At 60.6% G+C, this 230686-nt stretch carries 206 protein-coding genes, 6 pseudogenes and 1 other annotated feature (1 of these 213 cut by a window edge); of the genes and pseudogenes, 99 read left to right on the forward strand and 113 right to left on the reverse strand.

All coding sequences use genetic code 11. The annotated features are described in order from the left end of the window. The 7 genes and pseudogenes from AB6803_RS21830 to AB6803_RS21860 form a co-directional block, all read left to right on the forward strand. Positions 1-102, forward strand: a pseudogene (locus AB6803_RS21830) (bifunctional methylenetetrahydrofolate dehydrogenase/methenyltetrahydrofolate cyclohydrolase); the annotation flags it as partial. A gap of 114 nt (positions 103-216) precedes the next feature. After that, complete coding sequence (locus AB6803_RS21835; RefSeq protein WP_007697319.1) at positions 217-1350, forward strand: aminomethyltransferase family protein; 1134 nt, start codon at positions 217-219, stop codon at positions 1348-1350. A 12-nt stretch (positions 1351-1362) separates the two neighbouring features. Then, entirely contained in the window at positions 1363-1968 is a 606-nt protein-coding gene (locus tag AB6803_RS21840) for a dimethylamine monooxygenase subunit DmmA family protein (protein ID WP_371110858.1), read from the forward strand. Beyond that, positions 1965-2930: a 2Fe-2S iron-sulfur cluster-binding protein gene (locus AB6803_RS21845; protein ID WP_371110859.1), complete on the forward strand. Its 966-nt coding sequence runs from the start codon at positions 1965-1967 to the stop codon at positions 2928-2930. The genes AB6803_RS21840 and AB6803_RS21845 overlap by 4 nt, the downstream gene beginning before the upstream one ends. A gap of 29 nt (positions 2931-2959) precedes the next feature. Further along, the gene (locus AB6803_RS21850; RefSeq protein ID WP_371110860.1) at positions 2960-4000 is read left to right on the forward strand and encodes a DUF3445 domain-containing protein; all 1041 of its coding nucleotides are present in this window, start codon (positions 2960-2962) and stop codon (positions 3998-4000) included. A 65-nt stretch (positions 4001-4065) separates the two neighbouring features. Beyond that, positions 4066-5403, forward strand: coding sequence for an NAD(P)-binding domain-containing protein (locus tag AB6803_RS21855; RefSeq protein WP_371110861.1), 1338 nt, complete (start codon positions 4066-4068; stop codon positions 5401-5403). 117 nt (positions 5404-5520) lie between these two features. Continuing rightward, complete coding sequence (locus AB6803_RS21860; protein WP_371110862.1) at positions 5521-6120, forward strand: PAS domain-containing protein; 600 nt, start codon at positions 5521-5523, stop codon at positions 6118-6120. A gap of 8 nt (positions 6121-6128) precedes the next feature. Here AB6803_RS21860 and AB6803_RS21865 read toward each other — a convergent pair whose 3' ends face one another. Beyond that, positions 6129-8498 carry a DUF1989 domain-containing protein gene (locus tag AB6803_RS21865; protein ID WP_371110863.1) on the reverse strand — a complete coding sequence of 790 codons (2370 nt, stop codon included), beginning with the start codon at positions 8496-8498 and terminating at the stop codon, positions 6129-6131. A gap of 245 nt (positions 8499-8743) precedes the next feature. Here AB6803_RS21865 and AB6803_RS21870 point away from each other — a divergent pair, with 245 nt between their 5' ends. Beyond that, positions 8744-10528 carry an APC family permease gene (locus tag AB6803_RS21870; RefSeq protein WP_371110864.1) on the forward strand — a complete coding sequence of 595 codons (1785 nt, stop codon included), beginning with the start codon at positions 8744-8746 and terminating at the stop codon, positions 10526-10528. A 139-nt stretch (positions 10529-10667) separates the two neighbouring features. Here the strand turns inward: AB6803_RS21870 and AB6803_RS21875 are convergent, their stop codons facing one another. Continuing rightward, positions 10668-11072, reverse strand: coding sequence for a type II toxin-antitoxin system VapC family toxin (locus AB6803_RS21875; RefSeq protein WP_371110865.1), 405 nt, complete (start codon positions 11070-11072; stop codon positions 10668-10670). Then, positions 11072-11317, reverse strand: a complete 246-nt coding sequence (locus AB6803_RS21880; protein WP_371110866.1) for a type II toxin-antitoxin system VapB family antitoxin — start codon at positions 11315-11317, stop codon at positions 11072-11074. The genes AB6803_RS21875 and AB6803_RS21880 overlap by 1 nt, the downstream gene beginning before the upstream one ends. Positions 11318-11460: 143 nt before the next feature. Between AB6803_RS21880 and AB6803_RS21885 the strand changes: the two genes are divergently transcribed. Beyond that, the gene (locus tag AB6803_RS21885; protein ID WP_174006681.1) at positions 11461-11721 is read left to right on the forward strand and encodes a type II toxin-antitoxin system ParD family antitoxin; all 261 of its coding nucleotides are present in this window, start codon (positions 11461-11463) and stop codon (positions 11719-11721) included. Next, the gene (locus AB6803_RS21890) at positions 11714-11905 is read left to right on the forward strand and encodes a type II toxin-antitoxin system RelE/ParE family toxin (protein WP_371110867.1); all 192 of its coding nucleotides are present in this window, start codon (positions 11714-11716) and stop codon (positions 11903-11905) included. The genes AB6803_RS21885 and AB6803_RS21890 overlap by 8 nt, the downstream gene beginning before the upstream one ends. 160 nt (positions 11906-12065) lie before the next feature. On the opposite strand, the gene AB6803_RS21895 is transcribed toward AB6803_RS21890, so the two are convergent. The 11 genes from AB6803_RS21895 to AB6803_RS21945 all read right to left on the reverse strand — a co-directional run bounded on the left by AB6803_RS21895 (position 12066) and on the right by AB6803_RS21945 (position 22705). Then, positions 12066-13004 (reverse strand): ABC transporter ATP-binding protein, encoded by a 939-nt coding sequence (locus AB6803_RS21895; protein WP_371110868.1) that lies wholly within the window; start codon positions 13002-13004, stop codon positions 12066-12068. 18 nt (positions 13005-13022) lie between these two features. After that, positions 13023-13658 carry an ABC transporter permease gene (locus tag AB6803_RS21900; protein ID WP_371110869.1) on the reverse strand — a complete coding sequence of 212 codons (636 nt, stop codon included), beginning with the start codon at positions 13656-13658 and terminating at the stop codon, positions 13023-13025. After that, positions 13655-14287: an ABC transporter permease gene (locus tag AB6803_RS21905; RefSeq protein WP_371110870.1), complete on the reverse strand. Its 633-nt coding sequence runs from the start codon at positions 14285-14287 to the stop codon at positions 13655-13657. The genes AB6803_RS21900 and AB6803_RS21905 overlap by 4 nt, the downstream gene beginning before the upstream one ends. 43 nt (positions 14288-14330) lie before the next feature. Next, entirely contained in the window at positions 14331-15110 is a 780-nt protein-coding gene (locus AB6803_RS21910; RefSeq protein WP_371110871.1) for a phosphate/phosphite/phosphonate ABC transporter substrate-binding protein, read from the reverse strand. A gap of 45 nt (positions 15111-15155) precedes the next feature. Further along, a complete protein-coding gene (locus AB6803_RS21915; protein WP_371110872.1) occupies positions 15156-16160 on the reverse strand; it encodes an ornithine cyclodeaminase family protein in 1005 nt (334 codons plus the stop codon). Between the two features lie 110 nt (positions 16161-16270). After that, positions 16271-17119 (reverse strand): glycine betaine ABC transporter substrate-binding protein, encoded by an 849-nt coding sequence (locus tag AB6803_RS21920; protein ID WP_371111140.1) that lies wholly within the window; start codon positions 17117-17119, stop codon positions 16271-16273. A 122-nt stretch (positions 17120-17241) separates the two neighbouring features. Continuing rightward, positions 17242-18741 (reverse strand): histidine ammonia-lyase, encoded by a 1500-nt coding sequence (hutH, locus tag AB6803_RS21925; RefSeq protein WP_371110873.1) that lies wholly within the window; start codon positions 18739-18741, stop codon positions 17242-17244. Beyond that, positions 18738-19508 (reverse strand): histidine utilization repressor, encoded by a 771-nt coding sequence (gene hutC, locus AB6803_RS21930; RefSeq protein WP_371110874.1) that lies wholly within the window; start codon positions 19506-19508, stop codon positions 18738-18740. Before hutC ends, hutH (AB6803_RS21925) begins: the two co-directional genes overlap by 4 nt. Beyond that, entirely contained in the window at positions 19505-20356 is an 852-nt protein-coding gene (locus AB6803_RS21935) for a MaoC/PaaZ C-terminal domain-containing protein (protein WP_371110875.1), read from the reverse strand. Before AB6803_RS21935 ends, hutC begins: the two co-directional genes overlap by 4 nt. Before the next feature lie 2 nt (positions 20357-20358). Then, positions 20359-21159, reverse strand: coding sequence for an SDR family NAD(P)-dependent oxidoreductase (locus AB6803_RS21940; RefSeq protein ID WP_371110876.1), 801 nt, complete (start codon positions 21157-21159; stop codon positions 20359-20361). Continuing rightward, positions 21149-22705: an acyl CoA:acetate/3-ketoacid CoA transferase gene (locus AB6803_RS21945; RefSeq protein WP_371110877.1), complete on the reverse strand. Its 1557-nt coding sequence runs from the start codon at positions 22703-22705 to the stop codon at positions 21149-21151. Before AB6803_RS21945 ends, AB6803_RS21940 begins: the two co-directional genes overlap by 11 nt. Before the next feature lie 394 nt (positions 22706-23099). On the opposite strand from AB6803_RS21945, the gene AB6803_RS21950 reads away from it, so the two are divergent. The 8 genes from AB6803_RS21950 (at position 23100) to AB6803_RS21985 (ending at position 31094) form a co-directional block, all read left to right on the forward strand. Continuing rightward, on the forward strand, positions 23100-24227 hold the full coding sequence (locus AB6803_RS21950) for an ABC transporter ATP-binding protein (RefSeq protein ID WP_371110878.1): 1128 nt from the start codon (positions 23100-23102) through the stop codon (positions 24225-24227). After that, the gene (locus AB6803_RS21955; RefSeq protein ID WP_007697385.1) at positions 24217-24861 is read left to right on the forward strand and encodes an ABC transporter permease; all 645 of its coding nucleotides are present in this window, start codon (positions 24217-24219) and stop codon (positions 24859-24861) included. Before AB6803_RS21950 ends, AB6803_RS21955 begins: the two co-directional genes overlap by 11 nt. A gap of 4 nt (positions 24862-24865) precedes the next feature. Next, the gene (locus tag AB6803_RS21960; RefSeq protein ID WP_371110879.1) at positions 24866-25579 is read left to right on the forward strand and encodes an ABC transporter permease; all 714 of its coding nucleotides are present in this window, start codon (positions 24866-24868) and stop codon (positions 25577-25579) included. A 23-nt stretch (positions 25580-25602) separates the two neighbouring features. Further along, positions 25603-26517 (forward strand): ABC transporter substrate-binding protein, encoded by a 915-nt coding sequence (locus tag AB6803_RS21965; RefSeq protein WP_371110880.1) that lies wholly within the window; start codon positions 25603-25605, stop codon positions 26515-26517. 114 nt (positions 26518-26631) lie between these two features. Further along, positions 26632-28182: a histidine ammonia-lyase gene (gene hutH, locus AB6803_RS21970; RefSeq protein WP_371110881.1), complete on the forward strand. Its 1551-nt coding sequence runs from the start codon at positions 26632-26634 to the stop codon at positions 28180-28182. Positions 28183-28198: 16 nt separating this feature from the next. Continuing rightward, positions 28199-29404, forward strand: coding sequence for a CaiB/BaiF CoA transferase family protein (locus AB6803_RS21975; RefSeq protein WP_371110882.1), 1206 nt, complete (start codon positions 28199-28201; stop codon positions 29402-29404). A 2-nt stretch (positions 29405-29406) separates the two neighbouring features. Next, positions 29407-30321 (forward strand): 3-hydroxyacyl-CoA dehydrogenase family protein, encoded by a 915-nt coding sequence (locus AB6803_RS21980; RefSeq protein ID WP_371110883.1) that lies wholly within the window; start codon positions 29407-29409, stop codon positions 30319-30321. Continuing rightward, positions 30318-31094: an enoyl-CoA hydratase-related protein gene (locus AB6803_RS21985; protein WP_371110884.1), complete on the forward strand. Its 777-nt coding sequence runs from the start codon at positions 30318-30320 to the stop codon at positions 31092-31094. The genes AB6803_RS21980 and AB6803_RS21985 overlap by 4 nt, the downstream gene beginning before the upstream one ends. Before the next feature lie 22 nt (positions 31095-31116). Here AB6803_RS21985 and AB6803_RS21990 read toward each other — a convergent pair whose 3' ends face one another. From AB6803_RS21990 to AB6803_RS22030, 9 genes are all read right to left on the reverse strand, one after another. Continuing rightward, complete coding sequence (locus AB6803_RS21990) at positions 31117-32349, reverse strand: type II toxin-antitoxin system HipA family toxin (protein WP_371110885.1); 1233 nt, start codon at positions 32347-32349, stop codon at positions 31117-31119. Next, positions 32346-32621 carry a helix-turn-helix transcriptional regulator gene (locus tag AB6803_RS21995; RefSeq protein ID WP_371110886.1) on the reverse strand — a complete coding sequence of 92 codons (276 nt, stop codon included), beginning with the start codon at positions 32619-32621 and terminating at the stop codon, positions 32346-32348. Before AB6803_RS21995 ends, AB6803_RS21990 begins: the two co-directional genes overlap by 4 nt. 164 nt (positions 32622-32785) lie before the next feature. After that, complete coding sequence (locus AB6803_RS22000) at positions 32786-34309, reverse strand: UxaA family hydrolase (protein WP_371110887.1); 1524 nt, start codon at positions 34307-34309, stop codon at positions 32786-32788. 4 nt (positions 34310-34313) lie between these two features. After that, positions 34314-35324, reverse strand: coding sequence for a zinc-binding alcohol dehydrogenase family protein (locus AB6803_RS22005; RefSeq protein ID WP_371110888.1), 1011 nt, complete (start codon positions 35322-35324; stop codon positions 34314-34316). A 90-nt stretch (positions 35325-35414) separates the two neighbouring features. Further along, complete coding sequence (locus AB6803_RS22010) at positions 35415-36218, reverse strand: transporter substrate-binding domain-containing protein (protein ID WP_371110889.1); 804 nt, start codon at positions 36216-36218, stop codon at positions 35415-35417. A gap of 48 nt (positions 36219-36266) precedes the next feature. Continuing rightward, the gene (locus AB6803_RS22015) at positions 36267-36995 is read right to left on the reverse strand and encodes an amino acid ABC transporter ATP-binding protein (RefSeq protein WP_371110890.1); all 729 of its coding nucleotides are present in this window, start codon (positions 36993-36995) and stop codon (positions 36267-36269) included. Continuing rightward, on the reverse strand, positions 36979-37632 hold the full coding sequence (locus AB6803_RS22020; protein WP_371110891.1) for an amino acid ABC transporter permease: 654 nt from the start codon (positions 37630-37632) through the stop codon (positions 36979-36981). Before AB6803_RS22020 ends, AB6803_RS22015 begins: the two co-directional genes overlap by 17 nt. 11 nt (positions 37633-37643) lie before the next feature. Continuing rightward, on the reverse strand, positions 37644-38327 hold the full coding sequence (locus AB6803_RS22025; protein WP_371110892.1) for an amino acid ABC transporter permease: 684 nt from the start codon (positions 38325-38327) through the stop codon (positions 37644-37646). Next, positions 38324-39460 carry a mannitol dehydrogenase family protein gene (locus AB6803_RS22030; protein WP_371110893.1) on the reverse strand — a complete coding sequence of 379 codons (1137 nt, stop codon included), beginning with the start codon at positions 39458-39460 and terminating at the stop codon, positions 38324-38326. The genes AB6803_RS22025 and AB6803_RS22030 overlap by 4 nt, the downstream gene beginning before the upstream one ends. A 189-nt stretch (positions 39461-39649) precedes the next feature. Here AB6803_RS22030 and AB6803_RS22035 point away from each other — a divergent pair, with 189 nt between their 5' ends. Further along, positions 39650-40558: a GntR family transcriptional regulator gene (locus tag AB6803_RS22035; RefSeq protein ID WP_371110894.1), complete on the forward strand. Its 909-nt coding sequence runs from the start codon at positions 39650-39652 to the stop codon at positions 40556-40558. Here AB6803_RS22035 and AB6803_RS22040 read toward each other — a convergent pair. From AB6803_RS22040 to AB6803_RS22060, 5 genes are all read right to left on the reverse strand, one after another. Then, positions 40555-41475, reverse strand: a complete 921-nt coding sequence (locus AB6803_RS22040) for an SMP-30/gluconolactonase/LRE family protein (RefSeq protein ID WP_371110895.1) — start codon at positions 41473-41475, stop codon at positions 40555-40557. The two genes, AB6803_RS22035 and AB6803_RS22040, sit on opposite strands and share 4 nt — an antisense overlap. A gap of 43 nt (positions 41476-41518) precedes the next feature. Beyond that, complete coding sequence (locus tag AB6803_RS22045) at positions 41519-42469, reverse strand: ABC transporter permease (RefSeq protein WP_371110896.1); 951 nt, start codon at positions 42467-42469, stop codon at positions 41519-41521. Next, on the reverse strand, positions 42466-43410 hold the full coding sequence (locus tag AB6803_RS22050) for an ABC transporter permease (RefSeq protein WP_371110897.1): 945 nt from the start codon (positions 43408-43410) through the stop codon (positions 42466-42468). Before AB6803_RS22050 ends, AB6803_RS22045 begins: the two co-directional genes overlap by 4 nt. Beyond that, on the reverse strand, positions 43407-44870 hold the full coding sequence (locus AB6803_RS22055) for a sugar ABC transporter ATP-binding protein (RefSeq protein ID WP_371111141.1): 1464 nt from the start codon (positions 44868-44870) through the stop codon (positions 43407-43409). Before AB6803_RS22055 ends, AB6803_RS22050 begins: the two co-directional genes overlap by 4 nt. Before the next feature lie 106 nt (positions 44871-44976). Continuing rightward, positions 44977-45993: an ABC transporter substrate-binding protein gene (locus AB6803_RS22060; RefSeq protein ID WP_371110898.1), complete on the reverse strand. Its 1017-nt coding sequence runs from the start codon at positions 45991-45993 to the stop codon at positions 44977-44979. Between the two features lie 294 nt (positions 45994-46287). Here AB6803_RS22060 and AB6803_RS22065 point away from each other — a divergent pair, with 294 nt between their 5' ends. After that, the gene (locus AB6803_RS22065) at positions 46288-47523 is read left to right on the forward strand and encodes a GAF domain-containing sensor histidine kinase (protein ID WP_371110899.1); all 1236 of its coding nucleotides are present in this window, start codon (positions 46288-46290) and stop codon (positions 47521-47523) included. Continuing rightward, positions 47520-48287 carry a response regulator gene (locus AB6803_RS22070; RefSeq protein ID WP_371110900.1) on the forward strand — a complete coding sequence of 256 codons (768 nt, stop codon included), beginning with the start codon at positions 47520-47522 and terminating at the stop codon, positions 48285-48287. The genes AB6803_RS22065 and AB6803_RS22070 overlap by 4 nt, the downstream gene beginning before the upstream one ends. Positions 48288-48359: 72 nt before the next feature. Here the strand turns inward: AB6803_RS22070 and AB6803_RS22075 are convergent, their stop codons facing one another. After that, the gene (locus tag AB6803_RS22075; protein ID WP_007697455.1) at positions 48360-48608 is read right to left on the reverse strand and encodes a hypothetical protein; all 249 of its coding nucleotides are present in this window, start codon (positions 48606-48608) and stop codon (positions 48360-48362) included. A 23-nt stretch (positions 48609-48631) separates the two neighbouring features. Next, positions 48632-49933 carry an isocitrate lyase gene (gene aceA / locus AB6803_RS22080; RefSeq protein ID WP_371110901.1) on the reverse strand — a complete coding sequence of 434 codons (1302 nt, stop codon included), beginning with the start codon at positions 49931-49933 and terminating at the stop codon, positions 48632-48634. A 172-nt stretch (positions 49934-50105) separates the two neighbouring features. Here aceA and AB6803_RS22085 point away from each other — a divergent pair, with 172 nt between their 5' ends. From AB6803_RS22085 to AB6803_RS22095, 3 genes are all read left to right on the forward strand, one after another. Further along, the gene (locus AB6803_RS22085; protein WP_371110902.1) at positions 50106-51521 is read left to right on the forward strand and encodes a short-chain fatty acyl-CoA regulator family protein; all 1416 of its coding nucleotides are present in this window, start codon (positions 50106-50108) and stop codon (positions 51519-51521) included. 138 nt (positions 51522-51659) lie between these two features. Next, positions 51660-53141, forward strand: coding sequence for an OmpA family protein (locus AB6803_RS22090; protein ID WP_371110903.1), 1482 nt, complete (start codon positions 51660-51662; stop codon positions 53139-53141). An 11-nt stretch (positions 53142-53152) separates the two neighbouring features. Beyond that, positions 53153-54259 (forward strand): hypothetical protein, encoded by a 1107-nt coding sequence (locus AB6803_RS22095; RefSeq protein ID WP_371110904.1) that lies wholly within the window; start codon positions 53153-53155, stop codon positions 54257-54259. A gap of 123 nt (positions 54260-54382) precedes the next feature. Here AB6803_RS22095 and AB6803_RS22100 read toward each other — a convergent pair whose 3' ends face one another. From AB6803_RS22100 to AB6803_RS22120, 5 genes are read right to left on the reverse strand one after another with little or no spacing between them, the layout of a single operon-like run. Beyond that, complete coding sequence (locus AB6803_RS22100) at positions 54383-55897, reverse strand: ABC transporter substrate-binding protein (RefSeq protein WP_371110905.1); 1515 nt, start codon at positions 55895-55897, stop codon at positions 54383-54385. Between the two features lie 19 nt (positions 55898-55916). After that, entirely contained in the window at positions 55917-57626 is a 1710-nt protein-coding gene (locus AB6803_RS22105; RefSeq protein WP_371110906.1) for a dipeptide ABC transporter ATP-binding protein, read from the reverse strand. After that, positions 57623-58474, reverse strand: a complete 852-nt coding sequence (locus AB6803_RS22110) for an ABC transporter permease (protein ID WP_371110907.1) — start codon at positions 58472-58474, stop codon at positions 57623-57625. The genes AB6803_RS22105 and AB6803_RS22110 overlap by 4 nt, the downstream gene beginning before the upstream one ends. Then, positions 58471-59409: an ABC transporter permease gene (locus AB6803_RS22115; protein ID WP_371110908.1), complete on the reverse strand. Its 939-nt coding sequence runs from the start codon at positions 59407-59409 to the stop codon at positions 58471-58473. The genes AB6803_RS22110 and AB6803_RS22115 overlap by 4 nt, the downstream gene beginning before the upstream one ends. 51 nt (positions 59410-59460) lie before the next feature. Further along, positions 59461-60351, reverse strand: a complete 891-nt coding sequence (locus tag AB6803_RS22120) for a proline iminopeptidase-family hydrolase (protein WP_371110909.1) — start codon at positions 60349-60351, stop codon at positions 59461-59463. 127 nt (positions 60352-60478) lie between these two features. Between AB6803_RS22120 and AB6803_RS22125 the strand changes: the two genes are divergently transcribed. From AB6803_RS22125 to AB6803_RS22135, 3 genes are all read left to right on the forward strand, one after another. Next, on the forward strand, positions 60479-61261 hold the full coding sequence (locus AB6803_RS22125) for an autoinducer binding domain-containing protein (protein ID WP_371110910.1): 783 nt from the start codon (positions 60479-60481) through the stop codon (positions 61259-61261). Positions 61262-61314: 53 nt separating this feature from the next. Further along, positions 61315-62229: a proline iminopeptidase-family hydrolase gene (locus AB6803_RS22130; protein WP_371110911.1), complete on the forward strand. Its 915-nt coding sequence runs from the start codon at positions 61315-61317 to the stop codon at positions 62227-62229. 222 nt (positions 62230-62451) lie between these two features. Then, positions 62452-63393: an ornithine cyclodeaminase family protein gene (locus AB6803_RS22135; protein ID WP_371110912.1), complete on the forward strand. Its 942-nt coding sequence runs from the start codon at positions 62452-62454 to the stop codon at positions 63391-63393. Between the two features lie 12 nt (positions 63394-63405). Here AB6803_RS22135 and AB6803_RS22140 read toward each other — a convergent pair whose 3' ends face one another. From AB6803_RS22140 to ahpC, 3 genes are all read right to left on the reverse strand, one after another. Beyond that, a complete protein-coding gene (locus tag AB6803_RS22140; protein WP_371110913.1) occupies positions 63406-64338 on the reverse strand; it encodes a LysR substrate-binding domain-containing protein in 933 nt (310 codons plus the stop codon). A 13-nt stretch (positions 64339-64351) separates the two neighbouring features. Beyond that, positions 64352-65932 carry an alkyl hydroperoxide reductase subunit F gene (gene ahpF / locus AB6803_RS22145; protein WP_371110914.1) on the reverse strand — a complete coding sequence of 527 codons (1581 nt, stop codon included), beginning with the start codon at positions 65930-65932 and terminating at the stop codon, positions 64352-64354. A gap of 125 nt (positions 65933-66057) precedes the next feature. Continuing rightward, a complete protein-coding gene (ahpC, locus tag AB6803_RS22150; RefSeq protein WP_153368271.1) occupies positions 66058-66621 on the reverse strand; it encodes an alkyl hydroperoxide reductase subunit C in 564 nt (187 codons plus the stop codon). Positions 66622-66837: 216 nt separating this feature from the next. Here ahpC and AB6803_RS22155 point away from each other — a divergent pair, with 216 nt between their 5' ends. After that, positions 66838-67593, forward strand: coding sequence for a nucleotidyltransferase domain-containing protein (locus tag AB6803_RS22155; protein WP_371110915.1), 756 nt, complete (start codon positions 66838-66840; stop codon positions 67591-67593). 237 nt (positions 67594-67830) lie between these two features. On the opposite strand, the gene AB6803_RS22160 is transcribed toward AB6803_RS22155, so the two are convergent. After that, positions 67831-68661, reverse strand: a complete 831-nt coding sequence (locus tag AB6803_RS22160; RefSeq protein ID WP_371110916.1) for a helix-turn-helix domain-containing protein — start codon at positions 68659-68661, stop codon at positions 67831-67833. A gap of 121 nt (positions 68662-68782) precedes the next feature. Here AB6803_RS22160 and AB6803_RS22165 point away from each other — a divergent pair, with 121 nt between their 5' ends. Together AB6803_RS22165 and AB6803_RS22170 are read left to right on the forward strand one after the other, a co-directional pair. Then, positions 68783-69979 carry an MFS transporter gene (locus tag AB6803_RS22165; protein ID WP_371110917.1) on the forward strand — a complete coding sequence of 399 codons (1197 nt, stop codon included), beginning with the start codon at positions 68783-68785 and terminating at the stop codon, positions 69977-69979. Positions 69980-70374: 395 nt separating this feature from the next. Then, the gene (locus tag AB6803_RS22170) at positions 70375-73401 is read left to right on the forward strand and encodes an alpha-mannosidase (protein WP_371110918.1); all 3027 of its coding nucleotides are present in this window, start codon (positions 70375-70377) and stop codon (positions 73399-73401) included. Positions 73402-73468: 67 nt separating this feature from the next. Here the strand turns inward: AB6803_RS22170 and AB6803_RS22175 are convergent, their stop codons facing one another. Beyond that, positions 73469-73849, reverse strand: a complete 381-nt coding sequence (locus AB6803_RS22175) for a hypothetical protein (RefSeq protein WP_007697551.1) — start codon at positions 73847-73849, stop codon at positions 73469-73471. A 348-nt stretch (positions 73850-74197) separates the two neighbouring features. Here AB6803_RS22175 and AB6803_RS22180 point away from each other — a divergent pair, with 348 nt between their 5' ends. Next, positions 74198-75757 (forward strand): DUF4070 domain-containing protein, encoded by a 1560-nt coding sequence (locus tag AB6803_RS22180; RefSeq protein ID WP_371110919.1) that lies wholly within the window; start codon positions 74198-74200, stop codon positions 75755-75757. A 21-nt stretch (positions 75758-75778) separates the two neighbouring features. On the opposite strand, the gene AB6803_RS22185 is transcribed toward AB6803_RS22180, so the two are convergent. The 6 genes from AB6803_RS22185 to AB6803_RS22210 all read right to left on the reverse strand — a co-directional run bounded on the left by AB6803_RS22185 (position 75779) and on the right by AB6803_RS22210 (position 82866). Continuing rightward, positions 75779-77500, reverse strand: coding sequence for an ABC transporter ATP-binding protein (locus AB6803_RS22185; RefSeq protein ID WP_371110920.1), 1722 nt, complete (start codon positions 77498-77500; stop codon positions 75779-75781). Positions 77501-77737: 237 nt separating this feature from the next. Then, on the reverse strand, positions 77738-78451 hold the full coding sequence (locus AB6803_RS22190) for a DUF899 family protein (RefSeq protein WP_371110921.1): 714 nt from the start codon (positions 78449-78451) through the stop codon (positions 77738-77740). A gap of 134 nt (positions 78452-78585) precedes the next feature. After that, positions 78586-79221 carry a J domain-containing protein gene (locus AB6803_RS22195; protein WP_371110922.1) on the reverse strand — a complete coding sequence of 212 codons (636 nt, stop codon included), beginning with the start codon at positions 79219-79221 and terminating at the stop codon, positions 78586-78588. Positions 79222-79497: 276 nt separating this feature from the next. Then, entirely contained in the window at positions 79498-81000 is a 1503-nt protein-coding gene (locus tag AB6803_RS22200) for a DegQ family serine endoprotease (protein WP_371110923.1), read from the reverse strand. A gap of 274 nt (positions 81001-81274) precedes the next feature. After that, on the reverse strand, positions 81275-81934 hold the full coding sequence (locus AB6803_RS22205) for a DUF2161 domain-containing phosphodiesterase (RefSeq protein ID WP_371110924.1): 660 nt from the start codon (positions 81932-81934) through the stop codon (positions 81275-81277). Positions 81935-81969: 35 nt separating this feature from the next. Then, positions 81970-82866: a LysR family transcriptional regulator gene (locus tag AB6803_RS22210; protein ID WP_371110925.1), complete on the reverse strand. Its 897-nt coding sequence runs from the start codon at positions 82864-82866 to the stop codon at positions 81970-81972. 145 nt (positions 82867-83011) lie between these two features. Here AB6803_RS22210 and AB6803_RS22215 point away from each other — a divergent pair, with 145 nt between their 5' ends. Then, positions 83012-84205, forward strand: a complete 1194-nt coding sequence (locus tag AB6803_RS22215) for an MFS transporter (protein WP_371110926.1) — start codon at positions 83012-83014, stop codon at positions 84203-84205. A gap of 26 nt (positions 84206-84231) precedes the next feature. Next, positions 84232-85062 carry an aldo/keto reductase gene (locus AB6803_RS22220; protein WP_371110927.1) on the forward strand — a complete coding sequence of 277 codons (831 nt, stop codon included), beginning with the start codon at positions 84232-84234 and terminating at the stop codon, positions 85060-85062. 44 nt (positions 85063-85106) lie between these two features. Here the strand turns inward: AB6803_RS22220 and AB6803_RS22225 are convergent, their stop codons facing one another. The 3 genes from AB6803_RS22225 to AB6803_RS22235 form a co-directional block, all read right to left on the reverse strand. Next, positions 85107-88367, reverse strand: a complete 3261-nt coding sequence (locus AB6803_RS22225; protein WP_371110928.1) for a GH36-type glycosyl hydrolase domain-containing protein — start codon at positions 88365-88367, stop codon at positions 85107-85109. A gap of 117 nt (positions 88368-88484) precedes the next feature. After that, positions 88485-90956, reverse strand: a complete 2472-nt coding sequence (locus tag AB6803_RS22230; protein ID WP_371110929.1) for a glycoside hydrolase family 2 protein — start codon at positions 90954-90956, stop codon at positions 88485-88487. Positions 90957-90986: 30 nt separating this feature from the next. After that, the gene (locus AB6803_RS22235; protein ID WP_371110930.1) at positions 90987-91700 is read right to left on the reverse strand and encodes a FadR/GntR family transcriptional regulator; all 714 of its coding nucleotides are present in this window, start codon (positions 91698-91700) and stop codon (positions 90987-90989) included. Positions 91701-91824: 124 nt separating this feature from the next. Here AB6803_RS22235 and uxuA point away from each other — a divergent pair, with 124 nt between their 5' ends. Continuing rightward, entirely contained in the window at positions 91825-93027 is a 1203-nt protein-coding gene (gene uxuA / locus AB6803_RS22240; RefSeq protein WP_371110931.1) for a mannonate dehydratase, read from the forward strand. A 14-nt stretch (positions 93028-93041) separates the two neighbouring features. On the opposite strand, the gene AB6803_RS22245 is transcribed toward uxuA, so the two are convergent. Further along, on the reverse strand, positions 93042-93530 hold the full coding sequence (locus AB6803_RS22245; RefSeq protein ID WP_371110932.1) for a pentapeptide repeat-containing protein: 489 nt from the start codon (positions 93528-93530) through the stop codon (positions 93042-93044). A 272-nt stretch (positions 93531-93802) separates the two neighbouring features. Between AB6803_RS22245 and AB6803_RS22250 the strand changes: the two genes are divergently transcribed. Next, positions 93803-95878, forward strand: coding sequence for a putative bifunctional diguanylate cyclase/phosphodiesterase (locus AB6803_RS22250; protein WP_371110933.1), 2076 nt, complete (start codon positions 93803-93805; stop codon positions 95876-95878). Here the strand turns inward: AB6803_RS22250 and AB6803_RS22255 are convergent. Further along, on the reverse strand, positions 95867-96244 hold the full coding sequence (locus tag AB6803_RS22255) for a hypothetical protein (protein WP_371110934.1): 378 nt from the start codon (positions 96242-96244) through the stop codon (positions 95867-95869). The genes AB6803_RS22250 and AB6803_RS22255 overlap by 12 nt on opposite strands. 156 nt (positions 96245-96400) lie before the next feature. Here AB6803_RS22255 and AB6803_RS22260 point away from each other — a divergent pair, with 156 nt between their 5' ends. Continuing rightward, a complete protein-coding gene (locus AB6803_RS22260; RefSeq protein WP_371110935.1) occupies positions 96401-96823 on the forward strand; it encodes a VOC family protein in 423 nt (140 codons plus the stop codon). Positions 96824-96825: 2 nt separating this feature from the next. On the opposite strand, the gene AB6803_RS22265 is transcribed toward AB6803_RS22260, so the two are convergent. The 5 genes from AB6803_RS22265 to AB6803_RS22285 all read right to left on the reverse strand — a co-directional run bounded on the left by AB6803_RS22265 (position 96826) and on the right by AB6803_RS22285 (position 101726). Then, positions 96826-97656 carry an alpha/beta hydrolase gene (locus AB6803_RS22265; RefSeq protein ID WP_371110936.1) on the reverse strand — a complete coding sequence of 277 codons (831 nt, stop codon included), beginning with the start codon at positions 97654-97656 and terminating at the stop codon, positions 96826-96828. A gap of 38 nt (positions 97657-97694) precedes the next feature. After that, positions 97695-98942 carry a kynureninase gene (gene kynU, locus AB6803_RS22270; RefSeq protein ID WP_371110937.1) on the reverse strand — a complete coding sequence of 416 codons (1248 nt, stop codon included), beginning with the start codon at positions 98940-98942 and terminating at the stop codon, positions 97695-97697. 13 nt (positions 98943-98955) lie between these two features. Further along, positions 98956-99879: an ABC transporter permease gene (locus tag AB6803_RS22275; protein ID WP_371110938.1), complete on the reverse strand. Its 924-nt coding sequence runs from the start codon at positions 99877-99879 to the stop codon at positions 98956-98958. A 4-nt stretch (positions 99880-99883) separates the two neighbouring features. Next, entirely contained in the window at positions 99884-100663 is a 780-nt protein-coding gene (locus tag AB6803_RS22280; protein ID WP_371110939.1) for an ABC transporter ATP-binding protein, read from the reverse strand. Positions 100664-100739: 76 nt separating this feature from the next. Continuing rightward, entirely contained in the window at positions 100740-101726 is a 987-nt protein-coding gene (locus AB6803_RS22285) for an ABC transporter substrate-binding protein (RefSeq protein ID WP_371110940.1), read from the reverse strand. Between the two features lie 185 nt (positions 101727-101911). Here AB6803_RS22285 and AB6803_RS22290 point away from each other — a divergent pair, with 185 nt between their 5' ends. Continuing rightward, positions 101912-102640, forward strand: a complete 729-nt coding sequence (locus AB6803_RS22290; protein WP_371110941.1) for a GntR family transcriptional regulator — start codon at positions 101912-101914, stop codon at positions 102638-102640. A 478-nt stretch (positions 102641-103118) separates the two neighbouring features. On the opposite strand, the gene AB6803_RS22295 is transcribed toward AB6803_RS22290, so the two are convergent. From AB6803_RS22295 to AB6803_RS22380, 18 genes are all read right to left on the reverse strand, one after another. Then, entirely contained in the window at positions 103119-104210 is a 1092-nt protein-coding gene (locus tag AB6803_RS22295; protein WP_371110942.1) for an LLM class flavin-dependent oxidoreductase, read from the reverse strand. Then, positions 104207-105937 carry a dipeptide ABC transporter ATP-binding protein gene (locus AB6803_RS22300; protein WP_371110943.1) on the reverse strand — a complete coding sequence of 577 codons (1731 nt, stop codon included), beginning with the start codon at positions 105935-105937 and terminating at the stop codon, positions 104207-104209. The genes AB6803_RS22295 and AB6803_RS22300 overlap by 4 nt, the downstream gene beginning before the upstream one ends. Next, the gene (locus tag AB6803_RS22305) at positions 105916-106764 is read right to left on the reverse strand and encodes an ABC transporter permease (RefSeq protein WP_371110944.1); all 849 of its coding nucleotides are present in this window, start codon (positions 106762-106764) and stop codon (positions 105916-105918) included. The genes AB6803_RS22300 and AB6803_RS22305 overlap by 22 nt, the downstream gene beginning before the upstream one ends. Further along, positions 106761-107771, reverse strand: coding sequence for an ABC transporter permease (locus tag AB6803_RS22310; RefSeq protein WP_371110945.1), 1011 nt, complete (start codon positions 107769-107771; stop codon positions 106761-106763). The genes AB6803_RS22305 and AB6803_RS22310 overlap by 4 nt, the downstream gene beginning before the upstream one ends. 37 nt (positions 107772-107808) lie before the next feature. Then, positions 107809-109461, reverse strand: a complete 1653-nt coding sequence (locus AB6803_RS22315) for an ABC transporter substrate-binding protein (RefSeq protein WP_371110946.1) — start codon at positions 109459-109461, stop codon at positions 107809-107811. A 206-nt stretch (positions 109462-109667) separates the two neighbouring features. Continuing rightward, positions 109668-111971: a molybdopterin guanine dinucleotide-containing S/N-oxide reductase gene (locus tag AB6803_RS22320; protein WP_371110947.1), complete on the reverse strand. Its 2304-nt coding sequence runs from the start codon at positions 111969-111971 to the stop codon at positions 109668-109670. A 48-nt stretch (positions 111972-112019) separates the two neighbouring features. Then, complete coding sequence (locus AB6803_RS22325; protein ID WP_371110948.1) at positions 112020-112628, reverse strand: TetR/AcrR family transcriptional regulator; 609 nt, start codon at positions 112626-112628, stop codon at positions 112020-112022. A gap of 52 nt (positions 112629-112680) precedes the next feature. Beyond that, a complete protein-coding gene (locus AB6803_RS22330; RefSeq protein ID WP_371110949.1) occupies positions 112681-113709 on the reverse strand; it encodes a ketopantoate reductase family protein in 1029 nt (342 codons plus the stop codon). Between the two features lie 530 nt (positions 113710-114239). Beyond that, the gene (locus AB6803_RS22335) at positions 114240-114761 is read right to left on the reverse strand and encodes a flavin reductase (RefSeq protein WP_371110950.1); all 522 of its coding nucleotides are present in this window, start codon (positions 114759-114761) and stop codon (positions 114240-114242) included. Positions 114762-114771: 10 nt separating this feature from the next. Further along, complete coding sequence (rutD, locus tag AB6803_RS22340) at positions 114772-115560, reverse strand: pyrimidine utilization protein D (RefSeq protein WP_371110951.1); 789 nt, start codon at positions 115558-115560, stop codon at positions 114772-114774. 6 nt (positions 115561-115566) lie between these two features. Next, positions 115567-115956 (reverse strand): pyrimidine utilization protein C, encoded by a 390-nt coding sequence (gene rutC / locus AB6803_RS22345; protein WP_007688838.1) that lies wholly within the window; start codon positions 115954-115956, stop codon positions 115567-115569. 24 nt (positions 115957-115980) lie between these two features. Next, positions 115981-116721: a pyrimidine utilization protein B gene (rutB, locus tag AB6803_RS22350; protein ID WP_371110952.1), complete on the reverse strand. Its 741-nt coding sequence runs from the start codon at positions 116719-116721 to the stop codon at positions 115981-115983. Further along, the gene (rutA, locus tag AB6803_RS22355) at positions 116718-117809 is read right to left on the reverse strand and encodes a pyrimidine utilization protein A (protein WP_371110953.1); all 1092 of its coding nucleotides are present in this window, start codon (positions 117807-117809) and stop codon (positions 116718-116720) included. Before rutA ends, rutB begins: the two co-directional genes overlap by 4 nt. A 333-nt stretch (positions 117810-118142) precedes the next feature. Continuing rightward, positions 118143-118832 (reverse strand): GntR family transcriptional regulator, encoded by a 690-nt coding sequence (locus tag AB6803_RS22360; protein WP_371110954.1) that lies wholly within the window; start codon positions 118830-118832, stop codon positions 118143-118145. Then, positions 118829-119770, reverse strand: a complete 942-nt coding sequence (locus tag AB6803_RS22365; protein WP_371110955.1) for a dihydrodipicolinate synthase family protein — start codon at positions 119768-119770, stop codon at positions 118829-118831. The genes AB6803_RS22360 and AB6803_RS22365 overlap by 4 nt, the downstream gene beginning before the upstream one ends. Continuing rightward, on the reverse strand, positions 119767-120903 hold the full coding sequence (locus tag AB6803_RS22370) for an NAD(P)/FAD-dependent oxidoreductase (RefSeq protein ID WP_371110956.1): 1137 nt from the start codon (positions 120901-120903) through the stop codon (positions 119767-119769). Before AB6803_RS22370 ends, AB6803_RS22365 begins: the two co-directional genes overlap by 4 nt. Continuing rightward, positions 120900-122327 carry an FAD-dependent oxidoreductase gene (locus AB6803_RS22375; RefSeq protein WP_371110957.1) on the reverse strand — a complete coding sequence of 476 codons (1428 nt, stop codon included), beginning with the start codon at positions 122325-122327 and terminating at the stop codon, positions 120900-120902. The genes AB6803_RS22370 and AB6803_RS22375 overlap by 4 nt, the downstream gene beginning before the upstream one ends. Further along, a complete protein-coding gene (locus AB6803_RS22380; protein WP_371110958.1) occupies positions 122324-122641 on the reverse strand; it encodes a (2Fe-2S)-binding protein in 318 nt (105 codons plus the stop codon). Before AB6803_RS22380 ends, AB6803_RS22375 begins: the two co-directional genes overlap by 4 nt. Before the next feature lie 120 nt (positions 122642-122761). On the opposite strand from AB6803_RS22380, the gene AB6803_RS22385 reads away from it, so the two are divergent. The 5 genes and pseudogenes from AB6803_RS22385 (at position 122762) to AB6803_RS22405 (ending at position 127037) form a co-directional block, all read left to right on the forward strand. After that, positions 122762-123571, forward strand: a complete 810-nt coding sequence (locus tag AB6803_RS22385) for a transporter substrate-binding domain-containing protein (protein WP_371110959.1) — start codon at positions 122762-122764, stop codon at positions 123569-123571. Positions 123572-123607: 36 nt separating this feature from the next. Then, the gene (locus AB6803_RS22390; protein WP_371110960.1) at positions 123608-124282 is read left to right on the forward strand and encodes an amino acid ABC transporter permease; all 675 of its coding nucleotides are present in this window, start codon (positions 123608-123610) and stop codon (positions 124280-124282) included. Further along, the gene (locus tag AB6803_RS22395) at positions 124282-124992 is read left to right on the forward strand and encodes an amino acid ABC transporter permease (RefSeq protein WP_371110961.1); all 711 of its coding nucleotides are present in this window, start codon (positions 124282-124284) and stop codon (positions 124990-124992) included. Before AB6803_RS22390 ends, AB6803_RS22395 begins: the two co-directional genes overlap by 1 nt. After that, entirely contained in the window at positions 124949-125722 is a 774-nt protein-coding gene (locus AB6803_RS22400) for an amino acid ABC transporter ATP-binding protein (protein WP_371110962.1), read from the forward strand. The genes AB6803_RS22395 and AB6803_RS22400 overlap by 44 nt, the downstream gene beginning before the upstream one ends. Before the next feature lie 89 nt (positions 125723-125811). Further along, a pseudogene (locus AB6803_RS22405) lies at positions 125812-127037 on the forward strand (IS3 family transposase). Then, positions 126134-126248 (forward strand) — a sequence feature (AL1L pseudoknot). Its footprint overlaps the pseudogene before it by 115 nt. A gap of 240 nt (positions 127038-127277) precedes the next feature. Here AB6803_RS22405 and AB6803_RS22410 read toward each other — a convergent pair. Further along, positions 127278-127928 (reverse strand): phosphoribosylanthranilate isomerase, encoded by a 651-nt coding sequence (locus tag AB6803_RS22410; protein WP_371110963.1) that lies wholly within the window; start codon positions 127926-127928, stop codon positions 127278-127280. Between the two features lie 190 nt (positions 127929-128118). On the opposite strand from AB6803_RS22410, the gene AB6803_RS22415 reads away from it, so the two are divergent. The 17 genes from AB6803_RS22415 (at position 128119) to AB6803_RS22495 (ending at position 148275) form a co-directional block, all read left to right on the forward strand. After that, a complete protein-coding gene (locus AB6803_RS22415) occupies positions 128119-128901 on the forward strand; it encodes a GntR family transcriptional regulator (RefSeq protein ID WP_371110964.1) in 783 nt (260 codons plus the stop codon). Between the two features lie 34 nt (positions 128902-128935). Then, positions 128936-130006, forward strand: a complete 1071-nt coding sequence (locus tag AB6803_RS22420) for a BMP family protein (protein WP_371110965.1) — start codon at positions 128936-128938, stop codon at positions 130004-130006. Between the two features lie 38 nt (positions 130007-130044). Continuing rightward, positions 130045-131655, forward strand: coding sequence for an ABC transporter ATP-binding protein (locus tag AB6803_RS22425; protein WP_371110966.1), 1611 nt, complete (start codon positions 130045-130047; stop codon positions 131653-131655). Then, a complete protein-coding gene (locus tag AB6803_RS22430) occupies positions 131652-132776 on the forward strand; it encodes an ABC transporter permease (RefSeq protein WP_371110967.1) in 1125 nt (374 codons plus the stop codon). The genes AB6803_RS22425 and AB6803_RS22430 overlap by 4 nt, the downstream gene beginning before the upstream one ends. After that, positions 132773-133789, forward strand: coding sequence for an ABC transporter permease (locus AB6803_RS22435; protein WP_371110968.1), 1017 nt, complete (start codon positions 132773-132775; stop codon positions 133787-133789). Before AB6803_RS22430 ends, AB6803_RS22435 begins: the two co-directional genes overlap by 4 nt. 29 nt (positions 133790-133818) lie before the next feature. Further along, positions 133819-134883, forward strand: a complete 1065-nt coding sequence (locus AB6803_RS22440) for an ADP-ribosylglycohydrolase family protein (protein ID WP_371110969.1) — start codon at positions 133819-133821, stop codon at positions 134881-134883. Beyond that, entirely contained in the window at positions 134876-135880 is a 1005-nt protein-coding gene (locus AB6803_RS22445) for a carbohydrate kinase family protein (protein ID WP_371110970.1), read from the forward strand. The genes AB6803_RS22440 and AB6803_RS22445 overlap by 8 nt, the downstream gene beginning before the upstream one ends. A gap of 565 nt (positions 135881-136445) precedes the next feature. Further along, positions 136446-136607 (forward strand): hypothetical protein, encoded by a 162-nt coding sequence (locus AB6803_RS22450; protein ID WP_371110971.1) that lies wholly within the window; start codon positions 136446-136448, stop codon positions 136605-136607. 248 nt (positions 136608-136855) lie between these two features. Beyond that, a complete protein-coding gene (locus AB6803_RS22455) occupies positions 136856-137887 on the forward strand; it encodes a substrate-binding domain-containing protein (protein WP_371110972.1) in 1032 nt (343 codons plus the stop codon). A 72-nt stretch (positions 137888-137959) separates the two neighbouring features. Beyond that, positions 137960-139504 (forward strand): sugar ABC transporter ATP-binding protein, encoded by a 1545-nt coding sequence (locus AB6803_RS22460; RefSeq protein WP_371110973.1) that lies wholly within the window; start codon positions 137960-137962, stop codon positions 139502-139504. Positions 139505-139532: 28 nt separating this feature from the next. Beyond that, positions 139533-140522: an ABC transporter permease gene (locus tag AB6803_RS22465; RefSeq protein ID WP_371110974.1), complete on the forward strand. Its 990-nt coding sequence runs from the start codon at positions 139533-139535 to the stop codon at positions 140520-140522. A gap of 1 nt (position 140523) precedes the next feature. Continuing rightward, positions 140524-141528: a sugar-binding transcriptional regulator gene (locus AB6803_RS22470; RefSeq protein WP_371110975.1), complete on the forward strand. Its 1005-nt coding sequence runs from the start codon at positions 140524-140526 to the stop codon at positions 141526-141528. Continuing rightward, positions 141525-142520, forward strand: coding sequence for an aldo/keto reductase (locus tag AB6803_RS22475; protein ID WP_371110976.1), 996 nt, complete (start codon positions 141525-141527; stop codon positions 142518-142520). Before AB6803_RS22470 ends, AB6803_RS22475 begins: the two co-directional genes overlap by 4 nt. Positions 142521-142532: 12 nt before the next feature. Further along, positions 142533-144275, forward strand: a complete 1743-nt coding sequence (locus AB6803_RS22480) for an FAD-dependent oxidoreductase (RefSeq protein WP_371110977.1) — start codon at positions 142533-142535, stop codon at positions 144273-144275. Beyond that, complete coding sequence (locus AB6803_RS22485) at positions 144248-145090, forward strand: class I fructose-bisphosphate aldolase (RefSeq protein ID WP_371110978.1); 843 nt, start codon at positions 144248-144250, stop codon at positions 145088-145090. Before AB6803_RS22480 ends, AB6803_RS22485 begins: the two co-directional genes overlap by 28 nt. 33 nt (positions 145091-145123) lie before the next feature. Continuing rightward, positions 145124-146653 carry an FGGY-family carbohydrate kinase gene (locus AB6803_RS22490; protein ID WP_371110979.1) on the forward strand — a complete coding sequence of 510 codons (1530 nt, stop codon included), beginning with the start codon at positions 145124-145126 and terminating at the stop codon, positions 146651-146653. After that, positions 146650-148275, forward strand: a complete 1626-nt coding sequence (locus AB6803_RS22495) for a GMC family oxidoreductase (RefSeq protein WP_371110980.1) — start codon at positions 146650-146652, stop codon at positions 148273-148275. The genes AB6803_RS22490 and AB6803_RS22495 overlap by 4 nt, the downstream gene beginning before the upstream one ends. Positions 148276-148463: 188 nt before the next feature. Here AB6803_RS22495 and AB6803_RS22500 read toward each other — a convergent pair whose 3' ends face one another. Both AB6803_RS22500 and AB6803_RS22505 read right to left on the reverse strand, forming a co-directional pair. Beyond that, a complete protein-coding gene (locus AB6803_RS22500; protein ID WP_371110981.1) occupies positions 148464-149039 on the reverse strand; it encodes a peroxidase-related enzyme in 576 nt (191 codons plus the stop codon). Continuing rightward, entirely contained in the window at positions 149036-149518 is a 483-nt protein-coding gene (locus AB6803_RS22505) for a CMD domain-containing protein (RefSeq protein ID WP_371110982.1), read from the reverse strand. Before AB6803_RS22505 ends, AB6803_RS22500 begins: the two co-directional genes overlap by 4 nt. Positions 149519-149679: 161 nt before the next feature. Between AB6803_RS22505 and AB6803_RS22510 the strand changes: the two genes are divergently transcribed. The 10 genes and pseudogenes from AB6803_RS22510 (at position 149680) to AB6803_RS22555 (ending at position 159160) form a co-directional block, all read left to right on the forward strand. Beyond that, complete coding sequence (locus tag AB6803_RS22510; RefSeq protein WP_371110983.1) at positions 149680-150678, forward strand: LysR family transcriptional regulator; 999 nt, start codon at positions 149680-149682, stop codon at positions 150676-150678. Beyond that, positions 150675-152156 carry an NAD(P)-binding domain-containing protein gene (locus AB6803_RS22515; RefSeq protein ID WP_371110984.1) on the forward strand — a complete coding sequence of 494 codons (1482 nt, stop codon included), beginning with the start codon at positions 150675-150677 and terminating at the stop codon, positions 152154-152156. Before AB6803_RS22510 ends, AB6803_RS22515 begins: the two co-directional genes overlap by 4 nt. A gap of 1 nt (position 152157) precedes the next feature. Beyond that, positions 152158-152898: an amino acid ABC transporter ATP-binding protein gene (locus AB6803_RS22520; RefSeq protein ID WP_371110985.1), complete on the forward strand. Its 741-nt coding sequence runs from the start codon at positions 152158-152160 to the stop codon at positions 152896-152898. A gap of 16 nt (positions 152899-152914) precedes the next feature. Beyond that, the gene (locus AB6803_RS22525) at positions 152915-153742 is read left to right on the forward strand and encodes an amino acid ABC transporter substrate-binding protein (RefSeq protein ID WP_371110986.1); all 828 of its coding nucleotides are present in this window, start codon (positions 152915-152917) and stop codon (positions 153740-153742) included. A 50-nt stretch (positions 153743-153792) separates the two neighbouring features. Continuing rightward, the gene (locus AB6803_RS22530; RefSeq protein ID WP_371110987.1) at positions 153793-154500 is read left to right on the forward strand and encodes an amino acid ABC transporter permease; all 708 of its coding nucleotides are present in this window, start codon (positions 153793-153795) and stop codon (positions 154498-154500) included. A gap of 19 nt (positions 154501-154519) precedes the next feature. Further along, a complete protein-coding gene (locus AB6803_RS22535; protein ID WP_371110988.1) occupies positions 154520-155212 on the forward strand; it encodes an amino acid ABC transporter permease in 693 nt (230 codons plus the stop codon). 100 nt (positions 155213-155312) lie between these two features. Next, positions 155313-155516, forward strand: a pseudogene (locus AB6803_RS22540) (GSU2403 family nucleotidyltransferase fold protein); the annotation flags it as partial. A 679-nt stretch (positions 155517-156195) separates the two neighbouring features. Continuing rightward, positions 156196-156621, forward strand: coding sequence for a hypothetical protein (locus tag AB6803_RS22545; RefSeq protein WP_371110989.1), 426 nt, complete (start codon positions 156196-156198; stop codon positions 156619-156621). A gap of 521 nt (positions 156622-157142) precedes the next feature. After that, positions 157143-158669 (forward strand): tyrosinase family protein, encoded by a 1527-nt coding sequence (locus AB6803_RS22550; RefSeq protein ID WP_371110990.1) that lies wholly within the window; start codon positions 157143-157145, stop codon positions 158667-158669. Positions 158670-158701: 32 nt separating this feature from the next. Further along, positions 158702-159160, forward strand: a complete 459-nt coding sequence (locus AB6803_RS22555; RefSeq protein WP_371110991.1) for a hypothetical protein — start codon at positions 158702-158704, stop codon at positions 159158-159160. A 94-nt stretch (positions 159161-159254) separates the two neighbouring features. Here the strand turns inward: AB6803_RS22555 and AB6803_RS22560 are convergent, their stop codons facing one another. Together AB6803_RS22560 and AB6803_RS22565 are read right to left on the reverse strand one after the other, a co-directional pair. Next, complete coding sequence (locus AB6803_RS22560) at positions 159255-159581, reverse strand: LysR family transcriptional regulator (protein WP_371110992.1); 327 nt, start codon at positions 159579-159581, stop codon at positions 159255-159257. Between the two features lie 10 nt (positions 159582-159591). Beyond that, positions 159592-160662 (reverse strand): LLM class flavin-dependent oxidoreductase, encoded by a 1071-nt coding sequence (locus AB6803_RS22565; protein WP_371110993.1) that lies wholly within the window; start codon positions 160660-160662, stop codon positions 159592-159594. On the opposite strand from AB6803_RS22565, the gene AB6803_RS22570 reads away from it, so the two are divergent. Further along, positions 160565-160795 (forward strand): SDR family oxidoreductase, encoded by a 231-nt coding sequence (locus AB6803_RS22570; protein ID WP_371110994.1) that lies wholly within the window; start codon positions 160565-160567, stop codon positions 160793-160795. The genes AB6803_RS22565 and AB6803_RS22570 overlap by 98 nt on opposite strands. Positions 160796-161006: 211 nt before the next feature. Next, on the forward strand, positions 161007-161678 hold the full coding sequence (locus AB6803_RS22575; RefSeq protein ID WP_371110995.1) for an ATP-dependent Clp protease proteolytic subunit: 672 nt from the start codon (positions 161007-161009) through the stop codon (positions 161676-161678). Positions 161679-162011: 333 nt separating this feature from the next. Here the strand turns inward: AB6803_RS22575 and AB6803_RS22580 are convergent, their stop codons facing one another. Further along, positions 162012-162521 (reverse strand): L,D-transpeptidase, encoded by a 510-nt coding sequence (locus tag AB6803_RS22580; RefSeq protein ID WP_371111142.1) that lies wholly within the window; start codon positions 162519-162521, stop codon positions 162012-162014. 718 nt (positions 162522-163239) lie between these two features. Here AB6803_RS22580 and AB6803_RS22585 point away from each other — a divergent pair. The 3 genes and pseudogenes from AB6803_RS22585 to AB6803_RS22595 form a co-directional block, all read left to right on the forward strand. Then, positions 163240-164496, forward strand: coding sequence for an MFS transporter (locus tag AB6803_RS22585; RefSeq protein WP_371110996.1), 1257 nt, complete (start codon positions 163240-163242; stop codon positions 164494-164496). A gap of 41 nt (positions 164497-164537) precedes the next feature. After that, positions 164538-165794, forward strand: coding sequence for an arsenic transporter (locus AB6803_RS22590; protein WP_371110997.1), 1257 nt, complete (start codon positions 164538-164540; stop codon positions 165792-165794). A 53-nt stretch (positions 165795-165847) separates the two neighbouring features. After that, positions 165848-166420, forward strand: a pseudogene (locus tag AB6803_RS22595) (adenine deaminase C-terminal domain-containing protein); the annotation flags it as partial. Positions 166421-166618: 198 nt separating this feature from the next. Here the strand turns inward: AB6803_RS22595 and AB6803_RS22600 are convergent. The 8 genes from AB6803_RS22600 to AB6803_RS22635 all read right to left on the reverse strand — a co-directional run bounded on the left by AB6803_RS22600 (position 166619) and on the right by AB6803_RS22635 (position 177376). Then, positions 166619-167401: an ABC transporter permease gene (locus AB6803_RS22600; protein ID WP_371110998.1), complete on the reverse strand. Its 783-nt coding sequence runs from the start codon at positions 167399-167401 to the stop codon at positions 166619-166621. Then, complete coding sequence (locus AB6803_RS22605) at positions 167401-168258, reverse strand: ABC transporter permease (RefSeq protein WP_371110999.1); 858 nt, start codon at positions 168256-168258, stop codon at positions 167401-167403. Before AB6803_RS22605 ends, AB6803_RS22600 begins: the two co-directional genes overlap by 1 nt. After that, positions 168255-169319: an ABC transporter ATP-binding protein gene (locus tag AB6803_RS22610; RefSeq protein ID WP_371111000.1), complete on the reverse strand. Its 1065-nt coding sequence runs from the start codon at positions 169317-169319 to the stop codon at positions 168255-168257. The genes AB6803_RS22605 and AB6803_RS22610 overlap by 4 nt, the downstream gene beginning before the upstream one ends. Before the next feature lie 113 nt (positions 169320-169432). Beyond that, entirely contained in the window at positions 169433-170470 is a 1038-nt protein-coding gene (locus tag AB6803_RS22615; RefSeq protein ID WP_371111001.1) for a PotD/PotF family extracellular solute-binding protein, read from the reverse strand. Between the two features lie 70 nt (positions 170471-170540). Next, complete coding sequence (locus AB6803_RS22620) at positions 170541-171506, reverse strand: isopenicillin N synthase family dioxygenase (protein ID WP_371111002.1); 966 nt, start codon at positions 171504-171506, stop codon at positions 170541-170543. A gap of 75 nt (positions 171507-171581) precedes the next feature. Beyond that, positions 171582-172403: an enoyl-CoA hydratase/isomerase family protein gene (locus AB6803_RS22625; protein WP_371111003.1), complete on the reverse strand. Its 822-nt coding sequence runs from the start codon at positions 172401-172403 to the stop codon at positions 171582-171584. Beyond that, positions 172400-175918: an indolepyruvate ferredoxin oxidoreductase family protein gene (locus AB6803_RS22630; RefSeq protein WP_371111004.1), complete on the reverse strand. Its 3519-nt coding sequence runs from the start codon at positions 175916-175918 to the stop codon at positions 172400-172402. The genes AB6803_RS22625 and AB6803_RS22630 overlap by 4 nt, the downstream gene beginning before the upstream one ends. Beyond that, the gene (locus AB6803_RS22635; RefSeq protein ID WP_371111005.1) at positions 175919-177376 is read right to left on the reverse strand and encodes an FAD-binding oxidoreductase; all 1458 of its coding nucleotides are present in this window, start codon (positions 177374-177376) and stop codon (positions 175919-175921) included. It lies immediately after the preceding gene. A 132-nt stretch (positions 177377-177508) separates the two neighbouring features. Between AB6803_RS22635 and AB6803_RS22640 the strand changes: the two genes are divergently transcribed. Together AB6803_RS22640 and AB6803_RS22645 are read left to right on the forward strand one after the other, a co-directional pair. Next, positions 177509-178264 carry a FadR/GntR family transcriptional regulator gene (locus AB6803_RS22640; RefSeq protein ID WP_371111006.1) on the forward strand — a complete coding sequence of 252 codons (756 nt, stop codon included), beginning with the start codon at positions 177509-177511 and terminating at the stop codon, positions 178262-178264. A gap of 48 nt (positions 178265-178312) precedes the next feature. After that, the gene (locus tag AB6803_RS22645) at positions 178313-179305 is read left to right on the forward strand and encodes an MDR family oxidoreductase (RefSeq protein WP_371111007.1); all 993 of its coding nucleotides are present in this window, start codon (positions 178313-178315) and stop codon (positions 179303-179305) included. Between the two features lie 304 nt (positions 179306-179609). On the opposite strand, the gene AB6803_RS22650 is transcribed toward AB6803_RS22645, so the two are convergent. From AB6803_RS22650 to AB6803_RS22670, 5 genes are all read right to left on the reverse strand, one after another. Beyond that, entirely contained in the window at positions 179610-180593 is a 984-nt protein-coding gene (locus AB6803_RS22650) for an ABC transporter ATP-binding protein (protein WP_371111008.1), read from the reverse strand. A gap of 4 nt (positions 180594-180597) precedes the next feature. After that, positions 180598-181425 carry a carbohydrate ABC transporter permease gene (locus tag AB6803_RS22655; RefSeq protein WP_371111009.1) on the reverse strand — a complete coding sequence of 276 codons (828 nt, stop codon included), beginning with the start codon at positions 181423-181425 and terminating at the stop codon, positions 180598-180600. Beyond that, positions 181422-182300, reverse strand: a complete 879-nt coding sequence (locus AB6803_RS22660; RefSeq protein ID WP_371111010.1) for a carbohydrate ABC transporter permease — start codon at positions 182298-182300, stop codon at positions 181422-181424. The genes AB6803_RS22655 and AB6803_RS22660 overlap by 4 nt, the downstream gene beginning before the upstream one ends. Before the next feature lie 66 nt (positions 182301-182366). Then, on the reverse strand, positions 182367-183650 hold the full coding sequence (locus AB6803_RS22665) for an ABC transporter substrate-binding protein (RefSeq protein ID WP_371111011.1): 1284 nt from the start codon (positions 183648-183650) through the stop codon (positions 182367-182369). 45 nt (positions 183651-183695) lie between these two features. Next, positions 183696-186011 carry a family 78 glycoside hydrolase catalytic domain gene (locus AB6803_RS22670; protein WP_371111012.1) on the reverse strand — a complete coding sequence of 772 codons (2316 nt, stop codon included), beginning with the start codon at positions 186009-186011 and terminating at the stop codon, positions 183696-183698. 139 nt (positions 186012-186150) lie between these two features. On the opposite strand from AB6803_RS22670, the gene AB6803_RS22675 reads away from it, so the two are divergent. After that, positions 186151-187197, forward strand: a complete 1047-nt coding sequence (locus AB6803_RS22675; RefSeq protein ID WP_371111013.1) for a LacI family DNA-binding transcriptional regulator — start codon at positions 186151-186153, stop codon at positions 187195-187197. Between the two features lie 100 nt (positions 187198-187297). Here the strand turns inward: AB6803_RS22675 and AB6803_RS22680 are convergent. Together AB6803_RS22680 and AB6803_RS22685 are read right to left on the reverse strand one after the other, a co-directional pair. Continuing rightward, positions 187298-188064: pseudogene (locus tag AB6803_RS22680) on the reverse strand (alpha/beta fold hydrolase). Between the two features lie 50 nt (positions 188065-188114). Further along, positions 188115-189889 (reverse strand): annotated as a pseudogene (locus tag AB6803_RS22685) (cytochrome c biogenesis protein DipZ). A gap of 321 nt (positions 189890-190210) precedes the next feature. Here AB6803_RS22685 and AB6803_RS22690 point away from each other — a divergent pair. The 6 genes from AB6803_RS22690 to AB6803_RS22715 all read left to right on the forward strand — a co-directional run bounded on the left by AB6803_RS22690 (position 190211) and on the right by AB6803_RS22715 (position 194822). Next, positions 190211-191254, forward strand: coding sequence for an alpha/beta fold hydrolase (locus AB6803_RS22690; protein WP_371111014.1), 1044 nt, complete (start codon positions 190211-190213; stop codon positions 191252-191254). A 98-nt stretch (positions 191255-191352) separates the two neighbouring features. Further along, positions 191353-192093: a response regulator gene (locus AB6803_RS22695; protein WP_371111143.1), complete on the forward strand. Its 741-nt coding sequence runs from the start codon at positions 191353-191355 to the stop codon at positions 192091-192093. Then, positions 192090-193409 (forward strand): sensor histidine kinase, encoded by a 1320-nt coding sequence (locus tag AB6803_RS22700; RefSeq protein ID WP_371111015.1) that lies wholly within the window; start codon positions 192090-192092, stop codon positions 193407-193409. Before AB6803_RS22695 ends, AB6803_RS22700 begins: the two co-directional genes overlap by 4 nt. Before the next feature lie 165 nt (positions 193410-193574). Beyond that, on the forward strand, positions 193575-193991 hold the full coding sequence (locus AB6803_RS22705) for an organic hydroperoxide resistance protein (RefSeq protein WP_371111016.1): 417 nt from the start codon (positions 193575-193577) through the stop codon (positions 193989-193991). A gap of 28 nt (positions 193992-194019) precedes the next feature. After that, positions 194020-194145 (forward strand): hypothetical protein, encoded by a 126-nt coding sequence (locus AB6803_RS22710; RefSeq protein WP_371111017.1) that lies wholly within the window; start codon positions 194020-194022, stop codon positions 194143-194145. Between the two features lie 326 nt (positions 194146-194471). Next, a complete protein-coding gene (locus tag AB6803_RS22715; protein ID WP_371111018.1) occupies positions 194472-194822 on the forward strand; it encodes a hypothetical protein in 351 nt (116 codons plus the stop codon). A gap of 404 nt (positions 194823-195226) precedes the next feature. On the opposite strand, the gene AB6803_RS22720 is transcribed toward AB6803_RS22715, so the two are convergent. The 3 genes from AB6803_RS22720 to AB6803_RS22730 all read right to left on the reverse strand — a co-directional run bounded on the left by AB6803_RS22720 (position 195227) and on the right by AB6803_RS22730 (position 199251). Further along, positions 195227-195856 carry a LuxR C-terminal-related transcriptional regulator gene (locus AB6803_RS22720; RefSeq protein ID WP_371111019.1) on the reverse strand — a complete coding sequence of 210 codons (630 nt, stop codon included), beginning with the start codon at positions 195854-195856 and terminating at the stop codon, positions 195227-195229. A gap of 375 nt (positions 195857-196231) precedes the next feature. Further along, positions 196232-197827, reverse strand: coding sequence for a hypothetical protein (locus AB6803_RS22725; RefSeq protein WP_371111020.1), 1596 nt, complete (start codon positions 197825-197827; stop codon positions 196232-196234). A gap of 56 nt (positions 197828-197883) precedes the next feature. Next, positions 197884-199251: a hypothetical protein gene (locus AB6803_RS22730; protein WP_371111021.1), complete on the reverse strand. Its 1368-nt coding sequence runs from the start codon at positions 199249-199251 to the stop codon at positions 197884-197886. 914 nt (positions 199252-200165) lie between these two features. Here AB6803_RS22730 and AB6803_RS22735 point away from each other — a divergent pair. Beyond that, positions 200166-200777, forward strand: coding sequence for a LysE family translocator (locus AB6803_RS22735; RefSeq protein WP_371111022.1), 612 nt, complete (start codon positions 200166-200168; stop codon positions 200775-200777). Positions 200778-201082: 305 nt separating this feature from the next. Here AB6803_RS22735 and AB6803_RS22740 read toward each other — a convergent pair whose 3' ends face one another. From AB6803_RS22740 to AB6803_RS22755, 4 genes are all read right to left on the reverse strand, one after another. Continuing rightward, entirely contained in the window at positions 201083-202096 is a 1014-nt protein-coding gene (locus AB6803_RS22740; protein ID WP_371111023.1) for an NAD(P)/FAD-dependent oxidoreductase, read from the reverse strand. A gap of 296 nt (positions 202097-202392) precedes the next feature. Continuing rightward, on the reverse strand, positions 202393-203274 hold the full coding sequence (locus tag AB6803_RS22745; RefSeq protein WP_371111024.1) for a hypothetical protein: 882 nt from the start codon (positions 203272-203274) through the stop codon (positions 202393-202395). 158 nt (positions 203275-203432) lie between these two features. Next, positions 203433-204038: a general stress protein gene (locus AB6803_RS22750; RefSeq protein ID WP_371111025.1), complete on the reverse strand. Its 606-nt coding sequence runs from the start codon at positions 204036-204038 to the stop codon at positions 203433-203435. Between the two features lie 40 nt (positions 204039-204078). Then, positions 204079-204396, reverse strand: coding sequence for a PepSY domain-containing protein (locus tag AB6803_RS22755; RefSeq protein ID WP_371111026.1), 318 nt, complete (start codon positions 204394-204396; stop codon positions 204079-204081). Between the two features lie 698 nt (positions 204397-205094). On the opposite strand from AB6803_RS22755, the gene AB6803_RS22760 reads away from it, so the two are divergent. Further along, positions 205095-206285 carry a hypothetical protein gene (locus AB6803_RS22760; protein WP_371111027.1) on the forward strand — a complete coding sequence of 397 codons (1191 nt, stop codon included), beginning with the start codon at positions 205095-205097 and terminating at the stop codon, positions 206283-206285. A 67-nt stretch (positions 206286-206352) separates the two neighbouring features. Here the strand turns inward: AB6803_RS22760 and AB6803_RS22765 are convergent, their stop codons facing one another. From AB6803_RS22765 to AB6803_RS22810, 10 genes are all read right to left on the reverse strand, one after another. After that, positions 206353-207363, reverse strand: coding sequence for a succinylglutamate desuccinylase/aspartoacylase family protein (locus tag AB6803_RS22765; RefSeq protein ID WP_371111028.1), 1011 nt, complete (start codon positions 207361-207363; stop codon positions 206353-206355). Between the two features lie 49 nt (positions 207364-207412). After that, positions 207413-208726, reverse strand: a complete 1314-nt coding sequence (locus tag AB6803_RS22770; RefSeq protein WP_371111029.1) for an alanine racemase — start codon at positions 208724-208726, stop codon at positions 207413-207415. A 4-nt stretch (positions 208727-208730) separates the two neighbouring features. Further along, positions 208731-209675: an amidohydrolase gene (locus AB6803_RS22775; protein WP_371111030.1), complete on the reverse strand. Its 945-nt coding sequence runs from the start codon at positions 209673-209675 to the stop codon at positions 208731-208733. Further along, the gene (locus tag AB6803_RS22780) at positions 209672-210625 is read right to left on the reverse strand and encodes an ABC transporter permease (protein ID WP_371111031.1); all 954 of its coding nucleotides are present in this window, start codon (positions 210623-210625) and stop codon (positions 209672-209674) included. Before AB6803_RS22780 ends, AB6803_RS22775 begins: the two co-directional genes overlap by 4 nt. Beyond that, on the reverse strand, positions 210622-211584 hold the full coding sequence (locus AB6803_RS22785) for an ABC transporter permease (protein ID WP_371111032.1): 963 nt from the start codon (positions 211582-211584) through the stop codon (positions 210622-210624). Before AB6803_RS22785 ends, AB6803_RS22780 begins: the two co-directional genes overlap by 4 nt. After that, entirely contained in the window at positions 211581-213089 is a 1509-nt protein-coding gene (locus AB6803_RS22790; protein ID WP_371111033.1) for a sugar ABC transporter ATP-binding protein, read from the reverse strand. The genes AB6803_RS22785 and AB6803_RS22790 overlap by 4 nt, the downstream gene beginning before the upstream one ends. Before the next feature lie 31 nt (positions 213090-213120). After that, a complete protein-coding gene (locus AB6803_RS22795) occupies positions 213121-214143 on the reverse strand; it encodes an ABC transporter substrate-binding protein (RefSeq protein WP_371111144.1) in 1023 nt (340 codons plus the stop codon). Between the two features lie 403 nt (positions 214144-214546). Further along, entirely contained in the window at positions 214547-214741 is a 195-nt protein-coding gene (locus AB6803_RS22800) for a hypothetical protein (protein ID WP_371111034.1), read from the reverse strand. A 174-nt stretch (positions 214742-214915) separates the two neighbouring features. After that, on the reverse strand, positions 214916-215161 hold the full coding sequence (gene rpsU / locus AB6803_RS22805) for a 30S ribosomal protein S21 (protein ID WP_007690712.1): 246 nt from the start codon (positions 215159-215161) through the stop codon (positions 214916-214918). A gap of 291 nt (positions 215162-215452) precedes the next feature. Continuing rightward, positions 215453-216361: a LysR family transcriptional regulator gene (locus AB6803_RS22810; RefSeq protein ID WP_007689388.1), complete on the reverse strand. Its 909-nt coding sequence runs from the start codon at positions 216359-216361 to the stop codon at positions 215453-215455. 258 nt (positions 216362-216619) lie between these two features. On the opposite strand from AB6803_RS22810, the gene AB6803_RS22815 reads away from it, so the two are divergent. Genes AB6803_RS22815 through AB6803_RS22835 form a run of 5 tightly spaced genes read left to right on the forward strand, consistent with a single transcriptional unit; the run spans position 216620 to position 220873 of the window. Then, the gene (locus AB6803_RS22815) at positions 216620-217420 is read left to right on the forward strand and encodes a 5-oxoprolinase subunit PxpA (RefSeq protein WP_371111035.1); all 801 of its coding nucleotides are present in this window, start codon (positions 216620-216622) and stop codon (positions 217418-217420) included. Continuing rightward, positions 217413-217655 (forward strand): acetyl-CoA carboxylase, encoded by a 243-nt coding sequence (locus AB6803_RS22820; protein WP_371111036.1) that lies wholly within the window; start codon positions 217413-217415, stop codon positions 217653-217655. Before AB6803_RS22815 ends, AB6803_RS22820 begins: the two co-directional genes overlap by 8 nt. Beyond that, complete coding sequence (locus AB6803_RS22825; RefSeq protein ID WP_371111037.1) at positions 217652-219037, forward strand: acetyl-CoA carboxylase biotin carboxylase subunit; 1386 nt, start codon at positions 217652-217654, stop codon at positions 219035-219037. The genes AB6803_RS22820 and AB6803_RS22825 overlap by 4 nt, the downstream gene beginning before the upstream one ends. Further along, positions 219037-219912: an allophanate hydrolase subunit 1 gene (locus AB6803_RS22830; RefSeq protein ID WP_174044356.1), complete on the forward strand. Its 876-nt coding sequence runs from the start codon at positions 219037-219039 to the stop codon at positions 219910-219912. Before AB6803_RS22825 ends, AB6803_RS22830 begins: the two co-directional genes overlap by 1 nt. After that, the gene (locus AB6803_RS22835; RefSeq protein ID WP_371111038.1) at positions 219902-220873 is read left to right on the forward strand and encodes a biotin-dependent carboxyltransferase family protein; all 972 of its coding nucleotides are present in this window, start codon (positions 219902-219904) and stop codon (positions 220871-220873) included. The genes AB6803_RS22830 and AB6803_RS22835 overlap by 11 nt, the downstream gene beginning before the upstream one ends. A 74-nt stretch (positions 220874-220947) precedes the next feature. Here AB6803_RS22835 and AB6803_RS22840 read toward each other — a convergent pair whose 3' ends face one another. Next, positions 220948-221958 carry a GntR family transcriptional regulator gene (locus tag AB6803_RS22840; RefSeq protein ID WP_042470919.1) on the reverse strand — a complete coding sequence of 337 codons (1011 nt, stop codon included), beginning with the start codon at positions 221956-221958 and terminating at the stop codon, positions 220948-220950. Positions 221959-222518: 560 nt separating this feature from the next. Here AB6803_RS22840 and AB6803_RS22845 point away from each other — a divergent pair. The 9 genes from AB6803_RS22845 to AB6803_RS22885 form a co-directional block, all read left to right on the forward strand. Then, positions 222519-223592 (forward strand): ABC transporter ATP-binding protein, encoded by a 1074-nt coding sequence (locus AB6803_RS22845; RefSeq protein ID WP_371111039.1) that lies wholly within the window; start codon positions 222519-222521, stop codon positions 223590-223592. A 48-nt stretch (positions 223593-223640) separates the two neighbouring features. Further along, the gene (locus AB6803_RS22850; RefSeq protein ID WP_371111040.1) at positions 223641-224540 is read left to right on the forward strand and encodes an ABC transporter permease; all 900 of its coding nucleotides are present in this window, start codon (positions 223641-223643) and stop codon (positions 224538-224540) included. Positions 224541-224542: 2 nt separating this feature from the next. After that, positions 224543-225388: an ABC transporter permease gene (locus AB6803_RS22855; RefSeq protein WP_371111041.1), complete on the forward strand. Its 846-nt coding sequence runs from the start codon at positions 224543-224545 to the stop codon at positions 225386-225388. Then, positions 225388-226128 carry an SDR family NAD(P)-dependent oxidoreductase gene (locus tag AB6803_RS22860; protein WP_371111145.1) on the forward strand — a complete coding sequence of 247 codons (741 nt, stop codon included), beginning with the start codon at positions 225388-225390 and terminating at the stop codon, positions 226126-226128. The genes AB6803_RS22855 and AB6803_RS22860 overlap by 1 nt, the downstream gene beginning before the upstream one ends. Before the next feature lie 13 nt (positions 226129-226141). Beyond that, positions 226142-226909: an SDR family NAD(P)-dependent oxidoreductase gene (locus AB6803_RS22865; protein ID WP_371111042.1), complete on the forward strand. Its 768-nt coding sequence runs from the start codon at positions 226142-226144 to the stop codon at positions 226907-226909. Between the two features lie 105 nt (positions 226910-227014). Further along, positions 227015-228250 carry a PotD/PotF family extracellular solute-binding protein gene (locus AB6803_RS22870; protein WP_371111043.1) on the forward strand — a complete coding sequence of 412 codons (1236 nt, stop codon included), beginning with the start codon at positions 227015-227017 and terminating at the stop codon, positions 228248-228250. A gap of 86 nt (positions 228251-228336) precedes the next feature. Next, positions 228337-229446, forward strand: coding sequence for an ABC transporter ATP-binding protein (locus tag AB6803_RS22875; protein WP_371111044.1), 1110 nt, complete (start codon positions 228337-228339; stop codon positions 229444-229446). A 29-nt stretch (positions 229447-229475) separates the two neighbouring features. After that, entirely contained in the window at positions 229476-230357 is an 882-nt protein-coding gene (locus tag AB6803_RS22880; protein ID WP_007689414.1) for a polysaccharide deacetylase, read from the forward strand. 36 nt (positions 230358-230393) lie between these two features. Further along, positions 230394-230686 carry the 5' portion of a hypothetical protein gene (locus AB6803_RS22885; protein ID WP_371111045.1) on the forward strand. The gene runs 40 nt beyond the window's last position, so only the first 293 of its 333 coding nucleotides appear in the window; it begins with the start codon at positions 230394-230396; its stop codon lies off the right edge, out of view.

Here is a 230686-nt window from a genome sequence, read left to right on the forward strand (position 1 = left end):
CCGGTTCCCGGTGGTGTCGGGCCGATGACCATCGCCATGCTGATGGCCAATACCGTCATTGCCGCTCATCGGGCTGCTGGAAAACTAGTACCGAAGTTCTGACTGCGAATGTTGCCAGATAGGCCGACAAAAAACTTGAGGATCGGCTTGCCACGGCGCGAAAGACGAATATAGTCAGGAAATAAATATTCCATAGAAGAAAATGAGGGAACGGAAATGGCATTATCATGGCGTTTCTCCGCCTTGGCGGACCGGCATCGCGCCCTGGGATCGAAACTCGAGGACTGGAGCGGCATGGGAACCGCCTGGACCTATGAGAAGGACATGTCGGAAGAGCATGTCGCGATCCGCACCAAGGCTGGCATCATGGATGTTTCCGGTCTGAAGAAGGTGCATCTGGTCGGCCCGCATGCGATCGCCGTCCTCGACTCTATCACTACCCGCGACATGTCGAAGATCTATCCCGGCCGCTCGGTCTATGCGGCCATGCTGAACGATCGCGGCTATTTCACCGATGACTGCATCGTCTACCGCACCGGCCCGAACTCCTGGATGCTGGTTCACGGCTCTGGCTCCGGCCACGAAGAATTGGTCAAGCAGGCAGCGGGCCGCAACTGCGCCGTCCTCTTCGACGACGATCTGCACGATCTGTCGCTGCAGGGACCGGTCGCGGTCGATTATCTCGCCAAATATGTGCCCGGCATCCGCGACCTCAAATATTTCCACCACATGCAGACGACGCTGTTCGGCGCGCCGGTGATGATCTCGCGCACCGGCTATACCGGCGAGCGCGGCTACGAGATCTTCGTGCGCGGCCAGGACGCACCGATGGTCTGGGACCGCATCGTCGCGGAAGGCAAGGAGATGGGGATCATCCCCTGCTGCTTCAGCGTCCTCGACATGCTGCGCGTTGAAAGCTACCTGCTCTTCTATCCCTACGACAATTCGCAGATGTATCCCTTCGCCGACCAGCCGCCCGGCGACAGCCTCTGGGAGCTCGGGCTCGATTTCACCGTCAGCCCCGGCAAGACCGGATTCCGGGGTGCCGAGGAACATGCTCGCCTCAAAGGCAAGGAACGCTTCAAGATTTTCGGCATGCTGATCGATGCCGACGGTCCCGCCGATCTCGGCGACGAGGTCTTTGCCGATGGCAAGAAAGTCGGCGTCATCACCTGCCCGTGCTATTCGGCGCTGACGAAGAAATCCATGGCGATCGCCCGCCTCGATGTCGACAAGGCGGTTCAGGGCACGAAGCTCGAGGTGCGCGGCAAGAGCTTGAAGGCGAGCGCAATTGCCCACACGCTGCCCTTCGATGATCCGGAAAAGAAGAAGAGGACGGCCGTGGGTTGAGGAGGCGCGCCTATGCTCGTCGAAGGCATCAAGAGCCGACCGGTCTATAAGGGCCTCTCCATCCAGCCGCACGCCCGGCGACACATTTTTGCGCTTGAAGGCGAGGGGGCAAATGCCCTCCTTGACCAGAAGTCCTCACTTGACGATACCGTCCTGTCGCGTAGCGAGATCCTTTATGTCGCCCGCGGTTCGCAGGGCAAGGGTCACGACGAGACCTTGCGCCGGCTCGGCGCCGATATGTTCTTTACAGCGCCGACGATCGCGACACTGCTCTTTCGTCTGAAAGGGTCGCTTGCGACAGCCCATATGGGCACGCGGCTTTATATCGCCGGCACGGAGGGCTTCATTGGTCAAGCGATGATGGTGGCGCTCGACTACGGCATGGACCATGCCTCTGTTATCACGGAGCATCGTGGTTCGCTGGCGCGCCGCGTGCAATGCGTCCATTGCAAGGGTATCACCGAGGATGTCACCCACAGTCCCTTTGCCTGCGGCCATTGCGGACTTCCGCTCTTGGTGCGCGATCATTATTCGCGTCGCCTCGGCGCTTTCCAGGGCGTCAATATCGATGCGGAAGAGCCCGGTAGCGCGCCTGATCCAGAGGAGTTGTTCCTGTGAGCGGTGGTACTGAAATTCCCGTCCGTGTGGCCAAGGTGACGCCGATCGCCCACCGCATCAAGCGCTTCCGTTTCGAACGCCTTGACGGCAAGCCCATGCCTTATTTCTCCGGCGGCGCTCATGTCATCGTCTCGATGAATGATGATGGTCATATCAGACGCAACGCCTATTCGCTGATGTCGCCGCCGCATGATTGCTCGGGCTATGAGGTCAGCGTGCTGCATGTCGAGGATTCGCGTGGTGGTTCCACCTTCATGCATGAGAAGGTCAGCGAAGGTGACGAGCTGAAGGTCAGCTATCCGGTCAATCTCTTCCAGCCGGACTGGCGCGGCCGCAAGCATTTGCTGATCGCCGGTGGCATCGGCATCACGCCCTTTATCGCCATGATGGAGCAGTTTTCCCGTGAGGGCGCCAATTTCGAGCTGCATTATGCCGTGCGCTCGCTCGATCGCGGCGCCTATTGCCAGGATCTCGTCGCGCGCTACGGTCCGCATCGGGTGAAGATCTATTGCGATGCGGAAAAGAACTACATTCCGCTCGCCCGCCTGCTCGAAAGCCAGCCGCTCGGCACGCACCTCTATGTTTGCGGCCCCTCGGGCATGATCGACGGCGTGCTGAAAACAGGGCTTGAGGCCGGCTGGCCGGAACAGAACCTGCATTCCGAGCGCTTCCTCTCATCGCAACCCGGCAAGCCCTTCTCGATTGAGCTGATGCGCTCCGCCAAGACAGTGCATGTCGGCCATCATGAGAGCATGCTGGAGGCGATCGAGGCAGCCGGTGTCGATGCGCCCTTCCTCTGTCGTGGCGGCGCCTGCGGCCAATGCGAGACGGCGGTTGCAGCCTGCGAGGGCAAGCTTCTGCATCATGACGTCTATCTGACTGACGAAGAAAAGGCCTCTGGCCGCAAGGTGATGATCTGTGTCTCCCGCTTCGAGGGAAACACGCTGCATCTCGACCTCTAGGCACCGAACCGATACCCAGGAGAACGGACATGGCAATCGCCTTCAAGCAGGAAACGTTCCGGGACGATTTCAGCTATCGCAACAGTCCGGAAAACATCCGGCGCTTTCCGTTCCCCTTCGACCGCGACGAGTACATGTATTCCGTCAACATGGAACCGCATATGAAGGGGCAGGCGGGCACGGTCTATGAAAGCCTGATCGACGTCGATGAGCATTACGTCGCCGAGATGCGCGACCGGGCACTGGTGCTGAAAGAGGATCCGCTGCGCTATCAGGCGCTGCCGCACATGATGTCGGCGCAATGGGATACGCTGGAACTGCTGATGGAGGAGCAGGCCGCCGGCTACCCCGAGCATTTCACGCTGATCAAGAACGGCGATCAATGGCGCTGGATCAACCGACCGCTCGGCATCGACGACACGTTCACCTTCGGTGACGCATCGACGCTGCCCTATGAGCCCTTCGAATACATCACTCGACAGGCCCAGGGCGATTTCTGCATCGTCGACCAGCGCGACAACAATCTCTGGATGGACGCCGGCATGGTGACGACCCAGGCCGACTGGTCGCTCGATTTCGATATCGGCATGAATTTCATGGAATGGCATGGTCCCGTGCCGCTCGCTCACCAGATCGGCGTCTTCGACCGCGCGCTGAAATTCCTGTTGAACCTGCAGCAGGGCAAGCCGACGCGTCGTTTCAACTGGACGATGACGATCAATCCGCGTCTCGACACCAGCCCGGAGAACTATCCGAAATGGGGTCCGGATCGCTTGACGGTGACGCCGCAGAATATCGGCGAGAAGGTGCATTTGCGTGTCGAGCTGCAGAGCCTCTGGCGCCTGCCGCGCTCGAACGCCATCCTCTTCGTCATTCGCTGCTATCTGATGAACATGGACGAGCTTGTGACCGTGCCGAAATGGGCGCGTCGCTTCCCGCGCGTGCTGCGCACGCTGCCGCCGGAACTTATCGACTACAAGGGCCTGACGCGGTTCCGCGAAATGACGATCGACTGGCTTTCCACATATGATGACGGCGCGCCGACCAGCCCCGGCACCTTCCCGGATTGACGCCAACGACGCGCCAAACGACCGCATACGATAAAAGTTCGATACAATCGAAAGGGGAATGCTTCATGACAAGAGTTGCCGTCATCGGCGCCGGTCCTTCCGGCTTGGCCCAGTTGCGGGCCTTCCAATCGGCGGCCCAGAAGGGCGCCGAGATCCCGGAGGTCGTCTGCTACGAGAAACAGTCCGACTGGGGCGGGCTTTGGAACTACACCTGGCGCACCGGCCTCGACGAATATGGCGAGCCGGTTCACGGCAGCATGTATCGCTACCTCTGGTCGAACGGCCCGAAAGAATGCCTGGAATTTGCCGACTATACGTTTGAGGAGCATTTCGGCAAGCCGATCGCCTCCTATCCGCCGCGCGCCGTTCTCTGGGACTATATTAAGGGCCGCGTCGAGAAGGCCGATGTCCGCAAATGGGTGCGCTTCAGCACGCCGGTTCGCATGGTGCGTTTCGACGAGGAGACGAAGAAGTTCACGGTGACGGCGCATGATCGCGTCGAGGACCGGATGTACGACGAGGAATTCGACTATGTCGTCGTCGCCAACGGTCACTTCTCGACGCCGAACGTGCCCTATTTCGAGGGCGTGAAGACTTTCAACGGCCGTGTGCTGCATGCCCATGACTTCCGCGATGCGCTGGAATTCAAGGACAAGAATGTGCTGATCGTTGGCCGCAGCTATTCGGCTGAGGATATTGGTTCGCAATGCTGGAAATACGGCGCGAAATCAGTGACGACGAGCTACCGCTCGAAGCCAATGGGTTTCAAATGGCCGGAGAATTTCGAAGAGCGGCCGCTGCTGACCAAGCTTGAAAACAAGACGGCGCACTTCCTAGACGGCTCGAAAAAGGAAGTGGATGCGCTGATCCTGTGCACCGGATATCAGCACCATTTCCCCTTCCTGCCCGACGAACTGCGCCTGAAGACCGCCAACCGTCTGTGGGCCGATCACTTGTACAAGGGCGTGATCTTCGACAAGAACCCGCAGCTCTTCTACATCGGCATGCAGGACCAGTTCTATACCTTCAACATGTTCGACGTGCAGGCCTGGTGGGCGCGCGACGTGATGATGGGCCGCATCAAGCTGCCCTCGGAAGAGGAGCTGAAGGCGAATTTCGACATGTGGCGTGCCCGTGAGGAGACGCTCGAAGATGCCGAGCAGATGATCTGGTATCAGGGCGACTATGTGAAGGAGTTGCTTGCCGAGACCGACTATCCGAGCTTCGATATCGAGGGCACGAACAAGACCTTCATGGAATGGGAGCACCACAAGGCGGAAAACGTTATGGGCTTCCGCGACCATGCCTATCGCTCGCTGATGACCGGCAACATGTCGCCGACGCATCACACGCCCTGGGTCGAGGCGCTTGACGATTCCATGGAGGAATATTTGCGGAATTGATGCCTTCCCAAGCGTTGCGTAACCGGCAAGGGTCGCTCATCGCGGCCCTTGCCGGCGTGTTTGAGATGAGACGAAGCAATTTGATCCGCAACTCCTTTTTCTTCGGGCATGGTCGTCATGGATTTCCAAACAAGCATTCTTGGCCGCATGAACGGCTTTCTCTATCGCTGCCGCGCGGATGAAAATTATACGATGCTGGAGATGACTGATGGCATCGAGCGTGTCTTCGGCTATCCAGCAGATGAGATCATCGGTAATCGGACACGAACATTCACCTCCATCATGTGCGAAGACGACGTGCCGCTCATGGATGAGGTTGTCGGCAGGGCGCTGGAAAGCCACACCGACTGGACGATGGAATACCGAATTCGCCACCACGAGGGCCATTTCATCTGGGTGACGGAGACCGGCGGCGGCGTGTGGGACGAGACCGGAGAGCTGCTTTATCTCGAAGGCAGCATCATCAATATCGAGTCGCTCTATCAGCGCATCGACGAGCAGACCGCCGACATGCGGGTGACGGCCTCCAAGACCGGCGAGATATTGCAGTCACTGCGCTACCTGAAACTGCTCGCGGTCAATGCCGGCATCGAGGCCGCGAGAGCGGGAACGGCGGGGTCCGGTTTTGCGGTGCTGGCGGCGGAAATGCGCACACTCGCCAATTCCTCGGAAGAGGCGGCGCGCGCGATCTCGAATGCCCAGCGTAAGGCAGAATAAGTAATAGATTACGAACGCGGCCGCGTCTTCTGCGGGTCGTAATGCGATAGCGGCACGACGGTGGCCGGCAGACGCTTCTGATGGCCGTCGAGCTTGCCGATCTCGACCTGAGTGCCGACACCCGCATGCTGAACGTCGATACGGGCGAGCGCGATTGTCTTACCGAGGATCGGCGAGCGCATGGCGCTGGTGATGACGCCGACCTGCGCGCGGCCGATATGGATGCAGTCGCCATGGCCGACCGCTTCATTGGCCTGAACGTCGAGGCCGACCATCAGATGACGCGGGTTTTCCTTGCGGCGGAGCAGCGCCTCGCGACCGATAAAATCATCCTGCTTGGATTTTAGCGGCACGGTGAAGCCGATACCGGCCTCGAAAGGATCGGTCTGGTCGGTGAATTCATGATGGGCGAAGATCAGGCCCGCCTCGATGCGGACCATGTCCAGCGCTTCGAGCCCCATCGGCTTCAGGCCATAGGGTTCGCCGGCCTTCCAGACGGCATCGAAGACGGTAAGCGCGTCCTTCGGATGACAGAAGATCTCGTAGCCTAGCTCGCCGGTATAGCCGGTGCGCGAGACGACGACTGGCGCACCTTCGAAACCACCGATGCGACCGACGGCGAAGCGGAACCATTCGAGTTCGCCGATCGTTGGCTGGCGCGGCGCGGTCCAGATGATCTCCTTCAGGATATCGCGGCTTTTCGGACCTTGGAGAGCGATATTGTGCATCTGGTCGGTCGATGAGCGGACCCATGCCTTGAAGCCCTTCTTCTCCGCCTGCTCGCGCAGCCATATGCCGCTATAGTCATCTCCGCCGATCCAGCGGAAATTCTTGTCGGCGAGGCGGAAAAGCGTGCCGTCGTCGATCATCCCACCGTTTTCATAGCACATGGCGGAATAGACGACCTGGCCGGTCGACAGCTTGCGGACGTCGCGCGTCAGGCAATATTGCAGCAGCTCCTCCGCGTCCGGTCCGGTCACTTCGAATTTGCGCAGCGGCGAGAGATCGATGATGACGGCTCGTTCGCGGCAGGCCCAATATTCCTCGACCGACCCTTCGGAAGAAAACCGGTTCGGCAGCCAAAAGCCGCGATATTCGGTGTAGTCCCGCGTGAGGGCGGAGAGGCGGGGGTGGAACGCGGTTTCGCGCGTCAGTTCGGCGTCGGCGTCAGGGGTCATGCGATAGGCTACCGCTCGTGTGAATTTCTCTTTTTCGGAAAAGGTGCGGACGTGGATATCCGTCGGATCCCAGCCGTTCGCCGCGTCGATGTCGTCGGGGCAGGAGGAGGAGACACAGACGAGATCGGTCAGCGCCCGCATCAGCACATAGTCGCCCGGCCGCGACCAGGGTTCGTCGAGATAGAGCTGATTATTGTGGTCGATATTGGTGTTGTAGAAATAGTTGAGCGCTTCCCAGCCCTTGCGGCCGGCAATGCCGTAGGGCGCGAGCGCCGCGTTGAAGTTGTCGGTGCAATTCACATGACCGGGATAGCCCATGTCGTCGTAGTAGCGTGAATTGCAGGCCGTCGCGAAGGCATCGTGGCGGCCGACCGTGTCCTGCACGACCTCCACCAGCGGCTCGAAATCGCGGTCAAAGGCTTTCGAGGGCAGGCCGGGGGCGGGATAGCTGCGGCCGAGCAGGGTGCGGGTGACGGTGGAATCAAGCGCGAGATCGAGCCCCTTGTCCACCTTGCGGGCGGCAAAGGCCTGGAAGTCGGTGCATTGTCGGCCATAGACGTCGATGATCTGGATGAACTCGCCGGCGCGGACGAAATAGGCAGACGCCGTCGCCGCCCTGATCCGGATATCCTCGATCGGGTCGGCCAGCGGCTCCGGCAATGCGGAGGCATAGTCACGAATGAGTTGGCTGCGCCGGATCTTGACCTCGATCGGCGTTACAGTCTCCTGCGCCTCCGGCGACATTGGGTCGCCCGGAGCGGCGACAATCAGCAGGCCTTTCAGCGTGATGGTGAACTCAGCCGTGCTGCCGGGCGTCGATGCTGCTCCGAAGAGGTTAACAGCGCCGGCCTTGGCGAGATCGGCACCACGCCGCTGTAAGGCGGCGCGCGTGCGCTGGGCACTTCCCTCCTCGGAGGACAAAATGGATTTGAGGCCATCGGCCTGACCGGTGAAGGCCGTGCCGAGGCCGGCCGCTTGAAATCGGCCCTTCTCGTCAAGGAAGGACAGCTCGCAGGCCTGGCCGCCCTCGCTGTCGGTCACCGTGACATGGTCGCCCGGTTCGACACGCAGGACCAGCGATCCGCCGCCCTTGCAACGGTAACGCTCGGTGTTCGGCGGCAACGCCGGAATGCCGGGATAGTGAATGATGCTGGCCGAAACGGGCCGCACTCCGGCAGTCGTCGGATGAAGATCTCGCATGCAACCCTCTCGGGGAGTGATGTGCCTCCCGGCACTCGAGTCATGCTGACAAAATGCCTTCCGAAAGTAAAGGGATATTGACTAAAAAGAAAATATCTTCACTATCTATAAAGGGCCGAGACTCGGAAATCCGTGCAGGAAACACGGATCTTCAAAACCACCGACGGGCCCGAAATGCCATGGGAGGCACGTTCAGGGAGACGTACGACAGATACGTCCGGAACAATAAATGGGGAACTGCACCGATGACGGATATTGTGGACGCCAGCGCTCCTGCTGGCACCGAAGGTAAGCTTATACGCGCGCTCGACTGGAAGGGCGCGTTCTGGGTGGCTGCGGGCGTGCCGCCGCTTGTTCTTTTCTCCATCGGCGGTATTGCCGGCACGACGGGCAAGCTTGCCTTCGCCGTCTGGATCATTTCGATGGTCATGGGGTTCCTGCAATCCTTCACCTACGCGGAAATCGCCGGCATGTTCGGCAACAAATCCGGCGGCGCCTCGGTCTATGGCGCCACCGCATGGCTGCGTTATTCGAAGTTCATCGCGCCGCTCTCCGTCTGGTGCAACTGGTTTGCCTGGTCGCCGGTGCTTTCGCTCGGCTGCGCCATCGCGGCCGGCTATATTCTCAACGCCTTTTACCCGATCCCGGCGGCGGATTCGCAGGCTGTGGTCGCCTGGATCAGCGCGCACGCCACATCCATCGCGGCCGATAGCCCCCGCGTTGCCGAATACATCGCCGCCCATGCCGGCACGGCGCCGGCGGATGCCGTTACCGCGCTGTTGAGCGCCGACGGCGTTGCCGCGCTGACGCCAGCGATCCGCAGCTGGTCGCTCGTCAGCTTCAACATTCCCTTCCTTGCGACTGCCAACGTCAATGCCACCTTCTTCATTGGCGGCATCCTGATGCTGATCATCTTCGCGATCCAGCATCGCGGCATCTCGGAAACGGCGAGTGTCCAGAAATGGCTGGCGATCATCGTTCTGGTGCCGCTGCTGATCATCGGCCTCTATCCGATTGTCAGCGGCCAGATCCTCGCCTCCAACGTCACCGGCCTCGTGCCGCCGACAGCCGCCTATGCCGGCTCAGACGGCACCTGGAGCAATGGGGGCTGGACGCTCTTCCTTGGCGGCCTCTATATTGCGGCATGGTCGACCTACGGCTTCGAAACCGCCGTTTGCTACACGCGCGAGCTCAAGAACCCGAAGACCGACACCTTCAAGGCGATTTTCTATTCCGGCCTTGTCTGCTGCCTGTTCTTCTTCCTCGTGCCCTTCGCCTTCCAAGGCGTGCTTGGCCATGCCGGCATGCTGGCGCCCGGCATCGTCGACGGCACCGGTGTCGCGGAAGCGCTCGGCGGCCTGATCGGCGCCGGCCGTATCGTCACCCAGCTTCTCGTCATCCTGATGATCCTGGCGCTCTTCCTCGCCATCATGACGGCGATGGCCGGTTCTTCGCGCACGCTCTACCAGGGCTCGAAGGACGGTTGGCTGCCGAAATATCTCGACCATGTGAACGAGAACGGCGCGCCAACTAGGGCAATGTGGACGGACTTCGCCTTCAATCTCTGCCTTCTGGCGATCGCATCCGATGCAAGCGGCTACTTCTTCGTGCTGGCCGTCTCCAATGTCGGCTACATCATCTTCAACTTCCTGAACCTCAACTCCGGCTGGATCCACCGCATGGACTCCGGCCATATCGAGCGTCCGTGGAAGGCGCCGACCTGGCTGATCGGCCTCAACACCATCCTCGCCTTCGTCAATGCCCTCTTCCTCGGCGCCGGCGCCAAGGTCTGGGGCTACGCCAACGCGCTTTGGGTTGGTTTCGCCTTTGCGGCCCTGATCCTGCCGGTTTTCGCCTATCGGCATTATGTGCGCGACGGCGGCAAGTTCCCGGCAGGCGCCATGGACGATCTCGGCCTGGTCGGCCAGGATCTCGGCGTCAAGAAGGCAGGCATTCTGCCCTATCTGGCAATCGCCGGCGGCCTTGCCATCGTGCTGTTCGCCAACTGGTTCTTCCAGCTGCCGGCGTAGGGAAGGATTGATGAAATAATGTCGATCCCCGTTGCGGTGAATCGCAGCGGGGATTTTCCTTTTACTCTTTCCGGCCGGCTCCATCGTGAGCTGCGCAGAACGGAATTCTAATCATGATGGGTGCTGAGCATGGTTCCCGTCAGGGGACGGTTTCCACGTCGGTTTGTCGGAATTCATCCGCCGTTGCGAGGATCGGAACGCCATAATATTTGGCGCAGGCATAATGCAGGCAATCGCCGAGATTGAGCCCATGACGTCCCGAGCGATAGCGGTGTGCGGCCGAAAGGGCGAGACGGGTCGTTTCCCGTGCCGGCGGCAGATCGCGGATTTCAATGCCGCGCTCGTCGATGAATTCCAGAAGCAGAGCCTCGACCGCTTCCACCGAAAGATCGAATTTGTCCGGACGGGCAAGGCCGAGTGCTGCTTCCAGAACAGCGACCGGCGAGGTCATCGGGCTTTTCGCCGATGCGATCGCCTTCGAAACTCTCTCCGCCTCCGGCTCGTCGGAGAGAAGGGCGATGATGGCGCAGGCATCGACGAACACTAGCTTTCATCCCACATGGCATCGAATACTTCACGCGGAAGCGGTTTCTGGGCCTGATTGTGGAGGGCAATCCCGTGCTTTTCGCGGAGCCGCATCGCCGTTTGGCGCGGCGTCTCTGCATTGCTGCGCTTTGCGATGGCTTCCTTCATGGCAATGACAATGGCATCGGAGATACTGACGCCGGCCATATGCGCGAATTTGCGTGTCAGCGCATCCGCTTCACGATTGTTGACATTGATGGCCATGACCACCTCCATGTAGATGGATTTTGATTTTAATGTAGATCACGTGCGTGCTGATTCCAAGAGCGCGTGCCAACTACTGCCCCTTATGCCATATTGTTAGTTCTTGTTAGGGCTGCTATAAATAGCTGATGAAAACCGAGCCCATGAAAACCCTTACCATATCCCTTTCGCCTCAGCAGGTGGCGCGTCTGCACGGCGCTGTTGAATCCGGAGCCTATGCCTCCAATAGCGAGGTGGTTCGAGATGCCCTGCGTTTATGGGAGCAGCGCGAAGAAATTCGTCTCTTGGAAATCAACCGTCTCAAGAGAGCATATGACGAGGGCATGGCAAGTGGCGAAGGCCGTGAGGTCGATGCCAAAACCCTTCTGGCGGAGTTGAAGGCGGAAATCCGTCGCGGTGGCTAAATACATTCTAAGCCCCAAGGCAGAGGAAGATCTGCGCCAGATATGGCGTACAATCGCGCCGGACAATGAACGGGCAGCGGATGCTCTTCTCACGCGGATTTTGGACAAGGCCGAGCTTGCGGCAGGACAACCTCTCATGGGGTCTCCTCGGCCGGAATTGAGCCCCCGGCGCGAATCCTCATGAGGGGCGTTATGTCGTCATCTACGAGCCGATGCCTTACGGGATCTTTGTCGTTGCGGTCGTCTATGGGCCACGCGACGTTGAAAACTGGTTGCGCTGAGACAGGCTCTAGTGCCTGATATCGGGACTGAGAGCAAGTCTGCGCAGCCCGGAAAATTGCATCCTATCGATGGGCGGAAAGCACCGCCTCGCGCGACAGATACCCGACCCTCTCACCGCTCTCCGCCTTGACGTCGAGCCCCTGCAGGTCGTCGGCAAGGATCAACGCCAGGGCGTCGTGAAGACTGGCGCGGGGGCTGATGGAGACAGCGGAAACCTCAGTTGCGGGCGGCGTCATGACGCTTGCCACCTCGATCAGGCTCAGCCGCTTGATTGCCCGGTCCGGTCCGAGGAAGCTTTCCACGAAGTCGTTTGCGGGACGGGCAAGGATCGCTTCCGGCGTATCATATTGCAGCAGGCGGCCGTCGCGCATGATGGCGATGCGGTCGCCCATCTTGATCGCCTCGTCGATATCGTGGGTGACGATGACCACGGTCTTGCTGACTTTTTTCAGAATCTGCCGGAACTCGTCCTGCAGCCGCACGCGGGTGATGGGGTCGATCGCGCCGAACGGCTCATCCATCAGCATGATGGCGGGATCGGCGGCGAGCGCCCGGGCAAAGCCGACGCGCTGCCGCTGTCCGCCGGAAAGCTCGTGCGGCAGGCGGCGGCGCATGATCGCCGGATCGAGGCCGACCAGGTCGAGAAGCTCGTCGATGCGGCGGTCCGTCCTTGCCTTGTCCCAGCCGAGCAGGCGCGGCACGGTCGCGACATTGCGGGCGATCGTCATATGCGGGAAAAGCCCCACCTGCTGGATGACATAGCCGATGCTGCGGCGAAGCTGCTTCTGATCGGTCTCCGCCACATCACGCCCATTGACCAGCACGCGGCCGCGCGTCGGCGTTTCCAGCCGGTTGATCATCCGCATGGTCGTCGTCTTGCCGCAGCCGGAGGGGCCGATCAGCGCGACGGTCGTGCCAGTTTCGATCTCAAGCTCAAGGGCGTCGACGGCGTGGCGCTCGCTTCCCTCGTAGTTCTTGGTGACGTGGTCGAGTCGTATCATGGCAATGGCCTTCCGCGGTCATCGTCTTTGAGTGAAAAATCGCTCCAGCCAGCCGAAGATGAGTTCGGCGAGGATGGCGAGAAGGGCGATGGGAAGTGCACCGACCAGCAGGCGCGGCATGTTCATGATGGCGATGCCGGCATTGATGAAATCACCGAGCCCGCCGCCGCCGATGAAGGAGGCAAGGGCCGCGCCCCCGATCACTTGGATGGCACTCGTTCGCACGCCCGCGAGGATTGAGGGCACGGAAAGCGGGGCTTCGATCTGCCAGAGGATATCGCGGCGTCCCATGCCCATGCCGCTGGCGGCGTCGAGAAGGGCAGGGTCGATTTCGCGGATGCCGACGATGGTGTTGAGCAGGAGCGGCGGCACCGCCAGCACGATGAGGGCGATGACCGAGGGCAGGAGGCCTATGCCGAGGAAGGGCATGGCTGCCGAGAGGATCGCCAGGCTTGGAATGGAGCGCAGCGAACCGGCTATGTTGACGGCGACGAAGGCGGCGCGCGGCATTCTGGCGACGAGGAAGCCGAGCGGGATCGCAATGACCAGTGCGATGCCGAGCGAGATCGCACACATCAGCATGTGGCGGTTGAAGGCGCTGAAGAAGGTGCCGGGATTGCTGGCGATCCAGTGGAAGGCGTCGATCAGGATCATCCTGTCTGCCTCCCGCTGCGACGGCGGAGCATCTTTTCGATCGCCGCGAAGAGATAGTCGGTGAAAAGCGCCAGCGCCGAGGTGAGCAGGCCGCCGGCGAGGATCTTTTCCGGAAAGCGCTGGTCGATGCCCTCGAAGATGATCACGCCGAGACCGCCGGCATTGATATAGGCTGCAACGGTGGCAATGCCGATCACCGTAACCATGGCGATGCGGATGCCGCCGACGATGAAGGGCATGGCGAGCGGCAGCTCAATTTCCCAGATGCGCCTGATGGTCCCGTATCCCATGCCGTGCGCGGCATCCAGCACGTCGCGGGGGATGGCCTGGAAGCCAAGCCCGATGTTGCGGATGAGGATCATCAGCGAATAGGCCGCAAGGCCGGTGATGGCGGGCGCCGCGCCGATGCCGAGGGTCGGAATGAGCAGGGCGAAAAGCGCAAGGCTCGGCACGGCGAAGAGGACACCGGTCACAATGACGATGGCGCTGAAGGTGCGGGGCTTGCGTGCCGCCCATATGCCGACAATCAACGAGATGATCAGGGCGATTCCGACGGACGATAAGACGAGATAGAGATGTTCCAGCAGGGCTTCGGCCAGCCGATCGATATTCTTCGGAACCCACTTCATCGGCTGGCTCCCTTGCTGGAGCGATGGCGGGGCTGTCGCGGTCTCACCATGACGCTCCGAGGGTTTCGTCGGTATCCCGCGCTCTTGCCGGCATCCGATCGTATGCCGCCATATCCGGCTCCGCGAAAGCGGCGAGACCCAGCGAAGCGAGGATGGCTTGCCCCTCGTCGCTCTGGTGCGCGTGAAGAAGCGCATGCTTGAGTGCCAGAACCGTGTCCGACGGCAACTGCCGGGAGGCTACGAACAGCGGAAAGGGCGCGGGCTCGGTCGTCGCGACGATGCGAAGTGGCGCGATCATATCCGGCTCGTACATTTCCAGCAGTTGATACGCATAGGCATCGATTGCCCCGACATCGATCGTCCCGCTGCGGATCGCCTCCACGACGCCACGCGGATTGAGAAGCGGGCCGACCGTATTGCGCACTTCTCTTGCATAGGGTTGCGTGGAGACAAATTCTCGCGGTGCATTGTAGCCGGACTGCGAGTCCCGCACCGTCCAGCCCCATCGTGCCTTTGCGAGGTCGGTACTTTTGAATGCCGTATCTCTGGCGGCGACGATATGGCTCGCATAGACCGGCTGCCCGCCAGCCCAGTTCGCGAGCGAGATAGGTGCCACGAGCGGTATCGGCCGCTGTTCGGCGGCAAGCTTCGAGAAGGGGAAACCGCACATGAAGACAACGCCCATATCCGGCCGCTCCCAGAGCGCGGAAAGAGGTGCGGGAGCAGCGTGCGGGATCACCTCAAGCTTGACGCCGGATTGCGCACCGAGCCACGTAAAAAAGTCGTCCCAGAGCCCGGTTATCTTCGGGCTGAGATTATACATTCTCGAGCAGGCTATCGGCGGAGAGGCTGTTTCGGTCATTGCCGGTCACGCAAAACGCAGGCGCTGGCCGATATTCATCCGCTTGGCCTTGTCGACCATGGCCGCTCCGAGCGCGACATCGGTCGTGCTGAGGCCGCGATGCCAGAAGAGGATGGTCTCGTCGTCGCTCTCGCGGCCGGGCTTTGCACCGCAAACGATCTGGCCGATTTCGGCATGCAGCGTCTCCGCCGTCACCTTGCCCTCGTCCACATGCCGGCGCAATGCGCCATAGGGGCGGCCGGGGCCGCATTGCCCCCAATCGTCGACGACGACCTTGTCCATGATATCCGTCAGGTCGAATTCCAGCGCGCTCATCGTGCCGTAGGGAACGACGAAGGCGCCTTTCTTGACCCAGGAGGTCTTGAAGAGCGGCGTCGGCTCCGGCAGGCGGCTTGCCTCCACCATGATATCGGCGTCCTTCAGGCAGTCTTCCCAATTGTCCGTGACGATGATCTTCTTGCCGAGGTCCTTTTCCAGCTTGGCGGCGAAGGCATCGCGGCTTTCCGGGCGGCGGGAATGGACGCGGATTTCCTCGAAATCGAAGAGATGGTCGAGCAGGCGCACATTCCAATAGGCGGTGCCGCGCGCGCCGATATGGCCGAGCACCTTGCTGTCCTTGCGGGCCAGATGGCGGGCGCCGATGGCGGTGACGGCGCCGGTACGCATATCCGTAATCGCGGTGGCGTCGACGATCGCCTTCGGCACGCCGGTATGCGGATCGAAAAGGTTGAGCACCGCCAGTTCGGACGGCAGGCCCTGCTTGTAGTTATCGACGAAATCGCCGACCACCTTGACGCCGGCATAGCCGAGCGATTTCACATAGCCGCGCAGCACGTTGAAATGCCCCTTGTCGGAGCTTTCCGGCACGAGATGCACGCGTGGCTCGATCACCGTCTCGCCACGCCCCTGTGCATCCAGCGCCTTGCTGACGGCATCCAGGATTTCGTCATTGGTCAGCGCCAGTGCCTTGGCATCGATGGCGTTCAGATAGTCGATCCAGATTTCCTGCATTCCCGTTCTCCGGATACCGCCGCTGGCGGTCACATCGATTGCTGTAAATTGCCGGCGATGGTGCCGGACGGGAGCGCGGCGGGCTTAAAGTCCGTCGCGCTCCGAGACGATCAGGGAAGCAGACCCTTTTCCTTCAGGAAGGCTTCGGCCACGTCCTTGGGTTCCTCGTGGTCGTTCTCGACCTTGGCATTGAGGACGCGCATCGTCGCGTTGTCGAGATGTGAACCGAGCGCTTCCAGCACGTCTTTCATCTTTGGATTGGCATCCAGTGTCTGCTGGCGGACGACCGGGGCGAGGTAATAGGGCGGGAAGAGCCCCTTGTCGTCGTCAAGGGCAACCAGTCCCTTTGCGCCGATCTGCCAGTCGGTGGCGGCGCCGTTGACAACGTCGATGTCCTTTTGAGCGAGTGCATCATAGCGCAGGCCGAGCTTGGCGAACTGCTTGAATTCCTTGAATTCCGCGCTGTAGACGCGCTTCAGGCCGGGCAAACCGTCCGCACGGTCGGGAAATTCGGCGCCGCCGCCGAAGACCAGCTTGCCTGATACCTTGGCAAGGTCGGATAGCGTCTTCAGCTTGTCGGCATCGGCCGTTTCCTGGCGCACGACGATGACATAGCCATTGTTGATGCCGGTCGGCTTCAGCCAGGTGAGGTTGAACTGCTTTGTGTAGAAGTCCTTGACGTCATTATAGACCTTGTCCGGATCGGTGGACATCGTTCCCTTGACGACGGCGGAAAGCGCCGTGCCGGTATATTCCGGATAGAGGTCGATTGCACCTGTGGTGAGCGCCTGCTGGGCAATCATCGTGCCGCCGAGATTGATCTTGCGCTCGACCTGGAAGCCGGCCTTTTCAAGAAGAGCCGCATACATTTCGGCGAGGATATATTGCTCGGTGAAATTCTTGCTGCCGACCTTGATGGGCTCCGCTGCAGCGGCGGGCTGGAAGGCGGAGGTGACCATCACTGCGGCGGCAATGGCGGACAGGATCGATAATTTCATCTTCATTCCCCTCTGGTTAAATGCGGTGGATCAATATTGATATTGCTGCAAAATCAGTTTTGGTCTTTTCAATTCCCGCCCCGTCAGGCGGAGTTCCGGATCAGTTCGGATATGCGTTGGAAGTCCGGACCCTGGGCGCGATCCTCGCTGAGGGGCGGCACCTGTTCGCGAATTTGCCGATAGACCTCCCGCGTACCTGTCCCGAGTTCGTTTTCCACGCCGCGCAGCTCCACCGCCTGGGCCGAGGCGATCAGCTCGATGGCGACGAGATAGCGTAGCCGCTCGATGATCGCTTCGGTCTTTGCAAGGACACTCGGCGCCATCGATGCCTGATCCTCGACGCCATCGGCGACCGGTATGGGTGTGAGCGAGATCGGCGCGGCGAAGTGGCGAATTTCCGCCTCGAGCGCTGAGACGGTCTTCTGGACCGTGGCAAAACCAGTCCGGCTCTGGCCGAGCGGCGTCAGGAAGCGCGGCAGGTCAGACATGCCGGCGGACATGATCTTCATCGTGCGGTAAGCGGTTCCGGCCGCGCAATGCGCCAGCGCCTGGCCGAGCCGTTCCCATGCCAGCACGAAGGCTGTCATGTCGAAATTGCCATGCGACAGCATCAGGCCTTCGTCGATCAGCACGACAGGATTGTCACCGGAGCTGGCGATCTCGATCTCCGTTATCTGACGCGCCTCGCCGATGGCGTGGAGGAGGGCGCCCGAGACCTGCGGCGCGCAGCGGTAGCTCAAGGGATCCTGCAGTCGCCGCGCCGCGCCATCGGCCAGCAGGGAACTGCCAGTGAGCAGATCGCGAAGCCGTGCCGCCGCCTCGCGCTGGCCGAAGGCCGGCCGTGCCGCCAGCGCCCGGTCGTCGAAGGCGGTCACATTGGCGCGAAACGCCTCGAAATTCAGGGCGACAGCGGCAAGCGACCAGGCGAACAGCTGTTCGATGTCTTCAAGGCAAAGGCAGGCCTTGCCGACGGACAGGCTGTTGGCGACGACGATCGCGTGCCCGTCCTTCGGCGCAAGACGAAGTGGTTCGAGCCCGGCTGTCATCAGCGCCTCGCCGGCTGCCATGACAGCACCGCCGATTTCCGCTTCGCCATCGCCCAGAAGTGCTCTGCCCATATGCGCCAGCGGCGCAAGGTCGGCGGCACCGATCGAGCCGAGGGAGGGGACTATCGGGTGGAAACCGGCATTCAATGCCGCGACGAGACCCGAAAATACCGGCAGCGATACACCGGAGCCGCCAGCCGCCATTCCGGCGATCCGGACGGCCATCATGGCGCGCACGACATCTCGCGGAAGGGGAGCCCCGACGCCGACGGCCCGGGCTTGCGGCACGCGCAGCTGGAAGGCCACGAGATCGTCGGTCGCCAGACGCGTATCGACGCCCGCGCCGAGCCCGGTCGTCAGGCCGTAGACGGGTACGTCAGACGCGGTGTAGCCGTCGACGATGGCGCGCGCGGCAAGGATTTTCTGTTCGACATCGGAGGAAATCGTCACCCGGGCATTCCGCCTCGCAATAGCGGCGATGTCGTTCACCGTCGGAACTGCGCCCGTAAAAGAGACGATGTTGCCGGCGGTGGTCATCCCTGCCTGCCCTCCAGAAGAGCGAGCGGCTTTGCCCGTCCCTTGCCCGAGCGCGCTTCCAGCCGGTACTTGTCGCCGGGATAGGAGAGCAGGGCGCAGGTGACGACGGCATCGCCGGACCATGTGCGGCGGAAGACCCTGAGGCAAGGCTGATCTGGCTTCATGCCCAGCAGTTTCCTCACCGTCGTATCCGGCTTCATCGCCTCGACGAAATGCTCGAATTCGGTGATCGGCGCGACCCGCGTCAGATATTCGTTCGGGGTGATCTCATTGAAATCATTGGTGAGATAATCGGGTGCTACGACCGGATTGACATAGCGTTCCTCGACCTGGATCGGCTGATTGTCTTCCAGATGCACGATCAGCGTATGCATGACCTCGATGCCCGGCTCCAGATCGAGCGACTGGGCGACGCTGGCGTCCGCCTTGATGCGGTCGGCAATCAGCACCTTGGCGGTATGGCGATGACCACGGCTGGAAATCTCCTCGGCGATGTTCTTGATCTGCAGCAGGTCGATATCGTGGCGCTGCGAGGAAACAAAGGTGCCGAGGCCAGCGGAGCGCGTCAGCACGCCTTCGAACATCAGTTCGCGCAGTGCTCGGTTGGCGGTCATGCGGCTGACGCCGAAGGACGAGACCAGCTCGCTTTCGGAAAAGACACGATCGCCCGGCTTGAGCGTGCCTTCGGCGATCAAACCCATGATCTTTTCCTTGATGCGCAGATAATGCGGCGCGTCGCCCGCCGGTTTGGGTTTCGGTCCAGTCATGCCAACCTCGCAGTTCCATAATCGAGCGCCGTGACAGCACGCGCGGGCACTCGAGCCCGGAAGCGTATGTCGTGGCTTTCTCGCCAAATATCGAATTCCAGCCGGTCGCCGGGAAAGACGACGGCGGTGAAGCGGGCGGCGATGACGCCGACATCCGCGATGTCATTCGTGCCCAAAGTTTTCCCGATCGCATAGCCCGCATGGCCGAAAGTGCACAGACCATGCAGGATCGGGCGCTTGAAGCCTGCCAGGGCCGCATAGTCCGGATCGGAATGAAGCGGGTTGAGATCGCCGTTCAAGCGGTAGAGAAGAGCCGCATCCTCGGGCACGACGATTGCCAGGTTCGCATCCGGCTTGCGGTCGGGTAGGGGCGCCAGCGGTTCCGGCGGCGTTCCCGCCGATCCGCATCCGCCGTCGTCGCGACAGGCATTCGTCTGCACGATGGTTGCGACCGGCGTCTCCTCCGCTTGGGTGAGGATCGTTCGCTCGAACGTCGCGAACATGCCTTTTTCCGGCCCGCGATCCACGACCGACAGCATGCGTGAGTGCGATTTGAGCGGGATGTCGAGGGGAAGCGGACGATGGATCGTCAGCCGATGCTCGGAGTGAACGAGGCGCTGCCAGTTGACGCCCGCGTCCTTCATCCAGGAGCCGGCATGGGCAATGACGTTGGCGAGCGTCGGCGTGGGGCGCAGATCATGCTCCTGCAGCCGCTGCAGATGCGCCGGATCGAGAGGGGCGGCGCCATAGCCGACGGTCAGCGCGTAGAGAATGGCGTCGCGCGCCGTTACCGTCTGCCGGGCTTCCGGAATGGGAAAATCCATGAGCGCTTGCAGCGAGACGGTCATGGTCACGCTCCCGACTTGGCGGTAGGTTTGCGCACGCCGCCCGCCAGGCGAATGCCGCCATCGACGGAGAGCAATTCGCCGGTGACGAACTCCGCACCCTCGACTAGCCAGACAACCGCGCCGGCGACATCGTCGGGCATTGCGACACGTCCGAGCGGTGCTGTGCCGGAAAAGCGCGCGGCGAGCGCGTCATAGGCGTCGGTTCCGAGCGTCTGGCGCATCCAGCGGGTATCGATGACGCCGGGGCAGACGGCGTTGACGCGGATCTCCGGGCCGCAGGTGCGGGCGAGCGCCATGGTCAGCGCGTTGAGCGCGCCTTTGGAGGCGGTATAGGCAAGCGAGGTTCCGCCGCCGGTAAAGGCGACATTCGAGGAGACGTTGACGATCGCGCCGGCGCCGGTGGCACGCATAGCCGGAATGGCGGCGCGGCACATCTGGTAGGCGCCGACAACATTGACGCCGAACACTTTCTGGAAATCCTCCGCCGAAAGCGTTTCGAGATCGAAGGGATCGGATTTGACGGTAATAGCGGCATTGTTGACCAGCGCATCGAGTCGGCCCCAGCGCTCCACAGCCCTGGCCACCATCGCGCGGCAGGCGGCATTGTCCGATACGTCGGCCTGAATGAGCTCGACCTCGGTGCCGAGCGTCTCGCAGGCGGCGGCGGTCTCCTCTGCCTCGTCGCGGCTGCGGCTGTAGTTGACGACGACCCTTGCGCCCTTTTCGGCAAACATGCGGACGCAGGCAGCGCCGACGCCGGTCGCCGATCCCGTGACGATGACGACGGAGCCATCAATCTTCATGGCCGGAATCCTTCATGGCGGATGGACGAAAAAGGCGGACGTCCATCTGCCTGACCTGGTCGGCGATGGTGACACCTGACGGCAGACGGTCGATGACATGGGCTTTCAAATCGATGCCCGGTGCGACCTCCATCAGTGTCAGCCGGCCGTCGATGACGTGAAAAACGGCGCGTTCGGTGATGACGATCTGTTTTTGTCCGTTGGGTGCTGCGGCGGGATCGGAGCTTACCTGCGTAACCTTGTCGACGATCTTGCAGGAGCGGCCGTCGGCGACGATTGAGAGCTTCCCATCCTCGAGCCGGATATCAGCGCCGCCATGTGAGAACGATCCCATATAGACGACGATGCCGGCGGTTTGGGAAATGTTGGTGAAACCGCCGACGCCGACGATGGACTTTCCGAAGCGACTGACATTCACCGCCCCGCGCATATCGACCTCCGCCATTCCCAGGAAAGCGACATCAAGGCCACCGCCGTCATAGAAATCGAACTGGGAGGCTTGCGGAATGATGGCGCTCGGATTGATCGCCGCGCCGAAGGAAAGCTCCTCCGCCGGAATGCCGCCGATAACGCCGGATTCGATGGTGACGGTATAGTCGTCATAGGCTTCTTCGCTGGCGATGCGGCCAATCCCCGCCGCAATCCCGATGCCGAGATTGATCGTCGCTTGGGCGCGGCTGAGAAGTTCCTGAAAGGCGCGGCGCTGGATCACCTTGTCGACTGAAAGCGGTAGCGGGGGCAATTGGCCGGCTGCGGCCCGGAAGCGGCCGGTATAGGCGATATTATCGGTCTCGCCGAAGCTGACACCATGCTGGGCGGGATCGTCGCAGACCACGACATAGTCCACCAGCATGCCCGGAATGCGTACATCGGCGGCGCGTAGCGAGCCGCGTTCGGCGATGCGCTTCACCTGGACGATGACGATGCCGCCGGAATTCCGGCCGGCTTGCGCCATGGCGAGAACGTCGACAGGAAAGGCTTCGTCCTCCATCGTGATATTACCGTCCTCGTCGGCGGTCGTGCCGCGCAGAAGAACGCAATCGAGTGGCATCGAGGGATAGAGCAACCAGTCGCGGCCGCGCAAGGTGACCCGTTCGACCAGTTCGGTCGTCGTGCTTTCGTTCATCCGGCCGCCGCCATGTAGCGGGTCCATGAAGGAGCCGAGGCCGATATGGGTGATGACACCGGGTTGGCCGCTGGCGATGGCGCGATAGAGCTGGGCGATCACGCCCTGCGGCCAACAATAGGCATCGACCTTTTCCGCCAAAGCCAGTTCGCCGAGCCGGGGAGTGCCGCGCCAGCCGCCGGCGATGACGCGCTTGACGAGGCCTTCATATCCGAAATGGCCCATGCCGCGCGTCTTGCGGTCGCCGGCGCTGGCGGCAAACAGGAGCGTAAGATCACGAGGAACGCCTTCCGCCAGGTAACGCTCCTCGACGGCTGCCGAAATGGCCTCGGGATGGCAGCATCCTCCAAAAGCAGAAGCGGCGACGGTCATGCCGTCTTTCAAAAGAGCCGCCGCTTCATTCGAAGTGATGATCTGCATAAACGCATCCATTTAAGGGTTGGCTGTATATACAGGCACAGCGAATGAGTGTTTGCAAGGCAATAATCGGCGCTGATTAAAAATTTAGCAGCCGGTCGCGAAAGCCGGTGTGGCGTGCTGCTTGCTGGAACTCGCGGGCTGGGCTTTGCCCTTGCATATGTCGTTACTAATCAAATCCATGGTTTTTATCAAGTTACGAGGCCGAGGATTTTCAGGTCCGGCAATGCGGAGCGGTGTTCGGTGCGCGCTGGCAACACGAGACATTTAAATGCAGGTTTTTGCATATTAAATGGGCACGCCACCGGTTCGGCTAAAATTTTTGCCATCCTAGTTGCGTGGCCGTAGGTTTCGTGTAACCTGTATATACAGGTGGAACAAGAACGGGTGAGCCAGGTTGATCACTTTCGAAAATGTGACGAAGCGCTATCACGGCGATGTTGTGGCGGTGAACGAACTGTCGTTCACGGCGCCGACCGGTAAATTGACGGTGCTTGTCGGGCCGTCCGGATGCGGCAAGACAACATCGCTGCGCATGATCAATCGTCTCGTGGCCCCGAGCTCCGGCACGATCCGGCTGGGCGACGAGCCGACATCGCGGATGGACGAAGCGGTGCTTCGGCGTCGGATCGGCTATGTCATTCAGCATGCCGGCCTCTTCCCGCACCGGACGATCATCGACAATGTCGCGACGACCGCTCGCCTGAACGGTACGCCGAAGAAGCAGGCACGCGCTATCGCTCTGGAACTGCTCGAGCGTGTCGGTCTCTCGGAAAGCTTTGCGGATCGTTATCCCTGGCAGCTTTCGGGCGGACAGCAACAGCGCGTCGGCGTGGCGCGCGCGCTCGCCTCCAATCCCAAATTCATGTTGATGGACGAACCCTTCAGCGCGGTCGATCCCATCGTTCGTACGCAGCTGCAGGACGAATTCCTGCGTCTTCAGCGAGAGATGGGCAAGACCATCATCATGGTCACCCATGATATCGACGAGGCGCTGAAGCTTGGCGACCAGGTCGCCGTCCTGCGCGTCGGCGGCGAGCTTGCGCAAATCGCGACGCCGCAGGAATTGCTGACGAAACCGGCCGATGCCTTCGTCGCCAATTTCGTCGGTCGCGACCGGGGCTATCGTTTTCTGGGCTTCGTCGGCGCCAATGGACGGCTGGCTGTCAAGGCCGAGCCGACCGTGCGCCTCGGCGATGCGCCGGAAGCAGCGCGAGGCGCCGCCAAGGATCGCTGGCTGCTGGTCACCAACGAACGCGGCGAACCTCTGGGCTGGACGGAACCGGCAAGCCTGCAGGGGCCAATCCGGATGGGCGACCTCAATCTCAGCGGCACGCTCGCCTCGGCTGACGGCTCGCTGCGACAGCTTCTCGACGCGGCTTTGAGCTCGCCTAGCCGGCGCGGCGTCGTCGTCGACGACAAGGGCCAGCTGATGGGCTCCATCGGGGTTGCGGATCTGGTTGCGCTGCTGGATGGATCGGAAGATCCGGCTGCTCCGGTGAAGGGAGCGGACCATGCGGTTTGACTGGCTGCTCCGTGAGTCCGGGAATATTGCCAACCTGTTCTGGTGGCATGTCGGTCTTTCCGTTATTCCCGTCATCGCCGCCCTCATCCTTTCGCTGCCGCTCGGATGGCTGGCGCATAAGAGCGGGCTGTTCAAATCGGCGATCCTCGGGGTTGCGGGCCTGCTCTACACCATCCCGTCGCTGGCGCTCTTCGTCCTTCTGCCTCTGGTGCTGCACACGAAAATCCTCGATCCGCTGAATGTGGTCGTCGCCTTGACGGTCTATTCGCTGGCCCTGCTCGTACGTACCGTCAGCGATGGCCTCGGCGCCGTGCCCCCGGATACGCTGCAGGCTGCCACCGCCATGGGGTATCGGTCTCTACAGCGATTTTTCCTGGTCGAGTTGCCGATCGCCGTGCCTGTCATCGCGGCAGGTCTGCGCGTGGCGCTCGTCTCCAATGTCAGCATTGTTTCCGTCGCTGCCTTGATCGGGACGCCGCAGCTCGGACTGCTATTCACGCAAGGTCTTCAGCTCCGGTTCGTCACGCCGCTGATCGCCGGCATCGTGCTCTGCCTGCTGCTGGCTGTCGTCCTCGATGGTCTCGTCATCCTGCTCAATCGCTGGCTGACACCCTGGCGTCCGAGAAAGGTGTGAGCTCATGATCGACTGGTTTCTCAATCCAGCGCAGTGGCACGGTTCAGAGGGTATCCCGACCCTTCTCGCCCAGCACCTGCAATATAGTTTCATCTCGCTTTTCATCGCTGCGCTCATCGGCCTGCCTGCCGGCCTCTATGTCGGGCATACCGGCAAGGGAACCTTCCTGATCGCCGGCCTGGCGAACGCCACGCGCGCCTTGCCGAGCCTCGGCCTGATCGTCCTGCTCGTTATTCTCGTCGGGCCCTATTTCAAATCGGACCTGGCCTATCTGGTACCGAGCATCGCCGTCCTGGTGCTGATTGCGGTGCCGCCGATCATGATGGGCGCCTATTCAGGCATCACCTCGGTGGATGCGGCGGCCGTCGATGCGGCCAGGGGCATGGGTTACCGGCCGCTCGCCTTGCTGCTCACCGTCGAGCTTCCCTGTGCATTGCCGCTGATCTTTTCGGGCTTCCGCAGTGCGGCTTTGCAGGTGATTTCGACAGCGACAATCGCCGCCTACGTCTCGCTTGGCGGCCTCGGCCGGCTCATCATCGATGGCCGCGCCCAAAATGACTACATGCAGATGGCCGCCGGCGCCGTTCTTGTGGGTGTTCTCGCCCTGATCGTCGACCTGTTCTTCGGCCTCACATCCAGGATCGCAGTCTCGCCCGGCTTGACGCGCCGGACTGTGAAGGGCGCCGCCATCCGGCGCCAGCTTACAAACGAAAAATAACGGAACAGCTAGGAAGAACGATAATGATAAAGCGAAACATGCTTGCACTCGGCGCTATCGCCATTTCTGCCCTTCTTGCGGTCGCTCCGCTCGCGCGGGCCGAAGACCCCTTGTCCTCGAGCACGCCGCGCTCGGATGCGGATACGATCATTGTCGGATCCGCGGACTTCCCGGAAAGCCAGCTCCTTGCCAAGATCTATGCGCTGGCGCTCGCCGCCAAGGGCATGAAGGTGGACACGAAGCTCAATATTGGCAGCCGCGAAGTCTATATGCCGGCGTTGCTCGACGGTTCGATCGACCTTCTTCCCGAATATGCAGGCGCCACGCTGAGTTATCTCGACAAGAACGCGACCGCGCATGCTCCGAAGGATGTCGTTGAGGCGCTCGGCAAGGTGCTGCCGAAGGGCGTGTCGATGCTGACCGCATCCGATGCCCAGGATTCGGACGTGCTGGCCGTCACCGAGGAGACCGCCAAGAAATACTCCCTGACGTCGATCGAGGATCTGAAGCCGGTCGCCGGCGAACTCATCCTCGGCGGCCCGCCGGAATGGAAGACCCGCAAGGAAGGCGTCGTTGGCCTGAAGGAAGTCTACGGCCTGGAATTCAAGGATTTCAAAACCCTTGACGTCGCTGGTCCGCTGACCCTCTCGGCTCTGACCAATGGCCAGGTCCATGCGGCTGACATGACCTCGACCGATCCGGCGATGAAGGCGAGCAAGCTCGTTGCGCTGAAGGACACGAAGAACCTGTTCCCGGCGCAGAACATCCTGCCGATCATCGCCACCAGCAAGGTCAGCGATAAGGTCACCGCGACGCTCAACGCTGTCTCCGCCGCGCTGACGACCGAGGACCTGATCGAGATGAACGGTCGCCTGGCCAATCAGGAAAGCTTCGAGACCGTTGCCGGCGATTGGCTGGCGAAGAACAAGCTGAACTAATCGATATCACGGCGGCCGAGCTCATGTTCGGCCGCCGACACCTGGACAGAGGAAAGTTGAGAAGCCGCTTGTCTCCAGACGGAGAAGGCTGGCGTCCGTCCAGGGAGGGCGGAAATGGAACATAGCGATCAATCGTCACACGCCTCCACCACCGTCACGCTCGGCACTGCGCCGACCACGATCGAGGAGATCGCAGCGATCGCGATGGGAGCAAAGGTGGCACTTTGCCCCGATGCCATCGCCGGCATGAGCAGGGTCCAGCAACATCTTCTCAAGGCGATCAGGAATAACGTGCCGATCTACGGCCTGACGACCGGGGTGGGCGATCTCTACACCGTCAAACTCAAGCCCGAAGACATGTCCCAGATGCAGCTCAACACGCTGCTCAGTCATGCGAGCGGCATGGGTACGCCGCTTGATCCGCCGGCCGTGCGCGCCATCATGGCGACGATGATCAAGGCGCTCTTGCAGGGCTGCAGCGGCGTCAGTGCCGGGCTGGTGCAGACCATGAGCGAGATGCTCAATCGCGGCGTCACCCCTTGGTCGCCTGCGAAAGGTTCGGTCGGCTATCTGATCGCCACCTCGCATATCGGTCTCGTCATTTTCGGCGAGGGGCGTGCCTGGTACGAAGGCGAGCTGCTTTCCGGACGCGAGGCGATGACCCGCGCCGGTATTGCCATCAAGGCTCCCGGTCCCCGCGAAGGTCATGCGTTGATCAGCGGCACCTACGAGATTACCGGCATCGGCGCGCTTGCCGTCCATCAGGCCGAGCAACTGGTGGCGATTGCCGATATCGCCGGCGCCATGAGCCTGGAAGCGCTGAAAGGCAACAGCCGGGGCTATGACGAACGCCTGCAGCGGATGCGGCCGCACCCCGGACAGGTCGCGACGGCAAGCCGGCTGCGAAGCCTGCTGTCGGATAGCGAGGTACTGGCGAAGCATCGCGATCATCGCCTTCAGGACGCACTTAGCCTGCGCTGCATTCCGCAGGTCCATGGCGGCGTGCGCGACGCGCTCGCCTATTGCCGCGATGTCCTGACCATCGAGATCAATTCGGTGACAGACAATCCCGTTTTTGTCATCGAAGACGATGAACTCGTGCCTCTGCCCGGCGGCAATGGCCATGGTGCGCCGACGGCGCTCGCGCTGGATGTGCTGGCGATCGCCATCGCCCATGTGAGCAGCATGTCGCAGGCAAGGTCGGACCGCCTGAACAATGGCCATATCAGCGAGCTGCCGCCTTTCCTCATGGGCGCGAGCGGCGCCAATTCCGGCTTCATGATCCCGCCCTACGCGGCAGCGGCCATTGCCGGCGACAATCGCAGCCTTGCTGCACCGGCTTCGGTCCATACGGTAACCACCTGCGCCAGCCAGGAAGACCATGTGAGCATGGGCGTCTCCGCCGCAATGCAGGCGCGCACGGCGGCCGACAATCTCGCCGATGTCTTGACGATCGAGCTCATCTGCGCCGCCCAGGGGCTGGAATTCCATCAGCCGTTGCGGCCGGGGAAGGGTACGGGCGCCGCCTATGACGCGATCCGGCATGTCGTTCCGCCGCGCGACAGCGACCGCGCCATGTATCCGGAACTGCAGGCCGTCCGTGACATCATTGACAACGGCACCATCGCGAGGGCCGTCGACCGTGCCCTCGCAGTCAACGTTTAAGAGCTTGGAGACTTCCGTGACCGAAGCAACGCAGGCCGTACGGCCGCTGGATGGAATAAAGGTGCTGGATCTGGCGCGCGTGCTTGCGGGGCCTCTGTGCTCGGCCATGCTGGGCGATCTCGGTGCGACCGTAACCAAGATTGAAATTCCCGATCATGGCGATGATTCCCGTGCCTTTTCCCCGCATGTCGGCGGAGAGAGCAGCTATTTCATGCTGGTCAATCGCGGCAAGAAAAGCGTCACGCTCGATCTGAAATCGGATGAGGGCCGCGAACTGCTGCTCGGACTGATCAAGCAGGCCGATATTCTCGTCGAGAATTTCCGGCCGGGCGTCACGGCGCGTCTGGGCATCGACTACGAGGCCGTAAAAGCGCTCAATCCGCGCCTGATCTATGTCAGCATTTCCGGCTTCGGCCAGGACGGGCCGCTTGCGCATCGCGCCGCCTACGATCATGTCGTCCAGGCGATGGGCGGCATCATGACCGTCACCGGCTGGCCGGACGGCCCACCGACGCGGGTGGGCGATGCGATCGGCGATGTTGTTGCCGGCATCTACGGCTCCTGGGGCGCGCTTGCGGCGCTGCTTCAGCGCGATCGCACCGGCAAGGGTCAGCATGTCGATGTCGCCATGCTCGATTCCATTATGTCCCTGCAGATGGTCTCACTGTCACAGATCACCGGCGGCAAGGGCGTACCCGGCCGCGTCGGCAATGCGCATCCGATCAGCGCGCCGATGGATTCCTATCAGGCGACCGATGGCTATGTTGTCATCGCCGTTGCCAATGATGCGCTCTTTGCCCGATTGGCGCGGGCGCTTGGCAATCCGAGCCTGACCGAGGATGCTCGCTTCAAGACGGATCCGGATCGGCAAGGCCATCAGGAGGAGCTGCGATCCGTCATCGAGGCTTGGACGCGCACGCGCTCGACGGAGGAGGTGACGCAGCTGCTCGACGAGGCGGGTGTCCCGGCCGCGCCGATCTACGATCTCGCCCAGGCGCTCGCCACGCCGCATGCGCAACACCGCCAGCTGTTGCATACCGTGCAGCATCGCAACGCCGGTGAATTCCAGGTGATGCCGCAGCCGGTCCGCTTCAGCGGCATGGCTTCGGGTGGGAATTATGTCGCCCCGACCCTCGGGCAGCATACGGATGCGGTCTTGAGCGATGAGCTGGGGCTGGACGGCCCCGACATCGAAAATCTCCGGCTGCGGGGAGTCATCTGACCATGGCGCAGGATATTAACGAGAAGACCCGCATTCGGCCGAAGGTCGCCGTGCTCGGTGCAGGCACGATGGGTGCCGGCATCGCCGGCGTATTTGCAGCACAAGGCTATCCCGTCGCTGTCTATTCCCGCAGCGCGGAGACGCTCGACAAGGCTCGCAGCCGGATCGTCGCCATCTCCGGCGAAGCGGCGGTGGAATACACGACCTCGATCGAGGACTGCGTTTCCGGCGCCGGCATCGTCAGCGAAAACCTGGCGGAAGACGTCACGCTGAAGCAGCGCATCTTCGGCGAGATCGAGGCGATGGCGCCGGTCGATTGCCTTTTGACGACGAATACCTCCAGCGTTCCGATCACCCTGATCGCGGCGGGGCTTGCCCGGCCGGAGCGTATCGTCGGCATTCACTGGTTCAATCCGCCGGCGGTCATGCCGCTTGTCGAGATCGTGCGCGGCGAGAAAACCTCGGATGAGGTCGTTCAGCGCGCCCGCGTGCTCTGCGCCGATATCGGCAAGGAAGTGATCGAGGTGAAGACCGATATAGCGGGCTTCGTCGTCAACCGGCTGCAATATGCGATCCTGCGAGAAGCACTCCACCTCGTCGAAGTGGGCGCCGCCTCCATTGAGGATGTCGACCGGGCGGTCGAAACGACGCTGGCGCCTCGGTGGTCTGCGGCAGGACCACTGCGGCTGATGGATCTGGCCGGCCTCGACACGGTCGAGAAAGTGTCGCGTATATTGATGCCGGCGCTCGACCGCAGCGAAGGCATACCCCCTCTGGTAAGCCGGCTGTGCGAGGAGGGCGCTTTCGGAACGAAGAGCGGCCGCGGCTTTTACGACTGGACGGCGGAAGAGATCGCGGCCGCGATCGCGCGCCGCGACGACACCGTCCGCCTGCTGACGGAAAGGCGCAAGCCATGACATCTTCCCTCGTCAAAACCGAGAAGCAAGACGGCTTCGCGCGCGTCATCCTTGACCGTCCGGCCAAGCGAAACGCGCTCAATATCGAGATGCTGACCGGGCTTGTTGATGCACTGCGCGACTGCCAGGCGGATCCAGCCGTGCGGGCGATCGTCATCAGCGGCAGCGAGCGCGGTTTTGCCGCCGGCGCCGATATCGGATCGCTTGCCGCCGCCAGTCCCATCGAGCTTTATACCAGCGGCTTCAGCGAGAAATGGGACGAGGTGGCGGCCATGACCAAGCCGCTCATCGCCGCCATTTCAAGCTACGCCCTTGGCGGCGGTCTTGAGCTGGCGCTGATCTGCGACATCGTCGTCGCCGATCGCACGGCATTGTTCGGCCTGCCGGAAACCGCGATCGGCACCATACCCGGCGCCGGCGGAACCCAGCGCCTGGTACGCGCCGTCGGCAAGTCTATGGCGATGGAGATGGTTCTGGCGGGGCGCAAGCTCGATGCGGAAGAGGCGAGGGCCTGCGGCCTGATCAGCAGTATCGCCGCCGATGGGGAGACCGTGGACGATCTAGCCTGCGCGATCGCCGAACGGATCGCTAAGGCTGCACCGCTTGCCGTGGCGATGGCCAAGGCCGCGGTGCTCGAAAGCTTCGAAACGCCGCTCTCCGCCGGCATCCGATACGAACGCTCGCTTTCGGCCCTGATCGCGGCAAGCGATGACCGGGCGGAGGGGATGCGTGCCTTCGCCGCGAAGGAACCGCCGCAGTTCAAGGGACGGTGAGAGGGGCGATTTCCACCAACGCCTAAAGCTGGCGCCGAATGCGATGGCATCTCTTCCGGATCGAGTGGGTGAGGCGGTCAAGGATCTTCGTCGGGTCACTACCTCGTTCCATGATCTCTGTTCTGACGCTATCGCAGGCACTGTCAACGAGTGCCGCAAGTTCCTCGATACGCTTGATCGTCGACGCTGGGCTGAGGCCTATCTGTTCGGCAAATGCTTTCCAATCCTTGCCGTGCAGATCCGAAGCGCTGAATTTTCCCCCGATGCCTTGCGGCAGGCTTTGATCGACTTGTTCGTAGGCTGCGGCGCACATCAAGTCGTATAGCGGTGCCAATTTGGCCGATCCGCCCGCGCCTATCAGGATGGAGTAGTTTTTCGCATGCGAATCTGAGTTGCAGATCAGCAGGTTGAAGATGACGGCATCCAGCAGTTTCAGTCGCTCACCCGGCGAGATCAGATCATTGATCGCACCGAACATCTGTCTCATCGTGACGCCCGCGCCGGATGATGAGCGCTCATATTTTTGCAACGGAAAGTGGCCGGTAAGCTGGCAAAGATCTTCCTGATGGACCCGGCGCATGTCGCCTTGCCCATCGGTGAAACGATCATAGCGCTTCACCAGCAAATAGCGACGCTTGCCCGCCTGACCGATCGTCGCCTCGGCGGCGTCCAGGCCGCATGCCCCTGCCAGTGCCAGGCAGAAAGCTTCGTTGTCGACGCTTCCTGTCAGGCGATCCGTGTCCGGCTTGACGATATGGGTCGAGGGGGTGCCGTCGACCGGGATTGAGATCCGGCCATCTTGATCGACAAAGACCGGCAGCTTTTCCTGGACGCCAGCCAGCGACATCGAGACGCCACGCTCACCGACGAGAAATGGCCTGGCTGGAAGTTCATTCAGAATGCGCTCCAGCGCCGTCTCGTCCGGAACCGGTCTGAGATGGACGCCGGGTTTCTTTGGCTCACCGATGGACAGGGCACCGGCGGTGTCGCGGCCGATATGCCCAAGGAGACCGACGATATCCTGGGGGGATACCTTGAGGCGTTGCCCGATTTCCGCAAGATGAAGTTCGGGCAGCAGGTTGGCGAGCCAGGGAAGGAGTTTGTCCGCAGTCACCGGTCCTGATTGCAACGGCATCGTAAGCGAAACTGGAAAAGCGGAGCGGCGTGCTTCCCATGTGGGATCGTAGTCGAGACGCCACTGATCCGTGAACGTCAGGTGCGCAACCGGAAATCTCTCGTAGTAGATTGCTGTCATGTCCCGTCACCAAAGGTCGGCAGGAAGCCGAGTTCGTCGTCTTCCTGTTTCGACCGCTGTGGTGATGCGGATTTGAGATCTGCGAGCTCGCAGCCCACGGCACGAGCAACGATGAGTGCCTTTTCAAGCTGGCAGCTTGGTTTGCCTGCTTCCAGCTCGACAATGAAACGCTCACCCGTCCCAGACCGGGTCGCGAGTTCGGCCTGCGTCCAGCCGAGTGCTTTCCGCTTGTTTTTGATCAGGGTTCCAAAGTCGCGCGCCGAGCGGATCATTCTTCTCTCCTGTTTCTCTTACCGTACAGGAAGATTTTCATGCTAACAAGGGATATCTTACCGATCGGGAAGTATATCGCGTGGAGATCAAGACACTTCCCGATCGGTAAGTTATTTCATGGAGAGAAAGGCGTTGATAGCGATGATTTCAACGGCTCTTGAGATCACATCGTCGCGCCGAGCTGCCAGGGTACGAACTCGTTGCGGCCATAGCCGAGCAGTTCGGATTTCGAGCGCTTGCCGGAGGCAGTTTCCAGGATGGACTGGAAGATCTCGCGCCCCTTTTCCTCGATTGACACGCCGTCGATGATATCGCCGCAATTGATGTCCATGTCCTCTTCCATCCGTGTGAACAGATCGGAATTGGTGGCGAGCTTGAGGGACGGTGTCGGCTTGCAGCCGTAGGCAGATCCCCGGCCGGTGGTGAAGCAGAGCACGTTGGCGCCGCCTGCCACCTGGCCGGTCGCCGCGACCGGATCGTAGCCCGGCGTATCCATGTAGACGAAGCCCTTGCGGTCGATGCGTTCGGCATAGCGATAGACACCGCGCAGAGTGGAACTGCCGCCCTTGGCGACGGCGCCGAGGGATTTCTCCAGGATGGTGGTCAGACCCCCGGCCTTGTTGCCGGGCGAGGGGTTGTTGTTCAATTCGCCGCCTGTTTTCGCGGCGTAATCCCGCCACCAGTCGATCAGGTCGACGATCTTCTGTCCGACCTCGGGGCTTTCCGCCCGCCGGGTGAGGAGGTGTTCCGCGCCATAGATCTCCGGCGTTTCCGACAGGATTGCGGTGCCGCCATGGCGCACGAGAATATCGACAGCTGCTCCCAGCGCCGGATTGGCGGTCAGCCCGGAATAGCCGTCCGAGCCGCCGCATTGCAGCGCCAGCATCAGCTCCGAGGCTGGAACAGTTTCGCGCAACGACCTATTGGCAAATGGCAGCATCTCGCGGATTTTCTCGACACCCATCATCACTGATTTGCGGGTGCCGCCGACCTCCTGGATCGTCAGGCTCTGGAAATGCTCGCCCTCGGCAATGCCGTAGGTTTTCTTCAGGCGGGGGATCTGAAACACCTCACAGCCAAGCCCGATCAAGAGAATGGCGGAGAAATTGGGATGGCTTGCGTAGCCCCATTGGGTCCTTGCCAGCAGATCATATTCCTCGCCCTTGCTGCCCATGCCGCAGCCCGTTCCATGGGTGAAGGGAACGACGCCATCGACATTGGGATAATCGGCAAGGATACCGGAGCGCATGATTTCGTCGGCGATGAAGTCGACGACGGTGGCGGAACAGTTCACGGAGCTGAGGATGCCGATATAATTTCGCGTGCCGACGCGGCCGTCGGCGCGCCGGAAGCCCTCGAACGTCGCGGGACTTTCTCCGGGCAGAAGCCCGCTATCGGGCTTCGCCTCAGAGGCAAAGGCATAATCGCGCTCGAAATCATGGATCGCGACATTGTGTTCATGCACCCAGTCGCCGGGCTGGATATCGCTGCTCGCAAAACCGATGATCTGTCCGAATTTGCGGATCGGCTCGCCGGTCCGGATTGGCTGAACGGCGACCTTGTGGCCGCGCGGAACGGCTGCCGCGACTGTGATGCCGCCATCGATTACCTTGCCGCGTGACAGGCTTTCGATGGTGATGACGACATTGTCGGCCTCATGGAGACGAAGCGTGCGCGGCGCGGCCATGCGATCACACCTCCAGAATGGCTTTAATGACGCCGGCTTCGGGGCGCAGCCATTCGGTGAAGAGCCCGGGAGCGTCGGACAGCGCGCCGCGATGGGTGTTGAGAGTGGCCGTCGGCACGCGCCCGGCCTCCATCTGCTTCACCACTTCGGCGAAATCATCCGGCTGAGCGTTGCGGCTGGCAAAGAGTGTGGTCTCGCGCTTGTGGAATTCCGGATCGGAGAAGGTGATGTCCTGGCGCACGACGCTGACAAGGACGTATCGTCCGGCATGGGCCACGAAGCCGAAGCCGCGCTGCATTGCGCCGGCATTGCCGGTGGCGTCGATGACGACATCGAAGAAATCCCCATCCGTCAGGCGCTTGGCCTCCGCTTCAGCATCTTCGTTGGCGAGAAGGGTCCTGTCGGCGCCGAGCGCGCTGGTCGTAAAGGCAAGGCGGTCCTCGCGCATGTCCATGACGGTCACATCCGCACCCCGCGCCTTGGCGAAGATGATCGCCGACATGCCGATTGGTCCTGAGCCGACGACGAGAACGCGATCGGAAGCCTGGATGTTGCCGCGCTTGACGCCATGGGCGCCGATCGCCAGGAATTCGATCATCGCGGCTTCGTCGAGCGAGGCCTTGCCGGCCGAGATGACGTTCTGTTCGGGAACGCACAGATATTCGGACATGCCGCCGTCCTTGTGCACGCCGAGCACGGCGATGTTCTGGCAGGCATTGGTCACGCCGCGACGGCAGGCAACGCATTTTCCGCAGGAGAGGTAAGGGACGATATAGACATTGTCGCCCTTCTTGAGCCGCGCCGATCCATGGGCGTCCTCGACGATGCCTGAGAGTTCATGGCCCATGACACGCGGATATTCGAGGAAGGGGTGCTTGCCCTGAAAGATATGAAAATCGGTGCCGCATATGCCGACGCGCTTGATGCGAACCAGCACCTCGCCATCCGCGGGAACGGGAATATCCCGTTCGATCAGAGATAGCCGGCCCGGCTCGTTGCAGATCAATGCTTTCATCGTTCACTCCTTGTCCGCAGGGGCCAGCCCGCTCGAACCGCTTCTTGGGATTGCAGGGAGCGCCGACAATGCGGCGCTCCGGTGTTTGTTTTACGTCTTCGGCATTTCGGCCGGAAGCGCCACGCCATTATACTTCTGATAGATCTCGTTGAGCTTGCCGTTTGCAAGGTTCTTGGCGATCCATTCGTTCAGCGTTGCCTTCAGCGCGTCGTCGCCCTTGCGCAGCCCGATGGCGTAAGGATTGGTCTTCAGCACCAGCTTGACCTCGAGCGGATCGCTCGTCCGGCGCTGGTTGACGGCGGCCATGATCTGCGGCGAGGACGCCATGATGTTGACCTGGCCGGAAACCAGCGCGGTGATCAGCGTCGCGTCGTCGTCATAGCGCACCATTTCGGCGCCTTGCGCCTCCGTTGTCGCGACCTTGTCGTTGGTCGAGCCGCGGGTCGTGCCGAGGCGCTGGCCGACGACATCCTGCAAGGTCTTGATGTTTGCGCTCTTCGGCGCGGCGATGACGATCTGGATGACGCCATAGGCATCGGTGAAATCGATGACCTTCTTGCGTTCCTCATTGACGCTGAAGGACGCCATGACGATGTCGGCCTTGCTGGTCAGCAGGAAGGGCACGCGGTTCGGGCTGGTGACGGGCACGATTTCCAGCGGATAGCCGAGATCGGCGGCCAGCAGCTTGGCGGTCTCGACGTCGGAGCCGGTCGGCTGCATCGCCGCATCGCTCATGCCGAATGGCGGTGAGCCGAGATCGACAGCGATCAGCAGCTTCTTCCGCGTCTTGATGGTCTCCAGCGTGTCGGCCAGAGCCTGGCGCGCGTTGACGCCCAGGAATGTTGTGCCGGCCAATGCGCCGGTTATGCCTGCCAGAAAACTTCTACGTTTCATGTTCTCCATCCCTTTGTCCTTCCAACAAAATCTCTTCCCGTTTCGGCCTCAGAGGCCGCTGCCCACGAATTCGCGCAATTCGGTCGTCTGCGGATTGTCCAGCATCGCGCCCGGTCCGGTTTCCCAGACCTGGCCCTGATGCATGTAGACAACCTTCGATGCCACCTTGCGGGCAAAAGCCATCTCATGCGTGACGAGGATCATCGTCATGCCGCCGCGGGCGAGATCCTCCATGACCTTCAGCACCTCGCCGGTCAGCTGCGGGTCGAGCGCCGACGTCACTTCGTCGAAGAGCATCAGCTTCGGCTTCATCGCCAGGGAGCGGGCAATCGCCACGCGCTGTTGCTGGCCGCCGGAAAGCTGCTCCGGAAAATGCTCTGCCTTGGCTTCGAGGCCGACGCGGCTCAGCACTTCGCGCGCCAGATCGCGGGCGGCGGCCTTGCCGAGCTTCTTCACGCAGGTCGGAGCGAGCATGATGTTCTGCTCGGCCGTCAGGTGAGGAAAGAGGTTGTAGCTCTGGAAGACAATGCCGACGTCGCGGCGCAGCGCGCTCTTGTCGAGCTTGGGGTCATGGACCGCGTGGTCGCAGACCTCGATCGTGCCGCTCTCGATGGTCTCGAGCGCATTGATGCAACGCAGCGCCGTCGACTTGCCTGAACCGGATTGGCCGATGACGGCGGCAACCTCGCCGCGGCCGACCTCGAACGATACGCCATTGAGAACCTTGACGGCGCCGAAGGCCTTGTGGACGTTGGTGACTTTAACGATTGGCGACATTGAGCTTCCTCTCGAGGTTGCGGCTCCACAGAGAGAGCGGAAAGCACATGGCGAAGTAAAATACTGCCACCACGATGAAGACGGTGAAGGGTTCGAAGATCGAATTGTTGATGAGCTTGCCGGCCTGCGACAGCTCGACAAAACCGACGACCGAGGCGAGCGAGGTGTTCTTGACGATCTGCACCAGGAAGCCGACGGTCGGCGGCGTGGCGATGCGCAGTGCTTGCGGCAGGATGACCTTGACCATGCGCTGCCAGCGCGACAGGGCCAGGCACTCCGCCGCTTCCCACTGGGTCTTCGGCACGGATTCGATGCAGCCGCGCCAAATCTCTCCGAGGAAGCCGGAGGAATAGATGATGAGGCCGGCCGCCGCGGCGATGATCGCCGGAACCTGATCGAAGCCGAGAATGGCGATGCCGAAATAGATGAGGAACAGCAGCACCAGCAGCGGAGTGCCCTGAACGATCTGGATGTAGGCCGCTGCAATCGTCCGCAATAGGCCCGAGCTGCTGACGCGCGCCAGTGCGACCAGAAAGCCGAGAAGCCCGCCGCCGAGGAAGGCGATCACCGAAAGGCCCGCCGTCCACATCGCCGCCCAACCCAGAAACTCCAGATGAACCAAGCCGAATGTTGTCATGGCCGCGTCCTTTACAGAGCCGTGCCGAGCTTGCGCCGGCGAACAAAGAGACCGAGGCCCAGCAGCCAGAGGGCGATGCGGACGATGAAGGACAGGAGGAGATAGAGGACGCCGACGACGATGTAGGTCTCGAAGCTGCGGAACGTATCCGACTGGATGCGGTTGGCGACAGCGGTCAGTTCCTCGGCCGAAATCTGCGAGGTGATCGAGGAGGCCAGCATCAGCAGCACATACTGGCTGGTCAGCGCCGGATAGACGCGCTCGATGGCGGGCCGGATGATCACATGCCAATAGGTCTGCTTGCGCGACAGCCCAAGACATTCCGCCGCTTCGAGCTGCGCCTTGTGGATGGATTGCAGGCCGGCGCGGACGATCTCGCAGGTATAGGCGCCGACGTTGACGACCAAGGCTACGACGGCAGCCATGTTCGCCGAGACGTGGACGCCGAGGGTAGCGATACCGAAATAGACCAGAAACACCTGCACCAGCAGCGGCGTGTTGCGGATGACCTCGACATAGGTGGCAATGATGCCGCGAAGCCAGGGGCCGCCGTCGGCCCGGCCGATGGCGCAGAGCGTGCCGAGGACGAAGCCTATAACCGTGGAGATGACGGAGAGCTGAAGTGTCAGCCAGACGCCGTGCGCGAACTCCTTCCAGTAGGGCAGGAGGGAGGCAAAATCGAACTGGTAGCTCATGCTGCCCCTCCGGATGCTGGATAACGTGATGCTATCGCCCGCAGGATCGGAGCCTCGTATTGCTCGGGCGTCGCTCCGACCCAGTCGAGAAAGGCGGCGATGCGGCGCTCGACCTTCTGGGTGTGATGCTGCGCGATATCGGCAATGCGGTGATTGAGGAATGGGTTGAGGAAGCGATCGAGCGTGGTCGCGACATAGGTCCGGGCTTCTTCACCCATGCCTTTCGAGGCGAAGCCAGGGACGACCTCGTTCTCATAGAGGGCTTCCAGCCGCATCCGTATGCGCGGATCGGCGAGGATTCCGCCGACTGTTTGATCGTCCGCATGGCCTTCGGTCTGCCAAATCTCGGCGAGATAGGTGTGCCCGAGGTTGAGGATATGCAGCTTCAGGCGCTCGTAGGGTTCGAGGTCATCGGTCAGCACGATCTGCTCGTGCGTGCAGGGCAGGCGGACGCCCGGCGCGCGTTTGATCGCCCAGAGGGCATAGGGTTCCGCAACGGCGCCGATCGGCTCGATGGGTTCGGACACGATCCTGTCGACCAGCGTATCGGCGAAGGCGACATCGCGGTCGAGCCATTCGAAGAAGTCTGCCGGCAGACCGTTTCGCCGCGCGCTTTCGACGACGACCTGTTTCAGGGCCTGGCCGTTGCTCGTCACCAGTTCGCAGGGCAGCACCACCAGGGGACGCCTCGATGCCTGCCAGCGACGACAGAGAAGCTCTGCCAGTTTTGCCGGGAATGAGTGTGGAGGGCGGTCGCCGGAGGAGAACTCATCGCCATCTGGATCGGTCCGATAGCCGGTATCGCCGGTGTTGGAGACGACGAAATCCGCCTCCTCGACGAAAAGCCTAGTGATCTCGGCCCAGTCGCTTGCCGCCGACAGGCCGCGGTCGACACTCTTCACCCGCACCGTGCGATCGATCACCTTGCCGTCCGACATGCCGCGAATGACGACGGGATAGCCCTCGGGCTGACCGAATGCCGCGACGCGGCCGCTTCGGCTGCCTGATCCGGAGACCTGAACGACGGTGATGGGGCCGACTGTCTGGCCGGCTTCCGCCGCTTCGTGGAGGAAGAATGCCACATGTGCCTGCAGGAAGCGGCTCGTCCCGAATTGGATGATGCGGCCGCTCACGCGTCTATCTTCCCGAAGGATGCGCGGTCCAGAGATGTGTTTGCAAGATGAATTCCAGACAAGCTTCGATCCTCCCTCCGACTGTCTTTTGCATATATAAAACAGTCTGGAATTTTTGTGTCAACTGTTTTTTATATAAATAATCCGGCCTATATGGTACGGAATGGTAGCAGCAGGGGATGGTTTGGAATGAAGGGGAATACAGTCTACAAGGGCGCGTACAACCGCTGCCTGTCCTATCTCGGCGATGTCGAAGTCGATCAGAAGCTGCCGTCGAATTCGGAATTGGCGTCGAAACTGGGGGTCAGCCGCACGACGGTGCGCTCGGTCCTGTCCTCACTGATGGATGCCGGAATACTGCGCTTCGACGATGCCATCTACTCTTTGCAGCGGCGGCCCGAGCCCGGCGACTACTTCCCCGAAACACAGACGATGTCCGCCGCCGCCGCCGTCGAGCGCCGGTTCATGGAATGGATTCTGCAGGGGGATTTTCGCGCCGGACAGCTGCTCAACAGCGCGGAACTTGCGCGGCAGTTCGGTACCTCGACCACCACCATCCGCGAATATCTCACGCGTTTTCAGCACTTTGGGCTGATAGAGCGGCGCCCCAACAGCGCCTGGGTATTTCTCGGCGTCACCCCGAATTTTGCCGCGGAAATATATGAAGTCCGCGAAATGTTCGAGCTGCGCTCGGCCAGGCATCTGCTCAAATTGCCGGATAGCGACCCCTGCTGGAGAGAGCTGCAGGCGATCGAGGCGGAGCATCTCGAGCTGCTGGCGGACATTGATCGGCGCTATCGCGAATTCCCGGCGCTGGACGAGCGCCTGCATCGTTGCGTGCACGATGCCTCGAAAAACAGATACATCATCGAGTTCTACAATGTCGTTTCGGCCTTCTTCCACTACACCTATCAGTGGAATATCGATGACGAGAAACAGCGCAATGTCAGGGCGCTTACCCAGCATCTCGATTATATAGCGGCCCTTCGTAGCCGGGATCCTTCGGCGGTGGAAGCACACTTGCTGGCCCATCTGGGCAGTGCCCGCGCAACGCTGCTGCGCTCCATCCAGATGGGGCCGTTCAAGGTTCAGTCCTAGGGCACCTGCACGCCTGTCGCGACGGTGTGAACGCAATAGAGGGATTTGGTGGCGGTGATGAACAGCTGGTTGCGGCGCGGCCCGCCGAAAGTGAGGTTGGAGACGGTCTGCGGCACCTTGATCTTCCCGAGCAATGTTCCGTCGGGCGCGAAGCAATGCACGCCGTCGCCGGCGCTGGTCCAGACATTGCCGGCGACATCGACGCGGAAGCCGTCCGGAAGCCCAGCGTCGATGTCGCAGAATACCCGGCTATTGGCGAGTGTCCGGCCGCCGATCACGTCGAAGACGCGGATGTGACGTGGCGCGTTGATATCATGGCTCGATGCTGAATCGGCGATATAGAGCTTGGTTTCGTCCGGCGAGAAGGCCAGGCCATTCGGTTGGCCGAAATCGTCGACCACGATCTCCATTTCGCCGGTTTCTGGATCGAGCCGGTAGACGTTACGCGTCGCCTGCTCGGGCTCGGCCTTATAGCCTTCATAGTCGGACAGGATGCCGTAGGTCGGATCGGTGAACCAGACCGACCCGTCGGAGCGGACGATGACGTCGTTGGGCGAATTCAGCCGTTTGCCCTGAAAGCTGTCGGCGAGAACGGTGATCGATCCATCGATCTCGGTGCGGGTGACGCGCCGCGCGCCATGCTCGCAGGAAACAAGCCGCCCCTGGCGGTCACGCGTATTGCCGTTGGTGAAGTTCGAGGGCGCACGAAAGGTTGATACGCCGCCATCCGGCACCCAGCGCAGCATACGCTGGTTCGGGATGTCGCTCCAGATCAGGCATCCGCCGTCGGCAAACCACACCGGGCCTTCCGCCCAGCGGCAACCGGAATAGAGCTCGTCCAGAGCGGCGCTCTTGACGACGAGATAACGAAACCGGGGATCGTGTATTTCGTAGAGGGGGTGCTCGTTCTTGGCCATTGCGGTGTTTCCTGTGATGCCTGCTTGGATGTCGAAAAGAGTCTCAGCGCCCGCCGAGCGGGCGGCCGCCGGCCACGAGGATGACGGCGATGATGATGAAGCCGGTGAGGATGAGCCGCGAACCCGCGCCGAAGCCGTAGGTGTTCAGCATCGACACGACGAGAAACATGAAGAGTGATGCGCCCCAGATGCCTGGCACGTTCGAATCCCCGCCCGCCACCGCCGTTCCGCCGATGATGACGACGGCAATCGACATCAGTAGATATTCCGAGCCCATGTTGAGGGCGGCGCCGCCGGAGAAGCTGGCGAGGAGATAGCCGCAGATCGAGGCGAGGACGGCGCAGAGGATATAGGTCGCGAGCCGCGTGCCATCGACGGGAATGCCGGCCATGCGGGCCGCGAACATGCTCTGGCCGATGGCCGATATCCAGCGGCCATAGATGGTCTTTTCCAGCAGTATCCAGGCAAGCACGGAGAGCAGGAAGGCGACGATGGCAATATTCGGGATGCCGACGAGGCTTGACACGGTGAAGTCCGCCAGCTGCTCCGGCGGCTTGATGCGCAGGCCGCGGTTGCTCCAGATCGCGGTGGATTGCACGATGAAGCTCATCGACAGCGTCGCGATGATCGGCGGGATGCGCAGAAGCTTGATCAGGGCATAGTTGCCGATGCCGATAGCGAGGCCGATCAGGATGGAAATCAGAAGGCCGGGCACGATCATGCCGTCCTCGACATTCATCAGCTTCAGCGCCACGGTTCCGGCGAGCGTCATTGTTGCCGGAACGGAGAGATCGATATTGCCTGGCCCAAGCGTGATGACGAACATCTGACCGATGCCGACGATGACGGAAAAGGCCGCGAAGGTGAGTGCTGCCTGCGACAGGCCGAGAGAGCTGGCACCGCCGGTGAACAGGACGGTGAGAACCCACACGACGAGCGTCGCGGCAAAGGACCAGATCCAGGGTTTCCGATGGAGCGCGCGAAGGGCGTTCATGCGCGGTTCCCCCGCTTTTCGAGACGGTTGAGGAAGAGACGCAGGGCAAGCACGACGATGAGAATGGCGCCCTGTGCGCCGATCTGCCAATCTGGCGAAATCCGAAGGAAAGACAGGAAGGATCCGGCCAGTGTCAGCGTCAGCGCGCCGATGACGGCGCCGATCGGCGAGATGCGGCCGCCGGTGAATTCGCCGCCGCCGAGGATGACGCCGGCGATCGACAGCAGCGTGTAGCGCAGCGCGATGTTGGCGTCCGCCGAAGTGGTGAGGCCGACAAGAGCAATGCCTGAGAGCACGGCAAACAGACCGGCCAGCCCATAGGCTGCGGCACGAAGGAGGAGGATCGACCATCCGGCGCGCTGCACCGAGCGCTGGTTACCGCCGACGCCGCGGATCAGTACGCCGAAAGCGGAGCGCATGACGACGAAATGCGCGACAAGGGCGATGACGACGCTGGCGACGATCGCCATGGGAACGAGCGGCGGTTTCGAGGTCATCAGCCAGCGTGCCCAGGCGGGCGCTTCGCCGCCAGGCGCCGGCAGGAGCAGGACGGCAAGACCACCCCAGACGAAGCTCATGCCGAGCGTCACCACGATCGACGGCAGATCCCTGACATAGATGACGACGCCGATGACGGCATAGGCGGCGATGGCTGCCGCGAGGATCAGAATGCCGAGCAGCGGAGAAGATTGCAGATAGGTCGCCGCCACACAGGCGGCGAAGCTGACGAAGGTCCCCATCGACAGATCGAGGTCGTTGACGGACATGATCATCATCTGGGCAATGGTCGCGAGCGCAATCGGCACGGCCAGATTGAACAGGAGATTGAGCCCGATATAGCTCATGGCGCGCGGCTGCAGATAGAAAACCGCGACCAGCAGGACGACGAGCGAGAGCGCCGGGACGAGCAGCCGCACCATGCTGGGCGAAATGCGGATCATGCGTCTTCTCCAGAGAATGAGGCTGCCAGCACATTTTCCTCCGTAATGGCATCGCCTGTGAGTTCCGAAACGATGGCGCCGCTGCGAAACACATAGACGCGGTCGCAAAGCCGGATTTCATCCATCTCGGTCGAGTACCAGATGAATGTCCGGCCGCCGGCCGCTTCGTGATTGAGGATGCTATAGACCTCCTGCTTGGTGCCGATATCGACGCCGCGCATCGGATCGTCCATCAGCACCAGCGACGACGTCGTCGCCAGGGCGCGGGCAAAGAGAACCTTCTGCTGGTTGCCGCCCGAGAGCGACAGGATGCCGTTTGTCATGTCGGGTGTGCGGATTTCGATCCGTTTCTTCCAGTCGCCCCCGAGCCTGTCTTCGCGAGCTCTGTTGACCAGGAACTTCTCCGATAGATCGGAAAGTGAGGCGATGCTGAGGTTTTTCAGGATGCTCCAGAGGGGAAAGGTCCCGTTCAGGCTGCGATCGCCGGCAACGAAGGCGATGCGCCCTTGCCGTCCCGGCAGCCAGTCGCTGCTGAGCGCGCGGTAGAGTTCGAGCAGCATGTCGGTCTGGCCATGCCCGCCGAGACCGGCAAGGCCGATCACTTCGCCCTTGTAGGCTGTGAACGGAAGACCTTTGCCGCCTCTGGCAGGCAGGGAAAGGATGGGCGATGTGTCGGCGGCTCTATTCTTGTTGCGGTCGAAATCATGGTCCTTGACCACGCTGCCCATCGCCTGGACGAGGCTGTGGGTCGAAAATTCCTTTGCCGGGCGATTGGCAACGACCTTGCCGTCCTTCATGACGACGATGCGGTCGGAGGTCGACAGGATCTCGCCGAGAATATGCGATATCAGCAGCACGGCACCGCCCGCATCGACATATTTGCGCACATACGCCATGAGCTGCGCCGCAAGCCCCGCATCGAGCGACGATGTCGGCTCGTCGAGGATGACGAGCTTAGGCTGGTGTCCGACCGCGCAGAAGACGATGGCGATCTCGACCATCTGCCGCTCGGCAATCGAGAGTTCGCCGACGGTTTGCATCACGTCGATGCCGTGATTCGCGAAAATCTCGTCAAGCTTGGCGCTGACGATGCCGGCCGCTTGCCTGCGCCAATTCCATCCGCTGAGGTCGCGATGCACGACCCGCATGTTTTCGACAACGGTCAGGTTCGGCGAAAGGGATAGTTCCTGAAAGACGCAGCGGATGCCGTGGCCGCGTGCCGCATTGATGCCGCGTGCGGTCTCATCGCCATTGTAAGCAATGGTGCCCTCGTGAGGGCTGAGGCTTCCGTTGAGGACGTTGACGATCGTCGATTTGCCGGCGCCGTTATGGCCGACCAGCCCGATGCATTCGCCGGCATCGATGATAAGATCGGCACCATTCAGCGCCTTGACGGCGCCGAACTGCACCTTGACGCCGCGCGCGGAGACGACCGGCTTTGTCTGTGCATCCTCGCTCATGGGCTCATTGTCTTTGGCTGCATTCATGGATCGATCCGGCAAGAATTCCTCAGCGACCGGCGCCACTCGGGAATGGCACCGGTCTTGAATTGTGGCACGCCTCGGCTCACTTGGCCGCGGCGATGACCTTCTGGGCGTCTTCCAACGAATATTCGACGTTGGCGACGCCACCCTGCTGGGTATTGGCGAGATTGGTTTCGAGATTGTCCTGATCAATGCGCAGGAACGGGACGACCAGATCCTTCTTGACCTGCTTGCCGTCGAGAATCTGCTGGGCGACCCAGAAGGCAAGCGTCGAGACGCCGGGAGCGATGGAAACCGACATGGTCTCATAGCCGCTTGCGTCCTTTTCCTTCTTCCACCAGGCCAGTTCGTCCTGACGGTTGCCCATGACGATCGTCGGCATCGGGCGCTTTGCCGCGGCAAACGCCTGCGCCGCGCCATAGCCGTCGCCGCCCTGTGTCGCGACTGCCGCGATCTCGGGCAGGCTGGGCAAAACGCCCGCAACGGCACGCTGGGCGACGTCCTGTGCCCAGTCGCCATGCACGGAGCCGACGATCTTGAACTGCGGGTATTTCGCAACGGCATCGTGAATGCCGGCCGAAATCTCGTCATCGACGGAGACGCCGGCAAGGCCGCGGATTTCCAGGATGTTGCCGCCCTTGGGAAGCTTCTTGGCCAGATACTCGATCTCGCTTGCGCCCATGCCCTTGAAGTCGACGGCAATGCGCCAGGCGCAGGGTTCGGTGACGATGCCGTCGAAGGATACGACGGTGATGCCGGCATCGCAGGCTTCCTTGACGGCGCCGTTGAGAGCCGTTGGTGATGCCGCGTCGATGACGATGGCGTCATAGCCCTGCAGGATCATGTTCTGGATTTGCGCCGCCTGTTCGGTCGCCTGGTTTTCCGCCGTCGTGAATGGATCGGCTGCGGCAACCACGCCGGCTTTCACGGCTTCGCCCGTCACCTTCTGCCAGCTTGTCAGCATGGCCTGACGCCAGGAATTGCCGGCGTAATTGTTGGACAGGGCAATTTTCTTGGATGACGTGTCTGCAAGTGCGGCAAACGGCGTCGCAACGGCTGCGATCACGACGGATGCCAGAAGTGTCTTGGCGATGTTCATGTTTTTCCTCCCAAAAAGACCTAAATCTCACTCCCAGGCCATGATTTTCGAACGCGCTCCTCAACGATGTTCGAAAATAGTATTTGCGCTGAAGGTTCCCCTGTCAGTAAGAATAGGATGTCCGAGATTCTTTCGGTTGTACAGGCGCTTAACGGGACGGATGTTGCGGGATTCCGCATAAAAATTGCGCCTTTCCGCAAGACGAACGATCCTGATCAGCGCTTAATGACCTTCGGATTTCGCGTTCCGCAACTGGCCTGGGGAGAGGTCGGCGCGTTGCCTGGGAGGGCCGCCTTGCACACGTTAGAGCCTCGGTCGGTGTTCGACCATTACCTTAGCATTTCCAGGCTTTTGGCCGGGCAGCTCGATTTTCATTCGGTCATCCGCTCTGTCGCTGCCGAGATCAGCCATGTCATTCCCTACGACCATTTCGATGTCTGCATCATCATGGTGGATGAGAAATATCACATCGCCTATGAGAGCGGCCTTGAGACCGATTGGGGCAAGCGCCACCCGGCTCCGGTCAGCGACAGTCCCATCCGTACGCTCCTCTGGGGCGAGGTCGACCATCTGTTGACCGACGACGCCTGTAGTGATCCTAGGTTCCATTTCGAAGGTGCCTTCTCGCATCCGATCATCAGCCAGTCGCTGAAGGCGCGCCTGCATGTGCCGCTGAAAGTCCAAGGCGCCGTGATCGGGGCCTTGAGCTGCTCCAGTCACCAGACCGGATTCTACGGGACGCAGGACGTGGTGAATGCGCGCGCCATCGCGGATCTGCTGGCGCCGCATTTCTTCGCGATCCGGGCCGCCGAACAGGCGAAGCGATCGGCCATCGTAGAGGCCGAGGCGCGGGCTAGGGAAGAGGGCTTGCGGTTGGGGGCACTGAAGCTGACTGAGGCTCTGGAGGCCGAGCGCCAGCGCATCGGCATGGACCTGCACGACCAGACCCTCGCCGATCTCACGCGCCTGTCGCGGCGGATGGAGCGGCTAGCACACACGCCCGATGTCACCGGCGAAGCGCTTGAACCTTTGTTTCGTGGGTTGCAGCAATGCATGCACGACCTGCGCCAGATCATCGAAGAGGCCAAGCCCTCGGTCCTCCAGCTCTTCGGCTTTGCCCAGGCGGTTGAAAATCACCTCGAACGCTCGATCCAGGAAAGCGGCGCGGCTGTCGAGTGGAAACTGACTGACGAGACCAACGGCGCCATCGACTGCCTGGAGCAACCCGTCAGCATCGCACTCTTCCGCATTGCGCAGGAGGCGATCAACAATGCGGTTCGCCATGCGCAGGCGAGCCGCATTCTGGTTCGCTTGGGAGCCACCGGCGGTGCCCTGACCATAGAAATCGACGATGATGGCGTTGGCTTGGCCCAATCCCGCAAGCCATCGGGAGGTGGCATCGAGAATATGAAAACCCGGGCGCGGCTGATTTCAGCGCGGTTCGCCGCGAGACCCGCAGGCCCCAAGGGCGGAACTTGCGTGAGTGTCACGTTGGCCGGCCGTCCTCTCGTGGCGGGAGGTGCGGCATGAAGGTGCTGATCATCGAGGACGATCCGCTTCATCGCTCCTATCTCAACGAAGCCGTCCGCGCCGCTCTACCTGAATGCGAAACCGTGCTGGAGGCGGAAAACGGCAATGCCGGCGAGCGGCTAGCGCGCGATTTCAGATCGGCGCATGTCGTCATGGACTTGCAGATGAGCCCGCGCAACGGCATCGAGGCGGCGCGGACCATTTGGAAAGAGCGGCCCGAGACACGCATCCTGTTCTGGTCGAACTATTCCGACGAGGCCTATGTTCGCGGCGTGTCGCGTATCGTGCCGCAGGGTGCGGTCTATGGTTATGTGCTGAAGTCAGCCTCTGACGATCGTCTGCGGCTGGCGTTGCGCAGCATCTTCATCGAGAGCCAATGCGTCATCGACCGCGAAGTGCGCGGCATGCAGCAGAAGAGCCTTGGAAACGCCAGTGCCTTCACTGACGCCGAATATGAGATCTTGGTCGATATCGCGCTTGGCATGACCGATCGTGCCATTGCGCAGCGGCGAAATCTGTCGGTGCGCAGTGTGCAGAACCGGCTACAACAGCTCTATGAGAAGCTCGATGTCTACCAGTCCATCGGCGGCGAGGCAGACGGTGGACGGTTTAATCTGCGTGCGCGGGCCGTGGCCGTGGCTTTCCTGCGCAAATTGCTGAACCATAGCGCTCTTGAGCGCGCCGAGGCCGATCTAGCCCATTGGCTTGGTCGGCAAAGAGCCTCGATGCATCCGGAGGGTGGCCGCTCTCCCCGGAATGGGTGAGGATGCGCGGTTACGGAAACGCCATGGCAGGTCAGACGAGACATGCCATGGCGATTGCTGATCCGGCGAAGGTCAGAGTTCTCCCTGACGGCTGCGGGCCATGACGACCGGAAGCAACAGATCGCCCCAGTTGCCGTCGCCGCCATGATGTCGGGCCGAGCGCACCAGCTCGACCGAGACGCCGGCCTCGACGGCTTTCATGACCGAATGGTTGAGGCGATGCAGATCGTTCGCCAGCATCCGGATCGTGTTTTGCTGATCCGGCGACAGGCTTGACGATTGTTCTTCCGCGCGTTCGCGGACGCGTGCGATGGAAGCCATGGTTTTCCTCCTTAAGGTTCGGGTTATTCGGCGGCTGGCCGAAACTGTTCGTGCTCGGTCGATGCCTTCATGGCAGTGGTCGATGAAAGACCGCCGCTGATGGCGAGCGACACGGCATCGAAATAGCCGGTGCCGACTTCGCGCTGATGTTTGATGGCGGTATAGCCGTTCCTTTCGGCGGCGAACTCCGCTTCTTGCAGCTCGGAATAGGCCGCCATCTGCCGCTCCTTGTAGCCACGCGCCAGTTCGAACATGCCGAAATTGAGCTGGTGGAAGCCGGCAAGCGTGATGAACTGGAACTTGTAGCCCATGGCGCCAAGCTCGCGTTGGAACTTGGCGATCGTCGCCTCGTCCAGATTTTTCCGCCAGTTGAAGGACGGCGAGCAATTATAGGCAAGAAGCTTATCCGGATGATGCCTGTGCACGCCTTCGGCAAAGCGCCGGGCCTGCTCCAGATCGGGCTTCGATGTCTCGCACCAGATGAGATCGCAATGAGGTGCATAGGCGACCGCGCGGGCGATGCAGGGCTCGATGCCGTTGCGCACCTGATAGAAGCCTTCGATCGTGCGTCCCGCATCATAATCGACGAAGGGCTGGTCGCGCTCGTCGATATCGGAGGTCAGCAACTTTGCCGCTTCGGCGTCTGTGCGGGCAATGACCAGCGTCGGCACGCCCATGACGTCGGCCGCCAGCCGGGCGGCATCGAGGTTGCGGATATGTGCCGCGGTCGGGATCAGCACCTTGCCACCGAGATGGCCACATTTCTTTTCCGAGGCGAGCTGATCCTCGAAATGAACACCCGCGACGCCAGCTTCGATATAGGCCTTCATGATCTCGAAGGCGTTGAGCGGCCCGCCGAACCCTGCTTCCGCATCGGCGACGATCGGGGCAAACCAGCTGTCGACGGAAAGCCCCTTGTCTTCCGAGGTCTCGATCTGGTCGGCGCGCTGCAGCGTGCGGTTGATGCGCTTGGCAAGCTCCGGCCCGGCATTGGCGGGATAGAGCGATTGATCCGGATACATGGCGGAAGCCGTGTTGGCGTCGGCCGCGACCTGCCAGCCGGAGAGATAGATCGCCTTCAGGCCGGCGCGAACCATCTGCATGGCCTGGTTGCCGGAGAGCGCACCGAGCGCATTGACGAAATCCTCGCTGTGCAGAAGCTGCCAGAGCCGGTTCGCGCCCATCTCGGCCAGCGAATAGCGAAGTTCCACGGAGCCGCGCAGCCGCTTCACATCCTCGGCGGAGTAAGGGCGCTCGATGCCGTCGAAACGACCGGTCGGGATATTGCGGATCAACTTGTCAAATTCTGTCACGATTTCCTCCATACAGAATGCTCGTCGCTGAGGTGACGCATTGACAAGATCGACAAAGTGACGGCGAAATGCCAGTCAAACCTTTCAAATGACGCTTGGAAAAGGGTCATGTTGCAAATCCTTGACGAAGACGTGCAGTCACTTTGTCAATTTTTGTAAACATTGCGGAGGTGGAGGAGGTCGGATGGTGGAGAGAAAGATTTTCGCAGGCCCGAAGGTTCGGCGCGTGCGCAACGGGCTCGGCATGACGCAGATCGCCATGGCGGATGCGCTGGAGATTTCTCCGTCCTATCTCAACCTGATCGAGCGCAATCAGCGCCCGCTGACCGTGCAGCTGCTGCTGAAGTTGAGCTCTGCCTTCAAGATCGATCTCGACGATCTCCGGAGCGAGGCGGGCAACGGTCTCAGCCAGTTGAAGGAGGTCTTTGCCGATCCTCTCCTTGCCGGCGAGCTGCCGGGTGATCAGGAGCTGGTCGAGCTGGCTGACATCGCGCCCAATGCGGCAAGCGGTATGGTCAAGCTCTATCGCGCCTATCGCGAACAGACGGCGCGCCTGTCCGATCTGATGACCTTGACGATGGAGAGTGGAGCAATGCCGCCGATCGGTGGGGCTCGCTTGCCGGCCGATGAAGTCCGAGATGTCTTCGAAAGCCGGACGGCTTATTTTCCGCGCCTGGAAATGGCGGCGGAGAGTTTTGCTGCCAGCCTTTCGCCCGAGCATGACCTAGTCTTCGCTTTGAAGGAGTGGCTACGCATCGAGCGCGGGATCTCTGTTCGTATTCTGCCGGTCCATGTCATGCCTGATCTTCGTCGGCGCTTCGACAGGCATTCGATGCGCCTGTTCATATCCGAACGGCTGTCGCCCGCCGACCAAGCACATGAAATCGCCATCGAGGTGGCAACGCTCGCCCTGCAGGATGCGATCAGTGAAGAGTTGCAGGCTCTTTCGCTCTCGACGCCGGAGGCGAAGCGCATCGCCCGCTTCGAGCTTGGCCGTCTGGCTGCCCTGGCGCTTGCCATGCCCTACGCACTTTTTCTCAAGGCCGCCCAGGCCGCCAGGTATGACATCGACATTCTCTGCGCGCGCTTCTCGGTTTCCTTTACGCAGGCGGCGACCCGCCTGACGATGTTGCAGCGGCCGGGCGCCTCCGGCGTGCCCTTCTTTCTGATGGAGATCGATTCAGCGGGTCATCGCCTGCGGAAGATCGGCGCGCATGGTTTTCCACGGTCAGGGTTTGGCGGCGGCTGTCCGAAGCTCAATATACACTCGGCATTCCTGCAGCCAGGCCAGATCCTGTCCGAGACCGTCGAGATGCCGGACGGCTCGATATTTCTGACCATCGCCCGCACACAGGAGGGGCCAAGGGCACCGTTCGGCGAGCGGGTGAGGCGAACCGCGTTGCTGCTCGGTTGCGATGTCATGGCTGGCGGTAGCCTCGTTTATGGCCAGATCGGATTACCCGGCCAGCAGCCTGTTGCAATCGGACCGGCCTGTCGGGTGTGCGAGCGCAAGGGTTGTCTTTCCCGCGCCGAGCCGCCGGTCACGCGGCCGCTCGGATTGGACGAGATGACGACGGGTCTGAGCATCTTCGATTTCTGATCATTCGACGACGCGTGATCGATCGTAAGGTATATACATGTGATGAATGCAATTTGTGTTGCAGTCATAATGATTTAAAGTATATGCTTAAAAGCTAATTAATTACCATCCTAGGTCTAGTTATTTGAGGGGGTAGCTATGAGTCAGCCTTCGAAATGGTGGTGGGGACTAATCCCCCTGGCGGTTGTTTGGATCGTTGCCACGATCTTTACCGGGCAATCCATCAACAGCGATCTTGGTAACCGGTCGACCTCGGCATTGGGCACGTCCGTCCAGAATCCCGCCTTCAGTGTGGCGGGACGCGATGTCTCGGTTTCCGGCACCGTGTTTTCCCCGGACGAGGCCTCGCAGGTTGCGAGTACCGTGGATCAGGTCTGGGGTGTCCGCAAGGTTCTGGTCGATACCAAGGAACCTGATGTCGCCAAGCCCTTCAACTGGGGCATAATCCATGAAGGCTCAAGCGTCGTCCTGACCGGCAATGTGCCAAATCCGACCACGCGCGACAAGATCGTTTCCGCCGCAAAGACGGCTTTCTCAGGCGCCGAGATCAAGGACGAGATGCAATATGCCAGCGGCGCTCCCACCGGCTACGACGGCGCCGTGCAGTTCGGGCTCGCTCAGTTGGCCGGCCTTGAGAAAGGCAGCGTCTCTCTGTCCGACGCGGCTCTCGGGATTTCGGGCACGGCCGCCACGCGAGACGCCTATGACGCGATCACCACCGCGCTCAAGGCATTACCGCAAGGCCTCACGCTCGCAAAGACCGATATAACGGCGCCGGCTCCCGTGGTTGCTGCAGCGTCGCCGACGCCCGCGCCAGCAGCAACGTCGACTTCGACCACAATGGCAACGGCGACCGCCGTTACGCCCGCTCTCGCGCCATCCTCCTTTAGTTTCGATGCCTTGAGGGATGCGGGGAAACTGACGCTTTCAGGCAGTTATTCTGACGATGACGCACACAGCAAGATCATCGATGCGGCCAAGAGCCTGTTCTCCAGTGATGAGATCAGCGATGAGCTGAAAGCCGCGCCCGGCGCGCCGGATGGATTTGCGGCCGCAGCACTCGGCGGGCTCAACGCCCTGTCGCGTCTTGCCAAGGGATCGTTCTCGCTCTCCGGCACCGATGCGAAGCTTTCCGGCGAGGCGCTTTATAACGGTGCGGTGAAGAGCATTCAGGACAGCTTTGCCGCCGCGATACCCGAGGGCTTCAAGGCGGCGCCCGCCGAAATCGCCGTCAGCGCGCCCGCGCCGGCTGTCGATGCTCCAAATTGCCAATCGCTGCTGAACACGATCCTCAGCAAATCAAAGATCAACTTCGATACCGGCAAGGCTCGGATATCGGCCGTATCGTCCGGCGTGCTGGATACGATTGTTGCGACGATCGGCCGGTGCCCCGGCAATGCTGTGGAGGTTTCGGGTCACACGGATTCGAGCGGAGACGAGGCGGCAAACATCGCCCTGTCCGAACAGCGCGCCAAGGCGGTCGTTGCCTACCTGACCGATGCGGGCGTGCCGGCAAGCCGGTTGACGGCTATCGGCCTCGGCTCGTCGCGTCCGGTCGCATCGAACGATACCGATGAGGGCAAGGCGCTCAATCGCCGTATCGAATTCTCTGTCAAATAGGGGAGGCAGCGATGACCTATCTGTTTTCGACTTATTGGCCTTGGATGCTGCTTGCGCTGGTGCTCGGGGCCATCGTCGGTTTTGCGACTTTCCTGCGGTCCGGCAAGGGCTGGTGGCCGGACGCCTGGCCGGGCTGGTTCAAGCTGTTGAGCCTGCTGTTCCTCGTGGGCGTTGTGGTCGCCATCTTCAAATGGCTTCCGGGTCTGCTGGGGCACTACCTGGAAACCGCTCTGCTTTTCGTCGGCAGCTATATCGTCGGCTGCTTCCTCGGTAGCTGGCTGGCAAGCTTCCGTGCGCGGGAGGAGGTCGAGGCAAGTGAGCCTGTTGCGGTTGCCGAGCCTACGCCAGTGCGGGTCACGCCTCCAGTTCCCATACCGCCTCTGGTCATCACGCCTACATCGACTCCGAAGCCAACGCCCGCTCCGGTGACAGCAACCACGTCGGCACCGGTATCCGCCGCTCCCACAGACGATCACATCCATCCCGGCCAACGCCCGCCAGCCGTCCCCAAAGGGGTTGGCGCGGTGGACGATCTCAAGCTCATTGATGGGGTCGGCCCCGTCAACGAGGGAAAGCTCCACGAACTGGGCATCTGGACCTTCAGGCAGATCGCGGCCTGGACGCCGGAAAATGCCGAATGGGTCGGCAGCTATATGGCCTTTCCGGGGCGCATCGAGCGTGAAGACTGGATCGGGCAGGCGGCACAACTGGCGAAAGGGCTCGGAACCGAACCTTCGCGCTGGGCCGATCTGGGCGATGCGTCCGCGTCATCGGGCTTTGCTTCATCGGCACCCGCCGCTGCTCCCGTCGCCGCCGGCGATCATCCAGGTCAACGCCCGCCGTCCGCGGTGAAAGGGGTTGCAACTCCGGACAATCTGAAGCGCATCTCCGGCATCGGTCATGTCAACGAGGAAAAGCTGAACGAACTGGGCATTTGGACCTTCGCGCAGATCGCGGCCTGGACAGAGGCAAACGCCGAATGGGTCGGCAGCTATATGGCCTTCCCAGGGCGCATAGAGCGCGAGGACTGGATTGGTCAGGCCGCCAAACTCGCAAAGGGGATCGAAACCGAATTCTCGCGCCGGGTCGACCACGGCGACGTGCCCACCTCGTCGTAACGGACTTTCGACGAGCATACAGATGGCCGCTCAGACCATGACGAGCGGCATGATCCTCCCCACCGAATGGGTAATGCTCCGCCGCTGATCGGGCGGCGGAGCAAATATGTTTCGGGCGGAACCTCAGTTCTTGACGGTATCTTCCAGGAAGAAGCGGCCGAGCGGGTTCTGATAGAAGTTTTTAACGTTCTTGCGCGAGACGTTGATATAGGGGCTGTAATAGAGGTCGATCCAGTTGACGTCGTCCTTCGCCATCTTCTGCAGATCGATATACATCTGCTCGCGCTTCTTCGGATCGAGCTCCAGGCGCGCCTTGGCGACCAGTTCCTTCACCGCTTCGTTCTTATAATTGGTCGAATAGTTGTTGTTGGAATCGTGGCCGAGCACGAAGGTCGTCTTCTGGTCCGGGTCGAGAATGTCGTTGGTCCAGTAGTTGACCGAGATGTCGTAGTCGCCGGCGACCGTCATGTCCCATTCCTGGCTCGGATCGACCTTCTGCAGGTTGGCGGTGATGCCTGCCTTCTGCAATTGCTGCTGCACCAGCACGGCCGTCTGCTCGTCGACTTCGTCGCCAGCGCGCAGAAGATAGGTCAGCGTCAGGTTGGAAACGCCGGCGTCAGCCAGCATCTTCTTGGCCTTTTCCGGATCGTAGGGGCGCTGCAGGTTGTCGGCGTAGTGATAAAGCGCGCCCTTCGGAATGTAGGAATTGGCGACCGTGCCCTGGCCGAAGGTAACGGCATCGACGATCGCTTTCTTGTCGACGGCGAGGTCGAGGGCCTGGCGGACTTCCTTCTTGCCGAGTTCGCCATGCGCGTGGTTGATCAGGAGGTGATCCTCGCGGGTCGAGGCATCGATGTCGACATTGAGGTTCGGATCCTTCTTCAGCTCTGCCACGCGGGAGAAGGGAACGAAGATCGCCGTATCGAGCTGGCCGGCCTGGACGTTCAGCATGCGGGTGTTGTCATCCGGCACGGAAATCCATTCGACACCATCGAGCTTCACCCGGTCGGCCTGCCAGAAGTAGGGGTTCTTCTTGAGGATGATGCGGTCGCCGCGCCGCCACTCCGAGACGGAGAAAGCGCCGGAGCCGATTGGCTTTTCGGCGTAAGCGTCGGGGCCGAGCGTCTCCATGCCCTTCTTGGAAATGACGGAGGCATTCGGCAGCGCCAGCGTCGACAGGAAGGGTGCGGAAGGATGCTTGAGCTTGATCGTCAGGGTATGCGGGTCGGTCGCGACCGCCGTGTCGATCACCTTGTAGGAATCGCTCCAGAGCGAGGCCGCGTCGTCGCGGATGCGCAGCAGGCTGAAGGCGGCATCCTCGGCGGTCAGCGGCGAGCCGTCGGAGAATTTCGCGTCGCGGATCTTGAAGACATAGGTGAGGCCATCCTCGGACGCGGTCCAGCTTTCGGCAAGGCCGGGCTCCAGCTTGGTGCCGGTCTTGTCGACGCGGATCAGCACGTCATAGACATTCGAGAACACCCAGTTATCGATGTTCTGCGCCGTCTTGATCGGATCGAACGTGGTCGAATCCTCACGGCGGCCAATGGTCAGCACGCCGGCTGCCTCGGCATAGGTTGCGGTGAGCGTAAGGCCGGCGACGATGGCCGCGAGCCCGATTGATTTCCATTTGCTGGTCATAAGATCGTTCCCTTGGTTGTTATGGCATGCGTTTGATTGGCAGGATTTCGGCGACGTTGTTTGCGTCTCGAAGATCGGTGTCGGCAAAGAGCGGCTTGTCCGGGTCGATGTCCGGAATGGCGGCGATAAGCGAGGCCGTGTAGGCATGTTTCGGACGCGCGAAGACCTCCTCGGACGGGCCTTCCTCGACGATCTCTCCGCGATACATCACGACGGTGCGTTCGCAGAGATTGCGGACGATGGCGAGATCGTGTGCGATGAAGAGCAGGGTCAGATTCATCTTCCGCGTCAGCTCGCGGAAGAGCTCGATGATCTGCGCCTGGATGGTGACGTCGAGGGCGGCGACACACTCGTCGGCGATGATGAGCTGAGGGTCGACGGCGAGCGCACGGGCAATGCCGGCGCGCTGGCACTGGCCGCCGCTCATGCTGCGCGGCTTGCGCTTGGCAAATTCCCGCTCCAGCCCGACGAGATCCAGCAGTTCGCCGACGCGGGCGGGGATGTCGGCAGATGCGACCTTGCCCTGCACCTTAAGCACTTCGGTGAGCATATCGCCGATCGTCAGTCGCGGATTGAGCGCGTTATAGGGGTCCTGGAACACCATGGCCGCCTCGCGCCGGAGCTTGGCGAGGCCCGCCGTTCTCTGCTGCGCCAGGTCGATGCCGCCGAAGGTGATATGGCCGGAGGAGAGTGGCGTCAGGCCAAGGATGGCGCGGGCAAGCGTGCTCTTGCCGCTGCCGGATTCGCCGACGATGCCAACCGTCTCGCCCGGCATCAGCCGGAGGCTGACGCCCGAGACGGCGTTGACCGTTCTGGCGCCGCTGCCCTTGAGGAAGCCGCCGCCGACATTGAAACGGACGTGCAGGTCGTCGATTTCAAGGAGTGGCTTGAGCCGGGTTTCGGCTCTTATGGCTTCCGGGAGGGATGCCGCCTCGTCGGGCATCGACGGATGGCTCTTGATCAGGTCGATCGTGTAGGGATGCCGCGGCTGCGACAGGAGCGTCCGTTTCGGACCCTCCTCCAGCAGCTTGCCGCCGCGCATCACGGCGATGCGGTCACAGGTCTGGGCGACGATGCCGAGATCGTGGGTGATGAGGATGATCGAGAGGCCACGCTTGTCGCGGATATCCATCAAGAGCTTGAGGATCTGCGCCTGAATGGTGACGTCGAGCGCGGTCGTCGGCTCGTCGGCGATCAGGATTTTCGGGTTGCAGGCCAGGGCGACGCCGATCATCGCGCGCTGGCGCATGCCGCCGGAGAATTCGTGCGGATAGCTCTCATATTGCCTGACAGGATCGGGAAAGCCGACCTGGCCGAGGATTTCGATGGCAGCAGCGCGTGCCTCGCGGACGTTGAGACCCTGATGATAGCGGATGCCCTCGGCGATTTGGTTGCCGATCCGCATGACCGGATCGAGATGGCTGGTCGGGTTCTGGAAGATCATGCCGATCTCGCCGCCGCGTACCTTCAGCATGTCGGCGTCGCTGATCCTCGTCAGGTCGCGACCCTCGAGCAGGACACTGCCGCCTTCGATCTTCAGGAGTGAGGAGGGGAGAAGGCGGATCAGCGAGCGGCAGAGCAGGCTTTTGCCGGAGCCGCTTTCGCCGACAAGGCCGAGGATTTCTCCCTTGGCGAGATCGAGCGATACGGCATCGAGCAGTATGCGCTCGCCGCTGTCGAGATGCGCCTTGACGGTGAGATCGCGGACGGAAAGGACGGAGGCGCTCATTCGTGCACCCCCAGCAATTCGCCGAGTGCATCGCCCAGCATGCTGAAGCCGAAGGCAAGGCAGACGATAGAGAGGCCGGGAAACAGCGTAATCCACCAGGCCGTGGTGATGAAGCTCTGGCCTTCGGCGACCATGACGCCCCATTCGGCCAGCGGTGGCTGTACCCCAAGACCGAGATAGCTGACGGCGGCGCCGCTGAGCAGAACGAGTACGGCATCCGACATCGAAAAGACGATCGAACCGGCGATGGCATTCGGCAGCAGATGACGGAACATGATGCGAAAGCGGCTGAAGCCGAGGCTGACGGCGGCAACCGCATAGTCGCTGTTTTTCAGCACCAACATCTGCGCGCGGATGAGGCGGGCATAGGAGACCCAGCCGACCAGCGCCATGGCGATATAGAAGCTGCTCAGCCCCGGTCCGAGAATGGCAATGATCGACAGCATCAGCACGAGGAAGGGAAAGGCGAGGATGATGTCGACGACCCGCATGAAGACCGCATCGATCACGCCGCCGAAGAAACCGGCGATGGTGCCGATGGTCGTACCGATCAGGAAGGGAAAGACGACGCCGATCACGGCGATCTGCAGGTCGATGCGCGTGCCCCAGAGGACGCGCGAGAGGATATCGCGGCCGAAATTATCGGTGCCGAAGGGGTGAAACAGGGACGGTGCCTGCAGGCGGACATCGGCATTTTGCAGGATTGGATCATAGGGCGCGATCAGCGGAGCGCCGAGTGCCGCCAGCAGAAAGAACAGGAGAATGCCGCCGCCGATGACGAGCGTCAGCCGCTTGCCTAGAAGATGGCGCCAGGCGATGGAAGTGGGAACGGTTGCCTGGAGGCTCATATGGTCACCCGTGGGTCTGCGGCGACGGTGACGATGTCGGCGAGGAAATTGACGAGCACGGTGGCGCAGGCAAAGACCATTGCGACGCCCTGAACGACCATATAGTCCCGTGAGAAGATGGCGCGCACCAGAAGCTGGCCCATGCCAGGCAGCGCAAAGACGCTTTCGACGACGACGGTGCCGCCGATCAGCCAGCCGATATTGACCGCCAGCAGGTTGATGGTCGGCACCAGCGAATTCGGCACCACATGCCGCCAGAAGACGATGCTCTCCGGCATGCCACGGGCCCGCGCCGCCGTCGCCACGTCCGATTTCAGGGATTCGATCATCGCGGCGCGCAGGCTGCGGGTCAGCACGGTCGACAGCGACAGAGCGATGGTGAGGCTCGGCAGGATGAGATGCTGCAGCTTGTCGCCAAGCGTCTCGCCATAACCGGAGACCGGAAGCACGCCGAGATCGACGCTGAAGAGGATGATGAGCATCAGGCCAAGCCAGAAAGGCGGAAAGCCGATGCCGAAGGTGGAGACGATCCGCACGATATGGTCGGCCGCGCGGCCACTGTTGCGGGCGGCAATCGCCGCCATCGGCACGGCGATAAGGATCGACAGGATGACACTGGCGACGACGAGCGCCACCGTCGGCTCGATGCGGGTGGAAATCAGCTTCAACACATCGATCTTATAGAGGATGGATTTGCCCATCTCGCCATTGGCGAGGTTTTTCAGGAAATAGAAGTATTGCAGCCAGATCGGCTGATCGAGGCCGTATTGGGCGCGGATATTGGCCAGCGCCGTCGGCGTCGCGCGTGTGCCGAGAATATTGCGGGCGGGATCGCCAGGAATGAGGCGCACTAGGATGAAGGTAATGACGCTGATGCCGAAAATGACAGGCAGGAATTGCAGCGGCCGGCTGAGAACGAACCTATAGCGATGCATGGCGACGATCGCTCCCTGGCCTTCTTCGGTTTTTGAACCCGTTCTGTTGCATCATGCCTGCCTGTGCCTCGCCAGGAAATCGAGAAGTGCGGGATAATAATCGCCGGGGTTTTCATAGAAGGGCATGTGGCTCGCGTTCGCAAACACCTTGAGTTCGGCATTCGGAATGGCAAGCTTCATGCGCAGCGCGCAGGCGGGCGTCAGCTCGTCGTGCTCGCCGACGGTGATCAGCGTCGGCACGGTCATGCGCGGCAGGTCGGGGATGCGGTTCCAGTCCTTGAGATTGCCGATATAGAGGAATTCGTTCGGCCCCTGCATCGTCGCGTAAGGCCCCATGTTCCAGTCGTCGAGCGAACGGCGCACAGGTGCGGGCCATTCCGGCAGGCGACAGACATGGCGGTAATTGAGGATTGTCACGGCGGCCATGTATTCCGGATGATCGTAGGTGCCTTGCGCCTCATGCTTCTGCATCATCGCCACGGTTTCCGGGCCGAGTGCCGAGCGCAGCCGCTCCAGTTCCAGGATCAGGTGCGGCATGTCGGCGACGGTGTCTTCGAGGATCAGCGTCTGGAGGTTTTCCGGATAGGTGAGCGCGTAGTCGATCGCGAGCCAGCCGCCCCAGGAATGGCCGAGCATATGAACTTTGCCGAGGCCAAGCGCCTTGCGAACGGTTTCGGTTTCCTCGACATAGCGGCCGATCGTCCAGAGGGCGGGATCGGTGGGGCGGTCGGAGGCGCCGGTTCCGAGCTGGTCGAAGGCAACGACGCGATAACCCTGGTCGACAAGGCAGGAATGCGCCTCGCGCAGGTAGTCGCAAGGAAGGCCGGGGCCGCCATTAAGGCAGAAGACGGTCTCCGCGCCGGAACCGAAGTTATAGGCAATCACTTTGTGCCCATCGACTTCGACTTCCATGCGTTCGTCCGGCTGCATTTCGCGCCACATCAGCTTACTCCGGCAAAATTCTTCTTGCTCAACATTTGGGCATGATTAAATTTTTACCGTAAACCGCGATCCACACCAGCTATAAGAAGTGATAGGGTCGGGGTTTGGATGTAAGTCGGAGTTCTCCATGCTTGACGAAATCGGAACGATCAGACGCAAGTTTACCGCGCACGATACGCTGGACGGACGGATCGACCAGGCTTTCGAGGCGATGCAACAGCTCGGTTTCGAAGCCCTGGTTTACGACTACACGCCGGTGCCCTTCGATCTCGACGGTGAGCTCATGGTTCCTTCGTTTCTGAAGCTGCGCAATATTTCCGACGATATGCTCGAATACTGGTTCGACCGCGGCTATTTCCGCATCGATCCGGTGCAGCAGGTGGCGCTGCGCACCTCGGCGCCGTTTTTCTGGAACTACAATGTCGAGGCTGATACGGCGATCAACCGCTATCTCGGAGAAAATACCGAACCGGTCGCCCGCTACCTCAACGAACGCGACATGTCGACGGGCGTCACAGTGCCGGTGCACATGCCGCGCGGCGATTATGCGACGGTCACCGGCATCCGTTTCGGTGCGAACAAGGATTTCGAGCGCAATGCGCTCCGCTACATCGCCGATTTCGGCCTGCTCGCCCATGTCTTCCACGAGACGGCCTATGCGCTTTTCGATTCCAGCGCGCGCAGCGTCGGCAAGATGCGGCTGACGGAGCGGGAGCGGGAGTGCCTGCGCCATTCGGCCGAGGGGCTTTCGGCGAAGGAAATTTCCCGCATCATCGACCGCTCGGTGCCGACTGTCGTCATGCACCTCAATGCCGCTGCCAAGAAGCTCGGCGCCAAGAACCGCACGCAGGCGGTGGTGCGCGCCACGCATTATCGTCTTCTGGATAACGAGCCATCCTATAACTTCTGATAGCTGCCGCAGGCCTTGAGGCCGCGTTATGCTTTTCCATCCTTGTCAAAGAGATGGAGAAACCCGTGGCCGCCGTCGCATCGAAAGAAGCCTTCCTGCCCTTTCGCGAATACCAGACCTGGTATCGCATCACCGGATCGCTCGATAGCGGCAAGCTGCCCCTCGTCGTCGCTCATGGCGGTCCTGGCTGCACGCACGACTATGTCGATTCCTTCAAGGGCATCACCGAGATCGACGGTCGCGCCGTCATTCACTACGATCAGCTTGGCAACGGCAATTCCACGCGCCTACCGGAAAAAGGTCCCGATTTCTGGACGCCGGCGCTGTTCCTCGAGGAGCTGGACGCATTGCTGAAGCATCTCGGCATTCAGGATCGCTACGCTTTTCTCGGCCAGTCCTGGGGTGGGATGTTGGGCGCGGAACATGCGGTTCGCCAGCCGAAGGGGCTGAAGGCGCTCGTCATCGCCAATTCGCCGGCGAACATGCACACCTGGGTTTCCGAGGCCAATCGGCTCCGCCGCGAGCTGCCGCAGCATGTGCAGGATACGCTTCTGAAACACGAAAAGGCGGGTACGATCACCGATCCGGAATACATCACCGCCTCCCGCGTCTTCTACGACCGGCATGTCTGCCGCGTCGTTCCCTGGCCGCCGGAAGTGGCGCGCACCTTCGCGATCATGGACGAGGACAATACGGTCTATCGCAACATGAACGGCCCAACCGAATTCCATGTCATCGGCACGATGAAGGACTGGACCATCGAGGACCGCCTGCCCCTGATCGAAGCCCCGACGCTGCTGATCTCCGGCAAATATGACGAGGCGACGCCCGATGTCGTCAAGCCCTATGTCGACCGCGTCGTCGGCTGTAAATGGGTGCTCTTCGACCAGTCCAGCCACATGCCGCATGTCGAGGAAAAAGAGCTGTGCCTGGCAACCGTTTCTGCCTTCCTGTCGGGGCATGACTGACGTTCTGGTGGTATGGGTGGGCTAAACCTTCGTCGTTCCGCATGCAACGAATAGGTCTCTTTCGAAGAAAAACGCATTTGGGACAAACGAATCGGCGAAAGTCCTTGGTGAGGAGCTTTTGGATCAAAGAAATTGCGTGCCGTGTTTGCGCGAAAATTCCTGTTGACCTCAACCTGGGTTGAGGTGTGAGAGTGCGTTTACTCGCTAGCGATGGAGGGGCCGATGGCGATCATTCTGAGCGATGGTGATCTGGAGGAGCTTCCGGTCATGCGGCTCGCTATAGAAGCGATCGAGGGTGCAATCCTTGCCAGGTCCACGGGGGACCTGGTGTCGCCGCCGAGGCACAATGTTTCCTTCGCCGAAAAAGGTGACCTGATCTTCACGATCGGCGGAATGCTCGATGATGCTTCTATCGCTGGCTTCAGGGTCTATGACACATTCACAGGACCTCGCCACGAACAGATCACTGCGGTCTGGTCAACGGAAACGGCGGAGCTTCAGGGCCTCATCATCGGCACCCGATTGGGAGAGATCCGCACCGGCGCGATCGGCGGCATTGCCATTCGTTATATGTCGTCCCCCGATGCCAGGACGGTCGGCGTCATCGGCACCGGTCAGCAGGCACGCGCCCAGCTGGAGGCGGCGGCGCTTGTTCGCGAGCTTACTCATGTCCGGGTATATAGCCGCAGCGAGCGGAACCGCTATCAATTTGCATTGGAAATGGAAGAGCGCCTGGGCATTCCGATCGAAACCGTGGACTCGCCGCGGTGCGCCGTGAGCGAAGCCGATATCGTCATCTGCGCCACAAGCAGCCTGACGCCAGTGATCGAGGCGGATTGGCTGAAGCCCGGCGTTCACATCAATACCGTCGGCCCCAAGATGGTGGACGAGCACGAACTGGGTCTGGATGTTGCCGCCGTCGCCCATCTGATTGCCACGGATTCTCCAGAGCAGGTGAAAGCCTACAAGATGCCGTTCTTCCTTGAGGGAACGCCGAGCGCGGAGCGGCTGGTTGACCTAGCGGCGATCGTCAGCGGGAGGCTTGCCGCCCGGGATGGCCCTGACCAGACGACCTTGTTTTGCTCCGTGGGCCTTGCCGGCACCGAGGTGCTGGTGGGCGCTCGCATTCTGGATGCGCTCAAGGCGAGGACTGGTGGAGCTTGACGCGACGCCCTTCTAATCTCTCGCTAAGCCGCCAGAATGCGATCCCTCGCGTAACAATTGCTGCGCTGTTGCGCGAAACATCTCCGCCAGCTGCTTCAGAAGCGGACCGGTCGGCGCGCTTCTGCGCCAGCATAGGCCGATACGGCGTTTCGGGTTGCCGTCGCTGAATTTCAGCAGACAGATCTGGTCCGACGACATGATCGGGCCGATGGTTGCCAGTGAGGGCAGGAGGGTGATGCCGACATTCGCGCCGACCATCAGGCGCAACGTCTCGAGGCTTGTGGCCTGGAAGGAGGATTTCTGTCCGGCGCCGGAGAGCCGGCAGACGTCGAGCGCGTGTTCGCGCAGGCAATGCCCTTCCTCCAGCAGCATCAGGTCGTAACGGGAGAGATCTTCCATGCTGATGCTTGCCCGCTCGACCAGCGGATGCTTCTTCGGCACGGCGAGTAGAAACGGTTCCTCAAACAGGAACTCCACCTGCAGCTGGTCGCTCTCGACCGGCATGGCCAGGAGTGCGGCGTCAAGCTCGCCGCTCCGTAGCCGCGACAAGAGCACACCGCTTTTCTCCTCGCTCAGAAGAATCTCCAGTTGCGGGAAGCGTTCATGCACCTGCGGCACCACATGCGGCAGGAAATAAGGGCCGAGCGTCGGGAAGGCGCCGAGACGGAGCGTTCCGAGCTCCTGGTTCTGGTTCAGCAGCGCCGCATTCTTCAATTGCTGGACATCGACGAGGATCCGTTTCGCCCGTTCGGCGGCGTCCTTACCGAAGACGGTCAGCATGAAGGAGCGCGCGTCGCGCTCCACCAGCGGTGTGCCGAGTTCCGCCTCGAGCTTCCTGATTTGTGCCGACAAGGTTGGCTGGCTGACCAGGCAAGCCTCGGCCGCGCGGCCAAAATGGCGATATTTGGCCAGCGCGACGAGATATTCCAGTTCTCTGAGTGTCATGACGCTTCGCCGCTTAGGCGGCTTTGGCTTCCTCTTCCGTGGGGGCGGAGGTGCGGATGAGATGGTCGAAAGCGGCAAGCGATGCCTTGGCGCCTTCACCCACGGCGATGACGATCTGCTTATAGGGAACGGTGGTGCAATCGCCGGCGGCAAAGACGCCAGGCAGCGACGTCTGGCCGTGATGATCGACGACGATTTCGCCACGCGAAGACAGCGTGATGGTGCCCTTCAGCCATTCCGTATTGGGCAGAAGGCCGATCTGCACGAAAATGCCGTCGAGCGACAGCGTATGCTTCTCGTCCTTGTTGCGATCTTCGTAGACGAGACCGGTGACCTTGCTGCCGTCGCCCAGCACTTCTGTGCTCTTGGCCGACAGGATGATCCGGACGTTGGAAAGGCTGCGCAGCTTGCGCTGCAACACGTCGTCAGCGCGCAGTTTGCTGTCGAATTCGATGAGCGTGACGTGCTTGACGATGCCGGCAAGATCGATCGCCGCCTCGACGCCGGAATTGCCGCCGCCGATCACGGCCACATCCTTGCCCTTGAACAGCGGGCCATCGCAATGCGGGCAATAGGCGACACCCTTGTTGCGATATTGCTCCTCGCCAGGAACGCCCATCTGCCGCCAGCGCGCGCCGGTGGACAGGATCAGCGTGCGGGATTTCAGCGTCGCGCCGCTGGCAAGCTCAACCTCGAACAGATCGCCCTTCGGCGTCAGCTTTTCAGCCCGTTGCAGGTTCATGATCTCGACGGGATAGTCTTTCACATGCGCCTCAAGGGCACTGGCGAAGGCCGGGCCTTCGGTGTGCGGGACCGAAATGAAGTTCTCGATCGCCATAGTGTCGAGCACCTGGCCGCCGAAACGTTCGGCGACGACACCCGTGCGGATGCCCTTGCGCGCGGCATAGATCGCCGAGGCAGCGCCAGCCGGACCGCCGCCGACCACCAGCACATCGAAGGGCTCGAGATCTGCGAGCTTTTCGGCGGCGCGCTTTGCAGCGCTCGTGTCGAGCTTGGCGATGATCTGCTCGACTTCCATCCGGCCCTGGCCGAAAACCTCGCCGTTCAGATAGACCGTGGGAACCGACATGACCTGCCGATCCGCGACTTCCTGTGGGAATACGGCGCCGTCGACGGCGACATGGCTGATCTTCGGATTGAGGATCGACATCAGGTTGAGCGCCTGCACGACGTCAGGGCAATTCTGGCACGACAGCGAGAAATAGGTTTCGAAACGGAATTCGCCATGGAGATCGCGGATCTGGTCGAGAATAGCCTGCTCGACGCGGGGCGGATGTCCGCCGGTCTGCAAGAGGGCAAGGACGAGCGAGGTAAATTCGTGGCCGAGCGGAATGCCGGCGAAACGCAAGTCGATATCATGCCCCGGACTGGTCAGGGCGAATGAAGGGGCTCGTTCGCTGGTGTCACGCTCCTGGGCGAGGGTGATCTTGTCGGAGAGTCCGGTAATGTCTTCGAGAAGCGCCACCATCTCCTTCGACTTGGCGCTGTCATCGACATTGGCGCGGATCTCTATCGGCCGTACGACTTTTTCCAGATAGGCCTTGAGCTGGCTTTTCAGTGCGTCGTCAAGCATCGATATGTCTCCGGTTCGGAAGGAAAATTGGGGCGAGTTGTCCCTCGGAACAAAATCGCCATCAGTCTAAATCGTGAGTAGGAGGCCTTCCCCGTTGTCAGGGAAGGCCATGGCCGAAGCCGAAATCAGATCTTGCCGACGAGATGCAGCGAAGGAGCCAGCGTCTTTTCGCCTTCTTCCCACTTTGCCGGGCAAACTTCGCCTGGATGGGAGCGGACATACTGGGCAGCCTTGATGCGGCGCAGCAGGTCGGCGGCGTTACGGCCGATGCCTTCGGCGGTAATTTCCACGGCCTGGACGACGCCGTCGGGATCGACGACGAAGGTGCCGCGATCGGCAAGGCCTTCGGCTTCACGCATGACGTCGAAATTACGGGTGATCGTGCCCGTGGGGTCACCGATCATCGCATATTGGATCTTGCCGATGGTTTCGGAGCTGTCGTGCCAGGCCTTGTGGGTGAAATGGGTGTCGGTCGATACGGAGAAGACCTCAACGCCCAGGCGCTGCAGCTCGGCATAGTTATCCGCAACGTCGCCCAGTTCGGTCGGGCACACGAAGGTGAAATCGGCCGGATAGAAAAAGAAGACCGCCCATTTGCCGGCGATGTCAGCCTCGGTGACCTCGATGAACTTGCCCTGCTTGAAGGCCTGGGCTTTGAACGGCTTGATGGCGGTATTGAGAACGGACATGGTACCCTTGTGTGTTTGGACAGGAGGAGTTTCGCGTCGCAACATAGTGTGTGCGTTGCAATAAGGAAAATAGATAAATCCGAAAAAATCGATAGATTTTGTCTACGGGGTGGCAGTTTGCGGCAGAATCTTGTGTGCTATCAATGCTCGGATTCCTTTTTGGCCGAAGCCCCAGCTACGATGCGACGACGCTGATCAAGTCTTGAAAGCTGTCCAATGAAGAACAACGTGACCATCGACGCCACGGAAGCGCTGAAGAGAACAGAAGATGTCCTCCTGAGGCGTTTTACGGGTTACGCATTCGCATTCGCCGCCGGATCGATCATGCGTGGCGAAGGGAAAAGCACGTCCGATGTCGATCTTGTGGTCGTCTTCGACAAGCTTGATGTGGCACGGCGCGAGTCTTTCGTGGAGGACCGCGTTCCGTTCGAGGCTTTTGTTCACGACCCGGAAACGCTCAGCTGGTTCTTTGAAAATGACATGGCCTTCGGCTACCCGATCATCATCCATATGGTGGCCTCTGGCCATATATTGGGCCGGGATGTGGAGCAGGCCAAATCCTGTCAGGCGCATGCCCGAAAACTGCTCGACCAAGGGGCTCCACCGCTCTCTGCTGCCAAGCTGGACGCGTTGCGATATCAGATCACGGATCTGCTTGCCGATCTCAGCGACGAGCGAAGCGTGGAGGACATAAGGGCGATCACGGCGCAGCTGTACCAACCGCTTGCCGATCTCATGCTGCTGGGCCGTGGCCGATGGTCGGGCAAGGGGAAATGGATTCCGCGGCTTCTAAAAGCATTCGACAAAGAGTTGTTTGACAGCTTCGATCGAAGCTTTGCGCTTGCCATGGCGGGAGACGTGCAACAACTGATCAAGTTTACCGATACGGAACTTGCGCGAACGGGCGGAGCCTATTTTCACGGGGATCGCCGCGAGGCGTCGCAGACCGCTCGCCGAAATCGCCAATGGTGAATGGCTTTCTTCAGATTGACCCTTGCAAACCGTGCGATGCTGTATTATCTGCACGCCATCACCTGTATAGATAGCCTGCCGGGCCGACCTTTCGAGGCCGAGCCGGTGTCTGCTGTCCAGGGTAACAGCGAGGGCGCTCCCCAGTCATGGGTTGAGCGCCCTTTGCTTTTCATCCGTTCTATTTCCCCTCAAGTGAACAATATCTGCAATCCGATCGCGAGATGGGATCCGCGATATTCAAGGCCGGTCGAAAGACCAGCGGTTGACCATATAGGTGCGTGGCGAAGTTCCGAGCATGCGCCGGAACATGGTGGTGAAGGCAGCGGCGCTTTCATAGCCGGCCTCCAGCGCAACGTTGGTAACCGGCTGGCCTTCCGCAAGTTGCGGCAGACAGGCGAAAACGCTCGCCTGCTGCCGCCAGGTGGTGAAGCTGATGCCGGTCTCCTTGCGGAATTGTCGTGTGAAGGTCCGGCGGCTCATTGCCAGCTTCTCGGCCCAGTCATCCAGACGGGCATTCGGCGTCGGGTTTGCCAGATAGGCGCGGCAGAGTGCCGCCAGCCGCCGGTCGGAAGGGAAGGGCAGGCCAAGAGGTCGTTCCTCCAGCGTAGAAATCTCCTCCAGGAGCAGGGAAAGGACCAGTGCAGCCTTGCGATTTCCCATCGGGGCCTCTCGGAGCCGGATGGCCTCGAGCAGCAGGCTGCGCGCAAGATCCGTCACTTCGACGACGCGAGGTGCTTCGTCCGGCGGTCTAGGATCGCGGGGCATTACATAGACCGATTTCATGCTGACATCGCTCAACATCTCGACGGAATGTTCCAGGCCGGCGGGAATGAGCAGAGCATGGCCTGGAGGCACCATCCAACGGCCACGGGTCGTCAAGATCAGGACGACGCCGGCGAAAACGCAGAGCAATTGCGCGCGACGGTGGTGATGCCATGGCACGGTATAGCCCTGCCGCGGCTCGGAGCTATGCACAAGCACGTCCGCGTTCGATTCCTCCGTCCAGTGCATGTTCTGCTCATGGCTGTTGTCGACGGTTGATAGCAATTGTTGAGAGAGCTTTTCCATCTTTTGGCCCGATCGCGAAAGAATAGGACCAAAACACGAAAGAAGGTCACCCGCAAGCCGTGTACAAGGCTAATCAAACAGCACGGCCGAAAAGAATCTGCCGGCTCAGGAAGGATTCCCAATGGTTGCGGCATTTTCGGACACGCAGTCCCGCTTTCAGAAGACGACAATATCGATCGTAGTGGCGGTGAGCGGTTGCCACCTTCTGAACGACATCATGCAATCGCTGCTGACATCGCTCTATCCGATGTTCCGGGAAAATTATGCGCTCGATTTCGTTCAGATCGGGCTCTTGACCATGATGTTCCAGATCACGGCGTCGCTGCTGCAGCCGGTGGTAGGCATCGTCACCGACAAATGGCCGATGCCCTATTCTCTGCCGGTCGGCATGATCAGCACCTTCCTCGGGCTCATCATGCTCGGTTATGCCGGCAGTTTCGGCATGCTGCTGGTTGCCGCCTGCCTCATCGGTTTCGGCTCGGCGGTGTTTCATCCGGAAGCCTCGCGCGTGGCGCGGCTGGCCTCCGGCGGACGTCATGGCCTGGCGCAGTCGTTCTTCCAGCTCGGCGGCAATGCCGGATCGGCCATCGGACCGCTGATCGCCGCCTTCTTCGTGCTCCAGCATGGCCAGAAGAGCGTGGCCTGGCTTTCGGTTTTGGCGGTCATCGGCTTTATCGTCCTGAGCTGGGTCGGAACCTGGTACGTCAATCATCGCCGCCAGCATGCAGCACGTCCTGCCGCCAGCCGCGCCTTGCCGATCGCACGCAACAAGGCCATCTGGGCGCTGGCGATCCTGATCCTGCTGACGGCGACGAAGAACGTCTATATGGCGAGCATATCCAGCTACTTCACCTTCTATGTCATCGACAAGTTCCATCTCGATGTGCGCGACGCACAGCTGATGCTCTTCCTGTTCCTTGGCTCTGTCGCGACCGGAACGATCCTGGGTGGCACGTTCGGAGACCGTTTCGGAGCACGCTTCGTGATCTGGTTCTCGATCCTCGGCGTCATTCCGTTCGCCCTGATGATGCCCTATGCGAACCTGTTCTGGACCTGCGTGCTGACGGTGGTGATCGGGCTGGTGCTCGCCTCTGCATTTCCGGCGATCGTGGTCTTCGCCCAGGAGCTTATCCCGGGCCGGGTCGGGCTCATCGGCGGCATCTTCTTCGGCTTCGCCTTTGGGGCTGGCGGCCTGGGTGCTGCTCTTCTTGGCGATTTCGCCGATACGCACGGCATCCCCTTCGTCTATATGATCTGCTCGTATCTGCCGCTGCTCGGTCTGTTCACGATCTTCCTGCCGCGCATACCGAGGCATTGAACAAGAGAGGCGGGGCTCGCTGCCCCGCCGAACACCTACATGCGCGGCCAATCTCCCGGCAGGTCGAAGTCGACGCAGCTATTGCCGTCTGACCTTTCCGTGCAGATCGCCAAGTCTAAAATTTTACCTCCATTTTCAGACTGGCCATCGGGCAGGTCTTCGCCATAGTCTATGCCTGCTTCATGCAGGAGGAGGAGACCGTCGAATGAGCACCACCATCAAAACCGCGGCCGAGGAACGCCATTTCGGCGATTCTCTCCATTTATCTTCGCCGCTTATGTTCGCCTGATCCCGACCGGGACGGCCATTCCCACCTTTCTTGCCTTGCAATGCCTCATTTCGACGCCACGGCCGCCGGTGCGGTCCCGGCTGATATCAATCATGTAGGACATGCCATGCCGCTCACCCTTGCCCAGCGCCTAGACCGTCTCAAGGTCCGTACCGCCGAACTCAGCCATTGGCGCGTGCGTACGGCACTCGCTATCGACAACTGGACCTTCGAAGGCGCGGAAATCGCCGTTGGCCAAGCCTGGCCGCATCGCAAGGGGGTGGTGCATTTTGCCTCGCAGGCGACGGTGCCCGCCGACTGGCCGCTGGACGAGACGCGGCTGCAGCTCGATCTTGGCGGCGAGAGCCTGATCACGCTTGCCTTTGCGGGAGGGGAGAGCGAGAATTTCGGCCTCGACCCCTATCATCAGGAGTTTCCGCTGAAAGGCCGCAGTTTCTCGATTGCGACCGACAGCGTTGCCCGCTTTCCGTTCGGCGAACAGAACCGGCAACCGAAGCTGAACCGGGCGCAGCTTGGCTGGATCGACCTACCGGTGCACAGGCTGCACCTCCTGCTGCGGCAGATCGTCGAAGCCATCGAGGCGCTACGGGATCATGAAGTCGTGCCGCATATGCTCGATGCCGCCGAGACTGCGCTGCGCAGCCTGGATTGGCCATCCGCGACGGCTCCCTATATCGCGCGTACGGCGAATGCCGAGCAGCAGCAGAAGATCTGGGAATTGCCGGAGCTTGCGGAAAGTCCGGCAGGACTGTCCGAGGGAGAGCGTGCGACCGTGGTCGCAGCCCATGATGCGCTGCTTGCTCGCCTTAAGGCGTTGCAGGAGCGTTATCCGCAGAACGGCGAATTGTTGCTCACCGGCCACGCCCATATCGATCTTGCCTGGCTGTGGCCCTATGACGAGACGCGTCGCAAGATGCGCCGTACCTTCCACACCGCCTTGTCGCTGATGGAGCGCTCGCCCGACTTCCGCTTCAACCAATCGACGGCGCATTATTACGCGCAGATGGAGGCCGACGATCCCGAACTGTTCGCCCGGATCAAGGAGAAAGTCGCCGACGGTACCTGGGAAGTGATCGGCGGCATGTGGGTCGAGCCGGACACCAACATGCCGACGGGCGAAAGCCTGGTGCGGCAGATCCTCTATGGCCAGCGTTATTTCGAGAAAACCTTCGGCACACGGCATAAGGTCTGCTGGTTGCCGGATTGCTTTGGCTTCTCCGGCGCCCTGCCGCAACTGTTGCGCCAGGGCGGCATCGAGAGCTTCTTCACCATCAAGGTCAATTGGAGCGAGACCAACAAGTTTCCCTATGACCTTTTCTGGTGGGAGGGGCTCGACGGCAGCCGCGTGCTGGCGCATGTCTTCGACAATCCCATGGAAGGCTATAACGGCTTCGTGCGGCCGGATTGCTACCTGCCGACCTGGAAGAACTTCCGCGCCAAGACGTTGCATGACACGTCGCTTCTGGCGGTCGGCTATGGCGATGGCGGCGGCGGCGTGACGCCGGAGATGGTAGAGCGCGAGGCGCAATTGCGTAGTTTCCCGGCCATTCCGAAGGCGCGCTGGGGCAAGGTCGGCGATTTCTTCACCAGCGCCCACCGCACGGCCAGGGAAAAGCAGCTTCCAGCCTGGTCGGGCGAGATCTATCTCGAACTGCATCGCGCGACGCTGACCAGCCAGAGCGGCGTCAAGCGTCTGCATCGCAGGGCCGAGCGCGCCTTGATCACCGCTGAAACCCTGGGCTCGGTCGCCCATATGGCGGGAGCCGAAGCGCCGCGCAGCCTTGAGGCGGATTGGCGCGTGACGCTGAAGAACGAATTCCACGATATCCTGCCGGGATCGAGCATCCGCGAGGTCTATCAGGATGCCGAGCGCGAGCTTTCCGAAGTGATCGATCACGCCAAGGTGGCTCAAAAACAGGCCATGGATGCTGTCGTGACGGTCCTGCCGAAGGGCGGGATCGCGGATGCGCTGGTCGTCGCCAATCCGTCGCTGGATGCCCGGCCTCTGCGTGTTACGCTCGCTGATGGCACGGTTCTGTCCACCGGCGATATCATCGCGCCGCTCTCCGTCCAGGTGCTGGATCGTGTCGCGCTGAAGCCGGCCGGCGGATTACGCGCCGACGCAAGCCGGCTGGAAAATGAGCATGTGGTCGTCGTCATCGGCACCGATGGTGCGGTCCAGAGCTTGGTACACAAGGCCACCGGCCGTGAGGCGCTGGCCGAGCCCGCCAATCAGCTCTGGATGTACCCCGTCGACAAGCCGCGCAATTGGGATGCCTGGGATATCGACGCCGATTATCCGGAAAAGGGCGTCCGTCTCGATCGGCCCGAGAGTATCGAACTTGTCGAGAATGGTGCGCATCGGGCCGCAATCAAGGTCGTCCATCGCTACCGCGATTCGAGCGTCGTGCAGCATTACGTGCTGACCGCCAACGCTAGGCGGCTGGATATCGAGACCCATATCGACTGGCACGACCGCCGCACCTTCTTGCGCGCGCTCAACCCGGTCGCGGTGCGGGCTCGCACGGCGACATTCGAATGCGCTTATGGCGTCGTCAGCCGGCCGACGCACACCAATACAAGCTGGGACGCGGCGATGTTCGAAGCCGTCGCCCATCGCTTCGTGGATTTGAGCGAACCGGATTTCGGCGTTGCGCTGCTGAACGACGCCAAATACGGCCACAGCGCCCGCGGCAATGTGCTTGGCGTCAGCCTCGTGCGCGGGCCGATCTATCCCGATCCGCTGGCGGACGAGGGCGAGCAGCAATTTACCTATGCGCTGCTGCCGCATGCCGGCGCGTGGCATTCCGGCGGCGTGCGTGAGGAAGCCGACGATCTGAACCAGCCGCTGGTCGTGGCGACGGCCGCCAATCTTGCGGGGACGACGCTTGCTCCGGTCGCGATAACGGGCATGCCGGTCGCACTGTCTGCCATCAAGCCGGCTGAAGAGGGGGATGGGCTTGTGCTGCGCGTCTACGAGCCGGCCGGCCGGCGCGGCGGACTGAGCGTCCAGACCGCAAGCGGCTGGCATGTCGCCGAAGCCGTCAATTTGATGGAAGAGCCTGACAAGCGCGATACCGGCCCGGATATCCTGCCCTTTGAGGTCAGAAGCTGGAAGCTGAAGAAAGGATAGCGGTTTTACCGCTCTTCGGGTCTCTGCTGCCGTAGCGTCTTGCTGCGGCAGCAGTATCTGCTCAGTGTCAATACTCGCGATCGTGGACGACACCCATAATTTCGCCTCTCCGGGATACGCTCACCAGGAGCTTGTCGCCGTCGCGCGTTGCCCTGACCAGAAAACGCTCGCCCACGTCATTGACGTCTCTCACTCTATAACCGCGTCTCTCGAGGAGCTGGATGACATCATTCGGTCCGTAGTTGCCACGGGGCTCTCCCCAACGGTTGGACGAGTCGTGATGGCGGTTCCAGGCATGAAGAAAGTTGGCCTCGGTCTGGCTGTCGCTCTGGTCGGAATCGCCATCCGGTGATTGATCGTTATAGATAACGACTTGAGCAACGGCGGGCGTGATGAGACCCATCGTCATGACTGCTGTCATACCCAGCGCGATGAAGGCGATCTTCATTGGCATATCCTTTATCCGTTCCTGACATGTGCAATCTCCTGGGGAGATGCGTGAAGTTGGCCAGGTCGCAACCGCTAACCTTGGTTCTCGTGCGGCACATAGCCCGACGATGATAGCCAAGCGTTTTTTGCGGTGTGTTCTCATTTGTTGCGAAACTTACGGCGGCGGAATTCCCAGCGCTTCGCGGCCACCAGTGGAACTTAATCCTCGGCTCATCTGCGGCTGCTAATGCTCTACGCCACAGTGCAGCGTATATGCCCCGTTCGATTTGGGGTACCGGAACCGCATTGAAATGCAGCCTTCGCAAATGCCGATCAGGGTCTTCTAGGTCATGGGGCGGTGTAATTCATGGCTCATATCGTTATTATCAATCCACGCTTCGAAACCTCCTATTGGGGGCTTGAACATGCGCTGCCGCTGTTCGACGTGAAGGCAAATCTTCCCGTTGCCTGTCTGCCTCTGCTGGCGGCGCTGACGCCTGCCGAGCACACCGTCACGCTGGTGGATGAGAATGTCGAGCCGATCGACTACGATCTCTGTGCTCAAGCAGACATCGTCGCGCTGACGGGCATGATCGTCCAGCGTTTCCGGATGACGGAAATCCTCACCGAGCTCAGAGCGCGTCATTGTTTCATCGTCGTCGGTGGGCCGTGGGTGACGGTGAAGGAGGATTATTTTGACGGGCTAATCGACGTCAAGTTCATCGGTGAAGCGGAGGAGACCTGGCCGCAATTCCTTCTCGAATGGAAGGAGGGACGCTACACTGAGCGTTACGAACAGTCCGGCAAGACGGATATGAGCACGGTGCCGGTTCCGCGCTTCGATCTTCTGAAGATGGATGATTATGCGGTCGGCAGCATCCAGTTCTCGCGGGGCTGTCCGTTCACCTGCGATTTCTGCGATATCATCGTCGTGTTCGGGCGAAAGCCGCGGATCAAGACCAGCGTGCAGATCATCGCTGAAATTGAGGCATTGCTGGCGGTGGGAATGGATACGGCATTCATCGTCGACGACAATCTCATCGGCAACAAGAAGGCGATTAAGGAGGTCCTTCGCGAGGTGATCGCCTGGCAGGAGCGTCACCATTATCCGATGACGTTCCTCACCGAAGCCTCGATCGATCTTGCCGACGATGCCGAGCTGATGCAGCTGATGGTCGATGCCAATATCCGTGTCGTCTTCGTCGGCATCGAGACGCCGAACGAGGAGGCGTTGCGCGAGACCAAGAAGTTGCAGAACTTGAGAAAAGGCGGGACGATGCTGGATAAGATCCACGCGATCCAGCAGACCGGCATGGAAGTCTGGTGCGGCATGATCCTCGGTTTCGATAGCGACGACGCGACGATCTTCGAGGCACAGCGTGTCTTCATCAAGGACGCGCGTATCGTCAACGCCATGATCGGCATGCTGGCCGCGATCCCGAAGACACCGCTTTATACGCGCCTTGAACAGGAGGGACGGCTCGATCATGCCGATCCCCCGGCCTACGGCACCAATGTCATCCCGCTCAATCTCAGTCGTGAGACCCTGCGCGACGGCTATCTCGCCGTGCTCAGCGACCTTCACCAGCCGACCGCCTATTTCGACCGGCTGGACGCGCTTTATCTCGATGCCCGTATCCAGCCGGAGCGGACGCGCCTGCGGCATCTGCGACGCCATCCTCTCCGCCTGGTGGCCCTCAATGTGATGTGGGCCTTGGAGGCTATTGGCATCTTCACAAGATTGATGCGGCGGGTGCCGGAGGCGGATCTGCGCAATATCTATCGGCAGCGCCTCTGGAAACTCCTGCTGCGCCGCCGCTCGCCGGTCGTTCTGCAGATCTACGCGATCAAATGCGCGATGCACTACCATGCGCATCTGATGGTCCAGCAAATGCGCACCGGCGGCGATATCGTCAATTCATTCTGAAGATCGGCTCTGGAGCTGCCCTTATACCAAGGCTCCGAACTGGGCGTTGTGCAGCCGTGCATAGGCGCCGTCGCGGCCCAGAAGTTCGGCATGTGTGCCTTGCTCGACAATGCCGTTCGGTCCCATGACGATGATGCGGTCGGCGTTGCGGATGGTGGCGAGCCGGTGTGCGACCACCAAGGTCGTGCGCCCTGTCGACAGATCAGCCAGCGCCTGTTGGATGGCATATTCGGTGGCGGTGTCGAGCGCCGAAGTCGCCTCGTCGAGGATGAGGATCGGCGGGTTCTTGAGGAAGATGCGGGCGATGGCGAGGCGCTGCTTTTGGCCGCCTGAGAGTTTCACGCCACGTTCGCCAGTCGGCGTGTCCAAACCATCGGGCAACGACAGCACGAATTCATCGAGCGACGCGCGGCGCAGCGCCTCCATGATTTCCTGATCGTTCGCACCGAGCCGTCCATAGGCGATGTTCTCGCGAATGGTCGATCCGAACAGGAACACGTCCTGCTGCACGATGCCGATCTGGCTGCGCAGGGAGGCCTGTGTCATGTCGCGGATGTCGATGCCGTCGATGGTGATGCTGCCACCCGTGACGTCGTAGAAACGCGGCAGCAGCGAGCAGATCGTCGTCTTGCCTGTTCCCGAAGCACCGACGAAGGCCACCGTCTCGCCGGCCGCGATCGTCAGGTTCAGGCCCGCGAAGATCGTGCCGTGCTCCGAATAGCCGAAGCTGACATCCTTGTGGGCGATATTGCCCTTGAGATGCTTGACCTCGGTCGCGTTCGGCCGGTCGGCCAAGTCGGGTTGCGTGTCGATCAGTGACAGGAAGCGCTTAAAGCCGGCAATACCCTTCGGATAGGTCTCGATCACCGAGGTGATCTTGTCGATCGGGCGGAAGAAAACGTTGATCAGAAGCAGGAAGCTAATGAAGCCGCCATAGCTTAGCTCTCCCGATATGACGAACCAGGTCCCGGCCATCATGACGACGAGTTGCACCACGCGCGTGCTGAAATAACTCAGCGCTATGCCCGCCGTCATATAGGCGTAACCATCCAGCTTGGTGGCCTTGTAATCCTCGTTATGACCGGCAAATAGCTGGCTTTCGTATGTCTCATTGGCAAACGCCTTGACCACGCGGATGCCGCCGACGGTTTCCTGCATGCGCGTGTTGAAGTCGCCGACCTTGCCGAACAGGCTGCGCGAATTCTTCGTCATCTTGGCGCCATAGCGGCTGACCAGCCAGGTCATGAAGGGCACGATGGTCGTCGTCAGCAGCGCCAGCTTCCAATGCACGGAGAACATCAGCAGGAAGGCGCCGATGAAGGTCATGATGGCGATGAACATGTCCTCGGGACCATGATGGGCGATTTCGCCCACTTCCTCGAGATCCTTGGTGACGTGGGTAATCAGATGCCCGGTCTTGTTGTTGTCGAAGTAGCGGAAGGAGAGCTTCTGGATGTGCTCGAAGGCCTGGCGGCGCATGTCGGATTCGATCGAAATGCCGAGCGCATGGCCCCAGTAATTGACGATCGCCGACAGGCCGGTCGACAACGCATAGACCATCAGCAGCACCGCGGTGGTCGCGGCGATCAGGCCCCAGTCACGACCCGGCAATAGCTGATCAACAAAGAGCTTGACCGCCAGCGGAAAGCCGAGTTCGAGCAGGCCGGCGACGACAGCGCAGCCGAAATCAAGGAAAAACAGCGTCTTGTAACGCGCATAATAGGAGAAGAAGCGACGAAGCATGAATGCCCTCCATGGGCATGGGAGAAGACAGGATCAGACAAGAATGGACAGAACAGCAGTCCACATCCGGCATCGCTGTTCAGCGTTTATGGGTGCCGAAATTTCTCATCGAACGAGCCTCCTTCATGAGTCGCGTCGATTTTATAGCCGACGCGTCCACCGCTGTCATCCCCTCAGGCAGTCTTCATCGTATCATTCGTCGGCCAAGTGGCTTGGCCGACGGACGGCTTGCGAACGTCACGCGCGTCCGTAGGAGAGCTTCGGATACCAGTCCCTTGCCCGTCCCTCGGGCGTCATGTCGAGGATCGTCCACAGCGGCATGAGGTCCGGGGCGCCGCGCGGGTCCTGGCCGGGATCGGCCGTCACCGGGCCCATCTCCTCGCTCCAGAAATGCCGGATCGTTCCGTCCCGTCGCGTGAACACATTGACGGCGGCGTCATCGCTGCCGTTGGGACCGAGTGCGCGATAGTCGCGGCTGTATTCGCCGGTCGGATCGGAATAGAGCGGCAGGTTGCGCCAGCCGCGCTCGTGCTTGAAATCCATCAGCCTGTCGATCGGCGACCGCGCCACGACGGCGATGGCCATCAGCTGCTCGATGTCGAGGACTTCTCCCTCCAGCGCCGAAAGCATGCATGTACACATCGGGCAGGGCCGCGTCCGCTCCGGGCCGAACATGAAGCTGTAGACCAGCAGGCTATCCTTGTCGTCGAACAGATCGGCAAAGTCGAGGGGGCCGTCGGGGCTGATGAACTGGTAATGCTTCTTGACGATCCCGCCCGGCGGCAGCGCCCGCCGTTGCGCCGCGACGCGCTCGATATGGCGGCGAAGCTCGATCTCTTCGGCCAGCAGAGCGTCACGCGCCTGCCGGTATTCGATGCTCTCGTTCGGAAAACGCACGCCGTTTCTTTGCGCCAGCTCGGCTGCTGGCACATAACCGTCTTCGTTGATCATGATATCCTCCCTGTGTGATCCGTTGCGCTGATGCTGGTCGCACGGCGCCACCGGATTTCGACAACAACATGGAAGGAAAACCCGATTGCCGGTCGAAAGTTCCGGCAGCGGAGGAGGCATATGACTAGGGGAGATTACTGGGCGGCGGAACGAGCCTCGACCGCCTCATCCCATTCGATTTCGGGGTCCTCGACCTCATCCTCGAGCATCGGCGTATCCATCACATAGAGGTAGCCGTCGAGCATGTCGCAGGCGCGCTCGGTGGCGCCAATCTTGGCGTCCGTTTCGCCGATCGCCGTGGCGATAGCCTTGATACGCGCGCGCAGCATATGGCCGACGACATCCTTGCCGGGGCGTTTGCCCAGGCGGTCCAGATGCAGGCGAATGCGGTCGGAATGGCGCTCCAGTTCGCTCTTGCTGAAATTCGCCTTGCGGATTTCTTCCAGAAGGCTCGCGCGCATATGGGCAACCGGATCGAAAGTTCCCGGCTCGCGCTCGTCCAGAACCATGTCGGTAATCAGCTTCTCGATGGCGACCAGCGCCTGCAGATCGACGGCGTCGGTCAGTTCGACATCATAGCCGGTGTCGTCGTAGACCTTGCGGCGCACGGGATCCAGAAGCAGCTCATAGGCCTTCTGCAGCCGCCCGAAGGCCTCGGTATCGCCGCCGGAATCGGGATGTGCCCCTTTCGCCCGCTTGCGATAGGCCGCCTTTATCTGCTCGTCGCTCGCATCGCGCCCGACGCCGAGAATGTCGTATGGATCGGTCACTCCAACTCCTGCTGCCGCTCAGCCCCGACCAAAGTCCTGAAGCCCTTATGCCATCAATGTTACCGGCTGGACACAAGCCTGCCGGTGGGCGATGGATACCCACCGCTCTTCTCCTTCTTTATCATCACCAAGGCAGAGTTTGGACAAAAAGATCAGGGTGTGAGGCGGAAACATGTCCTCTGTGGAAATGATCGCCCATCGCGATCGACGATTCCAGAAAAAGATATAGCCCCGCTTCCGTTGCCAGAAGCGGGGCTATCAATGTCTTGCTTGGGCTCAAGCGGCCGAGAACGGTACGGCTACAAACGTTTTGTCGCCGCCGCGTTCGATCAGCAGTAGGACGGACTTGCGGCCAGCCTTGCCGGCCTCTGCGACCGCACTCTGGACATCGTGAGCACTATGGACCGGCTGGTCGTTGACCGAGACGATGACATCGCCGGCCTGGATGCCGGCGGCAGCGGCCGACTTGTCCGGGTTGACGCTGGCGACGACGGCGCCCTGGACGCTGTGGGGCAGGTTCAGCTGTTCCCGTAGATCAGGGGTCAGGTTGGCGAGACCGACGCCGATGCTCGGCTGGTTGGAAGGCTGGACCTTGCCATCGCCGCTGTCGTTGGCGGCCTGCTTGCCGTCGTCATTGCCGCCGATGGTGACGTTGACGTCCATGCTCTTGCCATCGCGCCAGACGGTCAGCGAGCGCTTGTCACCCGGAGAAAGATCGGCGACGAGGCGCGACAGATCCTTGGGCGTCTTCACGGTCTCATCATTGACCGCCGTGACGATGTCGCCGGTCTTGATGCCGGCACGGGCGGCCGGAGTGTCGTCGTTGACACCGGCGACCAGGGCGCCTCCTGCTTGCGACAGGCCAACCGCATTGGCGATATCGGAGGTGACCGGCTGAATGGCGACGCCGAGATAGCCGTGATCGATGGAGCCGTTCTTTTCCAGCTTGGCGACGATCGCCTTGGCTTGATCAGACGGGATGGCGAAGCCAACGCCGACGCTGCCGCCGTTCGGCGAATAGATGGCGGTGTTGATGCCGACGACATTGCCTTCGCGGTCGACCAGCGGGCCGCCGGAATTGCCGTGGTTGATCGGCGCGTCGATCTGGATGAAGTCGTCATAGGGACCGCTATGCAGGTCACGGCCGCGAGCCGAGACGATGCCGGCGGTGACCGTCGTGCCGATGCCAAAGGGGTTGCCGATCGCCAGGATCTGGTCGCCGAGCTTCAGCCTGTCGGAATCGCCCCAGGCGACGGTGGCGAGCGGCTTGGGTGCGTGGATCTTCAGAACGGCGAGGTCGGATTTTGCGTCGGCGCCGAGGAGCTTGGCCGGCAGTTCGGTGCCGTCATCCAGCGTCACCTTGATATCGGTGGCGTTTTCAATGACGTGATTGTTGGTGACGATGATGCCATCAGGGCTGATGATGAAGCCGGAGCCGAGCGCCATGGCACTCTGGCTTTGATGACGTTGAGGCGCCTGTTGCTGCGGGAAGGGAATGCCCTGGTTCTCGAAGAACTGGCGGAACTGCTCGTCCATCGGCGAATTGCTGGTATCCGCGCTGGTGTCGGTCGCCTTCATTGTCGTGGTGACGGTGACGACAGCCGGTTTGTCGGCGTCGACGATCGGCGCGAAGGAGCCGCCGGGTGCGATGATGCCGCTAGGCTCGGCGGCCGAGGCGACAGTAGAGGCGTTGAAGGCGAAGGGCAGCGCGCCGGCGCCGACGATGATGGCCGCGCCGACAATGGCTGTGGTACGATGTTTGCGAAGAAGAGATGACATGGCAGAAGTCCCTTACGAGATCGTTGGCGATATGGCGTCTTGGGTCCATGTCAGGGACCAGGCGTCGAATGGGTGGACGCCAACTCCTTCCGGGAGCCTCTGCTTCCAGATTTTACTGAGGAACGCAAAGTATAAAAAAGAATTGGCGCTGATGATTAATATGATCCGCCAATTGTGTTTTACAAATTAAATATTGATCATGTTTTTATTGCAAAAATTTAAGAATATTACCGAAATTTAATACGGTTTCGCCGGAATTTTTCCATCTTTCTGCTCAAGGGGTTTCCGTCTGCGGCCAGCGGGCCAACGCTTCCACACCAAGCGCGGTTAAACTATAAATCCCGCGATCGACGCGTTCGAACCAGCCATAGACGTTATCCTGCAGAATTTGGGCGGCTTTCGGGGCGCTGGCGCGAATATCCTTCGGGCGTTGCAGGCCACCCTGAATGGCGGCGGCACAGGCGAGGGCCTGCTGGCGATAGGCGGTCATGATCGGCGAGCGGGTGCTGCCGCCCAAGGCGGGATCGCCCTTGCGCCGCCGGTGTTCCTCGACAAGACGCGAACGCTTGCGGAGATTCTTGCGCGGCATCAGTGCCGCCGGGCTGACAATGATGTCGACCAGACCGCTATCGGAGACCGCCAGCATGCCGAAGCCGAGCCGGCGGCAGAGATCGCGAAAGCGGCGATCGCTCTCCCGTCCCTTGCCCTTTGCCGAGACGCGGGCAACGATCCAGACCTCGTCGCTGGCCGAAGCCCTGTCGACGGCCTGCAGCACGAGTTCGAGATTGAAACTCAGCTTCAACTCGCAGATGACGACAACAGGCGGCTCGCCATCGCTGAGCCCGACGAGATCGCAATTGCCGATCTCGCCCTTCACCATATAGCCGGCCTTCTCAAGGAAATTCTTGATCGGGAGGTAAAGCGCCGTTTCCAAATCTTGCTCTCTGGCTTGAGGATTTCAGGGTCGTTTTACGCGATTCGCGAGGCCAGGAAGTCGATAAAGGCGCGGATGCGGGCGGCAAGATGATCATGGCCGGCATAGACGGCGTGGATCATCTCGATATCCTCCGAATTGAAGTCTTCCAGCAGCGGCACCAGCCGCCCGGCGTCGAGATCCGGCTGCACATGGAATTGGCCGACGCGGGCAAGCCCCACGCCCGCGAGGCAAAGGCTGCGCACTGTCGGTCCGTTATTGGCCTGGAGATTGCCGAAGACGGGTTTCACAAAGACGGAGCCGGTGCGCGGATCGCGAAACGACCAGCCTTCCGCAGTGGGGCGAAAGTTGAAGGTCAGGCAATTGTGGTGGTCGAGATCATCCGGCGTCGCCGGCAGGCCTTTGCTGGCGATATAGGCCGGGGACGCCACGACGACGCGGCGGCTTTCGAGAAGCTTGCGGGCTTTTAGAGAGCTGTCGCTCAGCGATCCGACGCGAATGGCGACATCGGCGCGCTCGCCGACGATATCGATGACGCTGTCGCTCAGCGATATCTCCAGCTCGACCTCCGGATAGAGCGTCAGGAACTCGGGAATGAGCGGCACGACGTAGCACACGCCGAAAGCAACCGAGGCGCTGACGCGCAGCCGTCCACGCGGCACTGCCGCTCCGCCTGCGGCGACCAGCCGCTCGGCCTCTTGGATATCCGCGAGGATCGCCTGCGCCCGTTCGAGATAGACCTCGCCTTCCGGCGTCAATTGCAGCGAGCGGGTGGTGCGTACCAGAAGGCGCGTGCCGAGCCGGTCCTCAAGACGGGTGACGAGCTTGCTGACGGCGGAGGGCGACAAGCGCAATTTTCGCCCGGCCGCCGAGAAGCTGCGAAGCTCGGCCACCTGGACGAAGACATCCATTTCCCCGGCGCGATTATCCACCCTTAGCCTCGCTGCTTTGAATTCAATTCACAAGTGTTGAGTTTATATAGGTGATTATCGAACGAATGTCTTGAGCCCATATTCTGTCCGAACAAGAACCAGCGCAACCGGATGAGTCCGGATGCCTTTTCGATCGGGTCATCTCATGCCACTCGCTCTCTTTGCCTTGACGATCGCGGCTTACGCGATAGGCACCACAGAATTCGTCATCGTCGGCCTGCTGCCGACCGTCGCGAACGATCTTCACATCACCCTGCCGCTTGCCGGCCTCATCGTCAGCGTCTACGCACTCGGCGTCACCTTCGGCGCGCCGATCCTGACGGCGCTCACCGGCCGCATCGAGCGCAAGCCGCTGTTGCTCGGACTGATGGCGCTCTTCATTGTCGGCAACGGCATGGCGGCGTTGAGCACCGGCTATGAGTTCCTGCTTGTCGCCCGGGTGCTCTCGGCCTTCGCCCACGGCGTCTTCTTCTCCGTCGGCTCGACTATCGCCGCCGATCTCGTGCCGGAAAACCGTCGTGCGTCTGCGATCGCCATGATGTTCATGGGATTGACGGTCGCGATCGTCACCGGCGTTCCGCTTGGTACGTTCATCGGCCAAACCTTCGGCTGGCGTGCCACTTTTGCCGCCGTCGCGGTCCTCGGCGTCATCGCCTTTGCCGGTATCGCCCTGTTGCTGCCGTCGAACCTGAAGAAGGCGCCGCCGGCCGGTATCGGCGAACAGCTTCGCGTGCTTGGAAGCGCCCGCCTGCTGATCGTCTTCGCCATGACGGCGTTCGGCTACGGCGGCACCTTCGTCGCGTTTACTTTCCTCGCCTCGATCCTGCAGGACGTGACCGGCTTTGCCGCCTCCGCCGTCAGCCTGATCCTGGTGCTCTACGGCATCGCCATCGCTATCGGCAATGTCGTCGGCGGTCGCCTTGCCAATGGCAATCCGGTCAAGGCCCTGACATGGCTCTTCCTCGCCCAAGCGATCGTGCTCGTGCTCTTCAGCTTTACGGCCGTTTCGCCCTGGCTTGCCATTCCGACGCTTGCCGCCCTCGGCTTCCTGTCTTTCGCCAATGTGCCCGGCCTGCAGCTCTACGTCGTCCAGCTTGCCCGCGAGGTGCGCCCCGCAGCCGTCGATGTCGCCTCGGCGCTCAACATCGCCGCCTTCAATCTCGGCATTGCCGCCGGCGCTTGGATCGGCGGCCTGGTGGTGGAATCCTCGCTTGGCCTTGGCGCCACGCCCTGGGTCGGTGCGATCCTGGTCGTCGCTGCCCTCGTCCTCACTCTCTGGAGCGGCGTTCTCGACCGCCGCTCGGCTCCCTCGGCGCAAAGCGCTTCCTGCGCCGCCTGATCATTCCGCAATCGAAAGGAAATCCCATGCATCTCGTCAACGCCAATGGCGCTTCGATCCCCGCTCTCGGCTTCGGTACTTTCCGCGTGCCGGGCTCCGATACCGAACGCATGGTGTCGTATGTGCTGAACAACGGCTACCGGCATATCGATACCGCCCAGATCTACGGCAATGAGGCCGAGGTCGGTAAGGGTATCCAGCGCTCCGGCCTTGCCCGCGCCGATCTCTTCCTGACCACAAAGGTCTGGGTAGAGCACTATAAGCACGCGGCTTTCGTCACTTCGGTCGATGAAAGCCTGAAGAAGCTGAAGATCGATTATGTCGATCTGCTCCTCCTCCATTGGCCGAACGACGCCGTGCCGCTTGCCGAGCAGATCGGCGCCCTGAACGAGGTTGCCAAGGCCGGAAAGGTCCGCCACATCGGCGTCTCGAATTTCAACCGGGCGCTGATGACGGAGGCGGCAAAGCTCAGCGAGTTGCCGCTCGTCATCAATCAGGTCGAGTATCACCCCTATCTCGACCAGTCACAGGTGATCGAAACGGCCAGGAGCCTCGGTATGTCCGTCACCGCCTATTACGCCATGGCGGATGGCAAGGTGTTGAGCGACCCGGTTCTGAAGGCGATTGCCGCCCGGCGTGGAAAATCCGTCGCGCAGATCGTCCTGCGCTGGATCGTGCAGCAGGGTCTGGTTGTGCTATCTAAGACGGTCTCCGAGACCCGTGCCCAGGAAAATGCGGCGATCTTCGACTTCGAGCTGACGGCGGAAGAAATGGCAGCGATCCATACGCTTGCCGAGCCCAAGGGGCGGATCGTCAGCCCCGATGGCCTCGCGCCGGTCTGGGACGCCGCCGCTTGATTACAAAATCTGGAGAGGGGCCGCTACACGCGGCCCCTTTTTGATTACGCCTTGAAATCCAGTTCGACCTTGGAAACGGTAACCGATGCCGGCAACAGCGGCTTGTGGACACGCTGGCCGAAGTGCCGCTTGAAACCGAAGACGTTGTTGATCAGGCTCTTGGTATAGAGGCCGGGGCCGCTCGAATAGATGCGCCAGCCGCCATCGACGGCGATATCGCCGGCCTTGACGCGATCCCAGTCGGACGAAGCATGATAGCGGTCATCGAAGGCGGCATCGCTGCTGCTGAAATAGGTGTTGCGCTGTCGCAGCGACGCATGGTCTAGCCGGCCGCTGACCGAGATCGGATTGGCGAGCGCCAGCGCGTTCCAGACGCCCTCGGCGTCGTTATCCAGAGCCAGCGCCTCGCAGTAACGCAGATGCGCGTGCACATACATCAGTCCGATCTCGCGGCCGAAGAAGGACGAGGATTCGGCGCGGCGGAACAGCGTCTCCGGCCCGCCGGCATATGTGGCCGGCTTCTCCATCAATCTCACGCCATCCGGGAAAAGCAGGTTCTCGCTGATCAGCTTCATATGGTCGTGCCGCTGCTCGGGCGTAAACAGGCCGCCCAGCATCGGTTGGGTCATCGCGATCAGGGAAAAATGCAGGCCGGTGCGGGTGTCGGCCGGATGCAGCAGCAGCTCGACGCCGTCATGGCTCGGATCGAAGACGCCGTGGCCGGCGACGATACCGTCGCGCATTAGCAGGCGATTGAAATCGCTGCGCATGGCGGCGGCGGTTTCCTTCAGCGACTGCGCCTCTTCATCCCGGCTTGCGAACGTCAGGATCGCGGCATAGCGCACCAGCTGTTCGTAGAGCAGCGAAACGGTCCAGCTGCTGACCATCCAGTCGCGCAAATGCGGATCGGCCGGCTGCAGGCTGTCGTTCCAATCGCCTTCGCCATAGCGGATGAGGCTGGTGCCGGGGACGAACCGGCTGCGGACGGTGTCGAGCAGCTTTTCGACATGGTCGGAGATCGTCGCCGTCTCTTCCGTCCGCTGCATGGTGTCATCGGCTCGCCAGGGAACGGTCTCAGTGAGGAAGGCGATATCGCCGGTCGCCTCGATATAGTCACAGAGCGCCTTCAGCGGCCAGACGACAATATCGCCGTGGCTCTCGCCGGCGCGGATATTGGCATAGGGCTCTAGCATGAACCATTGGGGCCAGTCGCCCCGGTCCCGGTATTGTTCGGAAAAGACGGTGCTCAGGACCTGCTTCACCTCGGCGTCGTGTTCATAGGCGAGCAGGAATTCAACCGGCCCCTGGCAGACATCGCGCGTTCCCCATGCCGCCCCGGTATATTGTTCGAGGCCGTGCGGCACGCTCAGATGGATGATGGCGTCATGCGCCAGCCAGGGCAGCATCACCGCCTGCTCGGTAATATCCGGTCCGCTGCCCTTGATGCGCAGGCCGCGCGTTACATGGCTCCAGAAGTGCTGTGCCGGCGCAAGCATCTCTTCGCCGCTGACGCCTGCCTTGTAACGTGCGGCAAGGGCTTCACCCGCTGACGTATCGGTCATCGATCCGGTGACGGCAAAGCTGAAGCCTTGCGTTGGGTGCGATTTCAGCGCGATGAAGGGGCCGTTGCGTGAGATGCCGTCGCCATAGAGAAGCTCGTCGCCGCCGATTGCCTCGAAAGCATCCGGCGTCGCGGTGACGAGATGATAGGCGGCCTGCGGATAGCGATCCCAAAGCCAGGAGGATTGAGGACGGAAGGATATCCGCTTGGCCGCAGCATCGATCTCAATGTTGGCCACGGCTTCATAGTCGCGCTCGCCGAGCACGATATGGCCGAACACCAGGAAGCGGCAGGCCTTGCCTTCGACCGTGACGTTCCATTGCATGGCAGGGTCGTCACCGGAGGCTGCCGCCGTCACGGTGATGGTGTGGCCGGCAAGCTTGTAGATCCATCTGACATCGCTGAGGCCCATGTCGAAGGCGGCGGGCACGCCGAGCAGACGCCAGCCTTCGCCGAGATCCACGAGGATGCGCAAGCCGCTTGCCCGTGTCAGATTATAGGGGTCGCGGGAGATCGAGAACAGCTTGTGAAAAGAGGTGTTGCCGATGGTAAGCTGCGCCGCGAAGATGCCCTGCATCCAGCAGGTTGCGCCCAAAGTCTGGTCGTCGAGCAGCATGTTCTGGCCGCTGCGGACGATGGCGCCATGGCGGCGCGCCACGAGGCGCTCCTTCTCGCGCAGCACGATATGACGGTTCAGCGATCCCTCCGGCACGAAGAAGGAATAGAGCTGGCCGTCGATACGCTCTTCCAGCATCCGCTGGGGATAGAGCCGGTCGATCGTCGCGTCATCCAATGGCTCGGTCACGAACAGCGGCGCATCCTGCACCAGGCTGCGAACCGGTGTCTCCGAGGCAATATCCGTCGTCGCCAATTGGCCGAGTGCCTGCGGTAAGGCATCGAGACGGACGAGATCGGCATCGCTGGAGGCCAAGGGGTGATCGGCAACGAACAGACCGAAGAACGTCGTGATAGCAGTCGCCTTTGGTGCCAGTGTCAGCGGCTTCGACTGGATCGCCGGGCAGGCGACCTCGTGCTGTCGGCGCGTGCTCGCCAGGTTTTCGCCGAAACCCGGCACCATGGGGGCATCGCCGCTTGGAGCCGGCACCATCAGCTGGATCGCATCGGTGGCATAGGCGGCTGCGCCATCCAGGCAGCCTTGCGCCAGCCACGGATTGCGCCCGCCACCTTGCTTCAGATTTTGCCGGTTCATCACGACCGGCCCGAAGGCGGGATGAGCGGCGATGTGATGATCGATATATTGCGAGGCATAGGCCTCGCTGTTCATCAGGAAGCCACGGTCGCCGATGCCGACATCCTGGATCAGCACGAGATCGGCCGGAACTGTCTTGCCCGTCGAATTCTCGAGCGAGATCCGCCAGAACCAGGCGGTATCGCCGGGATGGAGTTGTAGCCGCACCGTATGCCGGACACCTGCCGTCTCGCCGCTCCAGTAGAAACTCGTCTCGTCATGGCCGAAGCGCACCACCGCCTTCGGGCCGACGATTTCGGCGACTTCAGGCTTTGAGCCGCCGATGCGCAGATAGAGCCGTCCGATGCCGCCATAGACAGGCGATCCGACCACCTGGTTGATCATGACGCCGCCCTGCTGGTCGGCAAAATCGATGGCGAACAGCGTGCCGTTCGGCAAAGCCGATGCGGACAGGCCGGCGCTGTTGGTAAGTGTGGAAAGACCGAGTTCTTCGCGCCGGGGCGTCTGAAAGCTGCGATTGGATTCCGAAGGCATAGCCGGTGTCTCGCTGATTCATGGGTCGGGTGAGCGCACTAGATCATAAGGTGCTACGCGATCATAGGCGGCAATTTGCCTTCTGAGATCGCAATCTTTCGTGACAATGTTTCCGTCTCACCGATGGTGAATCGTGCTCGCAACCTGATTGGCCGTTCGCACGACAGAGGAAAGATCGGCATCATCCCATGCCTCTTTCGAGAGGCCCTTGATGTGGAACGCCTTGCTCTCGCCCGGCATAAGGTTGACCAGCATGTCGTCGACCTCGGCATTCGGGTCGATCCGGTCGGCAAACAGGCAGAGATCACGCAGGAAGGTCTGCGCCGTGACCGTGACGGCTATACCGTCGGCGGTTTGCGCGGCCTCTATTTCGAAGCGCGGCTGCGGATATTGCAGCTTCATGTCCTTTTCGAAGAACCACCAGGCCTCTGAATCGCCCAGCCGGGCACGCAGGAATTCGCGCTGCGGATCGCCGGGTGTCGCCACGTCCCTGGGGATCGATATCTCGGCATTTTCGAAGCGGTCGCAAAGGATGCGCCAGACGGAGTGATGGGCGAGAAGCGTGCCGTTGAAATCGAAGCGCTCGACGGTGAAGGGCACGCGCCAGAATAGGGTGGCATCGTTGACGGCGATGGCGGCGAGACCATCGCTGCGTGGCTGGATGGTGAGGAGATGCGGAGCGTAGCTGTTGCGTAGCGCATACCAAAGCGGTTTCTTCCGCCCGCCGCCATCGATCGCCGCCCAGGAGGTCACCGGCCAGCAATCGTTGAGCTGCCAGACGATCGCGCCCATGCAGGTGGGGCGATGCGAGCGCATATGGTCGACGCCGAGGCTGATAGCGCGCGCCTGATTGAGCTGGGTGACGAAGAGCCAGTCGTCGAAGTTTTCCGGCGCGGGAAACCACCCCTCCAATCCCTTGAGCAGCTTGTCGTTGCCGGTAGTCGCCTTCTGGTGATGCAGAACGCCGGGCGAGGCAGACGCGCGATTTTTCTCCCGCACGGATGAGGCAAGCGTGCCGTAGGTCGGCGGCGCCTGCCAGCCGAATTCGGAGCAGAAACGCGGGATATAGTTACGGTAGGTCTCGTATCCCACCTCGTTCCAGACGTCCCAGATATGCTTGCAGCCGTGCTCGTCGGCATTCGGCGCGATCTCCATCGAGCCGGAATAGGGGCTGCCCGGCCAATAGGGCCGCGTCGGATCGATCTCGGCGACGAGTTTCGGCAAAAGATCGAGATAGTAGCCGGCACCCCAGGGACGATTGGCGAGCACATCCTGCCAGCCCCAATCGAAATAGCCCCAGATGTTCTCGTTGTTGCCGTTCCAGAGCACCAGCGAGGCATAGGGCATCAGCCGGATAATCGCCTCGCGCGCTTCCGCCTCGATCTCGCTATAGACCGGCTCCTCTTCGGGATAGGCGGCGCAGGCAAACAGGAAGTCCTGCCAGACCATGATGCCGGCGGCGTCGCATTCCTCGTAGAAGGTATCGGTCTCGTAAATGCCGCCGCCCCAGACGCGCAGGATGTTCATATTGGCGTCGCGGGCCTGGGCAATCCGTTCGCGATAGCGCTCCCGCGTCACGCGCGGCAGGAAGCAATCGTCCGGAATCCAGTTGGTGCCGCGGGCAAAGACCGGCACGTCATTGACGACGAGGATGAAGGCGGAGCCGATCTCGTCGGGCGTGGTGTCGAGCCGCACGGAGCGGAAGCCGACGCGCCGCTGCCAGCGATCCAGCACCATGCCATCGGACCCCAGAAGCTGGAGGTCGAGATCGTAGAGCGGCTGGTCGCCGAGCCCATGCGGCCACCAGACTTGCGGATTATCGACCCGGCATTCCACCAGCGTATGCGTTTCGCCCTGCGCAATGCGGACCTCGGATCGCTTGCCGCCGACCGACATCACGAGCGCGGCACTATCCATGCCCTCGGCGGCCCATTCGATCTCGACGCGCAGGCGGGCGACGCCGTCGCCGCCCTGCAGGGTAATTTCCGGGCAAACGGTGCCCAAACGCGCCTTCGACCAGCTCTCGATGACGACCGGCTTCCATATGCCGGCGGTAACGACGGTTGGCCCCCAATCCCAGCCGAAATTACAGGCCATCTTGCGGATGAGATTGCTGGGGCCGGGATAGTTGGCCGGGATATCGGCGGCGGTGCCGAGTGCGGCGCGCACGGCCTCGCCATGGACATAGGCGGACTCGAAATCGATGATCAGCTCATTGCGACCGTCCTTGAGCTTCTCGCGGATGTCGAAACGGTAGCTGCGGTGCATGTTGCGCGTCTCGCCGAGCATCGTGCCGTTCAGCTCCAGGCGCGCAGCCGTATCGAGGCCGAGGCAGGAAAGGTCGACCCGATCCGCCTCGTCGCTATCCCAGTCGAAGGCCATACGGTAGCGCCAGGCCGAGCGGCCGATCCAGTCCTGGGAGATCTCGTTGACATCGAGATAGGGGTCGGTGATCAGCCGGGCGGACAGGAGGTCGGTGTGCACATTGCCCGGCACGGTAGCCGGGATCGTCGCGGGCAGGGAGGGGGCGGTGGAGGGTGCGCGAAGGCGGGAGAGGGTCCAGCCGGTATCGAGTGCCAGTGTCTTCATGCTTGTCGGTCCGTCATCAAATGGATTGTATCAAATCTGCCGCGGCTGATTGGATGGCTGGATGAACTGCAATCCGGCATGAAGATGACGGTTCATGTGATAGGCGTAGGCAATGCGGTCGCGCTGCTTCAGTGCGGCGATGATGTCGCGATGGTCGTCATAGGCGCTGTCGACGGCGGCGCGGGAGCGTTTTCCTGCTTCCATCAGCCGCTGCAACAATGGCTGCAGAATGCCATAGACTTGTGACACCGTCTGATTGCCGGCAAGGCCCACCAGCGTGACGTGGAACTCGAAGTCGCATTCGGCGGCATCCGAAAGGTCCGGCGCCAGCTTCATGGCATCGTTGATCGCCTCCAGCCGCGCAATGCCGGCATCATCGATATGTTCAAACAGGAGATCGGAGAGATTGACCTCGATCAGCCGGCGAAAACCCTGGATATCGAGGAAGCTTTCGGCGGAAATATCGAGTGCGAAAGAGAACTGCTCCATCAGTGCCTGCTGACGCCGATCCGTGATGACGGCCCCGACTTTCTGCCTGCTTTCGACGATGCCGTATGCCTTCAGCATGCGGATCGCTTCGCGTACGGTATTGCGGCTGGTGTTGAACATCGCCGCCAGCTCGATTTCCGAGGGCAGGGCGTCGCCGAGGCCGAGATTGCGCTCACGCATCAGCCGCCGGATCGCATCGACCACCTGGTCTACCGCCGATCCCTTGTCCCCGATCTCTGCGGTTTCTGTCGCCATGCATCCTCCATCTCGAAGAAGATATTGTTGGCCAATAAGAGATGTCAAGCGGGATAGAGGCGCTGGTGGAATGGACAATCGTGGATTTGGCATTATGTTGCCCAACAAATAAGGGAGGCACCGCATGGAGAGTTGCTGGCGTTGGTTCGGGCCGAGGGATCTCGTTCCACTCATTCACGCCCGCCAGGGCGGGGCGACGGGCGTCGTGACCGCGCTGCACGAGATTTCCTACTCACGCACATGGGCGCCGGAGGAGATCGAGGCGCGCAAGGCCCTCGTGGCAGCGGCCGGCATGCGCTGGAGCGTCTGTGAATCGATCCCGATCCCGAGCGCCATCAAGCTTGGTGGCGCTGGCGCTGCGAAGGCGATCGGCGTCTGGAAGGATACGCTGGCCAATCTCGCCCGCTCCGACATCAAGACGATCTGCTATAATTTCATGCCGGTGGTCGACTGGACGCGCACGGACCTGCGTTTCGAGATGCCGACGACGGCGCTGGCGCTTCGCTTCGACATGGTGGAATTCGTCGCCTACGACGTCTTCATTCTCCGCCGGAAAGGTGCTGAAGTGAGTTACGCGCCGGAGCTAGTGCAGCGCGCCGAGAAGCGCCACAAGGTTCTCTCCGAGGAAGCGGTTCAGCGGCTGGAGAGCAATATTATCGCCGGTCTTCCCGGTGGTGAGGACAGCTATGGCCGGGAGGCCATTCGTGCTGAGATTGCCGCCTTCGACGGAGTGTCAGCCGACGATCTACGGACAAACCTCGACAGTTTCCTGCGTGAAGTGGTGCCGGTTGCGGCGGAGGTTGGCGCAAGGCTTGCCATCCATCCCGACGACCCGCCGATTTCGCTATTCGGCCTGCCGCGTGTGGTTTCGACGGCTGAGGATTTGCGCCGCATCGTCACCAGCGTCGATGACCCCGCCAATGGCCTGACGCTTTGCGTCGGCTCTCTCGGTTCGCGTGCCGACAACGAGGTGCTTGCCATCGCCCGGGAATTCGCGCCGCGCATCAATTTTGCCCATCTTCGCGATGTGGCGATCGAGCCGGACGGCTCCTTTGTCGAAGCCTCCCATCTCGAGGGGCGCAGCGACATGTACGCCATTCTGCGCACGCTTCTGGCGGAAGAGGCCCGGCGTCGAGCCGAGGGTCGAATGGACCATCTGATCCCGATGCGCCCCGATCATGGCCATCTGATCGGCGACGATGTCGATAAACCGACCAATCCCGGCTATTCCCTGATCGGTCGCCTGAAGGGGTTGGCGGAACTGCACGGTGTCATCCATGCCATCGGCAAGACGGATGAGTTCTCGCGACATTGGCGGCGGTTTTAGAAATCGGGCGGAACTTATAGTTCCAATTCGCCTTCCGCCGAGAATTCGAAGTTATCGGTACCGGTGAACAGAACATCCTTGGTCAATCGGGTGTCGACGAAATTGCAACTTTCGAACCGCAAGCGGATCGTGACGGCTTCCGAAAAATCGACATCGACAAAGCTGCAGGAAGAGAAAACCGTTCGGGACAGGTCGACCCTGAAAAACCGCATCGCGTGCATCGTGCATGCTTTGAATTCGCAATCCAGCATCTCGGACTTCGAGGCCAATACCGACTCGAACCTACAGTTCTCGATCCTGTTGCCGATCCAGGTGCAGCCATGCAGTGCTTCCGCTGCGGAAAAATGCGCGTCGCGCAGAACCGACATGGCGATGGTTTTCCCGCTCAGATCGAGACCATGCCACGCAATATCCGAAAGATCGGCATTGCTCAGGTCGATACCGACTTCCCGCGCCTGAGCCGCAAGATTTGCTTCGAGATCCTCTTGGGAGACTTTCTTCATGATCAGCGGAAAATGACGTTGGTATCAGGACTTGGCAAGGCTCGGCACATTTGAGCTTGTTGATCGGTGGCAAAATCAATCTTGCCCGGTCATGCAAGACGATATTCCGTCTTGTCGGTAGATAGCTGACAAGCAAAGCGCATGGTTGCGTATTTGGTAAGCTTTTGCTTAAAGTTTAAGCTAGTATAGCGTTCTGATTTTGTTTAACTTTTTTTATTATGACTATCGCACTCCGTATCATTTCAACGCAAATTGGCTAGGTCGACCCGCACATGAATTCCGTTTGGCCCGACACTCCGAACGATGACTTTCGGTCGCTATTTGAGACGCATCCCTCGCCGATGTGGGTCTATGATCCCGAGACGCTGAAATTCCTGATCGTCAACGACGCCGCACGTGATCTCTATGGCTATCGCCATGAGGACTATGTCGGCATGACGGTTCTCGACATCCGCCCGCAGAAGGAGCGCGAGCGTATGTTTGATGCCATTCGGCGCCGGACGGATGTGGAGAAGGCAGAGCGCTGGACGCATCTGAAAGCTGACGGCGAGACATTCGAGGTGCTGACCTACGGCCGCGAAATCCGTTTCGACGGCAAGGCGGCGATCCTGGCGATCGTCCAGGATCGCACGGAGGTCAATGCCGCACGCCGGCAGTTCACCGACACCCGCTCGCTGCTCGACAGTATTGTCGACAACCTGCCCGTCGGCGTTTTCGTCAAGGACATGGCGAAGGACGGTCGCTATATCCTGTTCAACGAGGCCTGCGCGGCCGCCATGGGGCGGCCGGCAAAAGATGTTGTCGGCAAGAACGATCCGGCGGTTTTCCACGAAGAGCAGATCGCGGCGTTCCGTCAGCAGGATGAACGCGCCTTCGAAACGGCTTCGACCGTCAATTTCGAAGAAACAATCCGGGGCATGGATGGCGTCACACGCATCTTGAGGACGGCGAAGCGGGCGCTGCCTGCGCCGAAGGGCGAGGCGCCACGCTATCTGCTGGGCATTTCCCAGGATGTCACGGAGGAACGCGGCGTCGAGGCAAAGCTTGCGCATCTCGCCATGCACGATTCCCTGACCGGCCTTCCGAACCGCGCCTTTTTCTCCGAAAGCATCGTCCGGCAGGTGGCTGTCGCCACTCCGGAGATGCCGATCGCGCTGCTTTACATCGACATCGATCATTTCAAGCACATCAACGACAGCAAGGGGCATGCCGCCGGCGACACGCTTCTGCGCCAGGTCGCGCAGCGGCTTCTGCGGCTTGCCGAGAAAAGCGATCTTGTCGCCCGCCTTGGCGGCGATGAATTCGCGCTGGTGCTGAGGATGACCGATGCCGGCCGGGCACAGCGCTTTGCCGACCTGCTGCTGTTGTCGCTCGCGGCCCCTTTCGATCTCGACGGTGTTCGCGAACATGTCACCTGCAGCATCGGTATCGCGATGGCGCCGGACCATGCGAACGATGCCGACGTCCTGATGCGCGACGCGGATCTGGCGCTTTATGCCGCCAAGGGAAGCGGCCGGTCGACTTATCGTTTTTACCAGACCGAGATGCGGCTTGAGGCCGAGCGGCGCCATCAACTTACCGTCGAGCTTCGCGAGGCGTTGCAGAACGGCGAGTTCGAGCTCTATTACCAACCGATCATCCGGCTGGACAATGACGGCCTGTCCGGCTTCGAGGCGCTGATCCGCTGGCGGCACCCGGAGCGTGGGCTCATCGCGCCGATGGAGTTCATCCCCGTCGCCGAGGAGACCGGCATGATCGTGCCGATCGGCGAATGGGTGCTGCGGGAGGCATGCCGCACTGCTGCACGATGGCCGAGCCACCTGAAGATCGCCGTCAATCTTTCTGTCTATCAATTCCGGCATACAGGCCTGCTCGCCACCGTCGTGTCGGTGCTCGACGAGACAGGACTGCGTCCCGAGCGCCTGGAGATCGAAATCACCGAATCCGTCCTGCTCTCCGAAGTCGAGCAGAGCCTGCATTTGCTGCGCGCCCTGAAGGAACTCGGCATCCGCATCGCCATCGACGATTTCGGTACCGGCTATTCGTCGTTGAGCTATCTGCGCTCATTCGCCTTCGACAAGATCAAGCTCGATCGCAGTTTTGTCGCCGGCATCGAGACCGATCCCGGCAATCTCGCGATCGTGCGCGCCGTCGTCGGCATCGCCTCCGGATTCAACGCCATGACGTTGGCCGAGGGCATCGAGACGGAAGAGCAGTTGGGGAAATTGCGGGCCGAGGGCTACAGCGAAGTCCAGGGTTTCCTGCTCGGCCGGCCTATGCCGCGACAGGATGCGGAGGCGCTGATTTTTGGCGAAAAGCGCCCCATGAAGCGGGTTTCATCGCTTTGAGGTGATGGGAACGAAGACGTTCCAGTGTTTTCCCCAACTGTCGTGGACCGTCCTGCCGCAGCTCACCGCGACATTCGGTGCGGACAGGCCATAGGTCTTGGGAACCCACTTGACCGTCAAGGGAACAGCACATCGCGGCACCTGAATCTTCAGGTTTGGGTCAAGTACCTCCCAATGGGTGCCACGAGACAGATTTTCCGTGGCGATGAATTGTCTCGCCTCTTCCCTGACTTCGAACAGCCCGTGCTTCACGCCGTTCGACCTGTCGTCCTCGATGCCTCGATAGACGGTTTCGGATGCCGAACAAATCTGGGTCGTCGTGGCCAGCAGGCATAGGCAGAGCAACACTGTCCGCCGTCGGTCCATATGCGTCTCGCCTTTCATTCGGATGCAAAGTGTTTTGCCACGAAATGATCAAATGGAAAATATTTGGCGTCGCCTGTCGGGAAACGTGATCGGCCATCGTCCTTGGGGCAGCCCGTCGACGGGCACAACGTTCAAACCTATTCCGAGGAGACGATCATGACCGATACAGAACAATCATCCCAGCCCAATATCCCGGCCAAGGGCGGCCTGGTGACCTATGTGATGGTGGATGGCGCCGTAAAGGCGGCTGAATTCTATGAGCGTGCCTTCGGAGCCGAGCGTGCCTTCATGTATCCGGCCGATGAGCAGGGCCGGACGATGCATATCCATCTCTATGTCAACGGCAGCTCGCTGATGCTGGGAGATTTCTATCCTGAACATGGCTTTGGAGTGGAAAAGCCGCAGGCTTTCTCGCTGCAACTGCTTGTCGACGACCTCGATCCCTGGTGGAAACGCGCCGTCGAGGCCGGAGCAGAGGTGATCATGGAGCCGCAGGTGATGTTCTGGGGCGATCGCTGGGGTCAGCTTCGCGACCCCTTCGGTGTCACCTGGGCGATCAACGCGCCTGTAAAGGCATAGTATCAGTCGGAGAGCAGGGCTCGCGTCAGTGGATGCGCGGGATCGGCAAGGCCCTCCAAGATGGTGAAATGATTCCGGTCCGGCTCGACGACGGTTGCCGTCGCCGCGCCGAGACCGGTCCAGATATTGGCAAGCAGGGTGCTCTGACGGACGAATTCGGAGCGCTCTGCACCGCCGACCCAACAGGTGAGGCGGAGGTCGTCCATCGGCTCCAGCAGCGCCGGGCTCTCGGCCATGGCTTCCGCCTCGTTGATGCGCAGTTGCTGGTTCATGGTCCGCTTCATGATCGGGCGCAGATCGTGCAGGCCTGATATGGACAGCACATGGCGGATGCGGGTCTGGACCGATGCGGCAAGCGGAGAGGTGGTGGTGACCATGCGGGTGGCGAGCTGGCCGCCGGCCGAATGCCCTGTGAGGATCAACGGACCATCGATCATCTCGGCCGCAGCGCCGATCGCCGTGGCGATTTCCTTTGCGATGGCGGTGATGCGTATTTCCGGGCAAAGCGTGTAGGAGGGCATGGCGACGGCGTAACCGCCAGCAACGGCGCCCGCCGCGAGATGTGACGAATAGCTTTTGTCGAGTGCGAGCCAGTAGCCGCCATGGACAAAGACGACCAATCCCTTCGGCTTCTCCGAAGGCAGGAAGAGATCGAAGCGATTGCGTGCGCCGGGTCCGTAAGCAAGATCGAGCTTGGCTCGCCCGGCGGCAGTCATGCTGTCGCAGAAGGCCTGTGCCGGCCCCAGCCAGGCCGCCGGCCAGCGGTCTCCATCAACGACATAGGCGCCGTTGGTGTAGGCAACGTCCCAATCGGTGATCCTGAAATAGCTCATTGCCCGATCTCCCGGTTCTCGCCAGTGCCTATCCGCTATCAGGTTACGGCGGAGCGCACGGCAAAGCGTGCGTCCTGCCATGATCCGCTGCTCAGAATGTCCTCCAGCACGCCGGCCGCCTGCCAGACATCGCGGTAGCTGACATAAAGCGGCGTGAAGCCGAAGCGCAGGGTCGAAGGCGCGCGGAAATCGCCGATGACGCCGCGCTCGATCAGCGCCTGCATCACTTCATAGCCGTTGTCATGGGTGAAGGAGACTTGGCTGCCGCGTTGCTCACTATCGCGCGTGGTGTCCAGCACGACGCCGTATTGGCCGCATTTGGCTTCGACTAAGCGGATAAAGAGATCGCTGAGCGCGATGCTCTTCTGGCGCAGCATATCCAAATCGACCTCGTCCCAGATGCCGAGCGCGCCCTTCAGCGCCCTTAGCGACAGGACTGGCGGCGTGCCGCAAAGGAAGCGCTTGATGCCGTCGCCTTCGGCAAAACCTTGTTCGAAGGCGAAGGGCCGGGCGTGACTCCACCAGCCGCTGAGCGGCTGGGTGATCGAGGCATGATAGCGGTGCGCGGCATAGATGAAGGCCGGCGCGCCGGGGCCGCCGTTCAGATATTTATAGGTGCAGCCGACTGCGAAATCGGCATTGACGCCGTCAAGATCGACCGGCAAGGCGCCGGCGCTGTGGCAGAGATCCCAGATAACCAGCGCACCGGCCTGGTGGATCCTGCGCGTCAGCGCCGCCATGTCGCGCAATGCGCCGGTCTTGTAGTTGACGTGGTTGACCAGCACGACGGCGGTCTGATCGTCGATCAGACTCTCGATATCGTCGGCATCCCGGCCTTCGAGGCGAAGTGTGGTGCCTGGCCGCGTGGAAGTGACACCTTCGGCCATATAGAGGTCGGTCGGAAAACTGTCCCCTTCGGCGACGATGACGCTACGGCCGGGGCGCATCGCCAAGGCGGCGTGCAAGGCCTTATAGATATTGATCGATGTGGAGTCGGTGACCACGGTCTGGCCGGGTGCGGCGCCGATCAGCCGGCCGATACGGTCGCCGAGTTCGAGCGGCAACTGAAACCAGCCGGCACTGTTCCAGCTGCGAATGAGGCCGTTGCCCCATTCCTCCATCATCGCCTGCTTGAGTTCCGTGAAGACGTCATGCGAGGCGGCGCCAAGAGAATTGCCGTCGAGATAGATGACGCCGTGGGGCAGGGCGAAGCGGCTGCGGAAGATGCGCAGCGGATCGGCCTCGTCCATGGCCTCGATGGCGGCGAGATCGGGAAGGCTGTCCATGGTATCGGCCTCTTTATTCGCGAATGGTTTCCCGGGAGGGCGCGCCGCCTCGGCTGCGGCGGATGCTTGGCAGCGCCAGCATGATCAGCACGAAAAGGCCGGTGGCGAGCTTCAGGTTCGACGGCGGCAAGCCGGCGGCAAGGCAGAGCGACACGAGCTGGTAATAGATGATCGAGCCGACGAAGGGCGCGAGCAGTTGCCGCAACACGGACTGCTTGCCGGTGAAAGCCTCGCCGATCATCAGCGCGGCCAGGCCGTTGATGAGGATGCCGATGCCCATGTTGACGTCGGCAAAGCCCTGCGACTGCACCATCAGCGCGCCGCTGGTGGCGGAGAAGGCGCTTGCAAGGCCGACGCCGCCGATGGTCGCGGCCCAGACATTGATGCCCTGCGCCTCGGCCATGTCGGGATTGGCGCCGACGGCGCGCATGGCCGTACCCTTTTCCGTCTTGAAATAGAGGTTGAGGGCAATGAGGACGACGAGGGCGATCACGCCGGCGACGATGATCTTGCTCGCCGGAAAGCCCGGCTGCGTCAGCGGCACCCAGTCGAACACGGTCGGCGCACCGAAGACCGAGAGGTTTGACTTGCCCATGATGCCGAGATTGATGCTGTAGAGCATTGTCGACATCAGGATACCGGCCAGCAGCGTATGGATGCGAAAACGCAGGTGAATAAAGGCCGTGCAGCAGCCGGCCGCAAGCCCAACGGCGAAGGCTGCGACGATCGCGAGCGGTGGCGTCACGCCGGCGGCGAGCAGGATGCCGCAGATGCAGCCGCCAAGCGGAAAGGCGCCTTCGCTGGTCAGATCCGGAAAGCTCAGCATGCGGAAGGGGATCATGATGCCGAGCACGACGAAGCTCAGGATGAAGCTCTGTGCCAGCGTGACCGGGATCAGTGAGATGAAGCTCGAGACAGTTGTCTGAATGAAATCCATGATATCAGCTCACCAGCAGCATGCGGTCGGTCTTGACGGCGAAATGACCGATCAGCTCGGGCACGGTGATCCGACGTTTTCCCTCGCCGGTGATTTCGAGATGCACACGGCCGGCGTCGAGCATGATGATGCTGTCGCCGAAATCGACGGCGTGCTGCATGTTGTGCGTCACCATAAGCGTCGTCAGCTTCAGCGCTTCGACCGTGCGAACTGTCGCCTGCATGACGATATCGGCGGTGCGCGGATCGAGCGCTGCCGTATGTTCGTCGAGCAAAAGAACATCCGGCGAACCGCCGACGGCCATGATCAGCGACAGCGATTGCCGCTGGCCGCCGGAGAGCAGCTCCACCTTCGTATCCAGCCGGGTTTCCAGGCCGAGACCGAGAACAGACAGCCGTTCTCTGTAGGTGGCAAGCCGGGATGCGTTAAGACCGGGGCGCAGGCCACGCTTCTTGCCGCGCAGCTCGGCGAGCAGCATGTTTTCGGCGACGGTCATGCTGGCGGCGGTGCCCTTCATCGGGTCCTGGAAGACGCGGGCGAGCCGTGCGGCGCGCTTGTGCACCGGCGTGCCGGTGACATCGGCGCCATTGATGATGATCTGGCCAGAATCGAGGCTGAGCGCGCCGGAAATGGCGTTGAGCATGCTGCTCTTGCCGGCACCGTTCGAGCCGATGACGACGCCGAATTCGCCTGACTTGAGCGACAGGGTAAGGCCGTCGAGCGCGACCTTCTCGTCCGGCAGTCCCTTGTAGAAAACCTTGCGCGCGGATTTAATGTCCAGCATCCGTGCCTCCTTGAAAAAATGGCGGCGTTGGCCACGCCGCCATATCTGCTGAATTGTTTGTCGAAGATGCCGCTTGTCAGTTGACGAAGCAATTGCAATCGGCAAGTCCGGCCGGTACCTCGGCGCCGAAGGCCTTCAGAACCGTCTTGTTGATCAGCGGCGCATGGTCCGCATAGGCCGGACGCACCGGTGCGATCGTCTTCGGATCCGCGCCCTTCAGGATCTGTGCGGCGATCTTGCCGGCATTTTCACCGACCTGCTCGTAATTGACCGCGAAGCTTGCCGGTACGACACCGCTGCGAACCGCCGCGTCATCCGAATTGACGATCGGGATCTGTGCCTGGCGGGCGGCGGCTGAAACGGCGGTGATCGCCGGCTGCAGCAGGTTGGAGGCGGGCGTGTAGATCACGTCGGCCTTGCCGGCCAGCGATGCGATACGCTGCTGGATGTCGTTGACGCTGTCGACGCCGACGGGAACGACTTCGAAGCCGGCAGCCGGGGCTGCTTCCTTGACCTTCTCGAGCAGGGCGACGTCATTGGCCTCGCCCGGATTGTAGGGCAGGCCGAAGCGCTTGGCGTTCGGCAGCAGCTTCTTGGTGAAGGTCATGATGGCGGCAATATCCTGCAGGTCGGATGCGCCGGTGATGCCCTCGTCGCCCGCGTCCCAGGAAGGTGTGAGCTTGGCGGCGACCGGATCGGTCACGGCCGAGAATACGATCGGGATACCCGAGCCTGCCAGCGCCTTCTTGGCGATCTGCGAGACCGGCGTGGTGACGGTGTACATCAGCTTTGGATGATCGGATTGCAGCTTGGCGATCATTTGCGGCACCAGCGAAGCGTCGAAGCTGGTGTTGCTTTCGGTGTAGACAACGTCCTTGCCCTCGACGAAGCCATTGTCGGCGAGCGCCTTCTTGAAGCCGGCGATCGAGGCGTTGAGCTGCGGATGCTCGCCGAAATTGGCGATGGCAACCTTGATAGGCTCGGCCGCCGCGGTCGCGACGCTCGCCATGAAGGCGCTCGCAAGAACGAGGCCGGACAGCCATTTCGACGTGGATTTACGCATGATTTCCCTCCCGGATGTTGTTGGCAGCCGTGTTTGATCGGCCTTGTTGCGCCGGATCATAGCGCCTGCCGTGCCTCTGTCAATTTCTGATATATGATATGCACCATCAGAGCCTTTGATATATATTTTTGCGCCAGAGCCGTTTTATATATAATTTCAGGACTTCGACGACCGGGACGAACGCCATGCAGGACAAGGACTCGTTGACCAAGACGGAAGCGGCCTATTGGCTGCTGCGGCGGGATATTCTCAACACGAAGCTCAGGCCCGGCGCGTCGTTGAAGCTCAGCGCCCTGCGGGACGCCTATGGCGTCGGCTGGACACCCTTGCGCGAGGCACTGTCGCGGCTGGAGGCCGAGAAGCTTGTCACCGCGGTCAGCAATCGCGGCTTTGCCGTCGCCCCGGTGTCGCGCGCCGAGCTGGAAGACCTGATGCGGGCGCGCATGGTCGTCGAGCTGCCGCTGCTGCTGGAATCGATCGAAAAGGGTGGCCCGGACTGGGAATCCGCCGTCGTTACCGCTCACTACCGCCTGTCACGCTGCAAGATCGTCCCCGATGCCGCTTCCGAGGAGATGGCCGACGAATGGGACGACAAGCACACGGCCTTTCATGCCGCGCTGATCAGCGCGGCATCATCGAACTGGCTTCAACGCTTCCAAAGCACGATTTCCGACCAGCTCCGCCGCCATCACCGCTTCCTCGGCCTAGCGCCGACGCAGCGCGCCGCCGCCGGCCTAACGATCGGCTACGAAAAGGCGGTCGCCGCTTTGCGCGACGCGATGGCGATGGAGCACCACACGGAGCTAATGGAAGCGGCGCTCGACCGCGATATAGAGCGCGCGCGCGTGCTGATGACCGAGCATATCGGTTATACGTTGCAGGTCTATATTCGTTCGGAGGATGAGATTGGGTAGCGTCACTGCATCCGGTAGATGTAAATAACACCATGATATCAATAGATTATATTGGCTCCGTCGCCGGTTTTGCGCATTCATGATCCTCCAGTTTCCGGTCGCTGCGGTATCTCGCTCAGATCGTGGAGGAGGCAAATGGGCAGGCGAAGTACTGTGCTCCTGATGAAGCATATCGTTGGGGTGGAGCCATCGCCTTCGAATAGAACGATTGGATTATATGCTTTAGCTCTACAACGAATTATACCCAAGGCAATAACTATATTGCTTCAGCCTCGCGGAGATATACTCTAGACCCTTCACATTGTTTGGTAGGGCAATGGTCTTCTTATTCATCGGGGATAATACCTCGTCCTCCGTCAGCAGGTCACCTCTGATTAATTCGACAATCTGATTAAGCTCGCTGTTGTTCAGTGGACTGAACCCCTCCAGCTGGGAAGACGAGACAGGCACCCCATCAAGGCATGGGTTGCCTATGGGGTCACGAGGCAGGCGACCAGCCCAGGTTCGGAGCCACCGTCTCCGCGAGGTCGGCCAGCAGCCGCACGTTCTCGGCAAGACCGAAGGCGGGCGGTAGAAAGAGCACGATCTCGTCTGCGGCGGCGAGGCCCGGGTCGTTGAAAACCGCCTCGGTTACCTGGTCGGGAGTGCCCTGGAAAACGGGGCAAATTTGGACTCCGGACGGTTGGTTGGTCGGCCCGGTCGGTGTGAGGGCGCCCTTGGGGCGGGATGCGGCGATGCCCAGGGTGCGGCGCTCGAGATCGTAGGCGGCGTATTTCTCCCGGAGCTCGGCGGTGGTGCCGACCAGGATCGAGGCGGCGACGGTGACCGGCGGCGGCTCGGTGCCCCACGTCTCGCGCCAGGTGGTACGGAAAGCCTTGATGCTGCGGGCCTGATACTCCCCGAAGGTCTCGCCCTCGGCATGGTCGTGCTGCACGGTGCCGGAGATGAGCCCGATCCCAAGCTCGGCAGCCTGCACCGCCGAGCCGAGGCTCGCCGAACCTTGACGGATGCGGGAGCGTAGGGTCGGGCTGTGCGGTGTCACGCGCAGTTCGATACCCTCCGGGGCACCCTGGTTCGGCCCGGCGACGGTATGAAGGACCTCGCCCGAGATTGCGGCGAGGAAACGTGCCTGACGGCGCTTGGCCTCGGTGCGGGCATCGGTGTCGACTGTACCGAAGACAGCGTCGAACGCCGCGTTGGCACCGGTCGAGATGGCCAGTTCCAGCCGGCCGCCGATCAATAGGTCGGTCGTGCCAGCTGCCTCGGCAAGCAGAATCGGATCCTGATAGCGCATCGGGATGACCGCCGATCCCAGCGTGATATGCTTGGTGTGCTGGCCGGCCGCGGCGAAGAACGGAAGCGGCGAGGACAGGTAATGGTCGAAGTGCCGCTGGTAGGCCCAGCCGGACTGGTAGCCCAGCCGCTCCGCGGCCTTGAACAGTTCGATCCCATCGCGCAGCCCCTGCGCCGGCCCGGCATCATCGTTGAAAGACACGCGGGTATTGAACCCGAGCCGCTGCTTGGGGCGGAACGGCGCGGACAGGGCGCCGGCAGGCGCGGTCACGGTCATGCGATTTTTTCCTCGTTGAAGACCCGTTGGGGTCGAGGCTGTGGCACGCGGGCGATACGAGCGGCGCCGGACGGAATCGATTCCAGCAGCGACCGGGTATAGGGCTGCTGAGGGTTGTCGAAGATGTCGGTGACGGTCCCGTGTTCGACGATACGTCCACGCTGCATCACCGAGACGGTATGGGCGAGTTGGCGCACCAGAGCCAAATCGTGGGAGACGAATACATAGGTCAGGCCAAGCTTGGCTTGCAGCGAAAGCAGCACTTCGACGATGTCAGCCTGGACACTGACGTCGAGCGCGGAGGTGGGCTCATCGAGCACGATCACATCCGGCTTGAGGACCAGCGACCGGGCGATGGCCACGCGCTGGCGTTGGCCGCCTGACAAGGCTGCCGGATGGCGAGCAAGCAGGTGCTCGCCGAGCCCGACATTGGCCAGCGCTTCGCGGACCCGTGCGGCCCGCTCCGTGGCGGTTCCAATCTTGAAGCGGTCGAGCGGTTCGCGCACCAGCTGCTCGACTTTCCAGGTCGGGTCGAGCGAGGTGAACGGGTTCTGGTAGACGAGCTGAAGGTGGCGCCATACCGCGCGCAGCGACTCGTGCGAGCGACCGTTGAGCTGTTCGCCAGCGACCGCGATCTTGCCGATGTCGGGTTGCTCCAGCCCAAGCAAGAGCCGGATTGCGGTCGTCTTGCCCGAACCCGACTCACCGACCAGCGCATGCGTGGTGCCAGCCTGGACGGCAAACGACACGTCGTCGACGGCCGTCAGAACCTTGCCGTCAACCGTGAAGGTCTTCGTGACGGCGCTGACCTCGATCTTCGGCGCCTTGCCGGCGTCGGTCCTGAGGAAACGGAAGCCAGGGTCGCGCAGCCGGGCGTAGCGGTCGGGGTTGAGGGCCGGGACGTCGGCGTGAAGCTTCTTCGCGTATGCCGATGCCGGCGAGGAGAACACGGTCGTTGTACTGCCGGCCTCCTGTACGATACCGTCCTTGAGCACCACCAGCGAGTCCGCCCGCTCGGCGGCAATCGCCAGGTCGTGGGTGATGAGGAGCAGGCTGATATCGAGCTTGTGCTGCAATTCGGAAAGCAAGTCGAGGATGCGTTTCTGGATCGTGACGTCGAGCGCGGAGGTCGGCTCGTCCGCGACCAGCAGCAGCGGCCGCGGCAGGACCGCAAGACCGATCAGCACACGCTGCAGCATGCCGCCGGAGAGTTGGTGCGGGTAGGAGTCATAAACTCGCTGCGGGTTGTCGAGCCCAACTTGAGCGAATGTCTCCAGGATGAGCGCCTTGCGGAGTGTCTTATTGGGCTCGTCGACGAGCGCGGCTGCCTCCATCGCCTGGGAGCCGATCGTCCGCACAGGGTTGAGCGAGTTGCCTGGGTCCTGCGGGACAAACCCGATCGCACGTCCCCGTAACGGCCGGAAATGCCGCTCGGGGAGCCCCAGCACCTCGTGGCCGTCAAAGTCGATGCTGCCGCTCGCGCGTCCACCGGCCGGGAGCAGTCGCAGTATCGCGCGGGCGATCGTCGATTTGCCCGAGCCCGATTCCCCGATGAGAGCAAGGCTCTTGCCACGGCCCAGTTCGAACCCGATGTTGGTGACGACCTCTTGCTTTCCGTAGGCGACCGACAACCCGTCGACGCGGAGCAGCGGAGCCGGTCGTTGAGACGTCGAGCCGGTAACATCGGTGCGAGCGAAAAGCTGGGTCAGTCTGTCTTGCGGAGCCATCGGCTGATCCTGTTCACAGAGAGGACGGTTGCGATCGTGACGAAGGCGGGTGCGTAAACCAGCCAAGGCCATTTGAGGTAGTCCTTGCCGATCGAGATCAGCAGGCCCCAGTCGGACGCCGGCGGCGGGTCGCCGTAACCGAGAAATGCGAGGCTGGCGATGATCAGGATCGAGTCGCCGAACTGCAGCACGGCAAGCGGCAGCACCGAGCGTGACGCATTCGGCAGCACATGACGCCAAAGGATGTGCCAGCGCGACCCGCCGAGGAGAAAGGAAGACTCGACGAATGTCGCTTGCCGGGTCTTGATCACCTCCGAGCGCATCACCCGGGCGAACAGGGCCACGGCCGAAACGCCGGTGGCGATGGCGGCGTTCGTGGTGTCGAAACCGATCGCGGTGACGACGATGACGGCCAGCAGGAATTTTGGAATGGCGAGCAGCACGTCGACCAGACGGGCGAACAGGGTGTCAACCCAGCCGCCGAAGAAGCCGGCCAGCAGGCCGATGAGGCCGCCGGCGATAACACCGATGACCACGGCGATCAGCGCACTCGCGACCGAAGAGGCAGTGCCGTAGACAACACGGGCGTAGAGATCGCGGCCGAGATGATCGGTGCCGAACCAATGCGCGGCGCTGGGACCGAGCAGCTTTTGAGCGGGAACGCCGTTGATCGGGTTATAGCTCGTGAACAGGCTCGGGGCGAGCGACCAAGCGATGGCCAACACCACAATCGCGAAAGAGAGGACGACGACTGGCGGTATGCGAAGAGCTGTCAGCCGGCTGATGGCCGAGACGCGCGAAGTGGAATAGGTAGAGGTGAGGCTCATGATGCCACCGCTTTCGCAATGCTGACGGAAGCCTCGTCGGTTGTGGTTGGACGACGCTCGGGAGCGCCGAGGAGTTTTACGCGTGGGTCGAGCAGCGGATAGGTCAGATCGGCGATCAGGTTGACAATCACGAAGACCACTGCTGCCAGCGAGACGACTGCCTGAAGGACGGGCAGGTCCTGCGTGCTCACCGACCGTTGTACCAAGCTGCCAAGACCGGTCCGCCCAAAGACCGTCTCGGTGATCAGCGAGCCGCCGAGCAGTTCGCCGATCGTCAGCGCAACGACGGTGACGACCGGGAGTGAGGACGGCTTGAGCAGGTGCTTTGCGAACAGGCGCATTTGCCCGAGGCCGCGGCCGCGCGCGACGGCTGCGTATTCCTGTCCGGACTCATGGTCGAGGTTGGCGACGAGCACTTCGGCGATTTGTGCGGAGATAGGGATGCCGAGCGCGATCGCCGCGAAAAGGGTCGCCCAGAGGCTGTCGGGCTCTATCACGCGAAAGACGCCAAGCTGGAAACCGAAGAGGTGGATCAGCACCAGGCCGATCACGAAATTTGGCACCGACAGGAACAGCGACGGAAAGCCTCGCAACAAGCCCTGGCCAAGCCGTTTTGGAAGAAACTGTGTGCCATAGGCGATCACCGCCGCGAGCAGAAGCGCGACGACCAGGCCTGCGGAAGCAAGGACCAACGTCGACGGGAGCACCTCGGCGATCAGGGTCGTCACGGGCCGATTGGTCCGCATCGACAGACCCAGATCACCGGTGACAAACCCGGAAAACGATGTCCAAAGCTGGACCGGGATCGGCTTGTCCAGACCTTGGGCGGCGATGATCTCCTTGATCTCGTCCTGCGTGAACCCATTTTGGGGATTGTTGAGGACGTTGGAGATCGGGTCGCCCGGCAGAATGCTGACGACGACGAAGGTGAAGACATAAGCCAGCAGGATTACGACGATTGCCTGCACGAGGCGCTTTGCGGCGTAGTTTAGGTAGGCTTTGCTCATGCCGTCACCTTTTTGCGTTGCTCGGTAAAATTGCGGGTTATGCGCTTTTCGTCGCCGTGTAGTAGCTGGCATAGGCGACGCCGTTATAGACCACACCCGTCAGCTTCGGAGACTGCGCGTAGATCCGCTGGACGATCTGCGTACGTGGGATGAAGTAGCCCTGATCGAGGACGTATCTCTGGAGCTCGTCCAGGAGAGGTTTACGGCTTTCGATCGAACCGGCACTGGCGATCTTGTCGCGTAGCTCGTTGAGCGTCTTGTCGCTCTCGTCGAGGGCGAACCAGTTCTCGCCGTTGTTGGCGTTCGTCAGGATACTGGCGACGGTGCCCGCGTCGATGAAGCTGCGCGTCACCTCGTAGGCAGGCACAGCCGGACCGCCATACTTTACCTTCTGACCGAATGTCACGACATCATAGGCCCGGATATCGACCTTCCAGCCGATCTTGCCGAGCTGCTGGGCGATCAGTTCGTCGATCGATTTAGAGGTTGCGAGGTAGGGGTTGGAGTTCAGCGTCAGCGACAGTTGCTTGCCGTCCTTCGTGCGGATACCGTCCGCGCCTTTCTTCCAGCCGGCCTCGTCGAGAAGCTTCTCGGCCTTGTCGGGGTTGTAGGCCAGGAGGGCGCTTTGGTCGGTCGCTCCCGGAACGTTGCTCTGGATGAATGAGGTCGCGAGCTTCCAGTCGGATGTGTAGACGGTGTCGATGATCTCCTGACGATTGATACCGGCCTGAAGGGCTTGGCGTACCTTGACGTCATCGTAGGGCGCGAGCTTGGTGTTTATCGCCCAGCCGTTGACGAAGCCGAGGTAGCGAGGCGTCGCGACAGTAAAGCCATCTGCCTTGAGAGACTCCAACTCTTGCGGCGAGGCGTTGTAGGCGACATCGGCTTGGCCTGACTGCACGGCTGCAACGCGCAGCGACGGCTCGGTCACGAGCTTGTAGGTAATCGTGTCGAGATAGGCTGGACCGGTATGACCGACCGCCGCGGGACCCCAGCTGTAATCCTTGCGCTTGACCAGCTTGACGAAGTCGCCCTCCTTCCAGGATTCAACCACGTACGGACCACTGCCGGAAGTCTTGCTCAGGTCGGCCTGCTGCGGGGCGGGCTGCGCGATGGTCTTCGGAGAGATGAGGATCGAACCGTGGTAGCCGAGGGTCGGAATGAAGCCGAGCGTCGGCTTCTTGAAGAAGACCTTCACTGTGGTCGCGTCAATTGCCTCGGCGTGGTCGTAGGTTTTCGGAAAGAGGCCAATTGGGTTGATGCCCTCGCTCTTGCGGCCGGCGTACCAGATGTCGAGGTTGGCGACGACGGCCGACGCGTCGAGCGGGGTACCATCGGAGAACGTCACGCCGTTCTTCAGGTGCAGGGTGAATTCGGTGGCCGTGTCGTTCTGCTCCCAGCGTTCGGCGATCCAGGGGCTGACCTTGCCGTCAGCATCGACGTAAAGGAGCTTGTCGGTCACGTGTCCCCAGATGTGGCCTTGAAAGCTGGAGATCGCGCTGTTGTTCGGGATCCAGGTGTCGCCCAATGAGTCGATCAGGAAGGTGATGTCCCCGCCATTGGTCGGCTCGCCCGCACTTAGAGCCGGAGTGAGGCCTGCCATCGTCACCAAAGCGCCGGTTGCCACGGCGGACGTGGTGATCAGCAGACGGCGCCGGGAGAGGGACAACGAAAAAAGGCGTTCGGTCATGAAGAGGTCCTGATGGTTCTGGTTCTGATAAATTCTGAAACAGAGCCTATGCAGGCGGAGCCAAGGGAGAAAGACTGGTTGTTCTTTTTCTACTAATTTTATGGATTATTTTGTTCGGTTTTAGCGTGTGCAAGGGTCAGCTTTTTTCAGGGCTTGTCTGTGAGCGTTCAAAGCCCTCCTGGGCGATCAGGCTCTCCGTACTGATCTTATTGGGATCGATTTTGAACCTTGGGTCCCTCGAATATCCGCACTGGCGGCGCTTCGCCAACGAACCGTTCGACCTCTACCCTTGTAAGCTGTCCGGTCGAACCCTGGGCTAGCTGCGAGGTCCCAACGTCGTGCGTCAGTATGTTCGGGTTGCCATGAATGCACATCGCGTTGTCGGCGGTCGGGGCGTCCGGCTCGAACCATGCGCCCGTGGCCAATTGCATGACCCCCTTGCGCACGTCCTCGCTTATCACCGCTGCGGCGAGGCAACTGCCACGGACGTTGAACAACTTCACGATGTCTCCATCCGAGATGCCGCGCTCGACCGCATCTACCGGGTGGATACGAACCGGCTCGCGGCCCTTTATCTTGGTGGAGCGGCTGAAATCACCATAGTCCAGCTGGCTATGGAGCCGCGAATACGGCTGGTTACAGACCAGATGCAGGGGATAGCTCTCGTCCGCCTTGGTCTCCGCCCTGGGAGGATACCATTTTGGATGGCCGCGGCAATCGTCGTAGCCGAAGCCCTCGATCGTCTGCGAAAAGATCTCGATCTTTCCGGATGGCGTCCGCAGCGGGGATCCGGACGGATCATTGCGAAAGGCGTGGGCCGGTCCGCCATCGTCGGGCTTGAGCGGCAGGCGCATCTCTCCACGTTTCCAGAACGCCTCGAAATCCGGAGCCTTGTGTCCACCGGCTCCAAGTGCCGTGCGCGTGGTCTCGAACAGGAAGGCAAGCCAATCCTGGCTGGTGCGATTTTCGGTGAACTCTTCGAATTTTCCAAGATGGCGCGCTATTTCGGAGAAAATCTCATAATCGTCTCGCGCTTCCCCGACCGGCTCGATCAGCTTCTTCATCGCGATCATCAGAGGATCACGATCCGCCGCGCCGATATCGTCACGCTCAAGCGTGGTGGTCGCAGGCAACACGATATCCGCGTGACGCGCGGAGGACGTCCAGGCCGTCTCGTGGACGATGATGGTCTCCGGCCGCTTGAATGCCGCCCGCAGCCTGTTGAGATCCTGATGGTGATGAAACGGGTTGCCGCCTGCCCAATAGACGAGGCGGATATCGGGATAACGCATCGTGTGGCCGTTATAGTTGAACGCGTCGCCCGGATTGAGGAGCATATCGGCGATGCGCGCGACGGGAATGAAATCCGGCACTGGATTTTTGAACTGGCTAAGGGTCGGCAGTGGAACGGCAAGCTGGGCCTTGCCGATATTCCCCAATGCACCGAGGGAATATGCATAGCCACCGCCGTCAAGTCCAATCTGTCCGAGCATTGCGGCCAGCACGATGCCCATCCAGACAGGCTGTTCGCCATAGTCGGCGCGCTGGAGGGAATGGCTGACGGTGATCAGCGTTCTGGCGCTCGCCATCGTCCGGGCCAGTTCCTTGATGGCATCAGCATCGATGCCACAGATGCCGGAGGCCCATTCCGGGCTCTTTTCGACTCCATCGCTCCGCCCAAGCAGATAGTCCTCGAAGCGCTCGTATCCGACCGTGTAGCGGTCGAGAAATCCAAGGTCGTGCAATCCCGCATTGACGAGCGCATGCGCGATACCGAGCATCAGCGCGACATCCGTGCCCGGCACGATCGGCAGCCATTGGGCATCCAGCTCGGCGGGAAAATCATCTTTCAGTGGGCTGACGAGCACGAAGCGGGCACCGCGGGCACTCGCCCCGTTCAGCGTCTGGCGTACGATATGCGAACTGATGCCGCCGCCATGTACGTCCGCATTCTTGATCGCCATTCCGCCGAAGGCGACGATCAGTTCGCTGCTCCGTTCGATGGCATCCCAGGTGACACTCTTGCGGTCGAAATGGTCATATGGTCCCAAGACATGCGGGATGATGACCATTGCAGCACCGGAGCTGTAGGTATTGACGGATCGCACATAGCCGCCGAGCACATTCAGAAGCCGATGGATCTGGCTCTGTGCATGATGGAAGCGTCCGGCACTCGACCAGCCGTAGGAACCGCCGAATATGGCCTTGGCTCCAAAGTCTCCGTAAACGCGCCGAAGCTCTCCAGCTACCAGGTCAAGCGCTTCTGGCCAGCTGACGTCCACATAATCATCCGCGCCGCGATGCTGTGCGTTGTTCGTGGTACCATCGAGCCAGCCGCGCCTGACGGCCGGACGCCTGATGCGCGCGGGGCTATGAGCGATCGCGGCGAGGTTGCCCAACAAAGGCGACGGATGCGGGTCGGCCGGATGGGGACGAATTTCAAGCTTTCCATCTTGATAGCGGCCCGAGAAGGCACCCCAATGAGAGCTGTGAGGCTGGAAGGTGTTCATAGGGAGATATCCAGGTAGGCGAGGTTTGTTGATAGGCTGCTTCCAGTCTTATTCAGACATAATCTTCCCGGGATTCATGATGCCTGCGAGGTCGATGGCGTGTTTGCTGACCGCAGCGTCGAAGATGGAAAGTGCGCAGTCTCGCGCAACGAGAACCGCTGTTGGATCGCGTCCGACTGCTACCGTCGCAAGCGCCCCTTCATAAAGAAGCGATAGATGAGCGGCAGCCTGGTCAAGATCCAGCCCGGTGTTGGATATGACGGCGCGGAAAATATCCCTCACTGCCTTCTTGTGCGTTCGGGCGACCGATACAACGCGGTCGGACTCGCCGTGCTCGGCCACGGCAAGAGCAAATGCGCAACCGCGGAACTCCGGGCTGTCGGCCTTTTCATACAGACGCTCGAAAATAACGGTGATCTGGTCTCTCGGAGTGCCGGTCGCGTCCAAGGCCTCCTGCAGGGAGCGAATAACACGATCGTGGCGATCCTGAAGATAGGCCGCGACGAGATGATCTTTGGACGGGAAGTGTCGGTATAGGGTTGCTTTTGCAACCTTGGCTTCCTCGATAATGCGATCTATCCCAACAGCCCGAATACCTTCGCTGTAAAACAGCCCGCCGGCTGCCGTGAAAATCTGATCTGATATGGTTTCTCGCATTGAATCGCTTCATGTTGGTAGTTGTATTATTGAACAATTCGTCGGCCACAAATTATCTGGTTGCCGCAAGACCGCTTTTGCCACCTTGGTAGGATCTGTCGACAAGTGACTGGATCGCGTCAAGCGGCACCGCGTTCGTGACGCCGCCTTCATGCTCCAATCTGCCAGCAATATTCTGGACAGCCTCATTGTAGGGGGTCGGGATGTTGTGCAAACGACCAAGCAAGACGATTTCTCCGTTGAGAAAATCGACTTCACTCGAGGCGCCTCGAGCGAAACTCTGCCAAGTCGATTGTTGACCGGGATGGATGCCGCTGTTTTGAGCTATGCGCCAGCCTGAAATATCCAACGCCCGCTCAGATGCTGAAGCGAAGTTGTAGCCGGCAGCCTCAAGAGCGCAGCGGGCTTCATTGACCAGGGCCTCGGCGACTGAGGCTCGCAGATCATCGTCCCCATCAAACAATTCCAAGGCATTTCGGACGTTGTGAAGGAGTTTCAGTGATTTCCAACGGCGGATATCGTTGCTGGTTTCTGCGAGATAGTTCGCACGGTCGAGGTCTGCGGCAATCTGCTCGGCGGTTTCATCGGAACCCGTCGGGAAACGCCCTATGGTGACCACGCCAACCTGCGGATCACCCGCCACTGCGACCTTGCCCGTTTCGGTAAACCGGGCCGGCGTCAGAATACTGGCTCCGTAAACCTTGGCAAAAGTTCTAAGCGCAATCGCTTCCGTTGCCAAACCATTCTGAAACGTGACGACCGGCAGACGGGCAGCTGCTGTATCCCCGCAATCCGACACCGGGCGCCATGACCAGGATGCCAAGGCGTTTGCCGCGTCCTGGGACTTAACCGTCAACAAAAGGATATCGCCGGGCGTCAACTCGGGCGGATCGAAGATATCGAAGGCGTTCAGCCTGATCTGCTGCACTCCGGAGGGGCGTTGGTAGCTCAGGCCATGCCGTTTTATTTGGCTGATCTGCGCGCCGCGCCCGACCAGAGCATATCCGACGCCGGCAAGCTCGAACTGCGCCGCGAGGCTTGCGCCGACCGCACCCGCGCCAACGATTATGTACCGAGTCATCTTTTCTCCCGAATTTGGTCTAGGGCTGCTGCGGTGAGCCGATGTTGCCTCAGTAACAGCTGCGATCGTGAAGTCAGCCCGATTGCGGTTTTCGGAAGGACGTTAGTGAAATTGTCCGCACTCTGGAGATGGGACGGCTCCGGTTAAAAAAGTAACCAGCGCGTGACAGCCAGCGGAACGGTTCCGATACGAAATTTTCGATCAACATCGGTGTTCCCTGAAGGTCGCATACGAAAATTGGTCACAAACAGACCGTTCCTGGCAACATGTGGAAGCTTAGGCACGCGAACTGCTTCAAGAAAGACAGGTCGTTCTTTTTCTGCTGGTTATGTAGAAAATAGTTTGGAGTTTGCAGGTTTTATCGCCACCTCATTCCTCAGATCAACGGCGCGTCCGGCAGTCCTTTCGGTGGGGCAGTCCGGCAATGGCCGGGAAGGCGGTGTCTGGGGTGTTGAGGAATATCTGGAGACGAAGTCCGTCAGTGGCCGGGGTTGACGGAAATCAGCATGTCCTGGTGACTTCACTTGCGCCTAGATCGCATGATAGCCCCGGTCAAAATAGATGAGAGCCTGTCCGCCGTCGTTCTCGCGGATGGCGACGACTTCGCAGATCAGGATATCATGCGTGCCGCCGTCCGAGATGGTTTTGACCCTGCAATCGAACGAGATCAATGCATCGTCCAGTGCCGGCGCTCCCGTTTCAAGCAGCGACCAGTTGGCACCCTCGAAACGCTCGTGCACCGGCGTCTTGCCGCCAAAAAGCCGACTAAGCTCCTCATGACTGCGCTCCAGTGTGTTGACGCAGAGTACCCGGTTGGCGCTGACGGCCGGGTAGGCGGAGGAGCCGCGATTGAGGCAGACCAGCAATGTCGGCGGGCTGTCGGTCACGCTGCACACCGCGGTTGCCGCAAAGCCCGCAAGCCCTCCCGGGCCATCTGTTGTCACGATGTTGACGGCGGCTCCGAGCCGCGCCATGGCGTTGCGGTATTCCTGCTTCCTCTCGTCAAGGGAGGCGCTGGCTGATGCGGCGACCGTCAGGGATGAGGCTTGCATGTCAGGCTCCTTATCGGACTTCCGATCTCGTGCGCAGAAAGCGCAGCACTTTATTGTTGAATTCTTCGGGCTCGACGATGTTCACCGCATGGGCGCCAAAATCGGAAAGGGCAAGTTCGGCGGCGGGCAGGCCCTCGGCAAGCCGGACGGAGCGCGTATAGGGCACGAGCAGATCGTCACGTGTGCCGACGACCAGCGTTGGGGTGCGGATCTCGGAGAGCCTGTGGTCGATATCGAACGCCCGCAAGGCCGCGATCCGTTTGAGAACATTCGCCTTGCCCTGGAAATGCGCGACGCCATGGCGCTCATCAGCCGCCATGCGCTCGGCATTTTCCGACATCCAGACGGCCGGATAGAGAAACAAGGGCTGCGCCTTAACGAAGGCTTCCACGCCGGATCGCTCCAGCAGCTCGATGCGGATATCGAAGCAGCGGCCGGAATGCGGATCGGCCTTACTCCATGCGTTGATGAGGATCAGCTTCTCGATAAGTTCGGGACGCCGCAGCGCGATGTCGAGGCCGATCAGGCCGCCGAGCGCATGGCCCATGAAGTCGAAATGATCAAGCTGCAGCCGGGCTGCGATCTCCAGCACATCGTCGGCCATGGCCGAGATACCGCCGGTGTCCGGAACATCGCCGCCGGTGCGTCCCGTGCCGCGATGATCGTAGGTGACGATCCGGAAATCGGTCGCGAGCGCCTCGATCTGAGGCGCCCAATAGCTTCCTGAGCCGCCGAGTCCGGAGGACAGGATGATCGTCTTCGCGTCGGGGCGATCGAGCCCATGAACCTCGAAATGCATGCCCGCCTACTTCTTGCCGATATGCGCGACGGTTGCGATCTCGACCAGCGCGTCAGGCTTCACGAGCCCGCACAGGATGCAGTAGCGCGCCGGCTTGTCGCCCGGGAAGTATTCGGCATAGACGGCGTTGACGGCCTGGTAGTTGGCCCAGTCGGTGACGAAGATGTGGTTCATGGTCACGTCTTCCATCGTGCCCCCGGCCGTCTCGATCACCGATTTGATGGTTTCCAGCACATGGCGCGTCTGGGCGCCGGCATCGCCGACATGCACGACGTCATTGTTCTTGTCGAAGGGCAGGGTGCCGGAGACATAGACGATGCCATCGGCAAGCGTGCCGGGCGAAAATGGTGCGATTGGCTTATGGGTTCCTGCGGGCACGATAATGGACTTGGGCATGAGGGTCTCCTCTTGATGATTGGATCAGGCTTCGTTTGGAGCGGCTTGCGAGACGGTGGCGCAGAAGTCGTTGACCGTTGCGACCCAGCCGAAGAATTTCTCGACGTTGTAGACGGTCGCCTGCTGGATGAAATCGGGGCCGAGATGATGGGTTGCGTCCTCCAGCATCACGCCGAAATATTCGAGATGGAAGGCATCGCGGAGCGAGCTCTCCACGCAGACATTGGTGGCGATGCCGACGAAGACGAGATTGCGGATGCCGCGCGCGCGCAGCACACTGTCCATATTGGTGTTGAAGAAACCGCTGTAGCGGGTCTTCGGTACCAGGATATCGCCGGGTTGAGGCTGCAGCTCGTCGACGATCGCGTAGTCCCAGGTGCCCTTGGCGAGAAGCTGGCCTTGCAACTCCGGTCTCTGGCGCATGGTCTTCAACGCGTTGGACTTGTGATAGTTCGGCGACCCGGGGCCGCCTGCCTCCACATAGTCCTTGTCCCAACCGTTCTGGAAATAGATGACCTGAACACCGGCGCCGCGCGCCGCGTCCAACGTCTTCTTGATATTGGCGATCGTGCCCTTGGCTCCCGCGATATCGAAGCCGGCGAGATCGACATAGCCGCCTTCGGTCGAATAGGCGTTCTGCATGTCGACGACGACAACCGCTGTCTCACTGGGCTTCAGCGTGATCGGTTCGGGTCGGGCGGGGAGGGTGACGCTCTGCGAGCGTTCCTGAGGGGCCTGGTACCCGGCGGCGGTAACGGCGCTCATTGGGCGGCCTCCAGCATGGGCTTTATGTGTTCGCGGCATTTCATCAGCGGCTGGATCTTCGTGCCGAAATCTTCAACACCCTTCACGAAGTCGTCGAAGGTCAGCAGTACGCCGCCTGTTCCGGGAACAGTCGGGACTTCATCGAGCAGCTTGGCGATGGTCTCGTAGGAGCCAACCAGTGTTCCCATGTTGATATTGACGGCCGAGACGGGGTCGGCCATCTGACGGATATTGGTGTCGGAACCGGATTTGGTATCGGCGGCACCCTGCAGGCCAAGCCAGGCAATCGCTTCCTGGTCGGCGCCATCCTTATAGCTCTCCCACTTGGCGCGGGCGGCCTCATCGGTCTCGTCGGCGATCACCATGAAGAGAACGAAGGACGAGACGTCACGGCCGGTCTTGGCGGTTGCCACCTGAAGCCGCTCGGCTGCCGGGGCAAACGCCTTCGGCGTATTGACGCCGACGCCGAAGCAAAAGTTGTAGTCGGCATATTGGGCCGAGAACTCCATGCCGGCGGTCGAGGAGCCAGCGCAGATCACCTTCATGTCGGCCTGGGGCCGTGGCGACAGACGGCAATCGTCCATCTGGAAGAATTCGCCCTTCAGATCGCTCTTTCCGGTTTCCCATAGATCGCGCAACACGGTGGCATACTCACCGAGATAGTCATAGCGCTTGGCGAAATACTCGTCGCCCGGCCACATGCCCATCTGGGAATATTCCGGGCGCTGCCAGCCGGTGACGAGGTTGAGACCGAAGCGGCCGTTGGAAATGCTATCAATCGTCGACGCCATGCGGGCGACAATCGCCGGCGGCATCACCAGTGTTGCAGCGGTCGCAAACAGCTTGATGCGGGTGGTGACGGCAGCGAGGCCCGACATCAGCGTGAAGGATTCGAGATTGTGATCCCAGAATTCCGTCTTGCCGCCGAAGCCGCGCAGCTTGATCATCGAGAGAACGAAGTCGAGACCATATTTCTCCGCCTTTAGCGTGATCTCCTTGTTCAACTCGAAGCTGGGTTTGTACTGCGGTGCGTTTTCCGACAGCAGCCAACCATTGTTCCCGATCGGGATGAAAACACCGATTTCCATATCTGCTCTCCTCTTGAGGTCGCGAGCGGCCAAGGCCTGGTTCGGGATCTTGAAAGCAGATTGCGTGCCAGATCGAAAAGCCCAATAAAATCAATGGCGCTTTGTTTCGCATGTCGCGAATTATTTATCGTTTGGTCAAAAATTTATCGAACGGTAAATTTTTGACCAAAAAAACGGCCACTGCCGCACAAAATTGTAGCGGTGTTCATATTTGACAGGGATACAAACAGAGTGGCGGTCCCGCCGTATTGCTATGTTTTTAATTTTTCCTGGGCTGGGGATCGTCATCAGGGATCGGACTACCGCGAACAGCCGGATCAAATTCAACCCTGTTCACGGCCTCCGGCGCGCGGGAGTAGTGTCCCGGCCGCTGACGATGTCCAGAATCTCGGATGCGACATTGCGCAGATGGGTTACCATCGCCGCCCGCGCGCGCCGGCCATCGCCCTTGGCGAAGGCGTCCAGGATGGCGACGTGTTCTGCGGCGTCTGCGGCCACGCGACCCGACGGGCTGGTCAGTTCGAACAGGCGGGTGATGACGCGCAGCTGTTGGATCATCCGCACCAGTACGCCGTTGCCGAGTGCTTCCGGGAACAGCATGTGAAGACGGTCGTCGGTTTCCCAGTGCTCGGCGGCCTGTGCTTCCAGTGCGCCGAGCCTCAGAATATCGCTGCGCAGCGCCTCGATCGTTTCCGGTTTTATGCGGCCGATCGCGAGCTCCACGGCTTCGCCTTCGAGCAGCTCGCGAACCTTGAGCGCCTGAAAGAATTCGACCGGCTGCACCCGGCGCACCGCATAGGAACGTGAGCCCTGCTTGATGAGCAGTCCCTCCGCCGCAAGCCGCAGGATCGCCTCGCGCATAGGGGTGCGGGAGACATCGAGCTGCTGAGCGAGCCGTCCTTCCACCACCAGGCTGCCGCCCGGCAGCTTGCGGGTCAGGATGAGACGGCTGAGCTCATCATAGGCGCGCTCGCTGAGGCTTGCTTCACCGTTGATGGCGGACAAAAGGCTATCGTCGTTCATGTATCAGAGCCCAGCAGTCCGGCATTGGCAAGGGCATGCCGCAGCCGGAGGATTTCGGAGGGTGGCAGATCGGTGATGGGAGCGCGCGGACTGCCGTTGCGCCAATGTCCAAGTAGGACCATGCAGGCCTTGAGGCGTGCCGTGGCCCAGCCGACAGGATGCGTGCCGTAGATGGCGTTTGCCAGCGGCTGAATGCGTTCGCTCAAGGCGCGTGCCCGTTCCAAATCCCCCCCTTGCACAGCGCGATCCAGCGCCACGATCTCTCCCGGCATGATCACCGCTAGACTCACGAGACTACCTTCACTGCCGATCGCAAAACAAGAGAGCAGATGCTCGTCCCCGGATGCCATGATCTCAACGTGGGGCGCCGTGTTTTTGACGAGGCGGCGATTTCGGTCATAGGCGTTGCTCTCCCAGCTTCCCTCCTTGATCCCCACGACTGTCGGCAACTGGACCAGCCTGGAGAGCACGTCCGGCCGGTAGGCAAGCGCGGAAGCGACGCCAGCCTGATAGAGCATCATCGGTGTATCGACGGCCTCGGCGATCGTGCGATGGTGCGTCACGGCCATCTCGGCGTCCTGCGACAGCGCCCAGGAGAATGGCGGGAAGACGAGAATGGAATCAGCGCCGGCATTGGCGGCGTCTTCGGCATGGCAGACGGCTTCTGCTGTTGCCTCGCACAGGATCCCGCAGACGACGATATGGGTGCGGCCGATCGTTTCGACGGCGATTTCCGTCACCCGGCGGCGCTCTTCGCGGGAGAGCAGGATGTTCTCGCCCGCATGGCCGTTGCAAAGAACACCGACGATGCCCGGTTCGGCCGTCACGGAGCGGAAGTGATCGGCAAGCGCATCCTCGTCCATCGTGCCGTCGTCGCGAAATGGGGTGAGTGTAGCCACGTAGATGCCGCGGAAGGGGTGGTCTATGGCGGGTATCAAGCTATTTCCTCCGGGTTCTTGATCAGTCGGGCGGGGTCGAAGAGCGGCATTTCGGGTTCGCGCCCGAGAATCCGCTCGGCGAGGAGCCGTCCCATGTAAGGGGCACTGGTATAGCCGGAGTGGGCGCAGCCGATCACATAGGCTTCGTCCAGTCCGGGCAGCGGCCCGATGATTGGCATGGCATCGGTGGTCTCGGATTCGAGGCCGAGCCAGATACGCAAGATGCGGGTGTCGCCGAGGGCCGGTATGGCATGACGGGCGAGCTGGACGTTGCCGATGAGGTTGTCCGGGATCGTCTCGACGCCGCCGCGGATCGGATCGCCGATGCCCTGCCAGCCGCCGCCGATCAGCACGCTGCCGTTTTCGAACTGCTTGAGCGACAGGAGGCCGTTGGCGATCCCGACCACGCTCTGCATCACCGGCCGCATGCGCTCGGTGACCACGAGCTGGTTGATCAGGCATTTGATCGGAATGCGGAACCCGAGCCAGGCGAGCATCGTCTCGAGCCAGACGCCGCCAGCGAGAACCAGCCGCTTGGCCGTCGTTCCTGCGCCGTCCTTATGTAGAATGGTGTAGTGGCCGCCATCCGGTTCTATTCCGTTGACGGATGTGTTTTCGAGAATGGTGACGTTCGCCGAGACCAGTGCCTTTCGATAGGCGCGGCCTGTCATATAGGCGGTAACATGCCCGTCGAGCTCGCAATAGGCGGCGGCAATGAGCGAAGGATTGAGACCCGGTTCTATCCGCAGAGCCTCGGCGGGCGTGATCAGCCGGATCGGCGCCCCCATCGCGGCGCGCGCCTGCGCCCTCTTTTCCAGCATCTCCCGTTCCGCCGCCGTGAAGGCAAGGGACAGCCCCGGAGCCGAGCGGGCGCCGACATCCATGCCAAGCCAGTTCGGCGCATCGAGCCAGAGTTCGCGTCCCTTCATGGCGTAGGGGATCAGGGCGGCGCGCGTCATGTGGAGCGTCAGCGTGCCGGCATTGACGCCGGAGGCCTCCCGGCAAATTTCGCCGCGGTCGATCAAGGCGACGCGCATGCCGGAACGCGCGAGATAAAGGGCCGCCGTTGCCCCCATCGCGCCTGCGCCGACCACGGCGATATCGAATGTTTGCGAAAGATTCTGTGACATCATAGCGGCGCGGGTGGTGGGAGCTTCAGCTCGGAATAATCGACCGGCTCGAGAAGCTGGGCGAGCGGAAGCGGACGAAACGGCGTCCGGCCGGTGAACATGCCTGATCTTGGGTGCTGCCCCGTCGCCTGGGCGAGCAGGGCGCTCGCGATGTCGCCGCAGATGCGGCCCTGGCAAGGTCCCATGCCACAGCGCGTCCAGGCCTTGAGCTGGTTCGCGCTGCGTGCGCCGTCCGCAAAGGCCAAGTCGATATCCCGCCGCGTCACGTCCTCGCACCGGCAGACAACGGCATCTTCGGCGATGCTTTTGATTTGCCCCGGCCTCAGAGCCATCAGCCCGGCCATGGCGCCGCCGAATTTGAGCGCTCGTTTCGCGCTTCGCCGAAGGGGAGCGGATTGCGATTCATAGGCTTCGCCTGAGAGGGCGCCGAGGTCGCGGGCGGCAACGAGGCCGGCAAGGCGGCCATTCAGCGTGGCCGCCGCCGCTCCGGCGACCCCGGTGCCGTCACCGACCGTATAGAGGCCGGCGATGCTGGTGCGAAAGTCGGCGTCGACCCGTGGAACCCAGCCGCCGCGAGCCTCGTCGAATGCATGGTCTGCCCGCAGCAGTCGGGTGACGTCGGTGGACGCGACAAGGCCGTTGCCAACGGCGACGGCATCGACGGTGAATGTCTGCTCCTTGCCGGCGATCGAACAACCACTCCGGTCGACGGGGCCGATCGTCACCTCGATCTCGTTCTCATCCCGCTTTACGGCGCGGCGGATGACGTGGCGATAGAAAAAGGGAACGTGCGCTGCATGAAGGCGGGTCAGCCATCCGGCACCGCGAGCAGCAAGGTCGGGACGGGTCAGGAATGCGGGGCTCTTTGCCAGCCACTCGCCACGGGAAGCGAGATCGACGACACCCACCACCGTACCGCCAGCCTTCAGGATTCCGGCGGCGACCGCCAGGAGAAGCGGGCCTTGCCCGGCGACCAGGGTGCGACGGCCTGGCAGCATACGCTGCGACTTGAGAAGTATGGTCGCGGCGGCGAGGCCGACAATGCCGGGAAGCGTCCAGCCAGGAAACGGGACAACTCGTTCCTGCGCGCCGGTCGCGACGATGATCTTGCGGGTGTTCCACGACACCGGCCCGCCCTCAGCGAGAGCGTCGACCCGCAAGTCCGGTGAGACCGACCAGACGGTGTGACCGAAATGGGCGTCGACCGTGCTTTCTGCGAGCCGGTGACGCAACGCATCTCCAGCGCGGCTTTCCCGGGTTGCCGGCAGGCCGGCGAAGGTGCTGGGCGGTGCGCGGTAGACCTGTCCACCTGCTGCGGGGGCTTCGTCGACCAGCACGACACGCAGGCCGCAAGCGGCCGCGGACAGGGCAGCTTCAGTGCCGGCCGGACCGGCGCCGATGACGAGGACATCGCAGGTGTCGCTCATGCGATCGTTCCTTTTCGCACAATGAGGCCATCCGCACATTCCGTGCGACAAGCCGGCCTGCGAACGCCGTTCACCTCCACCGTGCATTCCTGGCAGAGACCCATCCAGCAGAACGCACCTCGCGGCGCATGCTCGTTCGGGCTTTCCCTGAGGGTTCGATAGCCGGCGGCCAGCAGTGCGGCAGCCACCGATTCTCCCGCATAGGCGTCGACGACATTGCCATCGAAAATGAAGCGTACAGGCGTCCCGCGCCTCACATCCGGCTCTCGCAGACTGGGTCGTCTCAATTCGAAGGGTTGACTTTCGCCTGTCACGGTGTTTCTTTCGTCTACGAACGGTATACGATAGATACACCGTCGGGAACGCTAGTGCAACGGTTCGGATGCTGAAATATCTCCGGTCTGGCCACGGCAAAGCAAAAAAAGGGGATCGATATGAATAGTTTAAAGACGGTTTGCATGCTTGCGGGCGCGGCCTGCCTCGCGCTCACGGCGGTTGCCGCCGATGCACATAGCCTGGATGAAATCCTTTCGGCCAAGAAGATCGTGGTCGGCATCAACCCGAACCTGCCGCCGCTTGGCCGCTTCAACGACAAGAACGAAATCGAGGGTTTCGACGTCGATGTCGCCAAGAAACTCGGCGAGATGCTCGGGGTGGAGGTTTCGCTCGTACAGGTCTCGTCAGCCGATCGTGTGCCGTTTCTGGCGACCGGCAAGGCTGATATCGTACTCGGCGCGCTGACCCGCACGGCCGACCGGGCGAAGGTGATCGATTTCTCCCTGCCGATCCAGACGGAGGCGATCAGCGCACTGGTTGCGAAGGGCAAGCCTTACCAGACCATGGATGATCTGAATTCCGCCGACGTTCATCTCGTCGAAGTCCGCGGCACGACACCCGTCGACTTCGTGAAGGACCGTTTGCCGAAGGCGCAGGTGACACTGTTCGACAACTATCCCGACGCCGTGCGCGCTTTCGAACAGGGCCGGGGCGATGCCATCGTCGACGTTGTCGACTATCTCGGCGCCTATACGAAGAACTATAGCGCCGAGACGCGGGTGATCACGGACAAGTCGGCTTCGATCGATTATGATTGCATCGGCCTTGCGCAGGGCAATACGGCGTTGAAGTCGTGGGTCAATGTCGCCCTTTACCAGCTGCAGACAAACGGCTTCATGAAGCAGACCTACAAGCAGTGGTTCGGGATCGACATGGTCTATCCGGTCCCTGTCACGCCTTATTTCTGACCGGACGACGCGGCTGATACGGAACGGGATCGGGTCATGCACTACGCTCTACATTACAGCCAGATCACATCCTATCTGCCTTACCTGATAGGGGGCGCTCTGCTCAGCCTGGAGCTGAGCGTCCTTGCCTTTGCGGGTGGCATGGTGATCGGCTTCGCACTGGCCATCGCCCGCAACGAGGGTGGTCCGATCCTGTCGCGCCTGGTGCGGGCCTATGTCGTCTTCTTCACCAACACGCCGCAGCTGGTGCAGATCTATGTGATCTTCTTCGGCTTGCCGGATCTCGGCGTCGTGTTTTCGCCCTTCGCGGCTGTGCTGATCGGCATGACGCTGAATGCGGGGGGCTATCTGACAGAAATCCTCCGAGCCGGGCTTGCCTCGGTTCATCAAGAGGAACTCGACGCGGCCGAGACCCTCGGCATGAGCCGGCTTCAGAGCCTGCGCTATGTGATCGTGCCGCATGTCTTCCGCGTTGCGATGCCTCCGCTCAGCAACCAATATATCCTGATGACGCTCGGCACATCGATGGCTGCTGTGTTCGGCGTCGAGGAGCTGACGGGCCGCGCGTTCAATGTAAACTCGACGACGTTCCGCTCCATCGAGATCTTCACGACGATCGCCGGGCTTTATGTCGTGATCACCTTGATGGCGACGATCCTGCTTGCGGTGGTCGGCCGCTACGTTTTCCGCGCAAGGGTCAGGGTGCTTTGATGTTGAAGGATATTCTCGCTCAGCTCCCCCAGGTCTTCACCAGCTACAACATCGCCATGCTTGCGGAAGCGGCATTGACGACGCTCTTCCTCTCGGCCGTCGGCTGCCTCGTCGGGGTCGTATTCGGAACGATCCTGTCCCTGGCCCGCCTGTCGCGCGCTCGGATTCTCCTGCCCGTCAAGATCGTCGCCTTCGTCTATGTCGAAGTGTTTCGGCGCGTGCCCTTCCTCGTGACCTTGCTGGTGTTCTTCTTCGGCGCGCAGGTGCTTGGCTTCGATATCTCGCCGCTGGTGGTTACCCTGATCAGCACCTCGGTCATTTCCACGGCTTTCGTGGCGGAGATCATCCGCGCTGGGCTTGCTGCGGTGCGGCCCAGCCAGCTCGAGGCTGCCGAGGTCATGAACTTCTCGCCCTGGCAGACCCTTTGTCTCGTTCGCTGGCCGCAAGCCTGGCCACTGATCCTGCCGCCGGTGTTCGGCTATTTCGTCCTGTTCATCAAGGATACGGCGCTTGCCTCGCAGATCGGTGTCCTCGAACTCACCCAGGCGGGAAAGATCCTCAATACCAAGGGCTTTTCGGCCCTGCTCGTCTTCGCGACGATCCTAATTCTCTATTTTCTGATTTCCTACCCCCTGGCCCGGCTTGGGGCTTATCTGGAGAGCAATCTTGGCGCATCTCGACATTCGCGGTCTCACGGCCAGCTACGCTAATCACACCGTTCTCGACGGCATCGACCTGACGGTGGAGCGCGGTGAGATCGTCAGCCTGATCGGCCCGTCGGGGTCCGGAAAGAGCACATTGCTGCGGGTGATCACGGGTCTCCTCAAGCCGGAGCGCGGCGAGATCATTCTCGACGGCGAAAGGATCGACTATTCTGATCGTCGTTCGCTGAAGGCGGCGCGGGAAAAGCTGGCGATCGTGTTCCAGCAATATAATCTCTTCGGCAATATGACCGTGCTCGGCAATGTCATGGTCGCTCCGGCGAAGATCCGAAAGCGTAACAGGAGCGAGGTGGAGGCCGACGCCCGGCGCCTGCTCGAAAAGGTGGGGCTTGGCGACAAGCTGAACGCCTATCCGGACGAGCTCTCGGGCGGCCAGCAACAGCGTGTCGCACTTGCGCGAGCGCTGTGTCTGAAGCCGGAAATCCTGCTCCTTGACGAGGTCACCTCCGCGCTCGATCCGGAGCGGGTGAGCGAGGTGCTCGACACCATCAAGCTCCTGGCCTCCGAGAACATCACCCTTCTGATCGTCTCCCATGAAATGAATTTCGTGCGCGAGGTTTCCGATCGCGTTGTCTTCATGGCGAATGGCAAAATCCAGGAGATCGGGTCGCCGGAGCAGATACTCGATACTCCTCAGGTGCAGCGCACCCGCGAATTTACGAGCAAGATCGCTCGGGTGTCTCAGGCAGCTCCTATTGCGACTTCTCTGGAGATTTGACGACAGCGAGATTGAAGATAACCGCTGGCCCGTATGTGAACCGCACCGGGTTTGCCGGAGGCTCCCACTTCTAAGAGAGTGGAGCCGATATGAGCAAGACAACGAACAAGTTTCCACCTGAAGTCTGTGAGCGTGCGATCCGCATGGTTCTGGATCACGAAGCAGAGCATCCGTCACGGTGGGCTGCCGTTTCATCTATAGCGGCCGAGATCGGCTGCTCACCGGCCACGCTACATGAATGGGTGAAGAAGACCGAGGTCGACAGCGGCAAACGAGCGGGCCTGCCGAGTGAGGTGGCCGAGAAGATGAGGGCTCTTGAGCGGGAGAATCGTGAGCTTCGCCAGGCCAACGAGATATTGCGCAAGGCGTCTGCTTATTTCGCCATGGCCCCTTTCAGCGAATGCAAGCATTCGCTTGTCGGGCAAGGGGAGCTCGACCGCCCCTTCAAACGATGATCTCGTTCATCGACGAACACCGTTGCGTGTTCGGGGTCGAGCCGATCTGCAGGCTGCTGCTGATTGCCCCGTCAACCTGATACGAGAACGTCGCCAAGCGACTGGACGTGGATCGCCTGTCGATCCGCGCCAGCAGCGATATCAGCCTGAAGATCGAGATCGGTCGTGTCTTCGAACAGAACTTCCGCGTCTATGGCGTTCGGAAGGTCTGGCGGCAATTGAAGGCGGCAGTTGAAGCGTGAAGGCTTTGGCGTCGCCCGTTGCACGGTCGCCAGGCTCACGGGGTCGATGAGCCTGCAAGGCATCATTCGCGTAAACCGTCAGTTCAAAGCTCCTGCTGCGCCGAACAGGCTATGGGTTTCGGACTTCACCTATGTCGCGACCTGGCAGTGCTTCGTCTATGTGGCCTTCGTGATTGATGCCTTCACTCGCCGCATCGTCGGGTGGCGAGTGAGCAGGACGACACCGCAGGTTTCGTCCTCGATGCTCTGGAGCAGGCTCTGCATGATCGGCGTCCCGCTCATGGAGGCGGTCTCGTGCATCACTCGGACAGGGGCGTTCAATACGTATCCGTTCGCTATTCCGAGCGGCTGGCAGAAGCAGGCATTTAGCCCTCTGTCGGAAGCGTCGGCGACAGCTACGACAACGCACTCGCCGAAACGATCAACGGTCTCTACAAGGCCGAGATCATCCATCGACGTGGGCCGTGGCGCTACGCCGAAGCGGTCGAGTTCGCCACTCTGGAATGGGTCGACTGGTTCAACCACAGGCGAATTCTGGAGCCCATCGGCAACATACCGCCAGCCGAAGCCGAGGAGCAATATTACGCCAGCCTGGACGCGCCAGCCATGGCTGCATAACTTAAACGAAATGGCCTCCGGCAAATCCGGTGCGGCTCACTCTACCACTAACGGGCGTACGCCAGATGATGCAGCAAATAGGCCAAATTGTACGGAGACGGCTTGCCGGCATGCCTGTTCATGGAGGCAAGCGTTCGATGGAACCTCACAACGGATGGAAGCAAATGGTCTCTGGCCTATCGGCATCAGAATCCCGCGCCGATTCACGTTAAAGTGACAGTGCCGATCGGACACTTTCGACTATCCATAGACCGCCCTGCAGACAGCCTCGCATTTGTCCAGGTCGAGCCAGCCGTTACTGCGGATGCCTGATTCCATGTCGATCCAGTATAGATCGTTGGCAGATGCACTTATGGCCGCAATGACGTCGGCAACGTTTTCTGGCTTTATGCCACCGGAGTAGCCACAAAACGGTCCGTTTTTGGGAAGCGTCGGCCATGCCTTTGGCGTAGCTCCGCTGCCGAAGGATGTGTCGAACAGCCAGTCCAGGCGAGTTTCATCCGGAAAGGCGTCCTTGCACTGAAGCATGGTCCGTACGCCCAGGCGCTGGCCAAAACGCCAGGTATTGTCGACTTGGGCAGGCGAACTGCCGGAGAAGCTGTGGTTGACCTGAATGCGCTGAAAGCCGGTGAGATCGAGCGACACCGTGTCGGGTGCATTGGCGATCTTCGATGCTTCCACCCCGCAGACATGGGCGGCAAGCCGCAGGTTTCCTGCTGTTAGACAAGCTTTGCGTGCCTCCTTATCCGGAAACAGGGGCTTTTCCTCCTGCGCATCATCGATAAGCATGCCCCACTCGATGGGATAGCGTGCTGAAAGACTCTGCAGATCGCCGATGAGTTTCGGGTCATCTAATCCGGTGAAGGCGATAAAGGCGGGAGCTTGAGCCATGGGTGTTCCTCGATTTGTTGTTCGTGCGGGCATGTGCCCGTGCATGTAAGCTTCCCAGAAGCATATTGGTACGTACCAGATATGTCAATTTGGTCAGGGAAGGTTGGAAATGGATGGATTTATGAATTTTTGTTGACACACTGGTACGTACCATATAGTTGTATCGAAAGTCACTTCGGAACTGGATGCGATGGCGGACTTGCTGGACGAAACGGGCGATCTTGAACTGGCGGGGCCGGCCGCGACCCAGTCAGGCGCGCCGCTTTACCGGCAATTGGCTGCGAAGTTGAGGGCGGAGATCGAGAGCGGATCGCGAGGCTCGAACGAGCTTTTGCCTTCGGAGCGTGATATCGCGGTTCACTATGCGATGAGCCGGGACACGGTGCGCAAGGCTGTCCGACTGCTGGAAGAGCAGGGGCTGCTCTATAGCGAACAGGGTCGGGGGACCTTTGTCGCCCCGTCCTCGGTCAGGGAAATGTCACGCTTTCTCGACAGCTTCTCGCAGGACACCGAAAAGCGCGGTGGCGTTGCCGGCCAGACGATTGTCCTCGTCGAGCAGCTGCCGGCCAACCTTGCGATTGCGGGCGTCCTCAAGATCGAGCCGCGCCAGACGGTCACGCGCGTGAAGCGCATTCGCACCATCGACGGCGCTCCCGTCGGCATTCACGATACCTATCTGGTGCTTCCGCTAGGCGCCGCCTTTACGGCGGAAGATCTGGTTCGGTCGGGCTCGCTCTACAGGCTGCTCGCAACCCGCTTCGGTCTAAACGCGGCGGAGGGCCTTGAAAGCCTGAGCTCGGTTGCGGCCAATGCCGAGGATGCGAGTCAGCTCGGCGTAGCCATCGGCGCGCCCCTTCTCTTGTGCGAGCGCATCACGCTTTCCGAGCGCAGGCAGCCGATGGAATATTGCGAGATGAAATACGTATCGAGTTATCGATACACGACACGCGTCAACAAATTCAGTCAAAAATAAAAACAGAACAACCTCAGAGGGTTAGAATATGGAAATGATCAGATTGGGCGCCGCCATGCGGTGCGTGCGAGCTATTGCTTTGTCTGGCGGCATGGCCCTGGCCGCGATGACGGTAGGCCATGCGGAAGACCTTAACCGGCCGCCGCAGAACATCGTCTATTTCGTCAACGGCACACTCGGCGACAAATCCTTCTTCGATTCGGCGGAGCGCGGCATCCAGCGCGTCAAGAAGGAGCTGTCGGTTTCGACCCAGACGGTCGAAGGTGGCGTCGATCCGACCCGCTGGGAAAGCGCGATCATCGACCTCGCTGAAGGTGGTGACTACGATACGATCGTGCTCGGCACCTATACGATGGTGCCCATGGTCGAGAAGATTGCGCCACAGTTTCCCGATATCCGCTTCATCCTCTTTGACGGCGCGGTGGACTATTCCAAATGCAAATGCGGCAATGTCTACTCCATCCTCTTCCGGCAGAACGAAGGGGCTTATCTGGCGGGTGTGCTTTCCGCGCGTCTGACACAGGCGGGCATTGCCGATATTGTCGCCGGCAGCCCTTTGGGCACCGTCGGTGCCATGCAGATCCCCGTTATCGATGACTTCCTGGTCGGCTACGAGGCCGGGGCCAAATCCGTTCTGCCCGATGTCAAGGTATTGAAGCAATATGCCAATTCCTTCAGTGATCCGGCCACCGGCAAGGAGATCGCCAAGGCGCAGTTCGGCCAGGGCGCCAGCATCGTCTTCCAGGTCGCCGGTGCGACCGGCCAGGGCGTCATCGAGGCGGCGGCCGAAGCCGGCCGTTACGCCATCGGTGTCGATTCCGATCAGGCGCTGATCTACGAAACCTCCCGTCCGGATACTGCCAAACGCATCGTTACCTCGGTGATGAAGAATGTCGACAATACGGTCGTCCGCTCGATCTCCCTGATGAAGGACGGCAAGCTGCCGCTTGGTACGGCGGAATCGCTTGGCCTCAAGGAGGGCGCGATCGGTCTGGCGGACAACAAGTTCACCCAAGCCATCGTCCCGCCCGCTGTCATGAGCGAGGTCGACAAGGTCAAGGCTGATATTATCGCCGGCAAGGTCAAAGTTCCGACCGCCTTCTGATCGGGTGTGGTCTCATCTCTTGCGAGGAGCTTCCTTCGATGGAGCATCATCCTTCTGGCGCCGGCAGAACGGCGCCAGCCATAGAGCTGCGCAATGTCAGCAAGCGTTATGGCAATGGCACCTTGGCGAATGAAGACGTGTCGCTGACGATCGAGCGCGGAGAAATCCACGCGATCTGCGGCGAGAACGGTGCCGGCAAGTCGACGATCATGAAGATGATCTACGGCCTGATCCAGCCGAGTGCCGGCATGATCCTGGTCGATGGTGTCGAACGTCATTTCACCCATCCGAGCCAGGCAATTGCCGCCGGCATCGGCATGGTGGCGCAGCATCTAAACCTCGTGCCCTCCTTTACCATCGCCGAGAATGTCGTGCTCGGTCAGGAGCCGGCCGGACGAGGCGGGCTCCTGGACCGTGACGCTGCCATCGCCACGGTCCAGCAACTGGCGAAATCCTTCGGACTCGATGTCGATCCGACTGCACGAGTGGGCGATGTTTCGATCGGGATGCAGCAGCGTACCGAAATCCTGAAAACACTTTATCGCGGCGCGCGGATCTTGCTGATGGACGAACCGACCGCCGTTCTCACGCCACAGGAGACGGACGAATTGTTCGTGGCGATCCGCCGGCTGGTGGCGTCGGGCGTCACGGTCGTCGTCATCACCCATAAGCTTGCGGAAGTGAAGACGATTTCCGACCGGTTGACAGTGCTGCGCGACGGCCGCGTGACCGGGCACGCCGATACCGCCGACATCGATCACAAGACCATTGCCGAAATGATGGTCGGCCGGACGTTGGCGCCGCAGGTCGTCAAGCGTGTCGACACGAGCGATCGGCAGCCGCGCGTGCGGGTGCGCCAGCTTGGTTATGTCAACGCACAGGGCAGCGTGCGCCTGTCCGATATCAACTTCGATGTCGCCGGCGGTGAGATTCTCGGCATAGCCGGCGTGGAAGGCAATGGGCAGAATTCGCTGGCGCGCGTCCTGAGTGGGCTTGCTGCGCCGCATGCGGGAACAGGCGACCTCGATGGCGTGACCTTTACCGGCCGGGGCGTTCGGGCCGCGCGCAAATCCGGTGTGGCGACAGTTCCCGAGGATCGTCTGAAAGAGGGTGTTGCGGTCAATCTCGACATCGAGAACAACATCGTCGCGACCACCTATTACGAACCGTCCTTCTCCGCCTTCGGCTGCTTGAAGACCGGCGCAATCGGCAAATGGGCCGGGGACCTAATCAAGCAATTCGAGATCAAGACAGCCTCAGCCAAGACGCCGGTCGGCGCGCTTTCCGGCGGCAATATGCAAAAGGTGGTCATGGCGCGCGAAATATCGGGCGAGCCGAAATTCCTCATCGCCGCGCAGCCGACGCGCGGCGTCGATGTCGGTGCGGCCGGCTCGCTGCGGGACGAGTTGGTGGCACTGCGCGATCGCGGTGCGGCCGTGCTGTTGATCTCCGCCGACCTGGAGGAGGTCCTGAGCCTTTCCGACCGGATCGCCGTGCTTTTCAAGGGGGAGATCGTCGCGCATTTCCGCGCTGACACTGCCGATCAGCGCGAGATCGGCCTCTATATGACCGGGTTGAAGCGCCAGCCGCAGGCGGCGGCGACGCTCGATGCCGTCTTCGCCACCGATCCGCAGGAGGCGATAGCATGAGTGCATCCTCGAACTCTTCCGCCGGTATCGGCGCTCAGATCCTGCGCCTGATCTTCGTTCTCGCCGCCGCTCTGGGCTGCGGCTTCGTTCTGACGGCTTTTGTCAGCGCCGAGCCGTTGAAGGCCTATGGGGCGCTGCTGACAGGCGCCTGGCCGGATTTCGGCTGGAACGGCGCGGGACAGTTCACGGTTCGCCGGATGACCCGGCTGGGTGCGCTGCTCGAAGACGCGACAACGTTGACGCTGCTCGGTCTTGCCGTCGCCATTCCTTTTCGCGCCCGGCAATTCTCCATGGGCGCGGATGGCCAGCTTTTCCTCGGCGCGATTGCTGCTGCGGCCGTCAGTCTTGCGCTCAGCGGTCCGGCGATCATTCTCATTCCCGCTGCCTGCCTGGCGGCTATGACGACCGGTTTCTTCTGGGGATTGCTGCCGGGCGTGCTGAAAGCTCGCTTTGGCGCCAGCGAGATCGTCACCACCCTGATGCTGAACGTCATCGCCGTGCAATTCTATCGCCTGGTCATCACCTATTGGCTTCGCGACCCCTCTGCCGGCTTCATCACCACGCCGCCATTGCCAGATGCAGCCGTACTGACTGCGCTGCTCGCCCGCACCAATGTGACGGTCATGGGTCTTGTGGCGATACTGGCCGCCGTGGCCGCATGGTTCCTGATCAAGCGGACGACCGTCGGCTACGAGATCACCCTTGTCGGCGAGAATGCGCGATTTGCCGAACAGGCCGGCATCCCCGTGAAGCGCGCCACGGCACTCTCCATGGCATTCGGCGGTATCTTCGCTGGCCTTGCCGGCTTCCATACATCGAATGCGCTTTTGAAAGCCCTGCCGGTCGATCTCACGCCGGGTCTCGGCTTCGAGGGCATCGTCGTGGCGCTGCTTGCCCGCAACAATCCGCTTGTCATCCCGATCGTGGCGATCCTCTATGCCTATCTCCGGATTGGGGCGCAGGTGATGGAGCGCAGCTCCGATGTCACGCGTGAGATGGTCATGATCATCCAGGCCTTCATTATCCTGTTCGTCATTGCCGAGCGCTTCGGCCCGGCGCTGCTGACAAGCTGGCTGCGGGCGCGATCATCGGCCAATGGCGGAAAGAGGGCACGCGCATGAGCACAGAACTCATCCTTTGGGGCACATTCCTCGGAACGCTGCTTGCCGCCATATTGCGGGCCTCCGCGCCGATCATCCTATCCGCCTTTGGCGGCCTGATTTCGGACCTTGCCGGCAGCGTTAACATCGCGCTGGAAGGTATCATGCTGGTGGCCGCCTTCTTCGGCGTCGTCGCCTCGGCCTATTCGGCGATCTGGTTTCCCGAAGCACCGCTCTGGCTGCATCCGTGGATCGGTTGCCTTGCCGGACTGCTCGCGGGCGGCATGATCGCCGGACTGCTCGCAGTATTTCACCTCGAGCTTGGCGCCGACATCATCGTCGCCGGCGTCGGGATCAATATCCTGGCTTCCGGCCTGACAGTTTTTCTGCTCGTCTCGATCACCGGCGACAAGGGCTCGACCGCGACTTTGACCAGCTACGCCTTGCCGTCGCTGCATATTGCCTTCGTCGATAACATCCCGATCATCGGGACTGTCCTGAACGGCGACGGCTTTGCCGGCCATAACGTCATTGTCTATGCAGCGCTTCTCGCTGCGCCGCTCTTGTCACTATTGCTTTATCGCACCCGTTTCGGGCTGAGACTTCGTGCCGTCGGTGAGAATCCGGATGCAGCCCTTGCCGCCGGCATCTCGGTCAAACGCGTGCAATATGCGGCGCTGTTGTTGAGTGGGCTACTGGCCAGCCTTGGGGGCGTCTTCCTGAGTATGGGCTATCTCACCCTGTTCCAGGCCGACATGACCGGCGGCCGTGGCTTCCTGGCGCTTGCAGCCGTGTTTCTCGGCGGCCGCCGTCCGCTCGGCACGCTGATCGCCGCTCTCATCTTCGGGGCTTCGACCGTGTTTGCCGCGCAGCTCGGCAGCTACAATGTGCCGAGCCAGATCGTCTTCATGATCCCGCCGGCATTGACCATCCTTGCCCTGGTATTCTTCAACATCCAGCAAAACCGCCGGATAGCCAAGCGGATCACCCGGGCCGCGGGTGCTTTGCGCCACGCCTCATACCGAGAGTTCTAGCAAAACAAACAATAAGAAACGGACCAGGGATGACAACAAACAAGTATCACGATCCGATCCTTGCCTCCCTTGCGCTCGCCGGCATCGGCGATGCGCTCGGCGCGCCGACGGAGCTTTGGGGGATAGATGAGATTTTCGCGCGTTACGGCGGCCTGGCCGACCGCTTCGAGGAGCCGCCGCCGGATACGTTCGCGGGCGCCAACAGCGGTAAGCGCGGTGAAGTCACCGACGATGCCAGCCAGATGTACTATCTCGCCCGTGCCTTGGTGAAGGCAGGCGGTCGTCTCGATCAGACGGGATGGATTGCCTGCCTGCTTGATTGGGTCGATACCTCGCCGAAGGCCGGCTTCATGGGCCCGACCACTGCGGCGATCGTCGCCGCATTGCGGGCAGGGGAAAGTCTCGATCGTGTCGGCGTCGTCGGTACATCCAAACGCAAACTGACGAGCATGGGCAATACCAATGGCGCCGCCATGCGCGTTGCGCCTGCCGGTCTTGTGCATCCCGGCAATATCGCCGCCGCTTGCGAACAGGCGCTGGTGACCTGCCTGCCGTCTCACGATACCGACGTTGCTATCGCGTCCGCCTGCGCGATTGCCGCAGGCACAGCCATGGCTCTCGTGGAGCGCGATATCGGGGCTGTCGTCCAGGCTTGCCGAGAGGGCGGTGTTATCGGCGCGCGACTGGCGGCCGAACATGCGCGCGTGCCGCCGGGTCCGCGTTTTTCGACCCGGCTGGATATGGCACTAGAGATTGCGGCACGCGCCACGGACGACCGTCAGTTTCTCCATGATCTTGATGCAGCCATCGGCGCGTCAATGCTCGCTTGCGAATCCGTACCGGCGGCCATTGCCATCTTTGCCTATGCGAAGGGCGATCCGCTGCGCACGGTGGCGCTGGCGGCAACTGCGGGCAATGACACCGACACGGTGGCCACGATGGCTGGAGCGATGGCGGGTGCCATGGCCGGTACGGCAAAGCTGCCGCAAATGCTTTACCGCGAGTTCATCACGGTCAATGATGCCGAGTATCAATTGCAGAGCCTGGCGGCCGGATTGGCCGATATCGCCTTGGAGAATGCCAGCCATGGCTAATAGCCGCACCGAATTCGCGACCTTCTTTAGGCAAAACGCTGACCGCCCCTTCGATATGCTCGCCTATGGCGATCCGAACATCGACTATGTCTTCGAGACCGCGCGGGTGCCTCTGGCTGACGAAAAACTTCTCGGCCGCCGTCTTGGCACTTTTGCCGGCGGTACTGCCGCCAACGTTGCCTGCGCCGCGAGCCGGCTGGGTGCTCGTGTCGCGGGTTTTGGACGCGTCGGCCGCGATGCGGATGGCCAGTTGCTGCTGACGGCCAACGAAGAGGCTGGTGTCTCGAATACATTCCTGCGCGTCGTCGACCGGCCGACGGCGGCGGCGGCGATCATCGTCGATGCATCCGGGGAGAAGGCTCTGGTCTATGCGCCGATGCCTGGCGAGCCGGTGAATGAGGTGGCGCTTTCGGCAGCGCTTCTGCAAAGTCGGCTGCTTTACGCCATGCCCTATGATCTCGCCGAGTTCCGGCAGGTCACGGCGCTGGCGCGTGCCGCCGGCGTTGCCGTTGCCATCGATATCGAGGCGGCTGTTGCGCCGACCCGCGAGCGTCGTGATGCCTTGCTGGAATGCTCTGATATCGTCTTCATGAATGAAGGCGGCTTTCGCGCGACGTCGGACGCGGAGATCGCCGTCGAAACCATCCGCCCGCTTCTGGACAAAGGACCGCAACTGGTCGTCGTCACCATGGGGGCCGCGGGCGCCTTTGTCTGCAGCCGTACCGCATGGGCCAAACATCCGGCCTTTCCGGTCAAAATGGTCGATGCGACAGGTGCGGGCGACTGTTTCAACGGCGCTTTCCTCGCCGCTTGTTTCAGCGGCCGCACACTTGAGGGCAGCCTCGCATTTGCCTGTGCGGCCGCAAGTATCGCCGTGTCGGCGGTCGGTGCGCGAACCGCATTGCCGACGACAAAAGACGTCGAGGATTTGATCTCGGGTCAACCCATCAAATGCAGGGCTGAACACCGAAATGAGGACGGCGAGGTTGAAGGATAGGCACAATCCTTACAATCATGCGGAATATTCAAAGCATAGTAACCGGTTACTATGCGCCGTGCGTCGACCATTCAGGTGCCCCCTGCATCCAGCCTAAGGAGACGCGGATGCGTGAAGCCCCATCCCAGTCCAAGGGACCGAGCACCTCGTCGCGCGGCTGGACACGAGCTGTGCGATCCCGAACGCCCTGCAGCCCACTCGACCACAGTCGACGTTGGATGGAAGCAAGTACTCAATTGTGGTTGCCAATCGAGCCATCGCCTTCGAAGCCTGACAACGCGCCGACAATCCGTCTTCACCGTCCCGGAGAATAGTATCGTGGATGCCAGTGCAATCGCCCGGTTGGGGCACATTCCTGCGCTCAGCCGCGTCCCTGCTTCGCCGCTGTATCGCGGCGCCACCATCGCCATGTTCTTGTCGGGAGTGGGGACCTCGGTGGCCGCGCCGCAGATCGTTTTGTTCCTTTGCGTGAGCTGGGCACCCCGCTGCCGCTCGCGGGCCTCTTTTTACCTGAGGAGCTTGGCAGCTCCTGCCCAGCGCCGTGGCGACGGCCTCTGCCGTATTCATGAGTTCGTCAGCAGTCAGCACCGCACTCGGCGGTGTGACGGGTGGGCTGGGTGTTGCCGCGGTCGGCCTGTTGCACGTTTTCTGGTTCCCAGCGGTGTTCTCGGCGCTGGCGGTGCTGGGTCTGGCCGCCATGGCGCGGTCTGGCCGCGTCCTGTCATAGGCTGAAATTCATCGCCATCTCGTAAATCTCGCACCCCGTCCCGTGATCGGCCTCCCGCTCGCGGCCATCAACCTCCAACTGGCTCTCTCGGAATGAAATATATTTCATTGTGTGAATTATATTGACATGTCGATTTCCTCGGGGCTAACTCCAGTCACCGGGGTTCGAGGAGGAAGTCCGGTTTCACGAACAAGGCGCGCTGTGCGCCATCGGCTTTTTGGGAGGGGCGTCAGCCTCGAGGAGGAACTTTGCGCAATTTTCTGGGCACGACAGCGATGGCTGTTTTGGCTGTCGCGACATTGAGCACGGCTGCGTCAGCGGCTGAAACGGACAATCCGTTTCGCTGCAAGCCGGGTGAGAAATACGTCATGAACGTCATGGTTTCGGGCGTCGAATACTGGTTCCCGGTCTATGAAATGTTCAAGCAGGCCGGCCGACAGCTTGGCTGCGAGACCGCCTATACCGGTACGCCGGAATATGACGTCAACAAGCAGATCGCCACCTTCGATCAGGCGCTCGCCCAGAATCCGGCAGGCATACTTGTCCATCCGATGAATTCTGACCCATTCATCGAGCCGATCAACCGCGCGATCGATCAGGGCACGGCGGTGGTCACTTTCGCTGCGGACTCGCCGCTTTCCAAGCGTATCTCCTTCATTACCTCGGACAATACGCGTGAAGGCACCTACGCTGCCGACGCGATTGCCGCCAAGCTTGGTGGTAAGGGCGAATATGCCGTTCTGGAAAATCCGGGGCAGGACAATCACGACAAGCGCATTGCAGCCTTCATCGCTCGCATGGAGACAAAATATCCCGACATGAAGCTCGTCGGACGAGCCGCGTCGAACCAGGACCCCAACAAGGCCTACCAGGGTCTTATGAGTTTGGTGCAGGCGCATCCGAACCTCAATGCCGTGTTCATGCCGGAGGCAAATTCGGCGATCGGCGCGGCCCAGGCCAACAAGGAAAGCGGCGGCAAGATCCTCGTCATGTGCGCCGACGTCAACGCCAACATTCTCGACATGATCAAGGCCGGCGAAGTGTTCGGTTCGATCAATCCGAACCAGGGCATGCAGGGCTACATGGGCTTCATGATGCTGTGGTTTGCCAAGCACCCGGAACTGATTGATCCGATGAACGACGCCAAGCGCTCGGGCTTCAACCCGATGAGCATCCCCTTCGTCGACAACGGTCTGTCGATCGTGACGGTGGCCAACGCCGATGATTTCTATTGGGACAAGTACCTGAAGCGCCGCGGCACGAAGGGCATCGAGGAGTAGGTCTTGCAAAGCGGCTGTCCGGGGTGAGGAGATCCCGGGCGGCCGATGTGAGGGGACAAGAGAGAGGACGTCATGGTGCAGCCACCGGTCTTGGAGATACGCAATGTCAGCAAACGTTTCGGTGCCATCAAGGCGCTGACGGATGTGACATTTGCCCTGGAAAAGGGCGAGGTGCATGCGCTTTGTGGCGAAAACGGTGCGGGCAAGTCGACGCTCATGAACATTATCGCCGGGGTGCTGCAGCCAAATGAGGGGGAGATCCTCATCGACGGCGCGTCCGTGAAGATTTCTTCTCCGGCCGCCGCCCAGTCTCTGGGAATAGGTCTCGTCCATCAGGAAATCGCGCTTTGTCCGGATGCGACGGTTGCAGAGAACATGTTCATGGCAACAACGAACCGGCGCCGTTCGCCCCTGATGAATTTTGCTAGGCTGGAGCGGGAGGCACAGGCCGTGATGGACCGCCTTGCCCCCATCGATGTCCGCCAGAAGGTCGGCGATCTGCCTATTTCCAGCCAACAGCTTGTCGAGATCGCCAAGGCCCTGACGCTCGACTGCCGCATTCTCATCTTTGACGAGCCGACGGCCGCGCTGACGGAAGCGGAAGCTCAGGTGCTCTTCGGCATCATCAACGATCTGAAAGCCCATGGCATCTCCATCGTCTATATCAGCCACCGCATGGCGGAGATCTTCAGCCTTTGCGACCGCGTTACCGTCTTTCGCGACGGGCGATATGTTTCGACTGAACGTGTGTCCGATATCACGGCGGAAGATGTGGTGCGCCGCATGGTCGGCCGCGAGATCACCCAGCTCTATCCGGAAAAACAGTCCGCGGCGGAGCGCACCGGCGAGAGCATTCTTTCCGTCCAAAATCTTGGCGACGGCAAGCGCTTTCACGATGTCAGCTTCGAACTGCGCAAGGGCGAAATTCTCGGGATCGGCGGTCTGATCGGCTCCGGCCGGACCGAGATCGCGGAGGGCATTTGCGGACTGCGTCGAACGACGGAAGGCGAGGTTCGACTGCTCGGCAACACCCTCTCTGCGTCGTCCTATGCGGATTCTGTGCGGGCGGGTGTCGTTTACCTATCCGAGGATCGCAAGGGCTCCGGCGTGTTTCTCGACCTGTCGATCGCGCAGAACATAGCCGCTCTCGATCTGAAATCGCTGACCGGCCCTTTCGGACTCCTGAATGCGAAGACGGAGGCCGAGCGCGCGCACGATCTTGCGCGTCGTCTTGGCGTTCGCATGGGTGGTATCGACATGCCGGTCTCGTCGCTCTCGGGCGGCAATCAGCAGAAGGTCGCCATCGCCAAACAATTGGCGGTCGATCCGAAGGTGATCCTCATGGACGAACCGACGCGCGGCATCGACGTCGGCGCGAAATCAGAAATTCATCGTCTGCTGCGTGACCTCGCGCGTTCCGGGATAGGCATCGTCGTCATCACGTCGGAACTGCCCGAGCTCCTTGGTCTTTGCGACCGGGCGATCGTCATCCACGAAGGCACCGTCGCCGGCGAACTCGAAGGAAAGGCGATGACGGAAGAAGCTATCATGAGGCTTGCTTCGGGCATTGGCGCGCGGCAGCTCACCACATCGAAGGCATCAGAGCATGCCGTCTGAGAAAAAGGCAGAAACGGGGGACAAGGCAATGACAGATCACGCATTGACGGTGACGCGGGAGCGCGCTTCTTCCTGGAGGAAGCTCGGGACGATGCGGGAAGCGGGACTGATCGCGATCATTCTCGCGCTCTGCATTCTGATGAGCTTTGCCTCTCCGCACTTCCTGACGCTCGGCAATTTCAGGGCGATGCTGATGTCCTTCTCGGTGGAGGGCATCGTCGTCGTCGGCATGACGATCCTTCTGATCGTCGGTGGTATCGATCTCTCGGTGGGCTCGGTCGTCTGCTTCTCGATGGTGCTGTCGGGATCGTTGTTCCTGATGGGATTGGATCCATGGAGTGCATCGCTGATCGGCATCGTCGCCAGTGGCCTTATTGGCTGCGCCATGGGCTTCTTCGTGACGGTCATCGGCCTCAACCACTTCATCACATCCCTGGCCGCCATGGTGATCGTACGCGGCATCTGCCTCATCATCACCAAGGGAACGCCGCTGTCGCTGTTTACACTACCGCCCTCGTTCAAGGCTGTCGGACAAGGTACATTCTACGGAGTGCCCTATGTCATCCTGATCTTCGTCGCCGTTGTTGCCATCTTCGATTTCCTGCTGCGCCGCGCAACGGCTTTCCGCAAGGTTTTCTATACGGGAAGCAATGAGAAGGCGGCGCTCTATTCCGGGATCAAGACCAACCAGGTGAAGTTCTGGGTTACCGTGCTCTGTGCCACGCTGTCCGGCGTTGCCGGCGTCATCTACATGTCGCGCTTTGGTGCGGCGACCCCGACCTTCGGCGTCGGAATGGAGCTCAACATCATCGCCGCAGCCGTCATCGGCGGTGCGTCCCTGAGTGGCGGTTCCGGCACGATCCTTGGCGCCATCCTCGGCATTGCGCTTCTGTCTGTCGTCTCAAGTTCGCTGATCCTGCTCAATGTATCGGTCTATTGGCAGGACATGATCAAAGGCTGCATTCTCCTGACCGCCGTTTCCATTGACCATTTCCTTCACAAGCGGAAGGCCGCCTGACATGCCCATTGCAAAGCTCAAATCCCCATCCGCGCCGCGAGAGGAAATCGTCATCGCGCGCCAGATGCACCAGGCTCTCGTCCTGCACTTCCTCGAAGGTCTGACGCAGGCGCAGATCGCCGACCAACTCGGCCTATCGCATGCGACAGTCAACCGGCTGATCAAACGCGGCCGCCAGCTCGGCCTCGTGGAGATCAAGATCAAATCTCCTGTCGAGCCCCTGGTCGATATGGAAGAACAGCTTCTAGCGCTTGGCGGTATCAGCCGAGCCATCGTCGTGCCGACCGTATCTGATAATCCGCAAACGGCGTTGCAGGCAGTTGGCGAGGCAGCAGCACGTTTGCTGCTTGAAGAGATTGCCGATGGCGACACCATCTGCATCACCGGCGGCAAGGGCGTCAGCGCTGTCGTGGCCGGCCTTCAAGCGCCGCGTCGCTTCGATGTCGCGGTCATCCCGGCAACGGGCTGCGTGCAGGGTAAGCACTATACGGATGTAAACCACGTCTCGACGATGATGGCCGATCGCCTGGGCGGCCGCTCGTTCCAGATCCACGCCCCTCTCTTTGCCGACAGCGCGGCCGAGCGCGATATGCTGATCAACATGCGCTCCGTTGCCGATGTCTTCAAACAGGCGCGAGAGGCCAAAGTGGCGGTCGTCGGCATCGGCTCCATTCTCTCCGATGACTCCAGCTACTACGACCTGCATCCCTCTTCGAGCACGGATCGCGCAGCAATCGAGCGTTCCGGCGCCTCATGCGAATTGCTTGCCCATCTGCTTAATGATCAGGGCCGCGTTTGCGACTACAGCCTCAACCGGTCATTGGTCTCGCTAACCCTTCCGGAGTTTGCGTCGATCCCGACGAAGATCGGCGTGGCGAGCGGGCCGAACAAGGCAGGGCCGATCCTCAGCGTCATGCGCGGCCATCATCTCGATACGCTGGTGACTGACGAAGCAACCGGCGCGCGCGTTCTGGCGCTGGCAAACGGCGAAAGACAACGTGCATGAGCGGACAACAATTGATACGCGAAATAGGCAGGTCGGGCGTGACTGCTTCTGCTGTCGGCCTCGGAACATGGGCGATCGGCGGCTGGATGTGGGGAGGCACGGACGAGGCGGAATCGATCGCCGCGATCCAGGCGTCGCTGGATGCCGGCGTCACATTGATCGATACAGCACCGGCCTACGGGCTCGGTCGATCCGAGGAGATCGTCGGCAAGGCGCTTGCGGGCCGCCGTGACAAGGCGGCTATCGCCACCAAATGCGGCCTCGTGTGGCACACCGACAAGGGCAGACATTTCTTCGATCAGGATGGCAGACCGGTTCACCGCTACCTTGGCCGCGATGCGATTTTCCACGAAGTCGAAGAGAGCCTGCGACGCCTCGCGACGGACTATATCGATCTCTACATCACCCATTGGCAGGATCCTACCACCCCGGTCGAGGAGACAATGCGGGCGCTGGAAGACCTGAAGGCATCGGGCAAAATCCGGGCAATCGGCGCCAGCAATGTCGGAGTGCCGGAACTTGAAGCCTATATTTCGACTGGCGGCCTGGATGTCATCCAGGAGCGCTTCAGCATGATCGACCGGGAGATCGAGACCGATCTGTTGCCGCTGACCCGAGCGAACGGCATTTCGACACTAAGCTATTCCTCGCTTGCACTCGGCCTTTTGTCCGGCACCATTGGACCCGACCGAGTCTTTTCCGGCGACGATCAACGGAGGGAGAATCCGCGCTTTTCCGTTTCCAACCGCGAGAAAGCGCTGGCCTTTGCGACCGCCATCCGAGCGGTTGCCGATAAGCACAGGGCCAGTGTTGCGCAAATCGTCATCGCCTGGACGCTGGTTCAACCCGGCGTCACCTTTGCCCTCTGTGGCGCGCGCAATCCTGCGCAGGCGCTCGACAATGCCCGGGCCGGAACCATACGGCTGGATGCAGATGATCGATCAGCCATCGATGCAGCAATTTCAGCGAAACTGACCGATATGGACAGGTAACGGATCACCATCATGAATCGTGAAGAGACGTTGGACGGGCTTCGCCGGAGCCCGAAGGTGGACGTGTGTGTCATCGGCGGCGGCATCAACGGCATCAGTGCCTTCCGGGAGCTGGCGCTGCAGGGGCTCGACGTGCTTCTGGTCGAGAAGCACGACTATTGCTCTGGAGCGAGTGCCGCATTGTCGCGCATGGTGCATGGCGGCCTTCGCTATCTCGAGAATGGCGAGTTCAAACTGGTGCAGGAATCGCTTGTCGAGCGTGACAGGCTGCTGCGCAATGCTCCGCACTATGTCGCGCCGCTGCCGACGACCGTGCCGGTTTTCGATATCTTTTCCGGGCTTGGCAATGGTCTTGTCCGCTTCCTGGGATTGTCACGCCGGCCCAGCCGTCGCGGCGCCATCGCCATCAAGGCAGGCCTCAGCATCTACGACTTCCTGACGCGCAAGCGGGCCATGATGCCGCGCCATCAGTTTCGCGGCCGGCGCAGCACGCTTGCCAAGTGGCCGGCGCTCAACGCCGACATCAAGAGTTCCGCCACCTATTACGATGCCTGGGTCAGCCACCCGGAGCGCCTCGGCGTCGAGTTGCTGGATGATGGCCTGTCTACGGGATCGAAGGCGCTGAACTACGCGGATATCCGCGCGATGGGTGAGGGCCGATATCTCGTGCACGACACCATCACCGGCTCTTCGGCGACGATCGAGCCGTCACTCATCATCAATGCAACTGGCGGATGGATCGACATTACCAACGGCACGCTCTTTAAACCCGAAACCAGGACGGTCCCTCTGATGGGGGGAACCAAGGGGTCCCACCTCATCATCGACAACGCAACGCTTTATGAAGCGCTGGCCGGCCACATGATCTACTACGAGAACGAAGATGGCCGGATCTGCATCCTGTTTCCTTATCTCGGTAAGGTTCTGGTCGGCTCGACCGATATCCGCATCGATGATCCCGATACCGTACGCTGCGAAACGGACGAGCGGGACTACATCTTGCAATCCCTGTCCTTCGTTCTTCCCTATATCAAGATCCGGCCGGAAGAGATCAGCTTCCAGTTCTCGGGCGTGCGTCCGCTGCCGGCGAGCACCGACAGCTTTACCGGCCGCATCCCGCGCGATCATTTCTGCACGGTCGTCGATGCCGCCGATGGCGGCCCATCGGTCGTGTGCATGATCGGCGGCAAATGGACGACTTTTCGTTCCTTCGGCGAACTCGCCGCCGATCTCGCATTGGAGCGGCTGGGGAAAGAGCGCCGCATTTCGACAACCGACCGGGCGATCGGCGGCGGCCGACGATTTCCACTGGATCGGGCTGCCTGGATCGCCCAGGTGGCGACAGAAAAGGGAATTCCGGGTTCCCGCATGGCGGCGCTTTTCGGCCGCTACGGCACACAAGCGGAAGCCTTCGCCGGTTTCATTGCGATGGCACCTGACAGGCCCATGCCGCATCCGGACTACTCGGAGCGCGAACTGCTTTTTCTCATCCGCAATGAAGCAGCGGAGCATATTGATGATCTGCTGCTGAGGCGCACCACTCTTGCCATATCGGGCAATCTTTCACAGCAGATGATGGACGCGGTACTCGATCTTCTGGCCGCTGAAAAAGCCTGGACATCGGCGCAGCGGAATACCGAGCGCGACCGCTTTCTCACCCTCTTGCGTGAACGCCACGGCGTCACCGAAAGCACCCTTACAGACCGGAACGAACAAAGGAGCATGGAATGCGAAGCAACAGCAAAGTCCGGATGAACCGGCTATTCAACGGCGGCCGCTGCCTGGACGTGGCCATTGATCACGGGGTCTGCAACGAGCCATCCTTCCTCAACGGACTCGAAGATATGCCGGCTGTCGTCAAGACCCTGGTTGACGCGGCACCCGATGCGATCCAGATGAACTACGGCCAGGCCGATCTGCTGCAAACTATTGCTACCAAGAATAAGCCGGCGCTGGTGATGCGCGTTGACATGGGAAACCCGTATAACCGCACGCGTCACCGGGACATGTGGGCTGTGCTTCAGAACGAAGCCGAGCCGCTGATCGGCGCGATCGAGATGGATGCGGCCTGCGTCGTCGTCAATCTCTTCATGCTTCCCGACGAGCCGGATCTCTTTCGTCAATGCGTGCAGAATATTGCCCGCGTGCGCGCTGACTGCGACAAATACGGCCTGCCGCTGATGATCGAACCGCTGGTGATGCAGCCGGTCGACCAGGCCGGTGGCTACATGGTCGATGGCGATGCGAACAAGATCGTCACCCTGACGCGATTGGCACGGGAGATGGGTGCGGATATCGTCAAGGCGGACCCGACCACCAATACGGAAGATTTTCACAGGGTCGTCGAGGCTGCCCGTTGCCCGGTTCTGGTTCGCGGCGGAGGCAAGGAAGACCTTCGCGCCGTCTTTGACAAATCCGCGGCCTTGATGCGGCAGGGCGCCATGGGCATGGTCTATGGGCGCAACATCTATCAGCACGCCAATCCGAGCGCCGTCGTGCGCGGACTGATGGCGATCATACATGACGATGCCGGCGGCGAGGAAGCTTTCGCGCTTTATCAGCACGGCTGACAATGAAGACGGGAGCCTTGGGAGGGGTTCGGCATGGCAGATTATCTATTGGGGCTCGATGCCGGCAATACCGTCATCAAGGCGGTCATCTTCGACCGGGAGGGCAACGAAATCGCGGCGGCGGCGGCAGAGGGTAACAGTCGGATGCCGTGCCCCGGGCATGTGGAACGCGGGCTAGACGAACTGTGGAGCAACGCCCGTAAGGTCATACGCAGCTGCATAGAGCAGGCGGGAATCCGGCCCGGTGATATTGTCGCCGTTGGCTGCGCCGGCCACGGAAACGGGCTTTATGCGCTGGATCGCGATGGGCAGCCGCTGCTCGGCATTCAGTCGCTGGATACGCGAGCGGCCGGTCTTGTCGAGGAATGGCAGGCACAATGCGTTGGCGACCGCACCTATCCGATCGGCCAGCAGCGACCCTGGCCGTCGCAGACGCCGACATTGCTTGCCTGGCTGAAACGGCATCGGCCGGAAACCTTCGCCAGGATCGGCACGGTTTTCCTGTGCAAGGACTTCATCGTCAACCGCCTAACGGGCATGGGTGTCAGCGACGTCTCCGATATGAGCGGCTGCGGTCTGCTTGACGTCGCCAATCGCCGTTACGACCGGTTGCTGATGGAAGCCTATGGCCTTGGCGACTGCATGGAGCTTCTGCCGCCCTTGATCGAAAGCGCCGATATCGCGGGGGAGATCACGGAGGAGGCCGCCAGTCAGACCGGGCTTGCCGCCGGAACGCCGGTCGTCGGCGGGCTGTTTGACGTGATTGCGTCCGCCGTCGGCTCCGGCGTCACGCGAACGGGTGCCGCCTCGATCATCGCGGGAACCTGGAGCATCAATCAGGTCATCATCGACAGGCCGCAGCTGGCCGGGCCAGTCTTCATGTCCTCTACCTTCGACCGGGAGCGCTATATGGCGATCGAGTCGAGCGCCACGTCGGCGGCAAATCTTGAATGGCTGGTACGGGAGTTCTTTTCCGACGCTTCGACGGATGGCCGCTCACCTTTCGATCTCTGTGGCGAACTCGCCGCCGCTATTGAGCCGGCTGCGGATGACCCGCTCTATCATCCCTTCCTCTATGGCGCGCAGCAGAACGGCAATGCCCGCGCCGGCTTTTATGGTGTTGCCGGCTGGCATACGAAGGGGCATCTCGTGCGTGCTCTCCTCGAAGGCGTCGCTTTCGGTCACCGTGAGCACATAGAGACAATGCGCCGAGCCGGAGCCGTCTTCAACGAAGCGGTGCTTTCGGGCGGTGGTTCCCGGAGCCTGATCTGGCCGCAGATATTTGCCGACGTTCTGGGTCTGCCTGTGTCGATCGCGCGCTCGCGCGAAACCGGTGCGCTCGGGGCGGCGATTGCCGCAGGAACAGGCGCCGGTATCTTCGCGGACTTTGCCGCAGGCGCGGCCTCGATGGTGCGGATGGAGCGCAACTATACGCCGAACAGGCGCCTGGAAGGCCACTATGAACGGCGTTACGGCCTTTACCGCGATATCGCCGAGGCGATGGTCCCGATCTGGCGGCGCCTTGCCTCAGGGGCCGATCAAATAGCAGGAGCCATGAAATGAGCGGATCTTCGAACGAGGCGATCGCAGATGCCGGTTCCTATGACTTCATCATCGTCGGAGCGGGGTCGGCCGGATGTGTGCTGGCCAACCGTCTCTCCGCAAATCCGGCAAACCGTGTGCTGTTGCTCGAGGCAGGCGGCAGCGATCGATATCATTGGGTGCACATCCCGATCGGTTACCTCTTCTGCATGGGCAACCCGCGGGTTGATTGGATAATGAAGACCGCCGCCGAGCCCGGACTCAACGGTCGATCGCTTCCTTATCCGCGCGGAAAGCTGCTTGGTGGCTGCTCCTCGATCAACGGAATGATCTACATGCGTGGGCAAGCCGCCGACTATGACGGATGGCGGCAGGCGGGCAATGCCGGATGGGGCTGGGACGATGTGTTGCCGTATTTTCTCAGGTCCGAAGACAATTACCGAGGAAAATCGGCCCTGCATGGGGAGGGCGGCGAATGGCGGGTCGAACGGCAACGCCTCTCCTGGCCGATCCTCGATGCGTTCCGGGAGGCAGCGGCGGAACTCGGCATCCCGAAGACGGATGATTTCAACGGAGGCGATAATGAGGGTTCGGGCTATTTTGAGGTCAATCAGCGCGGCGGAGTACGCTGGAACACCACCAAGGCCTTCCTTCGCCCGGCAATGAAAAGGCCCAATCTCAGGGTCCTGACCGGCGCGGAAACGGAAAAACTTCAATTCGACGGCCTCCGGGCCTCCGGCGTCCGCTTTCGAATGAATGGCAAGCTTCATGCCGCGCGCGCCGGAGGTGAAATCATTCTCTCGGCCGGAGCGATCAATTCGCCAAAGATACTAGAAATTTCGGGGATCGGCAGTCCCGGCCTATTGCGGGCCGCAGGCATCGATGTGGCTCATTCGCTGCCCGGCGTCGGCGAGAATTTGCAGGATCACCTGCAGATCCGCACCGTCTTTCGCATCGAGGGCGCAAAGACGCTCAACCAGCTCTACCACAACCTCTTTGCCCGCGCGGGCATGGGGCTTGAATATGCCTTTCGTCGGTCCGGTCCGCTTTCCATGGCGCCCAGCCAACTCGGCATCTTTGCAAAGAGCGATCCATCCCTGGCGACGGCGGACCTTGAATATCACGTCCAGCCTCTCAGCACCGACCGGTTGGGCGAGCCGCTGCATCGCTATCCAGCCGTGACCGTCTCTGTTTGTAATCTCCGTCCGGAAAGCAGGGGAACGGTTCATGTGACGGGTCCAAACACCTCTGCGACACCGGATATAAAGCCGAATTACCTATCGGCGAGCCGAGATCGCATCGTCGCGGCCAAATCGATCCGCCATGCCCGCAGCCTGATGCGGACAAGCTCGATCTCGGCTTTCGCGCCAAAGGAAATGCTGCCAGGCACGGAGTTCCAGAGCGACGAGGAACTGATCCGAAGGGCAGGCGACATTGCGACGACGATTTTTCACCCTGTCGGCACCTGCAAGATGGGGAGTGATGAAAGCGCGGTCGTCGACGCCCGGCTGCGCGTACACGGTATCGGCGGACTGAGGGTCGTTGATGCTTCGATCATGCCGAACATCGTTTCGGGCAACACGAATTCGCCGGTCATCATGATTGCCGAGAAGGCCGCGGAGATGATTGTCGAGCGAGTGTGAGCTGCAAGGAAAAGATCGTGTCATATGCGCAAGCCGCAGAAGCATCCGATCCGCATGCTGTAATCGTGAAACTGCGGCATCCTGATACCCAGCGGCGGCTCGCTGCGAGGCTTTGCTGGTCTATGCCCTTTTCAAACTGCGGCTGCGGCAGGCACCAAATTCGATACAAGATCAGTTTCTGGACCACGTTAGTCCGTTATCGGTTCGCCGAGCGTATGCATCAGGCGGTTCGCCCAACCGAAGATGGCGGACGAGAGGACGAGGTCGAGAGCTTCCAGTTCGTCGAGCCCGACGTCGGCCAGAGCCTGTGCGTCGGCCGCCGTTGCCTCTGGAGGCGTTGGCGACAGTCGTGCCGAAAAGTCGAAGATTGCCTGGAGATGCTCGTCGAGTATCGCGTCCAGACCGTCGGCGAATATGGCTTCGATGACATCCGGGCGTTTCGTCAGGCTGTTGAACCGCGAGGCGTGGACAGCGGCGCAGTAGACACAGCGATTGACGACGGACGCGGCGACTGCGCCCAGCTCGCGCTCGCTTCCGGCCAGCCCGTCTTTTCCATACATGATCAGATTGAACAAGGGTGAGCGGACCGCGAGCGTCTCAGGGTCGTGAGCCAGGGTGAGTACATAGGGCGAGATGCCCTTGTTGGAGGGCGTCGTCTGCATCGCCGCGTGCTGCTCTTCTGTGGCGGTCGCGAAATCGACGGGAACCACATAGGGCTGCCAGCGTGGCACCGTGGTGGTGAAGGCGTGGACGACCTCGCTCATCGCATTTCTCCAAGCAGCTTCAGGCCGGCGAGAACGCGCACCTGATAATTGACGAAGGCCGCAAGCTCCGCGAGCCGGACGATGTCGGCATCGGTTACGCCGACTTGGCGCAACGCTTCCACATTTGCACGCGTCGCATCGCGTGGCGCGACCGTCAGGCGATCGGCGTGGCGAACGATCTCCGCGGTTCGCGGGTCCGTCACATTGTTTTCCGGGTCTGTGAGCGTGGCTGTAGCCGGATCGTCGGCTTGAGTGACAAGTGTGTCGTAGTGGCTTGCGAGCGCCAGATTGTTGTTCTGCCGTGCCATACGGGCGGCGAGCGCGGCCCTCAGTCCGTGAGAAATTCCGCCGGGATCGCGCGGTAGGAGCACTGCGTCATGGGCCGCTTCGCTCAGGCGCAAGATCTCGGCGCGTTTCTCCATGGCTTGCGCGAGCGCGGAACCCGGCTTCACGGAGACCAGGGTTTCGATGAGTGTCAAAACAAGCTCCTCAATACGTCAGCAGGCATGCGAACTAGGTAGGCTCGCCGTCTCATTATGTCAAATGCTAATGATGGCCAGCACTTGATGCGGAATATTTATCTATTTCCATCCGCCAATTGAGAATTGTCATGCTTTACTGACATGAAGGAGAATGTTTGATGTCATATATGCATTCTAGCTCTTTCGATATCCGGCAACTTGAGGCCTTCGCAGCGGTGATGTCCGCTGGCAGCGTGACCGGGGCTGCCCGGCTCCTCGGGCGCTCGCAGCCGGCGGTCACCAGGCTTATTCAGGATCTGGAAGCCGATATCGGTTATGCGCTCCTGCACCGAAGCGGGCCGCGCATCAGTCCGACGGCACGCGGCCTGCTCTTTCATGCCGAGGTCGAGCGCCATCTGGCCAGCCTTGCCCATATCCGCGAACGGGCGAACGCAATCGGACTAGACGAACCGACGTCGTTGACGATCGCCGCCACGCCGTCGCTTGCGGCCGGCGTCCTGCCGCAAGCGATCGCGGCCGTCGCACCGGACCTCATTCCGCGTCATCTTCATGTGCAGGCGCTTGCCGCCGAGAACGTCGTGCAGGCCGTGCTCGCCCGCTCTGCGGACTTCGGTATCTCAAGCCTGCCGCTGGAGCATCCCGGCCTCGACGTTCACTGGGTCGCCGACGCGCCGTGCGTCGTTGCCCTCGCCGCGGGCGATCCGCTCGCCAGTGACGACGTCGTGCGGCTCGCAGATCTTGCCGACCGTCGCATCATTACCTTAGCGAACCCGTATCGCCTGCGGCATCGCGTTGACGAAGCTCTGGAAAGAGCGGGCGTTGCGCCGCAGCGGATGATCGACGTCAACGCCTCGATGACGGCCCTTACGATGGTTCGCGCCGGACTGGGAGTGGCCATCGTCGAGCCGGCAACCGTCGTCGGCGTTCCGCTCGAGGGCATCGTGATGCGCGTGCTCGACCACACCATCCCCTTCCTCTTCGGCGCGATCTCGCCTGCCGCACTGCCGATGACACCGACCGTCGCCGCCATAATTGATGCGGCCCGCGCGGTGGCCTTGGCGATGCCGGGTTGCCGACTGCATGAATCAGGCGGCGTCGAGGCCTTGGCCGACACCGTATACGGACAAACGATGCTGCCAGAAGGAACCCCTTCATGAGCGACCCGTCCTCCATGCCTCAAGGACTCGACGCCCTCGAAGCACGGCTAAAGCAGGATCTCGCCTGGCTCGAGCTTCCGGCCAAGTCCTGGGTTCCTCCCCGCGACGTCGACGGTAAGCCGGTCGTCGACGTCGTGATCATTGGAGGAGGTATGGCCGGGCTCGTCGCTTCCGGAATGCTGAAGCGGCTTGGCGTTGCCAACCACGTCGTGCTCGATAAGGCACCCGCCGGCCATGAAGGGCCTTGGATCACGTTCGCGCGAATGCGCACTCTCCGCTCTCCCAAGCAACTGACCGGACCGGCCATAGGGCTGCCGGCTCTCACCTTCCGCGCTTATTATGAAGCATTGTACGGCAACGAAGCCTGGGGCGCACTCGACCGGGCGCCGCGCGAAATCTGGATGAACTACCTGATCTGGTACCGCCGGGTGCTCGACCTTCCGGTACGTAACGGAATATCCGTCGACGCGGTCATTCCTCGCGAAGACGGTATGCTTGATGTGATCTGCAGCCACGGCGAGGGGACCGAAACCCTCGTTGCCCGCCATGTCGTATTGGCGACGGGCCGTGACGGCCTAGGTGGCCCGTACGTGCCTCCCATCGCCGACGGCATCGATCGGAAATTCTGGGCCCACACGGCAGACGCGATTGATTTCGCGGCACTAAAGGGCAAGCGGGTCGGCGTCTTGGGAGCAGGTGCATCCGCGATGGACAACGCTGCCACCGCTCTCGAAGCTGGGGCAAAACGCCTCGACATGTTCGTGCGGCGCAAGGAACTGCCGCGGATTAACAAGTTTACCGGCATCGGCAGCCAGGGCGTCGTGCATGGTTTTGCGGGCCTTCCCGACGAGTGGAAATGGCGATTCCTAAACTATGCGATGGGCCAGCAGACGCCACCACCGCGGCCGAGCGTCCTGCGCGTCAGCGCGTTCCCGCAAGCTCATCTCCACTTGGAAAGCCCGATCACCGCGCTGGCGCAGGACGACGATCATCTTGTGGTGACGACGCCCAAGGGGTGCTATCCGGTCGATTTCCTGATTTTCGGCACCGGTTTCAAGGTCGACCTGACAAGCCGGCCGGAACTCGCCGCCGTCGCGTCCCACATCCGTCTCTGGCGCGACCGCTTTCCCGTGCCGGCGGACATGCCGAACAGTGAACTTGAAGGTTCGCCCGACCTCGGCGACGCCTTCGAATTTCTGGAGACGGAACCCGGCGCATGCCCAGCGCTGGCAAAAATCCACTGCTTCAATTTCCCTGCCACGCTGAGCCACGGCAAGCTCACCGGCGACATTCCTGCCATCAGCGAGGGCGCCGACCGGCTCGCGCGCGGCATTGTCAGGGCGCTCTTCGCCGCCGACCGCGAGCGCCATTTCGAAAACCTTCAAGCTTTCGACACGCCCGAACTCCTTGGAGACGAATGGGCGGACGACGAGATGAAAACGCTTTCCGAATCATCCTCCGAAAGGACATCGACCTGAAATGCTTGAGATCAAAAACCTAAAGCTGTCCTACGGAAGCACGCAGATCCTGAACGGCGTCAATCTCTCGGTGAAGCGCGGTGACGTGGTGTCGATCATCGGTCCGAGCGGCACCGGCAAGACGACGCTGCTGAAATGCATCAACCACCTTGCCAAGCCCGCGTCCGGAACCATCGCGTTCGACCAGATCAAGATGGACTTCCAACGCCCGGACAAGAACGCGATCCAGGCAATCCGGCTCCGGACAGCCATGGTCTTCCAGCAGTTCAACGTCTTCAAGAACATGACGGTCATTCAAAACGTCATGGATCCGCTTGTTGTCGTGCAGCGCAAGTCGAAGGACGAAGCACGCGAGATCGCCCGGCGGGAACTTGACCGCGTCGGCCTCTCCGACAAGCTGGACAACTACCCGTCCCAGCTCTCGGGTGGCCAGCTCCAGCGCACCGGTATCGCCCGTGCGCTGGCGGTCAAGCCGGACGTTATGCTTTTCGACGAACCGACGTCGTCGCTCGACCCGGAACTCGTCGGCGAGGTCCTGAAAGTGATCAAGGACGTTACGTCCTCCGGGATCACCTCCCTCCTCGTCACCCACGAAATGCAGTTCGCGAAGAACATCTCGAACCGCATCGTCTTCATGGACCGTGGCCTAGTCGCCGCCGACGGCAGTCCTGCCGAGATCTTCGACGCCCCCTCAAACCCACGCCTTGCCCAATTCCTTAGTTCCGAACACTCACTCCAGTAGAGAAAGGATGCCTGACATGTCTTACATCAAGTCAATCTCCCGCCGTACCTTCGGTCTTGCCGTAGCAGGCGTTGCAATCGCCCTTGCTACCGCGGGTGCATCCTATGCCCAGGATTCCGTCCGGACCATCAAGATTGCGACGGCGGCGGAATCCAAGCCGTTGTCGTGGGGCGCGATCGGCGTCGAGCCGCAGGGCTACGAGCCCGACGTGCTGAAGGCGATCAATGCGAAACTTCCCCAGTACAAGTTCGAGATGGAAGGCGCTGCCGACATCGCACAGGAAACCGGGCTGGCCACCGGCAAGTACGATATCGCGACCGGCGGCTATTATCGGGCGCCCGCGCGTGAAAAGCAGTTCCTCATTCCGGAAAGCCCGATCGGCGCCAGCCTGATCAAGATCTACAGCCGCAAGGACAGCGGCATCAACGAGATGAAGGACCTTGTCGGCAAGAAGATCGTGCCTGTCACGGCTGGCGGCGGCATCTACAAATTCGCCACCGCATGGCAGGAAAAGAACCCTGACACCAAGATCGAGATCACCGCATCGAGCGCCGGCGTGCCCTACCCGGACCGCCTGAAAGAAGTTCAGAACGGCAAATACGACGCCCTCGTTCTGCCGTCGAATCTGGGCGAACAGACTGTCATCGACAATCAGAAGCTCGACATCAAGGCGAGCGAGCCTGTCTCGATCAACAATACCTTCGTCCTGATCCACCGTTCCGAGGAGAACCAGGCTCTCTCCAACGACATCGATAAGGCTCTGAAGGAGCTCAAGGCCGATGGCACGCTCGCTAAGCTCTCGCAGAAATGGTTCGGCGAGGACATCACCACGTACATGAAGTAACGCCACGAACTGACGATCAAGGTTGAAATCGCAAGAAGGAGTGTTCCGAGGTGGACCTTTCCGTAATGATCCCCGAGTTGCTGAAGGCATTGCCCCTGACACTCGCGATCACGTTTACAGCCATGGTCGTCGGCTTCGTATTGGCGTTGATTGCGACGACGTTCCGGGTTCGAAGGACGCCCGTGGTCAGCCAACTGGCCGATCTCTACGTGTCCTACGCCCGGAGCGTTCCGGTCGTCCTCCAGTTGTTCGTCGCATTTTACGGCCTCCCACTTGTCGTCGGCCTGTTCGAGATCGAAGATTTCGTTTCCCCGAATGTCGCGGCGATGGTCGGCCTCAGCCTCTACCATGGGGGCTACCTGTCGGAGGTTCTGCGGCCAGCCTATCTGGCCGTCGAACGCGGCCAACACGATGCGGCCGACAGTCTCGGATACACATTTCGTCAGAAGATGTTTCGCGTCGTGGGACCTCAAGCGGTTCACATCGCCTTGCCGGGCTACGGCAACTCCATCATCTACCTGATCCACAACGTCGCGCTCGTCATGTATATCGGCGCCGCGGACGTGATGGCGACTGCGCACCTCGTCATGGAGAGGGACTACAACCAGTACCAGTTCGAGACCTACCTCGTGCTGGCGGTGATCTATTCGCTGTTGTGCCTGGTGACGTGGCTGGTCGTGCGGTTCTTCGAAATGCGGAATTCGAAGTTTGTACCGAACACCGCGACGGCGAAGGCCACCATGATGGCAAGCGTCTGATCGAATAGGAGGTCATCATATGTTCGATTCCGAAGTCCTTCTTCCCGATCTCTGGGACATCCTTGGCGCAGTTCCCGCGACGCTTGCCATGGCGCTCGCGATCTTCGTCCTGTCCACAATCGTCGGTAGCCTGTTTGCGATGGTGGAATATCGGCGGGTCCCCGTGCTGCGGGAACTGGTCGTCGCCTACAAGGTCGTCTTCAAGGGCGTGCCGATGGTGATCGTCATTTTCCTTGCGTACTACGGCCTTCCCCCGGCACTCCAATTCCTGAGCTCGTTGATCGGAGTGGAATTCAACGGTCATTCAACGCCGAACTGGGTCACGCTCATCGTCGCGCTGACCCTTTGCGTTGCCGCATTCCAGGCGGAGGTGGTGAAGGGCGCATTGAATTCCTTCGACACCGGCCAGGCGGACGCAGCCTACTCGTTGGGCTACAAACGGAGCCAAGTGTTTCGGCGGGTCATGCTGCCCCAGGTGATCGTTGCGGCGATCCCGGACCTCGCCAATTCGATCATGGTCATCATGAAGGCGCTTTCGCTTGGATTTGCCATCGAGGTCGTCGACATCTTCGCGCAGTCGCAGTTGACCGCTGCACTGAACTTCTACTACCTCGAAGCCTTCCTGATTGCTGTCGTGGTCTACATGGTGATCGCCTATGTCGTCACTTTCGCAGCCGACAGGATGGAACGGGCGCTGAGGGTATGGGCATGAGGGTAGTTGTCCCGCAACTCGTGGGCAGGGAAGCGATTCAGGTTGCATCGTAGCCCGCGGCGGCAAGCAAGGGCATCTTGCGGGGCACAGGAATATACGGATGCTACGATCCCATTCAGGATCCGCATCCGTCGCAATCGTCGTCGCAGGTCGTACCAGTGCCGTTCTTCGCAAGAGCAGCGCACGCCGGGCGGAAAGCTTGCGGTTCCTCGATTATCTGATCTACGAACCTGTGCGGACTGTCCTGCTGTACCGTCGGGGAGTGAGCATGATTATCCCGGCTCCCGAACGATACGCTGTCCACTAGCTCATCGCGTCCTCTACTGCTCCGATCCGGCGGTGACCTCGGAAAAATGGGATTTGCCACGTTATCGGGCGGCGATTGAGCCGTCGTGGAGCAGTTCGAGATCAGGCAACGATGCCGGTCACGGCTCTCCAAAGCGATTGCGCGGATGCGATGAATGTGGATGGCGGGAGCGGAGCGTCTGTGATGGGGGTGATGAAGAGATCCCGGAATGCGGAGAAGATTGAGTTAAACGCTGCAGACCACCGGCTCATCGGAAGCTCCGTGTCATCCGCTTTCGTTTTCGAAGTGGGAAAATGGAGTGTTAGCACGCCGGTTCGATTTCGCTCAAGACCAAGGGCTCCATCAGTCACTTCCTTGTATGGCGCTTTCACAAAGCGGATGGATTGCGCCAAAGCGGGCGCTCACCGCCTTTGAACATGCGCTAAGGCAATAGCGCTTCCAAAGCGGTTGTCCCGTAGCGCAGCGACGCATTATATTCGAATATGTGAATATAAATACTTGCTGACTTGGTTGTCCTGGGATACATTCTCTAATTGTAAGAGCACATGATGTTCTTCGCGTTGCCGATTTTAAATCTGACCATCTCACAGCGCCGCATGGTTGCGGTTTGCTGATGCAATGAACGCGTCTTAACACGGGCGAAGTCTGTGGCCGCAGTAGAATTGGGAGATTTTACATGTCATTTCAGTTGCAGGGACGCTGGACGTACAGAAGCTATCGAAACGACACCACGCTCGTTGATGGCAACGCCGACAAGGCACTCAAGAACATCTTCGGCGAGGGCATCTTCATGCTTGCCGTGTCGAATGGGAAAGTGACCGGAACGCTTGATATGGGTTCTGGCTACGTTCTCGACCTCAGCGGCCCGGTAGTGCCAGTCAGCGGCGGAGACGTGCGAATTGCCTTCATGATGATCGGCACGGGGCGGCCGGGAACGCCAACCGCGGGTTGGGAATACGACTATCATGGCACGGATGCCTTCACCTGGCCGAAGGGTATCGACCAGGTCCCGGCATTTGTTGGTTCGGTACTGCGTGCGAAGCCGCATGACGGCTCCCCGGCCGGGTATGTCGCTTCGTTCATCGCCGTCAAGCAGACGTGACCGTAGGGACGCATTTCATCTCAGCACAGATTCCGGTCGCTTGTTCGTAAGGTCTTTCACAACGAGGCAGGCGAGCGCGATCAAGAGACAGTCGCGGCGGCCTTAGGCCGGCAACTCCAGGCACTTTTGATCGCAAGGGGAGGCAGATGATGTCGATGAGCAAGACAGCGTTTGGGACTGCCTGGCGGCATGGTCTAGCAGTTTCAGCTGCGATCGGAGCGAGCATCCCGCCAGTGCCGCCTTTCGCCCAGCTAAGGAGGGCGCAGGCACAGCTTGCTTCGTCGGGCCGGCGGCAACTCTATCTAGCCGTCAAATTCATCGGGAACGGCATCTACAATCCGGCGACCGACCGCGCTTCAGGTGTCCAGCTGTATGGCCGGTGCATTGATCATGCACGGCAATCGGCCACCGACGCAAAATGCCAATCTCGATACTTTGCTGAAAGAGGCCGATGGTCAGCGATCAACGGCTAGACATCACTGATTTTGAGTGGAAACGGTTTTTGACCAAGGGAGAGCGATATGAGCATTACACGTAGATCTGTCATCGTCCAGGGTGGGGTTATCGGCGCGGGACTGCTGGCCAGCGGATTGCCGGGAATAAAGGCGTTTGCGCAGATACCGCCGATCCCTTGGCGGCGTTCCCTTCAGGGATTGGCCTGGAACGATCCGATTGTCGCAACCTATCGCGATGCGGTGCGTATCCTCAAGGCCATGCCCGCCAGCGAGAAATTCAACTGGGTCAAACTCTCGGAAATCCACGGCAGCCCGAGCGGTTTTAAATATTGCCCGCACGGCAATTGGTATTTCCTGCCATGGCACAGGGCCTATACGGCTATGTATGAGCGCATTGTCCGGCTCGTGACCAAGAACAATGATTTCGCCATGCCGTTCTGGGACTGGACCGCCAATCCTTACCTGCCTGACGTTTTCACCATGCAAAAAACACCTGATGGTAAGGACAACCCGCTTTACGTGGCGCAGCGCACCTGGCCGCCCGCCCAGCCGATGCCGAACAACATCGTCGGGCAAGCAGTGCTCAACAGCATATTGGCATCGACACCATACGAAATCTTCGGCACCAGCCGTCCCCGTGGCCAGAATTCGCTCGATCCATCATGGATCACCGGCGGTGGCGGCACGCAAGGCATATTGGAGGCCACTCCGCACAATCAGGTGCACAACAATATCGGCGGTTATATGCCTACCGCTTCGTCTCCGCGCGATCCGATATTCTTCATGCATCACGCCAATATCGATCGCATCTGGGCGACGTGGAATCTCCGCAATTCCAACAGCACCGATCCGCTCTGGACCAACATGCCGTTCAACGAGAACTTCTACAATGTCGACGGCAGTTTCTGGTCCCCGAAAGTATCCGATCTCTATGTTCCGGAAGAGCTCGGATACACATATGGCTTCAGGAATTACTTCAAGGTCGCGACCGCGAGTGCCAAGGCGCTTGCTCTCGATGACAAGCTTTCGTCCGTCATCGCAGCAACGACGCCCGACGCCGCTGTTGCGGGGCTGACGACTGCCTTTGTCGAAAACAGCAAGGCAGCAACGCGAAATGCGCCGCTTTCCTTGCCGGTCAAGATCCCGGCCGGTGCATTGCAGGGCATCTTCAGTCAACCTCCCTTGCCCTCGGGCATGGAGACGATGGACTTTGGCGCCGCACAGGAACAGGCGGCTTCCGCTCCCCGCGTCCTGGCGTTCCTGCGCGACGTCGAAATTACCGATCCCAAGACAACGAGCGTTCGTGTCTTCCTCGGCAAGCCTGATCTGAAGGCGGATACAGCCGTTACCGATCCCCACTATGTCGGCTCCTTCGCCGTCCTCGACCACAGTGGCGATCATGGCGGCGCCCATGGTCACCGACCGCCGCCGTCCTTCGTCCTTGATCTCACGGACGCGATCCAGCGGGTCTATGGCGGCGGGCATGCGGACGGCGAAGACATTGATCTGCAGCTGGTTCCGGTCGGAGCGGGCGCGGGCAAGCCCGGCTCTGCGAAACCTGCAAGGCTAGAAATAGCCATAGTGTCTGCCTAGAATCTGGACCGGGCTGAGAGGTGGAGAGAGCGATGCGCTATCATCTTATGGTGCTCATCGCGATCTGCGCGACGGCAATATTCTCAATGTTGCGTGTCATCAGCCCGGTCCACGCCAATGAGGGTGACATGCAGGCGACAGTCGGCAAGCCGGCAACGATAGCCATCTCCGGTGCAACAGATGCTGTGCCGGCTGATGTCGGCACGCGGGTCGTCGTCACCATCAACGGTTACGAACCTTCGAAAATGGGGCCTGTAACAACAGTCGTATCGGTGCACTGCGGTGACAATACGCAGGAAATCGGCCGCTTCGGTATTTTTCCGGACAAGGCGTTTTCGGCATCGGCAGGAGCCCAACCTCAGCGCTTCAGCTTTCCCCTGCCCGACGATCCGGCCTGCCGCCAGCCGCGTGCCGTCACTATCCATCTCGAACCGCAAACGGGCAATGGCGCAGGCGCCAGCGTCAGTATCGGTGATGTAAGCCGCGAATAGCCTATATTCGGATCGGCCTCTGCAATTGGAAATATGATTTCAGTCGCGGTTTGGGACTGCGGGTCGGATGTGGCCATGTCCCCGACACAATGTGTCATCTGTCTCTCAGGTTGGACATGGCGACGATGATCCATAGTTCGATTTGCGCGACGTAGCCGCAAATCAAATAGGGGTGCGCGGGGTTCGATTCCGTTAATACGGCCGATTGGGTTATGCAGAGCTCGTCGGCGGCGGCCGTGAAGCTGCCGTGATGCGCGGCGGCCTCGAAGACACGAAAAAGGTTGAGCGGCGGCAGTCGATTCATGCGGCGCCCCGAACCTCCGGATGGCTGGCAGTCCTGCGGTGCGGTCGGCACCACATCATTCGTGGCGATCTCGATCGCCTCTGCCAGCAAGTTGGTTCCGAAGGGGCGTTCGTTCATGCGGCATCCCTTAACGTCGTGTTGCGCAGCTCCACGAGGCCCTCCAGCTGGGGAATGACCTCGCAGCCGAAACGCTCGATGGAGGCGAGCGTTTCCCGCCGCCCGATGCCGACAAAACCCATGAAGCAAGAGAGGTGTGTCGGCTTGAGGGCCTTGATTTCCCCGGCGAGTTTTTCCGCACAATAGCTTGCTGGTCCGATGATGGCATTATCGAGAAAATCGTCGAGCGGGGCTCGTCGTTGAGCGGCATCAGGCGCAGGAACGGGCCGTCACGCGTGGGGTCGGCCGTCGAAAGCGGCACGGCCGCGCGGGCGAGGTCGCGCACGCATTGCGCCGCATGGCGCGCGTCGTCGCGGTCCTCGGTAACGTAGACATAACGCTGCACAGCGAGCGGCATCGTGTCCGGATTGCCGCCGGCGGCGCTCCAGCTCGTGGCTATCCTGTCCCGAAAACTCCGCGCCGCACTCAGGCCACGATGGCCGAAGCTCATGAACGGCGTGTGGTTGCCTCGCACCATGCGCGCGATCGGATCGGGGTGGCTGGTGGCGACGAAGACGTCCGGCATGGCGAGGCCGAAGGGACGCATGGAGAGTTCGGTGCGAGGAATGGAGAAGTGCCTGCCGCTGAATTCGACGATGCCGGCCCTCAGCCCCTGCTCGAGGATCGTCCAGGCTTCGAGCATGATCGAATGCCGCTCTTCCGGGAGCACGCGAAACCGCTCGAACTCGTGCGGCTGGTAGCCGCAACCCAATCCGAGCACGAGCCGGCCATGCGTCAGGAGATCGGTGAAGGCAGCCTCCTGCACCAGGCGCAGCGGATCGTAGAAAGGTAGCGCGAGCACGGCGGGCGCCAGCCTGATCTGGTTGGTCTCGGCGGCGCAATGGGCAACCATGAGCATGGAGGACGGGCAGATCGAATGATTGGTGAAATGGTGCTCGGCAAACCATGCGACATCCTTATCAACGGCGTGGCACCCGCCGGCATTGCGACGGAAAACGCGTGCGGCGGGCTTTCTGCCGGAGCTTGCGGCCCAGACTGCGATCGGCCGCGCCGCCGAACCCGAAGATGTCGCCGATGTCATCGTGTTTCTCCTCTCGGAGAAGAACAGGTACATGGTCGGCGAAACCGTCGCCATCAGCGGCGGCTATTTCATCGCAAAAAGATTTTTTCAAGTTGGGCGACGGGTTTCGTTCGATTGCTCGTTAAACCAATAAATGTCGGGCGAGAATCCTGAATGACCAGGCTCATTGAGGTTGGAGCACATGATCGTCCGATGCTGGAGAGCGAGAATGGTTGCATTATCAAACATGCTCATAAATCGAAGTCGCAGATGGTCAGGTCCACCGCGCAGCATCGGCTCCTCATCAGCTTACCGAGAGTCGAGCGCCTTGTCGGAACGATGACTCTCTTCAAGGACCGTCTGATATGTCAGCAATACTGAATCGCCGTGATGTCTGCTTCGCCCTATCTGCTTTAGCTGTCGGTACGCTCAAACCCAAATTCGCTTTTGCTGAGGAGAAGGCAAACGCGAATAGCACCTCGACGGCCTATTTGTATTTCTCGCAGCAGATTGATGACAAATCCACCCTTGAGCTGACCGGAGGATTGATTAATCTAAGATCTCAAGGTTATAAAACAATATATCTTATGATAAATTCTGTCGGCGGTGATATTTCTTCAGCAATATCATTGTATCACATGTTGTGCTCGCTGGATGTAACAATTAATACATACGCGATTTCCAATGTTGAATCCGCAGCAATTCTTCTATTTTTGGCTGGAAAAGAGCGAGTTGCAAATAAAGAATCTATTTTTGCATTTCACTCGGGTCGATGGAGCTTCAATAACGAAAAGCTTACCCCCGACGAAATTAACGAGAGATATACCGCGCTCCAAAACGACGACGATCGAATGAAGGAAATATATAAGGAGCGGCTTTCAATCGGCGACAAGCAATATGACAACCTTTTGGGCTCGCAGCTTCGATTTGTAAGGGCACCGGAGGCATTGAATATCGGCCTGGCAACACGGATCGGCGAGATAGGCATGCAACCGCATGACGGCCTTTATTTTGTTCAGTCTTCCGCCGGCAAGTAGCTTTTGATTAAATGTATCTATCGCTCGGCAGTCGTCGGCGACTGCATGAATGAGGCCGCTTTCGCTCAGCCAGCGTCCCCCGCTTTTAGGAGGGGTGCCAGACGTCTCGGGTTGGGGGCGTAGACGCCTGGCGCAGAGAGGTTCACCGGGTGGTGAACAGTTCTTCAATACAACCAACATTGCCGCGCGCATAGACGCCCAGATGGGTAGGTCGCTCTGCCAATCCGGCCCGCCGATTTAGTTGCCTTCCTGTTCAAATCTCCATCTGCGCCTTCAGGTAGAAAGGTGGCATATAACCGGATATTGGCAGATAATAGCCGCACTAGGGTGCAATCAGAGCACGACGACCTTTGTACCTACGCCGACCCGCCCATAGAGATCCATCACATCCGGATTTGCCATGCGGATGCAGCCAGAGGATACCGCCTTGCCGATCGAGTTGGGCTCGTTGGTGCCATGGATGCGGTAGAGGGTGGAACCGAGATAGAGTGCTCTTGCGCCAAGAGGATTATTGAGGCCGCCATCCATGCGGTCAGGTAATTCTGGCCGGCGAGCGATCATTTCCTTGGGCGGCGTCCAGGTCGGCCATTCTGCTTTGCGGCTGATCGTCTCCGTACCCTTCCACGCGAAGCCCTGCTTGCCGACACCGATGCCGTATTTGAGAGCAGTTCCGTCGTTGAGCACGAGATAGAGGCGTTTTTCCTTGGTGGAGATCACGATCGTGCCAGGATCGTAGCCGGAAAAGGAGACAACAGTACGCGGTATCGGCGACTGCGCCAGGCTCGCCCGCCTGTCATCTTTGACGCCAGAATTGAGTTGGGGAGAGATCGCGCCCCGATCGATCGAAGCCCGCCGTTGTGGACTGGGTCGCGACGGGAAATCGCCGTCTTCGTCGTCATAATAGCCATAGGGATCACCCCGATAGTAATAGTCGTCGTCGAAACGACGGTCATCGCGATAGCGCGGTGGCGCCTCCCGCCAATGGCGCTGAACAGCATAGCCATCGTCCGGGTCGTCGCCATAATCCGGCGAATACCTCCATTCCTGGGCATGCACGGAAACGCTTGTCATCAGCGCAGCCAGAGCGGGCAAAAGGACCAGTCTTATTGTCTTCATGTCACAACCAACTTCCCGGAGAACGCACGGGACTACGCACCGCATCGACGGGGTCGACGGCCCACAGACAATTCCGGAAACGGCAGGCGTAATTGTGGCAACGGCGATCGAAAGCCAGGATTTTCCCACCTGTTTTGGCGGCGTTGTACAGATCAGGAATGCGTGAGAAAAGGTTCCATGGCGAGGAGGATCGAGGCTCAGTCTTACGCCTCATGTCCTCCTTGTCTTGCGCCGTACCATTCTTTCGACTATCCCACATTCTCTACAATCTCTCGTCAGGTGGCGATGCCGCGACGGCGCGACCTCTGCGGGGCTTGCGGCGAGCGAGGCAAGCTTGCCCACATGCGGGGCTTTAAAGGATCGAGCTCGGAACTTTAACGCCCGCTGCTGTGTTACTGGTGGCCATCGCCAAATCATCCCCATCTCAACACCTATGGAGACCGGCATGCAATCCGCTCCCCGTTCTTGCATGACCAACCGCTCGCTGGTGGCGCTTGCCGTCCTCAACTTCTTTCTTGCCGATGCACGCGACGGCCTGGGACCTTTCCTCGACGGCTTTCTGGCAACCCATGGGTGGTCGCCGATGACGCTCGGTTTCATCGCGACGCTCGGTGGCATATTGGGTATGATTGCTACCCCGCTTTTCGGTGCTTGGGTGGATGCATCCCGCCGTAAACGCATGCTGATCATCATTCCAGTCGTGCTTGTCACCGCCGCAGCACTCTGGACGCTTGCAAGTCCTGGCAATGCGTCGGTCTTCGGCGGGCAGTCAGCGACGGCTATCGTCGGCGCGGTCATCGGTCCGGCACTGATGGGGCTTACGCTTGGTCTCGTCGGGGAGCGCCATTTCTCCAGGCAGGTTTCCAGGAACGAATTCTGGAACCACGCCGGCAATGTCGTGTCACTCGCCGGCATCTATTTCGCGACCATAGCATTTGGTGTGAACGGCATCGTTGGGCTGATGGTCTCGACGGCCGTTGCCACCGTGCTTGCGGTGCTCGCCATCGATCCCGCCAAGATCGATCATCAGGTGGCACGCGGTCTTGCCCATGATAAAGGCGCGCCAGGTCCCTCGGGCTATTCCGTGCTGGTCGGCAGCAAAGGCCTGATCCTGCTTGCTATCACGCTGATGATCTTCCATTTCGGGAATGCGCCGATGAGCAGGCTCATCGCACAGGATTTCTCGATCCAACTCGGCACGCCGTTCCGCACGACTGCGGTAACAACAGGTGTCTCTCAGCTTTCGATGATCGTGATGGCGCTGGCCGCACCGTTTCTCATTCGCCGCTTCGGGCTCGCATCGGTCTTTGTCATCGCCTTGCTGGCCTTGCCGATCCGCGGCGCCATTGCCGGTTCTTTCAGCAGTTTTGCGGTCATCTTTCCCGTGCAGATTCTGGATGGAGTCGGGGCAGGGCTGATCGGTATCGCCACGCCGATCGCGGCGGAAAGGATCCTGTCGGGCACGGGACGCTTCAATGTCGGGCTAGCTGCGGTCATGACCGTACAGGGGATTGGCGCCTCGCTGAGCAATGTCGTTGCGGGCTGGCTTACCAATATCGGTGGATATGGGCTTGCATATTGGGTCCATGGCGGCGTAGCCGTTTTAGCGGTCGCCGCCTTTTTCGCCGGACACAAGAGCATTGCGCCAGCACAAAAGAACGATATTGGTGAGGCCGACGACCTTGCCGTCGCTACACCCTGATCGCCCTTCCGTCCTCTTCCAATCTGTGAATTAAGAACAACATGAACGCACTGACCATGACTTGGGGAATAGCCGGGCTGACCGCACTCGGCGTCATCACACGGCCTTTCGCACTGCCGGAAGCCATATGGGCGATCCTGGGCGCGCTGCTGCTTCTGGTCTTCGGGCTGATCGGTATTGCCGATGCCTGGGTTGGCGTCACGAAGGGCCTCGACGTCTATCTCTTTCTCATCGGCATGATGCTGCTCTCCGAACTGGCTCGCCGGGAAGGTCTCTTCGATTGGCTGGCCCTAGTCGCAACCGCCCATGCCAAGGGATCGCCAAAGCGGCTCTTCGTGCTGATCTATGGTGTCGGCATCGTCGTCACCGTCTTTCTCTCGAATGACGCAACGGCCGTCGTGCTGACGCCCGCGGTCTATGCGGCATGCAAGGCGGCGAGGGTGAAGGATCCGATGCCCTATCTGCTCATCTGCGCCTTCATCGCCAATGCCGCCAGTTTTGTCTTGCCGATCTCGAACCCGGCCAATCTTGTGATTTTCGGCGGCGGTACGATGCCGCCGCTGTCGCGCTGGTTTGCCGCCTTCGCCTTGCCTTCCCTCGTGTCCATCACCGTAACGTTCCTCGCGCTCTACTGGACGCAACGTTCCGTCATCAATGCGGATAGCGTCGCGCCGGATATGCAGGAAATGCCGCTGTCGTCGAGCGCGAAGCTTGCGGGTATCGGTCTTTGTGCCACCGCTGTTGTGTTGCTTGGCGCGTCCACGCTCGATTTCGATCTCGGGCTGCCGACATTTCTGGCCGGATGCCTTACCACTGCGGCTATTTTGCTGATGGAGCGCAAAAGCCCGGTCGAGACGCTCAAGGGCGTTTCCTGGAGCGTGCTGCCGCTTGTCGCCGGTTTGTTCGTCGTCGTCGAGGCGCTGAACCGGACGGGATTGATCGGCAGTCTGGCGCAGTATCTTTCGGACGGTGCCGCGGCCTATCCGTCACAGACGGCGGCAGCTGCAGGCGCAGTCACTGCTTTGGTTTCCAATCTCGTCAACAACCTGCCGGCGGGTCTTGTGGCAGGCAATGCTGTTCAGGCGGCGGATGTTTCCGACAAGATCGCCGGTGCCGTGCTGATCGGCGTAGATCTCGGGCCTAATCTTTCCGTGACCGGCTCACTCGCAACGATCTTGTGGCTGACGGCACTGCGTCGCGAGGGGCTGCATATGGGAGCATGGCCATTCCTGAAGCTCGGTGTTATCGTGATGATACCGGCGCTGGCTTGCTCAATCATTGCCCTCATCATCCAATAGGATATTTGGCTTCTTTCGCCATGTTGACTGCCTTCGGCAGCGGCCTCCTCTGTCCAGACTTCCTGACCATGGAACTGGCCGTTGAAAACGGGGAGGTGCTGCGGGATACGGCGCGGAAGATCACGAAATTCGCGATCATCGACCGGTATAGCGGCAACGGCCAACTGGCATCAATGTTCTGGCTGGGCTGCGGTCCGGCGGATACCGATACCGCGCTTGCCTGTTCCGTCGCCCATGATTCACACAATGTCTGGACGGTAGGTTCTTCCGATCACGCCATGGCGACAGCGGTAAACCGCTTGTAGGTCATCGCCGGCGGATGGGTGCTCGTGCATCGGGGCGAGATCGTGGCGGAGGTCCGCTACGAGATCGGCGGCCTGATGACGGCACGACCGGCGGAGGAACCGGCTCGGGACATGCAGCAGCTATATTCAGGCGCGGAGAAGATCGACTGAATGTATGAGCCTTCCGTGACAAAGATCTGGAAGCCGGGTTTCCCGGAAACCCTCATATTCGCCACCTTGACCTGCCTGCCCTGGCGCTGGGTATTCGTCGCGCCAAGCGATCATGCGCCGTCTGGACTTGTCAACGTCCAGACAGGCAAGCCGCATCCCGTCGTCTGGTAAACTGAAAGGCAAGTACGGGATCGTTGGCGGATGCTGCGATAGCATGTTTTCTATCTCCTGGTGTCCCATCAAGACCACTATGTCTCCATTCGACTTCAAGCGTATTCAAGGTTTCTGTTGTGCAGCCGAAAGCGGGCAACAACGCTCGAATACGTATCGCCCCGGCATGAAGGGAAAGTATTGGATGGCTTTGCAACGTCAGAAGCGGTGAATGCGAAGTCCCAGGACTTTCTCCGACAAGATGACGACGAACAAGGTCAGCACGATGGATACCGTCGAGACGGCGGCGGCTTCGGGGGTGAAGTTCGTGCGCAGATAGTCGTAGAGCTGGATTGGAAGCGTGGCGGTTCCCACGTTCTTCAGCATGAAGGATATGGTGAAGGTGTCGAAGGATATGATGAAGGCGAACAGGCATCCGCCAATCACGCCGGGCTTGATCAGCGGCAGCATGATGCGGCGAAACCGTGTCAATGGCCCCGCGCCAAGGCTCTTGGCCGCCAGGCTCCAGGATGCATCGTAGGACTCCATCGCCGCCGAAACGTTGATGAAGACGAAGGGAAGGGTGATGAGGCAATGGCCGATGATCATCGCCGCGATCGTTCGTGTGCCCATGCCGATCGAATAGACGAAGAACAATAGCGAGATGGCTGTCAGGACTTCCGGCAGCAGCAGCGGCAGGAGCATGGCGAGCCGAATGCTTTCCTTCCAGCGTCCGGCATGCTGGACATAGAAGATCGCCGCCATCGTGCCGATGATCGAGGAAATCACCGTCGAGACCGCGGCCACCCAGAGCGATGTCTTGATCGCGCTGAGGAAGACCTCATTGTGAAAGAACACCACATACCAGCGAAATGAAAGTCCCTGTGGCGGGAACGTCAGGAAGGCGCCGGCATTGAAGGAGGCGCCGACGACCACGAGGATCGGCAGCAGCAGAAAGGCGTAGATTATCAGGCAGTAGCCGGTGAGGAGATGCCTGGACATCAGTTGGCCTTCCATTTCATGCGGGTGAGCCTGGCAAACAGCATCACCACCATCGCCCCGGTCAGGGACAACATCAGCGCCATGGCTGAGCCGAAGGGCCATTGAAACGTATCGATAAGCGCGTCGACGACACTGACCGCCATCGTCTTTACGCGCAGGCCGCCGATCAGGGACGGCGTGACGTAGGCGCTGAGCGACAAGACAAAGACCAGTATGCAGCCGGCCTGTATGCCGGGCATGGCCAGTGGCAGGACAATTCGTCTGAAGGCAGTGATGCGTCCGGCCCCCAGCGAGCGGGCGGCCGCTTCGATCGACGGGTCTATCCCCTGCAGTGCGCTCATGAGCGGAAGGATCATGAAGGGCAGAAAGACGTGCACCAGGGCAATCACGATCCCAAGAGAGTTGTACATTAGGCCAAGCGGGCGATCGATCAGGCCGAAGCCGATCAGGGTGCGATTTATCATGCCATTATTGCCGAGCAGGATCGTCCAGCCATAGCTGCGGATGACGATGCCGACGAGAAGCGGTGAGAGCACAAGGCCATAGGCCAGGCCACGAAAACGCATTTGGGTCTTCGCAAGCTGCCAAGCGACGGGGAAGCCGAGGAGAAGGCAGACGAAGGTGGTGATGAAACCGATCATCAACGTGTTTGCGGTTTGCTCCAGGTAAAAGCTGTCGGCAAAGAGCCTGAGATAGTTTGAGAGGGTGAAGCCGGGCGCATAGGGCGTCCCGCTCCCCGGATTGCGCAGGCTCATGACCACGATGTTGATGTAAGGCAATACCAGAAAGACGCCGAGCAGCAGAACAGCCGGGGCGATCAAGGCAAAGGGCTTCAGAGATTTCGCTCGCAGGCTCATGCGGCAGCTCCGAGCGCCCAGAAGCGATCGCCATCGACCTTGACGGTGACACGGTCGCCCGGAGAGAAACGGCTGCGGGGGAAAGTCTGAACGCTGATCGTGTCGCCGCCAGCAAGCGCCAGCCGATAGTCGATCAGGCTGCCCGAATAATAGCTCGCTGTGATGGTGGCCGGGGTGCCTGTCTGCCCGGCGCTTTCGGGAAACAGCTCGACGGCCTCGGGCCGAAGCACCAGCGTCACGGCTCCATCGGCTGACCTCGGCATATTGCCGATCCTGACCGTGCCGAGAGCGGTATCGATGACCGAGATATCGTTTGCTTCGGTGGAGAGCAGCCGACCGGACAGGATGTTGACCTGCCCCACGAACTGCGCGACTTCGAGGCTCGCCGGCCGATCATAGATATCGGCTGGCGCGCCATATTGGGCGATCTGCCCTCCAAACATGACCACGACGCGGTCCGACATGGTCATTGCCTCGGCCTGATCGTGGGTCACGTAGACGGTGGTGATGCCAACGCGCTTCTGAAGGTCGCGGATAAAGACGCGCATCTCCTCGCGCAGCTTGGCGTCGAGGTTGGCAAGCGGCTCGTCGAGAAGGAGAATTCGAGGTTCGATCACCAGCGCTCGAGCAAGGGCGACGCGTTGTTGCTGTCCGCCGGAAAGCTGGCGCGGATAGCGGTCCGCATAACCGGAGAGCTGCACCATGTCGAGAACACGGGCGGTGCGCTCGGCGATCTCGCGCTTCGGTCTGCGGCGCATCTCCAGTCCGAACGCCAGGTTCTGCGCGACGGTCATATGCGGAAACAGGGCGTAGTTCTGGAAGACCATGCCGATGTCGCGTTTTTCGGCAGGCACATGCACGACGTCCTGCCCATCGAAACGGATCGCGCCTGATGTCGCGTCCTCGAAGCCGGCGATCATTTTCAGCGTGGTTGTCTTGCCACAGCCGGAAGGGCCAAGAAGGGAGATGAACTCCCCCTTTGCGATTTTCACGGAAATGCCGTTTACCGCAAGAGATGCTCCATAGTGCTTGGTCAGCGCTTCGATGCTCACCTCTGTCATGATCGATCTTCCAAATTCTGCCGGCGGCGATTGTGGCCGTGCCACCATGTCGAGAAAGCAGCCGGACCGCATGGAGGCGGGCCGGCAGTAGCGAGAGGATCGTCAGGGCGCGTTTAGCGCATGACCTTTGCCCAGGTCTCCGAGAATTCGGCCTGCTTTTGGTTCATGAAATTCCAATCCCATGTGAGGATCTTGTCCATCGCCTCGCCCGAGATCGGCACATCCTTTTGCAGGTCGGCCGGGACCACCACCTTGGAATTGGTGGGGGAGACGAAGAACTGCTTCATGAGCGGTATCTGCCCCTCCGGAGAAAGCAGGAAGTCGGCATATTGGTAGGCGAGTTCCTTTTCCGGGGCGTGGGCAAGGATATTCAGCGTCTGGTCGAACATCAGCATGCCCTCTTCGGGAACGACGACGTCGATCGGCAGCCCCTGTGAGCGCAGGCGCGCCACTTCGCCGAAATCGAAGGGCGCAACCACGAATTCACCGGCTGCAATGCCCGTCGACAGATTGAAATCTGCCTGTATGACAGGCCCGAGCTTTTCCAGCGCCTTGAAGCCGGCATCGACATCGTATTGATCCTTGCCGAAGATCTTCGATGCCAGCATCAGTTCCATCTTGCCGGCCGTATTGGCGAAGTTGTAGAGGCCGATGCGACCCTTGAATTCCGGGTTTTCCCAGAGATCCTTCCATCCCTTCGGCGGGGTTTTGACCATATCAGTGCGGTAGGCGATGCCGATCGGCGAGACCATCGCCACGGCACCCCAACCATCCGTCTTCTTCGCAAGGGGATAGAGATCGTTGTAGTTCGACAGTTTCGTGAGGTCGAGCTTCTCGAAGAAACCCTCTTTGCGCAGGCTTGAGGCGAAAGCTTCGTTGGTCATCAGGATCGAATAGGGTGGGTTTTCAGCGCCCGCCGCCCGCAGGTTGGCGCTCCAGACACGGCCGTTGCCGGCATCGAGCGTCACCGCGGCACCGCTCTTTGCCGTGAATGCGGGAGCAAGTGTGGAGCGCCAGAATTGCTCCCAGGCGCCGCCGAGCGTCGGCACCACGAGTGTCTTGCTTTGCGCGCGTGCAGGAAGGCTGATCATGGTTGCTGCGGCAAGGCCGCCCATTCCGGCAAGAAGCTGCCGCCTGTTCATGTTCATCATTTCGGTTCCCCTTGTCATGGCCGTATGTCAGTGGGTGCTGGTGCGGCAGGCGATGTTTCGCTTCTTGCGCTCAGGATTTGCTGAAGGCCTGGCTTGTCTTCAGCGCGATATAGTCTCCGTAGGTAATCGGCGTGTATTTCGCCGGCGCCTTTGCCGCAAAGGGCGGCAGGCATTCGATGAGCGTCTCTTTCGATGGATTGACAAAGAAGGGAATGGATTGACGCCGTGTCGTACCCTTGAAATTGCCGGGCGGATTGGCAACCCGATGCGGCGTCGACAGCCATTCGTCATTGGTCCAGCGCATGAAAGCATCGGCGATATTGACGACATAGGCGCCTTCGACGTTCGGCGCATCCAGCCATTCGCCATCGCGCCTGCGGACCTGAAGCCCTCCCGGGGATGCCTCCGAGCGCAGAATGGTCATGAAGCCGTAATCGGTGTGGACGCCTGCCCGCAATTGGCCGGGCAGCGGGCTTTCCTGTTGTTCCGGATAGTTGATGACACGGAGTGCAGAAAGGTGGTCGACAAAGGCCGGCTCGAAATAATCGGGCGCAAGCCCGATCGCCTGGCAGAATGCGCGCCGCAGATGGCCTGCGAGCGTCTCCATCTCGGCAAAATAGGCGCTAAAGGCCGCCTGCAATCCTTGTGGAACCGTCGGCCAGACGTCACCCGGAAGGCGCGGGCCGAAATTCAGGCTTTCCTTGTAGTCACCCGGCGTCTTGATCCCAAGCGTAGCGCTCAGCGCCTCGTCTGCGATCGGGGAGAAAGCGACGCCCCCCTTTAGCGAGGCTCCCCGGCCTTGCTTCTTCTTCCACTCCTGCGGTTCATCGAAGAAATCGCGGGCAAGATTGTAAAGCTGCGCGGTCGCCTCTGTGGAGACGCCATGTCCGGTGATCAGGAAGAAGCCGGTTTCGCGGCAGGCCGCTTCGATCGCCTTGACCACGGTATCGCTGCCGTTGGTCCGATGGATGAAAGGTGCGATATCTATGACCGGAATGCTGTCCATATCCTGCCTTGAGGACGGGGCCGTCTGCATTGTCTGATCCTTTCCGGAGTGAACATAGCCGTGTTGTCGTGGCGGCTTGACGGCCTGCCAACGACGGAGATGATGTCAGTCGAGCCCTTTGAAGGGGGCGTCGCGAAATTCGAGATATTCCTTCAGCGACATCTTCTGGAGATTGCGCATCCATTCCTGCCCGTCCTTGCTGACATGGAGGGCGGCGATGGCGTGCACGTTGTAATCGAAGGATGTCATCAGGCCGGCGGCGATCTGCTGGTTGTTGATGGAGGACTTGGCGAATTTGATCGCCGGAACCGGCATGCGTGCCAGCTTGCGCGCCAGGTTCTCGGTCTTTTGCTTGAGCTGATCGGCGGGCACGATCTTGTTGATCAGGTGCATGCGCAGCGCCTCTTCCGCGTCCACCAGATCACCGGTGTACATGAGCCAGCGGACGTCGCGGGTGGCCAGCAGCCACGGCATGAAGAGGGCAGGCGGACCGGAATTGTGCCGGACTTCCGGCTCGCCGAATTTGGCATTGTCGGCAGCGATCGCAAGATCGCACGACATGACGAGTTCGAGCGCGCCGGCAAGCGCATAGCCGTTCACGGAGGCGATGACCGGGATTGGAGCTTTCCAGATATTTAGAAGCGCCTGGGCATTTTCCGACATGTCGGCATGCCAGTCCTCGATACTAACGTCATAGTCTGCGCCTTGCAGATCATAACCGGATGAAAACGCGCGGCCGGCACCGGTGATCACCAGTGCGTTGACGCCCTTGTCGGCGACGGCAAGCGCAACCGCGCGGTCGATCTCGCGCACCGTCGTCTTGTTCATCGCATTGAGCTTGTCCGGCCGATTGATGGTGATCGTCGCGAACTTGTCCTGTTCATCCTTGTCGTAGAGAATGGTCTCGAAGCTCTCGGTCATGCTCATCTGCTTTTCCTCTTTACGCTGGTGTCAGCCGGTTGCGATACAGTGCTCGATGCCTGCATCAACAGGGCCGCCTTGTTCTTTTCGAAACGCTCTATCGATGCTGATTTGACCGGACCAAACCCCCTGATCTGATCGGGGAGCTGGGCGAGCGCGATGGAGCGCTGCTGGTTTTCCGGCGATAGGTTTGCTGAGAGGTCGTTGATCAGTGCCGTGTAGTCGGCGACCAACTTGCGCTCGGTACGTCGCTCATGCGTGTAGCCGAAAGGATCAAGCGGTGTGCCGCGAAGGAAGCGCAATTTCTCCAGCACGGAGAAAGCCGGTGAAATCAGCTTGCGGCTGATGGCAATCTTTGCCGGGTTGCCGGTGCGCTTGTCGATCCTTCGGGAAAAGAGCGGCGGTGCGAGATGATGCTTGATCTTAAAATCACCTTCGAACTGCGCGGCTATCTTGTCCTTGAAGCTCCGGTCGTTGTGGAGACGAGCCACTTCATATTCGTCCTTGTAGGCCATCAGCTTGAAGGCATTGCGCGCCACGGCTTCGGAAAAATCCTCTCCGAGCTTCGCTCGGGCTTCGGCATTGCGGGCGGTCGTTACCAGCTTGCGGTATTTTGCTGCATAGGCGGTGCTTTGGTAGTTCGTCAGGAACTCGATGCGCTTGGCGACGATGTCGTCCAGCGTCTGCTTGGCCGGCGCCTCGTCGAGGTCGATTGCAGCGGCCTGTTTGACAGCTTGCGAATCCACCACCGAGCGACGGCCCCAGCCGAAGGCTGCGCGGTTCATCGCAATGCCCGTGCCATTAAGTTCGATGGCCGTATCGATCGCTTGAAGGTTGATCGGGACAAGTCCGCGCTGCCAGGCGTGGCCTAGCAGGAACATGTTGGCCGCGATCGCGTCGCCCATCAGGGCCGCGCCCAGTTTTGTCGCGGCGATAAGGCTGATGGCATTGTCACCGGCCGCCCTGCGCAGAGCCTTCAACGTTGCTTCCTGCCGAAAGTCGATCGCGGTGTTCTGCACAAACGAGGCGGTCGGCGCGAAATGATCGTCAAGAACGGCCCTGGTCCGGCCTGCAGCGAATGTGGACAGGGCGTTCTGGGCCGCTGACACGACGATATCGAAGCCAAGGACCAGATCACTTTCGCCCGGCCCGATACGCACGGAGGTGATCTGCTCTCGCGTCCTTGCGACCCGCAGGTGCGAAATGACGGCCCCATTTTTCTGGGCAAGGCCGGTCTGGTCGAGCGTTTGTACGGCGAGACCGTCAATGTGCGCGGCCATCGACAGTATGGCGCTGACGGTGATGACGCCCGTCCCGCCGATGCCGGCGAGCAGCATGTTGTAGGGCCGGTCGGTGATCGGTCGGAGGGTCGGAAGGGGGAGGTCGTCGAAGCTTGCCTTGACCGCCTTTGCCGCCGGCTTGCGGATGGCGCCGCCCTCGACGGTGACGAAGCTCGGGCAAAAGCCTTTGATACAGGAAAGATCGGTGTTGCAGCTAGACTGGTTGATCCGCCGCTTGCGGCCGAACTCCGTTTCCTGCGGTTCGACCGAAATACAATTGGAAACCGCGGAGCAATCGCCGCAACCCTCACAGACGAGTTCGTTGATGAAGGCGCGCTTGTCGGAGACGGCCAAAGCGCCCCGCTTGCGCCGACGCCGTTTTTCGGCAGCACAAACCTGATCGTAGACGAGGACGGTAACGCCCGGCACCTCGCGCAGTTCGCGCTGCACCACATCCAGCTCGTCGCGGTGGTTGATCGTAACGCCGGACGGCAGATTGCCTTGCCAGACCTCGGGGCGCTCGGCGACGACGGCGACCCGGGCCGCTCCTTCGGCGAGCATCTGCCCGACAATGCCGGGAACGGAGACTTCGCCGTCATGCTTCTGGCCGCCGGTCATGGCAACGGCATCATTATAGAGGATCTTGTAGGTGGCGTTGACCTTGGCGGCAATCGCGGCGCGGATCGCAAGCAGCCCGGAATGGAAATAGGTGCCGTCACCCATGTTGACGAAGATATGCTTTTCGTCGGTGAATTGGGAAAGGCCGATCCACGCGCCGCCTTCGCCGCCCATCTGGGTAAAGGTCGAGGTGTTGCGCTCTTCCAGCCCGATCACCATCATATGACAGCCGATGCCGGTGGATGCGCGGCTTCCCTCGGGCAGTCGGGTAGAAACGCTGTGCGGACAGCCTGAACAAAAATAGGGGTCGCGTTTCAGCGCCGGCGTTTCCGTGGCACTGGCCGCGAGGAGCGCCTCGATATCGTGCGATCTGGCCAGCAGATCGGTGTGATGCTCACCGATGAGCGAGACAATCGCCCTGGCAACGGCAACCGCATTGATCTCGCCGGCTGCGGACAAGAGCGGTTTGCCATCCGCGCCGAATTTGCCGTAGACCCTTGGGCGCCGGTCGGAGGCAAGGTTGAAAAGCTGAGCCTTGACCTGGTCTTCGATGACCGCGCGCTTTTCCTCGACCACCAGCAGGGTTTCGACGCCGGAGGCGAACCGTTGCAGCCCCTCCGGTTCGATCGGCCAGACCATGCCGATCTTGTAAAGCCGGATGCCGAGTTCGCCGGCCCGGCGCTCGTCGATGCCGAGGCTTGCCAGCGCGCCCATGAGATCGAGCCACGATTTCCCGGTCGAAACGATGCCGAGCCTCGCTTTGCCGGCAATGCTGCCCCAGACCGTTCTATCGATGCTGTTTTGACGGGCGAAGGCGTGTATCGCCTCCATCTTGTTTTCCAGCCGCCGCTCCATCGCATGCGGGCCATCCGGCCAGCGCAAAGAGAGGTCGCCATTGCCCTCGGGATGGATGATGGCGGGCCGATCGGGGTCGAGCTCGACCGTCGCCGTGCATTCGACGATTTCCGTCTGGCATTTGAAGCCGACCCAGGCACCGGAATAGCGGCTGAGCGCCCAGCCGAGCAATCCATAGTCGATGTATTCTCCGACACCGGCCGGCGACAGGAGCGGCACCATCGCGGAGATCAGATTATGCTCGCTCTGGTGCGGCAGGGTCGAAGAAACGGCACCGTGATCGTCTCCGACGAGCAGCAAAACGCCGCCGTTCGGATTGGTGCCGACGGCGTTGGCGTGACGGATCACGTCCATGCTGCGATCGACGCCAGGTCCCTTGCCGTACCACATGGCGAAGACGCCATCATACCGTGCGCCCGGAAACATTGCCGTCTGCTGCGTGCCCCAGACGGCTGTGGCGGCCATGTCTTCATTGAGGCCGGGCTGGAAGCGGACGTGATGGTCGTCGAGATATTTCTTCGCGCGCGCCATTTCGCGGTCGAAGCTGGCAAGCGGCGAACCGCGATATCCGGAGACATAGCCGGCGGTGTTCAATCCGCGCGCAACGTCGCGCTGACGCTGGATCATCGGCAGGCGAACGAGCGCCTGCGTGCCGGAAACGAGGATGCTTCCCCGATCGAGCGTGTAGCGATCATCGAGGCTGGGTGTCGTCGCGGCCGAGGCCGGGGGCCGGTTTTCGAGGTGTGCGGCGACAGGGAGGGTGGACATTTATGCGCGCTCCCCCGGTGTTGTCGGTTCCATGTCGAAAACGCGGCCGGGATTGAGGATGTTATTGGGATCGAACGCCGATTTGAGACGGCGCATGGCGGCCATCTCCGTCGGGCTACGAACGAGCGCCAGCCACTTCTTCTTTTCAAGGCCAATGCCATGCTCGGCCGATATCGATCCGCCTTCGTTGGCGACGCAGGAGTATGTCACGTCCGCGACGCGGTCATAGTGGTGTGTGCGAACGAGAAAATGCAGATTGCCGTCACCGAGATGACCGAAAATGTAGATGGAAGCGGCGGGATCGACTGTTGCGATTTCGGCCGTGGCCCTGTCCAGGAACCGCTGCATTGCGGAAATGGGCAGGCTGACGTCGAAGCCCGCGACATGGTCCATGCTGAAAATGAACTCGCTCGCCGCCTCGCGCAAAGCCCAGATGGCATGGTAGTCGCGCAATGAGCGGGAAATCGCGACATCGCTGACGATGCCGTCCTCGTAGCATTCCATCAGTGCAGCCGCGAAGCGATCCTCGTCGCCAGCTTCGTCCTGTCCCTGCATCTCGATGAGCGCATACATCCCGGCACCCGCCGGCACAGGTGGCGGCGCGCCGGTGCGGTTGAGAACGCCGGCATAGACGGCGGGGAAGATGACTTCGAAAGCGGAGAGGGAAGGTCCCAAACTCTGGCGCAGGCGCCGCAGGAGAGCGATGGCCGCGCTGAGCGAAGGAAGTGCGCAAAATGCGTTTGCCAGTGACTGTGGCTTCGGATGAAGACGCAGACAGGCACGGGTTACGACGCCGAGCGTACCTTCGCTGCCGATGAAGATCTGGTTGAGATCGAAACCCGAATTGTCCTTCGAAAGGCCCTTGAGGCTGGTCAGCACCGAGCCGTCCGCCATCACGGCCTCCAGGCCAAGAACCTGGGCGCGATACATGCCGTAGCGCAGGACGCGAATGCCGCCGGCATTGGTGGCGATGTTGCCGCCGATGGTGGACGTGCCGCGCGCGCCGATATCCACGCCGAATAGGAAACCGTGGCTGGCCGCAGCCTCCTGGACAGCCTGCAGGGTCGCGCCGGCATGAGCGATCACAGTGCCGGCATCGTCGTTGACGGGCTCGATTGCGCTCATGCGCTCCAGGGACAGCGCAACCTCGCCCGCCATAGGTCGCGCGGCCCCTGCAAGACCAGTGCGTCCGCCTTGCACGACGATAGGCTGGCGAAGGGCGTCGCATGCGGAAAGAATGGCCGACACTGACGCGGTATCCCTGGGGCGAAACAGGATGGATGGCCGTGCGCCGCGCTCGTCTGTCGCGTCTGCACAATAGGCGTCGCCAACATCGGGGCCTGTGACAACAGCGTTCTTGTCCAGCCTGTCGTTGAGGCGGGCCAACAATTCCGAGAGCCGCAAAGACGGCGCAGATAAGGGATGAGCGACGAGCGCCCGGTCGATCGATCCGCCCATTCTGTTCCCCTGGTTATCTGGATCGAGGGCAGGTTATCGCCTATCTGATATTTGTCAAACCTATATTTAAATACCTATAGCCTTTTCGACGAAGGCATGGCATCAATGCTTTCGAGCGAAGGATGGAGCTCTATGAATCTTAGATATGACGAAGTGGTAAGATCCGGCATTGCCAAGCAGGTCGCCGAGAATATCAAGTCCGCGATCCTGGACGGGCGCCTGAAGATCGACGAGCGCTTGCCGACGGAAGAGGATCTTGCCCGGAGTTTTGGAATTTCGCGCCCGACGGTGCGCGAGGCGTTGAAGCGTCTGGCGGCGCAGAACCTCATTCATTCGCGTCGCGGCCCCCTCGGCGGCAATTTCGTGATGCGCCCCGATCCGGAGGGGCTGTCGAAGGCGATTACTGGTGCCGCGACACTTCTCGTCGGCATCGGCGCTTTCGATATTGACGAGATCATTACCGCAAGGCTTGAGACGGAAACCATCTGCTGCCGGCTTGCCTGCGAAAACCGCAGCGAGGAGGGATTGCAGGCCATGGCTGCCGAGATCGCCTTGCAACAGGATCAGGACATCAGTGATGAAGATTTCTGTGCTTCCGATGTGCGCTTCCATCGCGCCCTGGTCGACTCGACCGGCAACGGCCCCTTGAAACTGATGATGTACATCGTGATCGAATCCTTCATTCCGATCACGAACATGATCGTCTTCAGGGTACGCGAGCGCCGCCAGGTCGTTGCTTTCCACCAGCAAATCCATGAGGCGCTGAGTAATCGTGATGTCGGCGAAGCAACGGCGGCGCTCACAAATCTCCTCGCCTATGTGCGGGACAGCTATAGCGCCGCGCTCGACGCACGCGGCCGGCGGGCGAGCGAGCAGGCGCAGTCCTGAACCCGGTCGGCTCACATCCTCAAAAGCATTGAAGTTCAAGGGAATTCCATGTCAGATTCTTTTACGGCAATGGTGATCGATACGGTTGATGGCAAACAGCAGGCCGGCTTCCGGCAGTTGACCTTGGCCGATCTGCCCGACCACGACGTTCTGGTCGAAGTTGCGTTTTCCACGGTCAACTACAAGGATGGGCTGGCGCTTTCCGGCAAGGGAAAGATTGCGCGCCGCACGCCGATGGTTGGCGGTATCGATCTTGCCGGCGTCGTCATCGAGTCGCGCTCGGACAAATGGGTTGCGGGTGACAAGGTCGTGCTGAACGGCTGGGGTCTCTCTGAGACCGAATGGGGCGGTTATTCCCGATACCAGCGGGTCAAGGCGGAATGGCTGATCGCGCTGCCGCCCGAATTCTCCCTGGAACAGGCGATGGCGATTGGAACGGCTGGCTATACCGCCGCCCTTTGTGTCAATGCTCTGGAGGATTGGGGAACGATCGGCGTCGACGATCGGGAAGTGCTGGTCACTGGAGCTGCCGGTGGCGTCGGCTCAGTGGCCGTGAGCCTGCTTGCCAACAAGGGCTACAAGGTAACGGCATCGACTGGCCGGCCGGAAACCCATGATTATCTCGCCTCGCTGGGCGCTTCCGGCTTCGTCGAGCGCGCGGCGCTCAGCGAGAAGGGCGGCCCGCTGCAGAAAGAGCGCTGGGCGGGCGCAATCGATTCCGTCGGCTCGACGACGCTTGCCAACGTGCTGTCCCAGACGGTCTATGGCGGGGCGGTCGCCGCTTGCGGTCTTGCCAGCGGCGCCGATCTGCCGGCGACGGTCTTGCCGCATATCCTGCGCAACGTAGCGCTGCTCGGCATCGATTCCGTCATGGCGCCCATGGCGAAACGCGAACGAGCTTGGCAGATGCTGAGCCAGCACTTGAATCCGGTCCACTTGGAGACGTTAACGCGGATTGAGCCGATGTCGGCCTTGCCGAAAATCGCAGAAGATATCGTTGCGGGTCGCATCCGCGGTCGCGTCGTCGTGGCGATTACGTGACTGTTGAATTCCGCCGTAATCTGACCCCGCGAGGTGGAGGAGCCCCATGAAATGCTTCACTATTTTGAACCAATTGCGGGTTGTCGTAAAATGGCAAACGGGGTGAGTTTCGCATGGAATTCAACAATTGGTGTTTCCATGCTCGATGTGTTGAGGCCGGATCGGCTCCGATGCCTATACGTTCGATGAGGATATCGTCGTTAGCAGCATTGCGCCGAGGACGGCATTGCTTGCCAACTTGATGCTGACGCTCGGCGACAAGGAATGATAGCTGGCGGCCAGTGAAGGCTGTCTTGCCGGCTACTCAGGAGTTGAAGCGATGCGCGGCGCTCTCCAGCGGATTAACCCAGACCATGGCGCCCGGCGCGAAGGGTGTTTCTCCCTCCGCGCGCACGACCATCTCTCCCATGTCGGTGATATCGAGATAGATGATCGCCTCAGCACCGAGGCGCTCGACATGACGCACCTTGCCTTGCCATTGACCGTCGGTTTGCGACAATCTGATATGCTCGGGGCGGATTCCATAGGTCTTGCATCCGAAGCGCTCGGCGATTTCGCCGCTGTAGAGGTTCATCTTCGGACTGCCGATGAAGCCGGCGACAAATGGTGTGGCCGGATGGCGATAGAGCTCCATCGGGCTGCCGACCTGTTCGATCGCGCCGCCCTTCAGGACGACAATCTTGTCGGCCATCGTCATGGCTTCGACCTGGTCATGGGTAACATAGATCATCGTCGTTTTCAGCCGGGCATGAAGCTCCGATATTTCCAGCCGCATCTGCGCTCTGAGCGATGCGTCGAGGTTGGAAAGCGGCTCGTCGAACAGGAAAACCTTGGGGTCGCGTACGATGGCGCGACCGATGGCGACACGCTGGCGCTGGCCGCCGGAGAGCTGTTTCGGCTTGCGGTCGAGCAATTGAGAGAGCTGGAGCGTGTCGGCGGCGGCACGAACCTTGGCCTCGATCTCCGCCTTCGGGCGGCGGGCGAGCGATAACCCGAAGCCGATGTTTTCCGCGACGGTCATATGCGGATAGAGCGCGTAGCTCTGGAACACCATGGCGATGCCGCGCTCGGAAGGTTCGGCATGCGTCACGTCCTTGCCGGCTATGGTGAGTGCGCCTGAGGTCGATTCCTCCAGACCGGCTATAATACGCAGCAAGGTCGACTTGCCGCAGCCGGACGGTCCGACGAAGACGACGAATTCACCGGAGCGCACCTCAAGATCGATCCCCTTGATGACTTCGAGCGCGCCAAAACTCTTGCGGACCTGCTTCAGAGTAAGTTCAGCCATTGCACTAACCTTTCACTGCGCCGGCCGTCATGCCCGCCACGATCTGCCGGTTGAAGAAGATGAAGACGATCAGGGGAGGGATCGTGACGAGAAGGATGTTCATGAAGAGCAGGTTGTACTGGCTCGTATACATGCTCTGGAAATTGTAGAGTGTGAGCTGCACGGTGACGTTCTCCTTGCCCGGCAGGTAATAGAGCGGGTTGGTGAAATCGTTGAAGATCGCGATCGACTGCACGACGATGTTCGTGACCGTTACCGGCTTCAGGAGCGGCAGGATGACCCGAAAGAAGATCTGCCAGGGCTTGGCGCCGTCGATCCGCGCGGCTTCGTCGAGATCGCGCGGGATCGTCGCGATGAACGATCTGAATAGAAGGGTCGAGAAGGAGAGATTGTAGGCGACCTGGATCAGGGTCATGCCTGTGATCGTCTTGAACAGGCCGAGTTCCTGCAACAGCCCGATCGTCGGCACGACGGCGGGCGGCATCATCAGGCCCATGAAAAGGGCGATGGACGCCACCGTATTCCAGCCGGTCCTTCGCCGCTGCATCACATAGCCGACCATGGCCGACAGCAGGATCAGGATCGTAACCGAGACGACGGTGATCAGCGTGGAATTGAAATAGGCGAGAACCAGCTGATAGTCGCGTGCCTTGAACACGGCGACCAGATTGTCCCACAGCAGCCATTGTTCCGGCAGGCCGAAGTTCAGCCGCGAGGCCTCGGATTTCGATTTCGCTGCCTGCAACAGCACGAAGACGAAGGGCAGCACGAAGATCACCATGGCAACCGCCAGCGCGATCAGCCCGCCGATATAAGGTCGCATCTTTCTCATTCTTCGACCTCGTGCCGGTTGAACCATAGGGTGAGCGGCAGGATGATGATGGCAATCAGCGCAAACAGGATGACGTTGCCGGCGGTCGACAGGCCGTAGAAGCCGGCCTGGTACTGCTTGTAGATGACCGATGCGATGACGTCGGACGAAAAGCCCGGCCCGCCGCGGGTCATGGACCATATGAGATCGAATGATCTGAGGCCGCCGATCAGCGACAAAGTGATGACCGTGATCATGGCCGGACGCACGAGTGGCAGGGTAATCCGAGAAAACTGCTGAAACCGCGTGGCCCCGTCGATGCGGGCCGCCTCATAATAGTCGGGACTGATCGCGGCGAGACCGGCTATGAAGATCAGCGTCGCCAGGCCTACGCCCTTCCACAGGTCGACGAGCGCCACGGAAAAGAGCGCGAGCGCCGGATTGGTCAGCCATCCGGGGCCAGGGATCCCGAGCATTTCCAGCGCGACATTGATGATGCCCCTTGTCGGATGCATCATCACCGTGAAGGTGATGCCGATACCTATGGTCGAGACCAGGACGGGGAAGAACACCAGTGTGCGTAAAAGACCGCGGGCGAAGATGTTACCGGTCAACAGCACGGCCAGCAGAAGGCCGCAGATAGTCTTCAGTCCCGATGTCGTCACGGCATAGATCAGCGTGTTCACGAGCCCCTGGACAAGGAAAGGCTCGGAAAAGAATTGTCGGAAATTCTCCAGCCCGATGAATTCCGCCGTTACCAGATCCCAGCGCGTCAGGCTGAACCATAGCGACGAGATCGTTGGAGCCAGAAACAGCACGCCGTAGATGATGGCGGCCGGGATGAAGAACCACAGCGGGTATGGTGATTTGTGCGAGCGCGGGCGTGTCTCGGTCATGGCTCCCTCTTCGTTCGGGTGGAACCTCGCCCGCGAGGGGCGAGGCTGGTATTCCCGAAGGGCGCGCTACCAGTTGGGGATGCCGAGCTGTTTTGCCTGTTTGCGGACATCGTCGTCATAAAGTGCTGCGGCGTCAGCCGGCTGGCGGATGCCGGAGCCGACCTCGACGGTAATCTGTTCCAGCGACGGTCCCTTGATCGGCGAGGAGAACTCCAATGCCGGCGTTGTCATGCCTTTCGTTTCGAAATAGGGAAGCATGTCCTTGACCGAGGGCGGTACGTCGGCGGGCAGGGGGCAGCCATTGACGAGAGACGGCCCCTGGACGGTATTGGTCGCCATCATGATCTTGCAGCCCTCGACGCTGCCGACGAAATCCGCAAATTTCCGGGCCTCGTCGACATGTTTGCTGGCGATCGGGATGTAGAGGGCGGCCGGCATCCAGACGGTCAGGCCGTTCTTCGATGCGTCGTCTCCCGGCTGGGCAAAGAAGCCGACATCGTCGAGGTTGTCGGAATAGTCCTGCTTAAGGGCGCCGATTGCGAAGGTCAGCATCGGATAGTGCGCGGCTTCCCCCGTCGCCACCATCCGGAGCCCATCATCATAGCTGGCAGCGCCGAAATCGTCGTTCATCAGGCCGGCGTCATGTACCTCCTTCAGATGCTCGAAGCCTTTCATGGCGGTCGGCGTCGTGGCGTATTTGACCTTATTGTTGGTGTAATCCTCGGCGAAGTTCGGCACTGCGGCATTGAGATTGTAGTAATCCGCCAGAACGAAAAGCTGCGAGGTCCAGGTGTCGCGATAGGTCTGGGCGACGGCCACCTTGCCAGCCGCCTTCACCTTCTCGTTGTTGGCCATGAACTCGGCCCATGTCTTGGGAACGGTGAGGCCGAGCTCTTGGTAGATCTTCCTGTTGTAGAAGATTCCGCCCCCTTGAGCGGTACCGAAAGGGACGCCGTAAACCTTGCCGTCGGCGCGCACCACCGCCTTGAAGCTTTCATTCACGTTCGCCTGTGATGGCAGGTTGCTCAGATCGACCAATGTCTGCCCGGGTTTGATGGCCTGCATCAGCGAACCGGAATTGTAGAGGAACACGTCGGACATCTCGCCGGTCGCAAGGCGCGTCTTGATGATATTGTCTCCCTCGCCGCCGCCCGGTCGTTGTTCGACGTCGATCGAGACATCGGGGGCTTTCTTCTCATAGGCAGCAACCAGCGCCTCGGCCGCCGCGACCGTGTCGGGGCTGTTGTCGATCAGAAACGAGAGTTTGGTTTCGGCCTGCGATGGACCTGCTGCGATCAATACGGCGAGCGCCGACGCGGCCGCGAAAACGACTCCAATACGCTGTGTCATGACGTTCCTCCTCCGAACGATGAGACATTGAACGATTATGCAGCTTCAGGGCTTGGGAAGCGTGAAGACGATCTCATGCGTTCCCGGATCGACAGTCGTCTCCCCAACGACAGGCTTTCCATCGACCAACGGGTTCTGGTGCCGATGTCCCGGCCGGAACCGTCCGACGCAACCCTTCGGCAAGGTCAGCCGATAGGTCACCTTGTCGCCGTTCAACTCCCACGCGGCTTCAATGCGGCCCTGACTGACATCATGATGGGCGGTGACCGGCGACAGCGATGGGATCGGCGCGGGATCAATGACGACTTCGGCAAAGCCTGGTGTGCTTGGGCTCGGCGAAATGCCGGCAACGCTTTCGAACAGCCATTGGCAGACGGCGCCATAGGCATAGTGATTGTAGCTGTTCATGTCCGGGTCGTAGATGGTGCCGTCGGGCGCCAGCGCGTCCCAGCGCTCCCAGATCGTCGTCGCGCCCTGTGCGACCTGATAGAGCCAACCCGGCACCTCCTGCTGAAGGAAGACCTTCTCGGCAAGATCGTCCAGGCCGAGCTTCGTCAGGGCCGGCAGCAGAGCGGGTGTGCCGATAAAGCCGGTGCCGATCTTGTAGTCGGCATCGATGACTACCTGGCGGAAATGCCGCTTGGCCGCTTCCTGGTGCTCGGTGGGGATCAGATCGTAGAGAAATGCCAGCGCATAGGACGTCTGGTCGTTATGCGCGAGGCGACCCGACGGAGTGATGAATTCGTGCGCGAAAGCTTGCCGGATCTTGTCGGCGCGTGCCTTCATCCGCTCTTCGAGCGAGTGATCGCCGAGGACGCCTGCGATCTTCGCCAGAAGGTCGCTGGAGATGAAGTGGTAAAGCGTTGCCGCGCAATCGTCTCCGATCGTCGGGCGCGGTTTGCGGTTGTCGCCGATCGGCTGGAGCCAATCGCCGAAGGTAAAGCCTCGGTCGCCCCAGTGGGACGGTGGCCGCACGATCGGACCGTCCGAGATCGACCAGACGAAGTCGACCCATCGCACCATCGAATCCAGGCACTCCGAGAGAATCTCACGGTCGGCATAATGCGTATAGAGCACCCAGGGGATGACGACGATCGCATCGCCCCAGCCGGTCGAACCGGCAAAGCCGGGGAAGTGCTCCGGATGCAGGCGTGTCGGGTCCGGTGAAAAATGGGAAACCGCTCCGTCCGGTCGCTGATCGGCCATGACATCGCGCAGATATTTTCGCAGGAACGACTGGCAGTCGGTCAGCCAACATGCGGTTGCCGCAAACACCTGGGCGTCGCCGGTCCAGCCGAGGCGCTCGTCGCGCTGCGGGCAATCGGTCGGCACCTCGATGAAGTTGGCGCGTTGCGACCAGATGGTGTTTTGCACAAGCCGATTGACGAGTGCATTGCCTGAGGTGAAGCCGCCGGCAAGGATGGGAACGGAGGAGATCGGGACCGAGGCGATCGCGACGATTTCCGCCTCGCCCTTGATCGTTATCCGGGCATAACGAAAGCCCTGGAAGGTGAAATGCGGGGCATAGGTCTCATCGCCACCGCCGCGTAGCGTATAGATCGTATGCGCCGGGGCGGTTCGGTAATTGCGGTTGTCGAAATAGCGATCCGGCCCCAGAACCTCGGAATGTTCGACCTGCACTTCCGCGCCGGCTGCGCCTCGAACCGTATATCGCACATAGCCGCCAACGTTCTGGCCGAAGTCGTGGATCGCGCGACCCTCGTCATCGCTCCAGCTTTCGACTGGGGCGATCGGTTGCAGCTCCTTCACCGGTGCGGTTTCGTGAGCGACAAGCAGCGTCTTGTCGAAGGATAGCTTGTCCGTGCCGTGGGTCTCGGAAAGCGTTTCCTCGCGAGCGTCATAGATCTCGCCAAAATAGATACCGGATTTGTGGATCGGCAGCAGGCCGCTTCGCCAGCTCGTGTCCGTCGAAAGAATGATACCGGTGGGGCCGATCAGGTCCACGATCGCCGCTGTCCTGTCACCCCAGCAATCGGGAACGGCCTTCCACATCAGCGGGGAGCGATACCATCCGTCAGCAAGCCAGATCTCGATACGGTTCGCGCCGGATTTGAGCAGGCCGGAGACGTCGTAACGCTGATAGGCAATGCGATCGTCATAATTGGTCCAGCCCGGCGTCAGCAGGTCGTCGCCGACGCGCTTGCCATTGATGAAGCAGCGATAGAGGCCGAGCGCCGAGATGAAGAGTTCGATGGGGCCGGCTGCGTCGTCCAGATTGAACGTCTTGGCGATGAAGCTAGCAGCCGTGCCCTGACCTTGGTCTGACAGCGGCGCGATCATCCCGCCCGCCCAGTCACGCGAAGCCCGGTTGCCTCTGATGGCGGATGGCTGAAAGTTCATCAAATCCTCCCATTTGTGTAGAACGTTCTCCGTATAACGTTCTACATTTTTTGCCGATGTGCAATAGAAAGTTTGCAGGTGTTCTGTCATGGTGAGTGGACGCGTGTCGCACGACTCGCGGATCAGGTCTGGGAATTTCATGTCAGTCGATAGTAAAAAACCGCCGGAACGGGCCGATCGGGTGACGATCCGAACGGTTGCTGCGCATGCGGGCGTGTCGGTCGCCGCAGTCTCCAAGGTGATGCGCAATGCTTATGGCGTCAGCGACAGCCTCCGCGCCAGGGTGACCGGTTCTATCGAGGAGCTGGGATATCGTCCATCACGGGCGGCGCGAGGGTTACGCGGTCAAACTTTCACGATCGGGGTGCTCCTCATCGATATCCGCAACCCGTTTCTTCCGGAGGTCATTGCCGGCGTCAACGCTGTTCTAGGCCCTTCGCACTATCAGGCAATGATTGGCGTCGGCGAAGCCCGCATGCAACTGGAGACGTCGCTGATCGAGTCGATGATCGACTACAAGATGGACGGACTTATTATGGTTGCGCCTCGCTTGCCGTCCGAGATCATTACGAGATTTGCTGCTCAGATTCCAATCGTCGCCGTCGGCTATCACGACCCGACGGCGGATGGCTTCGATACGATCAATGCCGACGATCAGCGCGGCGCGGAGATTGCCATCGAATCGCTTCTGGAATGCGGCTATCGCGACATAGAGATGATAAGCCAGCGTGCACGGGAGGGGCATAAGGTTTCGGTCGTCCGGCAGCGCGAAATAGGGTATCGGCGTGCCATGCAGCGAGCCGGCTTCGGTTCCTCGGCGCCGATCACCAATATTCCGCTTGAATCCCCCATGCGCGAAGAAACCATCCGCAAGTTCCTGGCGCGCAGCGACAGGCCGCGCGCCATTTTCTGCTGGAGCGATATCGATGCCATTGTGGTGATGAGCATGGCGGCGGAAATGGGCGTGCGCGTGCCTGAGGATCTGGCGGTTGTGGGCTACGACAATTCATCCATCGCTGCCCTTGGCCTCGTCAATCTCGCCAGCATCGACCAGTCCGGCAGGGAGCTCGGCCAGACAGCCACCCGCACGCTATTGTCGCGTATTGAAGGTCGCAGCGAGGCGGTGCATATCCTGCAGATGCCATCATTAGTGGCCAGGCGAAGCCTGATTGTGAACCGGCTCTGAACAATGACCTCCTTGAGATGCCGCTCAACAATATGAAATTATAGGAAAATCGGAACAACAACGGGGTCATGGGCGACGCCCGTTGCACTTGCAGATGCGCTTACTTGCTCTTTGCGCCAACTTGCCGCGCCGCTGTTTCGATGACGTCGGCAACCTTCTCAGCTTGCGACGCGAATACGGCGTGACTTGCCTTGATCTCGGTCACCACGCTGCCCGCGCGCTTAGCCATTTCGCGTTCCAGCTCAGGATTGATGGAGCGGTCTTCGGAAGCAACAATTGACCAGCTCTGCTTTGTTTTCCAAGCGGGGTCCCGGCCTTGGCGGAAAAAGCTTCCTTCGAGGCGAAGACCTGCGACCTTGCCAGAAACGCTGCGTCATCTTTCGGCAGGTCGGCGGCGAAGTCGTTAGCGAACGCGGCGGGGTCGAGATAGAGATATTTGCCATCCTTCGTTTCACGGATATTCATGCCGCCAGCGGGCTTTGAGCTTGCGAGGCTGAGCAGGCTTTCGCCACGGTCTGGCTGGAAGGCTGCGACATACACGAGACCAGCGACAATGGGGTTGTGGCCGGCTTCGGTGATCACCATGCCGCCATAGCTGTGACCAACGAGAAGCGTCGGGCCGTCCTGCAGGTCGAGCACCCGATTGGTTGCGGCAATATCGTCGGCAAGTGACGTGATCGGCTCCTGTACAATCGAGACATGGAAGCCTCGCTGGACGAGAATATCAGATGCCTTGCGCCAGCCCGAACCATCAGCGAGCGCACCATGCACGATAACGATGTTTTTCACATCGGCAGCCTGGGCTGCGAAGGCAATCACGCTTGTGGCGAAGGCGAGAGCGAGGGTCGAGATGTAATGACGGTTCATGAGTTTGACTCCTGTCTGTTGTGAGTGGTTTTGGCAAGGGAGATGGGGTTTCAGCCGAACGTGAAGGCGTAGGCTTCGACGCCTGGATCGAGGAAACGGATTTCAAACCTCCGTTCCTCCACGTCGCCGGATTGGCGGACGAGTTGGTAGAGTCTTGTTGATGTCACTGTGCCGTAGCCGTCAGCATCGATATCTGCGCCATGGTTGGGTCCGGGAGCCTTGCCGTCGATCGTTACCTGGAAGCGGACGGGCTTGTCGGCAGCGCTGGGTCCGACGACCAGATGCAGGTCGCGGGCGCTGAAACGATAGACGATGCTACCATCCGGCTGGTCCAGCACGGCCTGCTCTGCACCAACCGTCCAGGTTCCGGAGAGGCCCCATTCATTCAGGCCCGGTTCGTCGACGGAATATGCGTTGGCGGCATCAGCACGCAGGCCCTCAGGAGAGACGAAGCCGGCGGCGCGTTTGTAGCCGAGATAGTTCTCGCCGGAACGGATGTTCTTGAGATCCGGGCTTGCCTCGGCGCCTTTTGCGTCCGGCGTCACTGGCGCGGTCGCGGCCATGTCACCACCGGCGTCGCGCAAAAGGTCTTCGATCGCCTGCTCGGTCTGGCGATAGTTGCCTTCGCCGAAATGGTGGTAGCGGATCTGGCCCTTTGCATCGATCAGGTAATGTGCAGGCCAGTAGCTGTTCTCGAAAGCGCGCCAAATCTTGTAGTCGTTGTCGATCGCAACCGGATAATCGATCTTGAAATCGTCGACCGCCTTTTTGACATTGTCGATTTTCTTTTCGAAGGCGAATTCGGGGCGTGCACGCCGATCACAACCAGGCCCTGATCCTTATACTTTTCAGCCCAGGCACGGACGTAAGGTACGGTGCGAATGCAGTTGATGCAGGAGTAAGTCCAGAAATCTATCAGGACGACCTTGCCGCGCAGTTGCTCAGTCGTCAGCGGCGGCGAGTTCAGCCATTCGACCGCGCCATCCAGTGAGGGTGCGAGACCTTCAACAGGCAGATTGCTGCGAAACGGCTGTTTTGTATCAAGGGCGGCATCCATCGCGCCATTGCTGGCAACTTCGGGAGCAAGCTCGGCGGCAGCTCTCTCATGCAATTGGTCAAGTACGGCCCGTTCGAAGCTGGCCGTGCTGGCATAAGAAAACCGCGCCAGGAGGCCGGTGTCCAGACCAAGGGCAATGACGGCAACGCCGGCCAGAACCGCGGCACCCAGCACCTGGCGAATACGCTCGCTGACGCCGAGCGACCGTTTCATGCCGGCAAAGATCTTGCCCCCGACGAGGAGGGCAACAGCAAGCGATGTTGCGGCACCAGCGGCATAGGCGACCAGCAGAAAAGTCGTCTGGAGATTGGCGCCTTGCAATGCCCCACCCGTCAGCACGAGGCCGAGGATCGGCCCGGCGCAGGGTGCCCAGAGCAGCCCGGTTGCAACGCCGAGAATGACGGAGCTTGCGGCAGTCGGTGCGGAGCCGGGTTTGCCTGACGCATTCAGCAGCCTGTTGCCGAAGTCGACGACCGGCTGGGTAATGAGGCTTGCAACCCGTGGCGACAAAAGGCTGACCCCAAAGACCGCAAGAAGCAGGATTGCGGCGAGGCGGCCGTATTCATTGGCATGGATCGCCCAACTTCCGCCGACCGCCGCAAGCGTCGCGACCAGTGCGAAAGTCACACTCATGCCGATCAGCATGGGCAGCGTGCTTCGGATAAAGGGCTGTCCCGCGCGGGCAAAAACGAAGGGGAGAATGGGAAGGATGCATGGGCTGAGGATTGTCAGCGCGCCTCCAAGATAGGCAATGATGAGAAGTGTCATCGTCGTTTCCTTGAAACCGGTTGGTCGGGTTCTGGACGGCGATGGGGCACGACCAGCAATGCGGCCAATTTGGTCGGAGCGACGTATCCCGGATGTGTCCGGCTTCCATAAGAAATGTACCGCAGTGTAGGACCCGCCGGGTGCACGACAAAATGACACAAATCACCGGCGGCCCGTTGGGTGGGGCGCAGCGGATTGTATCAGAACGTATCGAGGGCGCCCGATGCTACATGCGTATTCAATTCCGAGGCAGGCGGAACACAAGGGAGATACATGCAGCTGGCTTTCTTCCAATCACGATCAATCGAGATGGAGAGAACAATGTCCCCTGAATTCAACGACCAGCGCCGCCGCTTCTTTGGTGTCGCCGCGATGACCATTGCTGCCGCCGAGTTCGGCATGACCGCGATCGCGAATGCCCAGTCACCCGCTGTTCCCTTGGCGACGCTCCAGGCGGGAGGGCACACATCGTTCGCAGCGTTGAAGCAGATCAAGGCAGGCGTGCTCGATATCGGATACGCGGAGGCCGGTCCGGCAGATGGCCCCGTCGTCCTGCTCCTTCACGGCTGGCCTTACGACATCTACAGCTATGTCGACGTCGCACCGATCCTGGCCGATGCAGGCTACCGCGTCATCATTCCCTATCTGCGCGGCTATGGGACGACCCGCTTCCTTTCGGACGAGACGCCGCGTAACGGCCAGCAGGCGGCGCTGGCCGTTGACATGATCGCCTTGATGGATGCACTCGGCGTCGAAAAGGCAATCCTCGGCGGGTATGACTGGGGTGCGCGCACCGTCAACATCATGGCGGCTCTCTGGCCCGAACGCTGCGAAGCGATGGTTTCCGTCAGCGGCTATCTCATCGGTAGCCAGGAAATCAACAAGAAGCCTTTGCCGCCGAAGGCGGAGCTGGCCTGGTGGTACCAGTTCTACTTCGCCACCGAGCGCGGTCGGCTCGGCTATGCCGCCAACACGCACGAGTTTGCAAGACTGATCTGGCAGACGGCATCGCCGACCTGGGCATTCGACGACGAAACCTTCAATCGTTCGGCAGCAGCGTTCGACAATCCGGACCATGTGGAGATTACCATCCATAACTATCGCTGGCGGCTCGGTCTTGTCGAAGGCGAGGCAAAATACGATGCCTATGAAACGCGCCTTGCGATGGGACCGACGATCACTATCCCGACGATCACCATGGAAGGCGATGCCAATGGCGCGCCGCATCCGGAACCATCCTCTTATGCGAAGAGGTTCTCCGGAAAATACGAGCATCGAAATATAACGGGCGGCATCGGGCATAATTTGCCGCAGGAAGCGCCGCGAGCGTTTGCCCGGGCCATCCTTGATGTCGCGAAGTTCTGACTGATAGTGCTGTTGCGAGAAACCCCTTTACTCGCGGTAGCTGACACGAACTAATAACGGCAGCAAAGCGGCCAATGATATTGATTGAAAGATCGAAGATGGAGCATATCGACCATATCCTGATCGTCGATGACGACCGCGAAATTCGCGAGCTGGTATCGAGCTATCTGAAGAAGAATGGTCTTCGCACGTCGGTTGCTGCCGACGGCCGGCAGATGCGCAATTTTCTCGAGACCAGCACGGTCGATCTGATCGTGCTTGACGTGATGATGCCGGGCGATGATGGACTGGTCCTATGCAGAGAGCTCCGCGCCGGCAAGCACAAAGCCACGCCGGTGGTCATGTTGACCGCACGCGATGACGAGATGGACCGGGTCATCGGGCTCGAAATGGGCGCTGACGACTATCTGCCGAAGCCTTTCGCGGCGCGCGAGCTTCTTGCCCGCATCAAGGCTGTGCTGCGGCGAACCCGCATGTTGCCGCCCAACTTGCAGATCAGCGAGGCCGGCCAGCTCCTGACGTTCGGCGACTGGCGGCTCGATACGGTTGGCCGGCATCTTCTTGACAGGGACGGGACTGAAATCGCGCTGAGTGGAGCGGAATATCGTCTGTTGCGGGTTTTCATTGATCATCCGCAGCGCGTGCTCAACCGAGATCAAATCCTGAACCTCACGCAGGGCCGCGATGCCGAACTGTTCGACCGCTCGATCGACCTTCTGGTCAGTCGTCTGCGCCAGCGGCTCGGCGACGATGCACGCGAGCCGACCTACATCAAGACGGTGCGGGCTGAAGGCTATGTGTTCTCCGTGCCGGTCGAAATTTCGGTGCCCAGGACATGAGTGAAGGCAGCAAGCTCCGTTTCGGCTGGTGGCCAAGCACGCTACGCTCTCGCCTCTTCCTGATCCTATTTGCCGGACTGGCGATCGCCTATAGCCTCTCGTTCAGCATCCTTTTTGCCGAACGCTACATGTCGGCCAAGGCCGTCATGCTTGGTACGCTGGAAAGCGATCTAGCCACATCGATCGCCGTGATCGACCGGCTGCCTGCCAACGAACGGGCCGAATGGCTGGACCGCCTGAGCCGTGGCAACTATCGCCTTGTTCTTGGGCCGGGTCTTCCCGGTGTGCCGGATATGTCGGGCCGTGGAGCGGAGATTGCAAAACGGATAGAGGAGGCGGCAGGCAACAGGTTTCCGCTCCGCATCGAAGCCATTCCAGGTGACGGCAAGCGGCTGCAGGGACATGTGACGCTTTCAGACGGTTCAGTGCTCACCATCGACGTGACGCCGCGCGGCGTCATGCCGCTGGCCGAATGGCTGCCCTATGTCTTTGCCGCACAGATGGTACTTCTGATCTTGTGCACCTGGTTTGCCGTGCGCCAGGCTGTGCGCCCGCTGGGCGCGCTCGCTGCCGCGGCCGATGCGCTCGACCCGAACAAGAAAGATTCTCCCATGAGCGAGGAGGGACCGAGCGAAGTCGCCAATGCGGCACGCGCCTTCAACGCCATGCGCGACCGTATCGCCCACTACCTGGAAGAACGCGTGCAGATTCTCGCGGCGATCTCGCATGACCTGCAGACGCCGATCACGCGCATGCGCTTACGCGCAGATATGGCGGAAGATTCCCCTGAAAAGGACAAGCTGGTCAGTGATCTGCACGAGATCGAGCGGCTCGTGCAGGACGGTATCATCTTTGCGCGTAGTGCACACGGCAATGGCGAAAAGACCTCCCGCATCGATCTTGCATCCTTCATCGACAGTATTGCCTACGATTATCAGGACACCGGCAAAGCGGTCACGGTTACAGGCATCGTCCAGGGCACCGCCGTGACGAAACCGCATGCGTTGCGGCGTATCCTGACCAATTTCATCGACAACAGCCTCAAGTTTGCGGGTGCGGCCGAGATCAGCGCCGAACGGAAGGGCGAGGGAAATACCGTCATCACCGTCAGCGATCGCGGGCCAGGTATTCCGGACGACAAGTTGGAGGCCGCCATGCAACCGTTCTATCGGCTTGAGACTTCGCGCAGTCGCGACACCGGGGGCACAGGGCTTGGACTGGCCATCGCTCAGCAACTTGCCGTCTCGCTTGGCGGAGCAGTGAGGCTCTACAACCGCGTCGGTGGGGGCCTCGCCGCAGAGATATCGCTGCCCTGAGGAATGCCCATTTTGTAGTGCATTTCGTGTGAAAAGGTAGACCGGCGCGCAGCCGTTACGCTCTGATACATTTTAGCCCTTTCCGGAAACATGCCGGATACGTCGAGGCATCAAAACGCTCCTGTCAGCAACGTCGCCCCATGCGACAGAAGGAAGGAATGTCCGATGACCACGATTGAAAAGGTACTCTATAGCGGCAAGACCCACACCACCGGAGGTCGCGACGGCGCAGCGCGCAGCGACGATGCACAGCTTGACGTCAAGCTTTCGCCCCCGGGCAGCGGCAAGCCCGGCACCAATCCCGAGCAGCTCTTTGCAGCCGGCTGGTCCGCCTGCTTCATTGGCGCCCTGGGCATTGCAGCTGGCAAGCGCAAGCTGTCACTTCCGGCGGATACGGCAGTCGATGCCGAAGTTGACCTTGGCGTAACGGAGGGTGCTTATCTGCTGCAAGCCCGGTTGAATGTCAGCCTTCCGGGCCTTGATCCAGCCCTTGCAAGTGCGCTGATCGACGAAGCCCACCAGACCTGCCCCTATTCCAAGGCGACACGGGGGAATATCGCAGTTGAGCTGAAGCTTGCCTGAGCAGTTTCGCAAATCCAGGGAGTGTTTGATGAAAGGCTTGATCGCTGGCATGCTGGCACTTGCGGTTTTTGCAGCGCCTTGCGTCTATGACGTGTTCTCGCTGGAACCATCGCCCGTGGCCGCGCTGGCCACAGCCGTTGGTCTTCAAGGGTAGATAGACCGGGAAATCGGCGAGGGAGCGACCGCGGAAACAGTCGCTCCCCTTTGCCATCGGGACTTGTTGGGTTCGTCCTCGAGTATAGCCGCGGCCTCACGCGCCGAGGGATCGGCTTTGAGGGGAGGGTAGTCGAGCATTGCTTTCAGGTTCGGATCGCAAACGGTGGTCGGACCGTCTTATTTGGTGTTCCCGCTTCATGAATGCTCTGGTAGGGATAACTGTGCGGGTAATTGCTCGTCCGGATCGAGCTCAGATGTAAGCGATATGCGTATGGATCGGACTGGGTTTCTTGCAGCAAGGGGCATGTGGCCGTGACGACGGTTATGACCATCATCACAGTTATCCTTATTGCAGCGGTGATGTTGCCGCTGTTCCTGTTTCTCGTATTTGCGGCGGCGGATGCGTTGGGGCTTTCGTTCGCCGATCGCATCCTTGGTGTAGCCGTCCACGCGGTGATAATCGAGTTCGCCATAGGTAGCGTCGTTGGCGGCTTCGCCATAGTTGCCTTGGCGATCTGGGGAAGCTTGTATTTTCCGGAGACGGCGCACCGGCTCCTGTCGCTGATCCTTATTCCCGTCGGTTTGTGGCGCGTGTGGCGGGGTGTGGTGATCTGGATTTCGGGTGATCGGACGCAGCCATCATCCGATCCAGCGAAAAAGCAGGCGAGGCGCTGAGACCGTTTAGGGGCATAGGGCTGAGAGGGTCACCTGAACCGATGGGGTGGTTGCCGCCTCCGAATGGCGCGTCGTAGAGAGCTGGAGGGCCGCACTCAAGAAGTCCTGGCTCTGCGCACTTGGACCGTTCGTTGCGCAAGGGTGTGATCAATCCCGTTGGCAGTGGGTAGATCCTCACGAGTAGTTTTTGCGGCAATTACTTGAGGCGGTATTTCCATATTACCCTCCAAAACGTGATGGCCAAAGGCCGAGTTGCATGCTTCAGATGCGAAATATGTCGATGGGAAAACCAAAGCGTAGGTTACGCATGCATTCGGCCCTTCTGGCCGATCTGTTGAGCAGCATTCCGACAGCTGAATGAACGAAGCCCGAATGATGTGCGCCAAGCAGCGCAGGGATTTGTTCTAAAGCGGCATGTAAAGCGACGCCGCCAATCTCACAAGATCGGCTTGACGCTGACAGCCGGTTTTTTCGAAGACATGAAGAAGGTGGGTTTTGATTGTGCTCACCGCGAGCCCCAGCTTCGTAGCAATATTGCCTTGCGTTTCTCCGGCCACGATCATCTCCAAGATTCGTGTTTCGGAAGGCGTGAGATTGTACAGCATCGCCAAGGCGTCTGCGGGTATGTGGAGGGGAGCGGGAGACGATGACATAAAGATTGCAGCAGTCGCCACGCTCCGGCTGATATCCCGATGGATTTCGTGGTGATGAAGAGACCTGATATGAAGGATCATCGGCGTACCATCATCGCGCGTCACCGGAACCTCGGCGCTGCGCAACCGCGAACCGATTGCAACTGCCTGCACGACTTCCTTGAAGGCAATTGTGGCGGCCAATCGTCCTAAACTAAGCTGTCCATTCTTAAGTGCGAGTGGATCCTTGAGGCTCAGCATCGTTCTCGCGGCAACATTGGCATACATGCATGAAGCATGCTTATCGACCAGAATGATCGCTGAATTGAATGCGTCCAAGACAGAGGCGAAGGTAGAGATTTCTATTGTTTGCAGCCTAAGGGCCCGGTCGACTTCAATCATTCCTGCCCCCTATTGTATATCGTCTGGGCCGATCAGACCTTTGTGTTTTCGTCAGCACGCCATATGCTTGGCGTAGCTGGGTGTTCATGGTCGTGCGCGTGGTATCAACTCCCTGCGCAACGTCGATTTGATAGAGCATCGATCAGAATGCGTGATCCATCGGTGTGAACCGCACTGCCACAGATGGCCGGAAGCAATCAGCCGACGGGTTCGGCGACAAAATAGTCCCGAACAATCTCATCATTTCGCAATATTCATCTCCGCTCTGAGCTCGTTCTGATGGCTCTGATCCAAACAGATGCCCGTGAATTCACCGTGAATTCAAAGTGAAAGGTCCGCAAGAATTTGCTCTCACGGACAAGACTTCTGATCGCGTCAACGATCAATCGCCTCGATCAGGCGGATCCGGCGCAGCGTATTGACGGGATAGTCGCTGTCGAGAAGGCGCTCCAAACGAAAGTCCGGTTCGTTGACCCGCATGAGAGCGAGCACGCGCTGCAATGCTTCCTTTCGCCCGGCGTGCTTGTAGAGCGCAATGAGATAACGCAAAGGTGCAACGAAGGAGGGTCTGAGAAGTAGCGCTGCTTCGGCGTGATCCGTCGCTTGATCATAGGCACCCTCGGCTGCAGCAGACATGCAACAGAAGAATTCGACGAAGGACCTGTAGTCGCCGCTGCCCGACAGGCTGAGCGCCTGCAGCGATGAAGCACGGCTTTCCCTGAGATTGCCAAGGGCGAGTTCAGTATTCGACAGGATGGCATGGTTGACGGCATTGAGCGGGTCGGCTTCCACCGCGCGGCGTGCCAGAAGAAGCGAACTCCGTTGCGAGCCTCCGGACAGATACTCGATGTGAGCACGGACACCGAGTGATATTGCACTGCCCGGTGCGTCGAGCAGCGCCTCCTGGGCAAGCGTTTCGATATCAATCTGCTCCGACAGAAAGGCTGTCGATCTATGCTGAAAGTTCGCTATGTTGCGCACGAACGCCCGCCAGGCGAGAATCTGTGGCCGCCCGTCGTAGCAGTAAGCCTGTGCGAGATATCGGTCTGCCTGACGCAGGCTGTGTTTGTCGAACCGGAAGATTGACTGACGGGCGCGATTGACAAGGAGAGCCGCGCAATCGCCGATGACAAGATTGCCGCTCCATGTCCGGAAGGTCGACAGAATTGCCTCCACAGTCTCTAAAGCTGCCACCATGAGCGCGGCCTCATCGCGTCCCATGTCGCGAGATAACAAGTGGAACGTCTTCGACCAGAATATCCGTTGATCGGCAACGTCACTGACAATCATGTGCAGCTGTATCTGCTCCAGAGCGCCGCCAGCGACGATTTTAACAGCCATGCCTTGATCAGGGGGTAAACCAGAATGGAAGGTATCGTCGTTCGGCTGAAAAATCTGCAAATCGGCGAAGTCGAGAAGCGAGGTTGTCATCAGCGCAAGCAGTGATCCGATAGCCATATCGACTCCGGGTGCGACATTGCCCGAAACGTAAAAGAAGACCGCCGGCGCTATTTTGGTTGGCCTGGATGTTGGTCGCGGGGCCTCCCGGGATGTGCTCGCAAAGGCTGATCGCCGGTCCCTGATCCATTGCTCGAATTCTTGGTCGGGCACGTTCAGATCTGCGAACAGCTCCAAGTCCGCCGGTTCCAGATCGCTGTGCCCGTCGCCATTGAGCTGAACCGTGAATTGGCTGGCATCTAGTCCGACACTTTCCCGATCCGCTATGAGAACGGACGCATACGTGCCAAGGCTGCGCCTAATCTCGGTGAGCGCTTGTCGCAAGCTTTCCGAACCCTGCTTTGAACTTCTTTCGCTCCAAAGCTTGTCCTGGAGCCAGACGCGCGCGCGTCGGTGGCCGGGCGCCAGCGCGAGCAACGCGATAAGAGCCCGCGCTCTCATCCCGCGCGGGGTCACCTCGTGTCCGGAATCGTCGACAAGCTTGAAGCGTCCGAATGCCGAAAGAGTGATCACTTCTCACCTGCCCCATGAAGATGTGAACTTCGATCGGGCGCGGTGCGGTACTTGAACTATCTCTGATACAAGTTGTTACTCAAATCCGCGGTCCCAATACTGAATTTATCGTAGGAAGAAGAATCAGACAACGGCGGTTCTGCTCGCGCTCCCGCGGATTGGAAGGGGAAGGGCGTAACGTCGCTCGTCGAGCCCGTATAGTCGGGAAAGGCAAGGATAGCCCAAGCCCGGAATGCAGCAACACCCTTGGATACCTGCAGGGTATAGTCGAGCGATTGAGTGCCGGGCACCGCCGAATTGCTGCCGATATTTCGGAAATACCGCTTGGCGGCTGCTTCGTCGAAAGGATCGCTCGGCGCATCCGGCAGAAGTGCGTCTGCTTCCTTTTCCTCGGAGGATCCCGGCAGGACGGCCCGACCCCAGTCCAAAGCCCGTTGATGGCAGGTGATGCAGGCGGACATCGAGTTGTCGAGTGGACCGTTGGCCCGGCCGAAGAGACCCAGAGTATGGCGGGGAAGAGCATAAAAATGGGCTGCCGCTACCGGATTGATCCAGCTTTCTTTCGCGACCGCACCTTTTAGCAGGTAGGCATCTGCGGTAAGGTTGGGATCGCTGCCCCAGATAAGTCCTACCGGGATCAGCCTTTCATACGCCGTGTCGCCCGGTTGTGCGGCGTCATACATGAACGTGCCGAAAAACCAGCCGTTAGGAGAGCGGTTGTCCTTGATCGAAATGTCGACTTGCAGAAGACGCATCGTGATGATGGCGCCGTCGGCCCCTGCTGCCACTCTCCATTCTTTCGAACCTGTCAGATAGGGCACCTGAGATGGTGTTGCGGTGGTAAACAGCATTTTCACGCCGACGGCCCCGTCGGGGAACGCAAAACCTTGCGTCTTCGGAGAGGTTGGGTCCTTCCAGATTTGCCCCAGTCCGTAACAGGCTATATCGTTGTAGATACCAACAGCCCAGGTTTTTGCCGGGATTGTTTGTCGCTCGTGCAACTCCTGTTGCCGCGACACACGCTCGCTGGTCATTCCGTGCAAAGGCTCGCGCAGCATATGGAACCACGGCGCGTTGCACCAATGCTCCGTTTTGTTGTCCTCGATCCGCCAATCGATATCATCGCGGGCATTCACCTTGGTTGCATAGTGTAGCACCGCCATCATGTATTCGGATGGGTTGTGAATCGGATCGATCATTACCCACGGGAGAGCGCTTGCGTCCGGTATGCTGGCTGGAAAGTCGTAATGATTCTGGAATTTCCGTTCACCGTCCCCGCCCTTGAGTGGGCGACCACTGGGACAGTTAAACAAGGCCGTCGCCGCCGCGGCAAAATCTTTGTCCGTCGACGTCACGCATTCAGCATGCGCCTGGCCGCACCAAAATCCAACAAGCAACAGAAGTATCGGGAAGATTGCCTTCATCGTAACGTCCTCACGTTGCAATAAAACTGAATGATGGGTTGATTAACCTTCGATCGGGATCGACACTATGTTCCGGATTTTTGATGGGATGCTGTTTTTTTGAAAAGTATAATTCTGTCTTCAGGCAATATTTTTAAAGGATTGACGACCTGCGGAGTGAGGCAGACCTTGGTCTCTCGCGATTTGTGAATGTCCCTATCTCATTCTGCAAAGAGGCTCGGCGGAACGAAGACGGCGCAAACGTTGCGTCGCATCCGCGTTCCAAACAACGCATCTTTCGTTTTTCGTTCCAGATTTTTCTGATGTTGGCATCAACCGTTTGGTGGACATGCGTGTGGTTAAGGCGCGCGACGCAGTGCGATTTGAGGAGCCAATCGCGTGGTCCAGGCATGGAGATGCAATTATAAATTGTGCATATTAAACCCGGCATTCGGCGCGCGAATTCGTGCTGTTCGGCCATTGGATGCGTCGAGGTTGAGGCAGTCGCCTCCGCCGCCAACTCTGCATAGTTCAATTTGGGCAGAAATCTGGAAGTCTTGAAGTATCCACCAAATGGGGGATGCCAACCCTAAGCAAATTTGAAAGGTTGAAATCGTCAAGTAAAAAATACACGGCCAGGGTGAGTATTTTGCGTAGGGCTGTGAGCAACGGGCGAGTGAACATGGCTGATCTTGCTAATGCGATACGAGCCACGGCTTGGCAAGGAACTGCATCTCAACGCGTTCCTGGATTTCAAGGGATGCGGGTCGGCAAGGGGCTCGCATCACGGTCGGGCGCGCCGTTTTCTGAAGGCGTCGGCGCGCAACCGTGCTGCCAGCCTGGCATGGGGGCTGCCAGGCTGGCAAACACGATCACATTAGGCCCAGGTATTGTAAACCGTTGCATAGAGTGGACATGGCATTATGCTTGACGGTTTGGAAAATCCCGCAGGGCATCTGATATCCTTCGCCCTGGCCTATCTTTTGCTGGCGATCTCTCCTGGGCCGAATTTCATGATCGTTTCCGCCGCCGGGCTGCGCTCGCAGCGCGCAAATGCCATTGCCGCAGCTCTTGGCGTCGCGTTCGGTGCCTGTCTGCTTTATCTTGCAGTAGCGCTCTGTGCCGGTCTCATGCCGGTAAGCGATACGACGAAACGGCTAGGCGCGATATTCTTCGGTACTTACCTCGTATATCTCTCTGTCAGATCCTTGCGCCGCAGCCGTGTGGTGGCGAGATGGACGCATTCAACGATGGCTGAACCCACATCAGGCTATTTCAGAATGGCTTTCCTCACCGCGATCGCCAATCCTGTCACCGCAATGTTTTTCGCGTCCTCCCACCTTGTCGCATCCTCTTCTTTCCTGACCGCGGTTTGCGCTGCTGTGATTTTCGCCATCGCGGCGAGCTGGTTTACCATGATCGCCGTGATGGCATCGAACGGCAGGCTGCAATCGCTTTCGGCGCGTCACCTCGATCAGTTTGATCTACTCTTTGCAGCGGTATTTCTGTTTCTCGGTATAACGACACTATTGTCTTCACTTCCGTAAGTGTTCGCGCTCAAGTTCTGAGCCGGTTTGGGTGCGTCTTTGATGCCTCGCTGTTGAATTCCCCCGTGATTTAACCCGGCTTTTCATTTGGCGCTAACCCCGTGAGGCAGGTACAGGCCCCATGATGATAAATGGCTTGCGGCCGCGGGCTTTTGCTCGTTCGCCGGCGGCCGGGTTCCGCCAAAGGGGTAATGTTCATCGCCATCGAAGTCGCAAGTTCCAATCCCTTTAAGGCGGCCGATATAAGGTGGCATACCCCGCATGATCCGGGTCAGATGTTCATGCATACCGAGTCTGAAGCAGAGCTAATGGATGGGGAACAAATCCCAATCGGCGTCGCGGTGACCCAGGATGTCCGAAGAGATGATGTCCGCCGCGATCTGGCTGAACGTTATGCCATTGCCGCCGAAGCCCATCGTTACGAAGACGTTTTTCATTCCGGGGAGGTGGCCGATCATCGGCAACCCGTTTGGTGTTACACCGAAAGCAGCCGACCATGTGAAGTCGGGCTTGCCGATCGATATGCCGGTGAGATCACCCAGCTTCTCAACAAGAGTTTTCGCCTTCGTAGCGGCTTTTGACGAATCTTTGTAAGCATCCTCGCCATCTTCATCCTCACCGCCGACAATGACCCGGCCATCCGGCGTCGCACGGAAATAGAGATATGGATCCGAGCCCTCCCAGACGAGATAGCGATCAAGCCATTCCGGCCGCTTCAAGCGCGGCCGGCTGGCCAATGCCCAGGTCGAGATCAGCTTCTGACTCTTGTTCGCAATCGTCTCCAGGAATTCGTAGCCCGTGCAGAAGACGACATGGTTTGCCGTGATTATCTGTCCCTCGGACGTCGAGACGACGACGTCTTCATCGGAACTGCGCACGTCCTTGATTTCGACGCCCGCGGCAATTTCGATGCCGTGGGTTTTTGCGTTTCGAAGCAATGCTGCGGTCAGTTGTGCCGGATCGGCTGACGCTGAGATCGCGCTGTCGATCGCCGCGCTCCGATGAAGCCCATGTCGTTCCCGAAGAGTGGCAGCGTCGAGCAGTTCCGCTTTGATCCCAGCCCTGGTTCTGGCGTCGACCTCCGCGTGAAGTGCTCGAGCGCCATATTCCTCACCCGACAAGAACAACGTGCGTTTTCTCTCAAGGGCACATTTCAATTCGAGGTCCCGGACAAGGCTGACAAGCGCCTCGACTGCATGCGCCGAACGCTGCCAGACACGTTGTGCTTTCTTCACGCCGACCATCCTCGTCAGCATGTGCAAGGGGACATCGATCTCGTGCTGTATCATCGCCGTGCTGGCCATGGTGCTGCCACGCACGGGCTGTCTGCGATCGATGACAACCCGCCAGCGCCTGCGCCATCAGCGCACCGCTGATCCCCGCGCCAACGATGACGACGTCAAATGAGGTTGATGATGACCTCTTCCTCGACACTACCGAAATTCTCGGAGAGGCCGCCCACAGGGGTTGGTCGTGGCGCAGGCGCTGCTTATGGGTAAGGGGCGCGGAATTATCCAATGGAGAGACCCGAACGGGAGGATGCGATGCCACTTGCCATCGCCTTGCGGTCGAACAATGGTCGTAGGGCCGCCCGCTTTCGCAGGCGGCCCACTTTTCAAAGCGCCTTCATATCATCGCGTTCGCGACCGCCGATGACGGCGGCGACTGCGGCAATGAATGCACCGATCAGGAGCGACAATGTCCCGAAAAGAGCGAGTTTGGCGCCGGCTTTGCGCGTAGCCTCTGCAGCTTGCTGAGCCTTTTCCTTGGCGTCGGCAACATTTTTCAAGATTGTGTCCACTCGCGTTTTTGCCTCGGCGTCGGACAGGCCGGTCTTCGCAGCGACCAGCTGTGTCAGATAGGTCTGATCATCCGCAGATATGCTGCCGGCAACCGCGCCATTGGCAAGGATTGTGGCAACCTGTGCTGCCGAGGTGTCGCTTGCGTTAGCATTTGCGGGAAGCTTCCGCGGATCGGCCGGACGTAGCAGACTGTCGACGAAGTAGGAGCTGCCTCCCATGCTCTCGCCGGCTTTGGAAACCGCCGCGGTGGCGGCACCGGATGTCACGGTGGAAGCGGCTTGGACCCCTGCGCCGACGATCGATGAAAGGGCAGAGCCGAGAACGCCGACGACAACCAGCGTCGCCAATGCCCAGGTCAGCAGACCATGGGCGGTGTCCCGGAAATAGACTTCATCCGTATGGACCGACACCCATTTCGTGCGAAGGCGGCCAGTCAGATAGCCGCCGATACCGGCTGAGAGCCACTGGACAATGATGAGCCAGATAGCCGCCGAGATCGAAACGGTGGCAATCCCGGCACTTTGCGAGGACCACGGCGACACCATGGTGAGGCCTAGTCCGGATCCGAGCAGTGTCAGGATCAACGTCACCCCGGCAGCGGCGAGCGCTCCCGCGATGATCGGCGCCCAATTCACGCCGGAGGCGGACGATTCAGGAGCCGTGGCGTATGCAGCATTTGAGTCGATTGCTGGCATGATGTGCTCCTATCGTACGAAGAGCATGATGAGGATGATGATCGGGATCGGAATGCCCAAGAACCAGAGAAGAATGCCGCGACCCATGAGAGCCTCCTGTGTTTAAGATAGCTTGGTGAGAAGGGAGAACCCTGACCTCAAGGCCAGGGCTCATTTCATCAGACGCCTGGCTGGCGATAGCGGCCCCGCTCTTCCTCGATGGCTTCCGGGCCGTAGGGATCAAGGGTATCGTCGAACTTGGTCCAGCCCTGCCTGGTGTATTCATTGCGACGCTCGGCCGGATCGACCCAGTTCGAGTGCTTGAGAATTGTCTCTGCATTGATTGCGACCGCGTCCTCGACCTTCGCCGTGACCAGTGTTCCGCCGCGACGAACACCTTCGGCATAGACATGCGCGTCGGCTTCCGGAACGCCGGAATCAATCAGGGCACCGATGAGGCCGCCTGCTGCACCGCCGGCGACCGCGCCAGCGATGGCACCGACCGCGGTTGCCGCAAGCCAGCCTGCCGCAACGACGGGACCTACGCCTGGAATTGCGATCATGCCCAGACCCGTCAGCAGACCGCCCGCGCCACCAACGACAGCGCCGAGCCCGGCACCCGTACCGGCGCCATTGGCTGCACCTGAATGATCCTTGCCATCATCGTTGTCAGCGTTGTTCGAGACGATGCTTATCTGATCCGAGGGCACGCCAGATCTCTCAAGCGCTTCGACTGCGGTTTTGGCATCCTTGTAGTCGTCAAAAAGTCCGGAAACTGTTTTCATTATAGTTCTCCTGAAATCGATAAATTCGGACGAGCGGCAATCACATCGCGACGATGTTGCCCTGGTAGTCGAGGGTGACCGAAACGGACTTGCCATCCTTCGTCGCGTTGGACTGCCAGAGGCCCTTGTCATCAAGTTTCAGCGCCGTGACGCCGCTATATCCCGCCTTCTCGATGCGTTCCTTGGCCTGTGCCTCGGTGAAGCTGTTGCGGCCCGCGACGGGCGCGGTCGGGTTCTTTGTGCTGGGGGTAGCGATGGCCGGGGTATTGGCATCGGCCGATGGGGTCGCAGATGTCTGGGCGACAGCCGTCAGCGCTGACGCTCCAAGGAGCGCCGCGGCGAAAATCATCATTTTCATTGTGTTTCCTCACATTGCCGAATCTTCTTTACGAGACCCGCAGGGCTACAACCAAGTGGGGAGTAATTGGTTCCACTTTGCGTGGACGATTCGGATGATCGGTAGACATTCCTTGTCAACTGGCTGCCGGCCGCGCCGACTTTGTCCTGGCCGACTTGTCTTGAATGTGTACCGTAAAGAAGAGCCCGTCATTCGACGTACGCCCGTCTCGCCGAGCGTTCTTGGTCAACTTGCACGCCTTATCTTGTCGGTCGGTGCGACTTTCTTCGCCCGTCTCGTTGAGTGTAGGCTCAAGGTCACGTGAAAAGTCCAAGCGTGCCAACGATGGGTATCACGCAATGCAATATCCAGTTGCCGTGGACGGGAATTGCCTGATCCCGGGACAGGCTGCCTTGAAAGGGTGCGATGCCAGGTTGTCTTCCTCGGCCCGGGTGGTGACTGTTTTGATGCCAAGCTCATTGGCGGCGCGAAACATGCGGATCGCAATCTCGACCTGGGTGGCGACAGGATAGCACGGGCAGGCTCAATGACAGGGCGATCGAGCGTCTCATCATTCACTTGGATTGCTTCATCGAAGGCCATTTTGGGACCATGTTGCACGTCACGACTGATTCACATCTTTGCTTTTCAAAAGCAGCTTGACTGCCATTGCATACAAATAAAGATGCGTCGTGTTTCGTCTATTGCGGGGAACCAGTATGCATCTTTCCATGTGGACTTATCCTTGGGACATCCAGGACCAGGGGGTCGACCAAACTGTCTCTGATCTGCGGGACCGGGCCGGACTGAATACGATCAGCCTTGCGACATCCTATCATGCCGGTCGCTTCCTTCAGCCGCGCAGCCCAACGCAGAAGGCGTATTTTCCGGAGGATGGCACGGTCTATTTCACACCGGATGAAACGATGTGGCGGGACAAGGAAATCCGCCCGCTGATGGCGCGGAATGTCAGCGAACGCGGAGACATGCTGGCGAAGTTGGTCGACGAGCGCGCGAAGGGCGGAATGAAAGTATCCTGCTGGACCGTCTGTCTGCACAATACCCGTCTCGGCATGCTGCATCCGGCCCATACGACCCGCAATGCCTTCGGCAATGCCAATTACTACAGCCTTTGTCCTTCAAGTCCCGCCGCGCGTGATTATGTCGTCACCCTCGTCAATGATGTTACGACACACTACAAGCCCGATATGCTGGAGCTGGAAAGCCCGAATTTCATGGGCTTTGCGCATGAATACCATCATGAAAAGGACGGCGTCGGGCTGAACGACGAGGATGACTTCCTCCTCTCGCTCTGCTTTTGCGATCATTGCATGTCACGGGCCGAAAAGGCAGGTATCGATGCCGCCGCTGCCCGTGACACGGTGAGGACGTTCATTGCCGAGATGTGTGAGCGCGAAATTCCCCAAAAGCAGTTTGCAGAATTCCCGGCTGCCGGTATCGACGCGTTCAAGGCATGGCAGGACCTGCATGCCTACTTGCGCTGGCGCACGGAGCCGGTCACCAGTCTCATCGCCGAGATCAAGCGTCACGCCGATCCAGCAACCAAGATCGTGTTGATCGACCTCAAGGACGGTTGGCTCGGCGGCGTCGACCTCGAAGCGGTCGGTAAGGTCTGCGATGGCGCCATCCTGTGCTGCTATTTTATGGCGCCGGACGCCGTGGCCGATGTCATGGAAAGCGGCCGTGCTGCATTGGGACCCGACAAATATCTCGGCGCCGGATTCCGTGTCTTCTATCCGGAGGTGCCGTCCGCCAGCGATATCGCCGCGCGTACGAAAGTCGCGGTGGACGCCGGCGCTGATGGTGTCAACTTTTACAATTACGGCTTGATCCCGGCAAAGCGCCTCGATTGGGTCCGCGCAGCCGTCGACGGCGTGACCCAGAAGTAAGCTCTCGCGCTCCGGCCAGGAATTCTCGGTTCCTGACCATCTCTTCACTCAGACATCGGAGGTGCGTTCACAGATCAATCGGTTCGGCGACCTGGATCAGGCAATCGCCGGCCTGGCTGTCGCAATGAAGCCGGTGGGAAATGACGATACCACCTTCGGCAAAATGAAGTGCCTCTTCGGGCAGGTCGAGGCGCTCGAGATCGTGGTACCATCCGGCAAGATCGCCTGCCTTGACGTGTGCGCCGAGTTCGACTGCCGGCTCGAACCATCCGCGCCGGGGGGCATAGATGCCCTGGCCATGGCGCGAAAGAGACAGGAGCTGGAGCGCTGCTTTTGTGGCATCTAACGTTCCAAGAAGTGGCGTATCAACGATGCCGAGCGCGATCAGCAGATTGTCGATCGCCTTCGCCGTGAAAGCCATCGATGCCGGCGAAACGGTGCCGCCACCGCCGAATTCGCCGGAGAGGCCGATGCTGCCGGCGCGCGCGGCAGCTCCCATCGATGTCGGTGCTGCCGGGCCATTATCGGCGATGAAGGCATGGGATGCGCCCATGGCTCGCATCAGGGATATGGCCCGCTCGAAGCGCGCGGATTCCTTCTGCCGCTCGATCAGCGTGCAGGGCAGATGGGCCATCGACGTGCCGCCGGAATGAATATCCAAAATGACGTCATGGCGAGGGAAAAGCTCATGTTCGAGGAAGTGGGCGAGCCGGGCGGTCGGAGTGCCCGCCGGATCGCCCGGAAAGGCTCGATTGAGGTTACCGCCATCAAAGGGAGAGCAGCGCCTGGCCGCCATGACAGCCGGCAGATTGGCCGCCGGCAGAACCGTGACCGTTCCCTTGATCGTCGATGGATCGAGACGGCGCATCAGCCGACCCAGCTGCAATTCGCCCTCATATTCGTCGCCGTGATTTCCGGCCATGAGCAGAATACTCGGCCCTTCGCCGTTCTTCACACGCAGATAAGGTATCTTGATCTGATAATAGGGTGACCGATCGATCGAATAGGGAATGCTCAGATGTCCGGCCTGGCGGCCATCGGCGGAAAAATCGATCGAATGGATGAGACCAGTATGCATGTCGGTCTATTTCCCTTTTTTGTAATCGCGTGGAACAACGGTTTGTGTCTCAGCCAAAGCTGGTGGGGAAGGAGGCGGTGACGGTATGTTCGGTATCGAGCCCGTAGAGAAGAGCGTGCCGATCGAGACAGGTGCACGGGTGCGAAATGCCGAATTCCAGGACATCCCCAATGCGGATATTGCTGATGTCGTCGAGTTCGACGAAGGCGTGCTGATCATTGAGCTTGGCGACCTTGGCGCTCGTCAGCGGGCATAGTCGCTTGCCATCCCGATAGAGCGCCAGCGGCCGTGGCAAGCCCTGATCCATGGCGACATCGCGAAGTCCCATGCCGCAGATGGCCAAGCCCGGCTCCGGTCGGGAGAGGACCTCAGCCCAGAGCCTGAGCGCCGGCTTGAACACGGTTGATGCTTGTTCCGTCTTGCCGTTGATCTCGAAGCCTGAACGATCGTCCAGCGCTGCCAGCCCACGTTCATAAACACCGTGGTCGTGAAAGAAGATGGCGCCGCTGCGCAGCACAAGCGTGGCGTTTCGATCACCGGCAAGCGCCGGCCGCAGGTGTTCTACGACCATGTCGAAGAACACGGAACCACCGGCGGTCACGATCAACTGGCGATCAGGTCCGACCCTGCGGCGAACCATCCGGTAGACATCCGCTGTGATCGCCATCAGGCCGGCGATGCGCTCAGCGGTTTCAGTGGGGTCAGGCGTCGCGGCGGATCCCTCATAGGCCGCAATGCCGGTCAGGCGGAATTTTGGCGTCTCGTTTTCCAGAATGATGTCGAGCACAGTCTGCGCTGCCGTCACTGAGCGTGCGCCGGCACGCGCGGCTCCAAGCTCCACCAAAAGTCCCAGTGTCGGTAGATCACCCCTGGTCTTCCAGGCGTCGCGCAAAGACAGGGCAAGTTCGGGCGAATCCGCAAAGATATGCACCTCCGCCTGCGGGTATCCGGCAAGCAGAGATGCCAGCCTTTTGCCAGCAGAGGGGCCGCCGATCTCATTGGCAAGGATGAGGCGATTGAGGCCCGCCTTCAGCATTACCGAAGCCTGGCGAATGTCGGCAACGGTGGTGCCCCATGCTCCCGCCGCAACAAGGGCTAAGGCCAGCGCCGTCGACATCGGTGTCTTCGCATGCGGCGCTATGGCGATGCCATGGCTGCGGACGTAGCCCATCATCAGCTCGACGTTCGATGCGAATGCCGCGCGGTCGAGCGAGATGAGCGGCAGCGACATGATACCGTCATACGGTTTCCAGCCGCGGTTTGCGACATCTGCAAGCGCCAATGGTTCGTGGCCCGCGGGAAAGCCGCGGATACGGTCGTCGAGCACGATGGTGTCGGTGGAAGAGAGGCTGAGATCGGACATCGAATTAACTCTCGCTATTGTCACCGGCGGCCAGGCCGACCCGGTAGGTCCGGTTCGCCGTCGTGAAGAAAAGATCGCGCTGCTCATCAAGGCTCAGGGCCGCTGCGACGCTGCGGAAGGTGCTGTAGACCTCGTCGAAGGAAGCGTGCAGCCCGGCAACCGGAAAGTCGCTGGCAAACATCGCCCGTTTCGTGCCGAAGCAGGCAAGGCAATGGTCGATCACCGACGCAAGACTGGTGTGGGTCCAATGATTGTCATACGCGACGAGATCGGAGATCTTGATCTGCACGTTTTCCGCTCTCGCCAATTCCCTCAAGCCTTGTCGCCACAGCGCCATTCCTTCAGGACTTCGATCGGCGGGACTGCCGCAATGATTGAGCACGAAGAGCGTTTCTGGAAAATCGGACGCGAGGCGCGTTGCCTCTCCCATCTGCCAGGGAAACAGCATCAGATCGAAGACGAGGCCAAGACGCGTCGCATGTGCAAGTCCCGCCTGCCAGCGCGGGCTTGTCATCAGATGCTGCGACCGGGCGAAACTCTTTGCCGGATCGGGATGCCAGCTGACGATGTCGCGGATGCCGACCACCTGAGCGTTTGTGGCTTCTGCATCCAAAAGATCGAAGGCGAGGGGAGCGTCCAGCGGCACGCGGGCGACATAGCGACGGGCGACGCCGCCGGTCTTGTCCAGCCCATTCAGCCAGCGGCTTTCCTGCGATAGATGCGTGTCTGACCAGCCGGCCTCGACATGCACGGTGGCGACAATATTTTGGCCTGCCGCATCGGCCAGATAGTCGTCCACGCCATAGTCACGCTGTAAGGGAGCAATGCTGCCAAAGACCATCTCCTCGCCCGCAGCCGGTTTCTTTTGCAGCCAGGGATGCCGCCCAAGCGAAAGATCCCAGAGATGGTGATGGGGATCGATCACCGGTCCGTCGTAGCGCCGGCTCACCGCCGCGCCTCACGGCCCGAAATCAGCAGCAGCGCGAGGATCAGCGAGCCGAACATGATCGAACGCCAACCCGGCGAGGCGTTGACGACCGTGATCAATGCCGTCGTCGTAACCAATAAAATGGCGCCGGGAATCGTGCCCGCATAGGTTCCGCGTCCGCCGAGGATCGATGTCCCTCCAAGCACGACCGCTGCGATTGACGTCAGCAGATAGGGATCGCCGATACCGACATAGCCCTGACGGTTCATGCCAAGAATGAGAATGCCGGAAAGCCCGGAAAAGAAGCCGGAAAGTGTATAGAGGATAAGGGTACTGCGCGTGACGTTGATACCGGACAGGCGGGCTGCGATGGCATTGGCGCCGACGGCGAGGAACCGCGAGCCCATCGGCATGCGATGGAGAAGAACGAGCACGAACAGCGAAACAAGAATCCAGAGGATGATGCCGGCGGGAACGCCCAAGGGGCGGGCGGAGCCCAGCCAGATAACGGCGGCATTCGTCACCGACACCGCACTGCCGCCGGCGATCACGACCAGCAAGCCTTGAAGAAACGTCGCCATGGCGAGCGTCATGATGATCGGCGGCACGCGCAGGAAGGTTGCGCCGGCACCGTTGAGCAGACCGATGGCGGCGGCGATCGCCAGCGCGATGGCAACACCGACAAGGCCGGTCGAATCCCAATCCGGTGAGATCAGCGGCACCAGGATGGCGGTTACAGTGATGACCGCGCCGACCGAAAGGTCGATGCCGCCCATGATGATCACCAGTGTCTGACCCGCGGCCACGATGCCGATGACGGCGGAGAGCTCCAATATATAGCGCAGGTGTCCGTAGGCACCGAAGCCGCGCAGGGTCAGGCTGGCGACGATCCACACGAGAGCGACCAGAAGGGTGGTGAGCAAAGGCGGATTGCGAAACAATCCCTTGAGCAGTGACGATGCAGCGTTCATTTCTTCCTCCACCGGCCGGTCAGCTCAGGAATGGCGACGGCGCCGACGATAATGACACCCTGGGCGATGTACTGGGCAACCGGCGGAAAGCCCAAAAAGAACATGACGTTGATCATCACGGACAAAAGCAGGCTGCCGCAGATCGCACCGCGCATCGTACCCTTGCCGCCGAGAAAGCCGACGCCGCCAAGTACCGCGCCCGCGATCGAGTTCAATGTGAATGGATTGCCGATCACCGGGTCGCCTGAGCCTGTCTGCGCGGCGACGAAGAGGCCGGCGAGTGCCGCCAGCAATCCCGAAATGGCGAATGCCGTGACCTTCACCTTGGCAACCGGCACACCCGAGCGGAATGCGCCCACCGGATTTTCGCCGGCGGCGTAGATCCCAAGACCAAGCGGTGTCGCAAGGAAAAGTTTCCAGGCCACGATGATGATAATGAGGAGACCAAAGGCAACTGGCCGGTCGCCGGCGATAAGATCGGAAAACCATGGCGGGATGAAACCGCCGGGCCGCGGCAGGATGATCAACGCGATGCCGGTGATGATGAAGGATCCAGCCAGGGTCACGATGATGGCGGGGAGCCTGAGATAAGCAACGATCATGCCCGTCAGCGCCCCGATCACCAGACCGGCAACGGCAACGGCGACAAGCCCTCCCGCCATTCCGGCGGGATCAGCCATCGTGGTGGCCGCGATCACGGCACCGAGACTGACAAGGGGGCCGATGGCAAGCGTGATGCCGCCGTTCAGCATCAAAAGCGCCTGCGCCATCGTCACCAGTGCAAGCGGAAACCAGTTCTGGGTGAATTTTGAAAAGCCGCCGAGACTGAACAGACCGGGAAAAAGCCAGGCATAGAGCAGCACAAATGCGACGACGACGATGAATAGACCGCCAAGCCCGCGGTTCCGTCGGCTTTGGACGGCAAGGTAGAGATGGGAAGATGTCGTGCTGGCGTTCATGCCGCAACTCCTTTCGCGGGAACGCCCATGGCGGCGCCGACGATCGCCTCTTCGGAAATCTCGTCGCGGTCCAACGTCGCCACGATCCTGCCTTCGCTGAACACCAACACACGATCGCAGAGATGAACCAGTTCCGGTGTGTCCGAACTCAAGAGGATCACCAATTTTCCCTCGGCGGCAAAGCCGCGCAACATGTTGTAGATTTCGCGTTTCGTCTCAATGTCGACGCCGCGCGTGGGATCATTGAGAAGGAGCACCGACGGCGAGCGGGGAAGCCATTTGGCAAGTGCTACCTTCTGCTGGTTTCCGCCTGAAAGGGCCTGGACCGAGCGCGCGGTATCCCCCTTGATGGTCAGTCGCCTTGAAAGCTCGATGACGAGATTGTTTTCGGCTGCCCTATCCCGCAGCCCGGCCTTTACCAGCGTGCCGAGCGAGGGCAGGAGCAGGTTCGAGGCGATCGAATGCGGCAGGACAAGTCCTTCTTTTTTGCGATCGGCCGGAATGTAGGCAAGACCGGCGGCATTGGCGGCTCCGACGTTTGGAAGCAATCCGTCGACGCCGCAAAGACGCGCTTTGTTCGCTGTCGCGGGTGCTGCTCCGTAGAGGCCAAGCAAAAAATCTTCCTGCCCTTGGCCCACCAGGCCGCCGATCCCGACGACTTCTCCAGCGCGGGCTGCAAAATCGACGCCGCGCACCATTCCTGAGGTGAGCCCGTGGATATGGATGCGCTCCTCGCCGACAGGCGACGCCGTCCAGGGCGGGAAAAGGTCGCCCGCATCGCGCCCGACCATGAGCCGGACCAGACCCTCGGCATCGACGCCGGAAAGCGGCTGGTCCGCGGTGACGACCCCATCCTTCAGGACCGTCACATGCGAGCACAAGGCGCGAACCTCGTTCAGACGATGCGAGATATAAAGCAGTGCAATGCCTTGATCCCGCAACCGCAGGATCAAGGCCTGCAGGATGCCGGCTTCGTGGGCGGAGAGCGACGAGGTCGGTTCGTCGAGGATGAGAACGCGCGGCTTGCGAAACAACGCCTTGGCTATTTCCACCATCTGCCGTCGGCCGAGCGCCAGATTGCCGACAGGCGTATCCAGAGGTTCCGTCAGTCCGACGAGATTGCAGACCTCTCGTGCACGCAGGTAGAGCGACTTGTAGTCGATGAGGCCGAAGCGCCGCGGATAGGCACCAAGTCCGATGTTCTCGGCAATTGAGAGTTCCGGCGTCAGGCTCAGTTCCTGCTGCACGACCGCAATGCCGGCGGAGCGCGCCGCTTGGGGAGTGAAGCGCGTCACCGCTTTACCCTCCAGAAGAATTTCGCCGCCGTCCGGCGCCAAGGCGCCGGACAGAAGATTGATCAGGGTCGATTTTCCCGCCCCGTTTTCACCCAGGAGGGCGTGGACCCTTCCCGGCTGAAGCGCGATGCTCACGCCCTTCAAAACGGGGTTTCCGAAAAAGCCCTTCGAGACCTGCGCGGCTTGCAGCAGGGGTGGACGATCCGTCATGATCCAGACCTCTTTGTACGTGCCAGCGATCTTACTGCGCCAGCAGCTTGTCGAAGAGGGCCTTGTCATATTCCGAGTAGATGTAGCCATCGGCCGGAAACTTGCCGGCCCTGGCGATGAAGCTGTCGATATTGCTATCATCGATGACAGGAAGCGGAACCTTGACGAAGGCGGGGATAGTCTTGCCTTGTAGCGCCTGGACGGCGGCATAGACGGAGAGGGCGCCCAGCCAGTTCGGCTGCATGGTCGCCCAACCCTTGATGCCCTTCTGTTTCCAAAGTTCCAGGAATTGACGGGCATTTTCACCGGTGATCGGAACCGGATCGCGACCCTGGCGATCGAAGGCGAGCAGAGCGCCGGCCGAGAGTGCACCGCCGAGCGAAAGCACGCCGTCGATGTCGGAATTGGCAAACAGCAAGCTCGTCATGGCCTCTTGCGCCGGCGCGACGTTGTATTCCGTATTGGTTTCAGTGATGACCTGGATACCCTTGTTGGCATCGAGCACCGGCTGCGCACCCTTGCGGCGATCATCGCTGACGGAGACGCCGGCAGGGCCGTTCATGATGATGATCTTGCCCTTGCCGTGAAGCTGATCGACCATCCATTGCGCGGCCTTATGTCCCCATTCGTCGGAATCGGTGTTGATCTTGGCGGTCAGGTTCTTGGTGTCGACAAGGCTGTCGAAATTGACGACGGCAATCCCCTTCGAGCACGCATCCGAGATGACGCGGTCAAGAGCGGTGGACGAACCGGCTTCAACGATGATGGCGTCGACATTGGCGTCGATCATCGACTGGATCTGCTGGATTTGCGTCTGCGCATTGCCCTGGGCGTCAGTGATCTTCAGATCCTTGACGAGACCGTCCTTCTTCAGGGTCGCAACCTCGTCGGTGATCGTGCCTTCGGTCTGTTTCATCCAGGTTGGCACCGAATAAATATTGGCCCAACCGATCGTAAAGGGCGCCTTGCGGTCGCCCTTGATGCAGTTCGCAGCGGCATGTGCTGAGCTTGCCGACGCTACGGCGAATAATGCGACCGCACCGACGGTGGTCATGAGGTTCCGCGGTTTCGTGAGGTTATGCAGAAACTTGCTGTTCATCGTGTCGTTCCCCTTTTTTGATTTCGGACTTGCGAAGACATCAGTTGCATGATAGCGTCCAATATATTGGACATATGAACGAAATATTGGACAGCAAAACTATATGCCGTTTTAATAGGCTGGCAAGAGGCCTGATCAAATTTTGGCGTCGCGGTGGAGTTATGGCGATTGCGGCTCTATTGCCGGCATTGATGGCGGCAGACTTTAAGACCGGAGATAGTGTTGAATTCTGTCCAGAATTCACCCAGATTGCCGTCTTGCATTGCCTTGCCTCGAGCCGAGACTGGTCAATAACAAGCAGAAAAAGCATCAATTCACAGTGGAACGGACACTTCGGTGCCTCTGGGTAGGGACCGTTTCAGACCCTAGGCGTGTCAATGTCGATCCAGAGAAGATCGGCTAGTATGGAGCGCAGCTCCGGCCACGGCATTTCCTTCAGACGCGCGCCTGGATTTTCCATCTCGATAGGGGAATGCCATTTGGCGGTGACGCCGGCAATTGATTGGCGGGTTGTTCCAAGGGCTTCCGCCAATATCGCATCGGTATCCGCCATCTCCGCTTCTGCTTTGTGGGCGAGGGAGTATCCGATTTGCGCATTCGTAGCGTTCCATGCCTTCGCCAGAAGGCATGATCAAGAAGATAGGCCCGCTGGCGACAATCTGGCATTGGCCAGCCGCTTGGGGTGAATTAAGAGCTGAGGGCGCTTTTGATGGAGAGCAGGCTGCAGCTATTTGGAGCGGGAAGCCGGCTTGGGCTTTTTGGCGGTACTGATTCCGAGCTCGCGGTTCAGTTTCTTTTGCGCGAGCTTACGCGTACGGCGGATCCCCTCGGCCTTCTCGCGAGCGCGCTTTTCGGAGGGCTTTTCATAGGACTCGCGAAGCCGCATTTCCCGGAAAACACCTTCTTGCTGCAACTTCTTCTTCAAAAAGCGTAGTGCCTGATCGACATTGTTGTCTCTAACAAGGACTTGCAAGCTTTTCCCCTGATATAGCTGGTTCAGTTGTTCGGGGAGAGTTCATACGCTGAGAGCGGAGGACTTGGCAATGATACTTCGCGCGCCTCCTCAGTAATTTGACAAAATAAAGGGTTTGTTCAAGAGCGCCGTTCGCAGTTTGCATCCGAAAGTCCGTGGGTAGACCGGGTCGATGATGAGCGGAGAATTCCATAAGAGCACCAGCGGACTGACACCAGAGCGCCGGTTCGAATGCACTTAAGGCCCATCTTATCGTGGCCGCCGTGATGGCGACGGACCGTCGGACGCGAATCAAGCATTCGTTCCCGGCAGCCCGAAAGCCTGTTGGAAATATCGCCTGAAGGCCAGCATCTGTGGTGAGAATTCGCTGTTGGCGCGCCATGCCAGCCCGACATCCATCGGCGGAACGGGATCCTGGATATTGACCGTTTCGATGCGCCTGCCTTCCAGTGACCAGGGCCTATGAACCATATCGGACAGGATGGCGACGCCGAGGCTGTTGGCGACCATGGAGCGGACCGCCTCGATGGAGCTCGTGCGCAGCAGGACTTTAGGCTGATAGGGAGTGCCGCTCCAATATTTCAGCGACGAGTGAGCAGCCTCATCAACGGTCAGCATGATGTAGGGTTCCTCGGCGATCTCGCGAAGGCCGACGCCGTCGCGTCTCAATAGATTATGTTGAGCGGGCACCCAAAGGCGGCGAACGGAACTCAACAGCGTCTCCGTGGTTAGCATCGGGTTCAATATATTCGAGGTTAGCAGCACGGAAATATCGTAGCGGTTGGACAGCAGCCCTTCTTCGATGGTCTCGCGGTTCACCTCATAGAGCTGGATGCGCAGCCGCGGATACAGGCGCCGCATGCGTTCGATGTGGAGAGGCAGGAAGTATCCGATCACCGTATAGGTCGCGGCGACGACCAGTTCGCCTTCGATATCGCTGCTGACGAGATTGAGATGCGTGGCCTCGTCGACCTTCGCCAATATTTCATAGGCATGGGAGAGAAACTGCCGACCGGCGGCCGTCAACTCCATTCCCTGCGGTGTCCTGTTGAACAGCATGACACCCACGGTCAGTTCGAGATCCTTGATTGCTGCCGTTACCGCAGACTGCGAGATCGAAAGGTTCATGGCGGCATGAGAGATCTGACCGTATTCGGCGGTTGCAACGAAATATCGAAGCTGGCGCAGGCTGAGGCTCAACGTCTTTCCTTTATCGGTTAATCTGAAAAATCCTCGAACTAAATCAGATATCGACGCCGCAACTGCTGGCGAGCAACGATGTAATTCAATGCAATCTGACTAACTATCTGAATTAAATTGAATAATTCTGATGTCTTTTTGTGCGGCAATATCAACTTATCAGATAATGCCATATTGAAAATTGTATTTTTCAAATCCTGGTTTTCCTCCTAGCGTTTTGTTGCGGTCGCAGCTCCGAACATGCATGAGGAAATACGCTTGAAAGAAGTCGTCGACATCAATTGTGATATGGGAGAGGCCTTCGGCCGTTGGCGTATCGGCGATACGCGCGACGAACATCTCATTTCGCTCATCAGTTCAGCCAATATTGCGACCGGCTTTCATGCCGGCGACCCGAACCTCATGGACGAGACCGTGCGTTTGGCCGCCGAACATGGGATCGGCGTCGGCGCGCATCCGGGCTACAACGATCTGCAGGGCTTCGGCCGGCGAAAAATCAGCGGCACCAGCAAGGAAATCGTCAACGACCTGATCTATCAGGTGGGCGCGCTTCGCGAGTTTGCCCGCCGTCATGGCGTGCCGGTTCAGCATGTGAAGCCGCATGGCGCGCTCTATATGGAACTGGCGGCCAGCGCCGAATTGTCCCGGATTTTCATCCAGTATATGCGCACGGTGGCGCCGAATACGCCCGTCTTCTGCATGGCTGGTTCCGAGACGCATATCGCCGCTCTGGAGGTTGGACAGCCGGCGGTGCGCGAATTCTACGCGGATCGCGACTATGGCGACAATGGCTGGATCGTTTTCACCCGCGACGCCGGCCGGCCCGATCCCAAGGCCATTGCGAGGAAGGTTCTGCGTGCCTGCACCGAAGGCAAGGTCCGCACGGTGACCGGCGCCGACATCGATATTGAGTTCGAATCCATCTGTTTTCACTCGGACACGCTGGGAGCGCTGGAGATCGCCCAAGAAATGCGGGCGGCCCTTGTCGCCGCAGGGCTCCGGATCGCACCCATTTCCCAATTCCTGAACAACGAGCCAGCGCGGAGGCCACATGAGTAAGCTTGAGATCAAATCGCCCCTTCCGGGAACGTTCTATAGGGCTTCCTCCCCGGACGTGCCGGCCTTCAAGGCAGATGGCGATGCCGTTTCGGCCACCGATACGATCGGCCTTATCGAGGTCATGAAGACCTTCCAGCAAATTCCGGCGGGCCTCGACGGCAAGAACATCAAATTTCTCGTCGACAACGAAGAGCCCGTCATGGCCGGGCAGGTCATCGCCGAGGTCGAGGCATGACTATCCGGTCCGTGCTCATCGCCAATCGCGGTGAAATCGCCGTGCGGATCATCAAGGCGGCGAAGGCACTCGGCATCCGCACGGTCCAGGTTCATAGCGCCGCGGACGCGGATATGCTGGCGGTCAGGCTTGCGGACGAGGCCATCGATATCGGGTCGCCTGCGCCGAAAAAATCCTACCTGAACATCGAGGCGGTCATCGCCGCCGCAAAGGCGGCCGGCGTCGACGCCGTGCATCCCGGCTACGGCTTCCTGTCCGAAAACGGTGATTTCGCCGACGCCGTCGAGGCGATGGGCATGATATTCATCGGTCCTTCCGGCGATGCGATCCGCATGCTGGGCGACAAGGTGGCGGCGCGGCAGGTGGCGGCAAAAGCCGGCGTTCCGACGGTCCCGGGAAGCGACGGGCGGGTAGCCGGCCTCGATGACGCGCGTGCGCTGGCGGCAAGGATCGGCTTTCCGGTGATGATCAAGGCGGCGGCCGGTGGCGGCGGGCGAGGCATTCGCATTGTCGCCGATATCGCCGAGCTGGAGCAACAATTTCCGCTTGCCTCGGCCGAGGCGCTTGCCGCCTTCGGTGATGGTGGCCTCTATATGGAAAAAGTCATCACCCGCGCCCGGCATGTCGAGGTGCAGATTTTTGGCGACGGGCAGAATTTTGTCCATTTCTTCGAGCGCGAATGCTCGCTGCAGCGCCGACGCCAGAAGGTCTGGGAAGAGGCGCCTGCCTTCCTGCTGCCCACCGATGTACGCGATCGGCTCTGCGGGAGCGCCGTGGCGCTCGCCCGCGAGGTCGGCTATCGCGGTGCCGGCACGGTCGAATATCTCTACGACGACGAGACCGGCGATTTCTATTTCATAGAGGTCAACACCCGCATCCAGGTGGAACATCCGGTCACCGAGATGATTGCCGGTTTCGATCTGGTACAGGAGATGTTCAAGGTGGCGGGTGGTGCGGCCCTTTCGGTGTCGCAGGGCGATATCAGGGCGAGCGGCCATGCAATCGAGTGCCGCATCAATGCCGAAGACCCGTTCAAGGCGTTCCAGCCATCTCCGGGAACGATTACGAAACTCGCCGTTGCCGAGGGCGAGGGCATCCGGTTCGATACGATGCTCTACGAGGGCTATACGATCCCGCCCTTCTACGATTCCCTGCTCGGCAAGCTGATTGTGCATGCCGAGACACGCGAGGCATGCCTGGCAAAGTTGAGCACCGCGCTTCAGACGCTCGTCATCGAGGGTGTGCCGACCACGGTGCCATTGCATCTGGCACTGGCGCGCGATGCGAGCGTCGCCAAGGGCGCATTCCATACCCGCTTTCTCGAACACTGGCTGGAGAACGATTTCGTCGCTCTAGCCGGCCGGACCCAGGAGGTTGCCTGATGCCCGCACGCTACACATTCGGAGGTGACGAACATCTCTTCATTGAATGCAGCGATGAGATGTCGCTCGAGGCTTTCTTCAAGAGCCTGTCGATGGCAACCGGCGTTCGTGACAGCGCCATCAAGGGCGTCACTGAGATCTGCCCGGCCAATGCCTCCTTTCAGGTCAAGTTCAACCCGGATCTGATCAAGCCCGATGATCTTCTCAAGGAGGTGCGGGCGATCGAAGGAGCGGCCGAAAAGGCCGAACCGGTGATCAAGACGCGCATCGTCGAGATACCGGTCTTCTACAACGACCCCTGGACGCACGAGACCCTGATGCGCTTTCGTGAGCGCCATCAGGAGCCGTCCGGCACCGATCTCGATTATGCCGCGGGGATCAACGGCTACGGCGCGGTCGACGATTTCATCGCGGCCCATGCCGGCTCGCCCTGGTTCGTCTCCATGGTCGGTTTCGTTGCCGGCCTGCCGTTCATGTACCAGATGGTCGAGCGCCAGCGGCAGATCGAGGTTCCGAAATACCTGCGCCCCCGCACCGATACGCCACGGCTGACGGTCGGCCATGGCGGCTGCTTCGGCTGCATCTATTCGGTGCGCGGCGCGGGTGGCTACCAGATGTTCGGCATCACACCGATGCCGATCTTCGACCCGACGCAGACGACGAGCTATCTCCGCGACTTCATGGTGTTCTTCCGCCCGGGCGATATCGTCAAGTTCAAGCCGATCGATCGTGACGGCTACGACAAGGCGGTCGAGGAGGTGGACAAGGGCCTCTTCAGCCCGCCGATCCGCGAGGTCAGCTTCGATCTCAGGCAATATCAGACCGATATCGACGGCTACAATGCCAAGCTGGAGGGCGTGCTCTATGGCCATTAAGGTTCTTCATCATGGCCTGGCGACCACCATCCAGGATCTGGGCCGGCCGGGCTATTTCCACCTCGGCATTCCCGTTGGCGGCGCGATGGATCGCTATGCCATGCGCGCCGCAAACCGCCTCGTCGGCAATGACGAGGGTGCTGCCGGCCTGGAGGCTGTGTTCATGGGGCCGCAGCTGGAATTCTTGCATGACGCGGTGATCGCGGTGACTGGTGCCGACATGCCGGCCAAGATCGACGGCGTTTCCCAGCCGGGATGGACCGCATTGAAGATCAAGGCCGGCCAGGTCCTGAGTTTCGATTTCCTGAAGTCCGGCGCGCGCATCTATATCGCGGTGTCGGGCGGCATCGACGTGCCCGTGGCGCTCGGCAGCCGTTCGACCTATCCGATCGGTGCGCTCGGCGGCTACAAGGGTAGAGCGCTAGCGGTGGGCGACGAGCTCCCGCTCGGACAAGGCTCCGTGGTACAGGAGGGCCGGTCAGTCGAAGAAGGCCTGCGCCGCAGGCCCGGCACGCCCGCTGAGCTGCGGGTCCTGCCCGGGCTTTACTGGGACCGTCTGACGGACGAGGCCAAGACGAGCTTCTTCGCGGATCCATGGAAAGTCGCACCCGAAGCCGACCGCATGGGCTATCGCTTCCGTGGTGGCCGCAAGCTCGAATTCGTTGAGCGCAAGCAACCCTTCGGCGCCGGCTCGGATCCCTCCAACATCGTTGACAGCTGCTATCCCTACGGTTCGATCCAGGTGCCCGGCGGCACCGAGCCGATCATTCTGCACCGCGATGCCGTCTCCGGTGGCGGTTACTTCATGCTCGGCACAGTGATCTCCGCCGACATGGATCTGATCGGACAGTTGCAGCCGCATACGCCGACCCGTTTCGTCGAGGTGACGATGGAAGAGGCGCTCGCGGCAAGGGCCGAGCGGCAGGCGCTGATCGAGCGCATGCGCGCTTGCCTGATGTAAGGAGAAAAGCGATGGCCGTCTTCTCCGCCCTGCGTCCACGACAGAGCACGCAGCCGTTCAGCGGCCGCCGGCTCCTACTCGAGAACGCGCGTCAGATAGGCGGCCGTCACGCTCGGGCCGGGAATGATCGCAACGATCTTCATCTGGGCGATCATGCGTTTCACCGAGGCGTCAAGGTGGCTTTCCATCATAGCGGCGGCGGCGCTCACGGCGCCGCGCAGCAGCAGTTCCGTCACCAGGCGAAGCTCGGTGATGACAGCGGGATCGCCCGGCAGGCCAAGCCGCCGCAACAGCCGCTCGGTCGCCGTTACCGGCAGAAGATTGTTACGGATCGATTCCTTCAATCGCTCATTCGGCGTTGCCAGGATGCAAATGTCGATGAAATCCGCATAAATGGCTTCCAGAGCCTTGAGATGATCGGCGATGTCGTGCCTTTCCAGTTCGGACAGGCGCTGAAAAAGCTCGCTCAGCCTGCTGCGATCAACACATCCGGCCCCGGCGATCAGCGCCTGGGGTTCGAGCATTCCGCGCAGCACGAAATGATCCTTGATCATTTGCGCCGTCAGCGGACCGGCGATCCAATGGGACGATTGGTTCTTGCGCACGAGACCGCGCTCGCGCAGGCGCGTGAGCACATCGCGCACCACGGTGCGGCTGACGTTGAAATGATTGGCCAGCTCGATCTCGATGATACGGTATTGCCCGAAGACGACGCAGCCGGCCACGTCGGCCTCGACGGTGTTGTAGATCCGCTCCCAGGAGGAGCGGCTTTGCAGCGCCTCGTCGGCATGGCGCGGGATGGTCAGGCCCAGCGTCTTGATGTCGGTTCGGTTCGGTTCGATGCCCTGATCGGCAGGCCCAACGAGATAGCCACGGCCATTGAAGCGATGCACGAGCCCTTCGCTTTCAAGGGCCTGGAGGGCCCGTTGAACAGGTGCGCGCGAAATCTGAAGAATCTCAGCGATCGGACCCTCGAGAAGCACGACGCCAAGCGGCAGTGTGCTGTCCTCGATGTTGCTGCGCAGAACATCCTCCGCGATCTCATAGCGCTTCTGCGCGTTGGGTCGTGCGCCGTATTCTGTCATCTCAGTCAATGTGCCCACACCATTCCGATGCCTCACTCTTACGCTATTTATAGCGGTAAAATAGCTCTAAAATAAATGATTATTGAATACAAAGTTTGATTTTTCTTTGGGGCTTATGCGAATGGATGGCGCGATCTTATTGCGGCGCCATGCCGGTATGTGCCCGATTTTACGGAATCTTTGCGCGAAGGTCGCGGCTCGACGACTCTTCGGCGGGCATTCTATGCGCCAATTTCTGGGCGACTGGCTGGAGTAGATGCGCTCTCATACTGCCTGCTGCACCCCTTCAGTCTTTCATCCGCAATTTTGATTGTTGCCGCCGTTCGCTTTGTTTAAAAAGTCTATTGAATACAAAAATCATTTATGTAATGCTTCAAGACATCAAGGCGCTCGTCAGAAGCGCTACAGGTGGAACTCGTTGAAACGCCAAGGAACATCTCTTTGAAGCGCATGTGATGCATGCGTGACGGCTGACGCCCAGCGCTCGGATCGATCCGATTCCGAGCCGCGGCGGAGCTTTGTCCGGAGGATGGTCCTTGCCTGGAACTGGTGGGAAATCGGTGTCGACCGTTCTTCAACTCAAACAAGTCGCCAAGTCCTATGGCGGCGTACCGGCGCTGGCCTCGGTGGATTTTTCCCTGCCAGGCGACGCCTATATCTCGCTGCTTGGCCCCAGCGGTTCGGGCAAGACGACGCTGCTGCGCGTCATCGCCGGTTTCGAGGAGCCCGATGCCGGTTCGATCCTGTTTCATGGCGAACGTCTCGACGGGGTTCAGCCGCATGCGCGCGGCATCGGTTTCGTCTTCCAGAATTTTGCTCTCTTTCCCCATCTCTCGGTCACCGACAACGTCGCCTTCGGCTTGCGTAACAGGAAGGTTGATCCGGTCACGGATCCCGCCATCGTCGCCGCAAGGGTTCGCGATATGCTGGCCCTCGTCGGGCTCAAGGGCTTGGAGGATCGCGGCGTCACGCAGATATCGGGTGGCCAGCGCCAGCGCGTCGCATTGGCACGCACCCTGGTGACGGAGCCGAAGATGGTGCTTCTGGACGAGCCGCTTGGCGCGCTCGATGCCAATTTGCGCAGCCGCATGCGAACCGAGCTGAAGACGATCCGCGAACGCTGCGGCGTCACCTTTCTGCATGTGACGGGCAGCGAGTCCGAAGCGCTGGCGATGGGCGACATGGTTCTGGTGCTTGATCAGGGCTGCATTGCGCAGGCCGCGACCTCCGATGTGATCTACAACCGTCCGGCCTCGGCGGCCGTGGCGCGCTTTCTCAATTGCTACAATCTGTTTGCCGGCGATGTCGTCGACGATCACTTCGTCAGCCAGACCGGCCGTTTCCCGCTGAACGCTTCGCTCAGGAAAGCGCCGCAGCCGGGCTATGCCATCCGCCATGATCGCGTCGCCATCCGCCCTTTCGATGCGGCAATTTCCACCGAAGAAATCCGCATCGACGGGGATTTCATCGCCAGCGAATATTCCGGCGCGGCCATCAATTCCTTCTTCGCGCTCAATGACGGGCGCGTCTTCGAGGTCGAGTCGCATCTCAGCCATTCGCGCCCGCCCGCCTTTGTCGAAAAGAGCCGCTACGCGCTGGTCTGGAAGAAGGAGGACGCCCTTGTCTTCGGCTGACACGCGCTTCCTGCACCGGCCCAACGGATCTGCCCAGGAGAACGAGAGATGACCATGGTCGTAACGAGCGAGGATGCCGTGCAGGAGACGACGGTCACGCGCCGTCCATCGAGAAAGGCTCTGTGGCTGCTGGCGCCGGGCGTGCTCTGGATGCTGCTCTTCCTGGTCCTGCCGCTTTTGATGATGGTCTATGTCTCCTTCTGGACCCAGACGACCTTCAAGATCGAGCCGACGCTCACCCTGCAAAGCTGGATCACCTTTCTCACGAGCCCGACCTATCTCGGTGCGCTCTGGACCACCGTCCGCATCTGGCTTCTCGTCCTGTTGTCGACCCTCGTCGTCGGCTATCCGGCGGCGCTCTTCGTCGGCCTTCTCGTCAAGAACAAGACATTGCAGACCGTCCTGCTTGTCCTCTGCGTGATCCCCTTCTGGACGTCGTTCCTGATCCGCGTTCTTGCCTGGCGCCCGATGCTCGGCACCGAAGGCGCGATAAACATGATCCTGATGAACCTCGGCGTCATCCATCAGCCCATCGAGGTGCTGCTGTTTTCCGAGCTGTCGGTGATCATCGGCATGACGCAGATCTATTGCGTCTTCATGGTCGGCCCGATCGCCTTCATGCTCGGTCGCATCGACGCCTCGGTCATCGAGGCCGCCCAGGATCTCGGCGCCGGCTTCTGGCGCATCTTCCGCACGATCATCCTGCCGCTTTCCCTGCCGGGCGTGGTCGTCGGCGCGATCTTCGTGTCGGTCATGGTGCTTGGAGAGTTCGCCACCTCTGCGGCGCTGTCCGGTCGCAAGGTCAACCTGCTGGGCAACATCATCGTCACCCAGGTCGGCTCGTTGAAATGGGCCTTTGCGGCAGTGGCCGGTGTCGTGCTGACGATCATCATGGGGGCGGTCGTTGCCGTGCTTCTCAAGATCGTCGATCTGAGAAAGGAGCTCTGATCATGAACGCAAGCGGCATCAAGCTCGGCCTCGGCGTCTACACTACCCTCTTTCTCGTTTTTCTCTACGGACCGCTGGTGGTTCTGGCGATCCTGTCGTTCCAGACCGGCCCGGAGGGCGGCCCGCAATTCCCGATCATCGAATGGTCGACTTATTGGTATCGGCATCTGTTCGGCCTGACGCCGCCCTCGCGCATTGCGCCGCTGCCGATCGATCAGTCGCTGATCCGCTCGCTGGCGCTTGCGGTGATGACCATGATCGTCTCCACCGTACTCGGCGTGACCTCTGCCCAGGCCTTCCGGCGCAAATTCCGCGGCTCCGGTGTCGTCTTCTACCTGATCGTCCTCGGCATGATGGTGCCGGGCGTGCTGGTCGGGCTCGGCATGGCGCTGGTTGCCAATACATTCGGCATCGACCGCCATTGGTGGAGCACGGCATTCGTCCTCCACGTCGTCTATACCTTTCCCTTCGCTTTCCTGGTGATGCTGGCGATCTTCAACAGGTTCGATCCGAGCATGGAGGAGGCCGCCTGGTCGCTCGGCGTGACGCCGGCGCGGACGTTCCGCAAGGTCACCTTTCCGCTGATTTTCCCCGGCGTGCTCTCGGCCATGCTGTTTGCCTTCACGCTCTCCTATGACGAATTCTCGCGCACCTTGTTTGCGTCCGGCCGCGAATTGACGCTGCCGCTGGCGATCTACGGCACCTTCTCGGTCGAGGTTCATCCCAATGTCTTCGCCTTCGGCGTCCTGACGACCCTGTTTTCCTTCGCGCTGCTCGGCACCTACGCCACCCTCATGGGGCTGTCCGTTCGCCGCGCCAGGCGCATCCGTGTTCAGGAGGACGCATGATGACGAGAAAACCTTCGGCGATCGTGACGGGTGCGGGTTCCGGCATCGGCCGGGCGATCGCGCACAGGCTTGCCGCTGACGGCTACGGCGTGCTGGTGAACGATCTCTCGCTCGATCGCGCGCAGGCTGTTGCGGACGAAATCGGCAAGGCGGATGGCTTGGCTAGTGCCGCAGCCGGCGACATTTCCCGACCCGAGGATGTGACCGCGATCCATGCCGCTGCCGTGGCGCGACATGGTGAAGTCGATCTCCTCGTCAACAACGCGGGCATCGTGCATCAGGCATCCTTCGAAAAACTCGCGCTTGAGGATTTCGACCGCATGTTTGCCGTGCATGTGCGCGGCACGTTCCTGATGACCAAGGCGGTTTTGCCTTCAATGCTCGAGCGCGGCGAGGGGGGCATCATCAATGTCGCCTCCCAGCTCGGTCAGATCGGTGGCATCGAGCTGGTTCACTACTCCGGCGCCAAGGCGGCGATCATTGGTATGACCAAGGCGCTCGCCCGTGAGGTTTCCAGTCGCGGGGTGCGCGTCAACGCCGTCGCGCCAGGGCCGATCAACACGCCGCTGGTGCTTGGCCTTTCGGACGAATGGCGCGAACGCAAGAAGCACGAACTGCCGCTTGGCCGGTTCGGCGAACCGGAGGAGGTGGCCGCGACGGTAGCGTTTCTCGCGTCCCCCGCCGCCAGCCTTTTTGTCGGCCAGACGCTCGGACCGAATTCCGGCGATGTGATGCTTTGAGAGGAAGATCGATATGACAACGACTGAAAAGCGCATCGTGATCGTCACAGGTGCAGGCATCGGGATCGGCCAGGCGACGGCGAAGGCCTTCGCGGCTCTCGGGGATCATGTCGTCGTGACGGATATCTTGAAGGCGGAAGGCGAAGAGACCGTCCGCGACATCGTCGCCTCCGGCGGATCGGCCGAGTTCCAGTTCTATGATGTCCGCTCGACGGAGGCGGCCAATGCGCTGGTTGCGGATCTGGAGGCGCGGTTCGGCAGGATCGACGTCATCGTCGCAAATGCGGGCATCGCCCATCGCACGCCGCTTGCAGACCTCAGCGACGACAAGTGGGATCTGACATTCGACATCGATCTCAAGGGTATCTTCCGGCTGGTGCGCGCCGCCGCAACCGGCATGAGGCGCCGTAGATCGGGGAGCATCGTTGCGCTCTCCTCCATCATGGGTGTCGCCTACGGCTGGGATGAGCATGTGCATTATTCCGCCGCGAAATCGGGTGTCGTCGGGCTGGTGCGCGGGCTGGCGGTGGAACTCGCCAAGGATGGCGTGCGGGTCAACGGGGTCGCGCCTGGCTACATCCGCACCGCGCAACTGCTGTCCGAGGAAAATTCGCTGGGTGCAGAAGGTGCCGAGAAGGCTCCGCAATTCATCCCCATAGGTCGGATCGGCGCTCCCGATGATATCGCCGATGTCATCGCATTCCTCGCGTCGAACAGCGCGAGATACATGACCGGCCAGGTTCTGGTCGTGGATGGCGGCCTTCTCGTAGGCCGTTACTGATCGCGGAGATCCCGGCGGCAACATGCCCTCGGGCGGCTGGCGATACGACAATGAAAGAAGCCCACAGCGGCTTCAGGGAACAGCAAACAACACTGGAGAACAGAAATGTCCAAAATGGAAATGAATAGACGCTCTCTGTTGAAGCATTCCGCTGGCGTGATGGCTCTTGCCGCCATCGGTGGCGGGACGTCCTTGCTTTCGTCGCGCACCGCCTTCGCGCAGGCCGCCAATCTTGCCAGCGAGCAGCTGCGCACAATCGGCCTATCGGTCACCGTACAGGAGCGCATCCTCGCCGATTTCCGCAAGGCAAGCGGCGTCGGCCAGACCTCCGGCACGGCGGCGACCTTCCCGGATGCGCAGACGAAGATCCTGTCGGGCTCCAAGGATTATGATTGCTGGGAGATCATCGCAGAGCGCCTGCCGTCGATCGTCATGACCAACAATGTCGAGCCGGTCCCGGCCGCTTCGCTGAAGAACTGGGCCAATATCCGCGACACCTTCACCAAGCCCTCCGACAAGTGGGGCGCCAAGCAGCAGATCGTCGGCCAGATCTGGGCCGACGACGCTCAGACGACGCTGAACATGGTTCCGGCGGTCTATAACTACGACTCCATCGGCTACAATCCCGATGTCCTCAGCGCTGAAGAAGCCAATAGCTGGGCGGCACTCTTCGATCCCAAATGGAAGGGCAAGTCGGGCATCAACACCGATCCGCTGATCGCCTTTGGCCAGGCCATCATGGCGATGAACACGCTTGGTCTCCTGAGCGTGAAGAACCCCGGCAATCCAAGCACGGCGGAAATTGACGAAGCCGCGAAGTTCCTTGTCTCCAAGAAAAAGGACGGTCAGTTCCGCGCCCTTTGGGGTGATTTCGGCGAGCTGGTCAACCTGATGGCCTCCGGCGAGATGGTTGTCTGCGATGCCTGGCAGCCGGCAGTCATGGCCGTCAAGGCGCAGGGCAAGCCCTGCAAATATGCCGTGCCGAAGGAAGGCTATCGTGGCTGGGCAATCGGCCCGTCGATGATCGCTGGCACGACCAACAAGGAGGCCGTGATCGCCTATGCCGATTATTGGCTGTCCGGCGAGCCGGGCATCACCGTCTCCGAGCAGGGCTATTACTCGCCGTCCACCAACATCAAGAACGTCATGGCGCCCGACAAATACGCCTTCTGGTACGAGGGCAAGCTCTGGGTCGGTGCGGCGGAGCGCGGCATCAAGGAAGGCGATCTGCGCGACGGCGGCTCGCTGGAAGAACGCGCCAAGAACGTCGCCTATTGGCACCAGTGGCCGGACGAATACGACCATCTCGTCCAGAAGTGGGACGAGTTCCTGAACGCCTGACGCAATGCCGGAGCGGCCTGCCGCTCTGCACCTGAAATGCGAGGAGACCGGCTGGCGGTCTTCTCGCTCGCGCCTGGAGAATGGTTATGATTTACGACCTGGAACTCATCAATGTCGGCAAGGTCTACGACAACGGCACGCCGGCCGTCGCCGATTTCAATCTGGCGGTCACCAAGGGCGAGTTCATCGCCTTCCTGGGGCCATCGGGCTGCGGCAAGACGACGACGCTGCGGATGATCGCCGGCTTCGAGACGATTTCCTCGGGCGACATGATGATAAAGGGCGAGCGGATGAATGACGTGCGGCCGCAGAACCGCCCGACGTCGATGATCTTCCAGAATTATGCGCTGTTTCCACACATGAGCGTCCGCCGCAACGTCGGTTACGGCCTTGAGGTCAAGGGTATCGCAAAACCCGAGCGTGATGCCCGCGTCGACCGGATTCTGGCGACGCTCGGACTGGAGGATATTGCGGAGCGCAAGCCGGACAGGCTTTCGGGCGGCCAGCGCCAACGCATCGCGCTTGCTCGTGGTCTCGTGGTGGAGCCCGACGTTCTCCTGCTGGATGAGCCGCTCGGAGCTCTCGACGCCAATCTGCGCAAGGCGATCCAGAACGAGCTGAAGCTTTTGCAAAAGAGGCTTGGCGTGACCTTTATCTTCGTCACCCATGCCCAATCCGAGGCGCTGGCGCTCTCCGACCGGATCGTGGTGATGAACCAGGGCCGGGTCGAGCAGATCAGCCCGCCGCATCAACTCTATACCCGGCCGAACACGCCATTTGTCGCGCAATTCATCGGCCGTAACACGATCTTTCACGGCGAGGTGGCCGGCAGCGAAGGCGACAACACCGTCGTCAACACCCCGCTCGGCCTGCTGTCGGGGCGCCCGAATGGCGCGGTTGCCGGTAAGGGGAAGGTCGATATCGTCATCCCGTCCGAGGCGATCGAGGTGCATGCCAGCGAAGGCGCGGACCGCCAGCGCATCGCCAGTGCCTTCGGCGGCAATGTCGTCGGCGCCCGTATCGAGCGTTTCGACGTCGTCGGCCATATCTCGCACCTGACCGCCAGTCTTCCCGACGGGCGTTCGCTCGCGCTCGAGGCGCATGTCGACAAATACAGGCCCGGCGCCTTTGCGGTCGGCGCCGGCGTGTTGCTCGCCTGGAACCCGGCGGAAGCAACTGTCATTCCCGCCTATTAAAACCATAGAAACCCAAGGAGGTACTTCCCATGGCGAAAGAAATTCTCTGCAGTTTTGGCGTCGATGTCGATGCCGTGGCCGGCTGGCTCGGCTCGTATGGTGGTGAGGATTCGCCCGACGATATTTCCCGCGGCCTTTTTGCCGGCGAAGTCGGCAGCCCGCGGCTGGTCAAGCTGTTCGAGCGCTTCGGCATCAAGACGACCTGGTTCATTCCCGGCCATTCGATCGAAACCTTTCCCGAGCAGATGCAGGCCGTCGCGGATGCCGGCCATGAAATCGGCATCCATGGCTACAGCCATGAAAATCCGATCGCGATGACGCGCGAGCAGGAGACCGAGATCCTCGACAAGTGCATCGAGCTTGTCACCAAGCTTTCCGGTAAGCGCCCGACGGGCTACGTCGCGCCCTGGTGGGAATTCTCCAACGTCACCAACGAGCTGCTGCTCGAGCGCGGCATCAAATACGACCATTCGTTGATGCATAAGGATTTCACCCCCTATTATGTGCGTGTCGGCGATAGCTGGACGAAGATCGACTATTCGAAGAAGCCATCCGACTGGATGGTGCCGCTGAAGCGCGGACAGGAAACCGACCTGATCGAGATTCCCGCCTCCTGGTATCTCGACGACCTGCCGCCGATGATGTTCATCAAGAAGGCCCCGAACAGCCACGGTTTTGTCAATCCGCACGATATCGAGCAGATGTGGCGCGATCAGTTCGACTGGGTCTATCGCGAGATGGACTATGCCGTCTTCCCGATCACCATCCATCCCGACGTTGCCGGTCGCCCGCAGGTGCTGATGATGCTCGAGCGGCTCTATGCCCATATGATCAAGCATCCGGGCGTGAAATTCGTTACCATGAACGAAATCGCCGACGACTTCGCCGCGCGCTTCCCGCGCAAGAAGTAACAAGCGGATAAGGCCTGTGAGGAGGTAGACACCATCATGTGCTCGCTCTGCGGTGTTCTCGGCGGCAATGAACACTGGACCGACGCTGCGGCGCGGCCCGGGGTGTTTACGCGCAATGACAGCCGTCTCGACCGGCGGCGGGAGCGGTCCAACCGCGTCGCCGCCGCCAATCGCATGCTTGCGGCCTTCGGCCTTGTTCTGTCGGATTGGCAGGGCGCCTCGTTCGTCCTCTCCACGAAGACAGGCAAGAACGAGATCGTCGAGGATCTGGGGCATCTCTGGCCGGCGGCCGAGCGGCTCGTCGGCCGTCCCTGTGATCCGCTCGATCC

The organism is Rhizobium sp. RCC_161_2 (assembly GCF_041355235.1).
Lineage (GTDB): Bacteria > Pseudomonadota > Alphaproteobacteria > Rhizobiales > Rhizobiaceae > Rhizobium.

Excerpts from the sequence above, each read along its gene's own strand:
- uxuA (WP_371110931.1), top strand. The coding sequence starts at position 91,825 with ATGGAGAGTTGCTGGCGTTGGTTCGGGCCGAGGGATCTCGTTCCACTC.
- AB6803_RS22825 (WP_371111037.1), top strand. The coding sequence starts at position 217,652 with ATGACTATCCGGTCCGTGCTCATCGCCAATCGCGGTGAAATCGCCGTG.
- AB6803_RS22330 (WP_371110949.1), bottom strand. The coding sequence starts at position 113,709 with ATGACTCGGTACATAATCGTTGGCGCGGGTGCGGTCGGCGCAAGCCTC.
- ahpF (WP_371110914.1), bottom strand. The coding sequence starts at position 65,932 with ATGCTTGACGACGCACTGAAAAGCCAGCTCAAGGCCTATCTGGAAAAA.
- AB6803_RS22545 (WP_371110989.1), top strand. The coding sequence starts at position 156,196 with ATGTCATTTCAGTTGCAGGGACGCTGGACGTACAGAAGCTATCGAAAC.
- AB6803_RS21995 (WP_371110886.1), bottom strand. The coding sequence starts at position 32,621 with ATGATCCGCTCGGCGCGCGACTTTGGAACCCTGATCAAAAACAAGCGG.
- AB6803_RS22250 (WP_371110933.1), top strand. The coding sequence starts at position 93,803 with ATGAATTCCGTTTGGCCCGACACTCCGAACGATGACTTTCGGTCGCTA.
- AB6803_RS22410 (WP_371110963.1), bottom strand. The coding sequence starts at position 127,928 with ATGGCTCAAGCTCCCGCCTTTATCGCCTTCACCGGATTAGATGACCCG.
- AB6803_RS22100 (WP_371110905.1), bottom strand. The coding sequence starts at position 55,897 with ATGACCAGCAAATGGAAATCAATCGGGCTCGCGGCCATCGTCGCCGGC.
- AB6803_RS21865 (WP_371110863.1), bottom strand. The coding sequence starts at position 8,498 with ATGCGAGATCTTCATCCGACGACTGCCGGAGTGCGGCCCGTTTCGGCC.
- AB6803_RS22710 (WP_371111017.1), top strand. The coding sequence starts at position 194,020 with ATGAAAGGCTTGATCGCTGGCATGCTGGCACTTGCGGTTTTTGCAGCG.
- AB6803_RS22305 (WP_371110944.1), bottom strand. The coding sequence starts at position 106,764 with ATGAGCCTCACCTCTACCTATTCCACTTCGCGCGTCTCGGCCATCAGC.
- AB6803_RS22010 (WP_371110889.1), bottom strand. The coding sequence starts at position 36,218 with ATGAAACGTAGAAGTTTTCTGGCAGGCATAACCGGCGCATTGGCCGGC.
- AB6803_RS21895 (WP_371110868.1), bottom strand. The coding sequence starts at position 13,004 with ATGATACGACTCGACCACGTCACCAAGAACTACGAGGGAAGCGAGCGC.
- hutH (WP_371110881.1), top strand. The coding sequence starts at position 26,632 with ATGGAACATAGCGATCAATCGTCACACGCCTCCACCACCGTCACGCTC.
- AB6803_RS22415 (WP_371110964.1), top strand. The coding sequence starts at position 128,119 with ATGGCGGACTTGCTGGACGAAACGGGCGATCTTGAACTGGCGGGGCCG.
- AB6803_RS22220 (WP_371110927.1), top strand. The coding sequence starts at position 84,232 with ATGCATCTCGTCAACGCCAATGGCGCTTCGATCCCCGCTCTCGGCTTC.
- AB6803_RS21985 (WP_371110884.1), top strand. The coding sequence starts at position 30,318 with ATGACATCTTCCCTCGTCAAAACCGAGAAGCAAGACGGCTTCGCGCGC.
- AB6803_RS22870 (WP_371111043.1), top strand. The coding sequence starts at position 227,015 with ATGTCCAAAATGGAAATGAATAGACGCTCTCTGTTGAAGCATTCCGCT.
- AB6803_RS22440 (WP_371110969.1), top strand. The coding sequence starts at position 133,819 with ATGACAACAAACAAGTATCACGATCCGATCCTTGCCTCCCTTGCGCTC.
- AB6803_RS21935 (WP_371110875.1), bottom strand. The coding sequence starts at position 20,356 with ATGACCGTCTCGCTGCAAGCGCTCATGGATTTTCCCATTCCGGAAGCC.
- AB6803_RS22485 (WP_371110978.1), top strand. The coding sequence starts at position 144,248 with ATGCGAAGCAACAGCAAAGTCCGGATGAACCGGCTATTCAACGGCGGC.
- AB6803_RS22650 (WP_371111008.1), bottom strand. The coding sequence starts at position 180,593 with ATGGCTGAACTTACTCTGAAGCAGGTCCGCAAGAGTTTTGGCGCGCTC.
- AB6803_RS22425 (WP_371110966.1), top strand. The coding sequence starts at position 130,045 with ATGGAGCATCATCCTTCTGGCGCCGGCAGAACGGCGCCAGCCATAGAG.
- AB6803_RS21860 (WP_371110862.1), top strand. The coding sequence starts at position 5,521 with ATGGATTTCCAAACAAGCATTCTTGGCCGCATGAACGGCTTTCTCTAT.
- AB6803_RS22390 (WP_371110960.1), top strand. The coding sequence starts at position 123,608 with ATGCACTACGCTCTACATTACAGCCAGATCACATCCTATCTGCCTTAC.
- AB6803_RS22225 (WP_371110928.1), bottom strand. The coding sequence starts at position 88,367 with ATGCCTTCGGAATCCAATCGCAGCTTTCAGACGCCCCGGCGCGAAGAA.
- AB6803_RS22160 (WP_371110916.1), bottom strand. The coding sequence starts at position 68,661 with ATGGAAAAGCTCTCTCAACAATTGCTATCAACCGTCGACAACAGCCAT.
- AB6803_RS22750 (WP_371111025.1), bottom strand. The coding sequence starts at position 204,038 with ATGAAAACAGTTTCCGGACTTTTTGACGACTACAAGGATGCCAAAACC.
- AB6803_RS22190 (WP_371110921.1), bottom strand. The coding sequence starts at position 78,451 with ATGATCAACGAAGACGGTTATGTGCCAGCAGCCGAGCTGGCGCAAAGA.
- AB6803_RS22155 (WP_371110915.1), top strand. The coding sequence starts at position 66,838 with ATGAAGAACAACGTGACCATCGACGCCACGGAAGCGCTGAAGAGAACA.
- AB6803_RS22590 (WP_371110997.1), top strand. The coding sequence starts at position 164,538 with ATGAACGCACTGACCATGACTTGGGGAATAGCCGGGCTGACCGCACTC.
- AB6803_RS22655 (WP_371111009.1), bottom strand. The coding sequence starts at position 181,425 with ATGAGAAAGATGCGACCTTATATCGGCGGGCTGATCGCGCTGGCGGTT.
- AB6803_RS22360 (WP_371110954.1), bottom strand. The coding sequence starts at position 118,832 with ATGAACGACGATAGCCTTTTGTCCGCCATCAACGGTGAAGCAAGCCTC.
- AB6803_RS22730 (WP_371111021.1), bottom strand. The coding sequence starts at position 199,251 with ATGAAGGCAATCTTCCCGATACTTCTGTTGCTTGTTGGATTTTGGTGC.
- AB6803_RS22370 (WP_371110956.1), bottom strand. The coding sequence starts at position 120,903 with ATGATGTCACAGAATCTTTCGCAAACATTCGATATCGCCGTGGTCGGC.
- AB6803_RS22285 (WP_371110940.1), bottom strand. The coding sequence starts at position 101,726 with ATGCGTAAATCCACGTCGAAATGGCTGTCCGGCCTCGTTCTTGCGAGC.
- AB6803_RS22375 (WP_371110957.1), bottom strand. The coding sequence starts at position 122,327 with ATGAGCGACACCTGCGATGTCCTCGTCATCGGCGCCGGTCCGGCCGGC.
- AB6803_RS22460 (WP_371110973.1), top strand. The coding sequence starts at position 137,960 with ATGGTGCAGCCACCGGTCTTGGAGATACGCAATGTCAGCAAACGTTTC.
- AB6803_RS22850 (WP_371111040.1), top strand. The coding sequence starts at position 223,641 with ATGACCATGGTCGTAACGAGCGAGGATGCCGTGCAGGAGACGACGGTC.
- AB6803_RS22575 (WP_371110995.1), top strand. The coding sequence starts at position 161,007 with ATGTCAGCAATACTGAATCGCCGTGATGTCTGCTTCGCCCTATCTGCT.
- AB6803_RS22060 (WP_371110898.1), bottom strand. The coding sequence starts at position 45,993 with ATGAACATCGCCAAGACACTTCTGGCATCCGTCGTGATCGCAGCCGTT.
- AB6803_RS22550 (WP_371110990.1), top strand. The coding sequence starts at position 157,143 with ATGAGCATTACACGTAGATCTGTCATCGTCCAGGGTGGGGTTATCGGC.
- rutA (WP_371110953.1), bottom strand. The coding sequence starts at position 117,809 with ATGGAAATCGGTGTTTTCATCCCGATCGGGAACAATGGTTGGCTGCTG.
- ahpC (WP_153368271.1), bottom strand. The coding sequence starts at position 66,621 with ATGTCCGTTCTCAATACCGCCATCAAGCCGTTCAAAGCCCAGGCCTTC.
- AB6803_RS22515 (WP_371110984.1), top strand. The coding sequence starts at position 150,675 with ATGAGCGACCCGTCCTCCATGCCTCAAGGACTCGACGCCCTCGAAGCA.
- AB6803_RS22260 (WP_371110935.1), top strand. The coding sequence starts at position 96,401 with ATGACCGATACAGAACAATCATCCCAGCCCAATATCCCGGCCAAGGGC.
- AB6803_RS22670 (WP_371111012.1), bottom strand. The coding sequence starts at position 186,011 with ATGAACTTTCAGCCATCCGCCATCAGAGGCAACCGGGCTTCGCGTGAC.
- AB6803_RS21910 (WP_371110871.1), bottom strand. The coding sequence starts at position 15,110 with ATGTATAATCTCAGCCCGAAGATAACCGGGCTCTGGGACGACTTTTTT.
- AB6803_RS22785 (WP_371111032.1), bottom strand. The coding sequence starts at position 211,584 with ATGAACGCCAGCACGACATCTTCCCATCTCTACCTTGCCGTCCAAAGC.
- AB6803_RS22000 (WP_371110887.1), bottom strand. The coding sequence starts at position 34,309 with ATGGCCGCGCCGCGCACGCTTCGTCTCCATGAGGCCGACAATGTCGTC.
- AB6803_RS21920 (WP_371111140.1), bottom strand. The coding sequence starts at position 17,119 with ATGGTCACCTCCGCCTTCCAGCCCGCCGCTGCAGCGGAGCCCATCAAG.
- AB6803_RS22185 (WP_371110920.1), bottom strand. The coding sequence starts at position 77,500 with ATGCTTCGTCGCTTCTTCTCCTATTATGCGCGTTACAAGACGCTGTTT.
- AB6803_RS22495 (WP_371110980.1), top strand. The coding sequence starts at position 146,650 with ATGAGCGGATCTTCGAACGAGGCGATCGCAGATGCCGGTTCCTATGAC.
- AB6803_RS21990 (WP_371110885.1), bottom strand. The coding sequence starts at position 32,349 with ATGACAGCAATCTACTACGAGAGATTTCCGGTTGCGCACCTGACGTTC.
- AB6803_RS21980 (WP_371110883.1), top strand. The coding sequence starts at position 29,407 with ATGGCGCAGGATATTAACGAGAAGACCCGCATTCGGCCGAAGGTCGCC.
- AB6803_RS22120 (WP_371110909.1), bottom strand. The coding sequence starts at position 60,351 with ATGTGGCGCGAAATGCAGCCGGACGAACGCATGGAAGTCGAAGTCGAT.
- AB6803_RS21965 (WP_371110880.1), top strand. The coding sequence starts at position 25,603 with ATGATAAAGCGAAACATGCTTGCACTCGGCGCTATCGCCATTTCTGCC.
- AB6803_RS22645 (WP_371111007.1), top strand. The coding sequence starts at position 178,313 with ATGTCAGATTCTTTTACGGCAATGGTGATCGATACGGTTGATGGCAAA.
- rutD (WP_371110951.1), bottom strand. The coding sequence starts at position 115,560 with ATGCATTTCGAGGTTCATGGGCTCGATCGCCCCGACGCGAAGACGATC.
- AB6803_RS21945 (WP_371110877.1), bottom strand. The coding sequence starts at position 22,705 with ATGCAGATCATCACTTCGAATGAAGCGGCGGCTCTTTTGAAAGACGGC.
- AB6803_RS22510 (WP_371110983.1), top strand. The coding sequence starts at position 149,680 with ATGTCATATATGCATTCTAGCTCTTTCGATATCCGGCAACTTGAGGCC.
- AB6803_RS22835 (WP_371111038.1), top strand. The coding sequence starts at position 219,902 with ATGGCCATTAAGGTTCTTCATCATGGCCTGGCGACCACCATCCAGGAT.
- AB6803_RS22140 (WP_371110913.1), bottom strand. The coding sequence starts at position 64,338 with ATGACACTCAGAGAACTGGAATATCTCGTCGCGCTGGCCAAATATCGC.
- AB6803_RS22585 (WP_371110996.1), top strand. The coding sequence starts at position 163,240 with ATGCAATCCGCTCCCCGTTCTTGCATGACCAACCGCTCGCTGGTGGCG.
- AB6803_RS22800 (WP_371111034.1), bottom strand. The coding sequence starts at position 214,741 with ATGGCGGATACCGATGCGATATTGGCGGAAGCCCTTGGAACAACCCGC.
- AB6803_RS21880 (WP_371110866.1), bottom strand. The coding sequence starts at position 11,317 with ATGGCCATCAATGTCAACAATCGTGAAGCGGATGCGCTGACACGCAAA.
- AB6803_RS22105 (WP_371110906.1), bottom strand. The coding sequence starts at position 57,626 with ATGAGCGCCTCCGTCCTTTCCGTCCGCGATCTCACCGTCAAGGCGCAT.
- AB6803_RS22110 (WP_371110907.1), bottom strand. The coding sequence starts at position 58,474 with ATGAGCCTCCAGGCAACCGTTCCCACTTCCATCGCCTGGCGCCATCTT.
- AB6803_RS22125 (WP_371110910.1), top strand. The coding sequence starts at position 60,479 with ATGCTTGACGAAATCGGAACGATCAGACGCAAGTTTACCGCGCACGAT.
- AB6803_RS21960 (WP_371110879.1), top strand. The coding sequence starts at position 24,866 with ATGATCGACTGGTTTCTCAATCCAGCGCAGTGGCACGGTTCAGAGGGT.
- AB6803_RS22470 (WP_371110975.1), top strand. The coding sequence starts at position 140,524 with ATGCCCATTGCAAAGCTCAAATCCCCATCCGCGCCGCGAGAGGAAATC.
- AB6803_RS22755 (WP_371111026.1), bottom strand. The coding sequence starts at position 204,396 with ATGAAAATGATGATTTTCGCCGCGGCGCTCCTTGGAGCGTCAGCGCTG.
- AB6803_RS22215 (WP_371110926.1), top strand. The coding sequence starts at position 83,012 with ATGCCACTCGCTCTCTTTGCCTTGACGATCGCGGCTTACGCGATAGGC.
- AB6803_RS22325 (WP_371110948.1), bottom strand. The coding sequence starts at position 112,628 with ATGCGAGAAACCATATCAGATCAGATTTTCACGGCAGCCGGCGGGCTG.
- AB6803_RS21905 (WP_371110870.1), bottom strand. The coding sequence starts at position 14,287 with ATGAAGTGGGTTCCGAAGAATATCGATCGGCTGGCCGAAGCCCTGCTG.
- AB6803_RS22760 (WP_371111027.1), top strand. The coding sequence starts at position 205,095 with ATGCATCTTTCCATGTGGACTTATCCTTGGGACATCCAGGACCAGGGG.
- AB6803_RS22520 (WP_371110985.1), top strand. The coding sequence starts at position 152,158 with ATGCTTGAGATCAAAAACCTAAAGCTGTCCTACGGAAGCACGCAGATC.
- AB6803_RS22130 (WP_371110911.1), top strand. The coding sequence starts at position 61,315 with ATGGAGAAACCCGTGGCCGCCGTCGCATCGAAAGAAGCCTTCCTGCCC.
- AB6803_RS22475 (WP_371110976.1), top strand. The coding sequence starts at position 141,525 with ATGAGCGGACAACAATTGATACGCGAAATAGGCAGGTCGGGCGTGACT.
- AB6803_RS21855 (WP_371110861.1), top strand. The coding sequence starts at position 4,066 with ATGACAAGAGTTGCCGTCATCGGCGCCGGTCCTTCCGGCTTGGCCCAG.
- AB6803_RS22715 (WP_371111018.1), top strand. The coding sequence starts at position 194,472 with ATGACCATCATCACAGTTATCCTTATTGCAGCGGTGATGTTGCCGCTG.
- AB6803_RS22700 (WP_371111015.1), top strand. The coding sequence starts at position 192,090 with ATGAGTGAAGGCAGCAAGCTCCGTTTCGGCTGGTGGCCAAGCACGCTA.
- AB6803_RS22675 (WP_371111013.1), top strand. The coding sequence starts at position 186,151 with ATGTCAGTCGATAGTAAAAAACCGCCGGAACGGGCCGATCGGGTGACG.
- AB6803_RS22795 (WP_371111144.1), bottom strand. The coding sequence starts at position 214,143 with ATGACCACCGTCGGTGCGGTCGCATTATTCGCCGTAGCGTCGGCAAGC.
- AB6803_RS22780 (WP_371111031.1), bottom strand. The coding sequence starts at position 210,625 with ATGAACGCTGCATCGTCACTGCTCAAGGGATTGTTTCGCAATCCGCCT.
- hutC (WP_371110874.1), bottom strand. The coding sequence starts at position 19,508 with ATGACTGGACCGAAACCCAAACCGGCGGGCGACGCGCCGCATTATCTG.
- AB6803_RS22275 (WP_371110938.1), bottom strand. The coding sequence starts at position 99,879 with ATGGATTTCATTCAGACAACTGTCTCGAGCTTCATCTCACTGATCCCG.
- AB6803_RS22280 (WP_371110939.1), bottom strand. The coding sequence starts at position 100,663 with ATGCTGGACATTAAATCCGCGCGCAAGGTTTTCTACAAGGGACTGCCG.
- AB6803_RS21940 (WP_371110876.1), bottom strand. The coding sequence starts at position 21,159 with ATGAAGATTGATGGCTCCGTCGTCATCGTCACGGGATCGGCGACCGGC.
- AB6803_RS22075 (WP_007697455.1), bottom strand. The coding sequence starts at position 48,608 with ATGGCTTCCATCGCACGCGTCCGCGAACGCGCGGAAGAACAATCGTCA.
- AB6803_RS22045 (WP_371110896.1), bottom strand. The coding sequence starts at position 42,469 with ATGAACGCCCTTCGCGCGCTCCATCGGAAACCCTGGATCTGGTCCTTT.
- AB6803_RS21955 (WP_007697385.1), top strand. The coding sequence starts at position 24,217 with ATGCGGTTTGACTGGCTGCTCCGTGAGTCCGGGAATATTGCCAACCTG.
- AB6803_RS22705 (WP_371111016.1), top strand. The coding sequence starts at position 193,575 with ATGACCACGATTGAAAAGGTACTCTATAGCGGCAAGACCCACACCACC.
- AB6803_RS22090 (WP_371110903.1), top strand. The coding sequence starts at position 51,660 with ATGAGTCAGCCTTCGAAATGGTGGTGGGGACTAATCCCCCTGGCGGTT.
- AB6803_RS22200 (WP_371110923.1), bottom strand. The coding sequence starts at position 81,000 with ATGTCATCTCTTCTTCGCAAACATCGTACCACAGCCATTGTCGGCGCG.
- AB6803_RS21915 (WP_371110872.1), bottom strand. The coding sequence starts at position 16,160 with ATGCAGGAAATCTGGATCGACTATCTGAACGCCATCGATGCCAAGGCA.
- AB6803_RS22040 (WP_371110895.1), bottom strand. The coding sequence starts at position 41,475 with ATGGCCAAGAACGAGCACCCCCTCTACGAAATACACGATCCCCGGTTT.
- AB6803_RS22615 (WP_371111001.1), bottom strand. The coding sequence starts at position 170,470 with ATGATGAACATGAACAGGCGGCAGCTTCTTGCCGGAATGGGCGGCCTT.
- AB6803_RS22445 (WP_371110970.1), top strand. The coding sequence starts at position 134,876 with ATGGCTAATAGCCGCACCGAATTCGCGACCTTCTTTAGGCAAAACGCT.
- AB6803_RS22745 (WP_371111024.1), bottom strand. The coding sequence starts at position 203,274 with ATGCCAGCAATCGACTCAAATGCTGCATACGCCACGGCTCCTGAATCG.
- AB6803_RS21870 (WP_371110864.1), top strand. The coding sequence starts at position 8,744 with ATGACGGATATTGTGGACGCCAGCGCTCCTGCTGGCACCGAAGGTAAG.
- AB6803_RS22295 (WP_371110942.1), bottom strand. The coding sequence starts at position 104,210 with ATGACCGTGACCGCGCCTGCCGGCGCCCTGTCCGCGCCGTTCCGCCCC.
- AB6803_RS22535 (WP_371110988.1), top strand. The coding sequence starts at position 154,520 with ATGTTCGATTCCGAAGTCCTTCTTCCCGATCTCTGGGACATCCTTGGC.
- AB6803_RS22765 (WP_371111028.1), bottom strand. The coding sequence starts at position 207,363 with ATGCATACTGGTCTCATCCATTCGATCGATTTTTCCGCCGATGGCCGC.
- AB6803_RS22435 (WP_371110968.1), top strand. The coding sequence starts at position 132,773 with ATGAGCACAGAACTCATCCTTTGGGGCACATTCCTCGGAACGCTGCTT.
- AB6803_RS22430 (WP_371110967.1), top strand. The coding sequence starts at position 131,652 with ATGAGTGCATCCTCGAACTCTTCCGCCGGTATCGGCGCTCAGATCCTG.
- AB6803_RS22170 (WP_371110918.1), top strand. The coding sequence starts at position 70,375 with ATGCCGCTCACCCTTGCCCAGCGCCTAGACCGTCTCAAGGTCCGTACC.
- AB6803_RS21885 (WP_174006681.1), top strand. The coding sequence starts at position 11,461 with ATGAAAACCCTTACCATATCCCTTTCGCCTCAGCAGGTGGCGCGTCTG.
- AB6803_RS22055 (WP_371111141.1), bottom strand. The coding sequence starts at position 44,870 with ATGAGCGAGGATGCACAGACAAAGCCGGTCGTCTCCGCGCGCGGCGTC.
- AB6803_RS22490 (WP_371110979.1), top strand. The coding sequence starts at position 145,124 with ATGGCAGATTATCTATTGGGGCTCGATGCCGGCAATACCGTCATCAAG.
- AB6803_RS22840 (WP_042470919.1), bottom strand. The coding sequence starts at position 221,958 with ATGACAGAATACGGCGCACGACCCAACGCGCAGAAGCGCTATGAGATC.
- AB6803_RS22820 (WP_371111036.1), top strand. The coding sequence starts at position 217,413 with ATGAGTAAGCTTGAGATCAAATCGCCCCTTCCGGGAACGTTCTATAGG.
- AB6803_RS22630 (WP_371111004.1), bottom strand. The coding sequence starts at position 175,918 with ATGTCCACCCTCCCTGTCGCCGCACACCTCGAAAACCGGCCCCCGGCC.
- AB6803_RS22015 (WP_371110890.1), bottom strand. The coding sequence starts at position 36,995 with ATGTCGCCAATCGTTAAAGTCACCAACGTCCACAAGGCCTTCGGCGCC.
- AB6803_RS22050 (WP_371110897.1), bottom strand. The coding sequence starts at position 43,410 with ATGATCCGCATTTCGCCCAGCATGGTGCGGCTGCTCGTCCCGGCGCTC.
- AB6803_RS21900 (WP_371110869.1), bottom strand. The coding sequence starts at position 13,658 with ATGATCCTGATCGACGCCTTCCACTGGATCGCCAGCAATCCCGGCACC.
- aceA (WP_371110901.1), bottom strand. The coding sequence starts at position 49,933 with ATGGAGGAAATCGTGACAGAATTTGACAAGTTGATCCGCAATATCCCG.
- AB6803_RS22620 (WP_371111002.1), bottom strand. The coding sequence starts at position 171,506 with ATGCAGACGGCCCCGTCCTCAAGGCAGGATATGGACAGCATTCCGGTC.
- AB6803_RS21840 (WP_371110858.1), top strand. The coding sequence starts at position 1,363 with ATGCTCGTCGAAGGCATCAAGAGCCGACCGGTCTATAAGGGCCTCTCC.
- AB6803_RS22235 (WP_371110930.1), bottom strand. The coding sequence starts at position 91,700 with ATGGCGACAGAAACCGCAGAGATCGGGGACAAGGGATCGGCGGTAGAC.
- AB6803_RS22035 (WP_371110894.1), top strand. The coding sequence starts at position 39,650 with ATGAAGGGGAATACAGTCTACAAGGGCGCGTACAACCGCTGCCTGTCC.
- AB6803_RS22665 (WP_371111011.1), bottom strand. The coding sequence starts at position 183,650 with ATGACACAGCGTATTGGAGTCGTTTTCGCGGCCGCGTCGGCGCTCGCC.
- AB6803_RS22085 (WP_371110902.1), top strand. The coding sequence starts at position 50,106 with ATGGTGGAGAGAAAGATTTTCGCAGGCCCGAAGGTTCGGCGCGTGCGC.
- AB6803_RS22175 (WP_007697551.1), bottom strand. The coding sequence starts at position 73,849 with ATGAAGATCGCCTTCATCGCGCTGGGTATGACAGCAGTCATGACGATG.
- AB6803_RS22315 (WP_371110946.1), bottom strand. The coding sequence starts at position 109,461 with ATGACCGAACGCCTTTTTTCGTTGTCCCTCTCCCGGCGCCGTCTGCTG.
- AB6803_RS22095 (WP_371110904.1), top strand. The coding sequence starts at position 53,153 with ATGACCTATCTGTTTTCGACTTATTGGCCTTGGATGCTGCTTGCGCTG.
- rutB (WP_371110952.1), bottom strand. The coding sequence starts at position 116,721 with ATGAGCGCCGTTACCGCCGCCGGGTACCAGGCCCCTCAGGAACGCTCG.
- AB6803_RS22480 (WP_371110977.1), top strand. The coding sequence starts at position 142,533 with ATGAATCGTGAAGAGACGTTGGACGGGCTTCGCCGGAGCCCGAAGGTG.
- AB6803_RS22180 (WP_371110919.1), top strand. The coding sequence starts at position 74,198 with ATGGCTCATATCGTTATTATCAATCCACGCTTCGAAACCTCCTATTGG.
- AB6803_RS22635 (WP_371111005.1), bottom strand. The coding sequence starts at position 177,376 with ATGGGCGGATCGATCGACCGGGCGCTCGTCGCTCATCCCTTATCTGCG.
- AB6803_RS22115 (WP_371110908.1), bottom strand. The coding sequence starts at position 59,409 with ATGCATCGCTATAGGTTCGTTCTCAGCCGGCCGCTGCAATTCCTGCCT.
- AB6803_RS22245 (WP_371110932.1), bottom strand. The coding sequence starts at position 93,530 with ATGAAGAAAGTCTCCCAAGAGGATCTCGAAGCAAATCTTGCGGCTCAG.
- AB6803_RS22070 (WP_371110900.1), top strand. The coding sequence starts at position 47,520 with ATGAAGGTGCTGATCATCGAGGACGATCCGCTTCATCGCTCCTATCTC.
- AB6803_RS22450 (WP_371110971.1), top strand. The coding sequence starts at position 136,446 with ATGAGTTCGTCAGCAGTCAGCACCGCACTCGGCGGTGTGACGGGTGGG.
- AB6803_RS22500 (WP_371110981.1), bottom strand. The coding sequence starts at position 149,039 with ATGAGCGAGGTCGTCCACGCCTTCACCACCACGGTGCCACGCTGGCAG.
- AB6803_RS22230 (WP_371110929.1), bottom strand. The coding sequence starts at position 90,956 with ATGAAGACACTGGCACTCGATACCGGCTGGACCCTCTCCCGCCTTCGC.
- AB6803_RS22790 (WP_371111033.1), bottom strand. The coding sequence starts at position 213,089 with ATGACGGATCGTCCACCCCTGCTGCAAGCCGCGCAGGTCTCGAAGGGC.
- AB6803_RS22320 (WP_371110947.1), bottom strand. The coding sequence starts at position 111,971 with ATGAACACCTTCCAGCCTCACAGCTCTCATTGGGGTGCCTTCTCGGGC.
- AB6803_RS22300 (WP_371110943.1), bottom strand. The coding sequence starts at position 105,937 with ATGGCTCCGCAAGACAGACTGACCCAGCTTTTCGCTCGCACCGATGTT.
- AB6803_RS22560 (WP_371110992.1), bottom strand. The coding sequence starts at position 159,581 with ATGAACGAACGCCCCTTCGGAACCAACTTGCTGGCAGAGGCGATCGAG.
- AB6803_RS22600 (WP_371110998.1), bottom strand. The coding sequence starts at position 167,401 with ATGTCCAGGCATCTCCTCACCGGCTACTGCCTGATAATCTACGCCTTT.
- AB6803_RS22565 (WP_371110993.1), bottom strand. The coding sequence starts at position 160,662 with ATGACATCGGCGACATCTTCGGGTTCGGCGGCGCGGCCGATCGCAGTC.
- AB6803_RS22255 (WP_371110934.1), bottom strand. The coding sequence starts at position 96,244 with ATGGACCGACGGCGGACAGTGTTGCTCTGCCTATGCCTGCTGGCCACG.
- AB6803_RS22830 (WP_174044356.1), top strand. The coding sequence starts at position 219,037 with ATGCCCGCACGCTACACATTCGGAGGTGACGAACATCTCTTCATTGAA.
- AB6803_RS22855 (WP_371111041.1), top strand. The coding sequence starts at position 224,543 with ATGAACGCAAGCGGCATCAAGCTCGGCCTCGGCGTCTACACTACCCTC.
- AB6803_RS22395 (WP_371110961.1), top strand. The coding sequence starts at position 124,282 with ATGTTGAAGGATATTCTCGCTCAGCTCCCCCAGGTCTTCACCAGCTAC.
- AB6803_RS22610 (WP_371111000.1), bottom strand. The coding sequence starts at position 169,319 with ATGACAGAGGTGAGCATCGAAGCGCTGACCAAGCACTATGGAGCATCT.
- rutC (WP_007688838.1), bottom strand. The coding sequence starts at position 115,956 with ATGCCCAAGTCCATTATCGTGCCCGCAGGAACCCATAAGCCAATCGCA.
- AB6803_RS22335 (WP_371110950.1), bottom strand. The coding sequence starts at position 114,761 with ATGCAAGCCTCATCCCTGACGGTCGCCGCATCAGCCAGCGCCTCCCTT.
- AB6803_RS22290 (WP_371110941.1), top strand. The coding sequence starts at position 101,912 with ATGCAGGACAAGGACTCGTTGACCAAGACGGAAGCGGCCTATTGGCTG.
- hutH (WP_371110873.1), bottom strand. The coding sequence starts at position 18,741 with ATGACCACCGCCGGCAACATCGTCTCTTTTACGGGCGCAGTTCCGACG.
- AB6803_RS22525 (WP_371110986.1), top strand. The coding sequence starts at position 152,915 with ATGTCTTACATCAAGTCAATCTCCCGCCGTACCTTCGGTCTTGCCGTA.
- AB6803_RS22005 (WP_371110888.1), bottom strand. The coding sequence starts at position 35,324 with ATGAAAGCATTGATCTGCAACGAGCCGGGCCGGCTATCTCTGATCGAA.
- AB6803_RS22640 (WP_371111006.1), top strand. The coding sequence starts at position 177,509 with ATGAATCTTAGATATGACGAAGTGGTAAGATCCGGCATTGCCAAGCAG.
- AB6803_RS22020 (WP_371110891.1), bottom strand. The coding sequence starts at position 37,632 with ATGACAACATTCGGCTTGGTTCATCTGGAGTTTCTGGGTTGGGCGGCG.
- AB6803_RS22165 (WP_371110917.1), top strand. The coding sequence starts at position 68,783 with ATGGTTGCGGCATTTTCGGACACGCAGTCCCGCTTTCAGAAGACGACA.
- AB6803_RS22770 (WP_371111029.1), bottom strand. The coding sequence starts at position 208,726 with ATGTCCGATCTCAGCCTCTCTTCCACCGACACCATCGTGCTCGACGAC.
- AB6803_RS22660 (WP_371111010.1), bottom strand. The coding sequence starts at position 182,300 with ATGACCGAGACACGCCCGCGCTCGCACAAATCACCATACCCGCTGTGG.
- AB6803_RS22605 (WP_371110999.1), bottom strand. The coding sequence starts at position 168,258 with ATGAGCCTGCGAGCGAAATCTCTGAAGCCCTTTGCCTTGATCGCCCCG.
- kynU (WP_371110937.1), bottom strand. The coding sequence starts at position 98,942 with ATGGACAGCCTTCCCGATCTCGCCGCCATCGAGGCCATGGACGAGGCC.
- AB6803_RS22310 (WP_371110945.1), bottom strand. The coding sequence starts at position 107,771 with ATGAGCAAAGCCTACCTAAACTACGCCGCAAAGCGCCTCGTGCAGGCA.
- AB6803_RS22720 (WP_371111019.1), bottom strand. The coding sequence starts at position 195,856 with ATGATTGAAGTCGACCGGGCCCTTAGGCTGCAAACAATAGAAATCTCT.
- AB6803_RS21835 (WP_007697319.1), top strand. The coding sequence starts at position 217 with ATGGCATTATCATGGCGTTTCTCCGCCTTGGCGGACCGGCATCGCGCC.
- AB6803_RS22025 (WP_371110892.1), bottom strand. The coding sequence starts at position 38,327 with ATGAGCTACCAGTTCGATTTTGCCTCCCTCCTGCCCTACTGGAAGGAG.
- AB6803_RS22135 (WP_371110912.1), top strand. The coding sequence starts at position 62,452 with ATGGCGATCATTCTGAGCGATGGTGATCTGGAGGAGCTTCCGGTCATG.
- AB6803_RS22690 (WP_371111014.1), top strand. The coding sequence starts at position 190,211 with ATGTCCCCTGAATTCAACGACCAGCGCCGCCGCTTCTTTGGTGTCGCC.
- AB6803_RS22875 (WP_371111044.1), top strand. The coding sequence starts at position 228,337 with ATGATTTACGACCTGGAACTCATCAATGTCGGCAAGGTCTACGACAAC.
- AB6803_RS22880 (WP_007689414.1), top strand. The coding sequence starts at position 229,476 with ATGGCGAAAGAAATTCTCTGCAGTTTTGGCGTCGATGTCGATGCCGTG.
- AB6803_RS22865 (WP_371111042.1), top strand. The coding sequence starts at position 226,142 with ATGACAACGACTGAAAAGCGCATCGTGATCGTCACAGGTGCAGGCATC.
- AB6803_RS22420 (WP_371110965.1), top strand. The coding sequence starts at position 128,936 with ATGATCAGATTGGGCGCCGCCATGCGGTGCGTGCGAGCTATTGCTTTG.
- AB6803_RS22465 (WP_371110974.1), top strand. The coding sequence starts at position 139,533 with ATGACAGATCACGCATTGACGGTGACGCGGGAGCGCGCTTCTTCCTGG.
- AB6803_RS22385 (WP_371110959.1), top strand. The coding sequence starts at position 122,762 with ATGAATAGTTTAAAGACGGTTTGCATGCTTGCGGGCGCGGCCTGCCTC.
- AB6803_RS21850 (WP_371110860.1), top strand. The coding sequence starts at position 2,960 with ATGGCAATCGCCTTCAAGCAGGAAACGTTCCGGGACGATTTCAGCTAT.
- AB6803_RS22555 (WP_371110991.1), top strand. The coding sequence starts at position 158,702 with ATGCGCTATCATCTTATGGTGCTCATCGCGATCTGCGCGACGGCAATA.
- AB6803_RS22265 (WP_371110936.1), bottom strand. The coding sequence starts at position 97,656 with ATGAGCTATTTCAGGATCACCGATTGGGACGTTGCCTACACCAACGGC.
- AB6803_RS22625 (WP_371111003.1), bottom strand. The coding sequence starts at position 172,403 with ATGAGCATGACCGAGAGCTTCGAGACCATTCTCTACGACAAGGATGAA.
- AB6803_RS22860 (WP_371111145.1), top strand. The coding sequence starts at position 225,388 with ATGACGAGAAAACCTTCGGCGATCGTGACGGGTGCGGGTTCCGGCATC.
- AB6803_RS22695 (WP_371111143.1), top strand. The coding sequence starts at position 191,353 with ATGGAGCATATCGACCATATCCTGATCGTCGATGACGACCGCGAAATT.